Origin of the sequence: Bradyrhizobium sp. HKCCYLRH1034, from assembly GCF_051168375.1 — a bacterium.
Lineage (GTDB): Bacteria > Pseudomonadota > Alphaproteobacteria > Rhizobiales > Xanthobacteraceae > Bradyrhizobium.
This window is the reverse complement of sequence record NZ_JBNPUW010000001.1, coordinates 571,320-800,012: the sequence shown is the minus strand read 5'-3', so window position 1 is coordinate 800,012 and position 228,693 is coordinate 571,320. Positions and strand designations below refer to the sequence as shown.

Genomic DNA, 228,693 nt, shown 5'->3' with positions numbered 1-228,693 from the left:
GCTGCTCCTCCACCAGGGTCGCCAGCGCGTGCTCGATGTCCCGGCCCTCGGCCTCGGTGCCGCTGGCGTCGGCATTGTCGTCCTGGAGCGGCATGAAGTGCGGCCGCCGCGCCAAGGAGCGCCGGCGGTTCTTGTTCAGATTGGTCAGGATCGTGTACAGCCAGCTCCTGATGTCGCCGCCCAGGAACAGCCGCTCCGAGCGCAGCGCCCGCACCAGCGTGTCCTGGACCAGCTCGTCGGCCGCGTCCATGTCGCGCGCCAGCGCCCGGGCATAACGGCGCAGTGCCGGAATCATGGTCTCGACGCTCTGGCGGAACGCGTTCATGGAATGCCCTGCGGCTGTTCGCTGCGATGACAAGGGCGCAGGCCGCAGCCGGCGTCTTGCAAAGATCATAACCCCGCGATGATCAGCGTATTCCGGACCGCAAGCCCTGCGGGGGAGTTTGCCACAGAGCGGGCGGAATGGGGCTGTACCGGGCCAGACCGGTGGTGTACGTCCAGTCCTTAATAATCAGTTCGATGGGAAGCCGCATGGCGCAGATTTCAGGTTTGATGCAGGGCAAGCGCGGGGTCGTCCTCGGCGTGGCCAACAACCGCTCGATCGCCTGGGGCATCGCCAAGGCCGCGCGCGCGGCCGGCGCGGAGATCGCGTTGACCTACCAGGGCGACGCGCTGAAGAAGCGGGTCGAGCCGCTGGCGGCCGAGCTCGGCGGGCTCGTGCTCGGCCATTGCGATGTCACCGATCCCACGACCATCGACGCGGTGTTCGACGTGCTCAAGGAGAAGTGGGGCCAGATCGATTTCGTGGTCCACGCCATCGCCTTCTCCGACAAGGACCAGCTCGACGGCCGCTACATCGAAACCACGCAGGACAATTTCTCCAAGAGCATGCTGATCAGCTGCTACTCGCTGACGGCGATCGCGCAGCGCGCCGAGAAGCTGATGACCGACGGAGGCTCGATCATCACCTTGACCTATTACGGCGCCGAGAAGTGGATGCCGCACTACAACGTGATGGGCGTCGCCAAGGCCGCGCTGGAAGCCAGCGTGCGCTATCTCGCCGCCGATCTCGGCGAGAAGAACATCCGCGTCAACGCGATCTCGGCAGGACCGATCAAGACGCTGGCCGCCTCGGGCATCGGCGACTTCCGCTACATCCTGAAGTGGAACGAGTACAACGCGCCGCTGCGCCGGACCGTGACCATCGACGAGGTCGGCGACAGCGCGCTGTATCTCTTGTCCGACCTGTCGCGCGGCGTCACCGGCGAGGTGCATCACGTCGATTCCGGCTATCATGTCGTCGGCATGAAGCGGCCCGAGGCGCCCGACATCTCGCTCAGCAATTCCGTCGGCGCCAAAGAATAGCGTTCAAGGAATAACGTCAACGCGCAATGCCACGGCCCACGATCTACTACATCCGCCACGGCGAGACGGAATGGAATGCGCTCGGCCGGCTGCAAGGCACGCAGGACATCCCGCTGAACGCGCTCGGGCGGGTGCAGGCGGTGCAGGCCGGCAACATCCTGGCCGAGCTCGCTGCGCGCAACGGCCATGATGCGGCGCGCCTGCCCTACGTCGCTAGCCCCCTCAGCCGCGCCCGCGCGACCATGGAGCTGGTGCGTGAGACCCTGAGCCTGCCAGCCGAGGGCTATGCGCTCGATGCCCGGCTGCGCGAGATCGGCTACGGCAAATGGGAAGGGGCGACGCTGCCGGAAATGCAGGCGGCCGATCCCGCCTTCTATGCCAGGCGGCTGACCGACAAATGGTCGCTGGCGCCCGAGGGCGGCGAGACCTATGCCGACGTCGAGCGCCGCGTGCGCGACTGGTACGATGGGCTGTCTGGCGATATCGTGGCGGTCGCCCATGGCGGCACGGCGCGGGCGCTGATGGTCGCGCTGGGCTTCGAGACGCCGCACGGCGCCGTCGACCTGCCGATCCAGCAGGGCGCGGTCTATGTGTTCGGCGAGAACGGGTTCGAGAAGTACAGTTAGTTTGTCTCCGTCGTTCCGGTGCGCCTTGCAGAGGCGAACCCGGAATCTCGAGAGTCCGGTCTGGTCCTTCGGACCATCCCGGAATGATGGTTTTTCCGGTTGGGTGATCAGCTCATGTCCTTCAACACCTTCGGCCACATGTTCCGCGTCACCACCTTCGGTGAGAGCCATGGCGTGGCCATCGGCTGCGTGGTCGACGGCTGTCCGCCGCGGATCCCGCTCGCCGCCGACGAGATCCAGCGTGATCTCGACCGCCGCCGTCCCGGCCAGTCGCGCTTCACCACCCAGCGCCAGGAGCCGGACCAGGTGAAGATCCTGTCAGGCGTGATGGCTGATCCCGACACGGGCGTGCAGGTCACCACGGGCACGCCGATCGCGCTCCTGATCGAGAACACCGACCAGCGCTCCAAGGACTATTCCGAGATCAAGGACAAGTTTCGTCCCGGTCACGCCGACTTCACCTACGAGGCCAAATACGGCCTGCGCGACTATCGCGGCGGCGGTCGTTCCTCGGCGCGCGAGACCGCGACGCGCGTCGCCGCCGGCGCGATCGCGCGCAAGGTCCTGCCCGACGTGAAGGTGCGCGGTGCGCTGGTGCAGATGGGTCCGCACAAGATCGATCGCGGCAACTGGGACTGGGACGAGGTCGCGCGCAATCCCTTCTTCTGCCCCGACAAGGACAAGGCGGCGTTCTTCGAGGACTATCTCGACGGCATCAGGAAGTCCGGCTCGTCGATTGGCGCCGTGCTCGAGATCGTCGCCGAGGGCGTGCCGGCGGGACTTGGCGCGCCGCTCTACGGCAAGCTCGATGCCGATCTCGCCGCGGCGATGATGAGCATCAACGCCGTGAAGGGCGTCGAGATCGGCGCCGGCTTTGGTGCGGCCGAGCTGACCGGCGAGGAGAATGCCGATGAGATGCGCTCGGCCAATGACGGCACGCGCTTCCTCTCCAACAATGCCGGCGGCATTCTCGGCGGCATCGCCACGGGACAGCCGATCGTGCTGCGCTTCGCGGTCAAGCCGACCTCGTCGATCCTCACCCCGCGCCAGACCGTCGACCGCTCGGGCCAGGAGACCGAGATCCTGACCAAGGGCCGTCACGACCCCTGCGTCGGCATCCGCGCGGTTCCCGTCGGCGAGGCGATGATGGCCTGTGTGCTGGCAGATCATCTGCTGCGCCATCGCGGCCAGGTGGGGTAGCCGCACGCTGCCGCCGCGGCTGTTTGCTGTTGCCACGCTGCTCGCCTAGTGTCGTCCCATGGACGCTTCCAAGCTGCGGGACATCAAGGACTGGCTGGTCGACGGCGCGCGCTCCGCGGCGACGCCGAGCCAGATGATGTCCGAATGCTGCGATCGTCTGGTCGGGCTCGGCGTGCCGCTGTGGCGCGTGGGCGTGTTCGTCCGCACCCTTCATCCTGATATCGCCGGCCGCAGCTTCATCTGGCGCCAGGGGGCGGAGGTCGAGATGGGCTCGGTCGATTTCGGCTTCGAGAGCACGCCGGCCTACAGGGACAGCCCGCTTGCGCGCGTGTTCGAGCAGGGGACCGAGTTCAGGGCCGATCCTCGCGATCGGGAGGCCGAGCTCTTTCCGATCCTGATGGATCTGCGGGCCGAAGGCGTGACCGACTATTTCACTCTACCTTTGACCTTCATCGACCGTGCGGTCCACGCGTCGAGTTGGACCACCAAATCTCCAACAGGCTTCACCGACGCGCATCTGAATGCGATTCGCTCGCTGATGCCGGCTTTGGCGCGCTACACCGAGATCGTCACGCTTCGACGTACGGCCTCGATGCTGCTCGACACCTATGTCGGCAATAGCGCCGGCGAGCGTATTCTGGGCGGCCAGATCCGCCGCGGCCACACCGATACGCTGGATGCGGCGATCTGGCTGTCGGATCTGCGCGGCTTCACGCCCTTGTCCGATCGCCTGCCGGCTGAGGACGTGGTGGCGATCCTCAACCACTATTTCGACTGCCAGGTCGATCCGATCCGCGAGCAGGGCGGCGAGGTGCTGAAGTTCATGGGCGACGGCCTGCTCGCCGTGTTTCCGTTTCGCGAGCAGGGCGGCGATCCGACCGAGGTCTGCGCCCGCGTCCTTGCGGCGGCGCGCGCCTCGCGGGCTCGCGTCGATGCGCTCGAATACGCGGCCGGCGGCACCGGGGAACGCTTCCGCTTCGGCGTCGCGCTGCATGTCGGACGGCTGCTCTATGGCAATATCGGCGGCGGCAACCGGCTCGACTTCACCTGCATCGGCCCGGCCGTCAATCTCGCCGCTCGGCTCGAGAAGATCGCCGCGCGACTGAAGCGGACGGTGGTCGCGTCCGAGGCGTTTGCCGGCGCCTGTCCCGGGCCGCTGACCGATCTCTGGACCGACCTCGGCGAATTTCCGATCGCAGGCCTCGCGACCGCACAACGTGCGTACGGGCTGCGCGAGGAAGGGAATTAGTTCGCCGGCTCAGGTCTCCGGCTCGGTGGTGAACAGCAGCGGGTATCCCTTGGCGCGGCCGGCATCGGTCGCGCGCGTCGCCTTGGTCTCGGCGACGTCCTTGGTGAACACGGCCACCACGCAGACGCCGAGCTTATGCGCCGTGATCATGACCTTGTAGGCCTGGTCCTCGGTCATGCCGAATTCCGCCTTCAGGATCATCACCACGAAATCGCGCGGCGTGAAGTCGTCGTTGACGAGGATCACCTTGTAGAGCCGCGGACGCTCGGTCTTGGTGCGTACCTTCGTCTTGGGCTTGGTGACGGCATCGTTCATTCTAAGGGCGCGCCTGTGTTCCGGATGCGGCAGTCACGCCACGATACAGGCTTCGGCCGCTCCGGGAAACCACGGGCTGCATGCCTTGCGCGATGGGCGCATGCGGCTGCCTGACATCCGGGCAAACCCCAGGGGACTAACCGGAATGTGAATGGATGTGTGCGTTCCCGCTTTGCGCTCTGCGGATTGCATGTCACCATCATCAGACGCGATTGGAGGGCAGCTCATGCGCTGGTGGATCTCGATCGGGGTGGCGTGTCTGGCGGGCGCCTTGGCCGGCGGCGACGTCGCCAGCGTCGTGGCCGCGCCGAGGGCCCAGCCGGCGCAGCAGCTGAGCGAGAAGGAAGCGTCCGTCGACGTCGAACTGATCCTCGCCGTCGACGTGTCCTACTCGATGGACCTGGACGAGCTGGCGATCCAGCGCGAAGGCTACGCCCAGGCGCTCAGCTCGCGCGAGTTCCTGCAGGCGCTGAAGAGCGGCGTGCACGGCAGGATCGCCGTGACCTATTTCGAATGGGCGGCCTCGAGCGACCAGAAGATCATCATTCCATGGCGCCTGATCGACGGACCGGAAAGTGCCGACGCCGTCGCCGCCGAGATCATGAAGACGCCGATCCGCCGCGCGTCGCGCACCTCGATCTCCGGCGCGATCTACTTCGCCATGCCGCTGTTCGATGAGAATCCCTACCGCGGACTGCGCCGCGTCATCGACATCTCCGGCGACGGGCCCAACAACAATGGTCCCTCACCGGTGACGATCGCGCGCGACGAGGCCGTCGACAAGGGCATCACGATCAACGGCCTGCCGATCATGGTCAAGGAGCCGTCCTACTCGACCATGGATATCGAGAACCTCGATCTCTATTACAAGGATTGCGTCACCGGCGGTCACGGCTCGTTCGTCGTCACCATCAAGAGCCGCGACGAGTTCAAGGAAGCCATCCGCACCAAGCTGCTGATGGAGGTTGCCGGACGCTCACCTCCGCCGCGGATCGTGCCGGTCGCCGACGATGCCGACAAGGAGCCGCGCGTGTCCTGCACGATCGGCGAGAAGATCTGGCAGGACCGCTGGGGGCGGTGACCCGCAGGCCCGGGCTGCCGAGCAGACGCGCGCGCGGGGAGACTTGATTGGTAAGGCGCCGATCTCAGCCGGCCGTCGCAGCATGGACCAACGCCTGTTTCAATTCGGCCTCGACCTCCCGCAGGCTGCGGAGCGCCGCACCGAATTCGCCATTGCCGATCGATTGCCAGATGAGCTCCACGCGCGCCGTCAGATCGGCGAGTGCCAGTCCAAACGTCGCGGCCTCCTTGAGCGCACCCTTCTCGTTGATCAGGTAGCGCCCGTTGACCGCAAACAGCACCTGCGCAAGGCAGGCGAGGGCGCGATAGGCGCAGCCCGCGACGTGGGTATGGTCGCCACGCCCGACAGCCAACTCGGCATTGTCGATGCTGAATGCGATCTCCCACTGGAAGCGTGCAATAATCGCGTCGCGCAGGCGGCGCGGATAGGGCGTGCAGCGCGACTTCAGCCCCGCCAGCAGTTGCGCGGGATCGTGCAGCGGGCGGCAGAGCGCGACCTCGCCCATCCAGATCGCCGAGACGAAGCCATGCGGATGGCCTGGCTGGTAGTGCATCTCGATCCGCCCTTTCCGGCAGTCGTCGATCACGCCGCCGACCGCATCGATCTCGCGATAGAGCAGGTCGACCTTGTGCCCGTCGATTCTGAGCCAGCCGCCGCCGACGATCCACTGTCCCCAGCCGCCGACCGCCGTCAGTTCGAGCGTTTGCGGGTCGTCGACGAGCCGCCGCACTGCTTCGCGCAGCACGTCGGTGTCGAGGTCGTGCCTGGATGCGATGTAGAGCCCGACGTCGTAGTCTGAGCCCGCCTGCGCGGTGCCGCGCGCACGTGATCCACCGAGCGCGATGGCGCGCAGTCCCGGGACATCGGCAAGTTCGCCGACGATGCGGGTCAGCAGCGGGTCAGGCATTCACGTGTTCTCCAGGATGACAGTATGAAGTTCTTTCGTGGAAAAACTCCACAGGGCCGCTGTTCAGGCTGATCTGTTGCCATTAAGCCACAATCTCCCAAAAACCAGGGGTTGCATCTCCCGCAAGTTTCCCTTTGCCACCGTGCCGCCGCGATTGGGCCGCGACCATGAGCGGGTTGAGGCGGAGGCGCACAGAACATGCGTATCATCGACCGGACAGCACGTCCCGCGCAGCGCGTCAGGCGCTCGTCAGTCATCCAAGGTCCGCGTGCAGGGCTCGCTTGCCAACTTCTCAGGGCAGCGCTGGTGTGTGCGGCGGCGGCTTCGCTCGCAGCCTGCGCGCAATCATCGGCGGTCCGGCAGGCGCGCTGGGCGGCGCCGACGAAGCAAGCCGGAGCCGAATTTCGGCCGCAGGTGCAGCGTGCGGAGACGGCACCGGAGTCAGTGGTGCGCGTCCGGCGGGCCGAGCTCAGCCCGCCGCCGGCGCACTCCGGAGCGTCCGGTCTCGCCAGCTACTATTCGGAAGGCCAGAAGACCGCGAGCGGCGAGCGCTTCAATCCCTCCGAGCTGACGGCCGCGCATCGCAGCCTGCCGTTCGGCACCCGCCTGCAGGTCACCAACGTCAAGACCGGCCGCTCCGTGGTGGTGCGTGTCAACGATCGCGGACCGTTCGTGCAGGGCCGGGTGGTCGACGTGTCCTACTCAGCCGCGCAGGCGCTCGGCATGGTCAACTCCGGCGTCGCGCCGGTGAAGGTCAGCGTGGTGAGGTAGCGCATCGGATAGGCGACATCGCTGGTCGATCGCCTACGAGTTCGTGCTCATAGTCAGCGGCGTTCTCAGTCGACCTCTCCCCGCAAGCGGGGCGAGGGGACGCACCGAGCGTGATGCGCGAGCTCCGTGCGTCATTGCAGGGGCAACGCTTGGCGCTCCCCGAAAAAGCCGATCTCGCTCGTAAATCCGTTGACGGTGCTCACCGCACCAGCCTCGCCACCAGCTCGACATGCGGGGTGTGGCGGAACTGGTCGACCGGCACCACGGTCTCGAGCTTGTAGCCGCCGTCGATCAGCATGCGCATATCCCGCGCGAACGTCGTGACGTTGCAGGACACCGCGACGATCACCGGCACCTTGCCGGCCGCGAGTTGCCTGGCCTGCGCCTGAGCGCCCTGGCGCGGCGGATCGAACACGACGGCGTCGATGTCGCGCAATTCCGGCGACATCAGCGGGCGGCGGAACAGGTCGCGCGCCTCGGCCTTGATCGGCTTGAGGCCGGGCGTGCCAGACGCCTTTTGCAGCGCCGCGATCGCGCCGGCATCATTGTCCATGGCGGTGACGCGCGCCCGCGTGGCGAGCCGCAGCGCGAACGGGCCGACGCCGCAGAACAGGTCGGCGACGTGCTTGGCCTTGCCGATCCGCTCCATCACCAATTGCGCCAGCGTCTCCTCGCCTTGCACGGTGGCCTGCAGGAACGAGCCGGGCGGCAGCGTCACCTGTGCCGTCCCCATCGTAACCACGGGCGCATTGCGCATCAGCACCAGTTCGCCATGGCGGGTCAGCCGCGCCAGCCGGTGCTGTTCGGCGAGGCGGGACAGGGCCGCGATGCGCGGCGGCGGCAGCGGGCCGGAGCCGCGGATGTCGATGTCGAGGCCGTTGCTGGTCGCGGTCGCCTGGATGTCGAGCGGCTTGCCGGTCGGCTTCAGCGCCTCAGCCAGGGCCCATGCGGCTTCCAGCGCACCGTCCAGCGCAGGATCGAGGATCGGGCAGCGGTCGATCGGCACGATGTCGTGGCTGTTGGCGGCCGAGAATCCGACCCTGAGGACGTCGTGCGTGCCCATCCGTGCGTGGAAGGTGGCGCGGCGCCGGCCGGTGCCGTGGGCATCGATCAGATCGGCCACGTCGCAGTCGACCTTGGCGGCCCGTAGCGTCTCGACGACGATGTTGCGCTTCCACTGCTGATAGGGCCCGGGCATCCAGTGCTGGATGGCGCAGCCGCCGCACACGCCGAAATGCGCACAGAATGGCGCGATCCGCTCCGAGCTCGCCGCCTCCACCGCGAGCAGCTTGCGGCGATCGGGATGCCCGGGCACGACAGCCGCCTCGACGGTCTCGCCGGCCAGCGTATAGGGCACGTACAGCGCCTCGCCCGATGACAGCGACACGCCATCGCCGCGATGGCCGACATGGTCGATGACGAGACGCTCAACCATGGCGGCGCGCTCCCAGGAAGAACTCGGCGTTGCCGTCGCCGCCCTTGATCGATGACGGGAAGATCTCGATGTCGCTGCAGCCGAGCGAGGCGGCGAAGGCCGCAATGTCGTCGCAGACGGCGGCATGCACGCTTGCATCCTTGATGATGCCGCCCTTGCCGTGCTTTCCCTGCGCCTCGAATTGCGGCTTGATCAGCGCCAGCAGGCTCATCGGCGAGGCCGCGAGCGACAATGCGACCGGCAGCACCGCCTTGAGCGAGATGAAGCTGCAGTCGATCACGACGACGTCGGGGCGCTGCGGCAGGCGCTTGCCGTCGTAGCTGCGGATGTCGGTCTGCTCCATCGAGATGATCTTCGGGTGATTGCGCAATGATGGGTGCAATTGGTCGCGGCCGACATCGACTGCGAACACGAGCGCCGCGCCATTCGCCAGCAGGACCTCGGTGAAGCCGCCGGTGGAGGCACCGACATCGAGGCAGACATGGTCTTCGACCTCGATGCCATAATGCTCCAGCGCCGCCGCCAGCTTGACGCCGCCACGCGACACCCAGGGATGCGCCGGCTCGGCCTGCAGGACGGCGTCGGCGGGAATGTTCTCCGAGGCTTTGCCCACCTGCTTGTCGTTGGCGAACACGAGCCCCGCCTCGATTGCCGCCTGCGCCCGCGCGCGGCTCTCGAACAGGCCGCGTTCGACGAGGAGGATGTCAGCACGTTTGCGGGCAGGGGTCATGGGCCGGATCGCGAGATAGGTGAGATGAGGGCGACGCAATGAATTTTGAACTCCGTCATTGCGAGGAGCGACGCGACGAAGCAATCCAGACCTCCTTTGTAGCCCTGGATTGCTTCGCTTCGCTCGCAATGACGGGTGTTGCAAGCTGTTCGCGCGTATTCGCGGCTTCGGAGGGGCCCGGGATCAAACCGTCCTCGTCGCCAGCCGCTCCGCCGCCAATCTCACGCAGGTCTCGAACGCTGCCAGATGATGCCAGACGTCCGCAGGGCGTTCGCGTGGAGCGACGAGCGGGGCGCCGCGTAGCTCGAGCGCGTGGATCATCATGAGATTGTCGGGCAGGCCGAAATCCTCGACAGTCAGGCCTTCGCCATCGACCAGGCGGCCGTCCTGCTCCGTCACCGCCGTGAAGCGTCGGGCACGATCGGCGTAGACGGCCGGGTCGTTGCAGTAGCCGAGACACAGCTTGCCGGAGCCGGCCATGTAGCCGAACTCATAGACCGTGCCGGCATCGGCGCCGGGCCCGCGGAACGGTGTGAGATTGGCGATGATGGCATCGGCGTCGTCCATCATCGCCTCGTTGCCATGGAAGATCTGGCGCGAGGCGTCGGAGGAGGCGAGGTCGATGCTGTTGTCGAGGGGGTAGAGGCCGATCAGGCCGTGGCGGTCGCAGATCGCGACCTTCCGCCGGCCGATTTCAATGGCATCCGGCAGGAACACGTCGGGACCTGCCAGATAGATCTTCATGGCTCACCACTGCGGGACGCAAGCTCGCCTCAGGCGAGCTTGACCGACTCGGTCGTGTAATCCTTGCCGAGCGCCTCGAACACCTTGCGGACGATGCCTTTGGCGTCCAGCCCGGCTCGGGCGTACATCGCTGCCGGCGTGTCGTGGTCCTGGAACTCGTCGGGCAGCACCATCGAACGCATCTTCAGGCCGCCGTCCAGCATGCCCTGGTCGGACAGGTATTGCATGACGTGCGAGCCGAAGCCGCCGACCGAGCCTTCCTCGATCGTGATCAGGATGTCGTGCTCGCGGGCCAGCTTCAGCACCAGCTCCTCGTCGAGCGGCTTCATGAAGCGCGCATCGGCGATCGAGGCGGACAGGCCATGGGCGGCGAGCTCGTCGGCGGCCTTCTCGCACTCGGCGAGCCGGGTGCCGAACGAGAGCAGGGCGACCTGCTTGCCCTGGCGGATCATGCGGCCCTTGCCGATCGGCAGCGGCACGCCAACCTCGGGCATTTCCACGCCGCGGCCTTCGCCGCGCGGATAGCGCACCGAGCTCGGCCGGTCGTTGATCGCGACCTGGGTCGCCACCATGTGCACCAGCTCGGCCTCGTCGGAGGCCGCCATGATCACCATGTTCGGCAGGCAGCCGAGATAGGCGTTGTCGAAGGAGCCGGCATGGGTCGCGCCGTCGGCGCCGACCAGGCCGGCGCGGTCGATGGCGAAGCGTACCGGCAGGCTCTGGATGCAGACGTCGTGGACGATCTGGTCGTAGCCGCGCTGCAGGAAGGTCGAGTAGATCGCGCAGAACGGCTTGAAGCCTTCTGCTGCGAGGCCGGCGGCGAAGGTCACGGCGTGCTGCTCGGCGATGCCGACGTCGAAGGTGCGCTTCGGGAACGCCTTGGCGAAGATGTCGATGCCGGTGCCCGAGGGCATCGCGGCGGTGATGCCGACGATCTTGTCGTCCTTCTCGGCTTCCTTGACCAGGCTCTGGCCGAACACGTTCTGATAGGCCGGCGCGTTCGGCTTGGCCTTCGCCTGGGTGCCGGTGGCGATGTCGAACTTGGCCACCGCATGATATTTGTCGGCCGCCGCTTCCGCGGGCGAGTAGCCCTTGCCCTTCTGGGTCACGACGTGGACCAGGATCGGGCCGGTCTCCATGTCGCGGACGTTCTTCAGGACGGGGAGCAGATGGTCGAGGTTGTGGCCGTCGATCGGGCCGACGTAGTAGAAGCCGAGCTCCTCGAACAGCGTGCCGCCGTCCATCATGAAGCCGCGGGAATATTCCTCGACGCGGCTGGCGCGGTTGGCGATCACCTTGGGCAGATGCTGGCCGAGCTGCTTGGCGGCATCTCGCAGCGTCCGGTAGGTCTTGCCCGAGTACAGGCGCGACAGATAGGCCGACATGGCGCCGACCGGCGGCGCGATCGACATGTCGTTGTCGTTGAGGATCACGATCAGGCGGGAGTTCATCGCGCCGGCATTGTTCATGGCCTCATAGGCCATGCCGGCGGACATCGCACCGTCGCCGATCACGGCGATCACGTTGTTCTTGCCGCCCGACAGGTCGCGCGCAACGGCCATGCCGAGGCCGGCGGAAATCGAGGTCGACGAGTGCGCAGCGCCAAACGGATCGTAGTCGCTCTCGGCGCGCTTGGTGAACCCGGAGAGGCCGCCGCCGGTGCGCAAGGTGCGGATGCGGTCGCGGCGTCCGGTCAGGATCTTGTGCGGGTAGGCCTGGTGGCCGACGTCCCAGATCAGGCGGTCGCGCGGGGTGTCGAACACGTAATGGATGGCCGTGGTCAGCTCGACCACGCCGAGACCAGCGCCGAAATGGCCGCCGGTCACCGAGACCGCGTCGATGGTCTCCTGGCGCAATTCGTCGGCGACCTGCCGGACCTGCTCGACCTTCAGCCGGCGCAGATCTTCCGGGGTCTTGATGGTGTCGAGAAGCGGCGTCTTACTAAATGTGGTCACGGTGACATTCCAATTTTGCAGGTCGGGTTCAAGGGCCGACATCTGAGAGGTTCATCGTAACGGGCGGCGAAACCTGAGGTCTTGAAGGTCACATCCGCGCGGATCGAAGCCGCAGTCCGAAGACTAGCCGGGTTTGGGATCGATCTATGTGATGTAAGTCACTCTTGGTGGCCTTGCCGTCCTCGTTAGTCGCCCAAGATCGCCAAGTCGTTCAGCCAAGTCAGTTTTGCTAGCTCTTGCAAGCGCTTAGATTCCTCTCTCCGGAGAGGATGGACACTTCCAAAAACCCGCAGTTGCGAGAAGCTTTACACCAAAGTGCGTCTTAAAGCCAACCCGGCGGGAGTTGGCAAGCCCGCAAACGGTACCTTTGCGCCACGTCTCAACCGCGGCGGCGTGCCGGAGGTTCCATTGCTCTGCTCAAATCGACGGCAGCCGTCGCTCCGGAATAGACCGGGGACGCGAGCTCGGTCCAGGCTTTTTCCCGCGCCGCAGAATCCGCCGATGCGGCGATTGCGCGCGCCGCGGCACGGTGAGCCATGCGTTCGCGTCAGGGGATCGGTCCGCAGGCCATCATGAAGAAGTCGCAGGCGTGCGGCCTTTCGTGGATCGTCACGAAGCGGACGCGGAAGACCTGCGATCCAAGCACATTGTCATGATCGGGCCGGACGATCGCAGACGCGGAACGGAACGATCGTAGGATCGGGGGCGCCACGGCGAACTGCCCGGATCCAATCGTGTCGCATGGTAAACGAAGGACGTAGCGCTGGCTCTCGAGCGGTGAACGCGGTGGCAGAGACTTCGCCGGGGGACACTTGGCGGCCAAGCCCATTGACGATGCAGTTGCACCGATGTGCGGCTGAATTGCACGAATGGGAGGCGCTTTACCCGCGTGTCGCGTCGGGCCACACGCAGCGAAATAAATCCGGACTGTCGCTCGGAGACGGCCGGTCGGCCGCAAGCCGCTATTGCACGTCGAGCGGCACGGTTCCCACCGCATGGCCGCTGGCGTCGGTCGTGATCTTCTCGACCCGGGCCTCCGCCTGGCGCAGCAGCTCCTCGCAGCGCCGCTTCAGCGCCTCGCCGCGCTCATAGATCGCCACCGACTCCTCGAGCGGCACCTTGCCGTCCTCGAGCCGCTTCACGATCGATTCAAGCTCCTCGATCGCGCGCTCGAACGACAGCTTCTTGACGTCGGTTACGGTGTTGTCCGCCATGCGGGTTCCCTGCAGCTCACTCAACTCCGGGGCCGTGCTTTTACACCCCGCTCGCGGCCCTGTCAGGCCCTGCCGGGGTGGATCGGCTGGAACCTGGGGATTACGCCCCGGTCAGCGCCGCAACGTGGGCCGCGACGGATTCCTTCAGCCCCTGAAGGTCATAGCCGCCCTCCAGGACCGAGACGACGCGGCCGCCGGCGGTCTTGTCGGCGAGCTCCATCAGCTTGCGGGTGACCCAGCCGAAATCCTCCGCCCGCAGGTTGAGCGACGCCAGCGGGTCGCGATAGTGGGCGTCGAAGCCGGCCGAGATGATCACGAGCTCGGGGCTGAACTTGGTGAGCTGCGGCAGGATCAGATTCTCGAAGGCGGAGCGGAACTCGAGGCTGCCGTCCTCGGAGGCCAGCGGCGCGTTGACGATGGTGTCGTGCTCGCCGCGCTCGCCGCGGGCGCCGGTGCCCGGGAACAGCGGCATCTGATGGGTCGAGCAGTACATCACGCTCTTGTCGGCCCAGAAGATGTCTTGGGTACCGTTGCCATGGTGGACGTCGAAGTCGACGATGGCGGCACGCTCGATGCCGAAGGTGCGCTGGGCGTAGCGGGCGGCGATCGCGACATTGTCGAAGAAGCAGAAGCCCATCGGCTTGGCGATCTCGGCATGATGTCCGGGCGGGCGCACCGCCACGAAGGCGTTGCGGTGGCGGCCCGACATCACCGACTCCGTCGCCGCGACGGCGCCGCCGACGCCGCGCATCACGGCCTCCCAGGTGCCGGGCGACATCGAGGTATCGCCGTCGAGATAGATGATACCCGAGGTCGGGGCCATGTGGCGCAGCTCGGTGACGTAGTGCTCGTTGTGGCAGAGCAGGGCCAGCTCGATGTCGGCCTCCGGGGCCTCGTCGCGATCGAGCAGGGCGAAGCGCTCCTCGGTCAGGGCCTCCTCGACGGCGCGCAGGCGGTCGGCGCGCTCGGGGTGGCCGGACGGCGTGGCGTGATCGAGGCAGGCTTCGTGAGAGAGATACAGCGTCGACATCAGGGCTCTGCCACTCGCGCGTTGCGGGAGGGCCCAATCTATGCGCTGAACGCAGCCTCGGAAAGAGCCCCGCGGGCGATATGACCGGCTTTCCGCCCGGCGCGGCAGGCGTCACGAAGCCTTGTTGACGATACGGCCGCGCGGCGGCGGGGCCAGCGGGCTGTTGGCCTTGAGATAGGCGAACAGCGCCTCGTCGTCATAGGGTCCCGTGATCGGATCGCGGCCGCTCTTGAACGCGGTGAAGCCGTCGCCGCCGAGCGCGAGGTAGTTGTTGATGGTGACCCGGTAGGACGCGGCGGGATCGATGGCCTTGCCCTCGAGCATCATGCTGGCGGCATCGATCCGCGCGCCCGCGGACTGTTTCGCATCGAAGGCATAGGAAAAACCGCTGGAGACCTGCAGGATGCGCGGCCGCGCCGGGTCGAGCCATTGCTGCTCCAGCGCGGCCTTGATCTCGGCACCGGTCAGGGTGACCGTCATCAGCTGGTTGCGAAACGGCTGGCTCGCGAACACGTCGGCATAGGTCACCGCGCCGTCGTCGCGGCGAACGAGATCCGTCCGGATGCCGCCGGGATTGGTCATCGCGATGACCGCGCTCCCTTTGTCCGTCGCGGCTGTCGCTGCGAGCTGGGCATCGGCGATGACGTCGCCGAGCACGCTCTCGCCGGAGGCGTTCGGCAGCCGCGACAGCGTCGCGGTGAGCACGCCGGCGGGGCGATTGGCGTAGGGCGCCGCGAGCTTCTCATAGGCGTCGATCAGCGCGGTCTGCGCCGGATCCTTCGGCAGGCTGGTGTCGACGACGATGTTCGTCGCGGTGGCGCTGATCACGTCGCGCGTGGTGCGGTCGAGCTTGACGTCGATCGCCGTCACCAGCGTGCCGAACTTGTCGCCCGAGGTGACGAGCCGCTTGTCGATGGTGCAGACATAGGCCTGATGGGTGTGGCCGGAGATGACGATGTCGACCGCGCTGTCGAGGTCCTTGACGATGTCGACGATCGGCCCCGACAGCCCGGGACATTCGTTCATGCCACCGGACGGCCAGCCGCCCTCGTGGATCAGCACGACGATCGCCTGCACGCCCTTGGCCTTCAATTCCGGGATCAGCGCGTTGACGCTCTCGGCCTCGTTGCGGAAGTCGAGGCCGGCCGCGCTCGCCGGCGAGATGATGCCCGCGGTCCCTTTCAGCGTCAGCCCGATGAAGGCGACCGGAACGTCCTCGAAGGTGCGGATCTCATAGGGCGGAAACACCGTCTTGTCGGTGCCGGCGAGGAACGTCGACGCCGCGAGATAGTGGAATTTGGCACCGGTGAACGGCTGCGGCCCGCGGCAGCCGTCGGTCGGATGACAGCCGCCGTTCTGCATCCGCAGCAGCTCGGCCTTGCCCTCGTCGAACTCGTGATTGCCGACCGCCGACAGCGCGAGCCCCATCTGCGACATCGATTCGATGGTCGGCTCGTCGTGGAACATCGCCGACAGGAACGGGCTCGCACCGATCAGGTCGCCGGCTGCGACGAAGATCGTGTTGGGCTGGCCGTCGGCGAGCAGCTTGACGAGGCTCGCCATGTGCTCGGCGCCGCCGGCTGGAACAACGGTGGTCTTGGTTGGATCGGCGGGATCGGCGACGCGGATGCCGGAAGAGGGCGGCTCCAGATTGCCGTGGAAGTCGTTGATGGCGAGGATGCGCAACGCTATCGGCTCGTCCTCGGCCGATGCCGGCGGGCCGACGATGCTTGCAACGGCGGCGCCGGTCAGCAGGCAGGCAAGGGCGAAGCGGGAGAGACGGCTCATGGCAGGGTCACGTGTGATGCAGGGGCCGCGGGACGAAGCGCGATTGCCCCGCCGCGGTCGCAATGACATAAAACGATTTCATAACACCAATACATCGGGAGGCCGGAATGAAAAGAATGATGCTGCTCGCGGCGACATTGTCGCTGGCCGCCGGCTCCGCTGCAGCGCAATCGCTGCCGGACCTGATGAAGCAGATGGTCGCGGCGTGGAATAAGCCGACCGAGCCGTTCAAGGTGATCGACAACGTCTACTACGTCGGCACCAACGGGCTCGCTTCCTACCTGATCACCACGCCGCAGGGCCATATCCTGATCGATACCGTGATGCCGGAATCGACCGCGCAGATCGAGGCCAGCATCGGCAAGCTCGGCTTCAAGGTCGCCGACATCAAATACATCCTCAACACCCACGCCCATATCGACCACACCGGGGGGCTGGCGCAGATCAAGCAGGAAACCGGGGCGCAGATGGTGGCGGGCGCCAAGGACGTGCCGCTGCTGGAAGGCGGCTTCTATCCGGGCCGCGAGGAGGAGCGCTATCTCGGCTTCCCGCCGGTCAAGGTCGACCGCGCCGTGCGCGAGGGCGACACCGTCACGCTCGGCGGCGTCACGTTGACGGCGCATGAGACGCCGGGCCATTCGCCGGGCTGTACCAGCTGGACGACCGACGTGAAGGATGGCGACGCCACCCGCAGCCTGATCTTCTTCTGCAGCGCCACCGTGGCGCTGAACCGGCTGGTCGGCCGTCCCACCTATCCGGGCATCGTCGACGACTACAAGAAGACCTTCGCCTGGGCCAGGACGGCGCATCCCGACATCCTGCTGGCGCCGCATCCGGAGATGTACGACATGGCCGGCAAGCGGGCGAAGATCGCCGACGGCGCGCCCAACCCGTTCGTCAAGCCGGGTGAATTCAACGCCTATCTCGACAAGCTCGAGACGCAGTTCAACGACGGGCTGGCCAAGCAGACGGCGGCGCTGCAGTCCGGCAAGTAGTTGCGCCGTCCGCTATGCTGGATCGGCGACGGCCAGCCGGTCCAGTGTGAAGCCGGAGAGGTCGACGCGCGGCGTCTCGCCCCGGGCCATCGCCGCGAGCGCCTCGCCCACGGCCGGCGAATGCTTGAAGCCGTGGCCCGAGCAGGCCGAGGCGTAGATCACCTCGGCGTCACCTGGATCGTGGTCGATGACGAAGCGGCCGCCCGCCGCGTTGGTATAGAGGCAGACCTCGCTGCGCAGGCAGCGCGGGCCGAGATCCGGCACGAAGGGGCGGACATAGGTCTCGTAAACCTCGGCGATCTCGTCCGCCGTCACCGCGCGCGACACGTGGTCGGGATCGGTCTCGCCGGTCAGCACCTCGTTGGCGATCTTCACGCCGTTGTCCGGCGAGCCGAGCCAGGGGAAGCCGTAGATATCGGACGCCGCCCGCCCGCGTCCGCTGACGTCCCATATGAAGACCGGCGTGTCCGGCCCGAAGCGCTCGGGATGGGACAGGACCTCGAGCCAGTACAGCACCTGCCGCGTGACATTCACACGCCGGCGCAGCGGCGCGATCAACTCGGTGATCCAGGGCCCGGTGGTGACGATCAATCTGTTGGCCGACGCCGTCGTGCCGTCGTCCATGGTCACGATGTGGGCGCCCGCGGCGCGGCGAAACGCCGCCACGCGCCGGCCGGTCACAAGCTCCGCGCCATGCCGCGCGGCGACCGCGAGCTCGGCCCGGACGCAGTCCTCGACCAGGAGATAGCCGCCCTCGCGATCGAGGAAGGCGCGATCGCCCGGCGCGATGGCGAAGGCGGGATAGTCGGCGCGTAGCCGCTCCGATGAGATGATCTCGCCGTCGACGCCGTGCAGCCGCGCCGCGGTTTCGATGTTGCTGAAGAACTGCGCGCTAGAGACGCCGTGAACCTCGCCGCCATCCTGGCTCGGGATGAACAGGCAGCCGCATTGTTCGAACAGCCGCGCGCCGGTCTCGCGCTCCAGCTCCCGCCACAGCACGTGCGAGCGCTGCGCCAGCGGCGTGTAGTCGACGCCTTCGCCGATCGCCGCGCGGGTGATGCGGGTCTCGCCATGGGTCGAGCCGAAGCGGTGCGGCGGCTGGAAGCGGTCGATGCCCAGCACGCGCCGCCCGGCCTTGGCGAGATGCAGCAGCGTGGCGCTGCCGACCGCGCCACAGCCGATCACGATGACATCAAACTGCGCCATGCGCGCCCGCCGCGGCCCCGCTCATTTCTTCTTCTTGCGCGACAGGAACGCCTTGAAGGCGCCGACCGCCTCCTCGGAGGTCATGCGCTCGGCGAACAGATAGGCCTCCTGGTCGATCCGGCGGGTCAACTCGTCCGGCGCGGTGCGGATCAGCTTGCGGCCGATCGCCACCGCCTCGGCCGGCAGCCGGCAGATGTCGCGCGCCACCTTGTGCGCCTCGACCTCGGTATGGCCCGGCGCCACCACGGCGTTGACGAAGCCGGCGATCTGCGCGTCCGCCGCCGTCATGGTGCGGCCCATCACCAGCATCGCGAACGCCCGCTGATAGCCCATGGTCCGCGGCATCAGCAGGCTCGAGGCGCCCTCCGGCACCAGGCCGAGATGGATGAAGGGCGTCGAGAACGTCGCCGTGGTCGAGGCCAGCACGTAGTCGCAGTGGAACAGCATCGTCGTGCCGATGCCGATCGCGACGCCGTCGACCGCGGCGATGATCGGCTTGACGTTATGCGCCAGCGAATACAGGAACTTGGTCGCCGCCGAGGTGCGCGCGGCGTCGTTGCCGGCCGCCCCCGCATGCAGGAAGTCCTCGAGATCGTTGCCGGCCGTGAACACGCCGGAGCCGCCGGTGATGATGATGCATCGCACCAGCGGATTGTTCTGCGCGGTGTCGATGGCATCGCTCATGCCGAGATACATGGCCTGGGTGATCGCGTTCTTCTTCTCCGGGCGCCTGAGCTTGATCGTCCGCGTCTCGCCCTCGTCGGTCACGATCAGATGGTCGGTCATGGGCCCCTCATGCGTGTGCGCCGGCGGCTGCGTTGCCGCCGGTCATTTGTCCAGTCCTGCATCTCGCCGCAGCCTACATCATCCGCTGGTCGCGCCAAGGGCTGAAGCGGTCATTGGTCGCGGAGGGAAGGCGGGCGTGATCGCAGGCGAGCGCTCGCCATGGATTCTCGCCGTGGTTTACGACTGGTTTGCAACAGCATCGGCGTCCGCTATCGTCCCGCGCAGAGCTGCGATCTTTTGCAAGGCAATTCGATGACCAAGGTCTTTTCAATACTGCTGTCGCTGCTGCTACTCTGTCACGCCTTCCCGGGGATCGCTGAGGCTGCCGCCACCGACCGCGCGCTGCTGTCGCTGTTCTGCGCGCCCGGCGCGATCGCGGGCACCACCTGCAAGCGCGCCAGGTCCTATCCCGACTCCGAGGGGCGCCGCTGTGACGTCACCCTGAGGCCTGAGCGGCAGCAGGGACGTTTCCTGGCCTCCAGCAATCCGCTGCTGGTCGTGAGCTATGGCAGCGGCTGCGAGCCGCACGCGACCGATTTCGGCGGCGCGGTCGTGTTCGAGCAGGTCGGCGGCGCTTACAAATTTCGCGGCTTCCAGCCGGGCATGCAGGTGAATGAATGCGTCATCTCCACCACCAGGGACGAAGCGCAGGACGTGCTCGTCTGCCTGACCGGGCATATGGGGCAGGGGGTGGTCGAGACCGGCGTGGCGCGCGTCGGCTTCGCCAGTGCCAGCGGCGGGTCCATCGAGATGTCCTACGATTTTCTGCTGCAGGCCGAGGACACGACGGGAGCCTATCTGACCAACATCGTTACCTGTTCGGAGCAGCTCAAATATTTCGGCCTGTCGAAGCTCGCGGCCGGGCCAACCCCCGGCAGCGTGGTCGCCGCCGTCAGCTACGCCGATCACGAGACGATCAGCACGGCCTGCGCCAAAGGCTTTCCGAAGCCGAAGGACGCGGAGGACATGCGCGAACTCGCACCGGGCGAAGCCTTTGTGCCGGACGGTTACGCCAAGAGCGGCAGCGTCATCATCGAGATTGCAAGCCGCTCGGCAAAGTTGCGCTGAGTCTGCCGCGGTCCAGTTGTCGCGCCTCAGCGTGATCCGTCCGGGCGGGACGGGGCAGCCGGCGGGCGCGGGCCGGCGGCCGGCGATGCCTGCTGTCGGACAGCCTCGCGCCGCAGTGCCTGCTCCAGCACCACCAGCCGAGTCGCCATGCGCGTCAGTTCGTCATGCACCGAGCCCTGGACACCCTGCACGGCGTGCTGCACCTCGCGCAGCGCATCGCGCTGCGTCTCCGCCTTGAGCACCCTGAACTCGGCCTCGATCGAGGTCAGGCGGTTGTTGACCGCCCTGATCGCCTCGGCGATCTCCTTCTGGCCATCCTGCAGCGCGCGCACGTGATCGACCAGCCGCAGATGATCGGTCAGCTCCTCGACCGTCTTGCCGATATTGCTGCGGCCCCACATCCTACTTTACCGACCTCAGCAGGTTCCTGATCGTCGCCAGATGATCCTCCGGCGATCCGAGCCGCGCTGAGATCGCGCTCATCAGGTCCTTGCGCAGTTCCGACAGTTCGTCCTCGGGCACGATGCGCTCGGCGGCCTCATCATAGGCCATCCGCCGCGGCTCGACCTCGACGGGGCGCGGCGCGACGTCGAAATAGGGTGGCCGCTCGTACACCGGGATGTGCGGCGCCTGGCGCGACGATGTGACGCGCGCGAGACTCGGAAACCGTGGTGGCGGCGTGTGCGCCGGACGTTCGATCTGATCAATCAGCGCCGCCAGCGCGACGTCCATGTTGCTGTCGTCAGGCTCATCGTCGACAACGTAGGACGGCTTCCGCAGTGTCGCCCCATTCGCGGGCGATGATGAGGTGAATGACGATGCGTGGTCGCGGAGTCGCTCGATGACCCGACGGACTCGCGCGCCGAGACCTGGCTTCTCCCTGGCCGGTGTTCGCATCAACATGTCGCTCTCCAGCGGAACAGCTTAGGCGAGCAGGGAAAACCTTAGCAAGGGGCCATCGTTCAGCTGCCAACAGGATGTCGCGTGGCAGCCCGCGCCGGTGGCGCAGGCGCCGCCTCCCCCCGGCAGGTTCCCTCTTGCGCATTCCTGGCACCAACGCGCAAAGCCTCGATGATACCGGCAATCCGGGTGTGGAGTGCGTCTTGGCGTGCATAATGGAGCTCGCCGACAAGGGGAAGGCGCGTTTGACGCGGCATCGCCCTGACCCCTCGTGCCGTGGCCGGCCTGCCTCGATCGCGCAGCCGGCAGGAACGCGCATGGCGTCAGTCGGCGGTAAGGAACAACCGTGGTGGCCGGCCGTTCGGACCTTGCTTGCCGTCCCCCCGCAAACGTCCGAGGCCTTCCATGTATCACCACGTCAAGAAGCTGATGTTCACCGTCCGTGTCGACGAGCCGGATCCGCGCTTCGGCAACATGCTGCTCGAGCAGTTCGGCGGCGCCAACGGCGAACTCGCCGCGGCCATGCAGTACTCGATCCAGGGCCTGAATTGCGAGGATCCCGACCGCAAGGACCTGTTGATGGATATCGGCACCGAGGAGCTGAGCCATCTCGAGGTGGTCGGTACGCTCGCCCGCATGCACCTGAAGCCCGCCAAGTTCGACCGCGAGGCCGCCGAGGCCGATCCGCTCATTGCGATCGCCGGCGGCGGTGGCGTCAACCTGTTCAACTCGCAGGGAAATCCGTGGACTGCCGATTATCTCAAGATCACCGGCGAGCTCGACGTCGACCTGCGCAGCAACATCGCCGCCGAGGCGCGCGCCAAGATCGTCTATGAGCGGCTGATCAATTTCACCGACGATGCCGGCACCAAGGACGCGCTGCAGTTCCTGATGACGCGCGAGATCACCCACATGAAGGCGTTCGCGCTGGCGCTGGAGAGCATGGGCAAGCCGGCCTTCAGCATCGGCCGCCTCGCGCCGACGCCGGGCCTGGTCGATCAGTTCTTCAACGATTCCACCGGCGCCGGGGACCACGGCGAGATCGACACCCGCGGCCCCTGGAACGAGGGCGGCGACTGGGTGTTCACGGAATCGCCGGCGATCCAGGCCGGCGAACCCGGTACGGCCTCTGCGATCGTCACTGAAAGCTCGCCGCCGGCGGACGAATCCGGCTTGAGCGATCTGCTCATGGACGAGCTGCGCGACATCCTGCACGCCGAGAAGCAGCTCACCAAGGCGCTGCCGGCCATGGCGGAGGCCGCGCGCTTCGACCAGTTGAGCGAATTGTTCGAGCAGCATCTGGCCGAGACGGAAGCGCAGATCGAGCGCATCAACGAGTGCTTCGAGCTCCTTGGGAAGACGCCGCGCGCAAAACCCTGCAAGGGCATGATGGGCCTGGTCGAGGAGGGGCAGGAGATCATGACCCAGAGCGAGGACAAGGAGGATGCCGCCGCCGACCTCGCACTGATCGGCGCCGCGCAGCGGGTCGAGCATTACGAGATCTCCGGCTACACCACCGCGCGCAACCTCGCCCAGCAGCTCCGCCACAGCGCCGTCGTCGCGCTGCTGTCGAAGTCGCTGGCCGAGGAGGAGAACGCCGACCAGCTCCTCAACCAGGTCGCGCGCTCGCTGATGTCGGTCGCCAAGATGCCGGCCGCGATCGAGCAGGCGTGAGGAGGGCGTAGTCGTAGGCGGATGAGCGCAGCGTCATCCGCTGCCTTCCAAATCAAGACGGCGGGTTACGCCCGCGGCTAACCTGCCCTAAGAGTCTCAACTCTCTCCCAGTCGTCATTCCGGGGCATTCGCGCGCAAACGGCGCAGCCGTTTGAAGCAGCGTGAATGAGCCCGGAATCCATAACCACAGGCCTCAGTTTGAGGCGAGCACGCGCCACATGCCGCTCGCACCTCACCACCATCGTGAGTATGGATTCCGGGCTCGCCCTGCGGGCGCCCCGGAATGACGGTGGAGGGAGCGATGACAACAACGAGCAAGCCAATATGGGCTGCCGTCTCACTCCGTATAGCTGTGCGACCGCTCCGCCCGGCGGAAGTGAACCGGCGACAGGCAGCGCCGGGCCCGGCTGATCTGGGCGTCGGTGGCGCCCCGGCTGCGCGCATACATCTCGGCCACCTCGGCGGTATATTTCTCGACGTAGTAGCGAACCTCGGAGCACGACATCCGTGTCTCCGGACCTGCTTCGTTGGCCGCCTGCAACTCGGACCCCATCGCCAGCACCAGCACTCCCGCGCCGATCACGCTTCGCAACATCGTCGTCTCCCCATTGTCGTAGCCGCCTGCCAGCAGGCGTGACTCGGCGCGCCGGGGCAAATTAACAATGGGCCGCGCATGACATCGCGCGCGGACTGTTGCTTCACGGCGTCACCGCGACGCGTGCGTCGCAGCGCGTTTTGCTGTTGTAATGCTCGTCCAGTTCCTCATTCGGAACCGGCGCGTTCGGATGCGACGCTCGCGATCGGCGCCACGCCATCGCTCGGCGCGACCCACAGCTCGTAGGACGGCGCGGGGATTCCGAACGAGCCTCAGGCCGTCACGCCTTGGCTCGACGCAGCCGTGCTGCTGGCTGCGCCATTGGTCGCGCCCTGCGCATTGTAGGTCTGCGCGTTGTTGCCGCTTCCGTTCGAGGCAGCGGCAGTCTTGGTCACCTCGGTCGAGCCGTCGGAATAGGTGATCGTCGTCGTGGTGATCCCGTCGAGGGTGATCGAGACCTCGCTGACCACGGTCTTGCCCGACGATGAGCCGCCGCTGCCGGAAGAACTTTCAGACGTGGCGCTGGCGGAGCTGGTGGCCGAGGACGACGACGTCTGAGACGTGGACGAGGTGGATTGCGTGGCGGTGCTTGCCTGGGACGCGGTGGCCGCGACGGGCGTTGTGACAGAGCTGATCGACATGGGACTCTCGCGTGAAGAAGGAAGCCGGGCCGCGCGGTGGACGTTCGGCCCGCTTCTTCAACGCAACTGCCGCCCGAAACTGGCGGCGCCAGTTGCGTCTGATTATGTCCGGACGCCGCCGTCCTGATGCCGGACCAAGACCGAAGCTTGACGCCGGTGGCCCCATCGCGCTCGCATCTCATGTCCATCGTGGGCATGGATTGCGAACTCGGCGGCGGGAAAGAAGAGCGATTGCCAAGCTCCCGCGGCGCACTCTAGTCTCCTGCGCGCATGACCTTCGCGCTCTCTTCCCAGCAGAAATCGCAGTTCACCGACGCCGGCGCGCTGCACGTCACGACGGCACTCGATGCGTCCGCTTTGCACGCTCTCGCCGCCGCGCTGTCCCGCCACGCACCGGCGCAGGCCGGCACCCGGCTGCACGGTGTTGCCGCGCTGACGCCGTTGCTCGCCAATGACGGTCCGGTCGGCCGCGCCGCCGCCGCCGTTCTCGGCGATGCCGCGCGCCCGGTGCGCGCCGTCTATTTCGACAAGACGCCGCAGATGAATTGGGCGGTCCCGTGGCATCAGGACCGGACCATCGTAGTGCGCGAGCGCATCGAGCTCTCGGGTTTCGGTCCCTGGACCACCAAGGGCGGCCTGCAGCACGTCGCGCCGCCTTACGAGGTGCTGGCGCGGATGGTCACCTTGCGTGTCCACCTCGACGCCGTGCCCGACGGCAACGCCCCGCTCCTGATTGCGCCAGGCTCACACTGCCTCGGCCGCATCCCGGAAGCCGATGTGCCGATCGTCGTCGCGCGGTGCGGCACCGTCGCGTGCCACGCCGAGCCGGGCGACATCTGGCTGTATGCAACACCGATCCTGCACGCCTCGGAACTATCCGTGCAGCCCGGCCATCGCCGCGTGCTGCAAGTCGATTTTGCCGCGGATGAACTGCCGGGCAGACTGGAATGGCTCGGCATTTGAGACAACGGAGGAGGGCGGATGAGCGGAGCGTCATCCGCCCTTGGCGGCGCGGTGGAAAGGCGGGTCACACTAACACCAACCCGCCCTACGCGACACGGATGGTGCGCGTCGCCGGTTACTTGCCGAGGATCTTCTCGGCCGCCGTCACGATGCTGACCGTCGGATGCTCGGCGCAGTACGCGCCGAACTTCTTGGCGTTCGCGATGAACTCCTCGGTGTCGAACAGCGCTTCGTCCTGATCGCCCTTGTACCAGCCGTCCAGCCAGATCAGCACCATCTTGATGGTGTCGTCGCCGCTTTCGACGAACTGCTTGCAGCTCATGGTCGACAGATCGAGGACGACCGCCGACGCCGGCGCAGATGACAGCAGGAGGGCGACGGCAAATAGTGGGGCAACGAGCGATTTCATATGTCTTCTCCGAACGGGCATGATCAAAAACGATGAACTATGCAGAGGCTCACCAATCCCTTCGCGAAGCGGCGCGAATTCCGTGATCACGATCGCGACGGGAGCGGTGGCCGGAACTGTCCGTACCGCGCGGAGAAAGTCAAGCATGAGCGGGAGAGCCGCAGGGTGCATCGAGCCTTTCCAGCTCCGAGGTCTGAATTGGGAGCCTCGGCGGGCGCGCGTGCCCGTCGGGCAAATCACGTTAACCCGAAATGATCGTGTCAAGGTTTGCTGAAAAACATAAATCGCTTTGTCGTTTCCCCAAATCAGCATTATGGTCCGCCCATCCCGTTGCACGGTAGGGGACGGTTCGCGGTCGTCACGGACGTTGGCAGCGGGATGCGGTGGACGCGGGCGGGCGCAGTGCTGTTGGCACGGACGAACGGCTGCTCGCGGACGGTCAAGGCGTGTGGTTCTGATACTCCGACGCTAGTATCAAGCGTAATGCGCGAGAGCGCATTGCGCGACATGGTGGCCAGAAAGCCCGGTGCACCAGGAAGAGCGCGCTATAGACCGTTAAAACCATCGCGCGGGGAAGGCCGGGTCTGTCCGGCTGTACCTGTGGTGACTGCCGCCTGCTTTTTTCTGCAGGCGGGCCACGGGCCTCAGCCGAGGTCCGGCCTTCCTCGCGCCCTCCACTCGGTGAGGGCGGGAATTTAGCTCATAGCTCGGGCGCGGAGCGCGTCGCGAGAGCGCGGATGCTCATGCCGAGCTACGCTCCGAGCTGATCGTGACATGCTGTTTGAGATTGTGGATCACACGATGCTACATGGCCGGTGCTCACCCTCCCCTGGAGGGGGAGGGTCGATCGCGCGCGAAGCGGGCGAGCGGGGTGGGGTGATGTCTCCACCGGCACGGGTGCGTGTGGAGACATCACCCCACCCCGCCTCACGTTTCGCTGCGCTCCTCGTGAGGCGACCCTCTCCCTCCAGGGGAGGGTGGGAGCCCGGTGATCAGCCATGATGTAAGGACGTCAAAGCTGCGCTGTCACGACCGAGTCGAACTCACGCCACCAGCACGGCCTCGGCGCCGAGCACCGCATCGGCGCCGTCGGTGACGGTCTTTTCCAGGGACGGCGCCTGCACGGCAAACGTCTCGGCGAAGAACCGTGCCAGCGCCACGTGACGGGCGCCGACGGTCTCGCTCTCGCTGCGCGCGGCGAGCGCCTCGTTGGCCAGCATGCAGCCGCCGAGCGCCGAACCGAACAGGCGCAAGTACGGCGTGGCGCCGGCAAGCGCGTCGTTCGGGGCTGTCGCCAGCTTCTCCAACAGCCAGCGGCTGGAGCGGTCGAGCGCGCCGAGCGCGTCGCGCAGCTTGGCGCCTGTCGTGCCGAACGCCGGATCGTTGGAGGCCTCGACGCGGCGGACGATGTCGGTGAGCTCGTCGAGCAGCTTGAACACCGAGGCGCCGCCGTTCGCACCCAGTTTGCGGGTGACGAGGTCGATCGCCTGGATGCCGTTGGTGCCCTCGTAGATCGCGGTGATGCGCGCGTCGCGATAGTGCTGCGCGGCGCCGGTCTCCTCGATGAAGCCCATGCCGCCATGGATCTGCACGCCGAGATAGGCGACCTCGTTGCCGATGTCGGTGGAGAACGCCTTGGCGATCGGCGTCAGCAGCGCGCCGCGCGCGGCCGCCTCGGCGCGCACGGCGGGATCCTTGGCGCGCACGGCGACGTCGAGCGCCACGGCGGTCGCGTAGCAGATCGAGCGCGACGCGGCGGTCAGGACGCGCATCTGCATCAGCATGCGCTTGACGTCGGGATGGGCGATGATCGCGTCCGAGCCGGTGCCTTTGCTGCCGACGGCGCGGCCTTGGCGGCGGTCCTGCGCGTAGGCGAGCGCCTGCTGATAGGCGCGATCGGCGACGCCGACGCCTTCGAGGCCGACTCCGAGCCGCGCCTGGTTCATCATCGTGAACATGCAGCGCATGCCGGCGTTTTCTTCGCCGATGAGATAGCCGATGGCGCCGCCATTGTCGCCCATCGTCATGGTGCAGGTCGGCGAGGCGTGCATGCCGAGCTTGTGCTCGACGCCGGTGGCGTAGATGTCGTTGCGGGCGCCGAGCGAGCCGTCGGCATTGACGAGGAATTTCGGGATCAGGAACAGAGAGATGCCCTTGGTGCCGGCCGGCGCGTCCGGCAGCCGCGCGAGCACGAAATGCACGATGTTGTCGGTCATGTCGTGGTCGCCATAGGTGATGAAGATCTTGGCTCCGGTGATGCGGTAGCTGCCGTCCGCGGCCCGCTCGGCGCGGGTACGCAAGGCGCCGACGTCGGAGCCGGCCTGCGGCTCGGTCAGTTGCATCGTGCCGGTCCATTCGCCGGAGATCAGCTTGCCGAGATAGATGTCCTTCAGCTCCTTGCTGCCGTGGGCGTCGAGCGCCTCGATGGCCGACAAGGTCAGCAGCGGGCACAGGCCGAAGGCGACGTTGGCCGCGCTCCAGATCTCGGTGCAGGCGGCGTTGATGGCGAGCGGCAGGCCCTGGCCGCCATGCGCCTCGGGGCCGGACACCGCGTTCCAGCCGGCCTCGGTCCAGCGCTTGTAGGCATCCGGCCAGCCCGGCGCGGTGGTGACCTTCTTGTCGGCGAGCTTGACGCCGTTCCTGTCGCCGATCTGGTTGAGCGGGGCGAGCACGTCGGTGGCGAACTTGCCGGCTTCCTCGAGCACGGCGGCGGTGATGTCGGGGTCGAAATCGCCGTAATGGCCGGCCTCGACCGCCGCCTTCAGCCCGGCGCCATGGTTGAGGGCGAGCAGCATGTCGTTGAGCGGGGCGCGATAGGTCATGGCGTGTCCTCGGGGGTCGAAATTGGCCGGTTTGGCCGCCGTCATCCCATGAAACCGGCCGGGTCTCAACTTTTTCGCAAGCCGTTGCGGCGGGCGGCCGCGGCGGACCCGGCGGGACAGGGTAAAGGCTTGTTCAGATTGACGAATCGGCGAGCGCGGCGGATCACCCGGAGCCCGCGCAAATTTCCTGCGGCGCAGCGGTTGAAATGGGCCGGCGCGCTCTGTAGACCACGGGCGCCGATCCGGAATCGCATGGCGCCCGCGCGCCATGCCGATCCGCCGGGCCTGATGGGGCGTAGCCAAGCGGTAAGGCAGCGGATTTTGATTCCGCCATTCGGAGGTTCGATCCCTCCCGCCCCAGCCAGATTTCCGGAGCCCAGTCGGTATCTTATATCTTTACGATTTTGTTGTTCTGAACCTCGCCAGGCGCCGCATTCCGAAACTCTGTTTGCGTTGTGTTCGCCAAAACGTGCGCTCGTCGTTTGCGTGCTGCCGCAAGGATGCGCGGAGCCGTGCGCTTGGCGTAGCCGGCGTTACTCCGGGCCAAGGATTCGGGATATCCCTGGCGAATTCGGCCGGGTACAGCCGACGAACCACGCGCCATGCCTTGCGGCACAGGCCAACGAATTTCTCGCCGCGCCGAAAGAGTGTGCTCTCGCCCGCGTCATCCTGATGAACGTTTCGTAGAGCTTATCAGCGGCACGCGGGGTGATACTCTTGATCGGCAAGCACCCGATGCGCTCGCCTCCTTTGTTGCGCACGTCGCAGATGGCTTGCATGCTGTGCTCGTAGCCGGGTCGCGAGCGCTTCGAGACCTTTTCGAGACATGCCTTTGTCTGCGCATATTCGCGGAAAAGCCAATCAACCGAGCCGACGCGCGCTACAGAAGCCTTTGGATCGGGGATGCCCTTTCGATTTTGGCATCGGCATCACTCCACGTCTCGTCGTTGTCAGAATCACAGTCATCCGAAGGCAGCCGATCATTGGCACAATCATGCTCTCCGACGTTCCATGCTCTTCGGCGAGCGCCAATGAGTGCGGGCTTCGGCATACTTCCTGCCTGCACCATCTGATCGAAGACGTTGAGGGAAGCGCAGATGCAAGCGGCTATGGCCTCACGGGTGATGAGCCGGGGCTTGAGCGATGACGAGAGAGTCGTCTGCCTTGGCTCGGCGAGATCTTGGTAACAGAGCCTAGATTCTTCGTGCCCGTTCTATCTTTTTCGGCGTAGTTGGCTATCCTTGTTACGACATGAAAGATATCATCGTCATACGTCGATGTGGGTGCAATGGAGTTGCTGGAGATGAACAAGCAGGGCGGAGGCGTCGAGATCGCGAAGGGAAATCCCTTTCACGCAGATGTCGTCCGTATGCTCAGAGACGCAGACGAATATTATGCGTCGCTTTACCCGCAAGAAAGCAACCACTTGATCGATGTGAATGAGTTGTCGAAGGACGATACTCTATTCTTCGTCGCTCAGATCAACGACAGGGTGATTGGCTGCACGGCCCTCGTCTTGTCACCTGACTATGGTGAGTTGAAACGTATGTATGTAGATCCTGCCTATAGGGGGCTGGGGGTCGCGCAAGATCTGCTGGATACGATCGTGCAGGCCTCGCGAGGGGCAGGGCTATCTTGTATTCGTTTGGAAACCGGGTACTTGCAGCATTCCGCGATAGCATTGTATCGAAAGAACGGCTTCTTCGAAATTCCGCCGTTTGGCGGTTACGGCATCGACCCGCTGAGCATATTCATGCAGCGCGACCTTTAGCAACCTGCTGAATGTCCCACAGGCATCTGCCTGCACTTTGGTGTCGAGGTTGGACTCTGTCATTGTCTTGGTCGTTGCGCGGTATTCGCTCTTCTGCGCAGCGGCCGCAGGTGGCCTATGAGGTCAAGCTCGAACAGGAATTGAATCGGAGAGAAGGGCATTAGAACCCTGTCTTTCCATTTGAGGAGCATCAAGTGAACGCCAGCTCCCTAAGGGCTATGCGCTTCAACAGCAGCGCGGCACGCTCGATATTGCGATCGTCGAAATCATATGAGGGGCTGTGCAGGCTGGCAGCGCTGTCCGCCCCCTGACCAATCAAGCAATATGCTCCCGGGACCTTTTGTAGAAAGAACGAGAAGTCCTCTCCGGCCATGCTTGGACGAACGTTGCTCAGGATGTCGTCTTGATCAAGCAAGCTGTCTGCAACGCCGGTCACGAGAGCAGCGCGGTCCGCATGATTGATCGTGGCTGGATAAAGCTTCTTGTAGGTCACCAATCCCGTCAAATCATGGGCATCGCAGACGTGATCCACGATATCTCGGATCTTCTTCTCAATAGTCGATTGAACGTCCGTACAATATGTACGAACCGTGCCGACACAGTCGACCCGATCGGGAATCATGCTGCCCTTGAGAGGGCTTCCGCCGTGAATGCCTCCGATAGTTATGACGGCAGCCTCCGCGGGATCCACATAGCGCGATACGACGTTTTGCAGCATCGAAATGATGTTTGCGGTGGCAACGATCGGATCCCTCGTCTGGTGGGGAATTCCGCCATGGCCACCCGCTCCAAGGACGGAGATTTCGATTCGGTCCGCCGCGGCCATCACCGCCCCGCTATTGATGGCGATCTTTCCGATTGGAAGCCATGGCGCATTATGAATTGCATAGATCGAGCTGAGCGGGAATCTCTCAAGCAATCCATCTTCGATCATCGCTTTTGCACCCGCTCCCCCCTCCTCAGCGGGCTGGAAGATGCAACATACGGTTCCGGAAAACTCACGGTTCGCTGAAAGCTCTCGTGCGGTAGCGAGCAGAATGGCCATGTGGCCGTCGTGACCACACGCATGCATGCAGCCGCTGTTCTGCGACTGCCAAGCAAGACCCGTCTGCTCCGTCAATTCCAGGCCGTCCAGCTCTGCCCTCAACCCCACATACTTTCTGGTGCCGGTCCCTTTGATGCCGCGAATGATGCCGACCACACCGGTTCCGCCGATCCCGGTCTGTATCTCGTCGGCACCGAGCGCTTGCAGACACTCCACAACCATCGCCGACGTCTTGAGCTCCTTGTACCCTAACTCCGGAATCGAATGCAGCGCCCTGCGGATGCGTATCGCTTGATCGAGAGTGCCTGGCTGCAGTGCGTCACGCAATGACATATCATCTCCTTCGTCTCGAAGCGGGCGTCCTCGTCGCTGCGACCCGCTACGCCAGCTTCTGGATGTTCTCGGACAAGGCCATTGCCTCCGACCTTCCACGAACAGGAGCGAGTTGGTGAAACGACAGCATGTCCTCCAGGGCGGCCGCACAGGAAATGACGTCGTGGTCGCCATTTGTCGGCCCGATCACCTGCAGTCCTACTGGAAGACCCGACCGCGTCATACCGCAAGGCAGCGACAACGCAGGAAGACCGGCCACGGCCGCAACGTAGGTCAACGCTGTCCAGTCGAAATAGCCATCGAATACATGGCCTGCACATTCAACTACGGTCGGCTGATCGATCGGATGAGCCGGCACGATTGTCGACGGACATATCAAGAGATCATATGTTTCGAAGAAATCAGCCACATGCTGCACGATGCGAACCCGCGCCTGTTCGGCTTCAAGCATCTGGTCGATCGTCAGCTGCAGCCCCTCGGTCACGTTCTCCCTGATATCGGTTGATCTCACCAGCGTACCCTGCTTCCTCAGGACGCTACCAAGGCTGCACGCCAATACGTAAGCACGCATCACTCGAAAACATCGCTGGACACCATCTAGATTCGGAGACGCCTGATCCACGACGACGCCATTGGCCTGAAGTCGCGCCGCGGCATTTTGCACGATGCAAGCGACTTCGGGGTCCACAGGGCCGATGTTCAGATCAGCAGAGAAGGCGACTCGCTTCGGCAACTTCTGGACTTCAGCCGCGCTGGCAAACGACCGCAATGGACGTGGTTTGGAAAGCAGATCCCTGTGGGTCTCGCCCGACATGGCGTCAAGGAACATTGCAAGATCGACGACACTTCGTGCCATGGGGCCTTGGACGGCCAGCGTCTGATCAACGGATGCGCGGTTAGCCATCGCGACCCGCCCCGGCGACGGCCTCATCCCAACAACGCCACAAAAGCTCGCGGGAATGCGCAAGGATCCCCCCATGTCAGAGCCATGAGCAAGCCACGTCATATTCAACGCTAGAGCAGCAGCCGAACCGGAAGATGATCCCCCCGGCGAATATTTGACGTTCCACGGGTTCAAACACGGGTCAAAGACCGGATTCAGAGAATTGAATCCAACGCCGAGTTCAGGGACGTTGGATTTTCCAAATACAAGTCCCCCTTCATCTTCGATGTGCTGGACGACCGCATCAGTGAAGGCTGGAACATGATCGCTATATATGAGAGATCCGGCCGTCGATCGAACCCCGGACACTTTCTGAAGGTCCTTGATGACCAGCGGCAGGCCAGACAGTTGGCCGCGCTCGTCGCGAGGCTTCTGCATCAATTTTGATGCACGATCATGCGCCCTATCGAAGCAGAGCGTCGGCAGGGCGTTGACGGTCGAGTTGACCTCGCCGACGCGCTGTTCCACGGCATCAAGGCAATCATGCGGAGTCACGTCACCGCGTCTAAGCAGGGACACGATCTCAACAGCCGAATAGTCGAGCAAGGCGTTCATCGCTGGTGTGCCCCTTCGAAGATGAGTAAAGCGGTGCCCGCCACTGCCGTGATTGCGCCCAGGAGCGAACTTGCATTCGGTCTCTCACCCCGCGTAAGCCAGAGCAGAAGCAGGAGCACCAGCGGCGTCGAGGACGCGTATGTCATCGATATTGCGATTTTTCCGCTCGTGATCGCCAGCATAAGAAGCGTCAGGCCGCCGCACATTCCAACGAGCGCACTCACAACGATCTTGGCGTAAACGGTAGCTGAGCTGGCGTCTGTCCTGATGTCGTCGCTGCGGGTCCGGCCCATGATGACAAACAATAGGGACGCTGCGCAGAACCGTATTGTCGTCGCCATGATGGGCGACGTTCCCGCCGTTACGACGGGAGTCGAGATCAGCGTGCCGATCGCCTGGCATCCGGCTGCAAGAACCGCCAATGCGACGCCCGTGTTCTGACGTTCGGCGTTGAGATGTCCATTCAGGGGAGCGCCGGCGCCTCCTCTGAAGGCAATGACAATCAACGCCCCAGTCAGTACAAGAAGAATACCAACTCCCGCCTCTATCGTGGTCCTCTTGTGATAGATGGCAGCCTCCAGCACGGCGCCGATAACGACGTTGGACGAGAATATGATGCTGGTCTTCTTCGGCCCGATTTTGCTGATGGCGGCAATGAGAGACAGGTCGCCGACCACAATTCCAATGAGGCTCGATGCCGCGAGCGTCAGCGCGTCCGCGACACTCACGCGAAGCGGAACATCGGCGATGAACAGCACCGGTAGCATGAAAAAAGACGCGAAGATCATTCGCGTCTTCGTGAACTCGAAAACACCTGTGGTGCGACTGACGTCAGCGGCAATGAGGCTACTGATCGCCAGGCACGCAGCGGTTCCAAGCCCGGCAACTTCGACGCCGACCGTCATTCGACGTTAGCCGTCTCGACTGTTGCGTCATCAGACCTGGTATCGTCTGGATAGATGTCTTCCATCGAGTTGTGCGTTATGGAATCCGACACCATGTCTTCCGGCGACGCAAACGTCAGGACCACAACGGTTCTCTTGGTAGATCCCGTCAGGGGCGCCACACGATGCAGTGTCGTATTCGCCTTCATAAAATAGCAATGTCCGCTGTTGACGTAGAGAGACCGAACGACGTTGTCTTGCAGGACCCGCCGGAGGTATGGCTCAGTCGAGCCTTTCTGCCATTCGACGTTCGAGAGGTACTCGACGCGTCCCCCGAGGAGCGGATCTGGAGCCTCAATTACAAAAATGAGGGCATAGGCATAATCGTCCCAATGCCATCCATGGGTGTCGCCAGGCTCGCACTGGCTGTTGATGATATACTCCTCGGGTCGGTAAGGAACCCGTTCAATGTTCTCACCGGCGAGCTTCCGGAGGAAGGAGAGAACCGCGTCGCTATTGAAGATGGCCGGAATAATCCCGTCATGTTGACAAATAGCGTCACGCCCGACGCTGCTGTAGGCTCTTGGTGTGTTGCCGCTTTCCTTGATGGTCAGCTTTCGCCGCTTCGACTCCCGGTCGAGCAGGATATTGGCTTCGCTGGTGAGCGCTTCGACCATATCCTTCGGAAGAAGCTGATCGATGACAGCGACGTGATTGCTCCTGAACGTTTGTGACAGCTGATCGATGGCGGCTTGCGACAGGCCGCCAATGTGACTGGCTAGGCGCAGCTCGGTGTCTGTGGGCGTGCAGTTTGCTGACAGATTCATTGCAACCTCAAGTTCGCTGCTGAAAGAGCCAGGGCGGATCCCCCCGCCCGAGGACGTGCGGCTATGCATCGCGCGCGTCGCGACTGCCTCCGTCGTTCTGTACGGTGCCTGTGGGCCATGGAAGTATCGATACCGTATTTTTCGGATATGGCCGCCCGCGGTGGTCGTCGGTAGCTATGGACGACAGGGCATTGGGCTCGCTCTGCTTCGCGTTGAAGGCGACAAATCACAAAGGATGGCGTCGGTGAGCGAGAGCCAAGCAGGATGCGGCGCGATATTGCGAATGTTCGACGCGGCTCCCTGACGTTCAGTATCGTGTCACAAAGTTAAGGAGTGCGTCTTCGACGGACATCCTCCCTACGTCACGCCGCCTGTTCGGCGTTCATCGTCGGTGCCGTTCGCCGCGGCGCTGCTTGCCTGCTAATCGCCGTGTCATCCACCGCCGCTCGGAGCTCTATCTCAAGCCACCTCGACTTCACCGACGATGTGTTCGCTCAATAGAGTGGAATCAGCGATGATGAATTATGAAGGCATATTTGTCCGGGCGATCGACGCTCTTCGTGAGGAAAGGCGATATCGGACATTTGCCACTCTGGTGCGCAATCCCGAGACTGCGCCGACTGCGCTCTGGCGACCGCCGGGCGAGACACGAGCACCACAGCCCGTTACCGTCTGGTGCTCCAATGACTATCTCTGCATGGGCCTGCATCCGGATGTGATCGAAGCGTCCACGGAAGCGTCCCGGAGCTTTGGCACGGGCGCGGGAGGAACAAGGAACATCTCCGGCACGCACCAAAAAATCGTAGAGTTGGAGCAGGAGCTGGCCAGTCTGCATGGAAAGGAGGCGGCGCTCGTCTTCACGTCAGGCTGGGTATCGAACTTCGCAGCAATCTCCACCATCGGGACTCTGTTGCCGGACTGCGTGATATTTTCAGACGCGGACAACCATAACTCGATCATTGAGGGTATCAGCCGCTCGAGATGCGAGAAGAAGATCTGGTGTCATAACGATGTGAGGCATCTTGAGCAGCTGCTTGCCGCGGAGCCCCGCAATCGCGCAAAGCTCATCGTATTTGAAAGTCTCTATTCGATGAGCGGCAGTATTGCGCCCATCGGCGGGATCGCTGCTCTCGCTGAACGCTACGGTGCCATGACCTACATCGACGAAGTTCATGCGGTGGGGCTGTATGGACCTCAAGGTGGGGGCATTTGCGATCGAGACGGCCTCGCAGATCGGATCGACGTCATTCAAGGTACGCTCGCCAAAGGGTTCGGATCGCTTGGCGGCTATGTCGCCGCAAGTGCATCGATCGTCGATTCAATCCGAAGCTATGCGCCGTCGTTCATCTTCACGTCGACGATGCCGCCACACGTCGCCGCGAGCGCAACGGCGGCGGTACGGCATCTGCGCCGGTCCAAGGCCGAACGCGACCAACAGCAAGCGGTGACGCGCAGGGTCCGGCGTGCGCTTCAGGCCGCGCGCCTGCCGGTCATGGCCAATGAATCGCATATCATCCCGGTCGTGGTAGGCGACGCGCAGAAATGTACCGCCGCGAGCCAGATGCTGTTGGAACGACACAGGATATATGTTCAGCCTATAAATTATCCGACTGTGAGCAAGGGCACGGAGCGGCTTCGTCTGACTCCGACACCGGCCCATCGAGACGTGCACATCGACCTGCTGGTCGCCGCTCTCTCTGATGTCTGGGCGTCTCTCGAGCTTCCGTACGATGAACGGGCCGCGCGATCTCCGATCGTTGGCATGACGGACAACGCGGTCAATCCGAAAGACATGACGAATCAGCGGTCGGTTCCGGCGGAGTAAAGGCGGACGCACCGCGCGTCGTGACGATGCGGCATCAGGCATGGCGAGGGCGGATACATGACGCATTCCAAGTACAAGATCCTGTTCGTAACGCAGCACTATCATCCAATTCATCTGGCAGACGACCGGATCTATATTGTTGAACCCATCCAGTACGAAGTGCTGGCGTCCATGCTGGACAAGGATGAGGTGGACATTTCTCTGCTGGATCAGCGCCTTGATCGCCGCCCGTTGGCCCTGCTCGAGACGATAAGGCGCCTGCGTCCAAACTTCGTCGGATTCACGTCTTGGACGATGCATGTCGACCTCGTGCGGATGCAGGCGGCGCTGGTCAAGCAGATCGACCCTTCGATCATCGTTGCGGTAGGGGGGCATCATGCTAGCCTAAGTCCGTCCGACTTTGCGGACCCCAACATTGACTACGTCATGATGGGAGAGGCTTATCTCTCTTTCCGGGATCTGATCCTGCGCTGCCGGGAAAGCGAGCGTAACGTAGCTGATCTGGCAGGCGTTGCCTGGCAGGACAACGGCAAATTCTTCTCGAACGGCAAGGCGGTCGTTCCGAAGTCCTTCGATCTCGACAGCCTCCCCCTTCCGGACCGAAGCATCCTCGGTAAGTATAAGGGCAGATACTATCACCTCTGGTGGAAGCCGGTTGCTGCCCTGAGGACGTCCATGGGATGTCCCGCAAGATGCTCGTTCTGCAACTTGTGGCGGCCGAACCTCGGAAAGTATCTAACGTGGAGCCCGGAATACATCGTCGAGTACCTCAAGACGATCGAGGAGCCGTATGTCATATTTACAGACGACCACTTCTTCGGGGACGGGCGCCGGGCGCACGCCATTGGTGAAGCGATCCTTCGGGCGGGCATCAAGAAGGAGTACTTGTTCTACAGTCGGGCGGACGCGATTGTCAGAGACCCGAGCTTGGTCGCGCTGTGGTCGCGGGTTGGGCTCAAGCGCCTTCGGATGGGTCTGGAGAGCTATTCCGACTCCGAGCTCGGTGCCATGGAAAAGGGCAGCTCCGTGGCGCACAACGACAGGGCCATCGAGATTCTCAAGAAGCATGAAGTCTTGATCGAAGGCCTGTTTATCGTCGGTGTCGACTACAAAAGAGAACAGTTTGAAAACTTGACGAGCTACATCCGCAGCCGAAAAGTCGATATCCCGAACATCACTGTAGCGACGCCGATGCCGGGGACGACAGACTACGCCAAGAACGAAGACGCGCTCATTTACAAGAACCCGACGTACTACGATTTTCAGCACGCCGTGCTCCCCACAAGGCTCGATATCAAGGAGTTCTGCCATCTCTATGGGAAGATGCTGCTCAAGGTCCAGAGACCTCCACTCGAGCAGATCCGGCGCATAGGTCTGTTCAAATTCATTTGTAACGTTCCGTCATTCTGGATCTACTTTCTTCGCGTCTACACGTCTTACAAGCACTACGGCTACGTAGAGCGAAGCGGGGGCGAACTTCCAACACTTCCATGGGTTGATATGCGGCGCGGAAGCTGCGGCGGTGACGCGGTAGCGGACAAGAAATATGGCTCCGTCGACATCGACAAGGTGTTTCCGACAGGGGTTCCGTCATGACGGACGAGGCCGACGTCACGAATGATATCAAGCTGCGCTTCGGACGCCCCGACGATTTTGCCGCGCTTAGGTCTCTGCGGGGCGAGGTGTTCTGTGATGAGCTTGGGATTCAGGAGCGATCCTATCACGACGTCATTTTCGATTGGTATTCGAAGAATGTCGTTTTGCTTGCGGGCAACCGTTTGATAGGTGCTGTTCGTCTTGCCTACATCCGAGATTGGCAGGAGTACTATGTCAGCTACCTATGCCTCGCGGCGCAATACCGCCGGAAAGCGCATCTGCGGCTGTTGTTCGGAGCCATTATTCTGCTCATGAAGCGAAATGGGATCAGGTCAATCAGGGCGGATTCGTCCGACGCAAATCTGATGATGTATCAGGCGATGGGGTGCGTTCCCATCGGAGGAAAGTTCAAGAAGCCAGGATTTGTCTGCGACTGGACACCGATGCGCTACGACATTGGTGTCAATGCAGCGGCGGAGGAGAGTCTTTCAGAACGCGCGGCGGCTCATTTTGAACCGTGGACCGAGAGCGATCTGACATGGGTGTTCGACACCGTGTTTCATCGGTGTGACACCGCGTCGGCATTCGGGGCGACTTTCGAGACCCTTCTCGAAAAGGATCTGATCCCTGGGCATCTGCCGTATCTGGCTCGTCCCGACCGGGTGATCGACCTGCCGCACGATGAGGCGTTTACGCGTCATCTGAGGACAGTCGAGGTGCGGTCAGATGACGATGAATTCTTTTCGGCAACTTCAACAGCATCTCCCACTCGCCCTGCCTGCCCGGATCGCACGACCATCACCGCGGGCAGTCGGTTCGCGCATCTGAATGCTCGGTTTTCGTCCAAGACCCTGGTGGCGGTTCTTGTCGACTCGGAGGCGTTGGTCTTGGCGCGATTATACGCTGTCCTGACCTGCAAGCGTCTGGTCGAGTTGAACGATTGGGGGGAACTGCCCTCTCTCTGCCCACCGTCCGTATCGAGCGTGACTGCCATTATCGGACCGGCTGATCGGGCACTGTCGAAGGCGGTTTTATCGGCAGCGCAACGCCGATGCGCTATCGGGCTCCTGACCGCCGCGGACCTGCCGGCTCTCTCGTCGACGTTGCTCGGCTCGTATCTGAACTTCATTGGACCAACACAAGTGGCGATCGCGGTCCATCCGGTGGGTCTTGTGTCGTACGAGGCGCCGACAGGCGCGTGCGGTCGTGGGCTCGGCCCAGGTTTGTGGAGCCTCGCCGGTGGACCAGAAATGACCGTCGTCGCGATTGGCCCGTATCATTTGCTCATCGTGCCCGCCAGGATATGCCGAGCTGCCGTAGCGGCCATTTCAGAATTTCTCAAGGTTGGCTATGCGATCGGACAATCAGTCCGATTGGTCCGCGAGGAGTGCCTGGGCGATGAGCCGATCCTGCTGATGGGAGATCCGAGCCTTCGCCTCGATATCGCCCCGTCAGAGAAGAACGCGGAGGCGACGCGGCGCTTGGCGGCCGTCTCGGACTGATGTTCGTGCTGAACAACTCATTTTCGATGCCTGCTTTCACGGCCGCGGTGGTGACAGGGACGCTATGCGTTGTTGGGCCGTGTTTTCTTTTCGGGCTGGCGCTGGTTGCGACGATCTTCGTGCGCGCGATGCCAAGGCGATCGGGTGAACGCAGGCTTGCCGGGTTGAAGAACGAGGTCAGGATCTATCACGACAAGCATGGCGTTCCCCATATCTTCTCGGAGAATTTTCAGGATGCCGCGCGGTGCCTGGGTTACCTGCACGCAAGCGAGCGCCTGTTTCAGATGGAAATTCACCGACGTGCTGGACAGGGGCGACTTTCCGAAATCTTCGGGGCGGATTTCGTCGACACAGACAAAATCATTCGTGTTCTAGGTCTCTACCAGCTGGCCAAGACCAGCTTTGCCGCGCTTGCGCCGGAAACTCAATCCACGCTTTCGGCCTATGCGGACGGCGTCAATGCATTCTTGTCGACGCACCGAAGCAAACTGCCGTTTGAGATGGTCTGGTTGAGAATCCGGCCGGAGCCATGGTCTCCCATTGATTCAATCGTGTGGGGCAAGCTCATGGCTTGGCAAATGAGCCGGAACTATCTCGCCGAGCTGAATCGAGCCGAGTTGACCAGCAGAATCGGAACGGTCGATGCCGGCCCGTTCTATCCCGATCCCATGCGGGGCAAGACTGGACCATCGGCGTCGGGTGGGTCTGGTGGCTCGCGCGGACAATCCGACTTTTCAGACAAGATGGGAGCGCTGCTCGGATTGGCCAATGGCGCTTCAAATGCTTGGGTCGTCGCCGGCGAGCGAACCACCAGCGGCCACCCGCTCCTCGCGAACGATCCGCATCTTGACGTGTCGTCGCCAGTGCTCTGGTTTTTATGCCGGATCGTCACCCCCGAAGGATGGGTGAAGGGAGCCGGAGTACCAGGCGTACCGATGATCCTGCTTGGACAGAACGAGAGCTTCGCCTGGGGAACCACGGCGGCGATGTCCGACGTTCAGGATCTGTTCGTGGAAACTCTGGATCCGGCGGATCCGACCAAATATCTTGCGCAGGCTGGCTCTCACGCATTTGACAGGCATGAAGAGACGATCCGAGTCCGAGGTCGGCCCGACGTCAAATTCACCATCCGCAAGTCGCGGCATGGCCCGGTGCTATCCGATGCTGTCCCGCGTCTTGCCGCGCTGGCGGGCAGCGATGGCGTCATCGCGCTATCCTTCAGCGGGCTCGGAGATTGTGACCGCACTGCCGAGGCGTTTCTGAAGCTCAATCGGGCGCGGAATTGGGAGGAGTTCAAGGATAGTCTGCGGCTGTACGAAACGCCTGCGCAGAACATGTTCTACGCCGACGTCGCCGGCAACATCGGAGTGATGAGTCTAGGGCGGGTCCCAGTGCGCAAGTCGGAATATGGCCTGCATCCCGCGGCGGGATCAACGGGTGATGCAGACTGGTCAGGCTACGTTCCGTTCGAGCAGATGCCGCACTCGTTCAATCCGGCCTGTGGCTATATCCATAATGCGAATGGTCGACCGGCCTGGTGTGGGCACGATGTCTTTATGGGATGCGATTGGGAAGAGCCGTATCGGACACAAAGAGTCCAGCAGTTTTTCGACAACATCAGATTGCACTCGCTGGAAACATCTGCCCAAATGCAGGCCGACATTCTATCTCTCGCCGCTCAGGATCTTCTGCCGATTTTGCTTCGAGCAACCCCGTCCAGTCCACTGGGACGGCAAGCCCTCGCGCTGCTCTCGAAGTGGGACGGCACGATGCACAAGGACTGGGCAGAACCGCTCATTTTCAACGGGTGGATGCAGGCGCTCCGACGAATGCTGATCGATGACAAGGCGAAGGTGAAGCTTGAGTATGTCGGGCCATGTGCGGCTTCGCTCCTCAGGAAGCTTATCCTGGAGCATCCCAAATGGTGCGCTTCGGGCGAAGAGACGGATCTGGAATGTCGTGCATGTCTGACGCGGGCTCTCGAAGAAGCTATGGCGATGCTCTCGAGGCGCCGCGGGTCTGACCTGACGAAATGGCGGTGGGGTGACGAGCACATCTCGACGCTTTCGCACGTCTTCTACTCGCGGATACCGATCTTCAGGTCATTGAGCGAGCTTGGCGTCGGAAGTGGTGGGGACCTGTATACGCTCAACAGCGGAGGTGCTCTGCAGCCGCACCATGATCGCCCGTTCGAGCGGAAACACGTTCCGACATTTAGAGCCCTATATGATCTCGGCGATCCGGATCGGTCCCGCTTCATGACCGCGACCGGCCAATCTGGCCATATCTTCTCGCGCTTTTACGGAAACCTGACGCCGCTTTGGAACGAAGGCGAGTCGATCACGCTGGCTGGCGACGAGTTGGCCTTGCAGCGTGAAGGCGCGACTCTCATGAGATTTATTCCGTAGGGCTGACAGGGCAGTCACATGGCGGTCGAGGAAGCATCTTTGGTCAAATCGGGTGATACGGAAGCCGATTCCTCGGGCGCGCCGTTGCCGCCGGTTGACTCAGGGTCCAGTCGATCAAGTCCCTATGTTTCGGGGCTGATCGCAGTCATGTTTTGGGGAACGACTCCGGCCGCGACGGTACTGGTCGCCCATGACATGCCCTCATCGTTGATCGGGCCGTCCAGACTTCTCCTGGCCGCGGTCTTCCTCCTACCAATGGTTCTCCTGCTTCGGCCGCCGCTTCCGACCGATAGGGGAGGTTGGATTGCCGTCGCGATCAACGGTATGATCGGGTTCGGTGGTTCGTTCTTTCTGCAGGGTCTGGGCTTCTCGCGAACGTCGACTTCGCACGCGGCTCTCATCTTGGCTTGCGCTCCGGTGTTTACATCCATCATCCAGCATGTGCTGTCCCGGACATTTCCCCGCACTCTTTGGCTGATCGGAAGTGCGATGGCATTGTGTGGTGAGACGTTTCTGATCGGCGCTCGTTCGAACGGCGATGTCTTCGGCAGTGGAACAATGGTGGGCGACGTCATCGTTCTCATCGGCACCATTACGGTCAGCATTGGATATGTTGCAGGCGCTCGCGCATCTGCGCGAATTGGCCTGTTCGGAGCGACGGCATGGTCGATCATCTTCGGTGCTGCTCTTGTGACGCCGCTGTTGCCCTCTGTCCTGGAGGCGATCTCCGGGGTGACGGTCGTAGGAGGAGGGGCCCTGTTCTTTCTTGCGGTCTTTTGCACCTTGATCGGATTCGCCGCATGGTTCTGGGCTCTGGACAAGGGAGGCGTCTCGGCGATTGCGCCTCTGCAGTTCGGACAGCCGGTCGTATCACTCTTGATAGCCGTGATCTTTCTGGGAGAGCAGCTTTCGATGAGCATTTTTGCTGCAGTTGGATTGGTTCTCACGGGGGTATACTTCTGTCGAAAGTCGGCGTGAGAGGTCGTATCCCGCGAGGTGGGTCGCCGGTTAGCAATGCGGCTCTTGATGTGCGTTCCGCAATAGCGGCTGGGCGAATTGCTGTGCTGGATGAATGCGGTTGCAGGTTGTTGTTGTCAGCGAGCCGGACCGCAAGGTCGAAGAACAGCGTTTCGTTCAAGAACTCGTCGCGGATCTCTGCATCCGGTTCATCATGACGCTGCGGGTGAGCTCGGTACTTTGTCCGAGACGATCGCGCCCGGCTTGCCGTCCGGTGCGACAATCGCAGTCAGCCCGCGCTTCCTGTCGCCCGAGAGCGAAGTATCGGCAAATGCTCCCAGCCATTCCGCGGTGACGATCGTCGATCGCACAGCTGTCAGCGCGAACGCTGGCTCGGCACGCTCTTGGCGCGGCGGACCGCAAACTGCTGATCGGCACTCGAACTGCCGAGCTCTCGTCCTTGGACGGGGCTTACCGCCTGCAGGTGCTTGCGGGCGGCTCGCTGTAGCCAACAGCCAGAAGGCAACTTGGGCCCGGAATGAGAGGTCTGGTTAGGTCACCGGGGTCGCCGCGCTGTAGGTGCGGTTGGCGCCGTCCACCTGCAAGGAGCATAGATCCAACGGCTCGGGTACAATCTCTCGTTGCGCGTGAAGTACCCCGGTCCTGCGCAGCGCTCCTGCGCAGATGTGACGTTTTGCTTTGGAAGCGGCGAGGTCTCGGAGGGATGGTTGGTCTAAGATGTCAGTGTCGATTCCCAAGCATTTGCGCGATGTAGATACCGTACGGTCAGAGACTCTCGCCTCCAACGCAAGGGTCGGTCGCCCATCAAAGACCACGGGATCGGCGAGTGGTTGCGCATTCCATCCAAGCCGGTTCAGCCGCCGTACCCAACCCGGCTTGGATTGCGCGATAAGACCCGTGATGCCGAGGTACTGGCATATCTCTGCTATGGCGACCATCAGTCGACGCGAGGCTAGAACGTCACCGTTTCCGATCTCGGACCTGGCGCAAAGACGGGTCCATTCGAAGATGTCCGGCGCCTTCGGATATGATCGCCCCCGCACCAGCTCCGGATACACGTGCGACAGGAGATGCGGCCTGGTCGTCGGAAGAAGCCGCGAGTACGCCATCACCCGTCCGTCGTGGATATCAACTACATGCAGCGCATCATCACCATCAAACTGGTCCCGATCGCGCCGGTCCGGCTTGACAAGGCTTGACCACGCAAGCGCTTCCACGAAGATCCTATATCTAAGATCGTAGATTTCATCCATAAGGCTGGGGGTCGCCAGTTTTGAATCCTCGTAGAACGCAAATATCATCATGGTCTCCTCGGGTAGGGAGACCAACCGATCATTTTGCAGAAGTATTGGCGATGCCGTTCTAGTACAGTATTTACTTCATACTGGCTTTAGCGAACCGTTCAATATCGCGATGCGGACGGCCTCTGTTCGGCTGCCGGCGCGAAGCTTCGACATCGCGTTGCGAAGATATTGATCGACGGTTCGCTTGGAAAGACGAGCCTCAAAGGCGATTTCCTTGGATTTCAGGCCGTGCATCGCCCAATGTAGGCATTCCAGTTCGCGCGGCGCGAGCACGCACGCTCGCTCCTCTTTCGCCGTTGCAGGTCTTTTCGCGTGTATCATTTGGTCGACACGCTGATGACTGAGTAACGCCATGAAATGAAGATTGTGCCGATCGCTTCGCTGCAGCGGCTTGGCGCCCGTCGCAAACGATACGCAGGTTGTGCGCATTTGCGGACCGTGGATCGGGACCGTGAAGCCGTCAATCAGTCCTGCGTCCCTTGCTTCGTCCATGAGCTTTCGTTGTTTTGCGGTGAGCGGCTGAACCGCACACTCCTCGCTCCAGACGTACGGCGTCGCTCTTTCCCGAAGCAGTTGGGCAATCGGGTCTATATGGACATAATTTCTCTCATTATAATATCTGATCCAGGCATCATTCCAGCCACGTAGCTGGATATGAGGCTCGAGGATTTCCATTCGGCTCGGCAGGTCAGCGATAAAGACGCCGGTCACTCCGAAGCGCTCAGTGGAGGCTAGAAGCAGCTCGAGTAGGCTGTCGATGCTAGTAGCATCAGCGATAGCTTCGCCATAGGCCTGAGGGATCTCAAACATTGCCTTCTGTCTCGAACGCAAAGTAGTCAGGATACTGCCGATAGCTGACGGATATCTCTCGTCCGGACAGTCACCTTAGAAGTTCGCGAGTCGCCACACATTCAACCAGCGCACCTCCTCCCGACGTTCCGTTCAGAAATTCCTCGTCTCGCCCGCGCGGTCGTGCATAAAAAAATTGGAGAGTCGCTTCTTCGACATGCCCTACAACCTCTGCGGATGATTAGCAGTGACGGTATAGGAATGCAACCGTTCTGGTTTCCTTGGAATGGTTTTTTGCAGATTGAATGGCAATCTGGTCGGAGCGGTGCGTCGAATGTCTGCCGTACGACTCTGGTAATCGGCCGCAGACATCAAGAAAGCTGTGGCGAAACCCATTCACCGATTCCTCTGCTGGGCAGCTCTCGCTGCCATCAAACGCGACCGAACGATAATGAACGGCCAGAAGCCGGCGGCCCCGACGTCCTGGGTAGGAGACGAGAGTGTCAGCGAATACACGTATTGATTGACGATGAGAAGACTGACCCAGCCAGCACTTGAAAAGCGGTCTGCAAGCGCTGCGTTTTTTCGCCATCAACGCGAACAGCCGGCCTGCTGAACCGATCGCGCCGCGCGTCCGGATACGACGCGTTCATTGAGAAGGCAAACAACCGATTGATATTGCGGCAGTTCGTCTCGACGATTTGCCAAAATGGCTTTGATATCGTTGCATCATCAAACTGATTTTGAATCCGCCATGCGGCCTCTCATCCAGCAGCGTGGCCCGACGTCATGAAATCGTCATTGGTGGAATGACCATGGAAGTTACTGGCAAGTCATACGCCTCTTAATCAGCGGGTCCTAGGTTCGTGCCCTATGCGTCTGCCGCCAACAATCTATGGTTGTGTTTGATCCAAGGCCTGAACTGCAGGCCTCGTACGGGCAATCTTCAACACGGTGGGTGAGATCGATTATGTCGTCGGTGACGTGCCCGTGGTTGCTCACTCTGCTCGAACCAAGGAGCGCGACATCAATCGACGCCCGTGAGGCCGGCACATCGAGACTGTGAATAGCTCGGATCAAAACGATCAATTTTACGAATGATCTGGGATCGCTCATCAATGACGCGATCGGTCGGGCGCGGGCGCGTCGCCATGAGGTCGGTCGGGGGCAAGCTCGTTTCGTAGAAAACGCGCCACCAAGGGGGGATTCATGACAAGAGGACTGCAGCGGTCCGCTTCCGCAGCGTTGATGTTGGCCGGGATGATCCAGGGTGCGTGGGCCGCCGAGAACGCGGCCACCAACTATCCGGCGGGCTCGCCCGGCGTGTTCATTGCGTCGTTTCCGCCGATCCCGGGCCTGTTTGCGATCAGCCAGACCAGCTACACCAGCGCCAACGGCCTGTATGACGGGCAGGGCAAAAAGCTGCCGATCGACTTCAAGCTCTCCGCCGTGTCGGAGACGATGCGGTTTCTCGCCAGTTATCCCGGCGACTTTTTCGGCGCCCATGTCTATTCGCAGCTCGTGGTGCCCTTCGTCCATCTCGAAAGCACCAATCCCGGCGGATCGTTCCAGGCCAACGGCCTTGCCAATCTGACCTTCTCGCCGATCATTCTGAGCTGGGCGCTGTCGCCCGTGCAGACCTTCACGGTCGGCCTGGACATCATGCCCAACACCGGCACCTATTCGGCGCGGCAGCCCCTCAACGTCGGCACGAACTACACCACCATCTCGCCCGTCCTCGCCTATCGCTATGCCGATCCGAAGGGCTTCGAATTCGCCGTCTCGCCACGTCTGCTGCTCAACGGCACCAATACCGATTCGGTCAACGCCTTCACGCAGCTGACCCAGCAGTACCGCAGCGGTGATGCGCTGGTGGTCGACTTCAACGCGGGCTATAATATCGGCGCCTGGAAGCTCGGCGTCGTCGGTGGCTATACGCATCAGTATCAGGACGACAAGATCAACGGCGTCAAGGCATTCAATTTCGCCGGGGTGCAGGACGGCAACCGGTTGCGCTCGATCAATGCAGGCCCGTCGCTGACCTATAATGCGGGCCCCTTCCAGATCAACGTGAACTACCAGCATACATTCTACGTCGAGAACGGCAGCCGCGGCGATACGGTCTGGGCCAATCTGGCATTCCCGATCTGGGTGCCCGCGCCGCCGCCCGGAGCCGGACCGATCAAGCGCTGACTCGCGCAAGCTGGATTGATCGCTCATCAACGAAGGCGGCCGGCGTCTCGCGCCGGCCGTTCGCCATCGCCAGTGCCGGTCGACGGTGGTCAGGGCAGCTCGGCGACGACCTCGCGGATCAGAGTGCGCAGCCACAGCAGGCCGGCATCGTTGGAGCGGTAGCGATGCCATTGCACGCGCTGCCGCAGCGCCGGCAGCGCGATCGGCAGCTCGATGATGCGGATGGGAAGGCTGCGCTGGGCGGCGATGGCGAGCCGCCGGTGCACGGTGGCAAGGCGGTTCGTCCCGGCAACGAGATGCGGAATGGCGGTGAACGCGTAGACCGAAACGTCCTCGCTGCGGCTCGTGTTGCGCTGCTCCAGATAATAGGTTTCGAGCGATTGCGCCGCGATCGCCGGCCGCATCACGACGTGGGACGACTTGGCGAAATCCTGCCGTGACAGCTTGCCCTTGCCATACTTTCCCTTGCTCCACGCGATGACGCAGAAGTCGTCCTCGAAGATCACCTCGGACGGGTGCAGCTTGGAGCTGAATTCCTCCGGGATGATCAGCAGGTCGACGTCGCCGCGCTCGAGCGCGCGCTCCGGCCGCTGCACCTGCTGCAGGAAGTCGAAGCGGATACCGGGCGCAAGGGCCTCGCTGCGCGCCAGCAGCCGCGGGATCAGCGTCACCAGCGTGTAGTCCGACGCCAGGATCTTGAAGCAGCGGTCGGACTGCGCGGGATCGAACTCGGCAGACGAGGCGATGGCCCAGTCGACCCGCACCAGAAGGTCCCTGATCGAGTCCTTCAGCGTCTCCGCTCGCGGCGTCAGCTCCATTTTGCGGCCGATCTTCACCAGCAGTTCGTCATCGAAATAGGTTCGCAGACGCAGCAAGGCATTGCTCATCGCGGACTGCGTCATGTTCATGCGCGCGGCGGCGCCGCTGACGCTGCGCAGGTGCAGCAGATGGTCGAGCGCGACCAGGAGATTGAGGTCGAACTTGTTGTTGAAGCGCATGGGCGGCCTCGCTCGAGGTATTCAAGAGATCAATGCGATCAATCTTGTTAATCAATTTTTCGAAATGGTCAAACGGGGCTATGCCAGACCTCGGGAAGAACGTCGAGGAAGACGCGTGGCCGGGCCGCGCGTCGCGAGTGCATTCATGTTCAAGTATTTTCCGACCAACTATGTCTGGAATCTCTCGGTCGATCTCGCGATCGAGATGGGCGCGCGGATCGGCGAGATCGAAGAGATGTGCGCGCCGCTGCAGGAGGCGGCCCGGCAGCCAGATGCCAACGGTACCCAGGCCTTCCGCGAGACCTGGGCGCGGATGGCAGACAAGCTCTGTGCGCTCGCGTCCGAGGACGAGGCGAAAGGGCGGCTGCTGTCGGCCGGCGAGAAATATGGCCGCGCAGCGAGCTATCTGATCACCTGCGAGCGTCTGCAGGCGCACGAGGCGCCGGGGCGGCTGGCGCTGTACCGCAGATGTCTCGACGTGTTCGCCAAGGGCATTGCACTGGCGCGGGAGAACTGCGAGCGCGTCGAGATTCCCTATGAAGGCTCCCACATTGCCGGTCTCATGGTCCGCGCGGAAGGGCGCGACGGGCCGGCGCCGCTGCTGGTGCAGGTCAACGGCCTGGATTCGACCAAGGAGATGAAATACCGCGTCGGCTTGCCCGCCTGGCTCGCCCGACGGGGCGTGTCGTCGCTCGTGATCGACCAGCCCGGATCGGGCGAGGCGCTCCGGCTGCAGGGTCTCACCGCGCGCCATGACAGCGAGCATTGGGCGTCCCGGGTCGTCGACTGGCTGGAGACCCGCAGCGACGTCGACCCGAAGCGGATCGGTCTCGAGGGCGTCTCGCTCGGTGGCTACTACTGTCCGCGCGCGGTGGCTTTCGAGCCGCGCTTTGCCTGCGGCGTCGCCTGGGGTGCCAATCACGATTGGCGCGACGTGCAGAAGAGGCGCCTGCAGAAGGAAGGTGATTTCCCGGTCCCGCATTACTGGGCGCATGTGCGCTGGGTGTGGGGTGCGAGAGATCAGGACGACTTCATGCGGATTGCCGAGCAGGTTCACCTCGACGGCATTCTCGACCGCATCAAGGTGCCGTTCCTGGTGACGCATGGCGAAAAGGACTCGCAGATTCCGCTGCATTGGGCCGAGCGGACCTATGAGCAACTGGTGAATTCGCCCAAGCGCGAGCTGAAGGTCTTCACCGCGCGTGAAGGCGGCGCCCAGCATGCGAGCTTCGACAACAGCATCAATGCCGGCCACTACATCGCGGACTGGGTCGCAGAGACATTGAACGGACACATCGCCTGAAGCAGCAGGTGGAGAGGAAAGTTATGAAAATCGTCGGTCTGGAGAGCCTGATATTCGGTGTCGACGACGTGAGGGGCGCGGCGCGCTTCCTGGTCGATTACGGGCTGACGCCCGTCGACGTCTCCGATCGCGGCGGCCGCTTCGAGGCGATCGACGGCACCGCCGTGGTGATCGCACGGCAGGATGATCCGGCTCTGCCGCCGGCGCCCGTGCCGGGCTGCCGTCTGCGCAAGACGGTGATGGGCGTCGCCGACGAGGCGACGCTGGGGGCGATCACCGCCGAGCTGCGGCGCGACCGCGAGGTCCGGCGGCTGCCCGATGGCTCGATCGAGTCGACCGACGATTCCGACTTCGTGATCGGCTTTCAACTGACGGCACGGCGGCCGTTCATGCTGGCCAGCGAGATTTCGAATGCGCCGGGCGGCGTGGTGTTCCGGCCGATCAACAGCCTCGGCGTGCCGCCGCCGGGCAGCGTGATCCGTCCGCGCTCGCTGTCGCATGTGGTCTATTTCGTGCCCGACGTGGTGAAGGCCGAGGCGTTCTACGTCAACCGGCTCGGCTTCCGCTGCACCGATCGCTTCACCGGCACCGGGCCGTTCCTGCAGCCGGGCGGCTCGCTCGACCATCACACCCATTTCCTGATCGGCGCGCCGCCGCACATGCACGGCGTGGAGCACTTCACGTTCCATTTCGGTGGTCCTTCGGAAATGATCACCAACGGCTATCGCTTCGTCGAGAAGGGCTATCAGGCGTTCTGGGGCCCCGGCCGTCACATCCTGGGCTCGAACTGGTTCTGGTACTTCAATAGCCCGTTCGGCTGCCACATCGAGATGGATGCCGACATGGACCAGCACGATGCGAGCTGGCAGCCGCGCGAGGCGACGGCATCCGCCGACAATTCGCAGACCTTCCTGATGAAGATGCGCAAGAAATGGTACCCCGGCCCCGGAATCCCCGAGAATGGCGACTACGCGTGAGGCCGAGGCGCGATGGATCCGGCTGTGCCGCGCCGATGAGATCGGCGAGGCGCAGTCGCGCGGCTTCGATCCCGATGATGAGGGGCAGGACAGCCTGTTCGTCGTGCGCCGGCACGGACAGCTGCATGGCTGGCGCAACGCCTGTCCGCATATCGGCGGTGCGCCGATGGCCTGGCGCAGGGATGCGTATCTCAACGCCGACGGCACGCGTATCGTCTGTCACGCGCACGGCGCCGAGTTCATGCCCGACACCGGGCTGTGCGTGCAGGGGCCGTGCCGCGGCGAGCGGTTGAGCCGTCTCGAGCTCGTCGTCATCGACGGCGAGTTGTTCGTAAAGTCATAACATGCCCGCAAGGGCGGACTGCAGAGGGGGAAGCACCATGGCAGTGGTGAGCAGGGTGCTGACGATCGGAGGCGGCTTTTCCGGTATGGCCGCGTCGATCCAGATGCGCAAGGCGGGCATCAACATCGATCTCGTCGAGGTCGATCCGAACTGGCGGCCGGAGGGCGCCGGCATCACGGTCAGCGGACCGACCTTGCGCGCGCTCGAGACGATCGGCGTGTTCGCGGAATTCGCGCGGCGCGGCTACACGGCTGACGGTGTCGACCTGTTCGCGCCATCGGGGCATCGGATCGGCGAGATCCCGACACCGAAGGCCGTAGGATCGGATGTGCCCGGCGGCGGCGGAATCATGCGGCCCGAACTCGGGCGCATCCTCGCCGATGCGACGCGCGCCGCTGGCGTTCACGTGCGTGTCGGCTGCACCTACACGCGGATCACGCAGCACGACGGCGATGTCGAGGTCGCCTTCACCGATGGCACGACGGGCCGTTATGATCTCGTGGTGGCTGCCGATGGCGTGCATTCGAAGACGCGGGCGCTGCTGTTTCCCGAGGTCAAGTCGCCGCAATACATCGGCCAGGTGGTCTGGCGCGCCGTGCTGCCGCGGCCGGCCGACATCGTGCGTCCGCGGATGTGGCTGGGTGGTGCGGTCAAGGCGGGCGTCAACCCGGTGTCGCCGAGCCACATGTATATGTTCGTGACGGAGGCGCGGCCGGAAAAGCTCCAGGCCGAGCGCGCGTCCTGGCCGCAACTGGTCGCGGACCTGCTGGCGCCGTTCAGCGATCCCGTGCTGGTGGCACTGCGGGCGCATTTGTTCGCTCCCGACGCCGCCATCGACTATCGGCCGCTCGCCAACCTGCTGGTGCCGGCGCCGTGGAATCGCGGCCGCGTCATCCTGATCGGCGACACCGTGGCCGCGACCACGCCTCACCTCGCCTCCGGCGCGGGCATCGGCATCGAGAGCGGCATCGTGCTGGCCGAGGAGCTGGCTCGCGCGACGACCCTGCAGGAGGCATTCGACCGCTTCCATGCGCGCCGCTGGGAGCGCTGCCGCATGGTGATCGAGAACTCCGCGCAGCTCTGCCGCATCGAAATGGAGAACGGCGACAAGGCGGAGCACGCCAGGATCATGCGCGAGTCGATCGTCGGGCTGACGCAGCCGATCTGAGCCAACAACATCAACGAACAACATCATCAACGGGGAGGAAGCCATGACGGTGACGACGGAGACGTGGCGCGGACGCATCGCGCTGATGGTCGCGCATTGCGCCGGGATGGTCGATCTCGTCGCGCTGCCGGTCTGGGTGGGCGCGCTGATCGAGCGCTACAGGTTCAGCCCGCAGCAGGCGGGACTGCTGGCCACGCTGTTCCTGCTGGGCGCCGTGCTCAGCAGCCTGTTCTTCGCACCTCGCTTCAACCGGATGAACGCCCGCCCGGCGGCGGCTGCGGGATACGCCGTGGCCGCGCTGGTGTTCCTGGCCGCGAGCCGAACGTCGGAGTTTGCGCTGCTCGCGATGCTGCACGCGCTGGGCGGCGCAACAGCGGCCTGCGGGCTGAGCTTCACTCACGGCACCATCGCACGCAGCGCCAACCCGCACCGCCTGTTCGCCATCGTCGGAATGGCGCTCGGTGTGTTTGCCATTCTGTTTCTCGGCATGACGCCCAATCTCGTGGCGAGCTTCGGCGGCCAGGCCTTGTTCGTCGTGTTTGCCGGCGTGATGGCGGTCGCGGCGCTGGCGGCGGCGCTGTCATTTCCGAAGGGCGTGGTGCGCAGTGACGAGGATCTGATCGCGGAGGTCAGCCATCTGCCGCGCGCCGTCTGGTTCGGCATTGCCGGCATCAGCTGCATGGCGCTGACCCAGGCGATGCTGTTCAGCTTCATCGAGCGGATCGGCGCTGACCGCGGCTTCGAAGCTGACGCGGTGACGGGCGTGCTGATCGCGCTCGGCTTCGTCAACCTGCTGCCGGCGCCGCTCGCCGCCATAATGGAGCGGCGGCTACCGGCGCGACACGTGCTGCTGGCGGGCCCGGTCTGCCAGGCGCTGATCGCCGTGACGATCACCTTCGGCTCCGGCTTCGTCGCCTATGCGGTCCCGACCGCGATCTTTGCCGCGGTAATGATCTTCACCCACACCTTTGCGTTCGGGCTGCTGTCGCGTCTCGACCCGACCGCGCGGGCGTTGGCCGGCACGCCGGCGATGCTGATGATCGGCGCTGCGATCGGCCCCATTCTCGGCGGCACCTTGGTGCAGCTGTTCGGCTATCCTGCGCTCGGGCTCGGCGCCGTCATCATCTCATCCGTCGCCGTCGTGATGTTCTCGCGCGTGTTCGCTGCGCGCGGCGCAGCGTCCGCCGCCTCTCTCGAAATCGCCTGACCAGGAGGCCTCCAGCATGACCCTTCCGCAGATCCGCCGCGTCGTCACCGGCCATGACGCGCAGGGCGCCGCCGTGATCTCGTCCGACGGCGCCTTGCCAACCGTCACCGAGCTGGCGGCGATCCCCGGCACCTTCTTCCACGAGGTCTGGAGCACGCAGGCAACGCCGGCGCTGATCGACAACGGTCCCGATCCGACGATCGGGCCGCTGCGGCTGCCGCCGCCAACGCATGGCAGCCGCATCCGCTTCGTCGACATTCCGCCGGATACCGAGGACTTTCTCCGCAACGGCGCGGCGCGCATGAATGCCGCGTTCAGCCAGATCGGCGACCCCCACGCCTCGACCGTGACGACGGAATCGCCACATCCGCTGATGCACCGCACCGAGACGATCGACTATGGCATCGTCATCTCCGGTGAGATCACGCTGGTGCTCGACAAGGGCACCGCTGACCTCAAGGTCGGCGACGTGGTGATCCAGCGCGGCACCAACCACGCCTGGGCCAACCGCAGCGACAAGCCGTGCCGGATGCTGTTCATCCTGGTCGACGGCAAGTTCGGTCCCGAAGCCAACCCGACCAAGGCCAGCTGATGAGACTCGCGACCTATCGGAACGGCAGCCCCGACGGTGGCCTGGTCATCGTCTCCAGGGATCATGCGCGCGTGCTCGATGCGAGCGCCATCGCGCCGGATCTGCTGACGGCGCTGCGGAACTGGCAGCTGGTCGAGCCGGCGTTGCGCCGGCTCGCTGAAAGTCTCGAGGATGGATCGGCTGCCGATGTGATGGCGTTCGATCCCGCGCGATGCCTCGCACCGCTGCCGCGCGCGCCGCAATGGCTGGATGGCTCGGCCTTCCTCAATCACGGACGGCTGATGGACATCGCCTTCAGTAAGCCGCCGATCCCCGACTTCGACACCGTCCCGGTGATGTACCAGGGCGCCAGCGACGACTTCCTCGGGCCGCAGGACGATGTTCCCTTCGTGACAGAAGCTGATGGCATCGACTTCGAGGGCGAGTTCGGCGTCATCGTCGACGACGTGCCGATGGCTGCTTCTGCCGAAGAGGCTGCGCAACGAATCCGGCTGCTGGTGCAGATCAACGACTGGAGCCTGCGCGCGGTCGGCGCGCGCGAGGTTCGCACCGGCTTCGGCTTCCTGCAGGCGAAGCCCTCGACCAGCTTCGCGCCGTTTGCGGTGACGCCGGACGAGGTCGGCGATGCCTGGCGCGATGGCCGGCTCGACATGGCCCTGCATGTCCGGCGCAATGGCGAGCGGATCGGCGCAGCCTCGGGCCGCGAGATGGCGTTCTCGTTCCCGCAGCTGATCGCCCATGCGGCGCGGACGCGGCGGTTGACGGCCGGTACGATCATCGGCTCGGGCACGGTCTCGAACGCCGATCGCGCCGCCGGATCGAGCTGCCTTGCCGAGGTCAGGGCGATCGAGATGATCGAACACGGCGCGGCGCGGACCTCGTTCCTGCGCTTCGGTGAGGAGGTGACCATGCAGGCCTGCTTCGCCGATGGCCGGCCGGGTCCGTTCGGGCGTGTCGCGCAGCGCGTGGTTCGTGCGGCGGGCGCCGATCGGCCGGATTGAACCATGCGTATTCTGGTCACGGGGGCCGCGGGCTTCATCGGCCGTGCGCTGCTGCATCGGTTGCTGATCGACATGGACGGTGCTGAAATCACCGCACTCGATCTCGCCGAGGCGCCAGCGGGATTGTCCGGTGCGCGTCTGTACTGGATCCGAGGCGGCCTCGACGATCCCGCCGTGCTGGAGCAACTCGGCGCCGCGCCGTTCCACCTCGTGTTCCACCTCGCCAGCATTCCCGGCGGCCGCGCCGAGGCCGCGCCCGCGCTCGGCCGCCGCGTCAATCTCGATGCGTCGCTGGATCTCTTCCAGCTGCTGGCGGAGAGCCGACATCGGCCGCGCGTGGTCTATGCCAGCAGCATCGCCGTCTACGGCGCGCTTGCGGAGGCGCGGGTCGGCGCACGCACGGAGGCGCGGCCGGCGATCACCTATGGCGCGCACAAGCGGATGGTGGAGATCGCGCTCGCCGATCACACGCGACGCGGAGATCTGTCGGGTATCGCACTGCGGCTGCCCGGCATCGTGGCGCGGCCCAGGCCCGTGAGCGGCTTCGGATCGGCGTTCATGAGCGAGCTGCTGCATGCGCTGTCCGCGGGCGAGCGCTATGTCTGTCCGGTGTCGCCGGGCGCGACGGCCTGGTGGTTGTCCGCGAAGGCCGCCGTCGACAATCTCCTCCTCGCCGGGAAGCTCGATGTCTGCGGAACCCTGCAGCTTCCGGCGCTTCGTCTCTCGATCGCCGAGGTGGTGGACGGCCTGGCGCAGCTGCTCGGCGCGGAGCGCGCCGCGCGCGTGACGTTCGATCCCGATCAAGGCATAGAGGACGTCTTCGGCCGCTATCCCGAGTTGGATGCCACCGCCGAGCTGGCCCTCGGCTTCGCCCACGATGGATCGGTGGCGGAGATGATCGCGAATGCGGTGCGCGCGATCGCATGACGGGGAATGAGCCCAACTCGCCGGACCAGCATCTGTCGGGCGAGGCCATGGGCACCGCGGCCATGGCGTCCCAAAAGGAGTGCTGATTCTTTGATTTTGTTGGTTTTCCCTGCTTCCTTAGGGAGCGCCAGTTTCCAAGCTGAACTATTGATTTCTGGGAGTTTGAGCCGGACTACATGTTCGGCAGGATGGGCGTTGACGCCAAGGTCGGTGGTGCCGCAATCCCAGGCTGGACCGTTACGGCTCTGGTGTTCATTCCATTCGCGGCTGGTTATTTCCTGTCGTACCTGTTCCGGACGATCAATGGCGTGGTCTCCCCGCGCCTCGCCTCCGAGCTTGGACCGATGCTGATGATCGCTCTTGGCGCTCGCCGAGGCGAAGCAAGCCTCGCGTCTGGAGGTCGTATCAATAGAGCCGAGCCGGACAAATGCAGTGCTGCGGTTGGAGGCTCCGGCACGTCGCGATGAACTGATGTGCCGGCCGAACCGGCTCCATCGGGGAGCGGGCGGAGGCTCATTTCGCACCCGACAGGAAGCTCTTGATGAAATCGACGGCTCCCGCCGATTTTGCCGGATCGGACGGCGGCGCTTCGGTGGCCGACGGTTGCGCCGCCTGACGCGCGGTGTGCGCGTGAAGATGCCGCGTCCGCCGGTGGGCGTAAGTGGCGCTCTGCCCGTGCCTCTGCGAAGCACTGCTCACGGTGATCGTGATCTTCTTCGATACCAGCGGTGGATCGAAGTTGAAGTGCATGCCGTCGCCCAGGACGAGCTGCAGGTTATGCTTGCCGGGGGGCAGCTCGATCAGGGCCTCGGTCTCGCCCGCGCCGTAGTGCAGGTGCTTTCTGTCCTGCGGAATCGGCTCGCCCGGGCTGATCGGCTCATCGGCGTCGATCAGGAGGTGATGATGGCCGGTGTTGGCAAAGGCGTCACCGGCATGGGTCACGCCCATGTTGCGAAGTCCGAACCGGCACCAGAACGCGGTCTTCACGGTGTCGCCGTCGGTTGGCGTGATGAAATACAGGTAGGCGTCCTTCGGCGCCGTTTTCGCCTGCGCCCATGCGAGAGTCGGCAACAGCACCAGCGTGCAGGCCAACACGGTGGACCCGAGCGTCGCGACTGCGGCGAGACGACGTCGTCGCCAGGGCGTCAGATCCAGTAGCGGCGCGCGACGCGTAGATTTCTCACTCCACATATCCCCAACTCATAAACAACGACGATCATCGATCGCAAATATCGAACGGTGTAGCCGGTCCATGAATGGGGCGTAGCGCGGCAAATTTGAGGTTTCGATCGGTCTCGTCCTACGATTCCCGATAAGAATTTGAATAAAGAGGCTCGGCAGACCAGGCGTCCTGCGGATCTGCGACGCTGGTGTTCGCTGTGGCGCGAGACATTTGCGGGCGCAGGCCCCGCATCGGCGTCGACGGCACGCTGGCCTGGCTCAGCATACCGCGGCCGCATCAGAGCGAAAGAGCGAGGCGAAAGCCATGGGTCGGATACCTGACGCGCCCATCATAGCGGTCGCGGCTCCCGCTGCGGGCATAGCTCGCATCCTTCTTCCATGAACCCGAGCGAATGACATGGACGAAGCTCTGCTCGTCGATCCATGCCGAGCCATCGGACGGCGCGCCCTGATAGCTCTTGTGCCAGCTGTCGGCCACCCATTGGTCGACGCTCCCGCCCATGTCGAACAGGCCAAACGGATTGGCCGCAAAGCTTCCGACCTTCATGAGCTGCGCGGGCGCGCCGGGCTCGTTGCATCCGTTGCAATTGGCCATGCCGGAGCGCATCCGGTCGCCCCACCAGAACGCCGTCGTTGCGCCGCCGCGCGCTGCATATTCCCATTCGGCCTCGGTCGGGAGCCGGAACGGCTTGCCGACGGCCCGCGAGAGCCAAGCCAGATAGCCCCTGACGTCGTCGTAGCCGACATTCGTCACGGGGTTGTCGTCCGGGCCGCTCATCACGTCGGCGCATGCCCCGTCAGCCACGCACGCCTTCCACTCGCCAATCGTGACCGGGTACTTGCCGAGCGCGAACGGCTTGGTCGTGACGCGGTGGACCGGAAGCTCGGAGCTCTCGACGCCGCCCATCGCGAATGCCCCTCCTGGAATCATCACCATGTCAGGCAGGCGAATCGCCGCTGCCTCCGCCGGCCCTGGGGTCGCGGTCGACTCTGCTGCCGGCGCAGTCTCGGGAGCGGTCGCAGCGCTTGCCGACGCGAGCAGGGCGGGTGCCTCGAGCGGCGCGGTTTCCGTGGAACGCGAGAGCGTTGCAGGGTCCGAGGGCGCGTCCGGCATCGGCGCCGGGGCGGTCGCGGCCGACATGGCCTCTGCCGTGACGACGCGCCCCGAACTCTCGACGCTTGCGCGGCTCCACGCGGCCACGGAGGCCTCGGCGGCTTGCGGCTGTGTTGGCGGGGGAGCGGCCGGCTCCCGCGCCAGCATGAACCAGCTGGCGGCGGCAGCGAGCAACAATGCGCCGAGGCTGGCCGCCGCAGCGCGGGTCCAGACCAGCGGCCTGCGCTCCGCCCTTGCTGCGGCCGCGCGCAGCCTCGTGGCCAGCTTGTCGTAGCCGTGCGCCTGCCAGATCTCCGCGCGGCTGCGCGCCTCGTTCGGGGCGTATTGAGCGATCGAGACGCCGGGAATGCTGCAGACGACCCGTCCCGCCTGTCCGCCACCGGGAGCGGTGGCCTCGACCTCGGCCGCATCGCATCGTACGGCGAGCGATTGCTTCAAGGGGCCGCACATCATCAACAACAGTCCGCCGTCGCCCCTGCTGCGGCGCTCCTGGATCTCGGGGCAGGCGACCTGCTCGTCGAGGCGGTGGAAGCCGGGTGGGCGCAGCGTGTTCATCGCCACCCGCACGATCCGGCCGCACTGCTCGCAAGGCACCGGATAGGTCACGGCGGTCAGCGGTCGCTCGTCCCGATCGGTGACCGGAGCCTGCGATGGCGCGAGGATGTCGATGCCGATCATAGGACGGCGCCTTCCGTGCGTCGGCCTTGCCGCCGGATCATTGTCCCCAGGCGGCAAACGCATCCTTGAACGCGCGCTCACCGTCCGCTCCCTTCTCGATCGCCAGCACCGCCCGGCTGCCGCCATTGTAGACGATCGGGATGTCGATCCAGTCCTTGCCCTTGAGCAGCAACACGTTCCGCTTCATGTCGACATCCCCCGCCGACAGCGCGATCATGAAGAACTCCGGCGTCACCTTGGCGGTCATGGTGGTCAACGGGGTCCCGCGACCCGCTTCCTTGGGCTTCATGCTGACGCCCTTCAAGGTCTCCACCCCGGCGTGAGACGGGTCGTCCGGCCAGTTGAACTTGATCTCCATGATGTGGCTCGCCGGCATTTCGGCTTCCTTGTTTGGACGCAGCGACAACGTCGCCGTCATCCTCTTGTCGATCTCGACATCGCCTTTGATCGAGGCTGGCACCGCTCCTGCCGCAGGCTCGACATGCCAGGTGACTTTCCCGAGATAGCGCTTGCCGTGCGGATCCTGCGGATCCTCCTGGTACAGCACGGCATGTGACACCATCGTCTCGGTCGCGCTCCCCGTGGTGATCGCATCGCCGCCAGCACCGCCCCTGGCGTCAGGCGTTATCCGATCCGCGATGACCTTGCGCGGCTCGGCGGCGGCCGGCGAGGCGGCATTCCAGGACACCGGGAGTCGGTTCAAAACGGTTTGCAAGGACGTCGTGATCCGGCTCGCCGCCGGCTGCCAGTAGATCGATGCGCCAACCACCGCGACCGCCAAGCCGGCGGCAGCGGCCATCATGTGCCGGCGGAGCGAGCGGTGTGGACGCCTCGCTCCATGATCAGGCCGCGGACGCCGACCCGGCGACAGCGCGCGATGATCGATATGCACGGCGTCGCGCTCCGACTCGGCTTGGCCGCGCGTCGTCGTCTCGGACAGTTCCGCCGGGCGGGCGAGCACGGCCACTCGTGCGACGGCGGCATCGTCCGCCGGCGACTTTGCAGCCTGCGCAGAACGATCGGCTACGGGCGGCTCATTCTCCTCGATCTCGACCGGCGCTGCGGGCGCGACGGACGCGGGCGGCGCAGAGGCGGGCGTATCAGACGACGAGGCGGCACGCGTTTCATCGGTCGCGACCTCATGCTCGCGGCGCCGCGTTGGACGCGCCCCGATGCCGGCGCCGGCGCGGTTGCCCAGCCAATCCGGCACCGGACTCTCGATCGAGATGGCCGGCTCAGCGCGTTGCTCCGAGAGCCGCGCCAGCGACAGGCTTTCGGCCACCGTGGCGATCTCGTCTTCCAGCGAATAGGCGCGGCGCGTTACGGATCGCGCGGATGCCGGGTGATCCTCCGCAGCGCCAGCGAGCCGCGCGGGAGCCGGATGCGGGCTGGTCGCCGGCGGTGCCGATGGCTGCGGTGAGCCGACGGCTGCAAGCGCGACCGGATCGACCCGGCGAGCGTGCTCCCGAAGTCTGATCATCCGGTCGGGAAACAGCATCTTGACGAAATCGCAGAGCGCTGCGCCCGGCAGCAGGAACCGGCGCATGGCAGCCGGACCGCTGCGCAGGATGCTGCGTGCGATGGTTTCGATGTCGTGCTCACCTTGCGCGACGCGCTCGCCGGTCTGCCGATCGTCATCGATGACGACGACCTTGCGGGCCCGGAGCATCGCAGTGAGTTCGCGCAGATCGGATTGCGAGGCATCGTCGATGACGACGAGATCAAATGCGCCGAGCCGGGCCGGTAGCTGCTCGGCCACGCGCCATGCCGGCACGAGCTGGCATGGGATGCCTTCGTAGCAGCTCTCGAGTGCCTCGCGTGCAGCCTGACGCAACCGGCATGCGGTGGGGCCGGAACAGGTCGCTGCCATCTTTCTCAGCGTAGTCATGAACACGGTGAGCGCCTGCCTCATGGCGCTGCCGGTGTTCTGTGCCAGGCCGAGATGCATCCGTGCCACGACGACCTGACCGAACAGCTCGCGCAGTCGCGTCTCCAGCGCCGCGCGCTGGTCGGACAGGCCCTGCAAACGCTGATGCTGACCGATGCCTTCGGTCTGCCGCATCAGCACCGCCCAATTCCAGGCCATCATCCAATCTGCAACGAGCACCGGATCCCCGGTCTGCGGATGTGCCGGCTCGGTCCTGATCCGCCGGGCGAAGGCGTCCGCTCCGGCCTCGGTGATCGCTCGGCAGACCTCGTCGAGCAGTTCGAAATCTTGGCGCCGGTCGTGCAGCGACTGCAGCCGGGTGCGAAGGGTGCTCCAGCGTGTCTCGATGTCGCGCGGGTCGACACCGTCGCGGCCGATCTGCGAGAGCACGTCGGCATGAGCCTGCGTTGCGATCTTGCCGCTGCCGCCAAACAGCTCGTTCAGCCGGGTGAGCTCCAGCCGCTGCTTGCCGATGCGGAGAGTCATGCTCCTCACTGCGGCTGCGAGCGCGGACAGTCTTCGGCCGTCACCGAGCAGTCCGGCGATCGCGTCGTCCGGCATCGACAGCTTCGGTGCGGCGGTGAGAACATTGCGCTTCGCCAGCGCCGCCAGCACGATCGCGGCCTCGACGCTTTTGACGACGCGCTCGTGACCGTGGAACGTGTGAGAGGAGTCCGGCTCGGGCGCAGGCGCACCGATTTCGGCCGCTAGCGATCGCCATCTGGCGTCGAGCGAATGCAGGTGCCGACGCCAGGTCAGATAGTCGCGAACATGGCCCCAGTCGGCCGCGCCTTTCGGCGCGAAGCCAGCCACCCTGATCGCCTCCACGGTCTGCTTCAACGCACGGCCGGACAGGGAGAATGTCGCGAACGGCCTTGCTCCGGCCGACAGCCGTTCGACAATCGTGAGCAGTTCCTGGCTGGCGAAGGCGTCCGCCGGCGTTTCCACCGGCCGAACCAGGAAGCCGGCACGTTGCGACAGCAGGGACGACGCATCGCGGGCAAAATCGACGAGGATGCCACCGTCAACCGACATTGCATCGGCCTTGCGGCCGACCGGCGACAGCGCTGCGAGCCAGGGCTCGTCGGCAATGATCCGGTGGGCCGCCGCGAGCGCGTCGAGGTCGCCGGCGAGCAAGTCCGCTCCGTCCGGCCCGAGCTCCGCGATGATCTGGCAGGCAAGCCGGCTGTCATGGCTTTCGCCGTCGATCCGCGCCGGCTGCAGGTCCTCGTGCAAACGTCTCACGGTCACGGCGTCCGGCAGGGCCGCGATTTCCGGGAGCGCGTCGTCGACATATGCGAGATCGGTACCCAGCCGAACACGCGCCTCACGGGCCTGCTCGACTGCCGCAACCAGAAGGTCGCTCTCACTCACGAATCGTGACGGCTGATCGGTGAACCAGGCATAGGCGTCGCGGTCGGCGATCAGCGTGGTCAACGCGTCGAACGGCAGGTCGGGGACACCGGATGACCGCAGCATGCTGCGGCTGGCGATGTCTGCGAACGCGTCATCGAGACGCGATATCTCGACGCTGGTCGCGATGATGTCGCGCTCCAGCCGATTGACCTGTTCCGCCTGCGCGCGCGGGTTCGTGGTCTTGAGGATCGACAGCAGCCGGCTGACGACTGTCTCCGCATGCTTCAAGACGTCCTTGTCGGAGCCGGTTAGATCGACGGTCAGATCACGGACAGCGCGCGGCAGCTTCTCGGACAACAGTCCGAGTGCAGCCTCGTTGCGCGAGACGACGAGAACGCGCAGGCCCATTGCGAGGTGATGGCAAACCAGGTTGACGAGGGTGGACGTGCGCTCGGACCCGCGCGCGCCTTGCACGACAAGTCCGTCCGATCGCCGGAGCTGTCGTACGACCTCCATCTGGTCGGAGTTCGTCGGCAGCGGAAAGAACAGGTCGCCGTGATCCGCCGCGATCTGCGCATCCGGCCCGACGTCGATCGGGTCACCGATCACGCTGGATAGACGACGGCGCGCGCCGTCATGGGCTTCGTGGTCCGGCGCGCCAAGCAGAAGGCGAGACAGTGCGGCCAGGCAGCAAGCGTCGCCGGGCGCGTATTCGATCGCTCGCTTCAGCCGCTCGATGTCGCGCAACAGCAGTGCGTCCGAGCGCGGCCGCGCAAAGATCACCCAGCGATCGGAGACGACCAGTTGCTCGTCCTCCTCGGGAAGCAGCAACGCGGAGTCGGGCATGGTGGGGCAGTAGATCCCATGCGGGTCGAGCTGTGAGCCGATGGCGCTGAGAACCGGCTCGAAGCTGGCGGGCTGGAATGGCGAAAGCTCGTTGCCGCGCTCGATCGTCTCGAGCAACTGCTCGGCCGTTTGCCCCGCCAATCCGGCCGCTGATGTCAGCGGTTCGAACGCCTTGAGATTGACCGTCGCGCCGACCATGCGGGGCCGGATTCTGATTTCGGTGTCGGAGCCATCGAGGACCTCGATCTCGACCAAGCGTTCGAGCAGCGGAACATCCAACTCGCGGCCTTGTTGCCGCCAGCGTGACACGCCAATGCCCCACACGATTTCGCAGCTGCCATCGTTGCCTCCGGCTCCCGCCACGCGAGCCATCTCGCGCAATCGCTGGTGAACCGCGATGGTCTTGCGGCGTAGCCGCTCGGCCGCGGCCCAATTGGTCCACGAGCCGGCGAGATAGCGGTCCAGACGCTCGACGATGTCCGGGCGTTGCTCAAGATGCAATCGCACGTTCCAGAGCCCGGCGGCCTCCCCCGAGCCGTTCGCCGGCGAGCAGTGCTCGGCGCGTGCGTGACCGGCCGCGATCAGCCGGTCTTTTTCCGCCGCGTGCACCGTGCTCGTCACGCGTTGCCGAACCAGCGGGCGACGGTCCGGATCAGCGGACACGTCAATCCACATCGCCAGGTCGTACTCGACGGCGGGAGGATCGGTGGCGACCAGGCGTTCGATGGAGAGCCACACGGGGCCATCAGCGTCGAACGTGTTGTAGGTAATGCCGGGCAGCTTCTCCAGCTCGTGCTGATGAAATACGAAGCATTGTCCGCCCGCAAGCCGATGGTCAGACAGGCGCGCGACCGCACGTGCATCGCGCAGGATCATCTCGGTGAGATACCCAAGAACATTCTGCAACGGTCCGGCCGCCGGCTCCAACCGATGGACAGCGTTCATAGTGCCTCTCCGATGATAGCGGCGACCAAGCGAAGCAATCGGTTCACCCTCAACTCCCGTCCTGACGTCCGTCCCGCTTTGCAGAAAATTCCATCACGCGCGTGGAAGAAGATGGACGTATCTGACTATTCACGATCCTGATGTGGTCAGGCGACGTCTTCGTCGATGGCATTCGAGGGAATACTGAAGCCAACGTCAGATAGACCACACTAACTGGCGAATAATAGCGTCACGCAATGCGGCGTAATGATGGGAGCGAGTCCGGGCGTGTCGTCGACCCTGAAAACTGCGCCAACTGATTTGTTATCATTTCGAGAACCACCGTTGTCGGTTCGCGTAACCGGTTTAGAATCTCTTTAAAGAAGCCGAGCGCCTTTCCGGTTTGACTGCCTTGATCGGAAGGGGCTGGTATTCGCGTGCGTAGATGCGACATCTCCACGAGAGAAGCGTGCGGCGTCTTGCCGCAATCTCAGTCGCGTCCGCTTGCAGCTTTTCGTTGGATTCCATTGCTTCGTCCGAGCTGCGCCATCGCGCGAACGCAATTTCTTTCGGAGTAGGGCCGTCGTTGGCGAAGTGTGACGTCGCTTATTACTTCGCGATGTAAAGGCATGAATGCAGCTCTACGCTGCGCCGCCCGACGCTCCGCACGCCGGACATGAACCCAGCAGCAATTATCAATGACTGAAAACACTTAGCCAGATCTCGGCAGGCGTCCAAGCGATTGGTAGGCCAGCCGCGTCTCTGCCGCGCAACGAGCGCCGCCCAAGTGCTGACACGCGAGCATCTCCGACGAGCCCAAGTATCGACATCGCGGGCTTCTAGCGCGAATGGCTCGCAGTCGCGCACGAATTCTGTGCTCACGGCGGCGCGGGCGAAGGGGATGCACGTCCGCGCATCATCATGGGGAGGTTTGACTGATGGTCTTGATTAGCTGCAGCGGAAGGCGCGCAGATTGCTCCGCGTCTTCACACGACGGCGCTTTGAGTATTGGCAAAGGCGGCGGCCCGCTTCGCGGCCGCGACCGACTCCTGCCATCTCTGCTTGCCGCCGTATCGACATTGGCGTTGAGCGCCGCAGCAGCCCAGGCTGCCGACGCCGGCTCGGCGCGGTCCACGGACGGGGCAGCCGTCAAAGCGCTGATGGCGAAGCTCGAGTCCATGGAGCAGCGCATCAACAGTCTTCAAGTCGAGCTCAAGGACGCCAAGGCAAAGAAGACGACCAGCGTCGGACAGTCCGCATCACTTGCATCTCGCCGCCCGGCCGACCCGATGCCTCTGATCGGCGCCAAGGACGCGCGTGCCGGAGGTGCGAAAGCCTCCGACAACGCGCAGGCTGCGTCCAGCCAGCCGGTCGGCAACGCCATGGCGCTCGCCGACTCGAAGGACGTCAGGGACAGTGGGTCGAAGGGGGCTGATGCCGGACCATCGCCATCCCCGGCATCACGGCTGGCGGCAGCGTTCGCCGATTCGGATTCCAAGCCGCGATTCCTGCCGGCAGCAGATCTAAAAGCACCTGCGCCGCAGCCCAGCAGAGACCTGTTCGGCGCCGCGCCGTCGCCGGTCCCCGGCATGAAGATCGGCATGTACGGCGAGATCAAGCTCGGCTCGATGCAAAATCCCGCAGCGAACGGTCAGTGGCAGAACGGCTTCGACATGGCCCGCCTTGTCTTGCTGCCAACCTATCAGGTCAATGACTCCATCACCTTCAACGCGGAGCTGGAATGGGAGCATGGCGGCACCGCATTCGATAACGACGACAAGCTGCATGGTGCGGTCGAGGTCGAGCAGGCCTTCTTCGACGTCAAGTTCAACGACCACTTCACCCTGCGTTCGCCGGGTATCGATCTCATCCCGATCTCCTTCACCAACCTGTATCACGAGCCGACGCTGTTCTACAGCGTGCAGCGGCCGGAGCTTGCCAACGGCCTGATCCCGACGACGTGGTACGCGCCATCGGCAGGGTTTCACGGCAAAATCATCGACGGCTTGAACTATCAGTTCCAAGTCAGCCAGAGCGCGGAGGATTTCGGCGACGGATTCGATCATCGCGGCGACAATGGTCATATCAATCCGGGCGGCTATGAAGGCGGCATCAGCGGCTCGGAAGCGCTCGCGCTCTCGCGAGCGCCGATCGGCGATTTCCGGCAGCTGAGCAACCAGCTCGCCTATACGCTGCGGCTGAGCTACACGCCGTCGTTCCTTCCCGGCTTTGCCGGAAGCTCGGCGATCTATTATTCGCCGAACGTCACGCCGCGGGGCGCCTATGCGACGCTGCCGGACGGCAGCGAGGTGCCGCTCGGCAAGAACGCGATGACGATCTTCAATACCGAGGCCCGCTATCGCGTTCCGAACACCGGGCTGGAGCTGCGGGCTGAATATGCCCACGTAAACTTCTCCAATCCGGAGAACCTCCGCGCCAACAATGATCTCGTCGACGACAACAACGTCGGCAAGAACATGTGGGGCTACTCCGGCGAGATCGCCTACCACTTCAGGGCGCCCAACGACTACGACATCGTGCCGTTCTATCGCTATACCCGACAGAACTTCCAGACGTCGGGCATGCTCGGCTCCGATCTCACCAACGGCCTGAACAACATCACGGGCAGCGGTGACATGACGTTCCACGACGTCGGCCTTGCCGTGTTTCCGAATCCCAGCCTGGTTTACAAGCTGAACTACACCAAGGTGATCGATCACAGCGCGGCGGGGGCGATGTCCGACCGGGTTCTCGCGGGCGTCGGCTGGCTCTGGTAGCCGACCGACGCGAGCAGGGGCCGCGGCCTGCCGGCAGCGGCGTCTCCTCGCAAGACACAGGTTGGAGCACCCGGGCGGAGCGCGACCGCTCTCCGCCCGGGTGTGCCTCGAAACCTAGAATGGACTCGGCAGATCGGGTGGGCGGGCGAGTGGTTGAAATTGCTGATTTGAGCGCAGCTTGGCTGCGATGCCGCACGCTCGCAACGTTGCTCACGATGTCGGTCGCGTTGGCGGGCTGCAACCCGGCGACGCTCGGCAGCGATAGCCGCGGCGATGACGTGCTTGACAAGGTCGGCCGGATCGACCTTTCGCCGCGCTATCCCAGGCAGGCCATGCCGGAGCAGTCGCCGGCGGCGCGGCGCGCCCGTGCCGAGATCTATGGCGGCAACGACGATGCACGGGATGCCAGGGACGCGCGAGCGGAAGCGCCGGCCGCGGGCTCGCTTCCGATCCAGCAGGTGGCCGCGCATTCGCAGCCGGTTGGCAACGGGTTCGAGCTGAACTTCGAGAATACGCCGATCGCGACGGTGGCCAAGGTGGTGCTCGGCGACGTTCTCGGCGTCGGCTACACCATCGATCCAAGGATCCAGGGAACGGTCAGCCTGTCCTCGGTGCGCCCGGTCCCGAAATCGGACGTTGCCTACGTGCTCGAGAACGCGCTCCGGCTCTCGGGGACGGCGCTGGTTCGCGACAACTCCGGATACCGGCTGATTCCACTCGGCGACGCGGTGGGTGCCGGCAACGTCGATCCCGCCGGAGGCTCGGCAGAGCCCGGTTACGGCATCTCCGTGCTGCCGCTGCAATATGTCTCCGCCCCGACACTGCTGAAGCTGCTCGACAGCTTTGCACTCAAGCCCGGCACGGTGCGCGCCGATCCCGGCCGCAACCTGCTGCTGATCCAGGGGACGGGCGCCGAGCGCCGCACCGCGATCGATGCCGCGCTGAGCTTCGATGCGGACTGGATGCGCGGACAGTCGGTCGGAATCTTTCCCATCGTCAATGGCAATCCCGAGCCGATCGTCGCCGAGCTCGAGAAGATCATGGACACCGGCGACAGCGGGCTCGGCCAGAACATGGTCAAGTTCCAGACCGTCAGCCGGATGAACGCCGTCATGGTCATCAGCCGCAAGCCGGCGCTGCTGCATACGGCGGAGACCTGGATCAAGCGGCTCGATGCCGGCAACACGCTGCGCAACAGCGTCCATGTCTACCGTGTCAAGTATGGCGAGGCGCGCCAGATGGCGCGGGTGCTGAACGACATGTTCACCGGAAACGCGGGCAGCGCGGCCGAGGCATCGTCGACTGACCTCGCTCCCGGGTCCGGAGCATCGTCGAGCTCGAGCAGCGAACGGCTCTCGGCCGCCGGCACGACGGCCCAGTCGGGCGGCTTCGCGAGCCAGCAGCAGGGCAACGCCGGCCTGGTCGCCAACCGCGGCTTCGGCGGGGCGCCGCCGCCGACCCAGGCCGGCCTCGATGCGGGATCGGAATCGCGCGCATCGGGTTCGGGCGGCAAGCCGCTCATGGAGGGCGTGCGGATCACCCCCGACGTCGTCAACAACACGCTTCTCATCTATGCCGACAGGGAAAACTACCGGCTGATCGAAGCTACCCTGCGTCAGTGCGATCGTCCGCAGCTGCAGGTCGCGATCGACGCGACGATCGCCGAAGTCACGCTCAACGATTCGCTGAACTACGGCGTGCAGGCCTATCTCACCAGCAAGAACCTCGGCCTGAGGCCGGACCAGGGCTCAGTGCTCAACACCACCTCGACATCGGCGCCGGCAACGGTCGCCTCGGCCGCGGGAACGATCACCAACGCCTTTCTCAGCCGCGCTTTTCCCGGGTTCAATTTCCTGGTCGGGTCGGAATCCCAGCCGAGCGCGATCCTCAGCGCGCTGCATACGGTCACCGACGTCAAGGTGCTGTCCAACCCATCGCTGGTGGTGATCGACAACCAGGCGGCGACATTGCAGGTCGGCGACCAGGTGCCGGTCTCGACCGGCAGCGCCACGGTGCTGACGACCAACAACACGGTCGTCAACACGATCGACTACCGCAACACCGGAATCATCCTGCGCGTCGCACCGCGGGTCAACGAGAACGGCAACGTCCGGCTGGAGATCGAGCAGGAGATCAGCAACGTCTCGCCGCAGACCGTCAACAGCCTCACGCCGACGGTCGCCCAGCGCAAGGTGAAGAGCTCGGTGGCAGTTGCCAGCGGCCAGACCGTGCTGCTGGCCGGTCTCATCAGCGAAACCCATCAGGGCACCCGCAGCGGCGTGCCGGGGATCGACCAGATCCCGGGCCTCGGCGACCTCTTCAGCAACAACGACCGCAGCCGCGGGCGGACCGAGCTGATCATCTTCATTCGCCCCCAGATCATCCGCGACGGGACCGACGCCCATTACGTCGCCGAGGAGCTGCGCTCCAAGCTGCGCGGCACGATCAGGCCTGTCTCGACGAGTGCGCTTCAGACACCGCGGGTCAATCGATGATGCGGCATGCGACGACGGCCTTCGCTGTTCTGGCGCTCGCCTTCGGCATCGTCGCGGCCGACGCGCGGCCGCGCGGCGACGCATGGGCCGCGCTGGCGCGCGGCGAGTATGTCAGGGCGGCCGCAGCGTTGGCGCCGATGGCGCAGAGTGGACATCCGCCCGCCATGACCGCGCTCGGCTACATGTATGAAAACGGGTTCGGCGTCCCGCAGTCCTACGAGGCGGCGGTCGAGCTCTATATCGGAGCCGCCGAGCGCGGCGACCCGACGGCGCAGCACCTCTTGGGTCTGAGCTACGACAAGGGGCATGGCGTCTGCCAGGACCTCGTGCTGGCCTACAAATGGCTCAATCTTGCAGCGGCCGCAGCGCCCAATCGTCTGCGCGAACCTTATTTGCGAATCCGGGACGCCATCGCGTTCAAGATGTCGCCCGATCAGATCGCCGACGGCCAACGGCTCGCGCTCGAATGGCGGCCGATGCAGCCCGGCGGAGTTCGCGCGACCGCATCGATTTCGGGTTTGTAGTTGTTCTAATCAGCTGACCGCAGAAGGGTCATCTTTGGTATCGAGAACGAACTGTTCGACAGTCCGGACCTCGGCAATGAGGTGATCGACAACGATCCGTCACGGGACGCGCCATGAGCTCGACTCCTCCTCTACGATTGGCCGACGATCTGCGGGATGGCCGGGAGCCGGTTCGGCTCGCCGCTGGACGGGTCGACGCTGCGGCGCAGGACCGCGCGGGGATGGGATCATCGACGGCGACCAATCCCGCAGGTCCCGAGTCCGCCGACGAGATCGCGCGGCAGCTCGGATTGACTCGGATCGCGCTGTCCGATTTGCTGGCGTCCAAACCGCTCACAGAACATTTTTCACGGCGCTTTCTGCGGGAGACGATGGTCTTCCCGTTCCAATCCGCCGGGCACGGACCATGCCTTGCGGTGGCGGATCCCCGCGACACCGCAGCGGCACGCGCCGCGGAGCTGGTGTTCGGCACGGCGGTCGAACTGGTGGTCGCCTCCGCCGAGGATGTTGCCACCGCGCTGAACCGGCTCGCCGGCGAGGACGAGGTACCGGCGCGCAGCGAAACGGCTGAGCCGCAGCTGCGCGACGACGACATCGAGGGCTTGCGCGACCTCGCCACCGGAGCGCCGGTGGTACGCGCGGTCAACGATCTGTTCGAGCGGGCGGTGGAGCTGCGCGCCAGCGACATCCATGTCGAGGCGATGCGGAGCGGGCTATCGGTCCGGATGCGTGTCGACGGCCTGCTGAAGCCGCTCCCTGAGCCGTCCGGCGTGCTGCCCCAAGCCGTCATCTCGCGCATCAAGATCGTCGCCGGGCTGAACATCGCGGAACGACGCCTGCCTCAGGATGGCGCTGCGCGGCTTCGCATCGGTCGCATCGAGTTGGACGTGCGCGTCGCCGTGATGCCAACGCAATATGGCGAGTCGGCGGTGATCCGGCTGCTTCCCAAGGATCGGGGTCTGCTCGCGATCGAGAAGCTCGGCTTTTCTCCCCACGACGATCGATCGCTGCGCCGCCTGCTGGCGCTGCCGCACGGCATGATCGTGATCTGCGGGCCGACCGGCAGCGGCAAGACCACAACGCTCGCGACCGCTCTGTCGATCCTCAACGAGCCCACGCGCAAGATCCTCACCATCGAGGACCCGGTCGAGTATGAGATACCGGGGATCAACCAATCGCAGGTCAAGTCGTCGATCGGGCTGACCTTCGCCTCGGCCTTGCGCTCCTTCGTGCGGCAAGATCCCGATGTGATCATGGTCGGAGAGGTCCGTGACGGCGAGACCGCCCACGTCGCGGTCCATGCCGCGCTGACCGGCCATCTCGTGCTGACCACGCTGCATACCGAAAACGCTGCGGCGGCGGTACCGCGGTTGCTCGATCTCGGCGTGGGAGATTTTCTGTTGCGCTCGACGCTCCGCGCGGTGATCGCCCAGCGGCTGGTGCGCCGGCTGTGCGAGCGCTGCAGGTCGAAGCGGATGCTGAGCGCCGACGATCTCTGCGCGGACCCGCGCTACGCCGCGGTGGGCTTCGACGTCGGCGAGACGGTCTACGAGCCGGCGGGTTGCGAGCGCTGCGGCGGCACGGGCTATCGCGGCCGGCTCGGCATCTTCGAGGTTCTGGAGCTGAATCCGGAGATCCGGTCACTGATCCAGGGCACGACCGATGCGGCCGTGATCGACCGCGGCGCCATTCTGAACGGCATGACCACGATGCTCGACGATGGCATCGCGAAGTGCCGGGCCGGCGCCACGTCGGTCGCGGAAATCCTGCGCGTCACAACGTTACGGTGAGACGGTGAGCAAATTCCGCTATCGTGCACTGACCGAGAACGGCGACGTCGTGCACGGCACGATCTCGGCTGCCACCGTCAAGGAGGTGATCGACCGGATCGAGTATCTGCGGCTGCTGCCGATCGAGACGGTCGAGGAAAGGGCCGCGAGCGTCCTCGCCCGCGACGCGTTGGCGCTGTTCGGCGGTCCGACGCCTGGCGATGTCACGACCTTCACGCGCGATCTGGCGCTGTTGTTGAAGGCCGGAGCCCGCCTCGAGGACTCGCTCGAGCTTCTCGCTGGCGATGCCGATATCGGTCGGCTGCGTCCGATCGTCAGCCGGTTGCGATCCAGCGTCCTGGCTGGAGAAAGCTTCGCCGAAGCGCTGACGCATCATGCCTTGCAGTTTCCCGCGATGTACGTTGCGCTGGTGCGGGTCGGGGAGGTCTCGGGCACCCTCGATCATGTGCTCGATGTGCTCGGCGCCGAGCGGGCGCGCGCGGAGGCGATGCGTCGCAAGCTCAGCGACGCGATGCAGTACCCGCTGTTCGTCCTGATCGCCGCGCTTCTGGTGATGCTGTTCTTCTTCATCGTCGTGCTTCCGCAGTTCTCGGCGGTGCTGCGCGATTTCGGCGCCAGGTCCGACGCCGCCATCAACACGTTTCTCGACATCTCCGATTTCGTCCGTGGCAACGGCGCGGTGATCGCGCTGTCGGCGAGCGCGCTGATTGCCGCCGCTCTCCTCCTCCTTGGCCGCGCAAGCGTACGCGCTGCCGCGATCGCGCGGGTCTGCCGGCTTCCTGGCCTCGCAACCGTGTTCAGGTCGTATCGCACGAGCGTATTCTGCCGCAATCTCGCGATCCTGCTCGGCAGCGGGCTGACCTTGACGACGACGCTGCGCATCCTGGTCGACATCATGGCGGCCACCGGCAGCGCCGCGGCGTGGAACGCCGCGGCCGACCGCGTTCGTCACGGCGGCAAGCTGTCGGAAGCGCTGGCAGCGACGAACATTCTGCCGGCCATGGCCACGCGGATGATCCGGATCGGCGAGGAGACCGGACAGCTGCCGGTTCTCGCCGGCCGCATCGCCGAGTTCTACGAGGCGAAGCTGCAGCGCGGCCTCGATCGCATCGTGGGCATCGTCGGTCCGGCCGCGATCATTCTCATCAGCACCGTCGTGGGCGGTCTCATCGTCTCGGTGATGACCGCGCTGCTGTCGGTGACGCAACTCGTCGGGTAGAACAAGATGGATCATCGCATGAAACAGTCAGGGATCAGCTGTACCGCGCGGCGGACCAACATTGCGCGCGACGACCCTCAGAGCGGCTTCACGCTCGTCGAGATGCTGGTCGTCATCGCCATCATCGGAATGATCATGGGTCTGATCGGACCGCGTGTGCTGTCATCCCTGAACGAATCCCGGGTCAAGACGGCCCGGATTCAAATTCAGAGTTTTTCGAGCGCGCTCGATCTGTTCTATCTCGACACCGGGCGCTATCCGACCTCGTCGGAAGGCCTGACCGCGCTGGTCCGGCCTGCCTCGACCATCGCAGGCTGGGCGGGTCCGTATCTCAAGGGAGGAAATGTCCCGAGCGATCCCTGGAATCACGCCTACGTCTACCGGTCGCCCGGACAGCATGTGCCCTATGAAATCGTGTCGTACGGATCGGACGGGCAGGAGGGCGGCGTGGATCTCGCCGCCGACATCTCTTCGTCGATCACGATGGGTGCCAAATAACGATGGTTGGCCGTGACGGCTGCGAGGCCGGCTTCACTCTGATCGAGATGGTCTGTGTGCTCGCGATCGTCGCGCTGCTGGCGTCCGTCGCGGTCCCCGCCGTCTCGCGGCAGACCTCGCGGCCGCAACTCGAGGCCTATGCGATCGAGGCTGCTGCGCTGCTGAAGGCCGATCGCAACGCCGCGATCAGGCGAGGCTTGGAGGTCGTGACTCGCATCGACGCGCAGGCGCGCTCGCTCAGCTCGGGCGCGAACGGGCAGGTCGTTCGCTTGCCGACGGACGTGCGGGTCGAGACGGTGCTGCCGCGTCGTTGCGACGATCGGCCCGCAATCCAGACCATCAGCTTCTTCGGATCGGGCATGTCGTGCGGCGGCGTCATCACGCTCACCCATCTCGATGCGGGCTACCAAATTCGCGTCAACTGGCTGACAGGAGGGATCGAGATTGTCCCGAGCACTGGTCTGTCGAGCCGATAGGCCGACGGCAGGATTTACCCTGATCGAGACATTGGTCGCGCTCGCGATCATGGCGGTGTCGCTCGTCGCCATCGGCGCGCTCATGGGGTCCTCGGCGCGCGGCAGCAGGAAGCTGGAGCAGCACGTCGCTCTGGTACAGGCGGCCTATAACGCGCTGTGGCTGGCCTTTCCGTCCCGCCTGCGGCCGGCATCGGCGACCCAGTCAGGGGAGTCGACGGCACATCTCTGGCGCGCGCAGGCGGAGCCATTCGCCATCGATGGCGGCGCACCGGACAGCGCGTCGGCGTGGATCCCAATGAAGATCGTGCTCCAGGTGCGATCGCCATCGGGCGCGACCATGGAGCTGGAAACCGTCCGGCTGTTTCGAAGGCGGGCCGAGTGATGGCGACGCGGACCAACGATACTCAAGCCGGCTTCACCCTCGTGGAAGTCCTCGTCGCCATGGTCTTGATGGGGCTGCTGATCTCCGCGCTGCTCGCGATCACATCGCAATGGCTGCCGAACTGGGATCGCGGCCTGTATCGCATCCAACGCAGCGAATCCATCAGCATGGCGCTCGATCGCATCGGCGCCGATATCGCGGCCTCCGAATTCATCAAGCCGGATGGGCAGGCCAAGTCGGTTCTGTTCGACGGATCGGAGACGTCGATCACGCTCGTCCGAACGGCGCTCGGACCGCATCGGGGCCGGGGACTGGACGTGGTCCGCATCACCGAAGGCGGCGGCGATGGCGCGGCGTTGACCCGCACCCGCGCGGCATTCGCGCCCGGCAGTCCGTCCGCCCGGGATTTCGGTGATCCAGTGGTGCTGCTGAAGGCGCCGTACCGGGTGTCGTTTGCCTATGCGGGGACAGACCGGATCTGGAGTCCATCGTGGCAGAATGCAGAAAGGCTGCCTGCGGCCGTGCGGGTGACGGTGCACGACGGAAGCCGCGCAAGCGCACCGTCGCTGTCACGGATCGCCGTCATTCGTGTTTCGGCGCCGCCCGACAGCGTCTGCCGGCCTGCGGACCCCACCTGCGACAGACATGCGCTCTCGGCCGATGCAACGGTCGGGCGCGCCTCCACGGCATCGAAGCAATGATGATGTGGCGACAGAAGCACCCGCGAGATCCGGATCCCGATGATCGGGAAGGCGGCTTCGTGCTCATTGCGGTGCTGTGGCTCCTGGTCTCGCTGGCTGGACTGGCAGGAGCCTTGTCCGTCTATCTCGTCAGCACCTCTCAACGCCTGTCGCTCGATGATGCTCGCCTGCGATCGGCGGCGCTGGCCTCGGCAGGCCTGGAGCTTGCAGCCTACAGATTGTCCGCGTCGCCGAAGCCGCAGCGCCCCGCCGCCGGCGCCTTTTCATTCCGGCTCGATCATGCGCAGGTTTCGGTCACGTTCCGGTCGGAAGCCGCCCGAATCGATCTCAACCAGGCATCCAGGCAGATGCTGGCCAACCTGTTCGAGGTTCTCGGCGCGCGCGCGGACAAGGCCGGCGAGTATGCCGAGCGGATCGTCGGCTGGCGAACGCCGCCGGCCGACAACGTTGCGGATGCGGAGCGCGATCTCTATCGCACGGCCGGCGCGGACTACATGCCTCGTTCCGCGCCGTTCGCAAACGTCGAGGAGCTTCGACTGGTGCTCAACCTGCCGCCGCCGCTGGTCGACAGAGCCATGTCCTTCGTCACCGTTTTCAGCGGCCGGCGCGAGATCGACGCGCTGGAGGCCGCCCCCGAGGTGGTGGCCGCGCTTCCCGGGATGACCCAGGAGCAGTTGAAGAGCTTCCTCGATCAGCGGGCGGGCCTGCGCCGCGACGTCAGGTCGCTCAACGCGGCGCTGGGGCCGGCGCGCGCCGGAGCGACCTTGGAGGTCGCCGATGCCGTCCGCGTGTGGGTCACGATCGGCTTTGACGGCGGTCGCAGGGCCGCAACGGAAGCGGTCATCCTGCTGGGCGATGGTGAGGATCCTTACCGCGTCCTGGCGTGGCGCGAAGATGTCAACACTCCGGGGATGCTTCGGCAAACAGGAAAGGCGCCGAGATGACGATGTCGACGCGCGTGCGCCGCGAACTGGCGGCCTGGATCGGCTCCGTCGCCGAAGCCGTGGTGGCCGCGATAGGCCGGCTCACCATCAAGCCGTCTGTCCGGCTGATCGAGATTGAACGGAACGTCTTCATCATGCGGATGCTCGCGCGACCCGGGCGATCCGTCCCGCCCGATTGTCGCATTCTCCTGCCGGACGGCGACGCGAGCCTGCCCGCGCCTCCGGAGAGCTGGAAGGCGGCCGTTCACGGCAGCCGGATCGAAGTCGTGCTGAGGCCGGACCGTTTTCTCTGGCGGCCGCTGGATCTGCCCAAGCGCGCCGTCGAGTTTCTCGATGCCATGGTCCGCTCGCAGCTCGACCGGTTGACGCCGTGGTCGGCGCATGAGGCCGTGTTCGGCAGGACTGCGCCGGTCGAGATATCGAGTGAGCGCATCCAAACAACCGTGATCGCCGCGCCAAGGCCGAAGCTGGAATCTCTCATTCGCCTCGCCGAGTCCTGGCGGGCTGGATCGATCATCCTGTTTGCTGCGCCCGAGACGGCGCCGATGCCGGTCGACGACCAGCTCACCGCAACCAATGCAACGAGGTTGACCGAGCAGCGCCTGGGGGGATCGCTCGACGTCGGCCGTGTCAGTCGGGTCCTGGCCGCTCTGTTGATCGTCGCCGCAATCTCAGCGGCGCTGTCTTTCGCGGCGGCGAGCCTGCTGGGCGAGAAGCTGGACGAGCAGCAACGCCAGCTCACGCGGAGGATCTCCGAGCGGCGCGCAGCGCTGCGCCTCGATCTGCAAGGCACCGACACCGCCGCGCTGCGAGGCCTGATGCGACGCAAGCAGGAAAGCCCCGCGGCGGTCGTGCTGATGGAGGCGCTGTCCCGGATCCTGCCCGATAACACGTATGTGACCGAGCTGCGGATCGAGAAAGACAGACTGCAAATCGTCGGAATGACCCAGGATGCGCCGGCACTGGTCAAACTGATCGAGCAGTCGGCGCACTTCACGCGCGCGACCTTCTTCGCGCCGACCACGCGTTCGGCTGACGATCCCGGAGAACGGTTCCATATCGAAGCGGGCATCAAGCCCCATTTTGGACTCGGCACATGAGCGTCGCAAAGCTCGTCACGGACAATTCCGCATCGCCCTCGATCGCCGCCGCCGCCTATGCGGGACTGCTGATCGTGCTGATCTCGGTCACGGTGCTGTCGATCAAGAGCATGATCGATCAGCGCAGCGAAGTGATCTCGCTCGCCGATACACTCCACCTGTTCGACGCCCACAGCATGGCGGCCGCGCGTCAGGACGGCAACGGCGATGCCGGCATGACGGGATCGGCCTTTCTCGAAGGACCGACGGTGACCGTGGCAGGAGCAGCGCTGCTGCAGCGCCTCGGCGACGTGGTGACGCGTCACGGCGGCAGCGTGTCGTCGTCGCAGCTCGATGTGCAGGGCCCCCGCGCCAAGGACGGTCATATCAGCGGGAGCGCGAGCTTCGAGGCCGGTCAGTCCGATCTGCAGCCGATCCTCTACGATCTGGAGGCCGGCATGCCCTGTCTGTTCGTCGACGAACTGGTCGTCGAGGGGAACGCGCCCGCGGCGGCATCCGGCGGAAAATTACGCGTGCTGATGACGGTCTCCGGACAGTGGCAGGGCCCGCAATGAGTAGTCGCGCGAAGCTTTGCATGATCGGCTGTTGCAGCGTTCTGGCGGTGGCGTCGGCGTTCGGCATCGCCCATTCGGCCGGTCTGGACGTCTCGGGAGCGGTCTCCGCCGAACAGCCGAACGGAACGGCGCAAGCCTCGTCCATCGCGCAGCGAACGCCATCGCGAACCGGCAACCCATTATGGGGCATTCCGCTCGAGCAGCTGTCGGCGACGCGCGAGCGCCCGCTATTTTCGCCGTCGCGCCGCCCTCCGCCGACGGAGGCTCCGCTGCCGGCCGTCGTGGAGGCTCCGGTGGTGCAGGGGCCGCCCGCACCGGAAAGGCCGCAACTCGCGCTCGTCGGCACCGTCGTGAACGGAGACCGCGGCCTTGCGGTGTTCGTCGATACGAGCAGCAAGACGCCGTTGCGGATCAGAACCGGCGCGGACTATCAGGGTTGGACGCTGCGTCTCGTCGAGGCGAGATCGGTCACGCTGCAACGGGGTGAGGACGTCACCGTTCTCACGCTGCTGCCGGCGCAGGCGCCGGCCCAGCCGACAAATTCAGCTAACGAAAGCTTTGCGCAGATACCGTCAACCCCCACTGCGCCTCCGCTGGCTCAAGCAGGGCCGCCCTTTCTGTCGCCCGAGTCGAGGCTGCTCCGGATGCATCAACGCCAACGCTCGGGACGCCGTCAATTGTAAGGATGGATCCGATCTGGATCGAAGCGTGATGATAGGCGCCGGCAGGCCGCACCGACAAAAGCGATGCGGCTCTCGGTCGATGGCGCTCAGCGCTTGCACAATCCGCTCGTCAGCACCCATCCCTTGTCCGTGAGAGCCGCGGAGACGATGTCGAAATACAGGCGCTTGTCGGGGTCGTCCTCCGATACGAAAGAGACCTGGCACAGGAAACGCCCGCCCTGGTCGCCCTTGTCGCAGGTCGCCTCGACGATCTTGAGGCCCTTGTCGTGGCGGACGCCGGATGACGGCGCCTCCTGCTCGTAGGCTTTCTGGATGATCTCGGTGGTCGGTGCTCCACAGGCCATGCCGGTTACGTTGCAGGCCCATGCGAGAACAACAGCAAGCAGCATCGTTCGGTCTCCTCGGAGCGGGGCACTCACAAACATGTCCGGCAGCGTTCGCGTCCGACACGATCTCATGAGCTTCATGGCGAGCTACGAGAGCTGGTTGTCGTTTTTGTGTCGCTGCTGTCCGCCACGCGCACAACGCAGGCGTCTGGACGTGTAGTTAGATCGATTCTTAAACGCCGGTCGGCAATTCTCACAAAGCGAAAGAAAACGTCACAAAGGAGCCACCCGACATGGCGACGAAGGCCGAGGGGACGATGCGGCAGATCGGCTGATGAGTTCGGACTGCTCATTCGAATTCCGCATCCCGGGGACGGTGATCGTTCCTACCGGTGTATCTCGAGCCAGATGGGGATCAGGCATGTTAGTTGGGCGTGTGCGCAAGCCAACTCTGCGTTTACTGACATCGGCGGCCGCGATGTTGGCAGGTTTGACCGCTGCGGGTCCTGCGGCGCAGGCCCACGATCTGGCCGAGCCGACGGTGTTCAGGAGTTGGCATGGCGTGCTCGATCTGCTGATGATCGCGCGCCCCAAGCCGATCTCGACGATCACCTATGAGCCCCCTGGGGGCTCGCCGATGAACCCGACCGGCTGGGTCTACGAGATCTGTCGGCGGCCGGCCTCAGGCGACAAATGTCCTGCCGGCGCCGCGGTGGCGGATTATGGTGGCGTGCGACTGGCGCTGCAGAAGGGGGATACGCTGAAGATCAGGCTGGTGAACCAGCTGCCGCAGCTCGACCCTGCCAAGGTGAATCACAACACCGATCCCGGCCAGGCCAATTTGTTTCGCAATCCGACCAACCTGCATACCCATGGGCTGATCGTCGAGCCGCGCGCGCCGACGCTGACCGACCAGACGTTCGGGGACTACGTCTTCGTTCAGATCTTCAACTCGGCCAACGGCATGCCGGTGCCGCAGACCACCCATCAGCACGGCTCCAACAAGATGGACTCCGCGGATTACCGCATCGAGATTCCGCGCAACCACCCGTCGGGCCAGTTCTGGTTTCACCCGCACATCCACGGCATCTCGCTCAACCAGGTCTCGCAGGGCCTGGCGGGCATCATCTCGGTCGGCGAGGTCTCGGACTATGCGCATGGCGATGCCAGGCATTCGCCGTTTCCGGACGCGAGCGTGCGCCATCTGATCCTGAAGGATCTTCAGGTCGCGCCCGGCGGCCCGGTGCAGTTCGACAGCGGTCCGGTGGACGTCCAGCCCGGCGAGGTGATCAACCAGCAGGATCCGGGCTTCTGCGCCCAGTTTCCGGCAGACAGCTCCGAAGTGCGTGAGGGGGCGTGCCCGGGCGTCGATCTGTCGGCCGATGGCGGCTCCAACTTCTCCGGCGGCAAATGGTTCTTCACGGTCAACGGCCAGACGTTCCCGAAGATCAAGGTCACCGATCCCGATGGCGAGGTCTGGCGGCTCACCAATGCGTCCGGCAGCCTGTCCTACAATCTTCAGCTGACCGATGACGAGACGCAGAAGCCGATGGTCATGCAGCTGATCTCGGTCGACGGCGTGAGCGTGAACCTGCCGCAGGATACGACGATGGACACCATGGTTCGTCTCGGCGGCGCCCGCTTCAGGGTCGTTCCCTGTCCGCCGTCGCCAACGTCGGGCTTTCATTCGAAGCCGGTCTGCGTCACCCAGATGGTCATGATGCCGAGCTCGCGCACCGAGGTGTTCGTCACCTATCGCGATCCCGCGACAGGTGCGATCGCCAGCCTTGGGCGGTCCGCCTCCGCGACCTTCAAGATGGCCGGATTGACGATGGGTAGCGGCGATCAGTGGCCGGCGGTCGATCTCGCCAAGGTGCACTTCCACCAGCGCGGTTGGCGCAATCACATCGCCTACGCCATGGACATCAGGGGAGACGCCTTGGCGACCATGCAGCCGTCGGGCATCCTCGATGCCAAGGTGCCGTACGCGAACGCCGCGCCGCTGCGTGCCGGCTGCCGTCCGCTGCCGGCGGGGCATCGCCGCCGGATCTTCTTCGGCATCGCCGACCTGACCGACGACGGCACCTTCGGTCTCGGCTATGAGGAGGTCGATCAGAACGGCAACCCGGTGCCCGGCACCCAGCTCCCGGTGAGCCAGTTCGACCCGTCGCAGAACATCGTCTGTCTGCCGCTCGCGCCGGGACAGCGCCCCGTCCACGAGACCTGGGAGCTGGTGCAGCTGTCGACGGAAAATCACAACTTCCACATTCACCAGACGCGCTTCCGGACCGTCAACAGCAAGGCGGGAGAGAACACGCCGCTGTCGGTATCGCTGAACAGGAGCATCGGCGGGGGCATGCTGCAGGACAACGTCCCGCTCGGCGTCGCGACTCCGAACGTCCCGGAAGTAATGGAATCCCAGAGCGGGGTCTGCAGCATCGAGCAGTGGCGGAACGGGCAGTGCACGTCGAAGCCCGTGGTGGTTGATATCCCGTTCTCACAGGTCGGCGAGTTCGTCTATCACTGCCATATTCTCGAACATGAGGACGGGGGCATGATGGCGAAGATCAAGGTCGTGCCCTCGCCCTATGGCGGCAATCCATGGGAGGCAATGAACCAGATGCCGTGGTAGTTGCGGCAGCGGTCTTCTGCCATGCCGTTCACAGGGTCGGCGCCACATCTGCGGCGCCGACCTTCGTTTGTGCGCAGCGATGCTCTTGCGCGGCCGCCTTACCGCCGCGAAGGACGATCGCCTGCCAAACGCGACGCGCTTTCCAGCTCCTGTTCGAAGATGGGATTACGCATTTTGAATCGATCTAAACGGCTGCAAACGTCTTTGCATGACTTTGAAATGTCAGGCTCGCGTGCCGCAAGCTGCGCGAACGCGGTCCCCGCGATGTGGCGATCTGCAGCAACATTGTTATTCCCCAGCCGCTCCGGCAAATCGCCAACATCGACGCGGCAATTCGCCGCAATCGAAACACTACTCTCTCGACTGACATTCGGAGCCATTTGCAGCGCGCGTGGTTGCGAACGTCGCAAGGACGGAGGCAGACCCGCGAACGGGTAGGGCTGTTGCCGAGGCAAAGTGTGATCGATCGCTCGGGTTCATCGTCGCACTGAACTGGATGGTTCGGAGCGTCGCTGCTGCGGTTTAGACGGCTTCGCAGGAGAGGTTGACAGCGATCGATGCCCTGAGAAGACGAAAATGCGTTCGGCGAGGGAGGGCGTACCATGGAAACAAAGTTGAGGTGGACGAGATGAGCGATTGGTTGAAATGGACGGCGCCCGCCGTGGCCGTCATGTCGATCGCCGCACCGGCCCATGCCATTCAGTACATGAGCGTCGAAGAGGCGCAGAAGGCCGCTTTTCCGGGAGCCAGCTTTTCCGAAGTCCAGCCGGGCAGGGTATGGAAGTCGAGCAATGGCGGCTACTTCTATTACGATCACGTCGTTGGCAAGCACCTCCTGATCGACTACACGGTTGCCGTCGGACCCGACGGGCGGGTGCGTCGCGTCGACATTCTGAACTATCGCGAATCCTATGGCGGCGAGGTGCACGATGCCAGCTGGCTCGGTCAGTTCGTCGGCAAGAGCAGTCAGAACGAGCTTCGCATCAACTCCGACATTCGCAACATCTCGGGCGCTACGCTGTCCTCGACCCATTTGACCGAGGGCGTTAAGAAGGTGCTGTCGTATCATGCCAGCCACTTCCGCTAGCCTTCGACGAGCACGGGCTCTGCTCGGGACATTCGTCGAGATCGACGTCACGGATGCACGCCGCTGCGATGCGGAAAATGCCGTTGAAGCTGCGTTTTCCGCGGTGACCGACGTGCATCGGCTGATGAGTTTCCACGATCCCGACAGCGACGTGTCGCGGCTGAACCGCGCGGCATCGAGCGGCGTCGTGAAGGTGCATTCCTGGACCTACGCCGTGCTGAAGATGGCGCTCGATGTGACCCATCACTCCGACGGCGCCTTCGACGTTGCCGTCGCCGGCGCGGCAAGGCCGTCTGTGGGCTCGACGGCGCAAGCGGATGTCCCGCAGTCGACTGCGATCGAGTTGCTCGCCGACGACCGCGTCCGTTTCCGCGATTCCGCCGTCAAGATCGATCTCGGCGGCATCGCCAAGGGGTTCGCCGTGGACCGCGCGATCGCGGCGTTGCAGAGCCGCGGCGTGCGCTCCGCAATGGTCAATGCAGGTGGGGACCTCGCCGCCTTCGGGCCCGATGCCCGCATCGTCCACATTCGCGACCCACGTTTCCCGGACAGGCTTTTGTGCCAGGTCGAAGTAAGCAATGGGGCGCTCGCGTCGTCGGCGCGCCGCTTCGACCCGTTTCGATCGACGGAAACAATGGATACAGCGGTCGTCACGCCTTCGACCCGGCTGCCCACAAGGGCGGCCCACGGCGCCACCGTGAGCGCGCCAACTTGCATGGTTGCCGACGCGCTGACCAAGGTCGTCATGGTCGCCGGCGAGCAGTCCGCGGCGTCATTGGCGCGCTTCCAGGCGAGCGCCATGTTGATTGCGGCGAACGGCGACATTCATACGACACCGGACTGGCAAGGAGTTCACCAGCATGCGGCTTAAAGGCTTGTTTCGGTTCGCCCTCTACGGAATTCTCGGGCTCTTGTTCGCCAGCGGCGCGCTGTGGATCTATGCCGACCAGATGAAGACCCGCACGGAGCTGGACAGCGAGATGTGGCAGCAGGCCGCCGCATACCTGCTGAGCATACATGGCGGAACTGCAATGGTGACGCTGATGCTGCTTGGGGCGCTCGGTCCCATGCACGTCCAGCGCGCGTGGCGTGCCGGGAAGAATCGAGCGACCGGTATCGTCAGCCTCGCGATGTATGGTCTGCTCATCGCGACGGCGTTCGGGCTCTACTACGTCGGATCCGAAGCGCTTCGGCCCTGGATCAGCACGGTCCACATTGCGTTCGGGCTCGGCGTTCCGGCTGTCATCACCGCCCACATCATCGTCGGCCGCTCGAGCGTTGTCGCCACGGCTCAGTCCGTGCGGCCACAACGTGCGACCTCTCCGACCCTGGTTCCTGCCGATGCGCCTGCCGATGCCGATCTGGTCAACGTCATGAGCAAGGTAGGTTGACCGCATCCGGCGTTCGGCTGGCCGAGCAGGTCTCCATCCCGGCAACGATTTCCTTGCTCGCAGTTGGCCAACCGCCGCATGGAGGAATTTTCCGAGCCGGCGATCGTTGCCCATGAAATGGCTGTTTGATGACTCCCGATCAATCTCGGGCAGCTCGTGGTCTGCTCGACTGGTCTCAGGCTGAATTGGCTGCTCGATCCAATTTGAGTGAGAGTACCATTTGAGATTTCGAAAAAGGCCGCCGGATCCCGTCAATCAACAATTTGGCGGCCGTCAGGCGTGCCCTGGAGGCGGGAGGCGTGCAATTCATCGACGGCGACCAGCCCGGTGTCGCTGATAGTTAACTCCGATCGCTCAGATTCCAAAGCCGGCCTGGGCTCGCTAGCCGCCCATGGAATTGGCCATCATCTACTCTGCAGCCGCGGCAACTTCTGGCGAAGCCAATAGCCGAGTTCAACACTCGGATGCGACGGGCGCCGCGGGCGCCTCGCGTTTGCGATCAAGGCGCGAGAATAGCCAATGATGGCTCATTGGTCATTCGCCCTGTTCTTGACGCTTGCCCTGACGCGCCCGCAACCCGGGAAGTGGTTCGAGACCGATTTGGCAGTCCGTAGGCCGGCTCGCGTTCCGAATAGCGATGTAACCTATTGGAATTCCCAGGGTCGGTTTCTCTCTGTGTTTCAGAATGCGCGTTGATTTGTATAGCGGACCGCGCAACTTTTGATTCCGCCATTCGGAGGTTCGATCCCTCCGCTCCAGCCAGGTCGAGCGCGACCGGCAGGGCTGGATATTGCCGGTGGGAACCATGTCGCCGGCGCGTCCGATGTTTCGGACGCCTGCGACGGCAAATTTCCGGAAGTCCAGACAAGTCGCGGGCTGTGGCTTGGTCGCGCGCCGCGTGATGGTTCACAAATCGTAGCAAACTGAAGGACATGCAGGCGCCTCATGTGGCACCGCTCCGCTGGCACGATTGCTGCTTACTGAGCCGCCAAACGAGCGCCAGCTCCAGAACAACAGATGCGAGGGGACGTCCGGATGCCAGCCCACAGCTCATTCCTGACCTGAGACCCGGCGACAGGCGATCCCGCCTGTGCGAGCTTCTCGGGTCCGCCCCCGGCGCGGCCCGCGTCCAGACGCACGACGTTGCCCCGGCACGCAATGGAGCCGGCGCGGAAGCGGGTCATAGGCAGACCAGAGAGATAGACCGAGTGAGATCAGGGAGAGAAGATTCGATGTCTGCAACCACCACAGCGGCCGCGGCGCCGCAGAAACCGTTCTACCGGGTCCTCTATGTGCAGGTCCTGTTCGCGATCGTGCTCGGTGTCATCGTCGGCTGGCTCTGGCCCGAGCTCGGCAGGAACGAATGGATCAAGGCGCTGGGCGACGGCTTCGTCAAGCTGATCAAGATGGTGATCGCGCCGGTCATCTTCTGCACCGTCGTGTCGGGCATCGCGCATGTCTCCGAGGTGAAGAAGGTCGGCCGCGTCGCCGTCAAGGCGCTGATCTATTTCGAGATCGTCTCGACCTTCGCGCTCGCGCTCGGGCTCATCGTCGGCAATTTCATTCAGCCCGGGGCAGGCTTCCAGGGCCAGAGCAGCAACGCCGCCGCCGTCGCCAACTACGCCAAGCAGGCGAGCGAGATGAAGTCGGTCGACTTCGTGCTCCACATCATCCCGGACACGGTGGTGGGAGCGTTCGCGCAGGGCGAGATCCTGCAGGTGCTGCTGTTCTCGATTTTGTTCGGCATTTCGCTGATGACGCTCGGTGAGCGCGGCCATACGATGCGCGCGTTCATCGACGACGCCGCGCACGCGATCTTCGGCGTCATCGCCCTCGTGGTGAAGGCCGCTCCGATCGGCGCCTTCGGCGCCATGGCCTTCACCATCGGCCGCTACGGGCCGCAGGCGCTCGGCAACCTCGCCGGCCTGATCGCGACCTTCTATCTCACCGCGCTCACTTTCGTCGTGGTCGTGCTCGGCATCATCGCCCGCATTGCCGGGTTCTCGATCTTCAAGTTCCTCAAATACATCAAGGACGAGCTGCTGATCGTGCTCGGCACCTCGTCGTCCGAGAGCGCGCTGCCGCAGATGATGGAGAAGCTTGAACGCCTCGGCTGCTCCAAGCCGGTCGTCGGCCTGGTGGTTCCGACCGGCTACTCGTTCAATCTCGACGGCACCAACATCTACATGACGCTGGCGACGCTGTTCATTGCGCAGGCGATGAACGTTCACCTGTCCTTCGGTGAGCAGATCACGATCCTGCTGGTCGCGATGCTGACCTCGAAGGGCGCCTCGGGCATCACCGGCGCCGGCTTCATCACCCTGGCCGGAACGCTGGCGGCCGTGCGGCCGGAGCTCGTTCCCGGCATGGCGATCGTGCTCGGCATCGACAAGTTCATGAGCGAGTGCCGCGCACTGACCAATCTGTGCGGCAACGGCGTCGCCTGCGTGATCGTGGCGTGGTGGGAAGGCGAGCTCGATCGCGACAAGCTGCGCATCGCGCTCGATCGCGATATCGACCCGGCCGACGTCGAAGTCGCGGTCACGACGGGATAGGCCTGCGGTCGTGGGGGCGCTGCCGTCGCATTCCAGCGCCGGTGGCGCCGGCCGCGGCCATGCCCAATCGCGATGCCGCCAACATCTCGGATAATCTGCTAAGGTAGCGGCGGGCAGGGGCTCGCCGTGGAGGCATCCCGCCTGGTGCCGCAAGGTCGGCATGGTCTGACCATTGCGACGATACGGCGTATCGTGAACATGGTCGCGCTGGCTGGGGCGGCGGTGCCGGAGGGACGACGTCACCGGCGTGACATCGGAGTCATGCCGTCGCGCCGCGGTCACCCTTGGAGAGGTTCGATGATGGCCGTTGCGCAGCCTGGTGTCCCTCGCATCGTGATCGTCGGCGGCGGCGCCGGCGGCTTGGAGCTCGCGACCCGGCTCGGAGACAGATACGGCCGCAGGGGCAAGCTCGACGTCACCCTGGTCGAGCGCAACCGCACCCATGTCTGGAAGCCGAAGCTGCACGAGATCGCCGCGGGCAGCATGGACCTCTCGGCCCATGAGGTCGACTATCTCGCCCAGGCCTATTGGCACGGCTTCCACTACCGCATCGGCGACATGATCGGCCTCGACCGCGACAAGCGCGAGGTGCTGGTGGCGCCCTATCTCGATGCGGAGGGGCGCGAGGTCACGCCGCGGCGGACCATCCCCTATGACGTGCTCGTCATCGCCATCGGCAGCCAGAACAATGATTTCGGCACGCCCGGCGTGGTCGACCATGCGATCAAGCTGGAATCGCAGCACGACGCCCGGCGCTTCCACGAGCGCATGGTCAACGCCTGCATCCGCGTCCATTCGCAGTCCTCGCCGATCGCGCCGCACCAGCTCAAGGTCGCGATCATCGGCGCCGGCGCGACCGGCGTCGAATTGGCCGCCGAGCTGCATCGCACGACGCGCGAGGTGGTGGCCTATGGTCTCGACCAGGTCGACGCCGAGAAGGACATCAGGATCACGCTGATCGAAGCCGCGGGCCGGGTGCTGCCGGCTTTGCCTGAGCGGGTCTCGCGCGAGACCGAGAAGCTGCTCGCAAAGCTCGGCGTCGAGGTGCTCGTCGGCGCCAAGGTCGCCGAGGTCGGGCCCGACAAGGTGAGCCTCGCCGACGGCCGCGTCATCCCGGCCGAGCTGATCGTCTGGGCCGCGGGCGTCAAGGCGCCCGACTTCCTGAAGGACATCGCGGGGCTGGAAACCAACCGCATCAACCAGCTCGTGGTCAGGCAGACCCTGCAGACCACGCGCGACGAGCGCGTCTTCGCCATTGGCGACTGCTCGGCCTGCTCCTGGGGCGAGCGCGGCAACGTGCCGCCGCGGGCGCAGGCCGCGCATCAGCAGGCCTCGCACCTCTACAAGCAGATTCCGCGCTTCGTCAGGGGCGAGCCGCTGGCGGACTACCGCTATCACGATTTCGGCTCGCTGGTGTCGCTCGGCGAGTTCAGCACGGTCGGCTCGATGATGGGCGCGCTGGTCGGGGGCAATCTGGTGTTCGAAGGCCTGTTCGCGCGCATGATGTATCTGTCGCTCTACAAGATGCACGAATACGCGCTGCACGGGCTCGCCAAGGTCACGCTGGACACGCTGGCGCGCCTGATCACCCGCCGCACCGAGCCGCACGTCAAGCTGCACTGACGGGCGCGCCGAGGGCGTCGGCCCGGCCGATTTTGTTGTCGCCTATTGCCCGGCAAGACCTTAGACTTGCAGCACAATTACGGATACGGCAGGCCCGGCCCGGTACATGGGTCCGGGGCGTGATGGGCCTGGACATGATGGGCCTGGAAAAGGGAATGACGGACCTTCCATTCCGGATCGGCCTCGAGCGACATCCCGACGTCACCGCGGTGGTCCGCAGGCGCGCGGGCTTGGTCGTTCGCGGAGTGATGGCGGCTGCGCTGGTCGGCGTCGCGGCATGGCTCGGCTATGCCATTGCCTTTTCCCGCGGGCTCGATCAGCGGCACGCCGCGGCCCAGCAGCGGCTGGCGGTCGAGGCCGCGCAGCTCGACGGCTACCTCTCGCGCTTCGAATATCTGCCCTCGCTGCTGGAGACCTCGCCCGATGTCTTCCGGCTGCTCGGCACGCCGGACGATCGCGCGCTGCAGCAGAGCGTCAGCCTGCATCTGAAGTCGATCAATCTGCTGGCCGGCGCCGACAACCTCTATGTCCTCACCGTCGCCGGTGATGCGATCGCCGCCGCCGACTTCGATCAGCCGGGAACGCCGGTCGGCAGCAACCTGTCCTACCGGCCCTATATGCGCCAGGCGCTGGCGACCGGCCGCGGCGCGTTCTTCGGCATCGGCATCACCAGCGCGCGCGCCGGCTATTACCTGTCCTATGCGGTCAAGCAACAGGGACGGACGATCGGCGTCGCCGTCGTCAAGGTCAATCTCGATGCCTTCGAGCGCGAATGGCGCAACCGCGGTGCCGACATGCTTCTGGTCGACGCCCGCGGCGTCACCATTCTCGCCTCGCGCGAGGAATGGCGCTTCCGCCCGTTGACGCCGCTCTCGGTGGATGCGCTCGAGGAAATCGCGACGTCGAAGCCCTATGGCAGCTCCAGCCTCGCGCCGCTCGACTGGACCTTCATGGAGAGGACCGATCGCGGCGGCCAGGTCGCGACCGAGCGCGGCGCAGTCTACAGCGTCGACGAGCGTCCGCTCAACGGGCGGCAATGGCAGCTGCTGCTGCTCGACGACGAGACGCCGATCCGGCGGACGGCCTTGATCATCGGCACGCTCTCGGGTCTCGCCAGCATCGTGGCGCTGCTGGCGCTCGGCCTGCTGGCGCAGCGACGCCGCGAGATCCGGCAGCGGCTGGCGAGCCAGGCCGCGCTGCAGGCCGCCAATGATCGGCTGGAAATGCGGGTGCAGGAGCGCACCGCCGAACTGCGCGCCGCGCAGGACGAGCTCGTCCATGCCGGCAAGCTTGCCGTGCTCGGCCAGATGTCGGCCGGCATGGTGCACGAGATCAACCAGCCCTTGGCGGCGCTGCAGACCGCTTCCGACAATGCCGTGCAATTCGTCGATCGCGGCATGATCGGCGAGGCCCGCGGCAATCTCATCCGCATCGGCGAGATGGTCCGCCGTCTCGCGCGCCTGACCGGCCAGTTGCGCGTTTTCGCCTACAAATCGAACGCGCCGCTCGATGCCGTCGCGGTCGAGCAGGCCCTGTCCGAGACGTTCAAGATCCTCGGCGCGCGGGTGAAGGACGGCCATGTCGACGTGACCATCGATCTCGCGCCCGAGCTTCGTGTCAGGGCCGATCAGATCCGGCTCGAGCAACTGCTCTGCAACATCATCGCCAACGCGCTCGATGCCGTCGAGGGCGCCGCGCGGAAGTCCATCCACATCTGCGCCGTGCGTGAGGAGGGGCAGTGCCGCATCGCCATCGCCAACAGCGGCCCGGCGATCGCCGCCGATGTCCTGCCGCGCCTGTTCGAGCCCTTCGTCACGACCAAGCCGGCCGGCAAGGGTCTCGGACTTGGGCTCGTCATCGCCAATCACATCGCGCGGTCGTTCGGCGGCGAGCTGCGGGCGCGCAATCTTGAGCCGTCCGGCGCCGAGTTCATCGTGCTGCTGCCGCTTGCCGATTGAAGAGGTTCCCACATGACTCCTGAGCAACCGGTCGGCGTGATCTATGTCGAGGACGACGAGGATGTCCGCATCGGCGCCGTCCAGGCGCTGCAGCTCGCCGGCCTGTCGGTGACGCCGTTCGCCTCCGCCGAAGCCGCAGGCGGAATCGTTCGCGCCGACATGCCGTTCGTGGTGGTCTCCGACGTGCGGCTGCGCGGCAAGAGCGGCACCGAGTGGCTGTCCGAGCTGCACCGGCTCGATCCGGACCTGCCGGTCATCCTGGTCACCGGTCATGGCGACATCTCGATGGCCGTGGAAGCGATGCGCAACGGCGCCTATGACTTCATCGAGAAGCCGTGCTCGTCGGAGCAGCTCGTCTCCGTCGTGCGCCGCGCCCTCGACAAGCGTCGCCTGACGCTCGAAGTCCGCACCTTGCGCTCGGCGCTCGCCGACCGCCAGGGCATCGAGGCGAGCCTGCTCGGGCGCTCGCCGCAGATCCAGGAGGTGCGCCGCCTCGTCGCCAATCTGGCCTCGACCAATGTCGACGTGACGATCTATGGCGAGACCGGCACCGGCAAGGACGTCGTCGCCCGTTGCCTGCACGCTCACAGCGCCCGGCGCGGCGGCAACTATGTCGCGGTGAATTGCGGCGGCCTGCCGGAATCACTGGTTGAGAGCGAATTGTTCGGCCACGAGGCCGGCGCCTTCACCGGCGCGACCAAGCAGCGGATCGGCAAGATCGAATATGCCCATGGCGGCACGCTGTTCCTCGACGAAATCGAGAGCATGCCGCTCAGCGTGCAGGTGAAGCTGCTGCGGGCGTTGCAGGACCGCTCGGTCGAGCGCGTCGGCTCCAACAAGGCCGTGGCGGTGGACTGCCGCGTGGTGGCGGCCAGCAAGGCCAATCTGCTCGAGCTCAGCGAGCAGAAGCTGTTCCGCGCCGATCTGTATTATCGTCTCGGCGTCGCCTTCATCGAGCTGCCTCCGTTGCGCGAACGCCGCGAGGATATCCCGATCCTGTTCGAGCACTTCACCCTCGAGGCCGCCAAGCGGTTCGAGCGCGACGCGCCGATCGTGAACGAGCAGACCATGTCGCTGCTGCTCGGCTACTCATGGCCGGGCAACGTGCGCGAGTTGCGCAACGTCGCCGACCGCTTCGTGCTCGGTGTGCTCGACCGCAAGGTCCTCGACCGCTCGGGCGCCGCAGCCTCGGAGCTGTCGCTGCCACGGCAGTTGGAGAACATCGAGCGCTCGATCATCGAGGATGCGTTGCGCCGCAAGCTCGGCGACGTGCCGGCGACCGCGGCGCTGCTGAGCATTCCGAAGCAGACGCTTTACGACAAGATCAAGCGGCTCGCCGTAAAGGTCGATGGCATCCGCGAGGGCGCGCCGCTGCGGCCGCAGTCCTGACCGTGGCTGCATCGCCAGCGCTCGTCCGCATCATCATCGCGTCGACGCCGACCGCCACTGCGCTCATCTGATGTTGCGACGCGCGACTTATGCTCCTCGCGGACCCGGTCGTCCTGTGGCGGCAGGAAGGCATCTGTTCCATGCCGGCGATCAGGAAGCTGGAGAAGGCTTGTTGAAGGATCATGACAGGCCGAGACACCCGCGACCTGCGCTCCGGCGCCTACGACCCCGTCAGCAAGGACGGTCTGCCGCAGCCGCAACAGGTCAAGGACAAAACGACGCCCCACCAGCAGGAGCAGTGGGGCGCCGACGTGCGGGCCAAGCCGTTGCCCGGCACCGAGCCGGTGCTTCCGGAAGGGCTCAGGCGCGAGCGGCGTGATCCGCTCAATCGCAACACTGGTCGCCGCGACACCGACTAGTGCGCGGCGACCCAGCGCCTACTTCGCCGCGATCACCATGATCTCGACGGTGTATTGCGGCGCGGCAAGCCCGGCCTCTACGGTGGCGCGAGCCGGGGTGTTGCCGGCCGAGACCCAGCCGTCCCACACGGCGTTCATTTCGCCGAATGTCTTGATGTCGGTGAGGTAGATCGTCGCCGACAACAGCTTCGACTTGTCGGTGCCGGCCTTGGCGAGATGGCCGTCGATGATCGAGAGAATCTCCTCGGTCTGCTTGGTAACGCTTTCACCGGCCGTCTTCTGCGCGACGACGCCGGCGAGATAGACGGTATTGCCGTGAACGACGACCTGGCTCATGCGCGGGCCAATTTCGAAACGCTGGATCGACATCGAAGAACTCCTCAAAAGGTCAATTCGGGGCCTCTCCCTAGCGCGTGCGACGCGGCAACGCCAGTCGGCCGAATGGCCACTCTCGCCACCTTGGGGCGTGCGACCTTGCGTTGTCGACAGCGCCGCGGCACACGGAACGCGGCACTTCACGATGATCCGCCCTTGTCGCGCTGCAAGGCGGGCTTGCCCATGGGGCAGGCAAAGGCGGGCGTTTTCCGCGCTTGCACAGATATTTGAGACATGAAACATTCTCCGCGAGGTTGCTTTTTGAATGGCGGAGGGGCGTGATGCGGAAACGATCGATGCTGGCGGCACTCGCGGCGATGGCTTTGGTGACGAGCGCGGGGCCGACATTCGCACAGCAGACGATCCGCGTCGGCTGGACCATCCCGGCGGAAGAATCCAAGTACTGGATGATGAAGCGGCCCACCGAATTTCCGGATCTCGGCAAGACCTACAACATCGAGTGGACCCAGTTCCAGGGAACGGCACCGATGACGCAGGCGCTCGCCGCCGGCGCGCTCGACTGCGCCACGCAGGCGCCGCTGTCGCTGGCGAACGGCGTGGTCGGCGGCGGCCTCAAGGCCTACATCGTCGCCCAGCACGTCTATGAGAAGCCGGGCGGTTTCTCGGTCTACTGGGCGGTCAAGGACGATTCCCCGATCAAGACCATCGCCGACCTGAAGGGCAAGACGGTCGGCATTTCCGTGATCGGTGGCGGCACGCAAGGGCCGTTCAACATGCTGCTGAAGCAGGCCGGGCTCGATCCCGCCAAGGACATCAAGCTGGTCGAGGTCGGCTTCGCGGTGTCGGAGGATGCGCTGCGCCAGGGCCGCGTCGACGCCGTCAACATGAATCAACCCTTTGCAGCGCGCGCCGAGGCCAAGGGCGGCACCCGCAAGCTGTTCTCGCTGTCCGAGGCGATGCCGAACATCGTGCACATCCTCGAGGCCTGCCGCGCCGACTTCGTCGACAAGAACCCGGAGCTGGTGAAGGCCTATGTCCGCGACATCACGACGGGCATGAAGAAGGCGCTCGCCAATCGCGACGAGACCTTGAAGGTGGTGTCGGAGGTCATGAAGGCGCCGGTTGCCGTCATCGACACCTATCTGCTGAAGGACAATGATTTCGGCCGCGATCCGGTCGCCGCGCCGAACTTCCCGGCGATCCAGAAGATGCTCGACATCTACGCCGAGACCGGCATGCTGCCGAAGCTCGACGTCGCCCAGTTCAAGCATCCGACGATCGTCGCGCCGATCCAGTAGGCGGCCGGCGCGGAGCCTTGTCGATGAGGAAGCTGCGATCGCGCGTGACGGTGGAGGGGCTCGATCGCGCCCCGCACCGCGCCTTCATGCGCGCGATGGGGCTGGATGATGCCGACATCGCCAAGCCGATGATCGGCGTCGTCAGCCAGAAGGGCGAGCAGACGCCCTGCAACATGACGCACGACTTCCAGGTCGATGCGGCCAAGACGGGCATCTCGGAGGCCGGCGGCACGCCGCGCGAGTTCGCCACCGTCTCGGTCTCCGACGGCATCAGCATGAACCACGAGGGAATGAAGTTCTCTCTGTTCTCGCGCGAGCTGATTGCCGACTCCATCGAGGCCGTCGTCCATGGCCTCGCCTATGACGCGCTGATCGGCTTCGGCGGCTGCGACAAGACCTTGCCCGGCGTCATGATGGGCATGGTCCGCTGCAACGTGCCGTCGATCTTCATCTATGGCGGCAGCGCGCTGCCCGGCAACTACCAGGGCCGGACGCTCACGGTGCTCGATTCTTACGAGGCCGTCGGCAGCTACATGACCGGCGAGATCGATGCACGGACGCTCGAAGGCATCGAGCGGACCTGCCTCCCGACGATCGGCGCCTGCGCCGGGCAGTTCACCGCCAACACCATGGGCATGCTGTCGGAGGCGATGGGCCTGTCGATGCCCAACGTCTCGATGATTCCCGGCGTCTATGCCGAGCGAGCGCACGTCGCGCGTCAGGCCGGACGCCTGATCATGCAGATGCTCGCGCGCGGCGGGCCGCTGCCGCGCGACATCGTCACCCGCAAGGCGCTGGAGAACGGGGCGGCCATTGTCGCGGCCACCGGCGGCTCCACCAACGCCGCGCTGCATCTGCCGGCGATCGCCAATGAGGCCGGCATCCGTTTCACGCTCGACGATGTCGGCGAGGTCTTCGCGAGCACGCCGCTGATCGGCAATCTCAGGCCGGGCGGCAAGTACACGGCGAAGGACGTCTACGACATCGGCGGCGCCGCCGTTGTGATCCGCGCGCTGATCGAGAGCGGCCACATCGACGGCTCCTGCATCACGGTCACCGGCCGCACGCTGGCTGAGGAATATGGCGCGGCCAATGCGCCGGACGGCGAGATCGTGTTCAGCCCGGCCAGGCCGATCATGGCGGATGGCGGCGTCGCTGTCCTCAAGGGCAACCTCGCGCCCGACGGCGCCGTCATCAAGGTTGCCGGCCTCAAGAACCTGGTGTTCGAGGGCCGCGCGCGGGTGTTCGAGGACGAGGAGGCCTGCGTCGCCGCGGTGCGCGCACGCAACTATCAGGCCGGCGAGGTGCTGATCATCCGCAACGAGGGTCCGGTCGGCGGTCCTGGGATGCGCGAGATGCTCGGCGTCACGGCGCTGATCTATGGCCAGGGCATGGGCGAGAAGGTCGCGCTGATCACCGACGGCCGCTTCTCCGGCGCCACCCGCGGCATGTGCATCGGCTATGTCTCGCCGGAAGCCTTCGTCGGCGGTCCGCTGGCGCTGGTGCAAGACGGCGATCCGATCCGCATCGATGCGAAGGCGCGCACGCTCGACGTGCTGCTCGATGAGTCCGAGCTCGCGGTGCGTCGCAGCGCGTGGTCGCAGCGGCCGCCGCGGCACAGGGCAGGGGCACTGGCGAAATACGCGAAACTCGTTGGGCAGGCACCGCTCGGCGCCGTGACTCACGAAGGGCCGGCCGAATGGCCCTGGTTCGATCAGGACCGGGAATGATCCGCGCGTGGCGACGATTGGCAGGTTTCTTGCTAATCTGCGGCAGTCTGTCTTGCCTGATTTCACGGAGCGTTTGAGCGTGCTGCATCGGAAAGAGAAGCCGACATGGACGTGACCCCGATCCGCCCCGGCCAGCTCGCGGGCACTCCGCTCGGCCGTCGCGCGGCCACGCCGATCATCGAGATCGATCACGTGTCGCAGGTGTTCAAGACCTCGTCGCGCCGCGACCACACCGCGCTGTCGGACATTTCGCTGACGGTCGGCGAGGGCGCCTTCGTCTCGATCCTCGGTCCCTCCGGCTGCGGCAAGTCGACCTTGCTCTACATCGTCGGTGGCTTCGTCAGCCCGACCAGCGGCACCGCGAAAATGAAGGGCAAGCCGATCACCGGTCCCGGCACCGATCGCGGCCCGGTGTTCCAGGAGTTCGCGCTGTTTCCCTGGAAGAGCGTGCTCGGCAACGTCATGTATGGTCCGCTGCAGCAGGGCAAGAAGCCGGCGAAGGCCGAGGCGCTCGCGCGGACTTTGCTCGCCATGGTCGGACTTACCGGCTTCGAGAAATTCTATCCCAAGGAGCTCTCCGGCGGCATGAAGCAGCGCGTCGCGCTGGCCCGCACGCTGGCCTACGGGCCGGAGGTGCTGCTGATGGACGAGCCGTTCGGCGCGCTCGACGCGCATACGCGCACGCGGCTGCAGAACGACCTGCTCGACATCTGGGAGCGCGACCGTAAGACGGTCCTGTTCGTGACCCACTCGGTCGAGGAAGCCGTGTTCCTGTCCGACAAGGTCGTCATGATGTCGCGCTCGCCCGGCCGAATCCGCGAGGTGATCGACATCGATCTGCCCCGGCCGCGCCGCCGCGAGGAACTGCTGCTGGACCCGCGCTATCAGAAATACATCGTCGACATCGAGCGCATGTTCGACGATTCCGGTGACAACGAGCTGCCGTCATGAATGGTCTGTCGAAGCCGCTCGCGCCGATTCTGGCCTGCTGCGGCCTGCTGCTGGCTTGGCAGCTCGCCTCGCTCGGGCTCAAGAACGACAGCTTCCCGACCGCGCTGGAATCGCTGCGCGCGATCCCGCCGATCCTCACCGACAAGGAATCCCTGATCAACATCATGGCCTCGCTGCGGCGGATGGCGATCGGCTTCGCGCTCGCGCTTGCGTTCTCGATTCCGCTCGGGTTGCTGATGGGGCGCAGCCGGTCGACCGCCGCCTTCTTCAATCCGCTGCTGATGCTGATCTACCCGGTGCCGAAGGCGGCGCTGATGCCGATCATCATGCTGTGGCTCGGCGTCGGCGACATCTCCAAGACGCTGGTGATCTTCCTCGGCGTCAGCCTTCCGGTGATCTACCACAGCTTCGAGGGCGCCAAGGCGGTCGAGGAGAAGATGCTGTGGTCGGGCGCGGCGATGGGGCTCTCGGCCGGCGAGCGCCTGCTGCGCATCGTCCTGCCCGCAGCCTTGCCGGAGATCCTGACCGGCTGCCGTACCGGCCTGGTGCTGGCGCTGATCACGATGGTCACCAGCGAGATGATCGCGCGGCAGTCCGGCGCCGGCAACATCCTGTTCAACGCGCTCGACATGGGCCAGTACGACACGGTGTTCGCGATGATCATCATCATCGGCGCCATGGGCATCTGCCTCGATGCGGCGTTCGAGGTCGTCAGGCGCTGGCTGGTGCGCTGGTCCGAGCCGCAGTTCGACATGCCGCTGAGCTTCTCATGACGCGCACCTCCAACGACATCCTGCTGGGCGCCGCGCCGATCGTGCTGGTCCTGCTGCTGTGGCAGGGGCTGGTGTCGTTCGGCTACGCGCCGCCGACCCTGCTGCCGCCGCCGGGACAGGTGTTCCAGCGCATGGGCCAGCAACTCACCAGCGTCACCTTCCAGCAGGACATCGTGGCGACGCTATTCCGGCTGTTCGCGGGCTTTGCGATCGCCGTGGTGCTCGGTGTTTCCCTGGGAATTGCCGCCGCGGTGAGCCCGCCTGTCAACGCCGCCGTCAAGCCGATCGTGCGCGTGCTGGCGCCGCTGCCGAAGGTCGCGCTCTATCCGGCCTTCCTGCTGCTGCTCGGCTTCGGCCACGAATCCAAGATCATGCTGGTGGCGGCGGATGCGCTGTTTCCGATCCTGCTGTCGAGCTATTACGGCGCCGCCACGGTCGAGCAGAAGCTGATCTGGTCGGCGCTCGCCGCCGGGACGCCGCCGCGCGACGTCCTGTGGAAGGTGGTGCTGCCGGCCGCGATGCCCTCGATCCTGACCGGTTGCCGCATCGGCCTCGTGATCTCCTGCATCGTCGTGTTCCTGGCCGAGATGATCACCTCGACCGACGGGCTCGGTCACGTGCTGGTGACCGCCGCGCGCACCTTCCAGGCCGTCGACATGTTCGTGCCGCTGATCACGATCTCGCTGCTGGGCCTCATTCTCAACGCCCTGCTGCAAGGCCTGCGCGCTTATCTGCTGCGCGGCTTCCCCTCGGTCTGATAACAACACAACGACAATCGGGAGAACGACCATGCTGGCGGATCGCATCGAGGCGAAATGGATCGACGCATTCTGTGAGATCTTCGAGCGCTGCGCCGTGAAGGCGGGCGACACCGCTGCGATCCTGTCGGAGACGCAGTCCCGGGCGCTGAACGTCCACATCGCCGAGCTGGCGTTGCTGCGGATGGGCGCGCGGCCGTTCCATGTCGTGGTGCCGACCCCGCGCAACAAGCATCCCGTTCCCGTCCGTTCGACCGGCGCGTCGGAGGCGATCGGCAAGCTCGCGCCGGTGGTCTCAGCGCTTCAGCAGGCCGGCTTCGTCGTCGACTGTACCATCGAAGGCCTGATGCATGCGGTGGAGACGCCGGAGATCCTGAAGGCCGGCGCGCGCATCCTGGTGATCTCCAACGAACATCCCGAGGCGCTCGAGCGCATGGTGCCGGACTCGGCGCTCGAAAAGCGGGTGCGCGCCGCCGCCAAGATGCTGCGCGGAACCAAGCGGATGCGCGTGACGTCGAAGGCCGGCACCGACCTCGACGTGATCATGGAGGGCGCCTCCACCGTCGGCGTCTGGGGCTGGACCGATCGTCCGGGCACCCTGGCGCACTGGCCGGGTGGCATCGTCGTCAGCTTCCCCAAGAGCAAATCGGTCAACGGCACCATCGTGATGGCGCCCGGAGACATCAACCTCACCTTCAAGCGTTATCTGAGTTCGCCTGTCACGATGACCCTGCGCGACGACTACGTGACCGATCTGGCAGGCGAGGGCGCCGACGCAGCGATGATGCGATCTTATCTCGCGTCCTGGGGCGACCGCGAGGCCTACGCCGTGTCGCATGTCGGCTGGGGCATGAACCCCGGCGCGCGCTACGAGGCGCTGGCCATGTACGACCAGCGCGACACCAACGGCACCGAGCTGCGCGCCGTCCCCGGCAACTTCCTGTTCTCCACCGGCGCCAACGAGTTTGCCGGCCGCTACACGGCGGGTCATTTCGACCTGCCGATGATGGGCACCACGATCGAGCTGGATGGGGTCGCCGTGATCAAGCACGGCGTGCTGCAGGATGTGTTCGGGTAGAGTCCTGCGCATTCTACTGGCGAGCTGCCGCCGCGGCGGTAGTGCGCTCCCCTCCCCCTTGCGGGGAGGGGGCGGGGGTGGGGGTCCCCATACGCTGAACTTCGTTGTGGGCACAACTGCTCGTACCCAAACCTCCACTGTGAGACGCGTGGGGCCGCAACACGCCATCGGTTGATCGATGCAGGGCTCTTGTGCTCGTCACTCCAAGCACAACTCGTGGACCCCCATCCCCAACCCCTCCCCGCAAGGGGGAGGGGAGCGCACCGTCCTCACGGGGCGGGCCGGCCCAAATGACAAGCGCCGAGACAGAATCATCCCGCTATTCTGTTAAAAATAATCTTCTTGCGATTTTTCGGAAATCATGGTTCTCTCTCTGCATCCCGCCTCACTGCGGAGGGGCGTTGCGCGCGATCGTCACGACACGCGAGGTGGGGATGCGATGGCCGCGAGAGATCGCAGCGTCTTCTTACGAGGGCGCGGACGAACGATCGCTCGCGGACGTGAAGTCGCAGCGTCCTGATACCCCGATGCTGGTATCAAGTCGCGTCGGCCTGAGTGCCGCGCGGTGATGGTGGCCAACAAGCCCGGCGCACCAGGGAGACTGCGTATAAGCGTTAGACCCATCGCGCAGGGAATGCCGGCGTGTTCGGCTTTGCCTGTGGTACCTGCCGCCTGCATTTTTTTCGCAGGCGGGCCATGGGTGAGGCCTTCACCCGGCATTCCCTGCGCCCTCTGCATGATTCGCGAGGGACCCATTCGATGCATGACTCGGGCGAGATGCGCCGCGAGAACGACCAGTTATGTCGTAGCTGTTTATTTGGCCCGCTGTTTGAGCCGTGAACCCACCCCACCCACCGCCGTCGGCGTTCGCCGGGACGACGTCGGAGTTCGTTGATGTCGTTGCGGTCAACATTCGCGAGAGGCGAAGATCACCGCAGCCGTAGGGTGGGCAAAGCGGCCACCCGCAGGGCGGTTGCGTGCCCACCGTAGATCCACGCAATCGGTGCGACTGGTGGGCACGGCGCGCGAGAGATCGTCACGATCCGGCGACGGCGTGGCGCGCCTTTGCCCACCTCACGGCTCCGTTGCTGCCGCGTGCTCCGCCTCAATCCACCACCGGCGGCCGGGCGAGCTTGAAATGCCGCAGCATCTCGACCAGCGCGCCGAGCCGCTGCTCGCGATAGGCCGCAACGTCCATCCCGGAATAATCGAGGAAGCCGGCGCCGGTGCGCAGGCCGATGCGGCCCTCGGCCATGTTGCGCTCGATCACCTCGGGTGCGCGGTAGCGGTCGCTGCCCAGCGCGCCTTCGAGGTAGCGGCTGGCGTAGTAGAGAATGTCACCGCCACCCCAGTCGATGAATTCGAGCAGGCCGAGCACCGCGTAGCGGAAGCCGAAGCCGTAGCGGATCGCCTTGTCGATCTCCTCGGCGCTGGCGACGCCTTCGTCGACCATGCGCGCCGCCTCGTTCATGGCGAGCGCCTGGATGCGCGGCACGATGAAGCCCGGCGTCGCCGCGCAGACCACCGGCACCTTGCCGATGTCTTCCAGTAGCGCCTTCAGCCCCGCGGTGACATCGGGATCGGTCGCCTTGCCCGGCGAGATCTCGACCAGCGGAATCAGATAGGCTGGATTGAGCCAGTGCGCATTCAGGAAGCGCTCAGGACGCTCCACCGCACCAGAGAGATCGTCGACCAGGATCGTCGATGTCGTCGAGGCGATGATGACGTCGGGCGCGACCGCGCGCGACGCCGCAGCCAGCACTTCGCGCTTGAGGTCGACGATCTCCGGCACGCCTTCGAACACCAGCGTGGTCTGTGCGAGGACATCGCCGCTCGAGCCGGCCGGCGCGACGGCGATCTTGTCCATCAGCTTGTTGGCGTCAGCGGCCTGCAGCATCCCGAGCCGCGCCAAGGTCGCGAATGTCGCGCCGACCTCGCCGAGCGCATCGCGCTGCAGGCTGGCGAACTCTTCCGCCGTGCGCGGCTTGATGTCGATCATCGTCACGGGATGGCCGGCATAGGCGAAGGCAACGGCAATGCCGCGGCCCATGCGGCCGGCACCGAGGCAGGCAATATGACCGCGCGCGCTCATACCGCAAATCCCTCGCTTAACAGCGCCTGTAGCGCGGCTCGGTCGAGGCCGCCCAAGCCGAGGCTTTCGAGCGTACGTCCCGTCGCCATGAAGTCCTCGCCGCAGATCGCGCCGCCGATGGCCAGGAAGGCGCGGGCGAGCGGCGTCGGCGTGCCGGTCAGCTCGGCGGCCGAGATCAGGAACGACAGGCCGAGCCTGAGATCCTCGCGCATGTAGCGGTGCTCAGTCAGCACGAGCTGCTCGCGCCAATCGCCGGAATCGGTCAACCGGTCGTGCGAGCCGCGACCATACATCCAGATCTCGCCCTCCTTGGCGTAGTGATGCGCCAGCGGAAAATGCGGCGCGCCGTAGCCGAGCGCCTCGCGCACCGCGATCCGCTCCGCATCGAGCGCGTCGGTGACGCGGCGGATAGAGGGCTGCGTGCCTTCCTTGTGAATGTCCCAGCGCTCGAAATGCTCGATGGGGCCGGCATTCATCACGATCAGCGGCGGATGGATGATGCAGCCGGCATTCATCAGCGCACCCGACAGCGCATCGCCGCATGGCTCGGTCACGCCGGGGAAGGCGCGGCCGATCACCGCGAGCGCGTGCTCCGCCGTTTTGAGAGGAAACACGCCGACCGGGAGCCGCTTGGCCCGGATGGTGATGGCAACCTCGAACGGGCCGTGCTTGCGCGTCAGCCAGGGCAGGGTGCCGGTCTCGGCGTAGCTGACGCTGGCTTCATTGCCGGCCTCGCGCGCCGCCGCTGCGAAGATCATGGTGCCGAAGGTCGCCGGGGGCAGGAACACGACCTGCCCATCGGCGAGATGCGGCGCCAGCAGGCGGGCGATGTCGGCTTGCGCGAAGGCCGGCGCCGGGCAGAGGATCAGCTCGGCACCGCTGATAGCCTCGCCGATGTCGGTCGTGACCAGCGCGAGCCGCGCCTCATGCCGGCCATTGACGTCCTTGACGACGATCGTCGAGCCCGCCGCGCGATGCTGCGCGACAGCGTCCGCATCGCGGCGCCACAGCCGGACCTCGTGACCTCCCAGCGCGAAATCGCCTGCCGCCGCAAAGGAGCCGTTGCCGCCGCCGAGCACTGCAATTTTCAAGAGCGCGTCTCCGTCTCGCTTATTTGGGGCCGTCGATCTGGCGCAGCAGATGGTGCTGCACCTTGCCGAGCGCGGTGCGCGGCAGGTCGTCGACGAAAACGATGTCGCGCGGCACCTTGAAGCGCGCGAGCTGCGACTGCAGATGCGCGCGCAGGGTCTCGGCGTCCAGCGCGCAGCCCTGGCGCCTGACGACGAACGCCACCGGCACCTCGTCCCAGCGCGGATCGGGCCGGCCGATCACGCCGCAATCGACGACGTCGGAATGCTCGCGGAGCACGCGCTCGATCTCGGCTGGGTAGACGTTCTCTCCGCCCGAGATGATCATGTTGTTCTTGCGCTCGAGCACGAAGAAGTGCCCCTCGGCATCGCGCTGGGCGATGTCGCCGGTGCGGTACCAGCCGTCATGGATCGCCTGTTGCGTGGCTTTGGCGTTGCCCCAATATTCGAAGAACAAATTGGGCCCGCGCACGGCGATCTCGCCCGCTTTGCCCGCCGGAAGCTCGTCGCCGTCTTTGTCGATGATCTTGGCCTCGCAGCACAGCCCGGGCAGGCCGGTCGAGCCTGCGCGCGAGAGGTCGCCGCCGAGCCGTGTGTAGACCGCGATCGGACAGGTCTCGGTCGAGCCATAGACCTGCAGCACCGGCACGCCGCGCGCCGTGATACGCTCGATCAGCGCTGGCGGCACGATGCTCGATCCGGTCGCAACAGCTCTCAGCGAGGACAGGTCCGTCGCGTTCCAATCGGGATGCTCGGTGACGGCCTGGATGGTTGCCGGCACCAGCACGGTCAATGTCGGCCGGTCGTTGACGATCGCTGCCAGCGTCGAATCCGGCGTGAAGCGGGCGTGCAGCGTGACGGTGGCGCCGTGATGCAGGGCCGGCGTGGTCTGGATGTTGAGGCCGCCGACATGGAACAGCGGCAGCACCGTCAGTACGTGATCATCGGAGGTCAGGCCATGCATGTGCTGGCTCATCACCCCGTTCCACAGCAGCGCCTCCTGCCGCAGCACCGCGCCCTTCGGCCGGCCCGTGGTGCCCGAGGTGTATACGATCAGCAGCGGGCAGGAGAGATCGATGTGCGGGTTGCGGTCGTCGCCATGACCGCGCGCCAGCAGTTCATCGAGCGTCAGTCCGTCGGCCGGGGCAAAGTCGATGCCGACCGGCGCTGTCTCCGGGTGGCTCTCGGCCAGCGCCGGCAGCACCGGCGCGAACGCCTGCTCCAGCACCAGCACCTTGGCGGCAGCATCCGAGAGAATGAAGACCTGCTCGGCCACTGCAAGCCGCCAGTTCAACGGCACCAGGATCGCGCCGAGCCGCGCACAGGCATAGAGCAGGACCAGATAGTCCGGCCGGTTGAGGCTCAGAATCGCGACGCGGTCGCCACGTCCGACGCTGAACTCCGACTTGAGCGCGCGGGCCATCAGCGCGATGCGCTCGCTGAAATCGGCATAACTCTGCGTTACGCCTTCGAAATGGATCGCCGGCTTGTCCGGCGTGAACGCCGCATTGCGCTCGATCAGGCTGCAGAGGTCCACGCTCAGTCGTCCGTCTCGCCGGGCTCGTACAGTGCCTCGCGGCCGATGCGGTCGAGGCACAATTCCGCGGTCCAGGGCAACATCAGGGAGCCGCAACGGCTGTCGCGATAGATGCGCTCCAGCGGCAGCGTCTTCAGCATCGATTGTCCGCCGCAGGTGCGGATGGCGAGCGCCGCCAGATCATTGGCCCCCTCCATCACCGAGTACTGCGCCGCATAGGCGCGCAGCACCTGCTCCTTCGTCGGATTGGCGCGTGCCTCAGTGACGGCCTGGAACCAGATGCCTTTGATCTGTTCCAGCTTGATCTGCATCTGCGCGACCGCGATCTGCTTGGTCGGGTACATCCGCCGCTTGACCGGCGGCATGCCCGGCACCTCGCCGCGCAGATATTTGACGGTGAAGTCATACGCGGCCTGCGCCAGCCCCATATAGGTCGGCGACAGCGTCATGAACATGTGCGGCCAGCGCATCGCTGCCTGGAAGTAGACGCCGCGCGGCATCAAGGCGGCGTCCTCCGCAACGAAGACATCCTTGAACAGCAGTGTGCGTGACACCGTGCCGCGCATGCCCAGCGGATCCCAGTCACCGACGACAGAGACGCCCTCCGTTTTCGCCGGCACCGCGAGATAGAGCGTGTTGCGGCGGGACGCCTTCTCACCCTCGCTGACTTCGGTGCATAGCACTCCATAATAATCTGCGTGTCCGGCAAGCGAGGCGAAGATCTTCTTGCCGTTGATCAGCCAGCCGCCCTTGACCGGCTTGGCCTCGGTGCCGAACGCGACGCCGCCCGCTGCCGCCGCGCCGCCCTCCGAGAACGGCTGCGAATAGATCGCGCCGTCGTCGACGATGCGCTTGTAGTGGATCGCGCGCCGCCGCTCGTGCTCGGCGCGGACGTCCTCGTCCATGTCGAGATCGTCGGCGAGCGGTCCGGACCACAGGGTCGAGCAGACGTGCATGTTCCAGGTCAGCGCGGTGGCGCCGCAATAGCGGCCGATCTCGGCGGCGGTGAGTGCATAGGTCTGGTAGCCCGCGCCGAGGCCCCCGAGAGCCTTGGGAACGGAGATGCCGAGCAGGCCCGCGCGATGCAGGTCCTTGTAGTTCTCAGTCGGAAAGCTCGCCTCGCGATCCCAGCTCGCGGCGCGGCCCGCCAGTACGCTCTGCCCGAGTTCCCGGGCCCGTGCGATGATGTCGGCCTGCTCGGCCGTGAGCCGATATGCCGCCGGATCGAACATCGGAGCATCGAGGGCTTCGCCGGAGGCTGTCGCCGTCTTCTGGACCGGGATCGTCATCATCTCTCCGCTGTCGCTGGTGTTGCACGTGCCGTCAGGAACGTATCGAGTGCGGCGTTGAAATCGCCGGGCCGTTCGAGATTGACGAGATGACCGGCGCCCTGAAGTTCGACGTAGTCGGACGAAGGAATGAAGCTCGCCATCTTCTCCATCATCGGCGCCGGCGCGTTGCGATCCTTCGAGCCCGAGAGCACCAGCGTCGGCACCTTGATGTCCTTCAAGGCTTGTCGCCGGTCGAAACCGAGCAGGGCCAACATGCTGGCGCGATAGCTTGCCTCGGGTACACCGGCCATGCAGGAGGCTGCAATTTCAAGGCCATGCGGATCGGGATCGTCGCCGACCAACTCCTTGACCAGGTCCGGTGCCAGCGACGCCATCGTCGCGCCCCGATCGAGCGGTCCGAGACGCGCCTCGATGAACGATTTCTGCCAGTCGCCGTCGGCCTTGCCGAACGCCGGGCTGGTCTGAGCCAACACCACGGCTGCCGCGGCCTGCGGATGCGTCGTCAGCCATTCCTGTACGATCATTCCGCCGATGGAATGACCAACGAGGATCGGCTGCTTGGCGCCGATCTGGATCAGGAAATCTTGAAGCGCAGCGGCGAGCGTGGTGATGCTGACCATGTCGAGCCGTGCGGATCGGCCATAGCCCGGCATGTCCCAGGCCACCGCATGGCAGCGCTCGCCGAAATAATCGAGCTGACCACGCCATGCGCGCGCGGCACCACCGATGCCGTGCAGGAACACAACGCTCTGTTGCTCGGGCGTCCCCGATGCCTCGTAGCCGAAGCGGCCGTCCTTCGTGGTAACGATTTGCGACGCAGGCACGCAGACCTCCGAGATATGCCCGAGGCCGCTACGTTGCTCGCTCCGGGCCCTTGAACGCTAGTCGCGGTAACCGAGGTGTCAAGCCGCTTCCGGCGTGTTGTTGCAAAAATTTGAAGTTTAAAATAACTTCCCCGTCGAGACCTGCCAACGAAATCAGAGGAGGCGCACGCATGTCCGGACTTCCGCAAGCCGCGCATGCGATGGTGACGGGGGGCGGGCGCGGCATCGGCCGCGAAATTGCGCGCGCCTTGAAGCTTGCGGGCGCAACCGTGACGATCGTCGGTCGCAATGGCGCAACGCTCGACGAGGCGGTCGCGGCCGGATGCGCAGATCACGCCGCAATCGCCGATGTTGCCGATCCGGCGGCGCTCAATGCCGCAGTCGCAAGCGCCGCCGCGCGTCGGCCGATCGACATCCTGATTGCCAATGCGGGAAGCGCAGAATCGGCGCCGTTCCTGAAGTCCGACACCGCGCTGTTCCACCGCATGATGGACATCAACTTCATGGGCGTCGTACACGCCGTGCAGGCGGTGCTGCCGGCGATGAAGGGCAGGCCCTATGGCAGGATTGTCGCCGTGGCGTCGACCGCGGGTCTCAAGGGCTATCCCTATGTCAGCGCGTACACCGCGGCCAAGCATGCGGTCGTCGGCCTCACGCGATCGCTGGCGCTGGAGCTGGCCGCGACGCGCGTCACGGTCAATGCCGTGTGTCCCGGCTTTACCGATACCGATCTTGTCGCGGAAAGCGTCGACAACATCATGAAAAAGACCGGCCGCAGCCGGGAGCAAGCGATCGCCGAACTTGCCAAGCACAATCCGCAGGGGCGTCTCATCACGCCGCAGGAGGTTGCCGACACCGTGCTGTGGCTGTGCGGCAGCGGTGCCGGTGCGATCACAGGGCAGGCGATCGCGGTTGCCGGCGGCGAAGTGTGAGCCGCAGCGCCCTGGCCTAACGAAGACAGTTGAACAGAGGGAGCTTACATGTCGAGACCGGCCAATCCCGTCACCGTGCCGCTGGCGGACTACAAGCCCAGCCATTTCCTGCTTGCGGTCAAGGATCGCGTCGCGACCGTGACGTTGAACCGGCCCGAGCGCAAGAACCCGCTGACCTTCGAGAGTTATCGCGAGCTGACCGACTTCTTCCGGGCCTGCGCGATCGACGATGACGTCAAGGCGATCGTCGTGGCCGGTGCAGGCGGCAATTTCTCGTCCGGCGGCGACGTTTTCGAGATCATCGGTCCGCTGGTGAAGATGGACACTAAGGGCCTGACCGCGTTCACCCGCATGACCGGCGATCTGGTCAAGGCGATGCGCGCCTGTCCTCAGCCGGTCGTGGCTGCCGTGGAGGGCATCTGCGCCGGCGCGGGCGCGATCGTCGCGATGGCCTCGGATATCCGGCTCGCCACGACCGGTGCCAAGGTCGCCTTCCTGTTCAACAAGGTCGGCCTTGCCGGCTGCGACATGGGCGCCTGTGCGATCCTGCCGCGCATCATCGGCCAGTCGCGCGCCTCCGAGCTGCTCTACACCGGCCGCTTCATGAGCGCGGACGAAGGCGAGCGCTGGGGCTTCTTCAGCCGTATCGTTGCGCCGGCCGAAGTGCTGACCCAGGCGGTGACGCTGGCGACCGAGATCGCGAACGGTCCAACCTTCGCCAACACCATGACCAAGCGCATGCTGGCCATGGAATGGGCGATGTCGGTGGAGGAGGCGATCGAGGCGGAGGCAGTTGCCCAGGCCTTGTGCATGACAACAGAGGATTTCAATCGCGCTTTCGAAGCCTTCGCCGCCAAGTCCAAACCGGTCTTCCAGGGGAATTGAGCTGCTCCGGGAACCGAAGGGACTTGCCAGGAGATATTTTAGGTCTAAAATAATTTTCATTGGCTCGGCTCTCCAGTGGAGGCGCTCATGAAGATCGCGATCATCGGCGGCGGACCTGCCGGTCTCTATGCGGCGATATTGCTCAAGAAGCAGCGGCCCAGCGCCGACATCGCGGTCTACGAGCGCAACCGCGCCGACGATACGTTCGGCTTCGGCGTGGTGTTCTCCGACGCCACGCTCGACAATTTCGAGAAGCACGATCTGCCGAGCTACCAGCGGATCACCCAGGAGTTCGCCTACTGGGATGATATTGCCGTGCATTTCCGCGGCACGGTCCACCGGGTCGGCGGCAATGGTTTCTGCGGCTGCTCGCGCCGCACGCTGCTGCGAATCCTGCAGGAGCGAGCGCGCGAGCTGGGTGTGACCCTGCAGTTCGAGGTCGACCTCGAGGACGAGTCGCAATTCGCTGATGCGGATCTCCTGATCCTGTCTGACGGCATCAACAGTCGTTTCCGTCAGAAGTACGTCGATCACTTCCAGCCGGAGGTGGATCTGCGCGCCAACAAGTTCGCGTGGATGGGCTCGACCAAGCCGCTCGATGCCTTCACCTTCATCTTCCAGGAGACCGAGTGGGGTCCGTTCATCGCGCACGCCTACCAATACGAGGCGGGGCACTCGACCTGGATCTTCGAGACCGATCCAGAGACCTTCGAGCGGGCCGGCCTGACCGGGCTCGACGAGCGGCAATCCGCCGACCGCATGAAGGAGATCTTCGGCTGGTTCCTCGGCGACCATCCGCTGCTGATCAACCGCTCGATGTGGCGCAATTTCCCGATGATCCGCAACAAGCGCTGGGTCAAGGACAACATGGTGCTGCTCGGTGACGCCAAGTCGACTGCGCATTTCTCGATCGGCTCGGGCACCAAGCTTGCGATGGAGGACGCGATCGCGCTGGCTGACGCCATGCAGCGCGCGCCCAACATTCCGGCGGCGCTCGATCTTTACGAGCATGGCCGGCGCGAGGAGGTCGAGAAGACCCAGCACGCCGCCGACGTGTCGCTGGTCTGGTTCGAGCACGTCGACCGCTTCTGGGATTTCGATCCGGTTCAGTTCGCGTTCGGCGTGATGACGCGCTCGAAAGCGATCACCTACGACAATCTCACTTTGCGCGCGCCGGACTTCGTGGCCGAGGTTGACAAGGCCTTCGCGCAGCAGGTCCGCGCCAACGGATTCGACGTCGACGTCGAGAAGCCGGTCGCACCGATGTTTCAGCCGTTCAAGCTGCGGGAGATGACGGTCACGAACCGCGCGGTGCTGTCGCCGATGTGCATGTACTCCGCGGATGAAGGCGTACCTGGCGATTTTCATCTGGTGCATTACGGCTCGCGCGCGATCGGCGGCGCGGGCCTGCTGTTCACCGAGATGACCTGCGTGAGCCGCGATGCGCGTATCACGCCCGGCTGTGCCGGTTTGTGGAACGACGCCCAGGAGGCGGCCTGGACGCGCATCGTCGATTTCGTCCACGCCAACTCGAGAGCGAAGTTCGCGCTGCAGCTCGGCCACGCCGGCCGCAAAGGCGCGACCAAGCTGATGTGGGACGGCATCGACCAGCCGTTGGAGCAAGGGGGCTGGGACGTGGTGTCGGCGTCGCCATTGCCGTATTTCCCGGACAGCCGGGTGCCGCGCGAGCTCGACCGCGCGGCGATGGATGCAATCAAGGCCGACTTCGTCGCTGCGGCCGAGCGTGGCAACCGCTGCGGATTCGACATGCTCGAACTGCACTGCGCCCACGGCTATTTGCTCGCCAGCTTCATCTCGCCGCTGACCAACAAGCGGACGGACGAATACGGCGGGTCGCTGGAGAACCGGTTACGCTTTCCGTTGGAGGTCTTCGCCGCCATGCGCGCGGCGTGGCCGGCGCACAAGCCGATGTCGGTGCGCATCTCCGCCACCGACTGGGCCGACGGCGGCGTCACTGGTGACGACGCAGTGCTGATCGCCCGCGCGTTCGGCGAGGCCGGCGTCGATCTCGTCGATGTCTCGACCGGCCAGACCGTTTGCGAGGCCAAGCCGATCTACGGCCGCATGTTCCAGACGCCGTTCTCCGATCAGGTCCGCAATGAGGCTGATGTCGCGACCATGTGCGTCGGTAACATCACCTCGGCCGACCAGGTCAACACCATCCTGGCCGCCGGCCGCGCCGATCTCGTCGCGCTCGGCCGTCCGCATCTGGTCGACCCCGCCTTCACGATGAAGGCCGCGGCCTGGTACGGCGCCGACATGTTCTGTCCGCCGCAATATCTGCCGGGCAAGGAGCAAATCTTCCGCAACAGCGTCCGCGACCGGCAGGATTTCGAGGAGCTGAAGATTAAGGCTAAGCCGAAAACGCGGGCCGAGCTGACGGCAGAGGCTGCGAAGCCGCTTGCGGCGGAGTAAGGCTCCGTGCCACGCTGCTGCCCGGTACGAGAAGTACGAGTGGAGTAGAGGCGATGAAGGCGATCATCGTTGGCGGCGGTATCGGCGGATTGACCACGGCCCTGATGCTGCGGGCGCGCGGCATCGACTGTGAGCTGTTCGAGCAGGCGGATGCAATCCGCGAGCTCGGTGTCGGCATCAACACCCTGCCGCACGCGATCCGGGAGCTCGCCCAGCTCGGGCTGCTCGACCGGCTCGACGAAGTCGCCATCCGGACCTATGAGCTGTTCTACTTGACTCGGCGCGGCCAGGAGGTCTGGCACGAGACCCGCGGGCTCGACGCCGGCCACGACGTGCCGCAATTCTCGATTCACCGCGGCCGTCTGCAGAGCGTGATCCATCAGGCGGTGATGCAGCGGCTCGGGCCTGAGAAGGTCCACACCGGCTGCCGGCTCGGCTCGTTCACCCAGGACGAGGGCGGTGTGACCGCCTATTTCTTCGACCGCACCGGCGCTCATGTTCACACCGTCCGCGGGGACGTCCTGATCGGCGCCGACGGCATTCATTCCAAGGTCCGGCAGACGCTGTTCCCCAATGAGGGCGCGCCGTGCTGGAACGGCCTGATGCTGTGGCGCGGCGCCACCGACTGGCCGGCGTTCCTGACCGGGCGGTCGATGATCATCGCCGGCGGCCTGAACGCCAAGGCGGTGATCTATCCGATCGCCGAGGGCTCGAGCCCCGCGACCCGCCTCACCAACTGGGCCGTGCTGGTGCGCATCGGCGATGCCAACACCGCGCCGCCGCGGCGTGAGGACTGGTCGCGGCTCGGCAAGACGGACGAGCTGATGCCGCATGTCAACGGCTTCTCCATTCCCCAGGTCGACTTCGCCGCGATGGTGCGGGCGACGCCGGAGTTCTGGGAATATCCCTGCTGCGACCGCGATCCGCTGCCGTACTGGTCGAGCGGCCGCGTCACCTTGTTGGGCGATGCCGCGCATCCGATGTACCCGGTCGGCTCCAATGGCGCCTCGCAGGCCATTCTCGATGCCCGCGCGCTCGCCGATGCCTTGGCCCGCTCCGAGCATCCGCGCCAGGCGCTGATGGCCTATGAGCAGAAGCGGCTGCCGATGACCGCCGAGATCGTCGCGTCGAACCGCCGCGGCGGCCCCGAGGGCGTCATCGATGCCGTCGAGCAGCTCGCGCCGCAAGGCTTCACGGACATCAACACCATCCTCAACTACGAGGCCCGAGAGGGTATCGTGCGCGGTTATGCGAGCCGGGCCGGCTTTGCCGCGCGGATGGTGACGCGGCAGGCGTCGTAGCAACTATCTGAGACTGCCCGAACGGGCTGCCCCTCACCCCAGCTCTCTCCCCGTGAGGACGGGGAGAGGGAGCGCGCTGCGTTCTGCGCAACAGTTCGAAACAAGCGCCAGATCCGGCTCACGCCCCCGGAGGCGGGGGCAGGAAGTGGATGTTGTGCTCGGCGGCGAGCTTCACCACGTCGTCCGGGTTCTGCTCGCGCATGTTGTGGATCGCCCAGAACAGCTCGTAGAGCCGCCGCGTCGGCGACACCCAGAACAGCGTCTTTGCCGTCTGCTGCGACTTGTTGAAGATGCCGTGCGGCTTGCCCATCGGCAGCCGCACCGTGTCGCCGGCGGTGGCGTATTCCTCGGCGCCATCCAGGAAGAAGTCGAGCCGGCCTTCGAGGATGTAGAGATACTCGTCCTGGTCGGGATGGATGTGCGGCGGCACGAAGGTGCCGACCGGGAACGTCGCGTGCCAGGAGAAGCTGTGCTCGGTGCGGTTCTTCGGCACATAGACCTGGCCGAGAATGTTCCAGGAGATGCCCTGGATGCCCTCATTGGCCCGGGTGATGCCGGCGATTTCCGGATGGTTCATGTCGTTTTCGCTCCCTGCTGTTACTTGGCCGCGCAATCCTTGGCGTAGCGGTCGGCGTAGTTTTCAAACACCTTCTGCACGATCTCGGTCTGGAACTTGCCGTCCGGCCGCTTGGCGACCTTGGTCAGATAGAAGTCCTGGATCGGATAGCCGTTGGTGTTGAACTTGAAGTTACCGCGCAGCGAGGCAAAATCGGCCTTCTTCAGCGCCGCGGCCACTGCATCCTTGTTGCTGAGGTTGCCGCCGACCGCCTTCACGGCGCTGTCGATCAGCAGCGCAGCGTCATAGGCCTGCATCGCGTAGGTGCCGGGCACGCTGTTGTAGGCGGCCTCGTAGCCGGCGACGAACTTCTTGCTCTGCGGATTGTCGAAATTGGGCGCCCAGTTGGCGCCGCCGAACATTCCGACCGCGGCATCCTGCTGCGCAGGGAGCGTGGATTCGTCGACCGTGAAGGCCGAGAGCACCGGAATGGTGTCGGCAAGGCCGGCCTGCTTGAACTGCTTGACGAGGTTCACGCCCATGCCACCCGGCATGAAGGTGAACACGGCGTCCGGCTTCTGCGAGGAGATCTTGGACAGCTCGGGCTGGAAGTCGAGCGTGTTGAGCGGAACGTAGGACTCTTCGACGATCTCGCCCTTGTAGTCGAGCTTGAAGCCGGCGACGGAATCGCGCCCGGCCTGATAGTTCGGAACCAGCAGATACATCTTCTTGTAGCCGCGGTCCTGCGCGACCTTGCCGAGAACGGCATGCACCTGGTCGTTCTGGTACGAGGTCACGTAGAAGTAGGGGCTGCACTCCTTGCCGGCGTAGCTGGACGGACCGGCATTCGGGCTGATCAGGAACGTCTTGTTCTCGGTGACCGGCCGGTGGATCGCCTGCAGCATGTTGGAGAAGATCGGACCGACGACGAAGTCGACCTTGTCACGCTCGAGCAGGCCCTTGACCTTGGTGATCGCGGCGTCCGGCTTCAGCTCGTCGTCGGCGACGACCACCTCGACGTCCTTGCCGCCCATCTTGCCGCCGAGGTCCTTGATGGCAAGGTTGAAGCCGTCGCGGACCTGGCCGCCGAGCGCGGCGGCGGGGCCGGAGAGGGTGACGATGACGCCGATCTTGATCTTGTCGTCGGCCAGCGCCGGCTGGGCGAGCAGGCTCGCGGCAATGCCAAGACCGACGCCGAGACCGGCCAGCTTCGAACTCATTTTCATGACGACTCCCCCGGGATGCGGAAATTCAGGTTTATGTTTTTTGCACCTGACCAAACGATGGGCCAGACCGCAGCTTGGTCACAAGCCTAGTCTGATGACGCCCTCAGCTGCAAGCGAGCTGCTTGCGGAAGGGGCAGTTTCGGCACGCATGCAAGCGCCGCGCCAATTGCTTGAAGGTTAAAGGAATTGCCGCCTCATCGTCCTGCGCAAAATGACGGTACATTTTTCCTTGCTCCCAGGAGGTCCTGAAGGTCAAACTCACGAGCCTCGCCAGACGAGGCTGAACGTGCCCAAGTGATTCCGTCATGACGCTTGATTCCGAGACCAAGGCCGTCGAGCTGCCCGAGGACCATGCCGAGGAGCTGCGGCTGTGGCTGCGCCTGCTCACCTGTACGACCCTGATCGAAGGCGAGATCCGCAGCCGGCTGCGCGAGCGTTTCGACGTGACCCTGCCGCGTTTCGACCTGATGGCGCAGCTCGACAAGGCGCCTGATGGCATGACCCTGTCCGACGTCTCCAAGCGCATGATGGTCTCGAACGGCAACGTCACCGGACTGGTCGAGCGCCTCGTCGAATCCGGCCATCTGGATCGCCGCACCTCCGACACCGACCGCCGCGTCCAGGTGATCCGGCTGACCAAGCTCGGCCGCGCCGAATTCCGCAAGATGGCGGCCGAGCACGAGACCTGGATCGCGGACATCTTCGGCGATCTCACGGAGAAGGACGTGCGCGAGTTGATGCGGCTGCTCGCCAAGACCAAGGGATCGGCGCAGAAGGCCGTGCAGCGCCGGCAGGATTGAAGCGGGCCTGACAGGACGTCGCAGGCCACGCTGCCACGCGCGGCAGGCGCTCAAACAATTTGCGGGCAGTGCACAATCTTCGGCTCTTGCGCCTAGATGTTTTAAGTCTAAAATGTTTAGGACTGAAACGTGCCGGGCGTCCTTCCCTTCAGACAGGAGCGTGTGATGGCCACTGCCGCCAAGGTTCAGCAGCCGGAGAGCGCCAGCGCGCATGCGCATAGCGCCCACGTCGACACCTTCGCCCAGGACAATCTACCGCCGCGTGAGCTGTGGCCAGACTTCGTCTTCAGCCGGCCCGAATTCCAGTATCCGCCGCGGCTGAACTGCGTGACGCATTTCGTCGATCGCTGGGTCAAGGAGGGGCGGGGCGATGCGCCATGCATCATCAGCGCTGACATCAGCTACACCTATCGTGAGCTGCAGGCGCTGGTGAACAGAATCGCCAACGTTCTGGTCGGCAAGCTCGGTCTCGTGCCCGGCGGCCGCGTGCTGCTCCGCTCCGCGAACAATCCGATGATGGTTGCCGCCTATCTGGCCGTCATCAAGGCCGGCGGCATCGTGGTCGCCACCATGCCGCTGCTGCGCGCCAAAGAGCTGTCCTATCCGATCCAGAAGGCGCAGATCGCGCTGGCCTTGTGCGACGGCAAGCTGGCCGACGAGATGGAAAAGACCCGCCCGATCGCGCCGGCGCTGAAGCAGGTGGTCTATTGGGGCAACGGCCAGCCCAACGCGCTGGAGGCGCTGATCGCCGATGCCAGCCCGGAGTTCACCGCGGTCGATACCGCCTCCGACGATCTCTGCCTGATCGCCTTCACCTCCGGCACGACCGGCGATCCCAAGGGCACGATGCATTTCCACCGCGACATGCTCGCGGTGTGCGACGGCTACGCCCGCAACGTGCTGCGCGCCAGCCAGAGCGACCGCTTCATCGGCACCGCACCGCTCGCCTTCACCTTCGGCTTCGGCGGCGTGCTGTTTCCGATGCACATCGGGGCATCCTACGTCGTGCTGGAAAAGACCTCGCCGGACGATCTGCTCGCGGCCATCGAGCGCTACAAGGCCACCATCTGCTTCACGGCGCCGACCGCCTATCGGGCGATGCTGAGCAAGCTCGAGGGGCGCGACATCTCCTCGCTGCGCAAATGCGTCTCCGCCGGTGAGACCCTGCCGAAGCCGACCTTCGACGCCTGGCTGAAGGCGACCGGGCTGAAGCTGATGGACGGCATCGGCTCGACCGAGATGCTGCATATCTTCATCAGTGCCGTCGAGGACGAGATCCGTCCCGGCGCCACCGGCAAGCCGGTGCCGGGCTACGAGGCCAAGATCGTCGACGACGAGGGCCACGACGTGCCGCCGGGCACGATGGGGCGGCTCGCGGTGCGGGGTCCCACCGGCTGCCGCTATCTCGCCGACGAGCGTCAGCGCAAATACGTCCAGAACGGCTGGAATGTCACCGGCGACACCTATGTGATGGATGAGGACGGCTACTTCTGGTATCAGTCGCGCTCTGACGACATGATCGTCTCGTCCGGCTACAACATCGCCGGCACCGACGTCGAGGCGGCGCTTTTGACGCATGCGGCGGTCGCCGAATGCGGCGTCGTCGGTGCTCCCGACGACGCGCGCGGAATGGTCGTGAAGGCGTATGTCGTGCTGGCGCCGGGGGTGGAAGGCACGCCGGCGCTGGTGGCCGAGCTGCAGGAGCATGTCAAACGCGAGATCGCGCCGTACAAATATCCGCGCGCGATCGAGTTCGTGACGCAACTGCCCAAGACCGAGACCGGCAAGCTGAAGCGGTTCGCCCTGCGGCAGATCGCGCAGGCTGCCGCTACGCCGTCGCCCGGCGCGGCCTCGTAGGAGAGACAAGGAGAGACGTTCGTGAGCACGACCAAGGCGCCCACGCTGGCCGTGGTGAAGCAGGATGAGGCCGAGGGCATGCGCGTTCTGCAGCCGAGCGGCTGGCCGATGCCAAAGGGCTACGCCAACGGCATCAGTGCCGAGGGGCGCATCGTCGTCACCGGCGGCGTGATCGGTTGGGACGCGAGCGAGACGCTCGCCGATGGCTTTGTGACGCAGGTCCGGCAGGCGCTGGAAAACATCGCCGCGATCCTGGCTGAAGGCAATGCGCGTCCGGAGCACCTGGTGCGGCTGACCTGGTACGTCGTCGACATGGATGAGTATCTCGGCAATTTGAGGGAGCTTGGGAAGATCTATCGCGAGATCTTTGGCAGTCATTATCCCGCGATGGCCCTGGTGCAGGTCGTCAGGCTGGTCGAGAAGGCCGCGCGGGTGGAGATCGAGGCGACTGCGGTGGTGCCGCGCTGAGGGCGCGTGCTGCCGGCAGGGGCTGGTCTTTGATCGGTCGAACTTGGAACGTGACATCGCGTTCTCGCGGCTGGTCGGCCCGAGCTTTGCTGGTCGATCACCCCCGGCGAAAATCGAGGGCGCAGGGAAGGCCGGGTGTCCACCACACCCGCGGCCCCCGTGCGACAGAAAATGCACGGGGCAGGAACCACAGGTGGGCCGAACATGCCGGCCTTCCCTGCGCGATGTTTGACGGCTTATACGTGGTCTCCCTGGTGCGCCGGGCTTGTTGGCCACCATGATCCGCGCGATGCACTGAGCATCGTCGCGAACGTGATACCAGCGTCGGGGTATCAGGACATCACGACTTCACCGTACGCCACGACATCACTCGTCCGCGCAACAAGCGCATGATGCAACGGCGTCCACCGCGGCCTGCCCCACGTATCGTGACGACGCGTACGCCCCTCTTCGCCTGGGCAGGTTGGGCGCAAGCATCGTCGTGATTTGCCCGACGGCACAAGGCCAGCGCGCTGCGACATGGTAACGCGACGGGCAGTCACACAGGACATCACGGTTCGCAGGCATGTCGCTTCGTTAGTGGAACAATTGTGGTCGTCTGATGATCCTGCCGCCGAATGAACGACTTGGGATCGCCATGTCGCAGACATCAACCTGTTCGAGCGTGACGGCGCAGTGGCGGGTGAGAGCAGGGGGCGGACTTGGACTGGAAACTCTTCGTGACGACGGCGCTGGCCGCCGGCATCGGCGCCGCGGCCGGCGCGCTGGCATTGGCGACGGCCGGGGGCGGCGGCATCGAGCATCAGGCCGACGCCAAGATGCTGGAGATCGGCGTCGCCATCCTGCGCGAGCCGGCGCGGGTGGATGACGATCCGATGCGGTCATGGGCCGTGCGGGTGGTCGAGAAGAAGTCGGGTGTGACTTTTACAGATCAGCAGCGCGCGGCGTTGCTGAAGCGCGCCGCGGGGGGACGGTAGCTCCGCTCCCGGTGCGTAGGGTGGGCAAAGGCGCGCCGTGATCGCGATTGTTTTTTGGCACTGTCTGATCGCGCCGTGCCCGCCGTTGTTCGCGGACGGTCCGCCGGTGGGCACGCGATCGTGCGGCTTACTCCGCACGACGGCTTTGTCCACCCTACGAACTTACGGCGTCATTGCGAGGAGCGCAGCGACGAAGCAATCCAGAGTCGCGCACTCGGCCCTGGATTGCTTCCGCCTTCGCCCGAGAGGGCTTCGGCGGACACGTCGCTGCGCTCGCAATGACGCGTGGGGAGAGCGGAGTGCTACTGATACGCCGAGACGATGTCGCTCACAGCGCGTTCCAATTGCTGAGCTGTCGCGCAGGGGCGCACGACGTTGCAGAAGGTCTGGTAGCGCGGCATCTCTGAATCGCCCCAGCCCCAGGTCATACGGCCCTCGGGATTGAGCCAGACCACGCGCTTGGCGCGTTCGGAGATGGCTTTGAGGATGTCGGCGCGTGGGTCGAGCTTGTTGCTGCGGGCATCACCCAGAATGATCACGGTGGTCTGTGGCGTCACCGACGACATGAACTGCTTCTCGAAATCCACCAGCGAGGAGCCGTAGTCGGACGAGCCGAAGCCGACCTTGTGCATGATCTCGGCCATGGCCTCCTCGGCCGGCTTCTGCTCAAGGATCTCGCTGACCTCGATCAGGTGGCCGGAGAACGCGAACGAGCGAACATCGCTGACGACGTCGTGCAGGCTGTGGATCAGCAGCAGGAAGAAATCCGAGACGCGGGCGACGGAGCCCGAGACGTCGCACAGCGCGACGATCTTCGGGCGGTCGCGGTGCCGGCGCTTCCACGCGGTGAGGAAGGGCACGCTGCCCCAGGCCGCGTTGCGGCGGAGCGTGCGGCGGACGTCGAGATGGCCGCGGCGCTGGCGCTTGCGCGGCTTCGCATAGCGCTCGCGCAGGCGGCGCGCGATCTGCCGGATCAGCGCCCGCATCTCCGCGACCTGGCGCGGCTCGATCCGCGACAGCTGCGCGTTGCGCAGGATCTCGTGGCGCAGGTTCTCGGTCTCCTCGCGGCCGTACAGCGCGAGCGCCTGCGCGACCGCATCGCGCACGGTGTCGCGCAGGCCGTCGAGCCCGGCCTGCAGCCGCTCCGCCAACGCCGGATTGGTCTCGGTGAGCCTATCGAGATCGTCGCGCAGCCGCTGGATCCCCATCGTCTCCAGCATGCGGCTGGAGAACAGGCCGCGCTGGGTGAAGTAGCGGATCTCCGACAGCCCGACGGCGCTGGACGCGTTGGCGATCGCGGCCGAGATGTCAGCCGTGTTCTGCGCCAGCAGCATCTGGGCAAGAGCGCCGAGCTCCGCGTCCGCCTCACCGCCGATCGGCTCTCCGGATGGCGGGGCCGACTGGGCCTCATTCGACGCCGCGTCCTGCTGCGTCTCGTCATTCGCCTCGGCCTGCGTTGGATCGACATGGGCGAAGAACAGGTCGAAGCAGGCGCCGAGCGCCTTCTTCTCGTCCTCGCTCTTGGCGAGCGTCAGCAGCAGGCTGTCGCGCAGCACCGTGCGATCGGCGAGACCGACGCTCGCCACAGCGCGCATCGCGTCGATGCTCTCGGCCGGCGACACGTGCACGCCGGCGCCGCGCGCCGCCCGAAAGAACCGATGCAGGTTCTCCTGCATGAGAGCCTCACCCGAAGATGTTCTGGCGCTGCGCCTTGGCGACGAAGGTCGTCACCTGCGGCAGCGCCACCTCGATGTCGGACTCGTATTTCAAGAGCACGTTGAGCGTATCCTTCACCACGTCATGGCCGAGCTCGGCCGCCTGCAGCAGCACCAGCACGCGCGCCCAGTCGATGGTCTCGCTGACCGACGGCTGCTTCTTCAGGTCGAGCGTTCTGACGTCGTGGATGAAGGCCACGAGCTGCCGGCGCAGATTCTGCGAGATGCCGGGCACGCGGCTCTCGACGATGCGCTCTTCCAGCCGCTGCTCGGGGAAGCCGATGTGCAGATGCAGGCAGCGCCGCTTCAGGGCGTCGCCGAGGTTGCGCTCGGAGTTGGAGGTCAGGATCACGGTCGGCGGCTTGGCGGCGGCGATGCTGCCGAGCTCGGGGATCGTGACCTGGAAGTCCGACAGGATCTCCAGCAGCAGCGACTCGAACTCGGCGTCGGACTTGTCGATCTCGTCGATCAGCAGCACGCAGCCATTGGGCTCGAGCAGCGCCTGCAGCAGCGGCCGCGGCTCGACGAACTCCTTGGAGAAGAACACGTCGCCGAAATCGTGCAGCTGGCCGAGCGCCGCATGCAAGGTCTGAGCGCCGCCGAGCACCTCGCCGAGCTTGTCCTTCAGGATCTGGGTGTAGAGCAGCTGCTTGGCGTATTTCCACTCGTAGAGCGCCTTGGCCTCGTCGAGCCCCTCATAACATTGCAGCCGGATCATCTTGAGGCCGCGCCAGGCGGCGATCGCCTTGGCAAGCTCGGTCTTGCCGACGCCGGCTGGGCCCTCGACCAGGATCGGCTTGTCGATCGCCTGCGACAGGTAGACGGCGGTGGCGATCTGGCGGCTGGCGATATAGCCCTGGGCGGCGAGGCCGGCCTCGACGGCCGCGATCGAGGCGATGGCTGAAGAGGGGGCCGGGGAATCAGCCACTGACGAAACTCCGTTTCCTGGTATCAGGACCCGGCGCAGATGTGATCGGCGTTCCGGCCCCTGGACGTTGGTGGTCAGGCGAAAACCCTGACTTTTCCTCGCATTGTGTTATGTCCTGGCTACGCGTCCCGGGCAGCCCTGTCCAGTGCGCGCGTGGGTGCCTCGGCCGCATGGCTGCCGGTCGCCAGCGGACCGGACCGAGAACCTCCTCCTGCAAATCACGCCGAGCGGAATATGAACCGATCCATCCTGCATCTCCTCGTCCTGCTGGTTCTCGTGGTCGGAGGCGGCTGGATCATCGGCGCCTCCAACATGCCCGGCGCCTGGTACGGCTCGCTCAACAAGCCCTGGTTCACCCCGCCGGGCTGGCTGTTTCCGGTCGCCTGGACCGTGCTCTACATCATGATCGCGGTCGCCGGCTGGCGCACCTATGAGCGGGTCGAAAGCGGTGCGGTGATGCAGGTGTGGTGGGGACAGCTGGTGCTGAACTTCGCCTGGTCGCCGGTGTTCTTCACCGCGCATCTGATGTGGGTCGCGTTCGCGATCATCGCCAGCATGTTCGTGCTGATCGTGACCTTCATCGTGATGCAATGGCGCGAGGACCGGATCGCGGCGCTGCTGTTCGTGCCCTATGCCTGTTGGGTCGCGTTCGCGTCGGCGCTGAATTTCTCGGTGAACGTGCTGAATTGAGATGAGGCGGCTGATGGGGCGAAGCTGTCAACAATCGGGTGTGCTGCCGCCGCGTCCTCCGCTGTCGTCCCTGCGAACGCAGGGACCCATACCGCGGACGGCCGATTGTCGGAAAAGACTCCGAGTTGCCTTTCGTGCTCAACAATCAGGGCCGGTGGTTATGGGTCCCTGCGTTCGCAGGGACGACAGTCGGGGGTGGGGCGGGCAGCGCGGCAGACTGGCGCTTGATGGTCGAGGCGTTCACCCATGAACCTCAAGCAGCTCGAATATTTCGTGCAGGTCGCCGAGCTCGGCTCGTTCAGCAAGGCCGCGTCCGTGCTCGACGTGGCGCAGCCGGCGCTGTCGCGGCAGGTGCGGGCGCTGGAATCGGAGTTGAAGCAGCAGCTGTTCGCGCGCAACGGGCGGGGCGTGGCGCTGACCGAGGCCGGCAAGCGGCTGCTCGACCACAGCGTCGGCGTGCTGCAGCTGGTGGCGCATGCGCGCGAAGATCTCGGCGCCAGCCGCGATGCGCCGGTCGGCCGCGTCACCATCGGCCTGCCACCGAGCATCGCGCGGCAATTGACGCTGCCGCTGATCGATCGCTTCCGCAAGGAGTATCCGGCGGCGCGACTGGCCGTCGTCGAGGGGCTGTCGACGCATGTGGTGGAGTGGGTCACCACCGGACGCATCGACGTCGGCATGGTCTACAATCCGGAAGCCCAGCCCGGCATCGAGATCACGCCGGTGCTGCAGGAGCCGTTGGCGCTGGTGAGCCACGCGCCCAAGGGCAAGCGCCGCGTCACCGCGCCGCTGCCGATGGCCGAGCTGTCGCGCTACAGCCTGATCATGCCGGAGCGGGTGCACGCGATGCGGCGCCTGCTGGAGACGCAGGCGGCGCTCGCCGGGATCAAGCTCGACATCGCCTGGGAGGTGTCGAGCGTGCCCTCGATCATCGATCTCGTCTGCGCCGGCTACGGCCACGCCGTGCTGACCCCGAGTGGCGTCGCCGCCTCGGGCCGCGCCAGCGAGCTCGCCATCCGCCCACTGACCGAGCCCGCCCCGACCAGCGTGCTGTGCTTCGTCACCTCGGCGCACAAGCGCCCGACGCCGCTGGCGCAGCAGACCATCAAGCTGGCGACCGCGCTGATCCGGAAGCTGCCGCGGTGAATCGCGGGTGATCTCGGCTCGGGCAGTGCTACCCTCCCCTGGAGGGGGAGGGTCGCTCGCGCGCGAAGCGGGCGAGCGGGGTGGGGTGATCTCTCCCCGCGCGCCGGTGCCAGAGGAGAGATCACCCCACCCCGCCTCACGGCTCGCTTCGCTCCCCGTGAGCCGACCCTCCCCCTGCAGGGGAGGGTGGAGACCGCGGTGTCTGAGCCGTGCGAAAGCCAACAGCGGAGTTGTTCAGACCCATTCTAAAATCAGCATGGCTCCTCTGATATCTTATGCCGTTTCGGAATAGCTGATAGAAGCCCCCGGGCGCTGGCGCGGGCCGGCGCGCTCGGTCACATACCCGGTCAAGCCGCCGAAGCAGCAGGGCCGATCCCGTCAGGGATCGCGCGCCCTGCGGACCTCGGCCAACGCGCCAGAACAGCACCCAAGGAAGCAGAAGCGATGCCAACGACCGCCCGCGTCGACGTCCAGGCCTTTCTCGACGACCACAAGTTCTCCGGCTTCCAGTGGCTGATCTTCGCGCTCGGCTTCGTCATCGTGCTGCTCGACGGCTTCGACACCGCGGCGATCGGCTTCATCGCGCCGTCGCTCCTGAAGGAGTGGGGCATCGAGAAATCGGCGCTGGGACCGGTGCTGAGCGCGGCGCTGTTCGGTCTTGCCGGCGGGGCGCTGTTCGCGGGGCCGATCGCCGATCGTCTCGGCCGCAAGCTGGTGCTGGTCGGCTCCGTGCTGATCTTCGGCATCGCCTGTCTGGCCTCGGCGTTCGCGACCAACCTGACCGAGCTCACCGTGCTCCGCTGCGTCACCGGCATCGGCCTCGGTGCCGCCATGCCGAATGCCGTGACCCTGCTCGGCGAGTACTGTCCGGGCCGGCTGCGCGCGACCATGACCAACCTGATGTTCTGCGGCTTTCCGCTCGGCGCGGCCTGCGGCGGCTTCCTCGCGGCGTGGATGATCCCGCAATGGGGCTGGCGCAGCGTGCTGGTGCTCGGCGGCGTCACGCCGCTGGTGCTGACCGTGCTGCTGATCGCGATCCTGCCCGAGTCGGTGCACTACCTGCTGTCGCGCGGCGCGAGCGTCGAGCGCGTCCGCAAGGTGATGCGCCGGATATCGGCTGCAGCCTCCGATGTCGGCCAGTTCGTGATGCTGGAGCCGGAGCACGCCGAGACCACCCGGCGCGTCAACGCGACTGGCATCGGCATGGTGCTGTCGCCGGTGCTGCGCGTCGGCTCGGTGATGCTGTGGGTCACCTATTTCATGGGGCTCGTGATCTTCTACTCGCTGATCAACTGGATGCCGGTCCTGTTCAAGGATGTCGGGCTCAATCCGCAGACCGCGACCCTGATCTCGGCGCTGTTCCCGCTCGGCGGCGTCGGCGCGGTGTTCTTTGGCCTGCTGATGGACCGCTTCAACGCCAACCGCATCGTCGCGGTCGGCTACGCCCTGACCGCGGTGACGATCTTCCTGATCGGGCAGGCGGTCGGCAACATGGGCTTCCTGGTGGTGATCGTGTTCGTCGCCGGCGTCGTCATGAACACGGCGCAGTCGTCGCTGCCGGCGCTGGCCGCCTCCTTCTATCCGACCCAGGGCCGGGCCACCGGCGTGGCCTGGATGATGGGCATCGGCCGCTTCGGCGGTATCGCCGGCTCATTCCTGGTCGCCGAGCTGACCGCGCGCCACCTGACCTTCAGCGAGATTTTCACCGTGATCGCGGTTCCCGGCTTGATCGCGGCGCTCGCCCTTGTGGTAAAGCAGGTCGTGGGACCGGGAGGCCGCGGCAGCGGCGAGGATGTCGGCTCCGCCGTGGTGGCGCATTGAGCGGCGCGCGCCACCGCAAGACACAGAAGCTTTGAGGGAGAGACTGACGTGATCATCGACGTGCACGGCCATTACACGACGGCTCCGAAGGCGCTGGAAGAGTGGCGCAACCGGCAGATCGCGGGCATCAAGGATCCGTCCGTCATGCCGAAGGCCTCCGAGCTCAAGATCAGCGACGACGAGCTGCGCGAGAGCATCGAGAGCAACCAGCTCAAGAAGATGAAGGAGCGCGGCAGCGACCTCACCGTGTTCTCGCCGCGCGCGAGCTTCATGGCTCACCACATCGGTGACTTCCAGGTGTCCTCGACCTGGGCCGCGATCTGCAACGAGCTGTGCTACCGCGTCAGCAAGCTGTTCCCGGACAATTTCATCGGCGTCGCGATGCTGCCGCAGTCGCCGGGCGTCGACCCCAAGACCTGCATTCCCGAACTGGAGAAGTGCATCAAGGAATACGGCTTCGTCGGCATCAACCTCAACCCGGATCCCTCGGGCGGCCACTGGACCTCGCCGCCGCTGTCGGACCGGCACTGGTATCCGATCTACGAGAAGATGGTCGAGCTCGACATCCCCGCGATGATCCACGTCTCGACCAGCTGCAACGCCTGCTTCCACACCACGGGCGCACACTACCTCAACGCCGACACCACCGCGTTCATGCAGTGCCTCACGTCGGACCTGTTCAAGGACTTCCCGACGTTGAAGTTCCTGATCCCGCATGGCGGCGGCGCGGTGCCGTATCACTGGGGCCGGTTCCGCGGCCTCGCCCAGGAGCTGAAGAAGCCGCTGTTGAAGGATCACCTGCTCAACAACATCTTCTTCGATACCTGTGTCTATCACCAGCCGGGCATCGACCTGCTCACCGGCGTGATCCCGATCGACAACATCCTGTTCGCGTCGGAAATGATCGGCGCCGTCCGTGGCATCGACCCGGAGACCGGCTTCTACTACGACGACACCAAGCGCTATATCGAGGCCGCCAAGCTGACCCCCGAGCAGCGCCACCAGATCTATGAAGGCAATGCACGGCGCGTGTTCCCGCGGCTCGACGCCGCGTTGAAGGCCAAGGGCAAGTAATCTAAAGGGCAGGCGATATGAGCACCCCCATGAACAATCTCGGCATCGTCAAGACGAAGATCACCCGCGCCGACAAGGCGGCGGTGGAGAAGCTGTCCAAGTTCGGCGTCGCCACCATCCACGAGGCGATGGGCCGCGTCGGCCTGATGCAGTGCTACATGCGCCCGATCTATCCGACGGCGAAAATGTGCGGCACGGCCGTCACCGTGCTGCTGCAGCCCGGCGACAACTGGATGCTGCATGTTGCGGCCGAGCAGATCCAGCCCGGCGACGTCGTCGTCGCCGCCTGCACGGTGGAGAACACCGACGGCTTCTTCGGCGATTTGCTGGCGACCAGCTTCCGCGCCCGCGGCGCCCAGGGCCTCGTGATCGACGGCGGCGTGCGCGACGTTGCTGATCTGACTGAGATGCAGTTCCCGGTGTTCTCGCGCGCCATCTCGGCTCGCGGCACCGTCAAGGCCACGCTCGGCTCGGTCAACATCCCGATCGTCTGCGCCGGAGCTGCCGTCAATCCGGGTGACGTGATCGTCGCCGATGTCGACGGCATCGTCGTGGTGCCGGCCGCGGTCGCCCACCAGGCAGCCGACGCCGCTGCTGCGCGCGAGGCCAACGAGGCCGACAAGCGCGAGAAGCTCGCGTCCGGCGTGCTCGGCCTCGACATGTACAAGATGCGCGAGCCGCTGGCGAAGGCCGGGCTCAAATACATCGATTGAGCATGACCGCGGCGTCCAACCCAAATCCTTCGAACCGATGGCATGTCGGGCTGATCGGCTACGGCGAGGTCGGCAAGATCCTCGCCGAGGATCTGCGCAAGGACGGCGTGCGCGTCTCGGCCTATGACGTCAAGCTGGCCGACTCGCGCGGCGACGCGATGCGTGACCACGCCGACAGCATCGGCGTGACGCTGGCCGCATCGCATGCGGAGCTGGCGGCGGAGGCCGACTTCATCGTCTCCGCGGTGACCGCCAGCCAGGACGTGGCCGTCGCCGAGGCCTGCGCTGCAGCCATCAAGCCTGGCGCGTGGTTCCTCGACTTCAACTCGGCCTCGCCCGGCGCCAAGCAGCGCGCCGCCGCGCTGATCGACGGCGCCGGCGGCCGCTATGTCGAGGGCGCGGTCATGACCTCGGTGCCGCCGTATCGCATCAAGGTGCCGCTGCTGCTCGGCGGCGCCGGCGCGCGCGAGTTGGCGCCGCTGCTCAACGATCTTGGCTTCGCCGCCAAGCCCGCCAGCGACAAGCTCGGCGTCGCCTCGGCGACCAAGATGTGCCGCAGCATCATGATCAAGGGCCTCGAGGCGATGGTGATCGAGAGCTTCACCACCGCGCGCGCCTATGGCGTCGAGGACGCGGTGCTGGCTTCGCTGCAGGAGACGTTCCCCGGCATCGACTGGGAGAAGCAGGGCGCCTATTTCTTTCAGCGCGTGATCGAGCATGGCCGCCGCCGCGCCGAGGAGGTGAGGGAGGTTGCCGAGACCGTGCGCGACATCGGGCTGACGCCGTGGTCGGCGGAAGGCACCGCCGAGCGCCAGGCCTGGGTCGCCGATCTCGCCGATGGCGGCCTGTTCGGCACCCGCGGCACCAAGGAATTCGCGCGCAGCCCGGACTGGCGCACCGAGGCCGATCGCATTCTCAACAAGATCAAGTCCAAGGAGTAGGGAACCTCATGGAGTTCCAGAAGACCCCGGGATGGCTCGATTGGTATGACGGCCCGTCGAAGCCGCGCTTCAAGGTGCCGGCCGGCAGTGTCGATGCGCATTGCCACGTGTTCGGCCCCGGCGCCGAATTCCCCTATGCGCCCGAGCGCAAGTACACCCCGTGCGACGCCTCCAAGCAGCAGCTCTATGCGCTGCGCGACCATCTCGGCTTTGCCCGCAACGTCGTGGTGCAGGCGACCTGTCACGGCGCCGACAACCGCGCCATGGTCGATGCGCTGGTGCATTCGAACGGCAAGGCCCGCGGCGTTGCCACCGTCAGGCGCAGCGTCAGCGACGCCGAGCTGCAGGCGATGCACGACGCCGGCGTGCGCGGCGTCCGCTTCAATTTTGTCAAGCGCCTGGTCGACTTCACGCCCAAGGACGAGCTGATCGAGATCGCCAACCGCATCAGCAAGCTCGGCTGGCATGTCGTGATCTATTTCGAAGCCGTCGACCTGCCGGAGCTATGGGACTTCTTCACCTCGCTGCCGACCACCGTGGTCGTCGACCACATGGGTCGCCCCGACGTCACCAAGCCGGTCGATGGTCCCGAGTTCGAGCTGTTCGTGAAGTTCATGCGCGAGCACGGCAACGTCTGGTCGAAGGTGAGCTGCCCCGAGCGCCTGTCGGTCAAGGGGCCGCCGGCGCTGAACGGCGAGCAGAACGCCTATCGCGACGTGGTGCCGTTTGCGAAGCGCATCGTCGAGACCTTCCCGGATCGCGTGCTGTGGGGCACCGACTGGCCGCATCCGAACCTGAAGGACCACATGCCCGACGACGGCCTGCTGGTCGATTTCATTCCGCATATCGCCGTCACCGCGGAGCTGCAGCACAAGCTCCTGGTCGACAATCCGATGCGGCTGTACTGGCCCGACGAATCCTGAAGGAGGGAAGCGATGTCGCTCGACAAACCCTATACCGACGTTCCCGGCACGACCATCTTCGACGCGGACATGTCGCGGATGGGCTATCACCTCAACCAGTTCTGTATGTCGCTGATGAAGGCGGAGAACCGCGCCCGCTTCAAGGCCAATGAGCGCGCCTATCTCGACGAATGGCCGATGAGCGAGGAGCAGAAGCAGGCGGTGCTCGACCGCGACCTCAACCGCTGCATTGCGCTCGGCGGCAACATCTACTTTCTCGCCAAGATCGGCGCGACTGACGGCAAGAGCTTTCAGCAGATGGCCGGCAGCATGACCGGCATGACCGAAGACCAGTACCGCGAGATGATGATCAAGGGCGGCCGCTCGGTCGAGGGCAACCGCTACACCGGGGAGAAGAAGTAAATGGCCCATATCTCCGCAAGCGTCTTCACCTCGCACGTCCCGGCGATCGGCGCAGCCCTCGACCTCGGCAAGACCGGCGAGGATTATTGGAAGCCGGTCTTCGCCGGCTACGACTTCGCCAAGCAGTGGGAGAAGGAGCAGAAGCCGGACGTCGTATTCCTGGTCTTCAACGACCATGCGACCGCCTTCAGCCTGGACATGATTCCCACGTTCGCGATCGGCACCGCGGCTGAATATCAGCCGGCCGACGAGGGCTGGGGCCCGCGCCCGGTCCCCAAGGTGATCGGGCATCCGAAGCTCGCCGCGCACATTGCGCAGTCGGTGATCCAGGACGATTTCGACCTCACCATCGTCAACAAGATGGACGTCGATCACGGCCTCACCGTGCCGCTCAGCCTGATCTTCGGCCAGGTCGATGCCTGGCCGTGCCCGGTGATCCCGTTCGCCGTCAACGTCGTGCAATATCCGGTGCCGTCCGGCCGCCGCTGCTTCATGCTCGGCAAGGCGATCCGCAAGGCGATCGAGAGCTATGACGAGCCGCTCAACGTGCAGATCTGGGGCACCGGCGGCATGAGCCACCAGCTGCAGGGGCCGCGCGCCGGCCTGATCAATCGCGAATGGGACAACATGTTCCTGGACAAGCTGATCAACGATCCGGAAGGCCTGTCCGAGGTGCCGCATATCGAGTACGTCCGCGAGGCCGGCAGCGAGGGCATCGAGCTCGTGATGTGGCTGATCGCGCGCGGCGCCATGAGCGACGTCAACGAGACCAAGAAGGGCAACGCGCCGACCGTGCGTCACCGCTTCTATCATGTGCCGGCGAGCAACACGGCCGTCGGCCATCTGATCCTGGAGAACAACTGATATGGCCAAGACCATCAAGGTCGCGCTCGCCGGCGCCGGCGCCTTCGGCATCAAGCATCTCGACGGCATCAAGAACATCGACGGGGTCGAGGTGGTGTCGCTGGTCGGCCGCCGCTTCGACCAGACCAAGGAAGTCGCCGACAAATACGGTATCAAGCACGTCTCGACCGAGCTCGCCGACAGCCTCAAGCTGCCGGAGGTCGATGCCGTCATCCTCTGCACGCCGACCCAGATGCATGCGGCGCAGGCGATCGACTGCCTCAAGGCCGGCAAGCATGTCCAGGTCGAGATTCCGCTCGCCGACTCGCTGAAGGACGCGCAGCAGGTGGTGGAGCTGCAGAAGGAGACCAAGCTGGTCGCGATGTGCGGCCACACCCGCCGCTTCAATCCCAGCCACCAGTTCGTGCACAAGAAGATCAAGGCCGGCGAATTCCACATCCAGCAGATGGATGTGCAGACCTACTTCTTCCGCCGCACCAACATGAACGCGCTGGGCCAGCCACGCAGCTGGACCGACCATCTGCTGTGGCACCACGCCGCCCACACCGTCGACCTGTTCGCCTATCAGGCGGGCTCGCCGATCGTGAAGGCCAATGCGATCCAGGGTCCGATCCACCCGACCCTGGGCATCGCCATGGACATGTCGATCCAGCTCAAGGCCGCCAATGGCGCGATCTGCACGCTGTCGCTGTCGTTCAACAATGACGGCCCGCTCGGCACCTTCTTCCGCTACATCGGCGACACCGGCACCTACATTGCCCGCTACGACGATCTGGTGAACGGCAAGGAAGAGAAGATCGACGTCTCCAAGGTCGACGTCTCCATGAACGGGATCGAGCTGCAGGACCGCGAGTTCTTCGCCGCGATCCGCGAGGGCCGCGAGCCCAACGCCTCCGTGGCCCAGGTGCTGCCCTGCTACCAGGTGCTGCACGATCTCGACGTGCAGCTCGCCAAGGGCTGATACTTCTTCCCTCCTTGCGCGCGTTGCGCGTGAGGAGGGCTTCTACGATGGCGCAGATCTACGGCGCCTTGGACGGCTTCAGCTTCGGCAGCGTCGCGACGATCTTCTGCTTGCCGTCGACGATCTCGGCCAGGAAGCTCTCACGGTCGATGTCGCCGTTCTGGTCCCAGCTTGCCTCCATCAGCATGCCCGGCGCCTTGTCCGGCGTCAGCGTCAATCCCTTCATGGTGGCGCCGAAAGCGTGGCCGTCGAACTTGCCGATCATCTCGGTCACGTATTTGACGAGATAGACCGCGGTATAGCCCTTGATGCCGTTATGGTCGGGCCAGTAGCGGTAGCGCTCGTTGAACTTCTTCGCAAAGGCCTGGATGGCAGGAATGGGCGCATCCGCGCTCAGGCCGACATGGCCGCGCACGCCGTTGGCGGCGGGGCCTGCGAGCTCCACGACCTTCTGGCTGAGCAGCGTTGTCTCTCCAAACAGCGGCACCGACAATCCCTGACGTTTGGCCTCGATCAGGAAACGCGCGCTTTCTTCCTCGTTGGTGTAGACGAAGATCGCGTCGGCCTTGACGTTCTTCAGCTTGATGACGTCGGAGCCGAAATCGACCTGGCCCTGTTCGGTCGAGATGTCCGACACCACCTCGATGCCGCGGGCCTTCATCTCCTTGACGAAGCTGTCGCGGCCGCCTTTGCCGAAATCGTTGTTCACCCAGACCACCGCGACGGACTTCACGTTCAGCTGGTCATGCAGATAGTTGGCGATCTTCGGCATGCTGAACTGCTGGCCGAAGGCGGTGCGGAAGATCCAGGGATTGCCTTGCGTCGTGATATCGGCGGCCTCGGCGCCGACGATCTGCGGCACCTCGGCCTGCTGCGTCAGCGCCATGTTGACCTTGACCGAGCCCGAATAGATCGGCCCCAGCACCACATAGGGCTCGCGGTCGAGCACCTTCTGCACCTGGGCCCGGGAGACGCCGGGATTGCTCTGGGTGTCGAGGTGCTCGGTCGCAATCTTGCGGCCGAGAATGCCTCCGGCATTGTTGATCTCGTCGACCGCCAGGGCGACGCCATCGCGCCAGTTCGTGCCCGACACGGCTCCGGGGCCGGACAGCTCGACGACATCGGGAATGTAGACGGTGTTCTCTGCCCAGGCCAAACCCGTCCACAATGACATGGCGGCCGCCAAGCCGCTCAATCTTCCCAGATGCCTCATGACGTCCTCCCGATTGTTTTTTGCTTATGATGATGAACTTGCGGGTGCCTCTGCAAAACCCAGTAGTCGCGACGGCGTTCGCCATAGCAGCCGGTGCTGATCGTCCGGGTCCGGAAAGATCTCGGTAATGCCGGCCAGCAGCGGCCCGTAGTCGAGGCGTTCGGGCGCGCGCAGGAACGGCCAATCGGAGCCCCACACGCAGCGATCGAGCGTGAAGGCCTCGACCAGCGCGGCGATGAATGGCCACGTGTCGGCGTACGGATAGGGCTGGCGCGCGAATTTGTAGTAGCCGGACAGCTTCACATGCGCGTCGCGGTTGCGGCCGAGCGCGAGCAAGGCCTGGAAGGATGGGCGTTGCAGCCCATGCTCCACGGCAGGCCGGCCGCAGTGATCGAACACGAGGCGGACCGTCGACCGCTCGATGAGGGGCAGCAGGTCGAGCAACTGATCCTGCTCGACCTGGACCTGCAGAAACAGATCGAGGTCGGTCAGCCTGTCCAGCAGCGGCGCGGCGTCACGGTAATAGTTGGTGCCATGAAACGGCACGTTGAAGGCGACGCCGATGACGCCTGCGGCCTTCAACCGCTCCAGTTCCCCGATGTCGACGTCCTTCTCGACGACCGCGACGCCCTTGAACCTGCCATTTCCGAGCCTGAGTGTGTCGAGCAGGATGCGGCTGTCGGAGCCATAGCCGGAATTGGTCGCGACGATCAGCGCGTGCCGGACGTCGAAGACGTCGAGCACGCGAATGAGATGCGCGGCGGGCGCGATTTCCTGGCCGGTCGGACGATAGGGCGTATCCGGCGCGTAGGAGAAGCGCGCGGGATCGATGGTGTGGATGTGGCAATCGATCCTGGGGCCTACCGGAAGTGCCATGGTCGAGCCCTCTCTGACCGACGTTCAGAACGTCGCCTGAATCGCCTTGATCAGTTCGGGCGTGACGTCGGGCAGAACCCCGAACCAGGCCTCGAAGGCGAGGCGGGCCTGGTTGAGCAGCAGGCCGAGCCCGTTCACCGTCGTGCAGCCGCGCCCGCGCGCGTCCACCAGGAAGGGCGTTTCGAGCGGTGTGTAGATCAGGTCCGCGACGAGCGTCTTCGCGGACAGTCGTCCCAGATCGATCTCCAGTGCGGGCTTTCCGATCATGCCGCGATCGGTGCTGTTGATGAGCAGCGCGACATCGGCGACTGCCGCCGAACGATCATCCCACGCCACCGTGCTGATGATGGCCGTCCCGAATTCGGCTGCGATGGCCTGCGCCTTCTCGGTGGTGCGGTTGCAGATGCGGATGTCGCGGGCACCATTCTCCAGCAGCGCCACAACGACCGCGCGCGCTGCACCGCCGGCCCCAAGCAAGAGAACAGGGCCTTCGTCGGCGCGCCAGTTCGGCCTGGCATCGCGCAGGCTCTGGACAAAGCCGTTGCCGTCATTGTTGAAGCCGCTCAGCGTGCCATCCGCTTCGACCACGATCGTGTTCACGGCGCCGATGCGTCGTGCGGTGTCGTTGACCCGGTGCAGCAGCGGCATCGCCGTCTGCTTGTGCGGCATGGTCACGTTGCAGCCGCGGAATCCGAGCGCCACCAGCCCAGCCAGCGCATCCTTCAGCCGCTCCGGCTGAACCGCGAGCGGGACGTAGGCGCCGCGCAGGCCGTGCGCATTGAGCCAGAAATTGTGGATCGTGGGCGAGCGGGAGTGAGCGACGGGCATGCCGATGACGCCAGCCAATCCGAATCCATTCGCTTGCGACATGCTGCGCGATGACCTCCCTTTTCAGATATCGACCTGTTCCGGCCAATGTGAAACCGTCTTATGAGCAATGACGCGCACAGGCAATTGAAACATTCGGCCACAAATCCTTGTCGCAATGCAGCGCATCATGGCTCAACGTCCAGTTCATGGGCGTCGTCGCGTGACCCGCCCCCCTGGGCAAAGCCAGGGGTGATTTCTATGATTGCGCAAGTCTGCCTCGACGACCGTCCGCCGGATACAAAGGATCGCCATTGACTGTCCAATCTCCGCCACCCGTGGCAACAGAAACCTTCACCGACGCGGCCGCCGCGGTGGCCCGGCTCGAAGAGATCTACGAGCGCAATACCGCTTTCCTGCGCGGCCATTTCGAGGCCTATGCCAACGGCGTCGTGCCGGCGACACGGATCCGCGCGACCTATCCCTTCGTGCGGCTGACCACCGCAAGTCACGCCCGGCTCGACTCGCGTCTCGCCTATGGCTTCGTCGCGGGGCCCGGCGTGCACGAGACCAGCGTCACGCGGCCGGACCTGTTCCGCTCGTACCTGACCGAGCAGATCCGCCTGTTGATCGAGAATCATGGCGTGCCGGTCGAGATCGGCGAGTCGGCCGAGCCGATCCCGGTGCATTTCGCCTATCGCCGCGACATCAACATCGAGACGGCGCTTCCGCACCACGAGAGCCCGCTGGTGACGCGCTCGCTGCGCGACGTGTTCGACGCTCCGGATCTTGCGACCATGGACGATGCGATCGCCGACGGCACGCTCGGACTGAAGCCCGGCATGCCCGAGCCGCTGTCGCTGTTTCGCGCCGCGCGCGTCGACTACTCGCTGCGCCGGCTCTATCACTACACCGGGACCGATCCCGACCATTTCCAGAACTTCGTGATCTTCACGAACTACCAGTTCTATGTCGACGCCTTCGCGGATTGGGGCCGCCAGCAACTGGCGGCCGGGCAGGGCGCAGCCGAGGCCTTCGTCGAGCCGGGCAACGTCATCACCCGCAATGCCCGTCTCGGCGGCGGCACCACCGGCTCCGCGCCGGCGCGCACGCCGCAGATGCCGGCGCTTCATCTCGTCGAGCCGGGGCACCAGGGCATCACGCTGATCAACATCGGTACCGGTCCGTCGAACGCGCGTAACGTCACCGACCACATCGCGGTGCTGCGGCCGCATGCCTGGCTGATGGTGGGCCACTGCGCGGGCCTGCGCAACACGCAGCGGCTCGGCGATTACGTGCTGGCGCACGGCTATGTCCGCGAGGACCATGTGCTCGACCAGGAGCTGCCACCCTGGGTGCCGATCCCGGCGCTCGCCGAGGTGCAGGTCGCGCTCGAGGAGGCCGTGGAGACGGTCACCGGCTATTCCGGGTTCGAGCTGAAGCGGGTGATGCGCACGGGCACCGTGGCCAGCGTCGACAACCGCAATTGGGAGATCTCCGGCCCGGCCGTGATCCATCGCCTCTCGCAGTCGCGCGCCATCGCGCTCGACATGGAGTCGGCCACAATCGCCGCCAACGGCTATCGTTTCCGCGTGCCCTACGGCACCTTGCTCTGCGTCTCCGACAAGCCGCTGCATGGCGAGATCAAGCTCGCCGGCATGGCGAGCGACTTCTATCGCCAGCGTGTCGGCCAGCATCTCCAGATCGGGCTGAAGGCGCTGGAGCTCTTGAAGCATCAGGAGTCGGAGCGGCTGCATTCGCGCAAGCTGCGCAGCTTCGCGGAGGTGGCCTTCCAGTAGCGGCCTTTGGCCGCCTGGGATTAGCGACTCCGGCGCTCGTCGAAGGCCTGCCGCGCCTGCTCGACCTCCGGCATCTTGGCGATGGTCCAGGCATAGAGCGCGCGGAACGGGGGCTGCAGGGTACGGCCGAGCGGCGTGATCTCGTACTGAACCGCGACCGGCGAGTCCGCGATCACCTCGCGGGCGACGAGGCCGTTGCGCTCGAGCCGGCGCAGGCATTGCGTCAGCGCCTTCTGGGTGACGCCCTCGAGCTGCTTCTTGATCGCGTTGAAGCGCAGTGGACCGGAGTCCAGCACGGCCAGCACCATCATCGACCATTTGTCGGCGATCTGGTCGATCAGCACCCGGCTCGGACATTCCGACGAGAAGTGCTGCGGCTTGCAGCGGAGCGGGGCGGTCTGTGATGTCGATGCGGCGGTCACGACAGCAGTTTCCTCCGATATACCTGAGCGACTTCGGGTGCCTGATTGACTTCAGGTTTACGAAGTATACTGGAGCGGTTCCGAACGCAATGGAGCCCCCTGAATGTCCGACCTCGATACCAGCGTGCTGTTTCGTCCGTTTCGCCTGAAGTCGCTGGAGCTGAAGAACCGCATCGTCATGGCGCCGATGACCCGCAACGCCGCGCCGAACGGCGTTCCCGGCGAGGCCAACGCTGCCTATTACCGCCGCCGCGCCGAAGGTGGCGTGGGGCTGATCCTCACCGAGGGCACGGTCGTCAACCGCCCGGCCTCGCGCAACGAGCCCAATATTCCCTTCTTCCACGGCGATGCCGCGCTGGCGGGCTGGCAGAACGTGGCGAGCGCCGTGCACACCGCCGGCGGCCGCATCGCGCCACAGATCTGGCACACCGGCTCGACCAAGGGCATGAGCCGCTGGGAGCCCGATGCGCCGGTCGAGAGCCCATCCGGGCTGGTTGCGCCCGGCAAGCCGCGCGGCAACGCGATGACCGAGAACGACATCGCCGACACCGTTGCCGCATTCGCGCAAGCCGCGGCCGACGCCAAGCGCACGGGCTTCGACGCCGTCGAGATCCATGGTGCGCACGGCTATCTGGTCGACGAGTTCTTCTGGTCCGGCACCAACCAGCGCGAGGACCGCTATGGCGGCGCCACCATCAAGGAGCGCTCCCGCTTTGCCGGCGAGATCGTCGCCGCGATCCGCAAGGCGGTGGGTCCCGATTTCCCGATCATCCTGCGCGTCAGCCAGTGGAAGCAGCAGGACTATGCGGCGCGCCTCGCCGAGACGCCGGCGCTGATGGCCGACTGGCTGCAGCCGCTGGTCGCGGCCGGCGTCGACATCCTGCACTGCTCGCAGCGCCGCTTCTGGGAGCCGGAATTCCCGGACGTCGACGGCGAGAAGGGCCTGAACTTCGCCGGCTGGGCCAAGAAGATCACGGGCGCTGCGACCATCAGCGTCGGCTCGGTCGGCTTGTCCGATGAATTCTTCTCGGCCTTCGCCGGCAAGCCGTCGACGACGGCCGATCTCGATGCGCTGCTGGAGCGCATGGCCAGGGAGGAGTTCGACCTGATCGCGGTCGGCCGCGCGCTGATCAGCGATGCCGAATGGGTCGCCAAGATCAAGGCCGGCGACAAAGCGGGCCTGAAGGGCTTCAGCGCAGCGGATCTCGGCGCGCTGGTTTGAGCTGTTGTAGACCCGTTGGTGCCCCTCGTCCGGCGTAAGCGGGGCGAGGGGGGCGTACCGTCAGCGAGGCGCGAGCGCGAGCCTGCCATTAGTCCTTGCGATGACTAATGCACCGTCAGCTCGAGATACATCGGGCTGCGGAAGGTCGAAGACGGCATCCAGGGCAGTTGCTCCTGGGTGCGGCGATAGTCCGGCACGACCTTGTGCAGCTCGTCGAACGCGATCTTGATCGCCATGCGCGCGATCGCCGATCCCAGACAGGCGTGCACGCCGCCGCCGAAGCCGAGATGGCCGCGTGGCTTGCGCCTGATGTCATAGACATCCGGATTGGGAAACTGCCGCTCGTCGCGGTTGGCGGAGCCGTAGGCGAGGCAGACGAAATCGCCCTCGCGCATGGTCTGGCCGTGCAGGGTGACGTCCTTCTGCAGGCAGCGGCGGAAGCGCTGCGCCGAGGTGTTGTAGCGCAGAGACTCTTCCACGGCGTCCGCCATCAGGTCGGGATTGGCGACGACGGCCCGGCGCGCCTCCGCGTGATCGGCGAGATTATACGCCAGCATCGTCATGAAACCGCCGAGCGACTCGATGCCGGCCATGATCAGCGTGGTCGTCGTCAGCAGCACCTCGCGCTCGTCGAGCTTGTCGCCGTCGATCTCGGCCATGCTGAAGTGCGAGATCAGGTCGTTCTGCGGCCGCGCGCGGCGCTCCGCGATGATGCCGGCCGCATAGTCCTGCATCCAGTTGTAGGCTGCGATGTGCTGCGGTCCCTTGGCGCGGCTCACCGGATCGCTCTGCACCATCAGCACCGCCTTGTCGCGCACCGTCTGCTCGTCGCCGAGCGGCAGGCCGAGCGCGGCGAACAGCACGCGCACGGTGAATTTCGACGAGAATGCCTCGATGAAGTCGAACCGGTCCTGGCCGCGCAGCGCCTCGGCGCAGTCGCGCGCGATGTCGCGGATCGGGCCTGACAGGCTCTCCAGATTGCGCTTCATGAAGGCATGCTGGACGAGGCCGCGCAGCCGGTCGTGGCGCGGCGGGTCGGTGGTGCCGAGCGTCGCGCCGGCACGGTTCGGCAGCTCGGTCATCAGGTTGCCCTTGGCCGACGAATAGGTCTGCCAGTTCGTTCCGGCCGCCGCCACATCGGCATAGCGCGACAGGATCCACACCTGGGCCTGCGGACTCCAGAAGCAGGGGTGCTCGTCGCGCAGCGTCTTGTAGAACGGGAACGGGTCGGCATCGACCGCAGGCGAATACGGGTCGAACGCGAACATGTTGGGCCTCCTCTCCATTGAGTGTGGTCGTTGTTGTTCTTTTCACTGATCTAGCCGAGCCTTGGCCGCGGCGTGAGACACGAAAGCCGGCCAAGACTTGTACTTTTCCGACATTCAGGGTTAGCTCTCGCTCATGCCCCGCTTTCGCACCAAGCCGTCGATCCCCGCGTTCGCGCTGTACGGCGAAGCGTCGGCCGCGCAGCCGGACATGCTGCATGTCGAGCCGATCCAGGTGCGCAGCAAGCTGTATCGCTGGGAGATCGAGGCGCACACCCATCATGGCCTCCACCAGATCCTCTGGGTCGCTGCCGGTCCGGCCGAGATCGCCTTGGACGAAAGCCGCGAGCGCTGTACCGGCCCGGTCGCCGTGATCATTCCCCCCGGCGTCGTCCATGCCTTCCGCTTCTCGCGCGACACCGACGGCTATGTGCTGACGTTCAATCCGCGGGCGGTGGTGGAGGGCGACGTCCCGGCGACCGGCGAGGCGTTGCGCGACTTGTTTGCAGCGCCGCAAATCCTGCATCTCGACGCGCAGGCGGTCGCGACGCGGCGCATCGCCGCGCTGTTCGTCGACCTCGCCGACGAGTTCGCCGCGGCAGATTCCGCGGCCTCGCCGGTGCCGCATTGGCTCGGACGCTCGATCGTGTGGCGGCTGGCGCAGCAGAGCGCGCGGCAGTCGCAAGGCGCGCGGCGCGGCAGCGGGCATGCGGCGCTGTTCACCCGCTTCATCGTGCTGGTCGAGGCGCATCACCGCGATCACTGGTCGGTGGCGCGCTACGCCGACGAACTCGGCATGACGCCGGAGCGGCTCAATCGGTTGACGCGGGCCGAGACCGGCCAGTCGGCGCTCGACATCGTGCATGCGCGTCTCGCGCGCGAGGCGTGCCGGCGGCTCACCTATATTGCGGCGCCGGTGTCGAAGCTGGCGTTCGAGCTCGGTTTCAAGGACCCGGCCTATTTCTGCCGCTTCTTCAAGCGGCACACCGGGGCGAGCCCGCGCGACTATCGCCGTGCGATGGGCGTCGGAGACGACGCGGCGCCGCCGGCAGGCTGATCGGCGCCGCCCCATACCATTGCGGCGTTCGTTGTGCATCGCGGCATGGTGTCGGAAAAGTGCAAGAGAATGCCGCGTCCATCCAAGTGATCCCTGCGCATTCCTTGCTAAAATCCGCGACTGAAAAGCATACCCAAACAAGCCTGCGTCTGCGAATCCGGGAGAACACGCCCATGAAAGTCCAAGTCTGCATCATCGGCGGAGGCCCGTCGGGCCTGATGCTGTCGCAGCTCCTGCATCTGCAGGGCATCGATACGATCATCCTGGAGAAATCCAGCCGCGACTACGTGCTGTCGCGCATCCGTGCCGGCGTGCTCGAGCACGGCTTTGCCGAGCTGATGCGCGAGGCGCAGTGCGGCGAGCGCATGGACCGCGAGGGCGAGATCCATCACGGTTTCTACATCGCCCATGACGGCAAGCTCGATCGCGTCGACCTGCACAAATATTCCGGCGGCAACTCGGTGATGGTCTATGGCCAGACCGAGTTGACGCGCGATCTCTACGAGGCCCGCGACAAGCTCGGCGGCAAGGTCGTGCACAACGCGGCCGACGTGACGCCGCACGACATCGCTTCCGACAAGCCCTTCGTCACCTACCGTCAGGACGAGGAGGTCGTCCGCATCGACTGCGACTACATCATCGGCGCCGACGGCTTTCATGGCGTCAGCCGCAAGTCGATCCCGCACGACAAGCTGACCGAATACGAGCGGGTGTACCCGTTCGGCTGGCTCGGCGTGCTGTCGCGCACCAAGCCGGTGTCGCCGGAGCTGATCTATGCCAAGCACGAGCGCGGCTTCGCGCTGTGCTCGCTGCGCTCGCAGGTGCTGAGCCGGTACTATGTCCAGGTGCCGCTCACCGACAAGGTCGAGGACTGGAGCGACGACGCGTTCTGGGAGGAGCTGAAGCGCCGGCTGCCGGCGGAGATCGCTGGCCGTCTGATCACCGGGCCCTCGATCGAGAAGAGCATCGCGCCGCTGCGCAGCTTCGTCGCCGAGCCGATGCGCTACGGCAGGCTGTTCCTGGCCGGCGACGCCGCCCATATCGTGCCGCCGACCGGCGCGCGCGGGCTGAACTCGGCTGCGTCCGACATCTACTATCTCTATCATGCGCTGCTCGACCACTACAAGAAAGGCGACGATCGCGGCATCGACGGCTACTCGCAGCGGGCGCTGGCGCGGATCTGGAAGGCGCAGCGCTTCTCCTGGTGGATGACGACGCTCTTGCATCGTTTCCCCGACCGGCTGTCCTACGACGACAGACTGCAGGACACCGAGCTCGCCTATCTGTTCTCGTCCGAGGCCGCGCAGCGGTCGCTGGCAGAGAACTATGTCGGGCTGCCGTTCTGAGCGAGGTCAACGCGACGCAGTTCGCCTGCGCTGCTTGATGGCACCACGCATCGGTAGCCTCGCTGTGGTTCCGGCGAACGCCGGGACCCATACCCAGGGAGCGGTTTGAGGCAGGCTGGCGATTGGCTTTGTGCCCATCCGCCTGCGGCTGCTTCGGCTGGTGCAACTTCGCTCAGCTCGAGATGGAGGGGGCAGACGATCGGGGACGCGCTGTCGGGATTGGCGCCGGCTGCCTCAGTCTGTCGGCTTCTCAGCCCACCCTCAAAAATGAGTTGCGTACCTCAAAAACCGCGCTATGGTCCTCAACCCAAAGGGGAGGAGCATGAACGCGCCGCTGACATTGCGGGATATTGCGCGGCAGGCGGGCGTGAGCCTCGCCACTGTGGATCGCGTGCTGCACAACCGGCCCGGCGTGCGCCCGGATACGGTGCGACGCGTCAAGGACGCGATGGAGCGCAGCGCGTTCCAGCCGCATGCGGCGGCCTCCGAACTCGCCCGTGCCCGCGCGCGGCGCTTTGCCTTCGTGATGCCGTCCGGCGCCAATCCCTTCATGCAGCAGATTCAGGCGCATCTCGGCGATCTGACGAGCTGGATGGCCGCGCGCCGGCTCACGGTCGATGTGGTCACGACGGACGTGTTCGATGCGGCCGTGCTGGCCGCGAAGCTCGAGCAGCTCGTCGGTCAGGTCGACGGCGTCGCGGTGGTGGCGCTCGATCATCCGAGCGTGCGCGCGGCGATCAACGATCTCGTCGAGTCCGGCGCCAAGGTGGTGACGCTGGTGTCGGACGTGCCGTCGTCGCGACGGCATCATTATGTCGGCATCGACAACATCGCCGCCGGCCGCACCGCGGGCGCGCTGGTCGGACGCTTCGCCGGTGGCAGGGCGGGGCGGGTCGCGATCATGGCCGGCTCGCAAAGCCTGCGCGATCATGCCGAGCGCATCTTCGGCTTCGGCCAGGTCCTCGCGGCGGAGTTTCGGCAACTTGAGGTTTTGCCGGTCGCTGAGGGGCATGACGTGGACGATCGCTCAGAGCACCTCATGCGCAAGCTGCTGACCGAGCATCGTGACATCGTCGGGCTCTACAATGTCGGCGCTGGCACGGCCGGCGTCGCCAAGGCGCTGACCGAGTCGGGGCGCGCCGACGACATCGTGTTCGTCGGCCACGACGTGACGGCACTGACGCGCAAGCTGCTGTTGAACGGCGTGATGGACGCGGCGATTTCGCAGAACCCGGGACACGAGGCGCGCTCCGCGGTGCGCGTGCTCCTCGCGCTGGCGCGCGGCGAGCCGATCCTGAGCGAACAGGAGACGATCCGCATCGACATCGTGATGCGGGACAATCTGCCGTGAGCGGATGGCCGCGATAACGCGGTCGGCCCGAACACGGAATGAGAAACGACCGAGGCGCTGGTCTCGAGGCGACGGCAGATCGCCGAAGCGCCTTGCGGTCGGTGGGAGGAGTGGAGACGTGTTTCTCGGACTGGATGTGGGCACATCCGGCGTGAAGGCCGTGCTGGAGGACGAGACGGGCGCGCTGATCGCGAGCGCCGCGCGGCCGCTGGCGCTGTCGCATCCGCAGCCGCTGTGGTCCGAGCAGAATCCGGATCACTGGGTCGAGGCCGTCATCGGCGCGGTCGATGATCTCGCGCGGGAGCGTCCGCGCGAGACCGCTGCCGTCAGCGGCATCGGCCTGTCCGGCCAGATGCACGGCGCGACCTTGCTGAACCGCACCGGTCGGCCGCTGCGGCCGGCGATCCTTTGGAATGACGGCCGCTCGCAGGCCGAATGCGCCGAGCTCGAACGCCGCTGTCCCGAACTGCACGCCATCGCCGGCAACCTCGCGATGCCCGGCTTCACCGCGCCGAAGCTCGTCTGGGTGGCGAAGCACGAGCCGAAGATATTTGCCGAGGTCGCGAAGGTGCTGCTGCCGAAGGCCTATGTGCGCTATCGGCTGTCCGGCGAGATGGTCGAGGACATGTCGGATGCGGCGGGCACCCTGTGGCTCGACGTCGGCGCGCGGCGCTGGTCGGAGAAACTGCTGGCGGCGACCGGGCTCGGTCTCGATCACATGCCGCGCCTCGTCGAGGGCAATGAGCGCAGTGCCGTGTTGTCGCCCGAGCTGGCGCGGCGCTGGGGCATGGGCGCTGACGTCGTGATCGCGGGCGGCGCCGGCGACAACGCGGCGAGCGCAATCGGGCTCGGCGCCATCACGCCCGGCGATGCGTTCCTGTCGCTCGGCACATCAGGCGTGCTGTTCCGGGTGACCGACCGCTTCGCGCCGGCGCCGGAAGCGGCCGTGCATGCGTTCTGCCATGCGCTCGGCGGTCTCTGGCATCAGATGGGCGTGATGCTGTCGGCCGCGGCCTCGCTGGCGTGGCTGGCGCGCCTTCTCGAGACGCCGGAAGCCGCACTGCTGGCGCCGCTCGGTATCAGCGTCGAACGTCCGAGCCCGGTGCAGTTCCTGCCTTATCTCGACGGCGAGCGCACGCCGCACAACGATGCCCATGCCGCCGGCGCCTTGGTCGGCCTGCGCAGCGCAGCCGGCCGCGGTGATCTCGTGCAGGCGGTGCTGGAGGGCGTGGCGTTTGCCTCACGCGACATGTTCGCCGCGCTCGCGCGCAGCGCGCAGCCGATCACAGAGCTCGATCTCGTCGGCGGCGGCTCGCGCTCTTTGTTGTGGGCGCAGATCATGGCCGACGTGCTCGGCGTCACCGTGCACCGGGTCGAGGAGGGCGAGGTCGGCGCCGCCATCGGCGCCGCGCGGCTCGGCCGTCTTGCCGCGACCGGCGCAGCACCGGCCGATGTCTGCCGCAAGCCGCAGCGGCTGCAGAGTTTCGAACCCCGCGCGCCGCAGCGCGCGGCATATGACGCCGCCTACGCGCAATGGCGCAAGCTCTATCCTGCTCTCAAGGAGTAACGTCGTGAACGTCCAGGCCCACTTCTTCCAGACCGGCGCGACCGTCAGCTATGGCGGGCCCGAGTCACGCAGCCCGCTGTCGTTCCGTTGGTACGACAAGGATCGCGTCATCCGGGGCAAGCGGATGGAGGATCATCTGCGCTTCGCGGTCTGCTACTGGCATTCGTTCTGCTGGCCGGGCAGCGATCCGTTCGGCGGCGAGACCTTCCTGCGGCCGTGGCAGCATGGCGACGACGCGATGGCGATGGCGCGGGCCAAGGCCGACGTGGCGTTCGAATTGTTCCGGCTGCTCGACGTGCCGTTCTTCACCTTCCACGACGTCGATGCCGCGCCGGAGGGCGCGACGCTGAAGGAGTCGGTCGCCAATCTCAACGCCATCGCCGACCTGTTCGAGCAGAAGATGGCGTCTGCCAAGGTGCGGCTGCTGTGGGGCACCGCCAATCTGTTCTCACATCGCCGCTACATGGCGGGCGCCGCGACCAATCCGGATCCGGACGTGTTCACCTACGCGGCGGGACAGGTGCGTGCCGCACTCGAGGTGACGCATCGTCTCGGCGGCGCCAACTACGTGCTGTGGGGCGGCCGCGAGGGCTACGAGACGCTGCTCAACACCGACATGAAGCGCGAGCTCGATCAGCTCGGCCGCTTCGTCGCGCTGGTCGTCGAGCACAAGCACAAGATCGGCTTCAAGGGCCCGCTGCTGATCGAGCCGAAGCCGAAGGAGCCGACCAAGCACCAGTATGATTTCGACGTCGCCACCTGCTACGGCTTCCTGCGGCGCTATGACCTTTTGAACGACGTCAAGCTCAATATCGAGCAGAACCACGCCATCCTCGCCGGCCATTCGTTCCAGCACGAGATCGCGCTGGCGCAGGCGCTCGGCGTGTTCGGCTCCCTCGACATCAACCGCGGCGACGATCTGCTCGGCTGGGACACCGACCAGTTCGCGATGAACGTGCCGGAGCTGGCGCTGGTGTTCCACGACATGCTCAAGGGCGGCGGCTTCACCACGGGCGGGCTGAATTTCGACGCCAAGATCCGCCGGCAGTCGATCGATCCGGATGACCTGCTGCACGCCCATGTCGGCTCGATGGATGCCTGCGCGCGGGCGCTGATCGCCGCCGACGAGATGCTGACCGACAGTGCGCTGACCGCGCCGCTGGCGCGGCGCTACGCCGGCTGGGACGGCGACGAGGGGCAGGCGATCCTCGCCGGCCGCCGCTCGCTCGCCGAGCTCGCCGACCGCGCCGTCAACACCGGCCTCGATCCGCAGCCGCGGTCCGGCCGGCAGGAATATCTCGAAAGCGTGGTGAACCGCTATGTCTGACGACAGCAGCCTGCGCACGATGACGAATGACGCTGAGCGCGCCGTGATGAGCACCGCCGCGCAGCCGGTCCTTGAGCTGAAGGGCATCGGCAAGCAGTTCGGCGCGATCCGCGCGCTGCAGGGCGTGGATCTTTCGATCGGCTCCGGCGAGGTCGTCGGCCTGATGGGCGATAACGGCGCCGGCAAGTCCACGCTGGTGCGGATCATCGCCGGCAATTTTCCGCCGAGCCAGGGCACGATCCATTTCGGCGGCCGCGAGGTGCATTTCCATCGCCCGATGGATTCGCGCAGCGTCGGCATCGAGGTCGTGTACCAGGACCTGGCGCTCGCCAACAACCTCACGGCAGCGGCCAACGTGTTTCTCGGCCGCGAGCTGAAGCGCAATTTCGGCCCGCTGGCGCTGCTCGACCACAAGGGCATGGAGGCGCGCGCGCTGGAGCTGTTTCGCGAGCTGCGCTCCGAGACGCGGCCGCACGATCTCGTCAAGGACATGTCGGGCGGCCAGCGCCAGGCGGTGGCGATCGCGCGGACGCGGCTGTCCAACGCCAGACTGGTGATGATGGACGAGCCGACCGCGGCGATCTCGGTGCGCCAGGTCGAGCAGGTGCTGAGCCTGATCCATCGCCTGAAGGAACAGGGTATCGCCGTCATCCTGATCTCGCACCGCATGCCTGACATCTTCGCGGTGTGCGATCGCGTCGTGGTGATGCGCCGCGGCGAGAAGAAGGCCGACAAGCCGGTCGGCGAGACCAGCCCCGAGGAAGTGACCGCGCTGATCACTGGCGCCAAGGAGGCGGCGTGATGTCCGTTCCATCCGAGACCAGCTCCGCCGGCACCGACGTCACCTTCACCAATGTCGGCGTCATCAGATGGTGGCACCGCGGCGTGTTCGCCTCGCAGACGGCCTACGTTACGCTGGCGCTCATCGCCCTCATCATCGTGATGAGCTTCGCCAGTCCCTATTTTCTGACCGAAGGCAATCTGCAGAACGTCGCCAAGAACTTCTCCTTCATCGCCATCGCGACGCTCGGCATCACCTTCGTCATCATTACCGGCGGCATCGACCTGTCGGTCGGCTCGATGATGTGTTTCGCGGCGATGATCACCTCGATGGTGATGACGACGCTATCGACGCCGGGGATGCCGCTGTCGTCGCTGTTCGTGCATCTCGCCGCGGACGGCAAGACCGTGGTCGCGAACGTGCCCGGCCTGATCCTGATCGTCTCGGTGCTGGCAGGCCTGGCGGTTTCGCTGGTGGTCGGCCTGATCAACGGCGTCTGCATCGCCTTGCTCGGGCTGTCGCCGTTCGTGACCACGCTCGGCATGCTGTCGATCGTGCGCGGTCTCAGCTACGTGATCTCGAACGGCAAGGGCAGCTTCCCCGGCGGCCCCGACGCCGATTATTTCTATGCGCTGACGCAGGGCGATGTGTACGGCGTGCCGGCGCCCTTCATCTATCTCATCGTGCTGGCGCTGGTGATGGCGCTGGTGCTGCACCACACCGCGTTCGGCCGCCACGTGTTCGCGATCGGCGGCAACGAGAAGGCCGCGGAGCTCACCGGCGTCTCCGTGCCCCGGGTGAAGATCGAGGTCTATGTGATCGGCGCGCTTGCCGCCGGCCTGCAGGGCATCATCATCTCGGGCTGGCTCGGATCGGCGCCCGCGAACATGGCGACGTCCTACGAGCTCAACGTGATCGCCGCGGCCGTGATCGGCGGCGCCAACCTCGCCGGTGGTCTCGGCGGTCCGCTCGGCGCCATCGTCGGCTGCGTCCTGCTTGAGGTGATCCGTAACGGGCTGGTGCTGGCGCAGGTCAACTCCTACTGGCAGCAGACCCTGGTCGGCGTGATCATCATCGCCGCCGTGCTTGTGGATCGTATCCGCGCGCGCCTGCTGTGACGAATACTGGCCGGGGTGACAATCGCGTCTATCCTCACCCGGAACAGACAATGATCAGGGATAGACATGGAGGAGGGAAACCCATGAAGAAGCTGCTCTATGCGGTCGCATCGCTCGCGATTTTGATGGCCCCGGCGCAGGCCGAGACCAAATACCGCTTCGCCATCGTGCCGAAGGCGATGAACAATCCGTTCTTCGACGTCGCGCGCGACGGCTGTCTGAAGCGCGCCAAGGAGCTCGGCAATGTCGAGTGCATCTACAAGGGCCCGGTCGAGCACGAGCCGGCCACGCAGGCGCAGATCATCCAGGACTTCATCACCCAGAAGGTCGACGGCCTCGCCATCTCGGTCGCCGACGTTCCATCGATGACGAAATCGATCGAGGCGGCGACGGCGGCCGGCATTCCCGTCATCACCTTCGACGCCGATGCGCCGGGCTCGAAGCGCATTGCCTATATCGGTACCAACAACAAGGACTTCGGCCTCGCGCTCGGCAAGCAGCTCCGCGAGCTCCGGCCTGAGGGCGGCAAGTACGCCGTCGTCTCCGGCGGTCCCGGCGCCAAGAACCTTGCCGAGCGCGTCGACGGCGTGCGCGAGGCGCTGAAGGGCTCGAAGTGGACGGAAGTGGCGGGCTCGCCGACCTTCTGCAACGACGATCCCGCGCTCGCCGTGCAGCAGATGGCCGATCTGCGCACCGCGACGCCGGATCTCGGCGCCATCGTGCCGATCGGCGGCTGGCCGATGTTCGCGCCCGAGGGCTACAAGGCCTTCGTCAACAAGAACCGCAAGGACATCGACGCTGGCAAGCTGACGCTGGTCGTTGCCGATACGCTGAAGATGCAGCTCGAGCTGCTGCGCGACGGCTATTCCAACGCGCTGACCGGCCAGCGTCCGTTCGAGATGGGCGAGAAGGCGATGGACACGCTGCTCGCGATCAAGAAGGGCGAGAAGGTGCCGGAGGTGATCTACACCGGCCTCGACCTCGTCACCAAGGACAACGTCGCCAAGCTTTTGAACTGAGTTCCTCCCGGGGAAAACCTGGCGGTCCGGCAACCGGCTTCGGCCGGCGGCTGGGCCGCCCTTTTTTGCTTGGGGATGCTTTTGGTACCCGCGGACCGGACATGACGGTTGTGATCAATCGAAACGCTGCGGCGTACTGGATGCCCTGCTTGCGCAGGCAACGACGACAGAGGCTGGAGCGGCCGCCTGCACTCGACTACGGGCACAATTGACAGACAGAAATATCTGACTTAAGTCAGATATTATGCTCGACCCCATCTCCCGCGTCCGCCGCTTCAACCGCGCCGTCACCTCGGAGGTCGGCGCGCTCGACACCTCGTTTCTCGGGCGCGGTCGGCCGCTCGGGGCGGCCCGCGTGCTCAATGCAATCGGCCATGGCCGCAGCGACGTGGCCGAGCTGCGCGACTACCTCGCACTCGATTCCGGGCTGATGAGCCGGCTGCTGCGCAGCCTGGAGGAGGAGGGGCTGGTGATGACCAGGCCGCATCCCGACGACGCGCGCCGCCGTATCGCCAGGCTCACAGCCGCCGGGCGGCGCGAATTCGAGGCCTATGAGACGCTCTCCAACGCCCAGGCCGAATCGATGCTGGCGCGTCACGGGCAGCCCGAGGCGCTCTTGGCGGCGATGGACCTGGTCGCGGCCGCGCTGGGACGCAGCCGCATCGCCATCGATGAGGTTGATCCGCGCGGCGAGCAGTCGCGCTACTGCCTCGGCGAGTACTACGCCGAGCTGTCGCGCCGCTTCGAACGCGGCTTCGACGTGTCGCTGTCGCGCGATCCCGATGCCTTGGACATGATGGCGCCGCGCGGGGCTTTCTTCGTGGCATTGTCCGACGGCCTGCCGCTCGGCTGTGTCGGGCTGAAGGGCAGCGGCGGCGATGTCGCCGAGATCAAGCGGCTCTGGGTCGCGCCCGCCGCCCGCGGCCTCGGCCTTGGCCGCCGCCTGATGGATGCGGCCGAAGAGGCTGCCCGCACGCTCTCGATCAGCATTCTTCGCCTCGACACCAACAGCGCGCTCGCCGAGGCCGTCCAGCTCTATCGCCGCGCCGGCTGGACGGAGATCGATCGCTTCAACGACGATCCCTATCCGGACCTGTTCTTCGAGAAGCAGCTGTCGTCATAACGGCAGCAAAGCTCAAGATGTCGTCAACGCTACCTTCATGGAATTGGCCTCGTAAACACACGCGCCGTCCGCCAGCACGCGGCCATCGGCGATGCCGAGCACTAGGCGGCCGCGTTTGACTTGGCGCATGTCGACCTCGTAGCGCACGCAATTGACGTCCGGCGTGATCTGGCCTCTAAAGCTCACTTCTCCGACGCCGGCGGCGCGGCCCTTGCCGGGCGAGCCCGACCAGCCGAGCCAATAGCCCACCATCTGCCACATCGCGTCGAGGCCAAGACAGCCCGGCATCACCGGATCGTCGCGGAAGAGGGATTCGAAGAACCAGAGTTTGGGCGTGATGTCCAACTCGGCGACGATACGCCCCTTGCCATAGCGCCCGCCGTCGAGCCTCAGCTCGGTGATACGATCCATCATCAGCATCGGCGGCGCCGGCAGCTGCGCATTGCCCGGGCCGAAATAGCCGCCTTCGCTTGAGCGAAGGAGATCCTCCTTGGCGTAGGACGATTGAGGCACGTGAAAATCGCGCGGGTCGGGCAACGCGTCATCTCCGTCAGCGATCGGGCATCGGCAAGGGAAGGACCCAGCCGCGGGCCGTCCTCCTCCACAGAGGATGGGAATGCAGTGCCGGCCGTGCAAGCCGAGGCGGTCAAATAACGCAGCGAAAGGCGCTCTGCTGATGCAGGCGAGCCACGCCAGGGTGGGCGGGTCCTCAGACCGGAAACAACCGTTCGAACTGGCGCAGCCCCTGCGGGCTGAACAGCACGGCGCGGCTGTCCTTGTCGCGGTGGGCCCATTTGAGTTTGAAGATCCGCGCGAGATAGGCAGAGCCGAGACGACCGGCGAGATGGTCTCGCCGCTCGCTCCAGTCGAGGCAACTGACGCAGGTCATGCGGTCCTTCGACTGCAGCTCACCAAGATCGATCCCGAACTGCTCGGTGAAAAGTCGCCCGGCGTCGGTCAGCGTGACTTGATCTCCGCTGCGCTCCAGCAGCCTGCCACGCAGCAGGCTCTCGAACATCTGGACACCGCGGGCGCCGGCAAGATGATCGTAGCAGACGCGCGCCTCGCGCAGCGCGGGATCGCGCGGACCGGTGCGAACGCGCCGATGTCCCGTGCGCGCCGCCAGCAGCATCAGCGTCTCCAACGTGTGCACGACGTCCTCGCCGGACAGGCGCACATAGCGATTGCGTCCCTGCCGGACCGAGACGAGCAATTCTGCCCGCTCGAGCTTGCTGACGTGGGCGCTGGCGGTCGGAAGTCCGATGTCCGCCGACCTGGCAAGCTCGCTGACGGTCAGGGCGCGTCCATCCATCAGTGCGGAGAGAATGTTGGCGCGCGCCGGATCGCCGATCAGCGCGGCGATGGCAGCGAAGTTGGGACCGTCCCTCATGGTGTGATCGATAGCGAAGCATCGGGGCGGTTTCAACGCATATAACGCTGCAGACCTGACGCAAGAATGGACGGATATATGCCGGGACGCGATGAATGGATCGGGACCTTGGAATTGGCGCTGAAGCATGCCGTGCGGCATCTGGAGCGCCAGGACAGCACGCCGGTCCACGCGACGGCTTCACTTGAAGATCTACGACTTCGGCTAGGCCGTGCGCTGTCCAGTGACGGAGTTGCCGCTGCGCGCGTCATCGATGATCTCGTTCGCGACGTCGACGGTGGAATCCTCGGCAGCACATCCGGGCGGTTTTTCGGCTGGGTGATCGGCGGGACTATGCCGGCCGCGCTGGCCGCCGACTGGCTGGTCTCCGCCTGGGACCAGAACGCGGCGATCAATGCCTGTGGTCCTGCAGAGGCCGTCATCGAGGAGATTGCGGGCGCTTGGCTCAAGGAGTTGTTCGGGCTGCCCATGACGGCGAGTTTCGCATTCGTGACGGGCACGCAGATGGCGCATGTGACCTGTCTCGGCGCGGCGCGTCATCGCTTGCTCGCGCGGCTGGGATGGGATGTCGAGGAACGGGGATTGTTCGGCGCGCCTTCCATTCGCGTCATCACGAGTAGCGAGCGGCACGGCTCTGTCGAGCGCGCGCTGCGCCTGCTCGGCTTCGGCAAGAACGCGGTGCAGTCTCTGCCTTGCAACGATGCAGGGCAGCTCACGCCGTCGGCGCTCGAACGCGCGTTGGCAGACAGCCTGCAGCCGACGATCGTGGTCCTGCAGGCGGGCGACCTCAACATCGGCGCGTTCGACCCGTTTGTCGACCTGATCCCCATCGCTCGCGCGCACGACGCATGGGTGCATGTGGACGGGGCCTTCGGCCTGTGGGCGGCTGCGAGTTCGCGTTACCGGCATCTGCTGCGCGGCGTCGAACTCGCGGATTCCTGGACCAACGACGGCCACAAATGGCTCAACACGCCATTCGATTGCGGCTACGCGTTCGTGGCCGGTGCCGGGGCGCATCGGAGCGCCTTCTCGCATCGTACGAGCTATACGATGTTTGTCGACGGCGCCCGCGACCCGATCGACTGGACCCCCGAATGGTCGCGGCGTGGCCGCGCCGTTCCGACCTATGCTGCCATCCGACAGCTCGGCCGGCGGGGCATCGCTGACCTCGTCGACCGATGCTGTGCCTATGCTCACGCCCTGGTCATGCGGATCGGAACGCTGTCCGGTGCGGCCGTGATGTGGGAGCCGACCCTGAATCAGGGATTGTTGAGGTTCCTTGATCCGCGTCCAGCCGCGACCGAAATGGATCACGATCGCCGGACCGATGCCGTGATCGCGGCGATCTGCGCCACCGGAGAAGCTTTCTTCGGCGGCACGACGTGGCGCGGCAAGCGCTGCATGCGGGTCTCGGTCTGCAACTGGCAGACGAACGAGGCCGACATCGATCGCGCCGTTGCCGCAGCCCGGTGCGTCCTCGGCGGTCCGTCACAATGACGGATCGAAAAGCTCAGTCGTGCTCGAACGGTCCGACCTCGCGGACGACCTTGCAGATCTGCAGGAATCCGCTGGCGAAGAACTCGGCATGTCCTCGCTTCATGGTCTCGACATGCTCGGGATGGGTCCGCCAGGCTTCGAGCGCTTCCTCCGAGGCGAAGCGGAACACGGTCAGCTCCTCGCCATCGGGCGCCTTGTACGACTTGACCGACAGGAAGCCCGGAAGTCTGCTCACGATGCCGTACATGCGTTCGCCCAGCCGCTCATATGTGTCGAGCGAGGCGTCGCTGCGCAGCTTCAGATCGCCAACGACGATCACTTCGCCGATCATGGTTTCGTTCCTTTGCCGATCAATTCGCGCGCCGTCCAGAGGTCGGTGCGGGCCGCCCCCCGGGCGCTGAATGGCCATTCGATTGGCATTGGGATTTGTTACGCGCCTCGCGACAGCGGATGCGACGGGCGAGCCGGATCGACTGCTGAGTAGGTGACTTGTCTTTGCGCAATCGAATCGCCACTCTCCTGATAGCGCGCGGGATGGCAGGGAACCTGCCGGGTCTCTGGTCCGACGGGGCCGGGTGGTTCGCCTGTGCACACGGCACGTCTCGGCAGGATCACGTCGGCCACGTCTGGAGGTTTCTCGGCTCGGTATGGCAAGTCACGATTCTCGCGGCCTTCGCGCCCCGCACGAGCCTGGACACCAGGTTCTTCACCCAAAAAACATGATCGAGCGCAAAGACTGTGCTCGGCCGCCCGCGCTGAGCGGGCGGCAACGGGCATTGAAATCGAGGCAGGGCATGGCTGGTCAGGTTACGGCGTCGCAATTCGCTCCAGCCAGGCGGCGTTGGGGAAGTTCCGCCTTCGTGACCATTGCGGCGCTGGCTGTGCTGGCGCTGTCCGGCGGCGTCGAGGCCCGCGCCCGGCAGGGGCGTCCGGCGCCGGTGATCGAGGCGACGGCGCCGCGTGCGCATGGCGATCCGATCATGGCGATCGTGTCGATCAAGACCCAGAAGGTGACGTTCTACGACGCCGATGGCTGGATATGGCGCGCACCGGTGTCGACCGGCGTCTCCGGCCGCGAGACGCCGGCCGGCGTGTTCGCCATCATCGAGAAGGACAAGGACCACCACTCGACTCTTTACGACGATGCCTGGATGCCGAACATGCAGCGCATCACCTGGAACGGGGTGGCGCTGCATGGCGGGCCGCTGCCCGGCTATGCCGCCTCGCATGGCTGCGTCCGCATGCCCTACGGCTTTGCCGAGAAGCTGTTCGACCGGACCTGGATCGGCATGCGGGTGATCATCGCGCCGGGTGACCCGGCGCCCGTCGAGTTCTCCCATCCCGCCCTGTTCGCGCCGAATGCGCAGGCGCTCGCCGCGGTGCCCTCGCGGGCCGCGACGCTCGGCCGCGAGGCCGAGGACGCCGCCAGGAGCGCCGACGAGGCCAAGGCGGCGGCTGCCGCGGCCGATCGCGAGGCCAAGGCTCTGAAGGCGTCCTTGCGCAAGCTGGAGCAGGCCAAGGCGCGCGCCGAGGCCGAGCTCAAATTCACCGACAGGAAGCTGGCCGCCGCCAAGACCGATCAGGCCAGGACGCTGGCCGAGGATGCGAAGCAGAAGGCCGCCGCCAAGGCGACCGACGCGGCAGCGCAGCTCGAGGCCGCCAAGTCGGACGCGACCGCGAAGCTCGCTGCGGCGACCTCGACCAAGGATGCCGCCAAGGCGGCGGCGGCCAGGAAGGCCGATGCGAGCAAGGCTGCGACGGACGCCAGGCTCGCGACCGAGCCGGTCTCGGTCTATATCAGCCGTTCGACGCAGATGCTCTATGTCAGGCGCAACACGCACAAGCCGGCCCCCGATGGCGGCGGCGAGGTGTTCGACACCTCGATCGAGGCGCCGGTGACCATCCGCGATCCCGACCGGCCGATCGGAACGCATGTGTTCACCGCGGTGGCGCAGAACGGCGCGGAGCTGCGCTGGACGGCGGTGACCATCGACGACGGCGACACCGCCAAGGACGCGCTCGACCGCATCACCATTCCGAAGGACGTGCTCGACCGGATCGCGCCGACGGCCGTGCCGCGCTCCTCGATCATCGTCTCGGACGAGCCGCTGTCGAGCGAGACCAATTATCGGACTGAGTTCGTCGCGGTGCTGAGCAACCAGCCGCAGGGCGGCTTCATCACGCGCCGGCCGACGACCAATGTCGACGTCGTCGCCAGCGGGGACGAATATGACGACGGCTTCGGCAGCTTCTTCCAGCGCAGCTGGGATGGCCAGCCCGTCGCGGCGCCGCGCCGCCGCGGTCCGCCTCGGACCTACTACCGGCCGGTGCAGCCGGGCTGGTGGTGACCAGCCGGGCTGATGCCTGACCGCGATTCGCGGGTCAGGCCGGATGGCCCTTCAAATCAGTTGCGACCTGCGGGGATGACGCCGGGCCACTGCATCAAGAAAGGCTGCGGCTCGTGCTGCGCCTCGGTCGCGCGCGCCACGCGCCTGACACGGTGAGGCCTGCGGGAGATCGAGCTGGTCGCCTCGCGAGCGGTCTCGATGCGCGTCAACTGCTGACGCATCTCGCCGGTGGAGGTCCGGAGCTGCTCGATGGTCATGTCGCTGTTCGCGGCCGCGGTGCGCAGCCCGCTCAGCTCGGTTGCCGCATCTTCCTGGGCGCCGCGGAGGCGGATCGTCTGGCGCTTCAGCAGCGCGAGATCGGATTCGATCTTGTCGGCCGTATCGCGGCGGCGCGCCTCGGTCTCGTCGGCGGCGGTGCGCAAGACGGCCAGGCCCGTTTCGGCCGTGGTGAGGCTGGCGCGCAATTGCAGAAGCTCGCCGGAGGTGTCGCTTTGGCGGTCGCGCAGTTGGGCGGTCTCGGCCTTGAGCTGCGCCAGCTCCGAGGTCAGCGTGGCGACGCGGCTCTCGAGCGAAGGCGCTCCGGTGCCGAAGGAGAAGCTGTTGGCGCCGCCGCTGCTCCACCACATCGCACCGGCGCTGGCTACGAGCGCCAGGCTCAGGACAATTCGTAGAGAGGCCGTGCCGCTGCTCGGCGGGGCGTCCGGCGTCTTGGTGGATCTGCGCATCGACGGGTCTCCGGGATTTGATGGAGACAATTATGATCATATTAAGGTTGCCAATGTTCTAAGCGCGCGGCTCCGGCGGAACATTTCATCCACGTAGTTTTGCGGGAATGGGCTCTCGCAGCCTCGAGTTGTGAGCATGACCGGCGGCGCTCAGGAGTGCCGATGCAGGGACGGCGATGATCCGGCCCGGATCGCTGGCATGCAAATCGGATCCGTCGGAAAAGACTTCGTGCGTCCTCGGGATCGTGATCTAAATCGCGCATGTCCGACATTCCACCCACCGCCGCACCGCCGGCATTCGACGTGCTTGCCGAGGCCATCGGGCAGCGCCGCTCGGTCTATGGCCATATCAGCGGGCTCAGGATGGATCGCTTCGCGCCCGGCGAAGCCTGGTCGACCCTGCCTTATCGTCCCGTGTTCGTCGGCGACAGCGAGACCGGGGTGATCCATGGCGGCGTCGTCACCGCGATGCTCGACGAGAGCTGCGGCATGGCGGTGCAGCTTGCGCTCGACGGCAGCCGCGCGATCGCCACGCTCGATCTGCGCATCGACTATCAGAAGCCGGCGACCCCCGGTCTCGACATCAAGGCCCATGCGGTCTGCTTCCGCGTCACGCGCTCGATCGCCTTCGTGCGCGCCACCGCCTATCAGGAGGAGGAGACCGCACCGGTCGCCACCGCGACCGCCTGCTTCATGATTGGCGCCAACCGCACCAACATGCTGACCGACCGGGCGGCCTTCGACGGCGCGCCACCGCCGCTCGACGCCCCGGACGATCCGGCGGGGCCGTTTCCCACCAGTCCGTTCGCGCGCTGCCTCGGCATCCGCTTCGCCGAGAACGACACGCTGGTGATGCCGTTCTCGCGCCGGATCATCGGCAATCCCGTGCTGCCTGCGATCCATGGCGGCATGACCGGTGCGTTTCTCGAGACCGCAGCGATCGTCACCGTGATGCGCGAGCTCGGCGCCACGGCGCCGCCGAAGCCGGTCGGCCTCACCATCAACTATCTGAGGTCGGGGCGCGCGCTCGACACCGTCGCATCGGCGTCGATCGTCAAGCAGGGACGCCGCGTCGTCGCCTTCGAGGCCCGCGCCTGGCAGGACGATGCGACGAAGCCGATCGCCACGGCCTTCGGCCATTTCATGCTACGACCGGCGCCAGGGCAGGAGCAGGATTGAGGGAGACCGGGTCGCGAGACACGATCAGGCCTTGCGCAGGATCTTGTCCATTGCCTTTCCCCGCGCCAGCTCATCGACCAGCTTGTCCAGGTAGCGGATCTCCCGCATCGTCGGTTCCTCGACATCCTCCACGCGGACGCCGCAGATCATGCCCTTGATCAGGGTCCGCGCCGGATTCATCGCTGGCGCCTGTGCGAAGAAGGTCTCGAAGTCCGTCTGACGCTCCAACCGGATCTCAAGCTCGCTTTGGCCATAGCCCGTCAGCCAGCAGATCACCTGATCGACCTCTGCCTTGGTGCGTCCCTTCTTCTCGGCCTTCGCGACGTACAATCGGTACACGCTCGCGAAGCTCGTCGTGTAGATGCGGTGTTTTGCCATGCTGACTCCATCGGATCGGCGGCGAGGCATGTCGGGTCTGCGAGGGGCGACGGCGCGGTACGAGCGCGTGCTTCATGTCCGCGTTTCGGATCGTCGGACAGCACGTTCGTTCGCACATGTCGGAAACGGACGCTAGCCCGGCAGGAACATCGGAAACGACACCCCGAGCGACCACGCCAGGATCAGGCCGAGACCGAGGCCTTCGGCCATCGGCGAGCAGGTCCTGCGGCCGACACAGCCGCCGATCAGTCCGAACACGATGAAGAACAGCACGATCACGGGGATGATGATGAGCAGGAAGAACAGCCGCTTGAGGTCGAGCGCGACTGCCCCGCCCAACGAGGCCAGGAAGGCGGTGCGGATCCACACGGTGCGCCACAGCGCGGCGTGGCCGCCCCTGTTGGCGATGCAGTCCGCCAGCATGTAGGGCACCGCGCCCATTGCGATCGCTGCGATGATCGGCAGGCGCGCCGCGATCGGCATGAACGAGGCGACGTAACGGTCGAGCGCGCCACCGAAGCCGCAGATGCCGTAGGCGGCCAGCGCCAGCGCCGCGAGCCAGGCCACGCGGCCGAAGTGAACGCCCTGCGCGCGTAGCAGCGTGAGCGACAGCGTGCCGTACACGAAGAGATGTACGGCGAGGTAGTCGGCGATCAGAACGGGCAGGAAGCGGGTCTCGACGAACCTCAGGACGATCGGTGTCGTCACCGCCGGCACCAGCGTGGCGATCGCAAGACTGCGCAGCGGAATTGTCGGCGGCGGCGCATCACCCTTCGGCAGCAGCTCGGCCAAGGGCCACGCCAGCAGCACGATGCCGGCGAGCAGCAGCGCGATCGCACCGCCAGTCGAAGCGACCGGGCCGCTGCTGGCGCGGCCGAACGCCCGATCGAGCCAGTCGCGCGCCTCGCGCAGTGCGGTCGTCGAATACAGCACGCTGACGTGTTCAACTCCGGGCGCGACGACGGCGCGGCGTCCGCCATTTGCGGCGGGATCGCCCACGGTGTCGCCCTCGCGCGCGGCGGGATCGGCGAGCCGGAGGTTGCGCAGCGCATCCCGGCGCAGGGCCGCCTCCCATTCGCCTGTGATGATCAGCAGATTGCGCGGCGCGCTCGCCGTGACGGCCTCGGAAAACATCGAGATCGCCACCGTCGCCCTGATACGCGGATCGGCCAGCGCCTGGCGGACGATGATGTCGGAAGCCATCGAGTGTCCGAGCAGGGCCACCCGGCCGTCGTTCCGCGGCAGGGACAGCGCGGCGTCGGTGACGCGACCGATCTCGCTCATCAGCTTCTTCGTCGTGCCGTCGATGCGCGTGACGTTGCCCGACATCGGCGTCGGATTGCGGCCATGCCCCTCGAAGTCGAACGAGACCGCGACATAGCCCGCGCGCGCCAATGTCAGCGCATAGGCCTCCATGAACTGGCGTGAGCCCGCAAAGCCGTGGGCAATGACGACCACGGGCGCCGCAGCCGCGTCGTCGCGCCGATAGACGGTGATGGGGGTGGTGCCTGCCTGCAGCGGGGTGATCGTGATGCCCGCGCGCTCGGCTTCGAGGCGCCAGATCCCGGCGACGCAGAGCGCGAGGCCGGCAAGCGCTGCGGCCAGCAGGGCTGCCCCGCGCAAACCGATGGCGTCTCGTCTGCGCGGCGCAGCGTCCATGATCGGCTCCGTTTGCAGCCGAAACTAGCGCAGGAATTGGTGCGGTAACAGCGACGGCGCAGGCGAGCGGCACCGGCGCAATCGAACGAAACGCACGCCGCTTCGTTGACAACGCCGCCGGAGCGATATTCGGTGACCCCGTTCAGCGGCGACAAGGAGGATGCATGAAACCGGAAGTCATCTGCCTGATGGCGTCGAGCGTCGACGGCCGGACCCTGCCGAGCCGCTGGCGTCCGAAGGGATCGGGCGATCTGTTCGAGCAGGTGCATGACAAGCTCGGCGGCGACGCCTGGCTGATCGGCCGCGTCACCGGCCAGGAATTCGCCAAGGGCTCGGCCTATCCGGCCGAGACGACGGAGCGATTCCCGCGCACCCATTGGATCGCGCGACGCGATGCCGAGGCCTACGGCATCGTGCTCGATCCCCATGGCAAGATTTGCTGGGGTCGCTCCGACATCGGCGGCGATCCGATCGTCGTCGTGCTGACCGAGGCCGTGTCGGATGCGCATCTTTCGGGACTGCGCGGCGAGGGCGTGTCGTACATCTTCGCCGGCCAGGCGAAGCTCGATCTTTCGCGCGTGCTCGAGATCGTCGCGCAGGAGCTCGGCGTGAAACGCCTGCTGCTCGAAGGCGGTGGCGGCGCCAACGGCGCGTTCCTTCGCGCGGGCCTGGTCGACGAGTTCAACCTCGTTCTGTGTCCGGCGGTGGATGGCGCCAAGGGGGCGCCCAGCGTGTTCGATTCGACGGAAGCCGAGTCCGGCGAGCGTGCCCCGATCACGGCCATGACGCTCGAAAGCAGCACGGCGCTGGAGGGCGGCGCGCTGTGGCTGCGCTACAAGATCACCAACGGCTCGGCCTTGCCGGCCCAGGCAAGTCATGGCTGAGCGGCGAATGCACATCATCATCGTCGGGGCCGGTGCCGCGGGCCTGATGGCGGCGCGCGAACTGGCCCGCGCAGGCCAGCAGGTGACGCTGCTGGAGGCGCGCGATCGCTGCGGCGGGCGCATCCATCCGCTGCCCGCGAGCAGGTTCGGATATCGCGCGGATGCCGGTGCGGAATTCATCCATGGCGAGGCGCCCGTCACCCACGCGCTGATGGTCGAGGCGGGGCTCACCTCGACGCCGGTCGATGGCGCGCGCTGGCACGTGACGGATGGCGCGTTCTCGCGCGAGGATCCCGCTGATCGGCAGATGCGCCAGTTGCACCGCGTGGCGCGTCAGCTCGACGAGGATATGACCGTGACGGCGCTGCTCGATCGGCATTTCGCCGGCGCGGAGTTTGCCGCCCTGCGCAAGTCGGTCTTGGGGATGGTGCAGGGCTATGACGCGGCCGATCCCGGTCGTGCCAGCGTGTTCGCGCTGCGCGACGAATGGATGGGCGGCGACCGCGGCGCTCAGGCGCGCATCGTCGGCGGCTACGCGGCGCTGCTCGATCATCTCCTGGCGGAGTGCCGGGCGCATGGCGTGGCGATGCTGCTCGAGGCGGTGGTCCGCGCGGTGGAGAGCTCCGATGATGGTGTCGTCGTGCGCTTGGCTGACGGCCGTGCGCAGCGCGGCGATCTCGTCATCCTGACCGTGCCGCTGCCGCTGCTGCGAACCATCGCGCTGCCGCCGGCCATGCGCCCGCAATTGGCCGCAGCCGAAACCATCGGCTTCGGCAACGTCATCAAGCTGCTGCTGCGCTTCGAGCGTCGCTGGTGGCGAGAGGCCCGGACCGAGGACCTTTCCGACATGCTGTTCGTGCTGTCCGACGCCGACGTGCCGGTGTGGTGGACACAGCATCCGAACGATGACGCGGTGATGACCGGCTGGCTCGCCGGGCCGCCGGCCGCTGCCTTCGCCGCGTGCGACGAGGACGCGCTGATCGAAAAAGGGCTTTCGGCGCTCGCAAACATCTTCTCACAGCCCGTGTGCTCGCTGAAGCGGCAACTCGTCGCGTCGCACGTCACGGATTGGGCGAAGGATCCGTTCGCGCGCGGCGCCTATTCCTATGCGACGCTGACATCCCACGAGGCGCAGGATACGCTTTCGCGTCGGGATGGCGGACGGGTGCTGATCTCCGGCGAAGCGCTGTATCGCGGACGCGACATGGGAACGGTCGAGGCGGCGCTGGCGAGTGGGCAACAAACGGCGCGGCGCATCTTCTCGATGTGATCGAGCCGTGTTCGACACGTTGCGCCGGTGCGCCCACGGCGCTAGCATTCGCCGGTCACCATGGAGAGGATCACCATGCTCGACCACGTCGGCTTCCCTGTCTCCGACTTCGCCCGCGCCAAGGCGTTCTATGCGGCCGCCCTGGCGCCGCTCGGCTATGTCCTGATGATGGAGATCACCGACGCGCAGACCGGCGGCCATGGTGATCATGCCGGCTTCGGCGACGGCCGTCCGGATTTCTGGATCGGCACCGGCGGGACGGCCGCGACCTCGACGCATGTCGCGTTCCACGCCAAGGATCGCGCCACGGTCGATGCGTTCTATCAAGCGGCGATCGCCGCAGGCGGAATGGACAACGGCGCGCCTGGACTGCGGCCGCATTATCACGAGAACTATTACGGCGCGTTCGTGCGCGACGCCGACGGCAACAACATCGAGGCGGTGTGCCACGCGCCGGCGTGAGGGCCGCTCACCCCTCGGGATGAGTCAGGCCATCACCGGCATGTGCTCGGCGGCCGCGGCCAAGCTCGGCGCGACCACGATCTCGAGCTGCTGGCGCAGCCAGCGGTGCATCGGATCTTCGTGGTGTCGCAAGTGCCAGACCATGTACATCGGCATCGCCGGGCAGGGGACGGGCACCGGCGCCACCGCCAGGCCGCGCAGCATGTAGGCGCGCAGCAGGCTCGGCAGGGTCGCGATCATGCGGCTGCCGCGCAGGAACGGGCCGATGCCGCCGAAGCCCGGCACCTGCGCCGCGAACCGCCTGACTAGGCCGCGCTCGGCCAGGACCTCGTCGATGTCGAGCCGGCGCCGCGGCTCGTACAGTACCGTGACATGGTCGCTGGCGAGATAGTCCTCCAGGCTCTGCGGCGGCTCGCGCTGGCTCGCATCGTAGAACACGCGATAGCTGTCCTCGAACAGCCGCTTCTGCAGGATGTCGCTGCCCTCGGGCGGGCGCGGCGTGATGATGAGCTGACAGTGCTCTTCGCGCAGCATCTCCGGCGTCGGTGCGCCGGAAGGGATCACGCGCAGGCTGAGGCCCGGCGCCTGCGCGCGGGCGTAACGGAGCAGGGACGGCAGCAGCAGGTCGCGCTGCAGATCATTGGCCGCGATCGTCACCTGCGCGGAGATTTTCGCCGGCTCGAACGCAGCGGTGTGCGAGAAGCTCCGGAGATCGTCGAGCAGCGCGCGGGCGCGCAGCGCCAGGAGCTGCGCATGCGCAGTCGGCACGATGCCGCGGCCGGACTTCACGAACAGCGGATCTCCGGTGATCGCGCGCAGCTTGTCGAGCAGATGGCTGACGGCCGACTGCGTGACTCCGAGCCGCTGCGCCGCGCGGGTGACCGAGCCTTCCTCGATGACGGCGAGCAGGAGCTGCAGCAGGTGGCCGTCGAGGTCCAAATGATCGAATTGGCTCATGGATCGGATCGGTCGCGCGGCCTTTATTGACGGTGTCTGTCGGCGATACTGGCGGGCACGAACGGCGCCGCGTTTGATCCAGATCAAGCGCGGCCGTCCGAAACACGCCCAGGGGAGGCTCAGATGTCCACCACGTCAGCCCGGCAGCCCGTGCCCGGCACCACCATCTTCGACGGCGAGCAGGCCCGCAAAGGCTACGCCCTCAACAAGATGTGCTACTCGTTCAACGATGCCGCCAACCGCAAGGCGTTCGTCGCCGACGAGGACGGCTATTGCGCCAAATACGGCCTCAATGCACAGCAGCGCGCGGCGATCAGGAACCGCAACGTGCTGGAGCTGATCGAGGCCGGCGGCAACGCCTACTACCTCGCCAAGTTCGCCGGCATCTTCGGGCTCGACATGCAGGACATCGGCGCGCAGCAGACCGGGCTGACGAAAGAGCAGTTCAAGGCCAAGCTTCTGGCGGCGAGGGGGTAATCGTCATGGCAAAGATCGTCGGTTGCATCACCACCTCGCACGTTCCGGCCATTGGCGGCGCGATCGCCAAGGGCCTGCAGCAGGATCCGTATTGGAAACCGTTCTTCGACGGCTTCCCGCATGTCCGCGAGTGGCTCGCCAAGGTCAAACCGGATGTGGTCGTGCTCGTCTATAACGACCATGGCCTCAACTTCTTCCTCGACAAGATGCCGACCTTCGCGGTCGGCGCGGCCGACAGCTACAGCAATGCCGACGAGGGCTGGGGCATTCCGCAGACCGCGCCTTTCAAGGGTGACAGCGAATTGTCCTGGCACTTGATCGAGCATCTGGTGAAGGAGGATTTCGACCTCACCACCTGCCAGGAGATGGTGGTCGATCACGCCTTCACGCTGCCGATGGCGCTGTGCTGGCCCGATCAGAAATGGCCGGTGCGGGTGGTGCCCGTGGTCGTCAACACGGTGCAGGCGCCGCTGCCGTCGGCCGCGCGCTGCTACAAGCTCGGCCAGGCGCTGGCGCGGGCGATTCAATCCTGGCCGAAGGACGAGCGCGTCGTCGTGATGGGGACCGGCGGCCTGTCGCATCAGCTCGACGGCGAGCGTGCCGGCTTCATCAACAAGGATTTCGACGAGAAGTTCATGGCCAGCATGGTCGACGATCCCGCCTGGGCGACGAAGTATTCGACCACCGAGCTGGTCGAGCTGTCGGGCACCCAGGGCGTCGAATTGCTGAACTGGATGGTCGCGCGCGGCACCCTGCCGGAGAAGGTCCGCAAGGAGCACGCCAACTATCACATCCCGATCTCGAATACGGCGACCGGGCTGATGGTGCTGGAGCCGGTGTAGGGCCCCTGCGAGAGTCTTTATCGGAAGGCGACGACTGAGAGTCGTCTGCCAACGACGATCACGCGGTATGGGTCCCGGCGAACGCCGGACCCGTACCGCGGATGCTATCGAGGGATGCGGCTGTCAGTGGCCCGCTTCGGACCGACTTCCGTGCGGCTGCCCTTACCCGACCCTCTCGCCGTGAAGAACGGTTGAGAGGGAGCGCAGCGTCTGGGCGGCGCGAGCACGGATATCAATTCCGGTTGCCACGGCTCCGCTCCTGGCTGATGTTGATGTCAGCTCGCGGTGCCCTCGTCGCCCTGGATATCGGCGATGGCGCGGGTGAGGATGTCGCTGACACGCTTCGCTTCCGCGTCGCTCCAGCCCTGCCGGTGCATCTTGAGCGCCATCTTTAGCGTCTGCACGCTCTGCAGCACCGGCTCCGGCGGGCGCATGCCGCCCATGGTGCGGGCCATGATGCGCAGCCGGCTCAGCAGGCCATCGATGGCGGCTTCATCCTCTTTCAGCGCCTGACGGCCGGCGTCGGTGATCGCGAACAGCTTCTTGCCGCCCTCGGCCGATGCCGCTTCGATCTGGCCCATGTCCTCGAGCAGATTGAGGATCGGATAGACCGAGCCCGGGCTCGGCGAGTACGCCCCGCCGACCAACTGTTCGACCGCCTTGATCAGCTCATAGCCATGGCGCGGCTTCTCACCGATCAGCCACAGCAGCAGGCTGCGCAGATCGCCGGGACCGAAGAAGCGGCCGCCGCCGCCACGCCCGAACTCCTCGCGACCGCCGCGGCGGCCACGCTCGAACAGGCCGGCCGCCCGCGGGCCGACCCCGCCGCCGCGCCCGCCCATGCGCATCTCCTCGCAGGCTTCGTCGAAGCCACGCCGTCCATGACGTCCGCGATGTCCCCAGCCGCGCTCCTGGTTGTCGTCGTCTCTGCGGGAGGGGCCAAATGTCCAATGATGATGTCTCATACGATATGATCTCCGTTTCGTACGAACGATATATCGTTTATATGTTTCGTTTGTCAACCGTGACCGATGCACGTTTCCGAATCTGCAAATAACGCGTATATTTCACGCGATTTATGGGATTGCCTCGGTCACGCGACCCGCGACCTCGTGCGCCGTGCCGCGATGCGCAATCAGCGCATAGGCGACGGGGACCACGAACAGCGTGAACAGGGTGCCGATCGCGAGTCCGGTCGCGATCACGAGCCCCATGTTGAAGCGGGACACCGCGCCGGCGCCGCTCGCGGTGATCAGCGGGATCACGCCGAGCACCATCGCCGCCGTGGTCATCAGGATCGGCCGCAGCCGGACGGTCGCCGCTTCGATGATCGCCTCGGTGCGGTCCTTGCCCTGTTCGCGCAGCTCGTTCGCGACCTCGACCATCAGGATGCCGTGCTTGCTGACGAGGCCCATCAGGGTGACCAAGCCGACCTGGGTGTAGATGTTGATGCTGGCGCCGCCGATGCCGAGGCTGATGAAGATCAGCGCGCCCGCCAGCGACATCGGCACCGACACCAGGATGATGATCGGATCGACGAAGCTGTTGAACAAGGCGGCGAGCGCCAGGAAGATGATGATCAGCGCGAACACGAAGGTGGTGACGAAGCCGCCGGATTCCTGCTCGAGCTGTCGCGACGCGCCGCCATAGTCGATCGAGTAACCCGATGGCAGCGACTTCGCGATCTCCTTCAAGGTGGCGAGCGCGTCGCCCATCGCGATACCCGGCATCGCCACGCCGGAGATGGTCGCCGCGTTGATCTGCTGGAAGTGATTGAGCGACTCAGGGATTGTCTTGTGCTCGAGCCGGGCCACGGTCGACAGCGGCACCATGGCATTGCCGCTGGTGCGGATCGAATAGTCGAGCAACTGACTGTCGGTGAGGCGGTCGTTCTGCCGGACCTGGGGGATCACCTTGTAGGAGCGGCCCTCCAGGCTGAAATAGTCGAGATAATTGCCGCCCAGCATGGTCGCGAGCGCGCCGCCGAGATCGCTCATCTTGAGGCCGAGATCGGCGGCCTTGTCGCGATCGAACACCACTGTGGTCTGCGGCTTGTCGATCTTCAGATCGCTGTCGAGGAAGATGAATCGGCCGCTCGCCAGCGCCTTGGCCATGAAATCGCGCGACACGTCGTTGAGCTCGCCGAACGCGCCGGTGGTGCCGATCACGAACTGGACCGGCAGGCCGTTGCTGCCCGGCAGCGGCGAGGGCTGGAACGCCACCGAGCGGGCGCCGGCGATGCCGTTCAGGAGCTGCTGGAATTCCGGCTGCAGGGTCTTGGTCGTCGCCTTGCGCTGATCCCAGGGCTTGAGCACCCAGCCGCCGATCACCTGCGTCGAGGTGTCGATCTGGAACACGGTGCGCGTCTCCGGCCGCTGGGCAATCAGGCCGTACAGCTGCTGGCCGTAGAACTGGCGCTGCTCGAGCGTGGCCGAGGGCGCCGAATTCGTCAGCGACAGCACGATGCCCTGGTCCTCGTCCGGCGCGAGCTCGCTGGTGGAGCTGACATAGAGCCAGGGGATCATCGCCAGCAGCAGCAGCGCGAACACCACGACCACCGGCTTGGTCGCGAACACGCTTTCGAGCCCGCGGCGATAGCCCTGTGCGAGCCGTTCGAGCACGTGGTCGATCGCACGCACCAGCCGCGCCTCGACCGTGGTGGCGTCGCGCTCGGTCCGGCGCAGCAGCCAGGCGCAGTTCATCGGCGAAAGCGTCAGCGCGATCACCGCCGAGACGGTGACGGCGCCGGCGAGCGTGAAGGCGAATTCGGTGAACAGGGCGCCGGTGAGGCCGCCCTGGAAGCCGACGGGCACGTAGACCGCGATCAGCACCACGGTCATCGCGATGATCGGGCTCGCCAGCGCGCGCGCCGACTGGATGGCAGCCTCGACCGGCGGCACACCCTCGTCGATCAGGCGGTGCACGCTCTCGACGACGATGATGGCGTCGTCGACGACCAGGCCGATCGCGAGCACCAGCGCCAGCAAGGTCAGCAGGTTGATGGAGAAGCCCATCAGCAGCATCAGGCCGAAGGTGCCGATCAGCGACAGCGGAATGGCGATCACCGGGATCAGCACCGAGCGCCACGATCCCAGGAACATGAAGACGACGACAATTACGATCCCGATCGCCTCCACCAGCGTATGGATCACCTCGTCGATGGACGAGTTCACGAAATCGGTGGAGTCGTACAGGATCTCGCTGGTGATGCCGTTCGGCAGCTGTCGCTGCAGCTCCGGATAAACGACCTTCACGCCGTTGATGACGTCGAGCAGGTTCGCCGTTGGCGCCACCTGGATGCCGATGTAGACCGCGGTCTTGCCGTTGAAGCGCGTCGCGCTGTCGTAGTCGTCATTGCCGAGCGTGACATTGGCGACATCGCGCAGGCGGATGATGGCGCCATTGACCTGCTTGACGACGAGATTGCGGTATTGCTCCAGCGAATGCAGGTTGGTCGCGGCGGCGAGATCGACCTGCACGAGGCGGCCCTTGGTGGTACCGAGCCCGGAGATGTAGTCGTTGCCCGACAGTGCCGTCGACACGTCGGTTGCCGTCAGGCCATAGGCCGCAAGCTTGTCGGGGTCGAGCCAGGCGCGCAGCGCGAATTTCTTGGCGCCGAGCAGTTCGGCGGTCTGCACCCCGGAGACCGCCTGCAGCTTCGGCTGTACCACGCGGGTGAGGTAGTCGGTGATCTGGTTCGGCGCCAGCACGTCGCTGGCGAAGCCGATATACATCGAGTCGATGGTCTGCCCGACCTTCAAGGTCAGGGTCGGCTGCTGCGTGCCTGTCGGCAGCTGGTTCAGCACCGAGTTCACCTTGGCGTTGATCTCGGTCATCGCCTTGCCGGAATCGTAGTTGAGCCGCAGGTTCACGGTGATGGTGCTGCTGCCGGTGACGCTGGTCGACGTCATGTAGTCGATGCCGTTGGCCTGGGCGATCGCATTTTCCAGCGGCGTGGTGATGAAGCCGGCGATGATGTCGCTATCGGCGCCGGCATAGGCCGTGCTCACCGTGACGATCGCGTTCTGCGTGCGCGGATATTGCAGGATGGCGAGCGTCGTCATCGAACGCAGGCCGAGCACGAGAATAAGGGCGCTGACCACGAGCGCCAGCACCGGCCGGCGGATGAAGATGTCTGTGAAACGCATGGTGATGACTCTGATGGTGCGGGCTGGCCGGATTATTGGTCGACGACATCCGGCGCGGCTTCCGCGACCGGCACGTGCGAATTGTCGATTCTCACCGGGCTGCCGTTGCGCAGCTTGATCTGTCCCGCGATCACCACCGTCTCGCCCGGCTTGATGCCGTCGGTGATCGCGATCCGGTCGCCCTTGGCCGGCTTGCTCTTCACGAACGTCTGCCGCGCCTTGCCCTCGCCGTCCTTGAGATCGTCGACCACGTAGACGAGATCGCCATAGGGATTGCTGACGATCGCTGTCAGCGGCAGCGTGACGAGCTGTTCGGGCTTGCCGGTCGCGATCTCGACCTTGGCGAACATGCCCGGCAGCAACCGCGTCGCATCGTTGTGCAGGGTGGCGCGAATCTGGACGTTGCGGCTCGTCGAATCGACCTTGGCGTTGATCGCGGAGATCTGACCGGTGAAGCGTTCGCCGGGATAGGCGTCGACGGCGATTCCGACGTCCTGGCCGATCCGAATGTCGGCGAGCGACTGCTGCGGCAGGTAGAAATCGACGAAGATCGGATCGAGGCTCTGCAGGGTGACGATGGTGGTGCCGGCGCCGAGATACTGCCCGAGATCGACGGCGCGGATGCCGAGCCGGCCGGCGAAGGGCGCCTTCAGGGTCTTCTGCTCGACGATCGCCTTCTGCTGCGTCACGAGAGCCTGCGCGTTCTTCAGATTGGCGCGGTCGCTGTCGAGCGTGGCCTGGCTGACCGCGTTGAACTTGATCTGCTCCTCGTCACGCTTGACGACGATGGCATAGTTCTCTGCAGTCGCCTGCAGCGACTGCAGCTTGGCGACGTCATCGGTCGCGACCAGCTGCAGCAATTGCTGGCCGGCTTCGACGGTGTCGCCCGAATTGAACTGGATGCCCTGCACGATGCCTGCGGCCTGCAGCGCCAGATCGGCGCCGTTGACGGCGCGCAGCGAACCGACCGCGGTGAGGTTGGAGCGCCATGCTGCGGTCGCCGCAACGACCGTCGAGATCGTCTGCGGCGGGTTGGCCATGGCGCCGATCGCCTTGGCGATCATGATGCCCTTGAATGTCTGAAAGCCGTAGAGGCCGCCGAACAGCACCGCCATGGCGGCCAGCATGATCGTCATGCGTTTCTTCATTACATTGCTTCCTGGGTCGTACGATTGGGACCGGCGAAATAACCGGGATTGGCACGCGGCAGCGCCGCCGGGGTCTCGTCCTGGCGATTCCACCAGCCGCCGCCGAGCGCCTGGAACAGCGCCGCGGTGTCGGTGAAGCGCGTGGCCTGCGACTTGATGCGGGAGACGCGTGCGTTGAGATAGGATTGCTGCGCGTTGATGACGTTGGCGTAGGGCACCGCGCCGCTCCTGAACTGCTCGACCGCCATGGCGAGACTGTCGGCGGTGGCCTTCTCGGCGGCGGCCTGGGCCTTCAGCGCCTCGGCGTCGTACTGGATGGCGCGCAGCGAATCCGCGACATTCTGGAACGCCGTGATGACGGTGCTCTTGTAGAGCGACAGATCCTGCTCGAAGGTGGCGACGTCCGCCTCCTTGGTGTGATACAGCGTGCCGCCGTCGAGCAGCTTCTGGCTGACGCTCGAGGCCGCATCCCACACGATGGTCGTCGGCGAGAACAGCCGGCCCGGTCCGCTTGCGCCGTAGCTGCCCGACAGCGTCACCTGCGGCAGCAGATTGGCGACGCCGACGCCGACCGTCGCTGTGGCCTGGTGCAGCGTGGCCTCGGCCTGCCGGATGTCGGGACGCTGCCGGACGAGCGAGGAGGGCAGTGACATCGGCAGTTTGCGCGGCAGCCGCAGCTCCGCGAGGGTCACATGCTCGCCGCGATCCTGGCTCGGCAGCCGGCCGAGATAGGCCATCAGTTGATTGCGCTGCTGTGCGAGTTGCTTCTGCAGCGGCGCCAAGGTCGCCTTGGCCTGCGCCAGCGTTGCTTCCTGCGCCAGCACGTCGGATTTGGAGATGGCGCCGACGTCAAACTGGTGTTGGATCCGGCCAAGCTGGTCGGTCTCCGCCTTGATGATCTCCTCCGTCGCGGCAATCTGATCGCGCAACGAGGCGTCGCTGATCGCGGCGGTGACGACATTGGCGGTCAGCGACAGATACGTCGCTTCCATCTTGAAGGCCTGGTAGTCGGCCTGCGCCTGCAGCGCCTCCACCTGGCGACGCGTGCCGCCCCATAGGTCGAGCGCGTAGCTGACGCTCACCGACGTGCCATAGAGCGTGTACAGCGAGGTCTGACCAGGCCATTGTCCCTGCTGCGTGCTGGAGGCCTGCGTACGCTCGGCCGAGCCGCTCGCGCTCAGCTGCGGAAACAGCGCGCCCTGCTGCGATAGCGCGTTCTCGCGCGCAGCACGCAGCGCCAATTGTGCGGCTTCGATGTCCGGGTGGTTGCGAATCGCCTCCTCGACGAAGGCGTTGATCTGCCGGGAATGAAACAGCGCCCACCAAGTGCCGGGCAGATCGCCTCCGGGCGCGAAGCTCTGCACATTGCCGCCCGGTGTCGAGGCGCCGGCGGTCGCGGCGAGCCGACGTTCGGCCACATAACCGGTTGCGGCCGGCGCGTCGGGAGACATGAAGTCCGGACCGACGGCGCAGGACGCGAGCAGCATGCTGCAGCCGAGGAGGCCGAGCCGCAAGGGCAGCGCGCTGCATCTCGGGACCAGCCCCAAACAGGCATGAAACATTTTGACATCATCGGACATAAAACTAAACCGTTTCGTTTTCTGTCGCCGACGATGCGTGGCGGTTCCGGCCTAGTCAAGTCACGTTGATGACAAAGCGAGCTTGCTCACAGCTTCACGTCTCGCGCACCGCTGCGCGGCGCCGGCGCTCGTCTGCATCGGGACGCGGGCATGACAGCTCCGAGACGAACGCCGAGAACGCGCCGCTGCCCTTCCCGCGGTGGCGGGCAGCTACGTCGTTTCTCACAATGATCGAAGAAGCGCCGTCGCGCCCACATTGTCCAGGGCAGGCCCGAGCGAAGCAGCGCGTGCAGATCGCGCTGGAAGCCGGCCCGCGGTGCGAGCCGGCGTCTGCAACGTAGCGCTGGTCAGGATGGCATCGAGGATGCGACCACCGGCTTCGCCGGCACGTCGCGCACGCGGCTCGGGCGCCGCAGCCGGCGTTGCGTCCAGATCAGCAGGCCAGTGACCAGCAGCGCGAACAGCGCGACCGAGATCAGAACGTTGGCCGCGCTGCCGATCAGAGACCAGTTGCCTTCATGCAGCAGGCGCGGCCAGTTGCGCGGCAACGCGGAGAGCCCGTCGGACGTGACGGCATAGGCCCTGAGCTCATCGCCCTCGATGATGCGCGCCATCATCCGTCCGCCGCGATTGCCGATCGAGTTCACCGACGACAGGTCGTGGTCCTTGGCGACGATGCTGACGGCGTCAGGCAGCGAGACGCGCTTGGCTGCGGCAGGAGGAGTGCCGCCTGCGAAGGTCAGGCCGAGCTCGAGGCAGAGTCCGGTGAGCGGGCTGAGCAAAATCAGCGGCAGCGTGAACCAGGCCGTGCCCTTGTGCCAGCCGGACAGCGTGTTGCGCAGCCGCGGCAGTCCCATCAGAATGCCGATGATCATGATGCTGATCATGGCGATGGTCGAGATCAGGGTGAGGCCGGGGATTCCGATCAGATGCTCGTGGGTCCTGCGCGCCCACGAGAAGACGCTGGGCATCGCCGGCTTTTCGACGGCGGCACCGGTTGTCATGTCGACCTCGGCGCCCGGCGCCCCCTGCAAGGTCAGCTGCTGCGTGGAGGCGTCGATCGACAGACCGCGTGCCTTGCCGTCGGGATCGTATTGCTTGATCAGCGCGACCACGCGCGCCGGATCGACGCTTTGCGGCTTCACGGCGGCGACCTGCGCCATCGGCTCGAAGGAGAGGATCAGCCCGGTCACGATGATGACAAGCAATGGCAGCGCAAAGACGAGGCTGATCCAACGGTGAAGTTTGAGCAGAAGCTGCTTGTTCATGATCGTCTCCGATTGATCGTCTCGCACGCGGTATCATGCGGGACCGTTGTCCGCAGGCGTCTGCTCCGTGAACGTTTCTGATCGTTCTCGCTGGACGACGCCGGGATATCAACCTGTCGTCCGCCGCGCTTCATTAGCTGAGCGCAGCAGCGAGACGAAGGAGATAACTATTAATTTTAGGTCATGCGCCGTTTGATCGGCATCAATGCGGCAGAGGTCGTTTCAGGACTGCTGGGATGATGTCAATTTGTATCAGATGCCGTCTTGCGGCCATCGAGCACCTCGCGCAGGCATGTCGCGTCCAAGCCGTTCTCCCACTTCGCGATGACGATGGTGGCGACTGCATTGCCTATCAGGTTGGTCGGCGTCAGCCCCTGCGACATCAGGCGATGGATGCCGAGCACCAGCGCGACGCTGGCGACCGGAATCGTACCGGTCGCGGCGAGCGTGGCGGCCAGCACGACGAAGGCGGCGCCCGCGATGCCGGCCGCGCCCTTCGACGTCACCAGCAGGATCAGCAGCAGCCCGATCTGGTGGCTGATGTCGAGATGCGTGTTGGTCGCCTGCGCCAGAAACACCGCGGCGGTCGCGAGGTAGAGGCAGGTGCCGTCGAGATTGAACGAATAGCCGGTGGGGATGACGAGACCGACGATGCTGCGTTCGCAGCCAGCGGCTTCGAGTTTCGCCAGCATGCGCGGCAGCACGGTCTCCGATGACGTGGTGGCGATGCAGACCAGCACCTCGTCCCTGATGTAGCGGATCAGCTTCCACAGGCTGAAGCCGGTGAAGGCGGCAATCGGACCGAGCACGGCGGCGATGAAGATCAGGCACGTGAGATAGAAGCTGCCGAGCAGCAGGCCGAGCTTCGCCAGCGAGCCCAGGCCGAACTTGCCGACGGTGAAGGCGATGGCGCCGAAGGCGCCCAGCGGCGCTGCCCACATCACGATCCGAACGACACCGAAGATCATCCGGCCGGCGACATCGATCACGTCCGTCACCGGCTTGGCGCGGTCGCCGAGCCAGATCAGTGCAAAGCCGCACATGACCGAGATGAACAGCACCTGCAGGATATTGCCCTCGGCAAAGGCGCCAACGAAGGTCTGCGGGATGATGTTGAGCAGGAACGGCACGAAGCCGACCGCAGCGGTCTGCTTGACATAGGGCTCGATCGTCGCGGAGTTGATCGTCGCCGGGTCGACGTTCATGCCGACGCCGGGCTGAAACAGGTTCACCGCGGTCAAGCCGATGATCAGCGCCAGCGTCGTGACGGCCTCGAAATAGATCAGCGCCTTGATCGCGACGCGGCCGACCTTGGCCATGTCGGCCATGTGGGCAATGCCGTTGACCACCGTGCAGAAGATGATCGGCGCGATCAGCATCCGGATCGCCTTGATGAAGGCGTCGCCGAGCGGCTGCATCTGGGCGCCCAGATCCGGCTTGATGGCACCGAGCAGGATGCCCGCTGCCATCGCGATCATGACCTGGACCCAAAGCTCCTTCCACCAGCCGCGGCGGGCGCCTGCCTTGCTGTCGGCGGTGAGGGTCGTGGTGGTCATGATCGGTCCTGTCGCTGAAGGGGCGAATTCGCAGCTGGCGGTGACTCAGCTCTTGGGCTCGAACTTGAACAGCCGTTCGGGATTGCTGACAAGCAGCTTTCGCTGCATGGCCGGATCCGGGGCGTAGAGTGGGATCAGATCGACCAGATCGCCGTCATTGGGCATGATCTTGACGTTCGGATGCGGCCAGTCGGTGCCCCAGATGACGCGATCCGGCGCGTTGTCGATCAGCTTGCGGGCGAACGGGACCGCGTCGTGGAACGGGGGGCCGGAGGCCGAAGCGCGCTCGGGACCGGTGATCTTGATCCAGCACTTGTCGTCGCTCGCCTGCAGGTCGAGCAGCGCCTTGAACCCGGCATCGTCGATCCCCTTGGCGGCGCTGATCGTGCCCATGTGGTCGATCACATAGGTGACCGGCAGCGCCTTCAGGATCGGCACGAATTCCTGGATCGTCCCGGCCTCGAGATAAACGTCAACGTGCCAGCCGATCGCCGCGACGCGGTCCACCAGGGTGCGGAAGACGTTCATGTCGCCGACGCCGCCGAGGCGGCGGAGGAAGGCGAACCGGCAGGCGCAGATGCCGGCCTTGCCGAGCGCCGCGAGGTCGGCATCGGACATCGCCGCGTTGATGTTGGCGACGCCCTTGTAGTTGCCGTTGCTCTGCGCGATCGCATCGGTCACGACCCGATTGTCGGTGCCGTGGACGGTGGCGTTGACGATGACGGCGCGCTCGACGCCGATCTTGGCGTGCAGCGCCTGGAACATCTCCAGCGATGCGTCGGGCGGCGTGTAGGGGCGAGTGGGCGAGAATGGATAGGTCGCGGCCGGCCCGAAGATGTGGGTGTGGGTATCGACGCTGCCCGGTGGCGCCCTGAAGCTCGGGGTCTTCGGTGCCGGATCCGGGCCGGCGATGCTGGGGATCTTGGCCTCGTCGGCGGAGAGGGCAGGGCCTCCGAGCACGCTCGCCGCTCCCAGTCCGGCCATGGTGGCCAGCAGGTCTCGTCTCAACATCAGAGCGTCCTCCTCGGGATGGCCGCGGTCACAGGCAGGCGCTGCCCGCCAGGCTCCGGCATCGTTCGTGTTTGCTATCGTCACGCCACGAAGGAGAGGTCGGGCGACCTCTCAACGTGGCGTCGTGATCATGGGGGTTCCGGCTCCCGAGCCGGCGGATCGCTGTGATCCCAGTCGTTCCTGATCGAGGATCTTGCAGCCTCTGCAGCATGACAAGAAGCATTGGGTGAACGGTCAGTTCGCTTGGTTGGACAATGCTCTGCAGTCCAACTGCCAACGTTGCCGAGACCCTCCGTTCGAGCTGCGTTGCAGCGCGCCTGGGCGAGATGGGCTGCTCTTCAACCAGTCTGCGAGAAGGCAGCCCGAGCGCGCCGATCCGCGCAATTGTTCGTGCGACGGAAAGGTGAGTTGTGTCAAAGCCATGGCGTGCGTTCTGGTCATGCGCCGGCAGCTTCAAGCGCCGTTGTGAAGACCGCATGCGCAGTGCTATGCGACAGCAAAGAGAGGCGTGCGGCCGCCGAGACGCCGCGCGCGGTCAGCGCACAACAACATCGGGCAAAGGAAACACCATGGTCGACGCGCTCATCATCGATGCCTGCAGAACGCCGCGCGGTATTGGCAAGGCCGGCAAGGGCGCGCTCGCCGGGCTGCACCCGCAGCATCTCGGTGCCACCGTGCTGCGTGCGCTGGCCGACCGCACCGGCATCAATACCGGCGATGTCGATGACATCATCTGGGGCTGCTCGTCGCAGCGCGGGCCGCAGAGCGGAGACCTCGGCCGCATGTCGGCGCTCGATGCCGGCTACGACATCCGTGCCTCCGGCGTCACGCTCGATCGCTTCTGCGGCTCCGGCATCACCAGCGTCAACATCGCCGCGGCCTCGATCATGGCTGGGCAGGAGGACCTCGTCGTCGCCGGCGGCTGCGAGATGATGTCGATGGAAGGCCGGCGCGGCGAGGGGCCGCTGATGATGGATGCCGGCAATCTGCATCTGCGCGCGCTGCATCCGCAGTCGCATCAGGGCGTCTGCGCCGATGCCATCGCCACCATGGAAGGCATCACCCGCGCCGACGTCGACGCGCTCGGGCTGGAGAGCCAGAAGCGCGCGGCGGCTGCGATCGCTGCCGGCCATTTCAAGAAGAGTCTGGTGCCGGTGCATCGCGAGGACGGCAGCGTCGCGCTCGACCACGAGGAATACCCCCGGCCGCAGACCACGGCCGAGGCGCTGGCCGCGCTGACGCCGGCGTTTCCGGCGATCGCCGACTACGCGCTGGACGAGAAGGGCACGACGTATCGCAACCTGATCCTGCAGCGCTATCCCGGCCTCGAGATCGAATTCGTGCATCACGCCGGCAACTCCTCGGGCGTGGTCGACGGTGCGGCGGCGATCCTGCTGGCGTCGCCGTCCTATGCCAAGGCCCATGGCCTGAAGCCGCGGGCACGCGTCGTGGCGATGGCCAATATGGGCGACGACCCGACCCTGATGCTGAACGCCCCGGTGCCGGCGACGCGCAAGGTGCTGGCCAAGGCCGGGCTCAAGCTTGATGACATCGACCTGTTCGAGATCAACGAGGCGTTCGCCGTCGTCGCCGAGAAGTATATCCGCGACCTCGAGCTCGACCGCGCCAAGGTCAATGTGAACGGCGGCTCGATCGCGCTGGGACATCCGATCGGCGCCACCGGTTCCATCCTGATCGGGACGCTGCTCGACGAGCTCGAGCGGCGCGATCTCAAGCGCGGCCTGGTCACGATGTGCGCGGCCGGTGGCATGGCACCCGCGATCATCATCGAGCGGATCTGAACGGGACATCTCCTCGATTTGAGTTGCGCGCGCCCGTTGCGGAGTCTCCCGTGGCGGGCGCCGTTGTTTTGCACCTGGGCCGCTTGTGACCTCGGCGGTGCCGCGCAGTCGAGGCGCAGGATCGCGCGAGCCGCGGCGGTTCCACTTTCCGGACCAGTCAACCACGTTTCGATCGGACAGGAATTCGCGCTTGTTCCGCTAGTTGCGACAGGTTATTGCCACGGCGAGGCCTCATCGTAGAAGAAATGGCTCTCCGTGCTGTCGACGCTGTCGCATATCATCGATCGCAAGGCTTCGAACCGGGTGGTCACGCGGCTGCGGGCCCTGCTGCGCAGCAACGAGTTCTACCTGATACCGCTGGCGCTGGTGATCGGCGTTGCGACGGGTGCGATCGTGACGGTGATGAGCCTGATCGCGCAGGTCGCGCATGTGGTCATCTACGGCATTCCGATCGATGTCCGGCTCAGCGCTCATACCTCGGTCAACCCGGCCGTCGCCCTGATCGCGCCCGCCTGCGGCGGCCTTGCGCTCGGCATCATGGAATGGCTGCGGCGGCGCTGGAAGATTGCGGCCGCGGTCGACCCTGTCGAGGCCAATGCGCTGCGCGGCGGACGGCTGTCGATGCGCGACAGCATCGTGGTGAGCGGCCAGACCCTGGTCTCCAACGGCTCCGGCGCGTCGGTCGGGCTCGAGGCCGGCTACACCCAGATCGGTGCCGGCGTCGCCTCGCTGCTTGGGCAGTATCTCACGCTCCGCCGCAACGATATGCGCCTCATCCTCGGCTGCGGTGCGGCCGCCGCCATTGCGGCCGCTTTCGGCGCGCCGATCACGGGGGCGTTCTATGCCTATGAGCTGATCGTCGGCGTCTACTCCGTCGGCAGCGCGGCGCCGATCCTGGCGGCCTCGCTGGCGGGTGCGCTGACCTCGCAATATCTCGCCGGCGCGCCGTATTCGCTGGAGGTCGCCAAGGTCGGCGCGGTCGGCTTCGAGCAATACATCGCGCTGTTCGTGCTGGCGCTCCTCGTCGCCGGCATCGGCATCGTGGTGATGCGTGCCTCGCCGGCGGTCGAGCGGCTGTTCGTCCGCATTCCGGTGTGGCTGCGCCCGGTGATCGGCGGGGTCTGTGTCGGCGCCATGGCGATCGTGACGCCGCAGGTGCTGGCGGCAGGCCACGGCGCAATGCTGCTCGACCTGCATCGCGAGATGGCGGTCGGCATGATCGCCACCATCATCGTGCTCAAGCTCGCCGCCTGCCTGATCTCGCTGGCCTCGGGCTTCCGCGGCGGTCTGTTCTTCGCCTCGCTGTTCGTCGGCAGCCTGCTCGGCAAGCTGTTTGCGGGACTGCTCGCGCTGGCCGGCCTCGGGCTCGCGATCGACCCGCTGGTGGCGATGCTCACCGGCATGGCGACGCTCGGTGTCGCCATCGTCGGCGGGCCGCTGACGATGTCGTTCCTGGTGCTGGAGATGACCCGCAGCGTCGACGTCACGGCCGTCGTGCTGGGCGCTTGCATCGTGACGTCGGTGTGCGTCCGCGTCCTGTTCGGCCACTCGTTCTCGACCTGGCGCCTGCATCTGCGCGGCGAGACCATCCGCAGCGCCAATGACGTCGGCTGGCTGCGCAACCTCACGGTCGAGCGGCTGATGCGCTCCGACGTCGCCAAGGTGCCGACCACGACCAGCATCGCGGCCTGCCGGCGCGAGTTCGCGCTGGGCACGCGCCAGGCCGTGGTGGTGGTGAACAACAGCGACGATTATTGCGGGCTGGTCTCCTTGCCCGATCTGTTCTCGGGCGAATTGGACTCCATCGCCGACGAGATCCAGGTGGTCGAGCTCGCCAAATATTTCGACGTCGCGCTGTTGCCCGAAATGAACGTCAAGACGGCGATGAAGATCTTCGACGATTCCGGCGCCGAAGAGCTGGCGGTGCTGGAATCGGAGAACAGCCGCAAGGTGATCGGCTTCCTGACCGAGTCCTTCGCGCGCCGCCGCTATGTCGAGGAGATCGACCAGGCGACGCGCGGCGTGCTCGGGGCGCTGTCGTGATCGCGTCCCGCCGCCGCGACACGTGATCGCCGGTCCTCGACCGGGGTAGACTGCCGGCCGTTCGAGACGCGTGAGGACCGCATGACGAGACTGATCAGCACGGCTGTCGTGGCGACCTTGAGCGCGCTGGCGGCGACCACCGCCGCAGCCGAACCTGTTGTGCTGAAAGGCAAGGACGCGTTCGGCAGTTGGCAGGGTGATGCACCTGGCACAATCAGGCTGATCCGTCCCGAAGACCTGCCCAAACCGGGGGCGACGGCGTCCGCAGCCAACGTCTCCCGCGTGATGCAACGACCGGCCTCCGCCGTGCCGAGGGTCATCGACGGTTTCAAGATCGCGCTGTTCGCCGAGGGGCTGAGCGGGCCGCGCATCCTCCGCACCGCGCCGAATGGCGACATCTTCGTTGCCGAGACCCGGGCAGGGCGCGTCCGCGTGCTGCGTCCGAGCGAGGACGGCAGCAAGGTCGCGTCGAGCGAGATCTTCGCCGACCGTCTCGGCCATCCCTTCGGCATCGCCTTCTACCCGAGCAGCGATCCGCAATGGATCTATGTCGCGAGCACCGAGCGCGTCATGCGCTTTCCCTATCGGGCCGGCGACATGAAGGCGCAGGGGCCGCTGCAGGTCGTCGTGCCCGATCTGCCGGCCGGCTACGGCCATTCGACGCGCGATATCGTCTTCACCAGGGACGACAAGCGCATGCTGGTGTCGGTCGGCTCCACCGGCAATGTCGGCGAAGCGCTGGGAGAGCCAGCCGGCGGAGTCAGTGCCTGGATCAAGGCGCACCCGCTCGGCGCGGCCTGGGGCGGGGAGGCCGACCGTGCCGGCGTGCTGGCGTTCGATCCCGACGGCAAGAACCGCAGCCTGTTCGCCACCGGCATCCGCAACTGCGTCGGCCTCGCCATCCAGCCCGCGACCGGAACGCCGTGGTGCTCGACCAACGAACGCGACGGGCTCGGCGACGATCTGGTGCCGGATTATGTCACGCGGGTGAAGGAGGGCGGCTTCTATGGCTGGCCCTGGTACTACATCGGCGACAACCCCGACCCGCGCCATGCCGGCGAGCGCCCCGACCTGAAGGGCAGGATCACCGTGCCCGACGTGCTGCTGCAGCCGCATTCGGCCTCGCTCGGTCTGACATTCTACGACGGCAATCTGTTTCCGCCGGAGTATCGCGGCGATGCCTTCGCTGCCGAGCACGGCTCGTGGAACCGGTCCAAGCGCACCGGCTACAAGGTGATCCGGGTCAGGCTCAAGGACGGCGTGCCCACCGGCGAATACGAGGATTTCGTCACCGGATTCGTCGTCAACGATCGCGAAGTCTGGGGCCGGCCGGTCGGCGTCACCGTGGCGCGCGACGGCAGCCTGCTCATCTCCGAAGACGGCAACAGCACGATCTGGCGCGTGAGCCGCTGAGCGGATCTTTGCGGCGCAGGAACCTCTCGACCCGGTGTGGGTTGGGAGCGCGGATGAATGCCGGATGAGCGTATGAACATCTTCGATCCGCAAGGGCCGATCGCCGCCGCCGAGCAGACGATCCTGATCGATTCCGTCATCATCATGCTGGCGATCATCGTGCCGACATCGATCGCGGTGCTCGCTTTCGCGTTCTGGTTCCGCAGCTCCAACACCAGGGCGCGCTACCGGCCGGAGTTCGCCTATTCGGGCGCGGTCGAGCTCGTGGTGTGGTCGATCCCCGCGCTCACCGTCATCCTGCTCGGCGGCGTCGCCTGGATCGGCTCGCACCAGCTCGACCCGGGCAAGCCCGTCGACGGCACTGGGCTTCCGATCCGCATCCAGGCGGTGTCGCTCGACTGGAAGTGGCTGTTCATCTATCCCGACCAGCGCATCGCCACCGTCAACAGCCTGACCGTCCCGATCGGCGCGCCACTGCGCTTCGAGCTGACATCCGGCAGCGTCATGACGGCCTTCTTCATCCCGCAGCTCGGCGGCATGATCTACACCATGAACGGCATGGTCACGCGGCTGAACCTGCGCGGAGATCATGTCGGGACCTACAAGGGCTTGGCCTCGCATTTCAGCGGCGACGGTTTTCCCGACATGATGTTCGACACCAACGTCGTCTCGCAGCCCGACTTCGCCAACTGGGTGACGAATGCTGCCAGGAGCGGCCAGGTGCTCGACGAGGCGGGCTACAAGGAGCTCGCGGCGCAGTCCGTCGAGACCCGCCCGAAGACCTACCGGCTCGCGGATCCCGAGTTGTTCGGCAACATCGCCAGCCAGAAGATCCCTCCGGCGCCGGGACCGCAGCTCAGCGAGAACCAGTCGCGGCCGGAAGGCGGAACGGCGCATGCCCACTGAAGTCGTCGCAAAGGGAGTGGGCCGATGTCGGTGACCACCGTCGCTCAGGCGCCTGCCTATGCCGATCCGCATCAACTGCGTGCCGCCGAGCATCCTGGGCCGGCGCCGAAACGGATCGTGACCGGATTCGGCTTCTGGATATTCCTGCTCTCCGACATCGTGATGTTCTCGTGCTTCTTCGCGAGCTTCGCTGTGCTGTCGGGTGCGACCGCCGGCGGTCCGGGCGGCGCCGAACTGTTCGACGTCCGCAACGTCGCGGTCGAGACCGCTTTGCTGTTGCTGTCGAGCTTCACCTGCGGCATGGCGAGCATTGCCGCCGAGCGCCACAACCAGCTCTGGTTCCAGGTCGCGATGGCCGTCACCGGCCTGCTCGGCGCCGGCTTCCTGCTGCTCGAGGTCCGAGAGTTCGTCGACCTCGTCGGCCGCGGCGACGGGCCGAGCCGCAGCGCCTTCCTGTCGGCGTTCTTCACTCTTGTCGGCTGCCATGGCCTGCACGTCGCGGCTGGCATCCTGTGGCTGCTGACCATGATGGCGCAGGTGGTCGCCAAGGGCTTCCGCGCCGACATCGAGCGTCGCATCCTGTGCTTCGCGCTGTTCTGGCACGCGCTCGACATCATCTGGGTCGCGGTGTTCTCCGTGGTCTATCTGCTCGGGAGTGCGACATGACCGATCAAGCCCCCGCGGAATTCGATCTCGCGCCCGGCGAGCAGCAGCATGGCAGCCTGCGTTCCCGCGTCCTGTTCTATGTCGCGGGCCTCGGTCTCGCGATCCTGCTGACGGCGACATCGTTCTTCATCGCCGGCACCGACCTCGTCTGGCAGCCGTCGATCCCGGTCGCGATCATCGTCCTGGCGATCGCCCAGATGGGGGTGCACCTGGTGTTCTTCCTGCACATCACCACCGGGCCCGACAACACCAACAACGTGCTGGCGCTGGCCTTCGGGCTGCTGATCGTGTTTCTCGTCGTCGGCGGCTCGCTGTGGATCATGGCGAACCTCAACCACAACATGATGCCGATGGATCAGCTGCTGCAGATGCAGCACTGAGCATCGTTGCGGCAATCCAGGGGCCGCGCGACAGCTCTCGATTGCTTCGTCGTGCCGGCTCGTCGACCGTCCGATCTCACTTCTTCGGCGCGCGGCAGTTGAATGCACGGCGGAAGCCGGCGGCGCGTGCATCGTCCTCCGAGCAGAACCAGCGGTCGGGCTCGGTGGTCGCCGGATAGCTCGGGCAGCCCTGCAGATGGTAGATGCCGATGTTGCCGGTGACGCGGGCGCGCACCGCGAACTTCCCCTTGATGCTGCAGCCCGGCGGCGCGCTCGGCGCGTCCGGGAACAGCACCGCACGGATCTCGCGGTCGCGGTCGGCGCGGCAGGCCGCGCCGACCAGGGCGCCGTCCTTCTTGTCGGCGCGGAACTCGGCTGGGGCGACGAAACATCCCTTCCACAGCCCGCGCACCGCCTCCTTGGCCGCGGCGACATCGTCCTTGGCGCGATACTTGATCGCCGGATCCGCGCTCATGGCGTAGCCCGCGCGCGCGACCTGTTGGTTCAGGCTGACCTTGTCGCCGTCGATGGTGCAGAGGCCGATCCTGCGCGTCTTGAGCGGCTTGTCGGGGCCGAGATCGTCGCAGCGCACCGAGCGGCCGCCGATCAGCTTGCCAAGCTGCTCGCGTGCCTCGACGCCGCAGCTCCAGGAATCGGCGTGATCGTCGATGCAGAGCTGGTCGACCTCCGGCGCATCGATGCCGTCGAGCCGGAACACCGTGTCGCCGAGCTGGATCGTGTCGCCGCTGCGTACCGTGGCGCTCGCCGCCAACGATGCGCCGGTCATGTCGGCTCCCAGCACCATGGCCCCACACAACGACAACAGCCGGTCTCGCAGCCGCATGCTTCCTCCCGCAATCAGATTCATCAAATACCCAGCCGTAGTCCTATCACAGCGCGCGTGAGTCTCGCCAAGGACGGCGCGGAACGGCGCCGCCGGATCGCCACCTTGCGCGGGGGGCGGCTGCTACCCATCTGACCGGGCGAAGGAAATCTTGCCATGTTGGACTTTACCTCCGATCTCGCCGGCGATGCGCTGTCGCCGGCGCGCGCGTCTGATGCTGCGCCGGCCGACGACCGCGCGCTGCTGGACGCCTATTCCAATGCCGTCATCGACGTCACCGAGCGGGTCGGCCCTGCGGTCGTGCGCGTCGAAACCGGCCCCAGGGCTGGGTCGACCGCCGGCTCCCGCGCCGAGCGCGGCGGGCTCGGCTCGGGCATCGTGATCTCGCCCGACGGTCTCGTGCTGACCAACAGCCATGTCGTCGGCTCCTCCAAGAGCATCCGGCTGCGCGACGTCGAGGGCATCGTCACCGACGCTCAGGTGCTCGGCGTCGATCCCGACACCGATCTCGGCTTGCTGCGCGCCAATCACGCGCGCGACCTGCGCTACGCCGCGCTCGGCAACTCCAAGAGCCTGCGCCGCGGCCAGCTCGTGGTCGCGATCGGCAATCCGCTCGGCTTCGAATCCACGGTGACGGCTGGCGTGGTCTCGGCGCTCGGCCGCTCGATCCGCTCGGTCTCGGGTCGCATGATCGAGGACGTCATCCAGACCGATGCGGCGCTCAACCCAGGCAATTCCGGCGGGGCGCTGGTGTCGTCGGCCGCCGAGGTGATCGGCATCAACACCGCCATCATCCAGGGCGCGCAGGGCATCTGCTTTGCGGTCGCCAGCAACACCGCGCAGTTCGTGCTGTCGGAGATCATCCGCCACGGCTACGTCCGCCGCGCCTATATCGGCGTGTCCGGGCAGACCGCGCCGGTGCCGCGGCGACATGCGTTGCTCGCCGGCGTCGAGAACAAGATGGGCGCGCTGTTGATGCAGATCGAGCCGGACGGGCCCGCGGCCCGCGCCGGCCTGTTGCCGGGCGACGTCGTGATCAAGCTCGACGGCGTCGACATCAACGGCGTCGACGACCTGATCCGCGTGCTCGACCGCGACCGCATCGGCCGTACCGTGCCGATGGACGTGCTGCGGCTGGGCCGCCTGCGCGGCATCGACATCCACCCGGTCGAGCGCAGGCCGGCGGCACGGCAGGCGTCGTGAGATATCGAAAGCCATAAACACCGCGGTCGTCCCGGCGAACGCTGCCGGCTTGTCCGGGACGACAGCAGAAGGTCTGGCGGGATTTTACGTTTCAAACAGCCAACGGATGAGGGACATGTCATCGCATTCTCGCGGCGTAGCACGCCCGAGTCCTGCGATCAGTCCGTCCCTCGCAACTCATGCAGAGGGCGCAGGGAATGCCGGGTGAAGGCCTCACCCATGGCCCGCCTGCGAAAAGAATGCAGGCGGCAGGTACCACAGGCAAAGCCGAAACACGCCGGCATTCCCTGCGCGATGGTCTTCACGCTTATACGCAGTCTCCCTGGTGCACCGGGCTTGTTGGCCACCATTCGCGGCAACGCTTGCGCATTGCGCGGGACACCAGCATCGGGGTGTCAGGACGCTGCGACTTCACGTCCACGACAGATCGTTCGTCCGCGCCCTCGTTACCGAAGACGCTGCGATCTCTCGCGGCCATCGCTTCCCACCTCGCGTGTCGTGACGATCGCGCGCAACGCCCCTCTGCATGAGGCGGGACACGCATAGACAATCACGATTTCCGTAAAAGCGCAAGAAATTTATTTTTATCGGAAATGTCGCCCGATCAGCCGGTACCGGGGCGAAGCCGTTGCCGGTGGATGACACGCTTCGGCGACGGACGCTGAAGGTTCCTCGACAAGGAGTCCGGCGCTCCGGTCACCTCCGCCCGGTGGAGCCTGGAGAGCAGACCCTCTTCCAGCCCAGCAGCGGAAGGTCTGTGACGGGCCAACTGCTGACTTTCGAGGCCAAATGCCTTAGACGGAACATTCAATCCGATTTCAGGACATAAATTATGACCGCCGGTTTGGCTCAGAGGATCGCCGACGCTTACCGGTGGCAGCGTCGGCTCGGTAACGCACAGATCATGGGACCGGCTTGCCACCTCGTGGCCGATCCAGCACACCCGGATGTGTGGGATTCTAATCATGCCGACGAGGTCACCGCTCAGACTGACGCCGAGATCGACGCGGTTTTCGCGGCTATGGATCAACATCTAAATCACACTCCTTGGCGCGTGATCCACACTGATTGCTTCACACCCGATGCGTTTCTCGCCCGCCTCGCCCTCGATGATTTCGAAGAACGTCCCGTCACCATCCAGATGGCCTTACAAGGCGATGTCGCCAACCGGGATACATCAGTCGAGTTGCGGCCTGTCACTAACGATGCTGATTGGCAGATATTGCTACAACTCGTCCTCGCCGACCATGCCGAGGGGCGGCGCACTAGCAACACTCACGTGCTGCCGGAGGTCAGTGCCGGCATCGTGGCCGGCTACCGCGCCAAGAGCGGCGCCTACCATTTCCATATTGCGGAGCAGAACGGTGTTCCGGTCGCGTACGGTGCCCACGCTGCTGCGCCGAATGGCGTCGGCATGATCGAGGATCTGTTCACCCTGCAATCTGCACGGCGTCGGGGCATCGCGAGTGCCATCATAGCCGCATTCACCGAGCGCCTGCGCGCCGGTGGTTGCCACACCATTTTTCTTGGGGCGCTGGCCACCGAACAGCCGAAGCACCTGTACGCTCGTCTGGGCTTCAAGCCAGTCATGCTTGCCCGCACCTGGGTGCGGAGATTGCCTAACAACGGTTGAGATCGGAAGGTCCGCTTTGGGTCTTGGCTGTGTGAAAACGCCAGGACGCTACGCGGCGATAGAACAAGTTATTCGCTCAAGACCGTCTTCGCGGTCGAACGCGCAGGCGCATTGAACTTAGAGAACGAACTGAAGAATGTAATCCTAGCCGAGTTTCGATCTTTCGCGTTTTCACGCAGCCAGGGCCGAGAGCGGACATCCTTGGCGCGACCTGCAGGGTTCGGGACAGGCCCACAACCGACCTTGCGCTCAAATTTTGCTCTTCGCCATATGGGGCACGATCTGTCGGCGCAATAGGAATCGGTCCGGTCAGGTTGGCTGGCCGGCCACTTTCGCGAGGTATCCGTCCCTCTGCATTTGGGTGAGGCCGGGTGACTGGCCTGACGCCCAAAGGGCGGCCAGCGCCTCGGCAGAAGCGAGATGCTCCATCTCCGGCAGAGCGGCCGTCTCAAGCAACATCGCGATCCTCTTTCCCGCCTGAACAGCGTCCTCGCTATTTCGGCATGTCCACCAATAGTCGCTCGGCTTGTCCATAAACTCACCAATTCGCTTCCGCCAGTGCCCATCACCTGGGAAGATGCTCGGGTCGCGGTCCAATTTGCCAAGCCGTATGCTCAGGTTGATCGTGATCAATAGGCGGGGCTTGTCGCTCATTTGGCTGCTCTGGAACTCGACAAGGAGCTTCGCGTCGCCGCGATCGGCCGAGAAGCGCAGCCCGTTCTTTCGGAATCCGCGCTTCTTGAGAAGTTCGCTACGGACGCCGCGATGATCTTCTTCCAATCTTCGAGTGCCATCAGCCGACCTAAGCGCTGCAGGATGGCGCAGCTTCAGTGTTGTTGCGCGTGAGTTTCAGTCACGCCTTAGCAGCCACGACAGATGCCGCGAATTTTTGCGTCAATCTTCTTCTGCTCGTCGACCCACTCAGCAGGCCAATGTCCGCCTGCCCAAGGCAACTGCTTCCCGCCTGCAAAGTTGATGGGTAATGTAAAGGCGAAGCTATCGTCGCTCAACTCTGCGGGCGGCTCCGGAAATGGCTCCGCTCGCTCAATCATACTGAGGGCCGCCGTATCGAGTAACGCGGAGCCGGTGCTTTCCACCAGTTCTCTGGAAATCAGTTTTCCCTGCCGATCGATGACAAACTTGACCTTGGCCGTGCCACTTTGACCGGCCGCCCCGGGCGGAAATGTTCTCTTTCTAACTAACAGTATGACAATCTTCTTTTTCCACGCTTCGAGCGCACTTGCCTGAGCGCCGACACTTTCCGTTTGCGCATATGAGAAAGACGCCGAAGCCAATAGAAGTACGAACAGGCCGGCCAGCAAGGGGATTCTCGCGTTCATAAGCTGATGTCATCACACGCAAGATAATTCATCACCAAGAATGCGATACGGCGCAGTCGCGTAAAGCGCCCGTCCGCTATGGACGGGTGGGCGCTTCGGGTCAGAAGCACACCTACGTGGGGGTGACGGTATCGCGGTTCGTTCGTCAGCCCCCGGGACCGTCTTTCATGATGTAGCCCATCAGGCCGTCCACGTTGTGCTCCAGATCCCGGATGATGTTCTTGACGACGTCTCCGATCGAGATCACGCCCACGACCTTGCCCGCGTCCAATGCGGGCAGATGGCGAAAGCTGCGCTGAGCCATCATCGCCATGCAACCGTCCAGCGGATGGTCCGGCTTGACCGTCACCGGGTCGCGCGTCATTTACCTGGCTCACCGGCGTCTGCTTCGCATCGAACCCGGGCAGCAGCACCTTGATGGCGCAGTCACCTTGGGTGACGATGCCGACCAGCACGCCGTCGTCGATGACCAGCACCGACCGGCCCCGATTGTCGCGCATCTGGCGCAAGGCTTCGACGACCATGTCGCCGGAACGAACATGGATCAGGGCGCCGCTCTTCTGGGCCAGAGCGCTTCTGACTGTGCTCATCGATCTCCCTCTCGTGGGCTCTGCCCGACCCTGCCTTGATCAGGATAGTCGAAATATCTCACCTCGTCAGCACCGCGCCGATGCCGTCGGCCTGCCCACGAACCGAACTCGGTCAAGGGTCAAAAGCAGAGATCGGTGGACGTTTCTCGAAACGCCGGCCTCGGGCCGATCGCAGAAGTCCAGCGAGCCTGGAACGGCACCTTAGCCCGCCGGCGCGGGTTCTTCCCGAGTCGGGCACCCAATGGCGCATGGACGCGCCGCAGCGCGAGCGCTGCATGCATCGACTGCCCAGGAAATGAGCCGCTGCCTTCGCGAAGCCCGCGGCCCGGCGACCGCCCCGTTGTCAGCTGCCCTTTCAAGTCATTGAATGAGTTCGGACTTCGTCCGGCCTGCGGCGATGCCGGGGATTGTACACAATGGCATAGCGCTTGCTTCGTCTGTTGCGAGGCATTCTCGTGGAGAGGCAAGCGGCTGGTATGGCGAACTCATCTGCATCGGCAACCGCTACGATCACGGCCGAGCCGGAGCCGATCACGCTCGATCTCTCCAAGACCGCGCTGGTCATCATCGACATGCAGCGCGACTTCATGGAGCCGGGTGGATTCGGCGAGACGCTGGGCAACGACGTCTCGCAGCTCGCCCGTGCGGTTGTCCCGATTGCCAACGTGCTGGCGGCGGCACGCATGAGCGGCATGCTGGTGATCCATACGCGCGAGGGGCACGCGCCGGATCTCTCCGACGCGCCGCCGGCCAAGGTCGAGCGCGGCGCGCCGTCACTTCGCATCGGCGATCCCGGTCCGATGGGGCGCATCCTCATCCGCGGCGAGGCCGGCCACGACATCATTCCCGCGCTCTATCCTGTCGACGGCGAGGTCGTGATCGACAAGCCGGGGAAGGGCGCCTTCTACGCCACCGAACTCGGTGACGTGCTGAAGCATCACGGCGTCGAAAACCTGCTGGTGTGCGGCGTCACCACCGAGGTCTGCGTCAACACCACCGTGCGCGAGGCCAATGACCGCGGCTATCGCTGCGTCGTCATCTCCGACGGCTGCGCGTCCTACTTCCCGGAATTCCACGAGATGGGCCTGAAGATGATCAAGGCCCAGGGCGGCATCTTCGGCTGGGTCGCTGACTCCGCCGCGGTTCTGAAGGCCATGAGCTGAGAGAGAGCTGAGAGACGAGTCGAGACGAATGAGTTCGGTCATGTAGTCGCTGCAAGCAACAGGGGAGCAAGGCGATGAGCGGAAGCGGGACGGCAAGCTCGGTCAAGGCGGATTTCAAGCCGGTGCTGTGGACACCCGGCGACTGGAACGCGTTCTTCGGTTTCGGCACCAACATCCTCGTCAACATGCTCGTCCTCACCGGGCTGTTGCGCTTCGTGCTGAAGATGCCGGACAGCCTGGTATTCGGCCGCATCCTGCCGGCGCTCGGCCTCATGATGTGCCTGTCGACCTTGTACTACGCCTTCCTCGCCTATCGTCTGGCGCAGAAGACCGGACGCAGCGACGTCTGCGCGCTGCCCTCGGGCGTCAGTGTCCCGCACATGTTCATCGTGACCTTCGTGATCATGCTGCCGATCACGCTCAAGACCGGCGATCCGCTGAAGGGCTGGTCGGCCGGGCTGGTCTGGGTGTTCTTCCAGAGCTTCATCCTGATGATCGGCGGCTTCGTCGCGCCCTATATCCGCAAGATCACGCCGCGGGCGGCGCTGCTCGGCACGCTGGCCGGCGTCTCGGTCACCTTCATCTCGATGCGGCCGGCGCTCGAGATGTACATGACGCCGCAGATCGGGCTGGTCTGCTTCGCGATCATTCTGGTGAGCTGGTTCGGCGGGGTGAAATATCCGAAGGGGCTGCCGGCCGGCCTGGTGGCGATCGCGGTCGGCATGATCATCGCGTGGGGCTCGAACCTGTTCGGCCTCGGTCTCGGCGGGCTCAGCGTCAAGGGCGTCGGGGACGCCTTTGCGAGCTTCGGCTTCTCGGTGCCGCTGCCGGCCTTCGGCACGGTGTTCTCCGGCTTCGAATATCTCGGGATCATCCTGGTGACTGCGATCCCGTTCGGCATCTACGACCTCGTCGAGGCGATGGACAATGTCGAGAGCGCGGAAGCCGCGGGCGACGAATATCCGACCACGCGGGTGCTGACCGCCGACGGCGTCGTCAGCCTGATCGGCTGCATGATGGGCAACCCCTTCATCAACGCCGTCTATATCGGCCATCCCGGCTGGAAGGCGATGGGCGGCCGCATCGGCTATTCGGCAGCGACCGGGCTGATGGTGATCGTGCTGTCCTGGCTCGGCATCATCTCGGTGCTGCTGGCGCTGGTGCCGGTGGTCGCGATCTCGCCGATCCTGCTCTACATCGGCATGCTGATCGGCGCGCAGGCGTTCCAGACCACGCCGGTCAAGCACGCGCCGGCGATCGTGCTCGCCTTCACGCCGCATCTCGCCGCCTGGGCCAAGCTGCAGATCGATACCATGCTGGCCTCGACGGTGGCCGCGGCGCAGAGCGTCGGCGGCCTCGCGGCCGACAAGGTCGATGCGGTCAAGACCGCCGCAATCGCGGCGCTGCCGCAGCAGGGCGTGCTGTATCACGGGCTCGAAGTGATGGGCGGCGGCTCGATCCTCGCCGGCCTCGTGCTCGGCGCGATCGGCGTGTTCGTGATCGAGCGCGACTTCATCAAGGCGGCGGCCTTCGCGCTCGCCGGCGCCGTCATGACCTATTTCGGCTTCATGCATGGCGAGGCCGTCGGCATCGGCGGCGGCTTCGGCGTCACGCCGGCGGTGGCGCTGGCCTATGCGGCTGTCGCAGGCGGGCTGTTCGCACTGGGGCGGCTCGGCACGTCCGAGAGCTACCTGGCGCATGCCGACATGCATGTGGCGCCGGCAGAATAGGTATCTTTTCAACGAGAACGACAACCGGCGGCATGGCCGCCGGTTATGATTTTCACGCGCCCGGCTGATCGAGATAATAGCGGAGCAGCGCCTGGCCCGGCTCGGACAGCCATTCGGCCGCCCCGGTGACATAGCCTTCGATCAATCCCGTCGTGCCGATCAGATAGGTGATCGGCATCGCCGGCGTCGCGAAGATCGAGGCATCGGCATTGGCCGGATTGGTCGCTTGCGCATGCGGATCGGCGTAGGAGGCGCGGGGCATCGCGATCGTCTCGGCATAGCGGCGGATGCTCTTGATGTCGCGCCGGTCGGTGCAGATGGTCCAGACGTCGAGCACCGGACTCCGCATTCGGTCCAGCCCGGCCAGCGTCGGCAGGTCGATCTTGCATGCCGCGCACCAGCTCGCCCAGAGATTGACCAGCGTGACATGGCCGGGCTTGGGCGCGAGCGTCACGTCCTTCCCGCTCATATCCTGCAGCTTCAAAGGCGGCAGCGCCCGGCGCGGCCGCTCGACGATGAACTGGGTGCGGCCGCTGCGGAACACCGGCGGGCTCGGGTCCTGTGCGCCGGCGCAAGCAGGCCTGCTTGTCAGCAGCAGCAGGCTGGCCGCGGCCAGCAGCAGATCGCGCCGTGCGGGCGCGCTCAACGCCTCAGCCATGGACGTAGGCCCAGCCTTTGCGCTGTAGCTCGACGACGCGGCCGATGCCGAACGGCACTAGCCTGGCGCCGTCGATCAGTTGGATCGTGAGGTTCTCCTTGCTCTCCGCGATCGACTTCGACGAGGCGCACATGCTGAAGCCGATATGCGGATACATCTGCCGCAGCGCCGCGAGCGGCTCCTTGAGCGGTGATTTGTCGGCGCGAAATACGTCGATGCCGGTGCCGTTGGCGACGACCTCGATCGCGGGGGTCTGTCCGAGACTGGCGAAATGCCGCGTCAGATTGCCGGAATAGCTGATGGCGTGACCCATCACATGGGGGTCGTTGCGGTCGATCAGCACGACAATGCCGGCGCGATGCTGGGCGACGGCCGGGACGGCGGGGGCTGGGGCGCCGAGGGCTGTCGCGCCAGCGAGAAAGCCGCGGCGCGACACGTCAGGGATCGGTTCGCTCATCATGGCTTCCTTCAAAGCACGCGATGCGCCGGCGCTGGATGGCCAGCGCCGGCGATGCTCGGATCAGCCGCGCGGCGCGATCGGCGCTTTGCCGTTGCGGCCCCACAGTACGAACAGCGACAGCGCCAGCAGCAGGATGTTCAAGGGCGTGACTGCCGCTTCGCCGCGGGAGATGTGGAAGGCGAACGCGAACACCTGTAGCGTGGCACAGCCGATCGCGGCCAGCACGGTCACGCGCGGCATGATGCGGGTCAGCGACGGCAACAGGATGCCGAGCCCGCCAGCCAGATCGATCAGGCCGATGGTGCGGACGAAGGCCACCGAATATTCGCCGGTCCACGGCATCATCTGGGCGAGTTCCTTGATCGGGGTGAAGACCTTGGTGACGCCGGCGAAGCAGAACAGGGCGAAGAGCAGGGTCTGGGCGACCCACAGGCCGATGCGCAGCGCCAGCGGGGGCTGGAGTGGGCTGAGATCGGTGGTCGATGCGGTGCTGGACATGGTCGGAGCTCCAAATGAAAACGTGCCCGACATTGATAATTTCTTCTGGTTTGATCATTATGCTTTTCGTTAAGTCATCATTTTCTATTGGTTGATGATAAGTGGATACGTTGGTCAGTATTCGGGTGTTCTGCCAGGTCGCGGAGCTCAAGAGCTTCGCGGCCGCCGCCGATCGCCTGGGGCTTTCGCCGGCGATGGCCTCCAAGCATGTCATGCAGCTGGAGCAGCGGCTCTCGACCCGGCTGCTCAACCGCACCAGCCGGCGTGTCGGCCTGACCGAGGCCGGCCAAGTCTATTTCGACCAGGTGCGGCCGATGCTGGAGTCTCTCGACGAGGTCGAGGCCGTCGTCAGCAAGGCGACCGTGATCCCGCGCGGCACCCTAAAGGTCAGCGCGCCGGTATGGTTCGCCAATCCGCTGTTTGCCGGCACGCTCGCAGCGTACCGCGCGCGCTATCCGGACGTGGTGATCGATCTCGATCTCAGCGGACGCCTGGTCAATCTCGTCGACGAGGGGTTTGATCTGGCGCTGCGCGTCTCGGCCACGCCCGGCGATGGGCTGATCGCGCGGCCGCTGTCGCCGGTGCTGATGCAGCTCGTCGCCGCGCCGAGCTATCTCGCCGCCGCCGGGCGGCCGAAGGCGGTGGCCGATCTCAATGGCCATGCAATGCTGAAATACGCGTTGTACCCGCTGCGGGCCATGATCCTGCCGACCGGGGACGGCGAGGTGACGGTCAACTTCAACGAGGTGCTGATCAGCGGCAACGAGACGCTCCTGCATCACGCCGCTGTCGCCGGCATGGGCATGGCGGTGCTGCCGCGCTGGCTGATGGCCGACGACCTCGCCAGCGGCCGGCTCGAGACGGTGCTGCCGGAGATGCTGACGATCAAAGCGCCGCTGATGGCGGTCTATCCCAGCCGAAAATATCTCTCCGCCAAGGTCCGTACCTTCATCGACTTCATCGCCGCCGATCCCCTGATGAAGCAGGCCTCGGACGGACCTCTGGCCGCGATCGATCCGACGGCGGCGGGGGTGAGAAAGGGACGGAAGGCAGGATCTTGAGCATATTGGGGCGCCGGAGGTCTCCATGCCGTCATGGCCGGCCACGACGCGTAACCCATGGCACGGCTCGTTCGTAAGCGGCGTTCTGCAAGCTCGAACGACTGCCTGATAGCTCGCGAGACCTTGCCCGCTCACGGCCGCACCGCCGGCGCCTCCACCGGCATCCCTTGCGCCCGGGACATCAGATACAGCTCCAGCGCGATCATGTCGGGGGCGTCGAAATCGTAGGCCTGGGCGCGCACCCCGGTCATGCAGCCGCGCAGGCGGCGCTGCAGCGAGCCCATGCCTTGCCATTCCAGCCGGTAGATCGGATAGCCCGTCGGCTGTCCCTGCGTGATCGCGGAGCCGGCGAGATGCTTGCTCCAATTGTCATCGTGACAATTGGTGCAGGCGAGATTGAGCTGGCCCTGCCGCTGAAAAAACAGCTCGCGACCGCGCGCGATGAAGGGCTGGAGCCGCGGATCGTCGCCAGCGGTGATCGGCATCCCGCGCGATTGCTTCGCGATCAGCGCCGTCAGTGCCAGCAGCTCGCGGCTCTCTGCTGCGAACGGCGCCGCCTCCTGATGCTGTTTGCGGCAGAGATTGACGCGCTGGCCGAGATCGACCGGCGCACCGCTGGCGGCATTGAAGGCGGGATAGCGCGCGGCGACGCCCTTCATGCTGACATCGACCGGGCCATGACAATCGCCGCACGCCTTGTTGGCCGTGCCTGCCTTCGTCGTCCACAGCGCCTCACCGTCGAGCACCGACAGCATCGCCGGATTGGCGGTGTCGTCGTCCTGCATCGCCCTGGTGTCCGACGACATGAAGTCATAGCCGGAACGGCGCTCGGACTCTGCGATCTCGCCGGCAAGCACGGGCAAGGTCACGACGATTGCCGTGACGACAGTGAGAAACGCAGACCGCATCATTCGATCGTGATCGCGGCGGTGGTGGTGGCGACGAACCCGTTGTCGCCGATCCATTCGAACTCGAAGCGGCCGCTCTCGGTAGCCGTGGCGAAGAACGACAGGAACGGATTGGCGGCGATGGCCGGATAGAGGTCGGCGCGAAAGATCTCGGTGCCGTTGAAGCGGCAGGTGAAGCTGGTGATGATGTCGCGCGGGATGGCTTCGCCTGCGGCCGTACGGCGGTAGCCCGGCTCCATGACGTGGCTCATCAGCGTCTTGATCTCGATGACGGCGCCGCGCTTGGCCTTGGCGGGAACGTTGACGAGGGCGGCAGGCATCACGGCATCTCCTCGGTGCAGGCGGCCAAGGTCACGATGACGTCGACGCTCGCCGACCAGAACGAGCCGTCGGAGAGCCTTGCGATCGCCACGACCTTCTGGGTGTCGGCGAGCCGGATGCGCGTCGTGACCTGGGCGCGGCCGGCGCTGGCTGTCAGGTGAAAGCTGGCGACGTTGGGCTGCGGGTTCTTCTCGTTGAAGACGTGGATGCTCTTGACGAAATCGTCAGGCGTCATCGGGTGATCGACGCTGACGGTCATCGGCACGGTGTTGCCGTTCTCGACCAGCGGCGGGATGTCGAGTCGGATCTTGCCGGCGTTCACCTTTGCCTCGCCGACGAGGTTGCGGATCGCGGACGCCAGCATCGCCGGGGTCGCCTGCGCAGGCCGGACCGTGATCAGCGGCAGCGCGCCCGCGGCGGTCAGCGTTCCCGCCAGTTGCAGCAGGTGGCGGCGGGACATGTGGGACGGTTCGAACATGCCGGTCATATGGGCTCACTCGCGCAAGGTCGCGAGATAGGCGACGATGTCTTCGATCTGCTCTGCCGACAGGATCGGCTTGTCGCGCCAGGCGGAACCGACGCGCGTCAGCCCGTCGATGCGATAATAGGACGGCATGATCGTTTCCGGATTGAGCCTGGAGGCATCGACCAGCCGCAAGCGGAGCTGCGGGATCGTCGAACGGCTGCCGGCCCCGGCAAGGCTGGGTGCGAGATCGCCCTGGAAGCGCGCTTCCGGAAACGGGCCGGAGTGACAGAGGATGCAGGTCGAGCTGCGCGCGAGGACGAGTGCGCGGCCGCGGGTGGCGTCGCCGGGCCGTCCGGTGAGGGACGAGGCGATGCCGTCGCCGGTGATCGTAGCGGGCGCGAGCGTCTGCGCCGCGACAGCGGCGGGCAGGGCGGCCACGAGCGCGGCGATGACAAGGCTAGCCGAAGGCATCGTGGGTCAGCGCCTTGAACCAGGCCGTCGCCGCGGCGGCCTCACGCGCGCGCGTCTCGCGCGATGCGTCGACCGGGCTGGCCCGTCCGCCCTCGATCTCGGCGAAGATGTCTCCCTTGGGCTGGTAGATGCCGGCGAGCGAGAACGCGTCGTCCGGCGCGACGATGCTGTAACAGATGCCGGTCAGCGTCGGCGGCTCCGACCGCCGTCCCGTCAGATCGCGCACGATCACGGCCGCGCACGCCTTGCCCTGCGCCTGGGCGGCGCCGGCCGATTTCGGGATGCCGCCGCCGAGACAGGCGTCGCCGATGACATGGACGTCGGGGACGAGCTTCGAGGCGAAGGTCGCGGCATCGATCGGGCACCAGCCGGTGCGGTCGGCCGCGCCGGCGAGGGCGGCAATGCGGCCGGCCTTCTGCGGCGGGATGATGTTGGTCACATCGGGATTGTAATTGCCGAACTCGGTGACGACGGTACGCGTGGCGATCTCGACGCCGGTGACGCGGCCGCCCTGCGACAGCGGAATGCGCTCGATCATGCCGGGGTAGAGCTGCTGCCACGCCTGCTCGAACAGCTTCTGCTGCGAGAAGCTGTCCTTGGCATCGAGGATCAGCACCTTCGACTTCGGCTTGTGCGCCTTGAGATAATGCGCGATCAGGCTGGCGCGTTCGTAAGGCGCGGGCGGACAGCGCGACGGATTGGCCGGGACGGCGATCGCGACGGTGCCGCCATCCGGCATCGCCTCGATCTGCGTCCGCAGCAGCAGCGTCTGCTCGCCGGCCTTGTAAGCGTGCGGCATGACCGCGGAGGCGGCCTCGTCGTAGCCTTGCAGGGCCGTGAAATCGAGGTCGATGCCGGGCGCCAGCACGAGGCGGTCATAGGCCAGCGCGCTGCCGTCGGCGAACGTGACCTTGTGGGCGGGCGCATCGACCGCCGTGGCCGCCCGCAGCACAGTGCTCACGCCTTCGGCTGCGATCTTGTCATAGCCGAACTGCTGGGCACCGATATCGCGCAGGCTGGCGATGACCTCGTTGCTGAGCGGACACGCCGTGAAGGTCGTGTTGGCCTCGACCAGGGTGACGTCGAGCTTGCCATCGGCTTGGCGCAGCGCGCGGGCGCAACTGGCGCCGCCGAAGCCGCCGCCGATCACGACGACGCGCGCCATCGCTTGTGCGCGCAACACGGCAGGGGCGGCGACCATGGCAACTGACGCCGCGATCAGGCCGCCGACCTCTCTGCGCGTGCGCTGTCGGGACATCGTCATCATCATTGCAATAGCACGGCGGCGGCCATTGGTCCCAACGGCCGCCGCCACGCGGGTCATGCGAAGGTGATGTTCTGGTCGCGCAGTGGCAACGAGCGGATGCGCTTCCCGGTGGCGGCAAAATACGCATTCAGCACGGCGGGCGCGGCGACGCCGATGGTCGGCTCGCCGACGCCGCCCCAGAACCCGCCGCTCGGGATCATGATCGCTTCCACCTTCGGCATCTCGGCGATGCGCATCGAGTTGTAGCTGTCGAAGTTGGTCTCGACGATCCGTCCGTCCTTCACGGTGCAGCCGCCGTAGAACAGCGCCGAGAGGCCGTAGACGAACGAGCCGGCGATCTGCCGCTCCACCTGCGCCGGGTTGACGACGTAGCCGGGATCGGTCGAGGCGACGATGCGGTGGATCTTGATCTTGCTGCCGTCGATCACCGAGATCTCAGCGGCACCCGCGACGTAGCTGCCATAGCCGTGCAGTTGAGCGAGGCCACGGGACACGCCGTCCGGCGCCGGCGTGCCCCAGCCGATCTTCTCCGCGACAGCGTTGAGCACCGCGAGATGCTTGGGATGATCGGCCATCAGCTTGCGGCGGAAGTCCAGCGGGTCCTGCCCGGCCGCATCGGCGAGCTCGTCCATGAAGCATTCGAGATAGATCGCGTTCTGGTTCACGTTGACGCCGCGCCAGAAGCCCGGATTGATGTGCGGGTTGCGCATCGCGTGTTCGATCAGCAAATTCGGCACGGAATAGCCGATCGTGGCTTCGCCCGATGGCGCAAGCCCCTGGAAGGTCGCGGGGTCCTTGCCGTTGACCAGCGCGTCGGGCCGCAGGCTGAACAGGATCGACTGGCCGGAGATGCGCATGTGCAGCGCCGTCAGATTGTTGTCCGCGTCGAAGCCGCCGGTCAGCTTGCACTGCGTGATCGGATGATAGCGGCCGTGGGTCATGTCCTCCTCGCGCGACCACAACAGCTTGATCGGCGTGCCCGGCATCTCCTTGGCGATCTTCACCGCCTGGCGGACATAGTCGGTCTGGCCGCGCCGGCCGAAGCCGCCGCCGAGGATCAGCTTGTGCACCTCGCATTTGTCGGCGGGCAGCCCTGAGGCTTCCAGAACCGCGGCGAACGCCGCCTCGCCGTTCTGCGTGCCGCACCACACCTCGCATCGCTCGGGCGTGTAGAGCGCCGTGGCGTTCATCGGCTCCATCGTGGCGTGGTTCTGATAGGGATAGTTGTAGACGGCCTCGACCTTCCTGACGGCGCTCGCCAGCGCCGCCTTGGCGTCGCCGTTCTCGTTGCCGACAAAGGCGGGGCCGGACTCCAATCCTTCCGCGAGCCATTTGGCGATCGAGGCCGAGGAGACCTTGGCGTTCTCGCCTTCGTCCCACACGATCGGCAGCGCATCGAGCGCCGTCTTCGCGTGCCACCAGGTGTCGGCGACCACGGCCACGGCGGTGCCATCGATCGCGACCACCTTCTTGACGCCCTTCATGCCGGCGATCTTGGCCTCGTCATAGCTCTTCAGCTTGCCGCCGGTGACCGGACAGTCCTTGATCGCGGCGTTGAGCATGTTCGGCAGCTTCATGTCGGCGCCGTAGATCATCGCGCCGGTGACCTTGTCGGCGGTGTCGAGCCGTCTCACGCCCTTGCCGATCAGGGTCCAGTCCTTCGGATCCTTCAGCTTGACGTCGGCAGGCGGCGTCAGCTTCGCGGCGGCTTCCGCCACCTTGCCGTAGGTCGTCGTGCGGCCCGACGCCTTGTGGGTGATGACGCTGTTGGCGGCGGTGCATTCGGCCGCCGGAACCTTCCATTCGTCGGCGGCCGCCTGGATCAGCATCATGCGCGCGGCGGCACCGCCCTTGCGGACGTAGTCCTGCGACGAGCGGATGCCGCGGCTGCCGCCGGTGGAGAAATCGCCCCACACGCGCTTGCGGGCGACGTTCTGGCCGGGCGTCGGATATTCGGTCGTGACCTTGCTCCAGTCGCAGGCAAGCTCCTCCGCGACGAGCTGGGCGAGCCCGGTCAGCGAGCCCTGGCCCATTTCCGAGCGGGCGATGCGGATCACCACGGTGTCGTCGGGCCGGACTACGACCCATGCATTGACCTCGGGTGAGCCATCGGCTGCGCGCACCACCTGCGGGCCGCCGAAGGGGATATCGAGGCCGAGGGCGAGGCCGCCGCCGAGCGCGGCGGTGCCGATGACGAAGGACCGGCGGTCGAGGCGCGGCGTCACATGCTGGTTCATGCCGTCCTCCTCAGGCGTTGGCCGCGGCGTGGATCGCCTCGCGCACCTGCGCGAAGGTTCCGCAGCGGCAGATGTTGGTGATGGCGTCGTTGATGTCCTGATCGCTCGGCTTCGGATTGTCCTTGAGCAGTGCCGCGACGGCCATGATCATGCCGCTCTGGCAGTAGCCGCATTGCGGAACGTCGTTCTCCACCCAGGCCTGCTGCACCTTGTGCAGCCCGTTGTCGCTCGCGAGCCCCTCGATGGTGGTGATCTGCTTGCCCTGGGCCTCGGAGACGGTGACGCCACAGGAGCGCACGGCCGCGCCGTCGAGATGCACGGTGCAGGCGCCGCATTGTGCAATGCCGCAGCCATATTTGGTGCCGGTCAGTCCGGCGTTCTCGCGGATCGCCCACAGCAGCGGCGTGTCGGGCTCGACGTCCAGAGTATAGGATTGTCCGTTGATCGTGAGGTTTGCCATCGCAGATCCCTTTCGTTCAACTCGCCAGTTGAACAGAGGGCGGCAATGTGGCGCGAACGTTTGCATCCTTCAAATCAAGAATATGCGTTTGCCGCGCGGGAAGATTTGTGATGAGCCGGGGTTGTAGTTGCTCCGGCTCATGGGCCGCGCGGCGGAGCTACGGCCAGCCGCAGAAAGCTCATCACGCTGCCCAGCGCGGCGAAACCTGCGCCGAGGGCCAAGGCAAGGGTGGCTCCGTCGTGCCCCGCAAGGCTGAAGCACAAGGCGGCCAGCGCCGCGCCGGTGGTCTGACCGGTCAACCGGGCCGTGGCGACGATGCCGCTGGCGCCGCCGCTGCGATGGGGCGGGGCGCTTGACATGATAGCCTTCATGTTCGGCGCCTGGAAGAAGCCGAACCCGATGCCGCAGATCAGCATGCGCCAGACGATGTTGGCGATGCTCGGGTTCTCGGGCAGCATGGCGAGCAGCGCCATGCCGGATCCGAGCATCACCAGGCCGATGCCGCCAAGCAGGCCGGCGGGAAAACGGTCCGACAGCCGCCCGGCGATCGGGGCCATGATCGTGACCGCGAGCGGCCAGGGGGTCATGAAGAACCCGGTCTCGACCTGCGAACGCTGGAGAATGTCCTCGAAATAGAACGGCAGCGACACGAAGCCGAGGCCCTGCACCGAGAAGGAGCAAACCGCGGTCGCCGCCGACAGCGCGAAAACCCCGCGGCGGAACAGGTCGATCGGCAGCATCGGCGCCGGGTGGTCGGCCTGGCGGCGGGTCAGGATGACGCCGAGCACGAGCGCGCCGACAAGCTCTGCCACCACCATGGCCGGCGTCGCGCCATGCGCGGCGCTGCCGATGCCGGTGATGAACAGGCCGAGGCAGAGCGCAGCGAGCCCGGCGCCGAGAAAGTCGAAGCCATGCTCGGCGCGCGGCGTGCGCGGCAGCATCTTCATGCCGATCGCGATGGCGATCAGGCCGAAGGGGAGGTTGATCGCAAACAGCCAAGGCCAGGAGCCGAGCGAGAGAATGGCGGACGCAATGGTCGGGCCGAAGGTGAAGGAGATGCCGACCACGAGCGCGTTGTGGCCGAGGCCGCGGCCGAGCATTTTTCCAGGATAGACGTAGCGCACCAGCGCGGTGTTGACGCTCATGATGCCGCTGGCGCCGAGGCCCTGCAACGCGCGGGCAACGACCAGGGTCGGCAGCGACCACGCCAGCGCGCAGCCGACCGAGGCCAGCGTGAACAGCAGGAGGCCGCCGAGATAGATGCGCTGATGGCCGACGATCTCGCCGAGCGCGCCGAGCGGCAGCAAGGTCGCCACCAGCGCGATCTGGTAGATGTTGACCACCCAGACCACCTCGGCCGGGGAGACGTGGAGATCGGCCGAGATCGACGGCAGCGCGATGTTGGCGATGGCGACGTCGAGCGAGGCCATCGACAGCGCGGTGAAGATCGCCGCGATCGCCCAGGGACGCTGGCCCGGCGGCAGGCCGTCGGCGGTGCCGTCGCCGGCGAGCCTCGAAGCGTGGTGGCGGTTGGACATGGAGACCTTTGGAGACCTTCGGTTCGCGGGGCGCGTCCGGATCAGCATGTACACGGGAGCAGGCGAGCGCCCCAGCCGTCGCGGGCGCATGGCGGTATGCGCCCGGTCGCAAGGAACGGGTTGAAGCCGGCTACACGCCCGGCCTTGCCAGCCGCTCGATCGTCTGGTTGTGCCGCGTCAGGAGCTCGCAGGCGTGGCCGATCTGGCGGGCGCGCAGGGCCTGCAGGATCAGCCGGTGATCCTGGTTGGTGCGCGGACGCCAGCCGGCATTGCGGGCCATCGCCAGCACGAGGCGCGAATTCGCGAGGCGTAGTCCGTCGAGGCTCGCCAGCAGCCGCGGCATCGCGCAGGGCGCGACCAGCGCGCGGTGGAAGGCGCGGTTCGCGGTCTCGAACTCCTGGATGGTCTCGGCATTGTCGGCCTCGATCAGCGCCAGCTCGATCGCGGCGAGATGCGCCGGCGTATAGCGCGGCGCGGCATTGCGCAGCGCGATCACCTCGAGCGCTGTGCGCATCTCGACGATCTCCCTGGTCGACTTCGCATCGAGCGGTGCCACGCGTACGCCGCGTCGCGGCGCGGCGACCACGAGATAGAGCGCCTCGAGCTGCCGAAATGCCTCGCGCACCGGCACGTGGCTGGAGTTGAACTCGCGCGCGACGTGGTCCTGCCGCAACGGCGCGTCGGGCGGCAGCGCACCGCTGACGATGCGATCGGTGATCGCTTCGGCGATCCGCTGAGCGGTGGTGAGATTCTCGTCCGGCATAGTCATAGATTATCTATCGAAAAAACCGATGCAGCGGAAGCTCTCGTCCGATACGGTGCTCGAATACAGAGAAATCATAGATAATGTCTATGATAATCTATAATTTGGCGTGGAGCGAGCATGGCGGATCAAAGCGGCGCGGGCCCTGATCGAATGGCGGTTGGCAATGCCATCCGTCATGACTGGACCAGAGACGAGGCCGAGGCGCTCTATCGCCTGCCACTTCCGGACCTGATGTTCCTGGCGCAGTCGGCGCATCGCCGGCAGTTCGATCCCACCCGCGTCGAGACAGCGAGCCTGCTCAGCATCAAGACCGGCGGCTGCCCGGAGGATTGTGGCTACTGCTCGCAGAGCGCGCATTACGACACTGGGCTCAAGGCGACCAAGCTGATGGACCGCGACGAGGTGGTCGCCACCGCGCGGCGCGCGAAGGCCGCCGGGGCCGAGCGCTTCTGCATGGCCGCCGCCTGGCGCAGTCCGAAGGACCGCGACCTCGATCAGGTCTGCGACATGGTCAGCGCGGTGAAGGGTCTCGGCATGGAGACCTGCGTCACGCTGGGCATGCTGACCCCGCCGCAGGCGCAGCGGCTGAGAGAGGCCGGGCTCGACTTCTACAACCACAATGTCGACACCTCGCCCGAATTCTACGACCGCATCATCACCACGCGCACGCTGCAGGACCGCATCGACACGCTCGCGCATGTGCGGCAGGCCGGCATCAAGGTGTGCTGCGGCGGCATCATCGGCATGGGCGAGGAGGTCGATGATCGGCTCGGCATGCTGGTGCTGCTGGCCAATCTCGCTGAGCATCCCGACAGCGTGCCGATCAACATGTGGAACGAGGTCAAGGGCGTGCCGGTCAACGCTACGGCCGCGCGGCCCGATCCGATTGCGCTCGTGCGATTGATCGCGGTGTCCAGGATCATGATGCCGGCCAGCGTGGTGCGGCTGTCCGCGGGCCGGCAATATATGAGCGACGAGCTGCAGACCCTGTGCCTGCTCGCCGGCGCCAATTCCATCTTCATCGGCGACGTGCTGCTGACCACGGCCAATCCGCAACGCGACCGCGATGCCGATCTGCTCGCACGGCTCGGCATGACATCGTCGCTGTTGGCGCGCCCGGGCGCGCCGATCGCCGCCGGCGAGGGCGCGGAGGCTTCGTCCCCGGCCTGATTCAACCCTCAGCGCGATCTCGGCGCGACGGCGCCCACGGAACTGCCTTGTCGTGCCGGTCCACGTCCGCGGCTGACCGAAAGAGAGCGGAGCCATGCCCATGTCGTCCGACAGATTGGCGATCTATTCCGACGGTCTGCAGAGACTCGCGGCCGATGACCGGTTGCGGCGCCTCAGTCCACGGGCCGGTCTCGATTTCTCCTCCAACGACTATCTCGGTCTCGCACAGGCTCCGCGGATGAAGCGCGCGGTCGCCGCGGCCATGGAGGCCGGCACGCCGGTCGGCGCCGGCGGCTCGCGCCTGCTGCGTGGCAATTGCGAGGAGCACGAACGGCTCGAGGCGGACGCGGCGCGCTTCTTCGGTGCCGAGAGCGCGCTGTTCTTCGGCTCCGGCTACATGGCGAACTTCGCCGTGCTCACCACGCTGCCGCAGCGCGACGACCTGCTGGTGCTCGATGCGCTGGTTCATGCCAGCACCCATGAAGGCGCGCGCGCCGGCCGTGCCGAGACGTGCCAGTTCATCCACAACAACGCCCAGTCGGCCGAGGACGCGATCCTGATCTGGCGCAGGGGCGGCGGGGTGGGCCGGCCCTGGATCGTCGTCGAAAGCCTCTACAGCATGGATGGCGATCTCGCGCCGCTGGCGGATTTGATCGCGATCGCCGAACGCCACGATGCCTTTCTGCTGATCGACGAGGCCCATGCGACCGGGGTCCACGGCGCGCAGGGCCGCGGTCTGGCCGCAGCCTACGAGGGACGCGAGAGCGTCGTGACCGTTCACACCTGCGGCAAAGCGTTGGGCGCAGCCGGTGCGCTGGTCACCGCAAGCCGCGTGCTGCGCGACACGCTGATCAATCGCTGCCGGCCTTTCGTCTTCAGCACGGCGCCGTCGCCGCTGATGGCGGTGGCGGTGATGGAGGCGCTTGCGATCCTGCGGGAAGAGCCGGAGCGGCAGCGGAGGCTGGCGCAGCTCGTTGCCTTCGCCCATGGCGCGATCGCCGCGCGCTTCGGTGAAAGCTGGTCGCCGTCGCAGATCATTCCCTGCGTCGTCGGCGACAATGCGCGCGCGATGAGCCTGGCTGCCGCGCTGCAGGCGTGGGGCTTCGACGTCCGCGGCATCCGCCCGCCGACGGTGCCGCCGGGCACGGCGCGGCTCAGGCTGTCGCTGACCTTGAACATCGACGAGCCGGCCATCGCGGCGCTGCTCGACGCGCTCGCCGATGAGATCGGAAGGCCGCGGCCATGACGCTGCGCATCGTGGTCACCGGGACCGACACCGGGATCGGCAAGACGGTGTTCGCCGCCGGCCTCACGGCGCTGCTCGGGGCCTGCTATTGGAAGCCGGTCCAGGCCGGCCTTGCCGAGGAGACGGACTCCTGCTGCGTCCAGCGGCTCGCCGAGCTCGCCGACGATCGCGTGCTGCCCGAAGCCTATCGGCTGGCCGAGCCGGCCTCGCCGGATCGCGCGGCGCGCCTCGCAGGCATCAGCATCGATCCGCTCCGCCTCCGTCCTCCGCGGGCCGCCGGCCGGCCTGTCGTGATCGAGGGAGCCGGCGGCGTCATGGTGCCGCTCGATTCCGGAACGCTCTATCTCGATGTCTTCGCGCGATGGCAGCTGCCGGTCGTGCTCTGCGCGCGCACCAGTCTCGGCACGATCAATCACTCGCTGCTGTCGCTGGCGGCGCTGCGCAGTCGTGGCATCGACGTGCTCGGCATCGCCTTCATCGGCGACGGCCACGACGACAACGAAGATACGATCTGCCGGCTCGGCGAGGTGAGGCGCCTTGGCCGGTTGCCCTGGGTCACGCCGCTGACGGCGCGATCGCTGCAGCACGTGTTCGCCACCCAATTCCAGCGCACGGATTTCGAACCATGATGCGCAAGGCAACCTCGCCGATCTGGCATCCCTTCACGCAGCATGCGCTCCAGCCCGAGATGACGGCGGTCGCGCGCGGCGAGGGCGCCTATCTCTTCACCGCCGACGGCAGGCGGATCATCGACGCGATCGCGTCGTGGTGGGTGGTCACGCACGGCCATTGCCATCCGCATATCGTGCGCGCGATCCAGGACCAGGCCGAGCGGCTGGATCAGGTCATCTTCGCCGGACATAGCCACGAGCCGGCCGAGCAGGTGGCCGCCGGGCTGCTCGCGCTGGTGCCGCCGAGCCTCACGCACGTGTTCTTCTCTGACAGCGGCGCCACCAGCGTGGAGGTCGCGCTGAAGATGGCGCTCGGCTACTTCAAGAACATCGGCGAGCCGCGCTCGCGCATCGTGGTGATGCAGCATTCCTATCACGGCGACACCATCGGCGCGATGTCGGTCGGCGCGCGCGGCGTGTTCAATGCGGCCTATGAGCCGCTGCTGTTCGACGTCGCCGTCGTCCCGTTTCCAGTGCAGGGCCGGGAACAGGCGACTCTGGATGCGCTCGCTACAATTTGCGAGAAGGACCGGCCGGCCGCCTTCATCGTCGAGCCCCTGGTGCTCGGCGCCGGCGGCATGCTGATGTATCCGGCCGAGGTGCTGCGCGAGATGCACCGGATCTGCAAGGCGTTCGGCGTGCTGTTCATCGCCGACGAGGTGATGACCGGCTGGGGCCGCACCGGCACGTTGTTCGCCTGCGAGCAGGCGGACATCGCCCCCGATATCGCCTGCTACGCCAAAGGACTGACTGGAGGCGCGATGCCGCTTGCGGTCACGCTGTGCAGTCCCGCTATCTACGAGGCGCACTATTCGACCGACCGCGCCTGCACGTTCTTTCACTCCAGTTCCTACACCGCCAATCCCATCGCCTGCGCGGCAGCGAGCGCCAATCTCGAGCTGTGGCGGCAGCCGCAGACGCGGGCCCGGGTCGCCGCCGTCGCGGCCGCGCAGGAGCGCTGCCTCGACCGCCTGCGTTACGACGAGCGATTTTCCGACCTGCGGCGCTGCGGTACCATCACCGCGCTCGATCTCCATGCCGACGAGCCGGGCTACCTCGCCGAGGTCGGCCCGAAGCTGCAGGCCTTCTTCCGCGACAGCGACGTCCTGCTGCGTCCGCTTGGCCACACCATCTACGTCATGCCGCCTTACTGCGTCACCGCCGGGGATGTCGAGACGGTCTATGCCGCCATCGACGAGGCCGTCGATCACGTGCTCTGAGGGGCTGTTCTGCGGCCCGCGATTTGCGCTCCGCGATCCCGCGCACTAGCATCGTGCCAACGTCGTTGCGGAGGAAACAGTCATGAGCGCGCCGGTCAGCGGAGATGGCACCAAGGATCCGAAGGAGGCCAGCGCGGCCGTGAGCGCAGCGCAGCAGGCCGTGCTGGAGGCGCTGCCGTTCGGCGACACCGCCGATTTCGATGATGCCGCCCGCGGCTTTCTCGGCACGATCGATCAGGCCAAGGTGACGACGGCGCAGGGGCGCACCGTCTGGAGCCTCGCGCCTTACTACTTCCTTGACGCGGAGCAGGCGCCGCCGACCGTCAATCCCAGCCTGTGGCGGCAGGCGAAGCTCAACATGCATCACGGCCTGTTCGAGGTCGTGCCCGGCGTCTACCAGGTGCGTGGGCTCGACATCGCCAACATGACGCTGATCGAGGGGGACACCGGCGTGATCGTGGTCGACACGCTGACCTCGATCGAGGGCGCGCAGGCCGCATTGGAGCTGTACTACCAGCACCGCGGCGTCAGGCCGGTCACGGCGGTGATGTTCACGCATACCCACACCGATCATTGGGGCGGCGCGCGCGGCGTGGTCGACGACGACGCGATGGCCAGCGGCCGCGTGCCGCTGATCGCGCCGAACCTGTTCATCGAGCATGCGGTCTCCGAGAACATCATCGCCGGCCCTGCGATGCTGCGCCGGGCGCAATATCAGTTCGGGCCGCTGCTCGCGAAGGGGCCGAAGGGCCATGTCGATTGTGGGCTCGGCAAGACCATGGCGGCGGGAGCCGTTGCGCTGCTGCGGCCGACCGACCTGATCATGGCGACCGGGGACACCCGGGTCATCGACGGTCTCACCTTCGAATTCCAGATGGCGCCGAACAGCGAGGCGCCGGCGGAAATGCATTTCTTCGTGCCGCGCTATCGCCTGCTGAACCTCGCCGAGAACTGCACGCACAACTTCCACAACCTGCTGCCGTTTCGCGGCGCCGACGTGCGCGACGCGCTGGCGTGGTCGAAATATCTCGGCGAGGCGCTGCAACTGTGGGGCGGCAAGGCGGAGGTGATGTGCGGCCAGCATCATTGGCCGATATGGGGCGCGAGCCGTGTCGACGGCATGATCCGCGAACAGCGCGATCTCTACAAATTTGCCCACGACCAGACCGTGCGGCTGATGAATCATGGCCTGACCGCAAGTGAGATCGCCGAGCAGATCAGGCTGCCCCGGAGCCTCGAAGGGGCATGGCATGCGCGCGGCTATTACGGCCACATCCGCCACAACGTAAAGGCGATCTACCAGAAATATCTCGGCTGGTATGATGCCAATCCGGTCAATCTCGATCCGCTGCCGCCGGTCGAGGCCGGCCGGAAATACGTCTCCTATATGGGCGGGGCAGAGGCGCTGCTGGCGCGGGCGCGCGCGGACTTTGCCAACGGCGAATACCGCTTCGTCGCGCAGGTCGTGGGTCATCTCGTCTTCGCCGAGCCGGACAATGCCGAGGCGCGCGCTGCTGGCCGACACGCTGGAGCAGCTCGGCTATGCCGCCGAGAGTGCGACCTGGCGCAATGCCTATCTGTTCGGCGCGCAGGAGCTGCGCCAGGGTATGCCGGAGGTTCCGGCTCGGCCCGGCCTGCCGCGCGAGACGCTGGCGGCGCTGCGCACCGAGCAGCTATGGGACGTGCTCGGGGTCAGGCTGAACGGGCCCAAGGCGGAGGGCAAGCATATCGTGCTGAACTGGACGTTCACCGACACCGGCGAGCGCTTCGTGCTCACCTTGCAGAATTGTGCGCTGACCTATGCGGTCGGCGTGCAGGCGTCGACCGCCGATGCGGGGTTCACGCTGGCGCGTTCGACGCTCGATGCGGTCATTGCCAAGGCCACGAGCTTTCCGGAAGCGGTCGCCGCCGGGAAGATCAGCTTCGCGGGCAATCCGATGCGGCTGGCCGAGCTGATGTCGCTGATGGACGAGTTCCCGCGCATGTTCGAGATCGTCGAGCCGAAGCGGGCTGCCGTCACCTGAGATGAGGCGGAGGCCGGGCTCGCCGAACTTGCCCGGCCTCCTCATGCTATTCGGCGCTGCTGACCAGCCGGATGCGCGGCGCAGCGATGTCGATCAGGCTGCGATAGGCCGCGAGATAGTCGAGCGCCATCCGGCGCGCGGTGAAGCGTCGCTCGAACTGCGCGCGCACGCGGGCGCGGCTCAGCTCGGGCAGGCGACTGACGGCCGCTACCGCGCTGAGCTCGTCCTCGACGATGAAGCCGGTCACACCGTCGTCGATCACTTCGGGAACCGAGCCGCGGTTGTAGGCGATCACGGGCGTGCCGCAGGCCATCGATTCGATCATCACCAGGCCGAACGGCTCCGGCCAATCGATCGGCAACAGCAGGCCGAGCGCGCCGGACAGGAACTCCGGCTTCTCGTGATCGCTGATCTCGCCGATGAACTCGACGAGCGGATTGCCGTGGATCAAGGGACGGATCGTCTGCTCATAATAGTCTTGGTCAGCGCGATCGATCTTGGCCGCGATCTTCAGCGGAATCCCGCAGCGCATGGCGATCTTGATGGCACGGTCGACACCCTTTTCCGGGGCGATGCGTCCGAGCACGGCGAGATAGCTCGGCGTCACCGGCTTGGGAATCAGGAGCGTTGCGGGCAGTCCATGCAGCACGGTGCGCACCCAGTTCGCATTCGGCACCGGCCGGCGCTGCGAGTCCGAGATCGAGACGACGGGAACATCCTTGAAGACCGAGAACACCGGCTGGTGCTCCGGAAGATCGAGCCTGCCGTGCAAGGTGGTCAGGAACGGTGTGGGTTGCCGGTGGAACAGGGAGAACGGGTAGTAGTCGAGGTGGAAGTGCAGAATGTCGAACTGTTCGTCGTCGCATTGCTGCCGCACGTTTTCGAGCATCACCATGTGCAGCGCGTTCGGATCCCTCACCGAGCCGTCGAGGCGCAGTGCTTTCGGCCATGTCGGAGAGAGCTTCGCCGAGGTCTGCGAATCGCCGCTGGCGAACAGGGTGACGTCGTGTCCGAGGGCAACGAGCTCTTCGGTCAACCAATGGACGACCCGCTCAGTGCCGCCGTAGAGCTTCGGAGGCACGGCCTCCGTCAATGGAGCTATTTGCGCAATGCGCATCTCATCGTCTCCTGTTCGTGACCGATCATGGATGAATCCCCAATGGCACCGGCACTGCCACAGCGGGAACGTTGTCGCATGTGCGAAGTTCCATTCACGCGATCACTCTTTCTTCGACACAACGTGTTCCGTGCCGTCTCATTGATGCCATCCCCGCTCTCCAACGCTGCTGCCGCGGCATCGTCGGAGGGCAGGTTGCGCCGCGAAGGCGCACGGAACCCGAGAAACCGTTCGTCGTTCATCTGGCCGCATCAGGTGTCGCCACGACCTCGCTCATCAACGGGAAGACCATGGATCAGCTTTCTGGCTACGCGCACCGACCCTTTCCCTTCGTGATGCGCTATCTGCGCAAGCGCCCCACCGCCCACCTCGTGATTCTGATGGCCGTCATCGGTGCGGTTGCCTGTTCGGTAGGCACGCAATATGGCGTGAAATCGCTCGTCGACAGCCTCTCGGCAGGGCCTGCGGGCGGCGGCAACGTCTGGGCCGCGTTCGTGCTGCTGATGGCGCTGATCGCGACCGACAACATTCTTTGGCGTGTCGCCAGCTGGATCGCGAGCTTCACCTTCGTCCGTGTCACCGGAGATCTCCGGCGCGACATCTTCCGTCATCTCACCGGGCATTCGCCGAGCTATTTCGGCGACCGTCTGCCCGGCATGCTGTCGAGCCGCATCACGGCGACGTCGAACGCCGTGTTCACCGTGGAGAACATGTTCGTCTGGAACGTCTTGCCGCCATGCCTCGCCACGGTCGCGGCGATCTGCCTGATCGGAACCGTGAGCGGCCCGATGGCCATCGGCCTGCTGCTGATCGCGGCGATGATGGTGGCGGCGATGTTCCGTCTGGCGGCCGCCGGCAAGCCGCTGCATGACGATTTCGCCGACAAGGCGGCCATGGTCGACGGCGAGATGGTCGACGTGATCTCGAACATGCCGCTGGTGCGCGCGTTCTGCGGCCTGCGCCACGAGCACGACCGGTTCGACGCGACGGTCGACAGGGAGTTGGAGGCACGCGGGCGCAGTCTCCGCTACCTCGAGAAGCTGCGCATTCTGCACGCGACGGTGACGATCGTGCTGACGATCGCGCTCATGGCGTGGGCGATCTCGCTGTGGCAGCGGGGCGGGGCGACGACCGGCGACGTCGTGCTGGTCTGCACGCTCGGCCTCTGCATTCTCAACGCGACGCGGGATCTGGCGGTGGCGCTGGTCGATGTCACCCAGCACGTGGCGCGCATGAGCGAGGCGATCGCGACCCTGCTGCAGCCGCACGAGCTGCGCGATGACCCGCAGGCCGAGCCGCTGGTCAAGAGCGGTGCGGCCATCGCCTTCGACAACATCACCTTCCACTATCCTGGCGGTCACAAGCTGTTCGAGAATTTCACGCTGCGCCTGCAGCCGGGCCAGCGCGTGGGCCTGGTTGGACAGTCCGGCGGCGGCAAGTCGAGCCTGTTCACGCTGCTGCAACGGTTCTATGATCCGCAAGCCGGGCACATCAGGATCGACGGCCAGGACATCGCCAAGGTCACCCAGCAGAGCCTGCGCGAGGCGATCTCGGTGGTTCCGCAGGACATCTCGCTGTTTCATCGCTCCATTCTGGAGAACATTCGCTACGGACGTCCGAGTGCGACCGACGACGAGGTGTTGCGGGCGGCGATCGCGGCGCGCTGCGACTTCGTCGAGACGCTGCCGGAGGGATTGCAGACAATGGTCGGAGATCGCGGCGTCAAGCTGTCGGGCGGGCAGCGCCAGCGCATCGCGATCGCGCGCGCCTTCCTCAAGGATGCGCCGATCCTTCTGCTCGACGAGGCCACCGCCGCGCTCGACAGCGAGTCCGAGGAGGCCATACGTGAGGCGTTGAGTCGTCTGATGCGCGGCCGCACCGTCATTGCGATCGCGCATCGCCTTGCGACCTTGCGGAATTTTGACCGCGTGGTGGTGCTGAAATCGGGCAGGATCATCGAGGACGGCGCGCCTGACCGGCTGATGCAGGACGAGGGCCCGTATCGTGAGCTCGTCACCCAGGAGATGAACCGGCTCGCCAAGTTCGCCGCCTGATCGTAGCGTCGGGTCGCGTCGAGAACGTGCACTCTCGGTTGTCTGGGCACTTCAACATCGCATGAGGCCAACATGTCCGCCGAAGTCGCAAGCACACTGTCGTTGATCACCCAGACGGACGAGCCTGTCGAGCAGCCGTTCTATATTCCCATGACGGGGCCGGCGTCCCGGCCGCGGCGCTCGCTCAAGCACGACGATACGTTCATCGTCCTCGACGGCCATGGCGACATCGGCGCCTCGGCCGGCGGACCGGACGGTCTCTTCAACGCCGATACGCGCTATCTCGCGCGGCTCGAATTGACGCTGGACGACGTTCAGCCCCTGCTGCTCGGCTCGAGCCTGCGCGACGACAACTCCGCGCTGACCGTCGATCTCACCAATCCCGACATCTACAGCCAGGGCCGCCTGGTGCTGCCGAAGGATATGCTGCACATCGTGCGCACGATCTTTCTCTGGCATGGCACGGCCTATCAGCGCATCGGGCTGCAGAACCATGGCGATCGCCATGCCAGCTTCGATCTCAAGCTGACATTCGACAATGATTTTGCCGACCTTTTCGAGGTGCGAGGCACCGTGCGGCCGCGGCGCGGCATCGGCTCGAGCCGGCTGGTGGACCCGTCCGAGGTGGTCCTGCACTATCGCGGCCTGGACAATGTCCTGCGCACCACCGACGTGAGCTTCGATCCGCGTCCGACGCATCTCACCGTCAATGTCGCAACCTATCATTTCGACCTTGCCCCGCAGGAATCGGCCTCGCTGTTCGTGGCCGTGATGTGCAACGCCAAGGCCGGCGAGCGGCCCCGGCCCTTTTTCCGCAGCCTGCTCGCCCATCGCCGAGAGATGCGCCGATGCACCGTTGGCGCCGCCAGCATCGAGACCTCCAACGACATCCTCAACGAGGTGCTGTGCCAGGCAGCGGCCGATCTGAACATCCTGATGACGGATACGCCGGAGGGGCGTTATCCCTATGCCGGCATTCCCTGGTATTCGACCACATTCGGTCGCGACGGGCTGATCACCGCGATGCAGATGCTGTGGGTCGATCCGCGCATTGCCCGCGGCGTCCTGCGCCGGCTCGCCGTGCATCAGGCGCGCACGACCGATCCGCTGTCCGATGCCGAGCCCGGCAAGATCCTGCACGAGATGCGCGGCGGCGAGATGGCGGCGCTGCGTGAGGTGCCGTTCGGCTGCTATTATGGCAGCGTCGATTCCACGCCGCTGTTCGTGCTGCTCGCCGGGCTTTATATCGAGCGCACCGGCGACATCGACACCCTGAGGGAGTTATGGCCGGCGATCGAGCTGGCGTTGCGCTGGATCGACGGCCCCGGCGATCCCGATCGCGATGGCTTCGTGGAATATCAGCGCGCCTCCGAGCAGGGTCTCGCCAACCAGGGCTGGAAGGACTCCTACGACGCGGTGTTCCATGCCGATGGACGTCTCGCGGAAGGTTTCATCGCGCTTGCGGAGGTGCAGGGCTATGTGTTTGCCGGCAAGCAGCTGGCGGCGCGTTGCGCCCGTCGGCTCGGAAAGGCCGAGATGGCGGACCGGCTCCAGGCCGAGGCCGCTGATCTCGCGGAACGGTTCGAGGACGCCTTCTGGTGCGAGGATCTGAACACCTATGCGCTCGCGCTCGACGGCCACAAGCAGCCCTGCCGCGTCCGGACGTCCAACGCCGGGCAGCTGCTGTTCAGCGGCATGGTGCGCGAGGATCGCGCCCGCAAGCTTGCCGCCGAACTGCTGCGGCCGCATTTCTTCTCGGGCTGGGGCATCCGCACCGTCGCCTGCGGCGAAGCGCGCTACAATCCGATGTCCTATCACGACGGATCGATCTGGCCGCACGACAATGCGCTGATTGCGCTCGGCCTGTCGCGCTATGGCCTCAAGCATGCGGTCGAGCAGGTGTTCGGCGGCCTGTTCGAAGCGGCGTCCTACATGGATCTGCGCCGGCTGCCGGAGCTGTTCTGCGGCTTCCGGCGCGAGAAGCATCGCGGCCCGACGCTCTATCCGGTGGCCTGCGCGCCGCAGGCCTGGGCCAGCGCGACGCCGTTCACCTTGCTCGAGGCGGCGCTCGGGCTCGAGTTCGACGCCGCGCGCGGCGAGATCCGTCTGCGCAATCCGCGGCTGCCCGCGTTCCTGGACTGGGTGGTGCTGCGTGATCTCAGGCTCGGCAGCTCCACGATCGACCTGCGCATTCGCCGCCATGGCGAAGACATCTCCATGGAGGTGCTGCGGCGGCGCGGTCAGATCCAGGTCTCGCTGGTGCTGGCGCAATGATGGCGTTGAAACCCGCTCTCCACCGAGCTGCTTGCGGCTGTCTCGTCACGCTGCCGTTGCTCATCGGTCCGTATGTCGGCGACGGGCATGCGCAGCAGCCGTCGCCGGCACCGCCTGCCAAGGATGCCGCGGCGCCCGCGAAGGAGCCGGCACCGCCGCCCTCGGTCACCATCCTCGGCGCGCGCGATGCGCATGGCGTGCTCGGTCGCGACGTGCGCAGCTCGACCGGCGAGGACATGGGCCACATCGTCGACGTCATCGTCGATTCCACCGGCACGGTGCGAGCCGCGGTGATCGATTTCGGCGGCTTTCTCGGCGTCGGCAGCCGCAAGATCGTGGTCGACTGGACCGCGCTCGATTTCAAGCACATCGCCGAGAAGAGCGACCAGGTCACGCTCGACCTCACCAAGGAGCAGGTGAAGGCCGCGCCCGAATACAAGGAGGACAAGCCCGTCGTCGTGCTCGGCGCGTCCGGCAAGCTGTCTCCCTGGGATTTCGATCATTGAGTTGATGCGTGAGATTGCCGGTCCGGCCTGCGCGTGCAGCGGAACATGGTGGGGATGTTCTGTCCCGTCAGCCTCATGAGTTGAGATGAGTTGAGATGTGAGAGCCATGCCGATTGCACGGCCGTCGAGATCGCCTGACCGGGAGCCCGAGCCTGACGGCGCGGCAGAGGCGGGCGCGCGTCCGGATGCCGGGGAGGATCATGGCCAGACTTCAAGACCGGCGCCGTCGCGGCAGAGCCTGCGCGGGCTGGATTGGTTCATCTTCTTCCTGGCCGACGTGCAGACCGGCTTCGGTCCCTTCATCGCGGTCTATCTGACGACGCAGAAATGGACGCAGGCGCAGATCGGCCTGGTGCTGTCGATCGGCGGCGTCGTCGGGCTGATCGGGCAGATGCCGGGCGGCGCGATCATCGATGCGGCCAGATCCGAGCGCCGCGTCGCCGGCCTTGCCATCGCGGCCATCGGCGGCTGCGCGCTGGCCTATGCGGCTTGGCCGATCTTTCCCGTGGTCGCGGCTGCCGCGACGTTGCATGCGGCGGCGAGCTGCGTGTTGGGACCTGCGATCGCGGCGATCAGCCTCGGCCTGGTCGGGCCGCGCGGCATGGCGGAGCGGCTCGGCCGCAATGCGCGGTTCGCGTCGCTCGGCAATGGTGTGGCCGCGGCCGTGATGGGCACCTGCGGCTATCTGCTGTCCAGCCGCGCCGTGTTCCTGGTCACCTTCATTCTCGCCTTTCCGACGCTGATCGCGTTGTCGCGAATCCGCGAGCGCGAGATCGACGTCGCGCGGGCGCACGGCCGGGCCGATCACGAGGACAAGGAGGTCGCGCGGCTGTCGAATCTGCTCGGCCTGCTGCGCCAGCGCGCGCTGCTCGTGTTCGCGCTCGGCGTGTTCCTGCTGCAACTCGCCAATGCGGCGATGCTGCCGCTGATGGCCGGCGTGGTGACGACGAAATCGAGCGAATGGGCGCCGATGCTGATCGCGTTCTGCATCGTGGTGCCGCAGGCGATCGTGGCGCTGACCTCGCCCTCGGTCGGCGCGGTCGCGCAGCAATGGGGCCGCAGGCCGCTGCTGATGCTCGGGTTTGCCGCGCTCGCGATGCGCGGCGCGCTGTTCGCGGTCGTGCACGATCCCTACGTGCTGGTGGCGGTGCAGATCTTCGACGGCGTCACGGCGGCCGTGTTCGCCGTCATGATTCCGCTGACGGTGGCCGACGTCGCCTTCGGCAGCGGGCATTTCAATCTGGCGCAGGGAATCGTCGGGACGGCGTCCGGAATCGGCGGATCGCTGTCCACCGTCGTCGCCGGCTTCGCCAGCGACCGCTACGGCAGCGCCACCGCCTTCATCGGTCTGTCGGGCGTGGCGCTGACAGGTCTTCTTCTGATCGCGCTGCTGATGCCCGAGACCGGGCACCGCCGGCGCAGGGCGTGAACGGGCAGGGCGCCTCAGGCGTCCATGCTGCGCAGACGCTGGCGGTTGCGCAGCACGATCTGGCGGGCACCGGAGAAGCCGAGAACGCCCTGGCTGTGCAACTGCGACAGCGCGCGCGACACGGTCTCCAGGGTCAGGCCGAGATAGTCGCCGATATCGCGGCGGCACATCGGCAGCGCCATCATGCCGGCGACGGCGAGGCGGCGGTCCATCTCGAGCAGGAAGGTCGCGACGCGCTCCATCGCGGTCTTGCGGCCCAGCAGCAGCATGTGGTCCTCGGCATGGCGGAGATCGCCGGCCGTCATGGTCCAGAGCTTGCGGGCGACCGCGACGTCGACGCCTGCGGCCTGTTCGAGGCTGCGGCGTTTCACCAGGCGCACGGTGGTATCGATGATGGCCTCGGCGGCGAGGCGATGCATGGAGCCGAATTCGAGGCCGAAAACGTCACCGGGAAGATGGAAGGCGCCGATCTGGCGGCGGCCGTCGGAGAGCAGCTTGTAGCTGCGAACCGCGCCGGAGATCACCTGGTAGACGTACTCGGCCGGCTCGTCCTCGCCATAGATCTCCTCGTCCTTCTTGTAGGAGAACTCGCTGGCGATGAGCCCGGCATGGCCGGTGATCTCGGCAAAGGGATTGGCGGCAGGAGAGACGACAGCAGAGGGGACGGCGTGGGGGGCGTTGGTGCTGACGACCGAATTGGTAATCGACTGATTGAGCATGACCATCTCCTTGCGGCGGATGGCGATGTGGTACACGGCGGCTCCCGTTAAGGACATTTCGGCCGTTATCTTAAGGGGGGTTCCTTACGTAGATATACGTAGCCGGCCCGCTCAGGAGACGCGCTGGGCGGTACCCGAATGGTCGTTGGCGATCGCCTTGCGGATCCGCTTCACCAGATTGTCGTCGAGCAGCGGCTTGAGCAGGAAATCCTGGATCCCGACGGCCGCCGCGCGCGCCGCAAGCCGGTCATCGTAGTGCCCCGTGATCAGCACCACCGGCGCGGTCGCCCCCTGCTTGCGCAACCGTTCGGCGAGCTCGACGCCGTTGATCTCCGGCATCTTGTAGTCGACCACGAAGCAGTCGACGGGCGCGTGGTCCGAGGCCTTGAGCAGCGCGGTGCCGCTGCGAAACGTGCGCACGTCGAAGCCATCGGCCTCCAGCAGGAAGCGCAGCGAGCCGAGGACGTCAGCATCGTCGTCGGCTACGTAGACCGTAGGTTTTGTGTGAGCCGACATCGCACGTGCCGCGAGAATGTGATGTTGAACCGAGGCGCAAGATAACACTCGATTCTGTCAAGGTAGCTTGATCTAGCTCAATCCTTCAGCGCGCCTGCGCGCATCGCCAGACGCACCAGCTCGGAGAGGCTGTTCGCTCCCATCTTGGTCATCACGTTGGCCCTGTAGACCTCGATGGTGCGCGGACTGATGTCGTATTCGCGCGCGATCAGCTTGTTGGAGAGACCGGCCATCAGTCCATCCATCACCTGGCGCTCACGGGGGCTCAGGCTGGCGACGCGCGCCAGGATGTCCTGCGTGACCGATTCGTTCTTCGCGGCCGGCTCGGCCTGCTGGATGGCCGTTTCGATCATGGCGACCAGTCGCTCGTCCTCGAACGGCTTCTCCAGAAAATCGACCGCGCCGAGCTTCATCGCCTCGACCGCGAGCGGCACGTCGCCATGGCCGGTCATCACCAGGATCGGAAAGCTGCTGCCGGCGGCCTTCATGCGCTTGAGCAGCTCGATGCCGTCGATGCCGGGCATCCGCACGTCCGAGACGACGCAGCCGAAAGGGAGCATCGGCAGTCGGCCGAGAAAGACCTCCGCGTTCTCGAACAGCGTGACGTCAAAGCCTGATGAATCGAGCAGGAAGTTGAGCGAATCCCGCATCGCCTCGTCGTCGTCGATCACATAGACCTTGGCCCGTTCAGCCATCGTGCTCAACCTTGGTGGAGGCCGCGGGCAGGGTGAAGCGGAACGTCGCGCCTCCCGCTTCGTTGTTCTCGGCCCACATGCGCCCGCCATGGGCCTCGATGATGGACCGGCTGATCGAGAGGCCGACTCCCATTCCGGTGTCCTTGGTGGTGAAGAAGGTCTTGAAGAGATTGGGCATGACGTCGTCGTGGAATCCCGTTCCGGTGTCGGATACCGAGACCTCGATCAAGTCGTCGCTGAGTCTGCAATTTGTCGCACTGAGCTCGCGGCGTTCGGAATGAGACATCGCCTCGAGTCCATTGCGGAACAGATTGACCAGGACCTGCTGGATCTGGACCCGGTCGGCGAGCACGAGATCGGCCTCCGGATTGAGTTGGAAGCGCAACTGGACGTTCTGCTCGCGGGCGCCGGAAAGGCCGAGGGCGCCGGCTTCCTCGATCAGCTTCGACAGGCTCTCGACCCGCTTCTCCGATTCGCCGCGCGAGACGAAATCGCGCAGACGGCGGATGATCTGGCCGGCGCGAATCGCCTGCTCGGCGGCGCGGTCCATCGCGCTCTCGATCTTGGGCGTGTTCGGATCACTGCTGCCGGCCAGCAGCCGGCGCGAGCCTTTCATGTAATTGCTGATCGCGGCGAGCGGCTGGTTGAGCTCATGCGCCAGCGCCGAGGCCATCTCGCCCATGGCGCTGAGGCGCGACACGTGGACCAGTTCCGACTGCAGTTCCCGCAGCCGTGCCTGGGTCTGCTGGTGCTCGGTGAGATCATGGGCGAAGCCGGTGAAATAGGGCTTGCCGCCGGACTGCATCTCGCCGATCGACAGATGCATCGGGAATGTCGTGCCGTCGCGGCGGCGGCCGGTCACGATGCGGCCGATGCCGATGATGCGGCGCTCGCGGCTGGCATGGTAGCGGGTGAGGTAGCCGGCATGGCGCGAGCGGTCCGGCTCGGGCATCAATTCGCTGACGTCAAGGCCGACCGCTTCTGCCTCGGTGAGGCCGAACATCCGCTCCGCCGCGGAGCTGAAGAACTGGATGGTTCCGCTGCCGTCGATCACGATCATCGCGTCCGGCACGGTGTCCAGGATCGAGCGGAAATGCTGCTCGCGCAGCCGCAGCGTCTCCTCCAGCCGCTTCTCCTGGTCGATGTCGAGGGCGATGCCGCGCAGATGGTGCGGCGCGCCGGCCTCGTCGGGGACCACGCCGGCAAGCACGCGAATCCAGTGGCCGCCGCCGGACACCCTGAACGACATGTCGAACCCGGTGCTCCGATGGCGCGAATCCTCGATCGCCGCCTCGACCGGCGCGCGATCCTCGGGCGCGAGCAGCGCCAGGAAGGACCCGTAGGTCACCGGCTGATCGGCCGCCACGCCGAACAGCTTCCGCGTCGTCACCGACCAGTAGAACTCGCCCGAGGCCAGATCGAGATCCCACGCGCCGAAGCCCAGCCTCCGAGCGTCCTCGGGAGCGTCGTCGAGCCTGGCGGATGCATCCGGGAAGGGGTGGGTGAAGTCGCGCAATTCGAGGCCTTTGATCGATTCGCCGTTGTCCGATTCGCCGTTGCCGCCGCGGCCGGGAGGCCGACCACCGCGGTATCCTATACCAGATTGCGCCCCTGCAACCCGGCCCGACTTAAACTTTGGTTCGACAATTCAAGGCCTTCTCCGATCCTGGGCCGGGTTCCAACGGTGTCCTGCCGCCCGTGCTTCACCGCCGCACCTTGATCTATCTCATCACGGCAGGTGATTTCACCTCTAAGAGCTGCATGGAAGCAATGTTTGGAGAGGCGGGATGACGTTCGCGACTGTCATGGTGAGCCTTGCGCTCAGTCAGCCGAATGAGGCCCGCCTTCAGGTCGCGGCCGACTTGGCGGCGCGCTTTGACGCAGGTGTCATCGGCGTGGCGGCCGCGGAATTCGCGCCGCCGCTGTATTTCACGACCGGCGAGCAGGCGCAGGATCTGATCGAGCAGGGTGAGGCCGCGCTGCGGAATCGACTGGCCGAGCTCGAGCAGCAGTTCCGCACCGCAGTGGGTGACCGGGCTGCGTCGTTGAGCTGGCGCAGCGCCGTGGATTTCCCCGCGCGCTACGTGCTGGCGCAGGCCCGTGCCGCCGACATTCTCGTCACCGGCGGCGTGCCGCCCGGGGTGTCCGATGCGTTCGCGGTCGCCAATCCCAAGGATCTCGTCATGCAGGCCGGGCGCCCGCTGCTCGTGGTGCCGGACAACGCCAGTTCGCTCGATCTCGGGACCGTGCTGGTGGCCTGGAAGGAGACACCAGAGGCGCGCCGCGCTTTGACCGATGCCCTGCCGCTGCTCGCCAAGGCGAGCGGCGTCGTGGTCGCCGAGATCCCGGAGACCGCCTCGGAATATGACGCCTGCGCGGCGCGTCTTGCGGACGTCGTCGCATGGCTCGGCCGTCACAAGATCGTCGCATCGGCGCGCGTCGCGGAACCGGGGCAGGGGCGCAACGTTGCGGCTACGCTCGACGCCGTCGCCGCCGATGTTTCGGCCGGTCTCGTCGTGGCGGGCGCCTATGGCCATTCCCGATTCCGCGAGCTCGTGCTCGGCGGGGTCACCGAGCATCTGATGACGCGCAGCGAGCGTTGCGTTCTGCTGTCGCACTGAAATTCGACCCGCTCCATTCGAGAACAGGATTGCCGCCTTGTACAGATTTCTCGAGGAAACCGCCGGCAACTACATGACGCGGAACGTCACGACCGTGACCCGGGAGACGACGATCCGCGAGCTCGGCGAGATGTTCGACCGCGACGATTTCAACACCTACCCCGTCGTCGAGAACGACGAGGTGATCGGCATCGTCACCAAGTTCGACGTGCTGAAATGCTTTGCCTTCACGCCGAATCAGATGCTGCCGCGCTACAGCGACCTGATGAACCGGACGGTCGCCGACGTGATGACGTCCGAGTTCATCTACGTCAGGCCGGATACGAAGCTGACGCGCGTGCTGCAGCTGATGGTCGAGCATCGCATCCGCAGCCTTCCCGTGACCGATGCCGACAACCGCGTGGTCGGGATCGTCGCCCGCGAGGACATCGTGCGAGCGCTGGCGGCTGCCGCCAAGGATTGAGCGCGGCGCGCTGAGTCCGAAGCCTGCTACGAACGTCTAATGACGGCCGGCATGCATCGCTGCATGCCGGCCGTCGCCGTGTCTGCGAGCGAAGCCGCGTCGGGCCGCGTCGTCGTGCAACACTCCGCCTGTTTACCGGCGAACTGGTCGCAAAGTTGATTTCGATCAATTCCACGTGTGAACGATTGTGGTTGCTGGGCTCGTGTTCTTTCAGCGAGATTCCGCATGAGCGCGTCCTCATCCACAAAATCCATGACCATCGGCGAAAGTGGCTTGTCGCTCACTTTTGCCGTCACCGCCTTCCTGTGCGTCTTCGCTGCGGCGAAGGCACTGGATACGGCCTTCGCGTTCCACGCCTCGCTCGCGGCTGCCGCCAGCGCGGCGTCCGTCTTCTTCATCCTCAACCGCTACTTCGAGCGCCGCGAGCTGCCGCCGCAGGAGATCAATGGTCGGCCGAACTACAATCTCGGTCCGATCAAGTTCGCCTCGTTCATGTCGATGTTCTGGGGCATCGCCGGCTTCACGGTCGGCCTCATCATCGCCTCGCAACTGGCCTGGCCCGCGCTGAACTTCGACCTGCCATGGACCAGCTTCGGCCGCCTGCGGCCGCTGCATACCTCGGCGGTGATCTTCGCCTTCGGCGGCAACGTGCTGCTGGCGACGTCGTTCTACGTCGTGCAGCGGACCTGCCGCGTGCGTCTCGCCGGTGATCTCGCGCCCTGGTTCGTGGTGATCGGCTACAACTTCTTCATCCTGATCGCGGGCACGGGCTATCTGCTCGGTGTCACCGAGGGCAAGGAGTACGCCGAGCCCGAATGGTACTCGGATCTTTGGCTGACGATCGTCTGGGTGGTCTACCTGCTGGTCTTCCTGACGACGATCATCAAGCGCAAGGAGCCGCACATCTTCGTGGCGAACTGGTTCTATCTTGCCTTCATCGTCACGATCGCGGTTCTGCACCTCGGCAACAATCCGGCGCTTCCGGTGTCGCTGTTCGGCTCCAAGTCCTACATCGCCTGGGGTGGCGTGCAGGATGCGATGTTCCAGTGGTGGTACGGCCACAACGCGGTCGGCTTCTTCCTGACCGCCGGCTTCCTGGCCATCATGTACTACTTCATCCCGAAGCGGGCTGAGCGTCCGATCTACTCGTATCGGCTGTCGATCATCCACTTCTGGGCGCTGATCTTCCTCTACATCTGGGCCGGCCCGCACCATCTGCACTATACGGCGCTGCCGGACTGGACGCAGACCCTGGGCATGACCTTCTCGATCATGCTGTGGATGCCCTCCTGGGGCGGCATGATCAACGGCCTGATGACCCTGTCGGGAGCGTGGGACAAGCTGCGGACGGACCCCGTGCTGCGCATGCTGGTCGTCTCGGTCGCCTTCTACGGCATGTCGACCTTCGAAGGTCCGATGATGTCGATCAAGGTGGTCAACTCGCTCAGCCACTACACCGACTGGACCATCGGTCACGTGCACTCCGGTGCGCTCGGCTGGGTCGGCTTCGTCTCCTTCGGCGCGCTGTACTGCCTAGTGCCGTGGATCTGGAACCGCAAGGGTCTCTATAGCCTCAAGCTCGTGAACTGGCACTTCTGGACGGCCACGCTGGGCATCGTGCTCTACATCTCCGCGATGTGGGTCTCGGGCATCCTGCAGGGTCTGATGTGGCGGTCCTACACGGCGCTCGGCTTCCTCGAATACTCGTTCATCGAGACCGTCGAGGCGATGCACCCCTTCTACATCATCCGTGCCGCCGGTGGCGCGCTGTTCCTGATCGGCTCACTCATCATGGCCTACAATCTCTGGATGACGGTCCGTGTCGGTGAGGAAGAAGTTCAGTCGCCCGTCGCCCTTCAGCCGGCGGAGTGAGGTATCAACCATGTCTTTCTGGCAACGACACCAAGTCTTCGAGAAGAACTCGATCATCCTGGTCATCGGCATCCTGCTGGTGATCGCGATCGGCGGCCTCGTCGAGATCACTCCGCTCTTCTACCTGAAGAGCACGATCGAGGCGGTCGACGGCGTGCGTCCCTATACGCCGCTCGAGCTGGCCGGCCGCAACATCTACGTCCGCGAGGGCTGCTATCTCTGCCATTCGCAGATGGTTCGTCCGCTGCGCGACGAAGTGGAACGCTACGGCCACTTCTCGCTCGCCGCGGAGAGCATGTACGACCATCCGTTCCAGTGGGGCTCCAAGCGTACGGGTCCTGACCTCGCCCGCGTCGGCAACAAGTACTCCGACGACTGGCATGTCACCCACCTGACCAACCCGCGCGCCATCGTCCCGCAATCGATCATGCCCGGCTATCCCTTCCTGAAGGAGGCCGAGCTGAACGCCGACAACGTCGCCGATCACCTGAAGACGCTGCGGGCGGTGGGTGTGCCCTACACCGACGACCAGATCGCCAACGCCGCCGCCGACCTCAAGGCGCAGGTCGATCCGGATGGTGCCGGTGCCGAGGCGCTCACCAAACGCTATCCGAAGGCGGTGGTGCGCAACTTCGACGGCAAGGCGGGTGCGCCGACCGAGATGGATGCGCTGGTAGCGTACCTGCAAATGCTCGGCACCTTGGTCGACTTCAAGATCTACAACGAAAAAGCCAATCTGCGCTGAGATCAGAGGCGAACATCATGAAGCCCATCATTGCAGTCGAAAACATCGCGTCGTCACTCGTGACGACGCTGTGGACCCCGATCTTCGTCGCGATCTTCATCGCGATCGTGACCTATGCCCTCTGGCCTCGCAACAAGGCCGCTTTCGACGAGGCGGCGAGCATGCCGTTGCGGGAGGATTAATTCATCATGGCTGACCATACCGAAGTCGACAGTGTCTCCGGCACCCCCACCACCGGCCACGCCTGGGACGGCATCAAGGAGCTCAACACCCCGCTGCCGCGGTGGTGGGTGATCACCTTCTACATCACCATCGTCTGGGCGATCGGCTACTGGATCGTGTATCCGGCCTGGCCGACCATCTCCAGCAACACTCAGGGCCTGTTCGGCTACTCGTCCCGTGCGGACGTGGGGGTCGAGCTTGCCAATCTCGAGAAGATCCGCGGCGCCAAGATGGCCGCGCTCGCGACCGCCTCGCTCGCCGACATCGAGAAGGATCCGGCGATGCTGGCCCTGGCGCGTGCCAAGGGCAAGACCGTGTTCGGCGACAACTGCGCCGCCTGCCACGGGACCGGCGCGGCCGGCGCCAAGGGCTTCCCGAACCTGAACGACGACGACTGGCTGTGGGGCGGCTCGCTGGAGCAGATCCAGCAGACCCTGCTGTACGGCGTGCGCTCGGGTCACCCGAAGACGCGTGAGGGCCAGATGCTCGCCTTCGGCAAGGACGGTGTCCTGAAGCCGGCGGAAATCATCACGGTCGCCAACTACGTTCGGGAGCTGGCGGGCCTGCCGACCCGGCCGGGTTATGACGCCAAGGCCGGCGCCAAGGTCTTCGCCGAGAACTGCGTGGCCTGCCATGGCGACAACGCCAAGGGCAATCCGGAGCTCGGCGCGCCGAACCTCACGGACAAGATCTGGCTGTACGGCTCCGACGAGGCGACCTTGATCGAGACCATCACCAATGGTCGCGCCGGTGTCATGCCGGCCTGGGAGGGCCGTCTCGACCCGACCACGATCAAGGCGATGGCGGTCTATGTCCACTCGCTCGGTGGCGGAAAGTAGCGGAAATCCAACGGAACTTTCCCTTCGATTGAGCTGGATCAACTGAGCGGCCGGAGGTGGACATACCTTCGGCCGCAACTGCGAGAAGACCCCCAGCCATGATCCGCCAGCCATGAACCAGACGGTAAGACCGGACGACCTGAAGCCTCAGGACCTGCAGCCCGTGGACGATTACGGTCCGCTCTATGCTGCGCACAAGAAGGTCTATCCGCAAAGCGTCTCGGGCACTTTCCGCCGGATCAAATGGGGCCTGATGGGCTTCTGCCTCGGCGTCTATTATTTCCTGCCGTTCGTGCGCTGGAATCGCGGCCTCGGCGCGCCCGACCAGGCGGTGCTGATCGACTTCTCGAACCACCGCTTCTATTTCTTCTTCATCGAGCTGTGGCCGCAGGAGGTGTACTACTTCACCGGCCTCCTGATCATCGCCGCCATCGGCCTGTTCCTGATGAACGCGATCGGCGGCCGTATCTGGTGCGGCTATCTGTGCCCTCAGACGGTGTGGACCGACCTGTTCTATGCCGTCGAGCGCCTGATCGAGGGTGACCGGCGGGAGCGCATGAAGAAGGATGCCTCCGGCGACCCGATGAAGCTGGAGCGGATTTCGGAGCTCGTGCTCAAGCATTCGATCTGGCTGATGATCGCGTGGTGGACCGGCGGCGCCTGGGTGCTGTATTTCAGCGATGCGCCGACGCTCGTGAAGGATCTCATCACCTTCCAGGGGCCGATGCTCGCCTATGTCTGGATCGCGATCCTGACCGCGACGACCTACACGCTCGCCGGCTTCATGCGCGAGCAGGTCTGCGTTTATATGTGCCCGTGGCCGCGCATCCAGGCGGCGCTGACCGACGAATGGGCGCTCAACGTCACCTACCGCTATGACCGCGGCGAGAGCCGCATGTCGGTCAAGAAGGCCGCCGAATTGCGCGCGCTCGGCCAACCGGCCGGCGACTGCATCGATTGCAAGCAATGCGTGGCGGTGTGCCCGACCGGCATCGACATCCGCGACGGCGCCCAGATGGATTGCATCCAGTGCGGCCTCTGCATCGACGCCTGCGATACCGTCATGACCAAGATCGGCCGCCCGACGCGGCTGATCGGCTATGACAACGACATCAACATCCATCGTCGACAGGAAGGCAAGCCGCCGATCTACAAGCTCGTGCGCCCGCGGACCATCGTCTATGCCGCGATCATCGCCGTGGTCGGCGGCGCCATGGTCTACAAGCTCGCGACCCGGTCGCTGCTCGAGGTTAACGTGCTGCACGATCGCAATCCGATCGCGATCAAGCTGTCCGACGGCTCGATCCGCAATGCCTATACGGTGCGCGTCCTCAACAAGCACGGCTTCGATCGCGTCATCGCCATCGACATCGAGGGGCCTGCCAATTCGACCGTCCACGTCGTCGGTGCGGATTCGGTGACGCCGGACCGGCCGATGATCGTGATCGGGCGCGACCAGACCGAGGAGCTGCGCCTCCTGGTGACTGCTCCCGAGGAGAACAATCCCGCGAAGTCCATCCCAGTGAAGTTCCATGTGACGGATATCGGTCTCGGCGTCGTCGCCTCCGCCACCGACAATTTCGTCAGCCCGTAGAGCTAAGGAGCCTGTCAATGGCCAGCCGTTCCAATCCTTCTTTCCAGCTGACCGGAGGCATGGTGCTCGCGATGCTCCTCGCCTTCTTCGGGACCGTGATCGGCGTCAACGTCTACATGATGAAGATGGCGATCTCGACCCTGCCGGGCACCGAGGTCGACAGCGCCTACAGCGCCAGCCTCGGCTACGAGAAGGAGATCGCGGCGGCGCGCGCCCAGGAGGCGCGGCGCTGGCAGGTCGAGGCGCATATCGAGCGTGGCGCCGGCGGCGCCGCCATCCTGCAGGTCAACGCGCGCGACGCGAGCGGCAATCCCGTCTCGGGCCTGACCTTCCAGGGCCGGCTCGAGCGTCCCGCCGACAAGCGCGCCGATCAGGACGTCGCCCTCGCCGAGGTCGGCATCGGCATCTATCGCGGCACGGCGGAGGCGATCGCGCCGGGCCAGTGGGACCTCGTGCTCGAAGGTGATTCCAGCGGCCGCCGCCTGTTCATGTCGAAGAACCGCGTGCTGCTGAACTGAAGGGACTTCCGATCATGCATGTGACGCGTGACTTCTCCCATTACGTCAAGGATCTCGGCGCCGGCCTGAAGCACATCGATCTCGCGGTCGAGGGTGTCAGCTGCGCCGGCTGCATGGCCAAGATCGAGCGCGGCCTCTCGGCACTGCCCGACGTGACGCTCGCGCGGGTCAACCTGACCGACCGCCGCGTCGCGCTGGAATGGAAGCAGGGCACGCTCGATCCGGCCAAGTTCATCGACCGCCTCGCCGAGCTCGGCTACAAGGCCTATCCGTTCGAGAAGGCAAGCGCCGAGGCCACCGAGGCCGAGGAATCGCGCTTCCTGCTGCGCTGTCTCGGCGTCGCCGCGTTCGCGACCATGAACGTGATGATGCTGTCGATCCCGGTGTGGTCCGGCAATGTCAGCGACATGCTGCCGGAGCAGCGCGACTTCTTCCACTGGCTGTCGGCCGTCATCGCATTGCCGGCCGCGGCCTATGCCGGCCAGCCGTTCTTCCGTTCGGCATGGCGCGCGCTCAAGAGCGGCAACGTCAACATGGACGTGCCGATCTGCATCGGCGTGATCCTGGCGCTGGGCATGTCGGTCGTCGAGACCTTCCACCACGCCGAGCACGCCTATTTCGACGCCGCGATCATGCTGCTGACCTTCCTGCTGGTCGGCCGCTATCTCGACCAGAACATGCGGCGGCGGACTCGCGCCGTCGCCGGCAATCTGGCCGCGCTGAAGGCGGAGACCGCGACCAAGTTCATCGGCCCCGACGAGATTTCGGAGGTACCGGTCGCCGTCGTTCGCGCCGGCGATCTCGTGCTGCTGCGGCCCGGCGAGCGCTGCGCCGTCGACGGCGTCGTGGTCGAGGGCCGCTCCGAGATTGACCAGAGCCTGATCACTGGCGAGACGCTGTACGTGCCGGCCGAGCAGGGCACCGCGGTCTATGCCGGTTCGCTCAACATTTCCGGCACGCTGCGCGTCCGGGTGTCGGCCGCGGCCGAGGGCACCTTGCTCGCCGAGATCACGCGCCTGCTCGACAACGCGCTGCAGGCCCGCTCGCGCTACATGCGCCTCGCCGACCGCGCCTCGCGGCTCTATGCGCCGGTGGTGCATGCGACCGCTGCGCTCACCGTGCTCGGCTGGGTGCTGATGGGCGCGAGCTGGCACGACGCCATCGTCACCGGCATTGCCGTGCTGATCATCACCTGCCCCTGCGCCCTCGGGCTCGCGATTCCCACCGTGCAGACCGTGGCGTCGGGCGCGATGTTCAAGTCCGGCGTGCTGCTCAATGCGGGCGATGCGATCGAGCGCCTCGCCGAGGCCGATCACGTCATCTTCGACAAGACCGGCACCTTGACGCTGCCGGAGCTCGAGGTCGTCAACGCCGCCGACATTCCTGCAGACGTGTTCGCACTGGCCGGCCAGCTCGCGCTATCGAGCCATCATCCGGTGGCCGCGGCTGTGGCCCAGGCCGCCAATGCGCGGTCGCCGCTGATGGGCGCGGTCGAGGAGCCGGGCCAGGGTGTCCGCGCCGTCGTCGACGGCGTCGAGATCAGGCTGGGACGTCCAACCTTCTGCGGCGCCGAGGCGCTGGTTGCGCAGACCGGCAGCGTCGATCCCGAGGCCTCGGTGGTGGCCTTCAGCCGCGGCGACAGCAAGTACCTGTTCTCGGTGCGCCAGGGCTTGCGCCCCGACGCCGCCAAGATCGTCGCCGGCCTGCAGCGGCGCGGCATCAAGGTCGAGATCCTCTCGGGCGATCGCGAGGCGGCGGTGGCTGCGGCCGCCAAGGCGCTCGGCATCGTCGAGTGGCGCGCCGGCGTCACGCCGGCCGACAAGATCGCGCGCATCGAGGAGCTGAAGCGCGCGGGCGTCAAGGTCATGATGGTCGGCGACGGCATGAACGACGCGCCGTCGCTCGCGGCCGCGCACGTCTCGATGTCGCCGATCTCGGCCGCGCATCTGAGCCAGGCCACCGCCGATCTCGTCTTCCTCGGTCGTCCCCTGGCGCCGGTGCTGGCCGCGATCGACTACGCGCGCAAGGCGCTGCATCTGATGCGGCAGAATCTGTGGCTCGCAGTCGGCTATAACGCTTTGGCGGTGCCGCTTGCGATCAGCGGCGTCGTCACCCCGCTGATCGCGGCAGCCGCGATGTCCGGCTCGTCGATCATCGTCATGCTGAATGCGCTGCGTGCCCGCAAGGTGGCCGGGGAGGCCGCGTCATGGAAGTGATGATCATTCTCGTCCCGCTCGCTCTGGCGCTCGGCCTTGCCGGCCTGGTCGGCTTTCTCTGGTCGCTGAAGAGCGGCCAGTATGAGGATCTCGAAGGGGCGGCGTGGCGCGCCATCGCCGACGACGATGAGCAGGCCCCGCCGGCTCAGCCCGAGGCCGCGCCGAGCCGGTCCTGAACGCCTGGCAGCGTCAACCGACGCGCCAGGTATCCCGCGACCGCGAGCGCGGCGGCGATGCCTGCCACGCAAGCCGTCCAGCCGAACCGGTCGAACCACTGGCCGAGCACGGCCGTTCCGATGATGCCGCCGGCGAAATAGCTGGCGAGGTAAAGACCGCTTGCAACGCCCTGATCGTGGGCCGCGGTCTTTCCGACGAAACCTGTGGTCACGGCCTGGGCGAAGAACGTGCCCGCGCCGACCAGCACCATGCCTGCGAGCACCGCCCCGAGCCGTGACGACAGCATCAGGACGAGGCCGAGGCCTGCGGTCGCGAGTGCGCCCCAGATCGCGCCCTGTGTGCCGATCCTTGCGACCGTCCGGCCGGCGAGCAGCGTGGTGACGATCGAGGGCAGGAAGACGAAATACACCAGTCCGACCTCCATCATGCCGAGCGACAGCGGCGGCCGCACCAGCACGAAGTTCACGAAGGTGAAGGCGCCGATGAAGGCGAACAGGACGCAGAAGCCGACGCCGAAGGCCGCGCGCAGGCGGCGGTCGCGCAGGTGATCGGCGATGGCCCCGCCGCGCAGCCGCATCGTTCCCTGCACACGCATGGCCGCGCCTCCGACCGCGAATGCGGCGAGAAGGGCACCGCAGACATTGAGCGCGGCGAAGACGTAGAAGGTCGGCTTGAGGCCCAGGGCACCGGTGAGACCGGCCGAGAGCAGGCGCCCGACCAGATTGCTGGCGACGTTGCCGGTGATATAGGCCGCGAAGGCGCCGCCGGCCTCGCTGGCGGTGCACTGCTCGCCGAGATAGGCAAGGGTGAGGGCGAACGCCGAGGCCATGCACAGGCCCTGCAGGATGCGCAAGCCTGCGAACACCGTCAGGTCGGGCGCGCTGCCGAGCAAGGCGGTGAAGCCGGCGAGCAGGGCAAGGCTGGCGACGATGCCGATCCGGCGATCGATCAGCGGGCTGAGCAGGCCGATGACCAGGCTCGCGATCGCCATTCCCAGCGTGCAGGCGTTGACGGCAAGCCCCATCTCGGCCGCGCTGACCTGATAGTAGCGCGCGAGGACCGGCAGCATCGCCTGCGCCGCGAACAGATCGACGAGGCTGAAAAAGGCGAGCAGGCCGACCAGGACCGCGCGCCGCGCCGCCCTTCGTGCATTCACATCGGCGGCTCCAATCGGCAACCGTGCGGACAGATCCGTCATGGCAATCTCCTCGGCTCCACAGGCAACGCGGCCGTATCCGGATCGCCTGCCTGAAGGGGGCGATCCGAAGGCGGCTGGCGGAGGCGCGCGATCTACATGTTGTGATCGTGCGGATCCTTGCGAACGTCGCCGACATAGAGGATGACCGTCTCCTTGCCGTCGTTCTTCCACCAATGCGACGTGCCGAACACCTCGGCTCTCAGATCGCCGGCCTTGTGCAGGATCGGCTCGGCGCAGTTGCTGGCATATTCGATGATCTCGCCCTGCTGAACGAAGATCAGCGCCGGGCGATCGTCATGGCTGTGCCACGGCACGATGCCGCCGGGCGCGATGGTCAGCTTGCGGAAGCGCAACTCGCGGTCCTTGATATTGGCGGGCTGCTTGGCGAGATCGATCGCGCCAAGCGTGACGTCGGTAACGCCGACCGCCTTGACGTCGGCTTTCTCACGTACGCCGGCCTTGATCTTGTCGGCCGGACACTCGCCGGCGCGGGCGCCGGACGCCGCGATCACCGTCGTAGCAACGGCCAGGACGAAAGCAGCGCTCAGGCGGCGCGCGCGTGTAGGTGCGATCTGCATCAACATGTCATTGTCTCCTCTGATGGAACAGCGGCCCGCGCCGAGCGGGCATCGCGAGGCGCACCATCGGGGAGCAGGGGACATGATGGAAATGCATCCTTTCTCTGGAGCCGATAGACCGCCGCTATCGATAGGCGGACGCTATCCTCGCGATTGGACAACGGCATTTCTCAAGCAGAGCAGGTCGCGCTTGTAATGCGAACGCCCGATGACGGGCGACAGCATTCATGAGGAGGAGATATCCATGACCCGCCTGTCCAAGACCTTGATCGCCGCGGCCGTGGTCGCGGTCTCTGCCACCGCAGCCATCGCGCAAGGCGGCCTCGATCTCGCGCCCGGCATGGCCTATGTCTACAGCGCCGGCAAGACCAGCATGATGACGATGGCCGCCGGCGACGCCAATCATCGGGCGATGATGCGCCACGCCAGGAAGGTGCCGAACAACACCGTCTTCTTCATGAGCGACGGGCAGCTCTATTCGACGTCCGGTATGCTCGATCCCACCGGCAATTTCTATCGGCCCTGAGCGCGACAGCCGGGCAGGCCGCCCTTGTGGTCGGCTTGCCCGGGAAACTATCATGGTTGGGGTCCTGAACTTGCCGGAGCTGCTCATGACAGTGCTTTCACCCGCGGATGCCGAGCGGCTCAGACAGGCCTTCCTGCAATGCAGGGAGATGCAGGGCACCCTGCGGCAGCAGCTCGAGGCCTATGCCGCTGCGGGTCGTGAGATCTTTCCGGCCTACGCGTCCGCCGTCGACCGCCTGGTGGCGCGGCTCGGAGACAACGGCGGCGGCGAGACTGCGCCGCGGCCCGGTGAGACGATGCCGCCATTCGTCCTGCCCGATGAGGCTGGCCGGCTGGTGAGCCTGCAATCCTGCCTCGTCCGGGGGCCGGTCGCCGTGATGTTCTTTCGCGGCCATTGGTGCCCCTATTGCCGGCTCAACGTTCGCGCGGTGATCAAGGCGCAGGAGCGCATCGACGCCGCGGGCGGCGCGATCGTCGCGATCATGCCGGAGCTGCAGGCGTTCACGCAGCAGTTCAAATCGGACGCCGGCGCCACCTTCCCTGTGTTGACGGATCTCGACAACGGCTATGCCTTGTCGCTCAACCTCGCGATCTGGCTCGGTCGTGAGATCCAGCAACTACTGGCGCACCAGGACCTGGCGAGCTTCCACGGCAATGACGGCTGGGTGTTGCCCATCCCGGCTGCCTTCGTGGTTGGGCGTGACGGTCTCGTGAAAGCGCGCTTCGT

At 65.5% G+C, this 228,693-nt stretch carries 203 protein-coding genes, 1 tRNA gene and 1 pseudogene (2 of these 205 running past the window's edge); 124 read left to right on the top strand and 81 right to left on the bottom strand.

What is annotated here, in order from left to right:
• Nucleotides 1-325, bottom strand: partial view of a sigma-70 family RNA polymerase sigma factor gene (locus ACQR0W_RS03560; protein WP_315752062.1) — the 5' portion only. The gene continues 164 nt to the left of window position 1, outside the view; the window shows 325 of its 489 coding nt (coding positions 1-325); the start codon lies at nt 323-325; the stop codon falls past the left edge of the window.
• A gap of 206 nt (nt 326-531) precedes the next feature.
• On the opposite strand from ACQR0W_RS03560, the gene fabI reads away from it, so the two are divergent.
• The 4 genes from fabI (at nt 532) to ACQR0W_RS03540 (ending at nt 4,440) form a co-directional block, all read left to right on the top strand.
• Nucleotides 532-1,365, top strand: a complete 834-nt coding sequence (fabI, locus tag ACQR0W_RS03555) for an enoyl-ACP reductase FabI (protein WP_315715532.1) — start codon at nt 532-534, stop codon at nt 1,363-1,365.
• Nucleotides 1,366-1,391: 26 nt separating this feature from the next.
• Nucleotides 1,392-1,991, top strand: coding sequence for a histidine phosphatase family protein (locus ACQR0W_RS03550; RefSeq protein ID WP_315715533.1), 600 nt, complete (start codon nt 1,392-1,394; stop codon nt 1,989-1,991).
• Nucleotides 1,992-2,105: 114 nt separating this feature from the next.
• A complete protein-coding gene (gene aroC, locus ACQR0W_RS03545; protein WP_315715534.1) occupies nt 2,106-3,191 on the top strand; it encodes a chorismate synthase in 1,086 nt (361 codons plus the stop codon).
• A gap of 58 nt (nt 3,192-3,249) precedes the next feature.
• Nucleotides 3,250-4,440: an adenylate/guanylate cyclase domain-containing protein gene (locus ACQR0W_RS03540; protein ID WP_315828083.1), complete on the top strand. Its 1,191-nt coding sequence runs from the start codon at nt 3,250-3,252 to the stop codon at nt 4,438-4,440.
• Nucleotides 4,441-4,449: 9 nt separating this feature from the next.
• Here ACQR0W_RS03540 and clpS read toward each other — a convergent pair whose 3' ends face one another.
• Entirely contained in the window at nt 4,450-4,755 is a 306-nt protein-coding gene (gene clpS / locus ACQR0W_RS03535; RefSeq protein ID WP_315740885.1) for an ATP-dependent Clp protease adapter ClpS, read from the bottom strand.
• Nucleotides 4,756-4,981: 226 nt separating this feature from the next.
• On the opposite strand from clpS, the gene ACQR0W_RS03530 reads away from it, so the two are divergent.
• Nucleotides 4,982-5,836: a DUF1194 domain-containing protein gene (locus ACQR0W_RS03530; RefSeq protein ID WP_316187448.1), complete on the top strand. Its 855-nt coding sequence runs from the start codon at nt 4,982-4,984 to the stop codon at nt 5,834-5,836.
• Nucleotides 5,837-5,900: 64 nt separating this feature from the next.
• Here the strand turns inward: ACQR0W_RS03530 and ACQR0W_RS03525 are convergent, their stop codons facing one another.
• On the bottom strand, nt 5,901-6,743 hold the full coding sequence (locus tag ACQR0W_RS03525; RefSeq protein ID WP_316187446.1) for a nucleotidyltransferase domain-containing protein: 843 nt from the start codon (nt 6,741-6,743) through the stop codon (nt 5,901-5,903).
• 198 nt (nt 6,744-6,941) lie between these two features.
• Between ACQR0W_RS03525 and ACQR0W_RS03520 the strand changes: the two genes are divergently transcribed.
• Nucleotides 6,942-7,514, top strand: a complete 573-nt coding sequence (locus ACQR0W_RS03520) for a septal ring lytic transglycosylase RlpA family protein (RefSeq protein WP_316187444.1) — start codon at nt 6,942-6,944, stop codon at nt 7,512-7,514.
• A gap of 199 nt (nt 7,515-7,713) precedes the next feature.
• On the opposite strand, the gene ACQR0W_RS03515 is transcribed toward ACQR0W_RS03520, so the two are convergent.
• The 7 genes from ACQR0W_RS03515 to ACQR0W_RS03485 form a co-directional block, all read right to left on the bottom strand.
• Nucleotides 7,714-8,949, bottom strand: a complete 1,236-nt coding sequence (locus tag ACQR0W_RS03515; RefSeq protein ID WP_316187442.1) for a class I SAM-dependent RNA methyltransferase — start codon at nt 8,947-8,949, stop codon at nt 7,714-7,716.
• Nucleotides 8,942-9,679 (bottom strand): TlyA family RNA methyltransferase, encoded by a 738-nt coding sequence (locus ACQR0W_RS03510; protein WP_315715541.1) that lies wholly within the window; start codon nt 9,677-9,679, stop codon nt 8,942-8,944. Before ACQR0W_RS03510 ends, ACQR0W_RS03515 begins: the two co-directional genes overlap by 8 nt.
• Before the next feature lie 183 nt (nt 9,680-9,862).
• Nucleotides 9,863-10,423 (bottom strand): nucleoside 2-deoxyribosyltransferase, encoded by a 561-nt coding sequence (locus tag ACQR0W_RS03505; RefSeq protein WP_315715542.1) that lies wholly within the window; start codon nt 10,421-10,423, stop codon nt 9,863-9,865.
• Nucleotides 10,424-10,452: 29 nt separating this feature from the next.
• The gene (gene dxs, locus ACQR0W_RS03500) at nt 10,453-12,378 is read right to left on the bottom strand and encodes a 1-deoxy-D-xylulose-5-phosphate synthase (RefSeq protein ID WP_316164258.1); all 1,926 of its coding nucleotides are present in this window, start codon (nt 12,376-12,378) and stop codon (nt 10,453-10,455) included.
• A 962-nt stretch (nt 12,379-13,340) separates the two neighbouring features.
• A complete protein-coding gene (locus ACQR0W_RS03495; protein ID WP_315715544.1) occupies nt 13,341-13,592 on the bottom strand; it encodes an exodeoxyribonuclease VII small subunit in 252 nt (83 codons plus the stop codon).
• 100 nt (nt 13,593-13,692) lie between these two features.
• Entirely contained in the window at nt 13,693-14,622 is a 930-nt protein-coding gene (locus ACQR0W_RS03490) for a histone deacetylase family protein (RefSeq protein ID WP_315715545.1), read from the bottom strand.
• 111 nt (nt 14,623-14,733) lie between these two features.
• Entirely contained in the window at nt 14,734-16,410 is a 1,677-nt protein-coding gene (locus ACQR0W_RS03485; protein WP_316171906.1) for a bifunctional metallophosphatase/5'-nucleotidase, read from the bottom strand.
• Between the two features lie 107 nt (nt 16,411-16,517).
• Between ACQR0W_RS03485 and bla the strand changes: the two genes are divergently transcribed.
• The gene (gene bla / locus ACQR0W_RS03480; protein WP_315828088.1) at nt 16,518-17,405 is read left to right on the top strand and encodes a subclass B3 metallo-beta-lactamase; all 888 of its coding nucleotides are present in this window, start codon (nt 16,518-16,520) and stop codon (nt 17,403-17,405) included.
• Nucleotides 17,406-17,417: 12 nt separating this feature from the next.
• On the opposite strand, the gene solA is transcribed toward bla, so the two are convergent.
• Both solA and ACQR0W_RS03470 read right to left on the bottom strand, forming a co-directional pair.
• A complete protein-coding gene (gene solA, locus ACQR0W_RS03475) occupies nt 17,418-18,611 on the bottom strand; it encodes an N-methyl-L-tryptophan oxidase (protein WP_315828089.1) in 1,194 nt (397 codons plus the stop codon).
• Nucleotides 18,612-18,632: 21 nt separating this feature from the next.
• Nucleotides 18,633-19,397, bottom strand: a complete 765-nt coding sequence (locus tag ACQR0W_RS03470) for a crotonase/enoyl-CoA hydratase family protein (protein ID WP_315828090.1) — start codon at nt 19,395-19,397, stop codon at nt 18,633-18,635.
• 252 nt (nt 19,398-19,649) lie between these two features.
• Here ACQR0W_RS03470 and ACQR0W_RS03465 point away from each other — a divergent pair, with 252 nt between their 5' ends.
• Nucleotides 19,650-20,465: a hypothetical protein gene (locus ACQR0W_RS03465; protein ID WP_315828091.1), complete on the top strand. Its 816-nt coding sequence runs from the start codon at nt 19,650-19,652 to the stop codon at nt 20,463-20,465.
• Nucleotides 20,466-20,491: 26 nt separating this feature from the next.
• On the opposite strand, the gene ACQR0W_RS03460 is transcribed toward ACQR0W_RS03465, so the two are convergent.
• Together ACQR0W_RS03460 and ACQR0W_RS03455 are read right to left on the bottom strand one after the other, a co-directional pair.
• A complete protein-coding gene (locus tag ACQR0W_RS03460) occupies nt 20,492-20,866 on the bottom strand; it encodes a hypothetical protein (RefSeq protein ID WP_315828092.1) in 375 nt (124 codons plus the stop codon).
• A gap of 1 nt (nt 20,867) precedes the next feature.
• Nucleotides 20,868-21,197 carry a hypothetical protein gene (locus ACQR0W_RS03455; protein WP_315828093.1) on the bottom strand — a complete coding sequence of 110 codons (330 nt, stop codon included), beginning with the start codon at nt 21,195-21,197 and terminating at the stop codon, nt 20,868-20,870.
• Between the two features lie 573 nt (nt 21,198-21,770).
• Here ACQR0W_RS03455 and ACQR0W_RS03450 point away from each other — a divergent pair.
• Nucleotides 21,771-23,039 (top strand): DUF892 family protein, encoded by a 1,269-nt coding sequence (locus ACQR0W_RS03450; RefSeq protein ID WP_316171907.1) that lies wholly within the window; start codon nt 21,771-21,773, stop codon nt 23,037-23,039.
• Between the two features lie 337 nt (nt 23,040-23,376).
• Here ACQR0W_RS03450 and ACQR0W_RS03445 read toward each other — a convergent pair whose 3' ends face one another.
• Complete coding sequence (locus ACQR0W_RS03445; protein ID WP_315715554.1) at nt 23,377-23,634, bottom strand: hypothetical protein; 258 nt, start codon at nt 23,632-23,634, stop codon at nt 23,377-23,379.
• Nucleotides 23,635-23,906: 272 nt separating this feature from the next.
• Nucleotides 23,907-24,275 carry a hypothetical protein gene (locus ACQR0W_RS03440; RefSeq protein WP_315715555.1) on the bottom strand — a complete coding sequence of 123 codons (369 nt, stop codon included), beginning with the start codon at nt 24,273-24,275 and terminating at the stop codon, nt 23,907-23,909.
• Between the two features lie 270 nt (nt 24,276-24,545).
• On the opposite strand from ACQR0W_RS03440, the gene ACQR0W_RS03435 reads away from it, so the two are divergent.
• Nucleotides 24,546-25,238 carry a phytanoyl-CoA dioxygenase family protein gene (locus ACQR0W_RS03435; protein WP_315828095.1) on the top strand — a complete coding sequence of 231 codons (693 nt, stop codon included), beginning with the start codon at nt 24,546-24,548 and terminating at the stop codon, nt 25,236-25,238.
• 115 nt (nt 25,239-25,353) lie between these two features.
• On the opposite strand, the gene ACQR0W_RS03430 is transcribed toward ACQR0W_RS03435, so the two are convergent.
• Together ACQR0W_RS03430 and ACQR0W_RS03425 are read right to left on the bottom strand one after the other, a co-directional pair.
• Nucleotides 25,354-25,647 carry an HdeA/HdeB family chaperone gene (locus ACQR0W_RS03430; RefSeq protein ID WP_315715557.1) on the bottom strand — a complete coding sequence of 98 codons (294 nt, stop codon included), beginning with the start codon at nt 25,645-25,647 and terminating at the stop codon, nt 25,354-25,356.
• Between the two features lie 1,043 nt (nt 25,648-26,690).
• Nucleotides 26,691-28,469, bottom strand: a complete 1,779-nt coding sequence (locus ACQR0W_RS03425) for an acyl-CoA dehydrogenase (protein ID WP_315828096.1) — start codon at nt 28,467-28,469, stop codon at nt 26,691-26,693.
• A 289-nt stretch (nt 28,470-28,758) separates the two neighbouring features.
• Between ACQR0W_RS03425 and ACQR0W_RS03420 the strand changes: the two genes are divergently transcribed.
• Nucleotides 28,759-28,833, top strand: a tRNA-Gln gene (locus ACQR0W_RS03420).
• 939 nt (nt 28,834-29,772) lie between these two features.
• Nucleotides 29,773-30,240, top strand: coding sequence for a GNAT family N-acetyltransferase (locus tag ACQR0W_RS03415; protein ID WP_316172072.1), 468 nt, complete (start codon nt 29,773-29,775; stop codon nt 30,238-30,240).
• A 190-nt stretch (nt 30,241-30,430) separates the two neighbouring features.
• Here the strand turns inward: ACQR0W_RS03415 and ACQR0W_RS03410 are convergent, their stop codons facing one another.
• From ACQR0W_RS03410 to ACQR0W_RS03395, 4 genes are read right to left on the bottom strand one after another with little or no spacing between them, the layout of a single operon-like run.
• Nucleotides 30,431-31,618 (bottom strand): amidohydrolase, encoded by a 1,188-nt coding sequence (locus ACQR0W_RS03410; RefSeq protein ID WP_316172073.1) that lies wholly within the window; start codon nt 31,616-31,618, stop codon nt 30,431-30,433.
• Between the two features lie 46 nt (nt 31,619-31,664).
• Nucleotides 31,665-33,116 (bottom strand): amidase, encoded by a 1,452-nt coding sequence (locus tag ACQR0W_RS03405; RefSeq protein ID WP_316172074.1) that lies wholly within the window; start codon nt 33,114-33,116, stop codon nt 31,665-31,667.
• Nucleotides 33,113-34,021, bottom strand: coding sequence for a DMT family transporter (locus ACQR0W_RS03400; protein WP_315752041.1), 909 nt, complete (start codon nt 34,019-34,021; stop codon nt 33,113-33,115). Before ACQR0W_RS03400 ends, ACQR0W_RS03405 begins: the two co-directional genes overlap by 4 nt.
• Nucleotides 34,018-34,827, bottom strand: a complete 810-nt coding sequence (locus tag ACQR0W_RS03395; RefSeq protein WP_316164269.1) for a HalD/BesD family halogenase — start codon at nt 34,825-34,827, stop codon at nt 34,018-34,020. Before ACQR0W_RS03395 ends, ACQR0W_RS03400 begins: the two co-directional genes overlap by 4 nt.
• Nucleotides 34,828-35,344: 517 nt before the next feature.
• Between ACQR0W_RS03395 and hemA the strand changes: the two genes are divergently transcribed.
• Genes hemA through ACQR0W_RS03370 form a run of 5 tightly spaced genes read left to right on the top strand, consistent with a single transcriptional unit; the run spans nt 35,345 to nt 43,136 of the window.
• Entirely contained in the window at nt 35,345-36,652 is a 1,308-nt protein-coding gene (gene hemA, locus ACQR0W_RS03390; RefSeq protein ID WP_316172076.1) for a 5-aminolevulinate synthase, read from the top strand.
• Nucleotides 36,653-36,709: 57 nt separating this feature from the next.
• Nucleotides 36,710-38,248, top strand: coding sequence for a B12-binding domain-containing radical SAM protein (locus ACQR0W_RS03385; protein ID WP_315752039.1), 1,539 nt, complete (start codon nt 36,710-36,712; stop codon nt 38,246-38,248).
• Nucleotides 38,245-39,750 carry a hypothetical protein gene (locus tag ACQR0W_RS03380; protein ID WP_316186879.1) on the top strand — a complete coding sequence of 502 codons (1,506 nt, stop codon included), beginning with the start codon at nt 38,245-38,247 and terminating at the stop codon, nt 39,748-39,750. Before ACQR0W_RS03385 ends, ACQR0W_RS03380 begins: the two co-directional genes overlap by 4 nt.
• A complete protein-coding gene (locus ACQR0W_RS03375) occupies nt 39,750-42,158 on the top strand; it encodes a penicillin acylase family protein (RefSeq protein WP_316170681.1) in 2,409 nt (802 codons plus the stop codon). Before ACQR0W_RS03380 ends, ACQR0W_RS03375 begins: the two co-directional genes overlap by 1 nt.
• Nucleotides 42,159-42,176: 18 nt before the next feature.
• Nucleotides 42,177-43,136, top strand: coding sequence for a DMT family transporter (locus ACQR0W_RS03370; protein WP_316170680.1), 960 nt, complete (start codon nt 42,177-42,179; stop codon nt 43,134-43,136).
• A gap of 530 nt (nt 43,137-43,666) precedes the next feature.
• Here the strand turns inward: ACQR0W_RS03370 and ACQR0W_RS03365 are convergent.
• Both ACQR0W_RS03365 and ACQR0W_RS03360 read right to left on the bottom strand, forming a co-directional pair.
• Nucleotides 43,667-44,437: an acyl-homoserine-lactone synthase gene (locus tag ACQR0W_RS03365; protein WP_316170679.1), complete on the bottom strand. Its 771-nt coding sequence runs from the start codon at nt 44,435-44,437 to the stop codon at nt 43,667-43,669.
• A 78-nt stretch (nt 44,438-44,515) separates the two neighbouring features.
• Entirely contained in the window at nt 44,516-45,250 is a 735-nt protein-coding gene (locus tag ACQR0W_RS03360) for a LuxR family transcriptional regulator (RefSeq protein WP_315715569.1), read from the bottom strand.
• A 1,188-nt stretch (nt 45,251-46,438) separates the two neighbouring features.
• On the opposite strand from ACQR0W_RS03360, the gene ACQR0W_RS03355 reads away from it, so the two are divergent.
• Complete coding sequence (locus ACQR0W_RS03355; protein WP_315715570.1) at nt 46,439-47,422, top strand: SphA family protein; 984 nt, start codon at nt 46,439-46,441, stop codon at nt 47,420-47,422.
• Nucleotides 47,423-47,511: 89 nt separating this feature from the next.
• Here the strand turns inward: ACQR0W_RS03355 and ACQR0W_RS03350 are convergent, their stop codons facing one another.
• Nucleotides 47,512-48,420, bottom strand: a complete 909-nt coding sequence (locus ACQR0W_RS03350; RefSeq protein WP_315715571.1) for a LysR family transcriptional regulator — start codon at nt 48,418-48,420, stop codon at nt 47,512-47,514.
• 145 nt (nt 48,421-48,565) lie between these two features.
• On the opposite strand from ACQR0W_RS03350, the gene ACQR0W_RS03345 reads away from it, so the two are divergent.
• The 9 genes from ACQR0W_RS03345 (at nt 48,566) to ACQR0W_RS03305 (ending at nt 56,405) form a co-directional block, all read left to right on the top strand.
• Nucleotides 48,566-49,723, top strand: a complete 1,158-nt coding sequence (locus ACQR0W_RS03345) for an alpha/beta hydrolase family protein (RefSeq protein WP_315715572.1) — start codon at nt 48,566-48,568, stop codon at nt 49,721-49,723.
• A gap of 23 nt (nt 49,724-49,746) precedes the next feature.
• The gene (locus tag ACQR0W_RS03340; protein WP_315828106.1) at nt 49,747-50,700 is read left to right on the top strand and encodes a VOC family protein; all 954 of its coding nucleotides are present in this window, start codon (nt 49,747-49,749) and stop codon (nt 50,698-50,700) included.
• Complete coding sequence (locus ACQR0W_RS03335) at nt 50,684-51,043, top strand: Rieske (2Fe-2S) protein (RefSeq protein ID WP_315715574.1); 360 nt, start codon at nt 50,684-50,686, stop codon at nt 51,041-51,043. The genes ACQR0W_RS03340 and ACQR0W_RS03335 overlap by 17 nt, the downstream gene beginning before the upstream one ends.
• A gap of 37 nt (nt 51,044-51,080) precedes the next feature.
• A complete protein-coding gene (locus ACQR0W_RS03330; RefSeq protein WP_315828108.1) occupies nt 51,081-52,211 on the top strand; it encodes an FAD-dependent oxidoreductase in 1,131 nt (376 codons plus the stop codon).
• A 49-nt stretch (nt 52,212-52,260) separates the two neighbouring features.
• On the top strand, nt 52,261-53,418 hold the full coding sequence (locus tag ACQR0W_RS03325) for an MFS transporter (protein WP_316170698.1): 1,158 nt from the start codon (nt 52,261-52,263) through the stop codon (nt 53,416-53,418).
• Nucleotides 53,419-53,434: 16 nt separating this feature from the next.
• Nucleotides 53,435-54,010 carry a cupin domain-containing protein gene (locus tag ACQR0W_RS03320; protein ID WP_315715576.1) on the top strand — a complete coding sequence of 192 codons (576 nt, stop codon included), beginning with the start codon at nt 53,435-53,437 and terminating at the stop codon, nt 54,008-54,010.
• Entirely contained in the window at nt 54,010-55,011 is a 1,002-nt protein-coding gene (locus ACQR0W_RS03315) for a fumarylacetoacetate hydrolase family protein (protein ID WP_316186878.1), read from the top strand. Before ACQR0W_RS03320 ends, ACQR0W_RS03315 begins: the two co-directional genes overlap by 1 nt.
• A gap of 3 nt (nt 55,012-55,014) precedes the next feature.
• Entirely contained in the window at nt 55,015-55,938 is a 924-nt protein-coding gene (locus ACQR0W_RS03310) for an NAD-dependent epimerase/dehydratase family protein (protein ID WP_316170677.1), read from the top strand.
• A gap of 176 nt (nt 55,939-56,114) precedes the next feature.
• Nucleotides 56,115-56,405: a hypothetical protein gene (locus ACQR0W_RS03305; protein ID WP_409998656.1), complete on the top strand. Its 291-nt coding sequence runs from the start codon at nt 56,115-56,117 to the stop codon at nt 56,403-56,405.
• A 46-nt stretch (nt 56,406-56,451) separates the two neighbouring features.
• Here the strand turns inward: ACQR0W_RS03305 and ACQR0W_RS03300 are convergent, their stop codons facing one another.
• The 3 genes from ACQR0W_RS03300 to ACQR0W_RS03290 all read right to left on the bottom strand — a co-directional run bounded on the left by ACQR0W_RS03300 (nt 56,452) and on the right by ACQR0W_RS03290 (nt 63,986).
• A complete protein-coding gene (locus tag ACQR0W_RS03300) occupies nt 56,452-57,015 on the bottom strand; it encodes a DUF4399 domain-containing protein (protein WP_316186890.1) in 564 nt (187 codons plus the stop codon).
• A 382-nt stretch (nt 57,016-57,397) separates the two neighbouring features.
• Nucleotides 57,398-58,912 (bottom strand): formylglycine-generating enzyme family protein, encoded by a 1,515-nt coding sequence (locus ACQR0W_RS03295; protein ID WP_316186877.1) that lies wholly within the window; start codon nt 58,910-58,912, stop codon nt 57,398-57,400.
• A gap of 37 nt (nt 58,913-58,949) precedes the next feature.
• Entirely contained in the window at nt 58,950-63,986 is a 5,037-nt protein-coding gene (locus ACQR0W_RS03290) for a helicase (RefSeq protein ID WP_316170675.1), read from the bottom strand.
• A 917-nt stretch (nt 63,987-64,903) separates the two neighbouring features.
• Here ACQR0W_RS03290 and ACQR0W_RS03285 point away from each other — a divergent pair.
• The 13 genes from ACQR0W_RS03285 to ACQR0W_RS03225 all read left to right on the top strand — a co-directional run bounded on the left by ACQR0W_RS03285 (nt 64,904) and on the right by ACQR0W_RS03225 (nt 78,108).
• Nucleotides 64,904-66,742, top strand: coding sequence for a porin (locus ACQR0W_RS03285; RefSeq protein WP_315752025.1), 1,839 nt, complete (start codon nt 64,904-64,906; stop codon nt 66,740-66,742).
• Nucleotides 66,743-66,879: 137 nt separating this feature from the next.
• Complete coding sequence (gene gspD, locus ACQR0W_RS03280; protein ID WP_316170697.1) at nt 66,880-69,237, top strand: type II secretion system secretin GspD; 2,358 nt, start codon at nt 66,880-66,882, stop codon at nt 69,235-69,237.
• Nucleotides 69,234-69,761, top strand: coding sequence for a tetratricopeptide repeat protein (locus ACQR0W_RS03275; protein WP_315715583.1), 528 nt, complete (start codon nt 69,234-69,236; stop codon nt 69,759-69,761). Before gspD ends, ACQR0W_RS03275 begins: the two co-directional genes overlap by 4 nt.
• Nucleotides 69,762-69,874: 113 nt before the next feature.
• Nucleotides 69,875-71,551, top strand: a complete 1,677-nt coding sequence (locus tag ACQR0W_RS03270) for a GspE/PulE family protein (protein WP_316170674.1) — start codon at nt 69,875-69,877, stop codon at nt 71,549-71,551.
• Between the two features lie 4 nt (nt 71,552-71,555).
• On the top strand, nt 71,556-72,770 hold the full coding sequence (locus tag ACQR0W_RS03265) for a type II secretion system F family protein (protein ID WP_316170673.1): 1,215 nt from the start codon (nt 71,556-71,558) through the stop codon (nt 72,768-72,770).
• A gap of 18 nt (nt 72,771-72,788) precedes the next feature.
• Nucleotides 72,789-73,268, top strand: a complete 480-nt coding sequence (gene gspG / locus ACQR0W_RS03260; RefSeq protein WP_315715586.1) for a type II secretion system major pseudopilin GspG — start codon at nt 72,789-72,791, stop codon at nt 73,266-73,268.
• Between the two features lie 2 nt (nt 73,269-73,270).
• Nucleotides 73,271-73,744: a prepilin-type N-terminal cleavage/methylation domain-containing protein gene (locus tag ACQR0W_RS03255; protein WP_315715587.1), complete on the top strand. Its 474-nt coding sequence runs from the start codon at nt 73,271-73,273 to the stop codon at nt 73,742-73,744.
• Complete coding sequence (locus ACQR0W_RS03250) at nt 73,725-74,126, top strand: PulJ/GspJ family protein (RefSeq protein ID WP_316170696.1); 402 nt, start codon at nt 73,725-73,727, stop codon at nt 74,124-74,126. Before ACQR0W_RS03255 ends, ACQR0W_RS03250 begins: the two co-directional genes overlap by 20 nt.
• Complete coding sequence (locus ACQR0W_RS03245) at nt 74,126-74,827, top strand: PulJ/GspJ family protein (protein WP_315715588.1); 702 nt, start codon at nt 74,126-74,128, stop codon at nt 74,825-74,827. Before ACQR0W_RS03250 ends, ACQR0W_RS03245 begins: the two co-directional genes overlap by 1 nt.
• A gap of 2 nt (nt 74,828-74,829) precedes the next feature.
• The gene (locus tag ACQR0W_RS03240) at nt 74,830-75,771 is read left to right on the top strand and encodes a general secretion pathway protein GspK (protein WP_316186888.1); all 942 of its coding nucleotides are present in this window, start codon (nt 74,830-74,832) and stop codon (nt 75,769-75,771) included.
• Entirely contained in the window at nt 75,768-76,871 is a 1,104-nt protein-coding gene (locus tag ACQR0W_RS03235; RefSeq protein ID WP_316186876.1) for a PilN domain-containing protein, read from the top strand. The genes ACQR0W_RS03240 and ACQR0W_RS03235 overlap by 4 nt, the downstream gene beginning before the upstream one ends.
• The gene (gene gspM, locus ACQR0W_RS03230; protein WP_315715591.1) at nt 76,868-77,425 is read left to right on the top strand and encodes a type II secretion system protein GspM; all 558 of its coding nucleotides are present in this window, start codon (nt 76,868-76,870) and stop codon (nt 77,423-77,425) included. The genes ACQR0W_RS03235 and gspM overlap by 4 nt, the downstream gene beginning before the upstream one ends.
• Nucleotides 77,422-78,108 (top strand): hypothetical protein, encoded by a 687-nt coding sequence (locus ACQR0W_RS03225; protein WP_316186875.1) that lies wholly within the window; start codon nt 77,422-77,424, stop codon nt 78,106-78,108. The genes gspM and ACQR0W_RS03225 overlap by 4 nt, the downstream gene beginning before the upstream one ends.
• Before the next feature lie 86 nt (nt 78,109-78,194).
• On the opposite strand, the gene ACQR0W_RS03220 is transcribed toward ACQR0W_RS03225, so the two are convergent.
• Nucleotides 78,195-78,497, bottom strand: a complete 303-nt coding sequence (locus ACQR0W_RS03220) for a hypothetical protein (RefSeq protein ID WP_316170669.1) — start codon at nt 78,495-78,497, stop codon at nt 78,195-78,197.
• Nucleotides 78,498-79,071: 574 nt separating this feature from the next.
• Here ACQR0W_RS03220 and ACQR0W_RS03215 point away from each other — a divergent pair.
• From ACQR0W_RS03215 to ACQR0W_RS03175, 9 genes are all read left to right on the top strand, one after another.
• Nucleotides 79,072-81,066, top strand: a complete 1,995-nt coding sequence (locus ACQR0W_RS03215) for a multicopper oxidase domain-containing protein (RefSeq protein ID WP_316164823.1) — start codon at nt 79,072-79,074, stop codon at nt 81,064-81,066.
• A 628-nt stretch (nt 81,067-81,694) separates the two neighbouring features.
• Nucleotides 81,695-82,153 carry an FMN-binding protein gene (locus ACQR0W_RS03210; RefSeq protein WP_315752014.1) on the top strand — a complete coding sequence of 153 codons (459 nt, stop codon included), beginning with the start codon at nt 81,695-81,697 and terminating at the stop codon, nt 82,151-82,153.
• Entirely contained in the window at nt 82,134-83,024 is an 891-nt protein-coding gene (locus ACQR0W_RS03205) for an FAD:protein FMN transferase (protein ID WP_316170668.1), read from the top strand. Before ACQR0W_RS03210 ends, ACQR0W_RS03205 begins: the two co-directional genes overlap by 20 nt.
• Complete coding sequence (locus ACQR0W_RS03200; protein ID WP_316170667.1) at nt 83,014-83,544, top strand: hypothetical protein; 531 nt, start codon at nt 83,014-83,016, stop codon at nt 83,542-83,544. The genes ACQR0W_RS03205 and ACQR0W_RS03200 overlap by 11 nt, the downstream gene beginning before the upstream one ends.
• A gap of 1,232 nt (nt 83,545-84,776) precedes the next feature.
• Nucleotides 84,777-86,099: a dicarboxylate/amino acid:cation symporter gene (locus ACQR0W_RS03195; protein ID WP_315715597.1), complete on the top strand. Its 1,323-nt coding sequence runs from the start codon at nt 84,777-84,779 to the stop codon at nt 86,097-86,099.
• 300 nt (nt 86,100-86,399) lie between these two features.
• Entirely contained in the window at nt 86,400-87,722 is a 1,323-nt protein-coding gene (locus tag ACQR0W_RS03190) for an NAD(P)/FAD-dependent oxidoreductase (RefSeq protein ID WP_315715806.1), read from the top strand.
• Between the two features lie 155 nt (nt 87,723-87,877).
• On the top strand, nt 87,878-89,680 hold the full coding sequence (locus ACQR0W_RS03185) for a sensor histidine kinase (RefSeq protein ID WP_315752012.1): 1,803 nt from the start codon (nt 87,878-87,880) through the stop codon (nt 89,678-89,680).
• A gap of 12 nt (nt 89,681-89,692) precedes the next feature.
• Nucleotides 89,693-91,069, top strand: a complete 1,377-nt coding sequence (locus ACQR0W_RS03180; RefSeq protein WP_316235131.1) for a sigma-54-dependent transcriptional regulator — start codon at nt 89,693-89,695, stop codon at nt 91,067-91,069.
• Between the two features lie 182 nt (nt 91,070-91,251).
• Complete coding sequence (locus ACQR0W_RS03175; RefSeq protein ID WP_316188138.1) at nt 91,252-91,488, top strand: hypothetical protein; 237 nt, start codon at nt 91,252-91,254, stop codon at nt 91,486-91,488.
• Between the two features lie 18 nt (nt 91,489-91,506).
• On the opposite strand, the gene ACQR0W_RS03170 is transcribed toward ACQR0W_RS03175, so the two are convergent.
• Nucleotides 91,507-91,857, bottom strand: coding sequence for a RidA family protein (locus tag ACQR0W_RS03170; protein WP_315715601.1), 351 nt, complete (start codon nt 91,855-91,857; stop codon nt 91,507-91,509).
• 287 nt (nt 91,858-92,144) lie between these two features.
• On the opposite strand from ACQR0W_RS03170, the gene ACQR0W_RS03165 reads away from it, so the two are divergent.
• From ACQR0W_RS03165 to ACQR0W_RS03140, 6 genes are all read left to right on the top strand, one after another.
• A complete protein-coding gene (locus ACQR0W_RS03165) occupies nt 92,145-93,122 on the top strand; it encodes an ABC transporter substrate-binding protein (protein WP_316170664.1) in 978 nt (325 codons plus the stop codon).
• Between the two features lie 23 nt (nt 93,123-93,145).
• Entirely contained in the window at nt 93,146-94,852 is a 1,707-nt protein-coding gene (gene ilvD, locus ACQR0W_RS03160; RefSeq protein WP_316164296.1) for a dihydroxy-acid dehydratase, read from the top strand.
• A 105-nt stretch (nt 94,853-94,957) separates the two neighbouring features.
• Nucleotides 94,958-95,803, top strand: a complete 846-nt coding sequence (locus ACQR0W_RS03155; protein ID WP_315715604.1) for an ABC transporter ATP-binding protein — start codon at nt 94,958-94,960, stop codon at nt 95,801-95,803.
• Nucleotides 95,800-96,576 (top strand): ABC transporter permease, encoded by a 777-nt coding sequence (locus tag ACQR0W_RS03150; RefSeq protein WP_315715605.1) that lies wholly within the window; start codon nt 95,800-95,802, stop codon nt 96,574-96,576. Before ACQR0W_RS03155 ends, ACQR0W_RS03150 begins: the two co-directional genes overlap by 4 nt.
• Complete coding sequence (locus ACQR0W_RS03145) at nt 96,573-97,334, top strand: ABC transporter permease (RefSeq protein ID WP_315752008.1); 762 nt, start codon at nt 96,573-96,575, stop codon at nt 97,332-97,334. The genes ACQR0W_RS03150 and ACQR0W_RS03145 overlap by 4 nt, the downstream gene beginning before the upstream one ends.
• A 31-nt stretch (nt 97,335-97,365) precedes the next feature.
• Nucleotides 97,366-98,412, top strand: coding sequence for a peptidase M29 (locus tag ACQR0W_RS03140; protein WP_316170663.1), 1,047 nt, complete (start codon nt 97,366-97,368; stop codon nt 98,410-98,412).
• Nucleotides 98,413-99,517: 1,105 nt separating this feature from the next.
• Here the strand turns inward: ACQR0W_RS03140 and ACQR0W_RS03135 are convergent.
• From ACQR0W_RS03135 to ACQR0W_RS03115, 5 genes are read right to left on the bottom strand one after another with little or no spacing between them, the layout of a single operon-like run.
• Nucleotides 99,518-100,504 (bottom strand): 3-hydroxybutyryl-CoA dehydrogenase, encoded by a 987-nt coding sequence (locus ACQR0W_RS03135; protein ID WP_316186873.1) that lies wholly within the window; start codon nt 100,502-100,504, stop codon nt 99,518-99,520.
• Nucleotides 100,501-101,595, bottom strand: a complete 1,095-nt coding sequence (locus tag ACQR0W_RS03130; RefSeq protein ID WP_316164298.1) for an NAD/NADP-dependent octopine/nopaline dehydrogenase family protein — start codon at nt 101,593-101,595, stop codon at nt 100,501-100,503. Before ACQR0W_RS03130 ends, ACQR0W_RS03135 begins: the two co-directional genes overlap by 4 nt.
• Before the next feature lie 19 nt (nt 101,596-101,614).
• Entirely contained in the window at nt 101,615-103,129 is a 1,515-nt protein-coding gene (locus ACQR0W_RS03125) for a class I adenylate-forming enzyme family protein (RefSeq protein ID WP_316186871.1), read from the bottom strand.
• Between the two features lie 2 nt (nt 103,130-103,131).
• Nucleotides 103,132-104,418, bottom strand: coding sequence for an acyl-CoA dehydrogenase family protein (locus ACQR0W_RS03120; RefSeq protein WP_316170662.1), 1,287 nt, complete (start codon nt 104,416-104,418; stop codon nt 103,132-103,134).
• Nucleotides 104,418-105,245, bottom strand: a complete 828-nt coding sequence (locus tag ACQR0W_RS03115; protein ID WP_316170661.1) for an alpha/beta fold hydrolase — start codon at nt 105,243-105,245, stop codon at nt 104,418-104,420. Before ACQR0W_RS03115 ends, ACQR0W_RS03120 begins: the two co-directional genes overlap by 1 nt.
• Before the next feature lie 170 nt (nt 105,246-105,415).
• On the opposite strand from ACQR0W_RS03115, the gene ACQR0W_RS03110 reads away from it, so the two are divergent.
• From ACQR0W_RS03110 to ACQR0W_RS03095, 4 genes are all read left to right on the top strand, one after another.
• Nucleotides 105,416-106,177, top strand: a complete 762-nt coding sequence (locus ACQR0W_RS03110) for an SDR family NAD(P)-dependent oxidoreductase (RefSeq protein ID WP_316170660.1) — start codon at nt 105,416-105,418, stop codon at nt 106,175-106,177.
• 48 nt (nt 106,178-106,225) lie between these two features.
• A complete protein-coding gene (locus ACQR0W_RS03105) occupies nt 106,226-107,062 on the top strand; it encodes an enoyl-CoA hydratase family protein (protein ID WP_316170659.1) in 837 nt (278 codons plus the stop codon).
• 87 nt (nt 107,063-107,149) lie between these two features.
• Nucleotides 107,150-109,498, top strand: coding sequence for a bifunctional salicylyl-CoA 5-hydroxylase/oxidoreductase (locus tag ACQR0W_RS03100; protein WP_316170658.1), 2,349 nt, complete (start codon nt 107,150-107,152; stop codon nt 109,496-109,498).
• 53 nt (nt 109,499-109,551) lie between these two features.
• Nucleotides 109,552-110,799, top strand: a complete 1,248-nt coding sequence (locus tag ACQR0W_RS03095; RefSeq protein ID WP_315715616.1) for a flavin-dependent oxidoreductase — start codon at nt 109,552-109,554, stop codon at nt 110,797-110,799.
• Between the two features lie 118 nt (nt 110,800-110,917).
• Here ACQR0W_RS03095 and ACQR0W_RS03090 read toward each other — a convergent pair whose 3' ends face one another.
• Together ACQR0W_RS03090 and ACQR0W_RS03085 are read right to left on the bottom strand one after the other, a co-directional pair.
• On the bottom strand, nt 110,918-111,376 hold the full coding sequence (locus ACQR0W_RS03090; RefSeq protein ID WP_315751999.1) for a cupin domain-containing protein: 459 nt from the start codon (nt 111,374-111,376) through the stop codon (nt 110,918-110,920).
• A gap of 20 nt (nt 111,377-111,396) precedes the next feature.
• Nucleotides 111,397-112,581, bottom strand: coding sequence for an ABC transporter substrate-binding protein (locus tag ACQR0W_RS03085; RefSeq protein WP_315715618.1), 1,185 nt, complete (start codon nt 112,579-112,581; stop codon nt 111,397-111,399).
• 305 nt (nt 112,582-112,886) lie between these two features.
• Between ACQR0W_RS03085 and ACQR0W_RS03080 the strand changes: the two genes are divergently transcribed.
• From ACQR0W_RS03080 to ACQR0W_RS03065, 4 genes are all read left to right on the top strand, one after another.
• A complete protein-coding gene (locus ACQR0W_RS03080) occupies nt 112,887-113,381 on the top strand; it encodes a MarR family winged helix-turn-helix transcriptional regulator (protein WP_315751998.1) in 495 nt (164 codons plus the stop codon).
• A gap of 165 nt (nt 113,382-113,546) precedes the next feature.
• Complete coding sequence (locus ACQR0W_RS03075) at nt 113,547-115,238, top strand: benzoate-CoA ligase family protein (RefSeq protein WP_315826466.1); 1,692 nt, start codon at nt 113,547-113,549, stop codon at nt 115,236-115,238.
• A 21-nt stretch (nt 115,239-115,259) separates the two neighbouring features.
• Nucleotides 115,260-115,706, top strand: coding sequence for a RidA family protein (locus ACQR0W_RS03070; protein ID WP_315715621.1), 447 nt, complete (start codon nt 115,260-115,262; stop codon nt 115,704-115,706).
• A gap of 701 nt (nt 115,707-116,407) precedes the next feature.
• Complete coding sequence (locus tag ACQR0W_RS03065; protein WP_315715622.1) at nt 116,408-116,683, top strand: hypothetical protein; 276 nt, start codon at nt 116,408-116,410, stop codon at nt 116,681-116,683.
• Between the two features lie 302 nt (nt 116,684-116,985).
• Here the strand turns inward: ACQR0W_RS03065 and ACQR0W_RS03060 are convergent, their stop codons facing one another.
• Entirely contained in the window at nt 116,986-118,359 is a 1,374-nt protein-coding gene (locus ACQR0W_RS03060) for a vWA domain-containing protein (RefSeq protein ID WP_316226633.1), read from the bottom strand.
• A gap of 7 nt (nt 118,360-118,366) precedes the next feature.
• Nucleotides 118,367-119,326, bottom strand: a complete 960-nt coding sequence (locus ACQR0W_RS03055) for an AAA family ATPase (protein ID WP_315715624.1) — start codon at nt 119,324-119,326, stop codon at nt 118,367-118,369.
• 276 nt (nt 119,327-119,602) lie between these two features.
• On the opposite strand from ACQR0W_RS03055, the gene ACQR0W_RS03050 reads away from it, so the two are divergent.
• From ACQR0W_RS03050 to ACQR0W_RS03005, 10 genes are all read left to right on the top strand, one after another.
• Entirely contained in the window at nt 119,603-120,016 is a 414-nt protein-coding gene (locus tag ACQR0W_RS03050) for a TspO/MBR family protein (protein ID WP_316194615.1), read from the top strand.
• 246 nt (nt 120,017-120,262) lie between these two features.
• The gene (locus tag ACQR0W_RS03045; RefSeq protein WP_316193344.1) at nt 120,263-121,162 is read left to right on the top strand and encodes a LysR family transcriptional regulator; all 900 of its coding nucleotides are present in this window, start codon (nt 120,263-120,265) and stop codon (nt 121,160-121,162) included.
• Nucleotides 121,163-121,606: 444 nt separating this feature from the next.
• Entirely contained in the window at nt 121,607-122,983 is a 1,377-nt protein-coding gene (locus ACQR0W_RS03040; protein WP_434840552.1) for an MFS transporter, read from the top strand.
• Nucleotides 122,984-123,031: 48 nt separating this feature from the next.
• Nucleotides 123,032-124,057, top strand: coding sequence for an amidohydrolase family protein (locus ACQR0W_RS03035; protein ID WP_008971778.1), 1,026 nt, complete (start codon nt 123,032-123,034; stop codon nt 124,055-124,057).
• Nucleotides 124,058-124,086: 29 nt separating this feature from the next.
• Nucleotides 124,087-124,770: a 4-carboxy-4-hydroxy-2-oxoadipate aldolase/oxaloacetate decarboxylase gene (gene ligK, locus ACQR0W_RS03030; protein WP_012042861.1), complete on the top strand. Its 684-nt coding sequence runs from the start codon at nt 124,087-124,089 to the stop codon at nt 124,768-124,770.
• A 2-nt stretch (nt 124,771-124,772) separates the two neighbouring features.
• On the top strand, nt 124,773-125,711 hold the full coding sequence (locus ACQR0W_RS03025) for an NAD(P)-dependent oxidoreductase (protein WP_315715630.1): 939 nt from the start codon (nt 124,773-124,775) through the stop codon (nt 125,709-125,711).
• Between the two features lie 8 nt (nt 125,712-125,719).
• On the top strand, nt 125,720-126,634 hold the full coding sequence (locus ACQR0W_RS03020) for an amidohydrolase family protein (RefSeq protein ID WP_434840553.1): 915 nt from the start codon (nt 125,720-125,722) through the stop codon (nt 126,632-126,634).
• Between the two features lie 12 nt (nt 126,635-126,646).
• On the top strand, nt 126,647-127,036 hold the full coding sequence (ligA, locus tag ACQR0W_RS03015; RefSeq protein WP_257168873.1) for a protocatechuate 4,5-dioxygenase subunit alpha: 390 nt from the start codon (nt 126,647-126,649) through the stop codon (nt 127,034-127,036).
• Entirely contained in the window at nt 127,037-127,900 is an 864-nt protein-coding gene (locus ACQR0W_RS03010; protein ID WP_434840554.1) for a class III extradiol dioxygenase subunit beta, read from the top strand.
• A gap of 1 nt (nt 127,901) precedes the next feature.
• On the top strand, nt 127,902-128,861 hold the full coding sequence (locus tag ACQR0W_RS03005) for a Gfo/Idh/MocA family oxidoreductase (protein WP_315751989.1): 960 nt from the start codon (nt 127,902-127,904) through the stop codon (nt 128,859-128,861).
• Nucleotides 128,862-128,919: 58 nt separating this feature from the next.
• On the opposite strand, the gene ACQR0W_RS03000 is transcribed toward ACQR0W_RS03005, so the two are convergent.
• The 3 genes from ACQR0W_RS03000 to ACQR0W_RS02990 are packed head-to-tail and all read right to left on the bottom strand — an operon-like array spanning nt 128,920 to nt 131,820.
• Nucleotides 128,920-130,074 carry an ABC transporter substrate-binding protein gene (locus tag ACQR0W_RS03000; RefSeq protein ID WP_315751988.1) on the bottom strand — a complete coding sequence of 385 codons (1,155 nt, stop codon included), beginning with the start codon at nt 130,072-130,074 and terminating at the stop codon, nt 128,920-128,922.
• A 24-nt stretch (nt 130,075-130,098) separates the two neighbouring features.
• On the bottom strand, nt 130,099-130,950 hold the full coding sequence (locus ACQR0W_RS02995; protein ID WP_316170654.1) for an amidohydrolase family protein: 852 nt from the start codon (nt 130,948-130,950) through the stop codon (nt 130,099-130,101).
• 24 nt (nt 130,951-130,974) lie between these two features.
• Nucleotides 130,975-131,820: a shikimate dehydrogenase gene (locus ACQR0W_RS02990; RefSeq protein WP_315767954.1), complete on the bottom strand. Its 846-nt coding sequence runs from the start codon at nt 131,818-131,820 to the stop codon at nt 130,975-130,977.
• Between the two features lie 251 nt (nt 131,821-132,071).
• On the opposite strand from ACQR0W_RS02990, the gene ACQR0W_RS02985 reads away from it, so the two are divergent.
• Nucleotides 132,072-133,556, top strand: coding sequence for an AMP nucleosidase (locus ACQR0W_RS02985; protein WP_315715638.1), 1,485 nt, complete (start codon nt 132,072-132,074; stop codon nt 133,554-133,556).
• A gap of 20 nt (nt 133,557-133,576) precedes the next feature.
• Here the strand turns inward: ACQR0W_RS02985 and ACQR0W_RS02980 are convergent, their stop codons facing one another.
• The gene (locus ACQR0W_RS02980) at nt 133,577-133,900 is read right to left on the bottom strand and encodes a winged helix-turn-helix transcriptional regulator (protein WP_409977936.1); all 324 of its coding nucleotides are present in this window, start codon (nt 133,898-133,900) and stop codon (nt 133,577-133,579) included.
• A 181-nt stretch (nt 133,901-134,081) separates the two neighbouring features.
• Between ACQR0W_RS02980 and ACQR0W_RS02975 the strand changes: the two genes are divergently transcribed.
• Nucleotides 134,082-135,200: an NADH:flavin oxidoreductase gene (locus tag ACQR0W_RS02975; protein WP_315715640.1), complete on the top strand. Its 1,119-nt coding sequence runs from the start codon at nt 134,082-134,084 to the stop codon at nt 135,198-135,200.
• A gap of 104 nt (nt 135,201-135,304) precedes the next feature.
• Here ACQR0W_RS02975 and ACQR0W_RS02970 read toward each other — a convergent pair whose 3' ends face one another.
• Nucleotides 135,305-136,468, bottom strand: a complete 1,164-nt coding sequence (locus ACQR0W_RS02970) for a cytochrome P450 (protein WP_315767959.1) — start codon at nt 136,466-136,468, stop codon at nt 135,305-135,307.
• Between the two features lie 133 nt (nt 136,469-136,601).
• Between ACQR0W_RS02970 and ACQR0W_RS02965 the strand changes: the two genes are divergently transcribed.
• The 9 genes from ACQR0W_RS02965 (at nt 136,602) to ACQR0W_RS02925 (ending at nt 147,154) form a co-directional block, all read left to right on the top strand.
• The gene (locus tag ACQR0W_RS02965) at nt 136,602-137,522 is read left to right on the top strand and encodes a helix-turn-helix domain-containing protein (protein ID WP_316170653.1); all 921 of its coding nucleotides are present in this window, start codon (nt 136,602-136,604) and stop codon (nt 137,520-137,522) included.
• 173 nt (nt 137,523-137,695) lie between these two features.
• Entirely contained in the window at nt 137,696-138,868 is a 1,173-nt protein-coding gene (pobA, locus tag ACQR0W_RS02960; RefSeq protein ID WP_315715643.1) for a 4-hydroxybenzoate 3-monooxygenase, read from the top strand.
• A 322-nt stretch (nt 138,869-139,190) separates the two neighbouring features.
• On the top strand, nt 139,191-140,219 hold the full coding sequence (locus ACQR0W_RS02955; RefSeq protein WP_315767965.1) for a LacI family DNA-binding transcriptional regulator: 1,029 nt from the start codon (nt 139,191-139,193) through the stop codon (nt 140,217-140,219).
• A 118-nt stretch (nt 140,220-140,337) separates the two neighbouring features.
• A complete protein-coding gene (xylB, locus tag ACQR0W_RS02950) occupies nt 140,338-141,786 on the top strand; it encodes a xylulokinase (protein WP_315826456.1) in 1,449 nt (482 codons plus the stop codon).
• Nucleotides 141,787-141,790: 4 nt separating this feature from the next.
• On the top strand, nt 141,791-143,113 hold the full coding sequence (gene xylA, locus ACQR0W_RS02945; protein ID WP_316170652.1) for a xylose isomerase: 1,323 nt from the start codon (nt 141,791-141,793) through the stop codon (nt 143,111-143,113).
• Between the two features lie 46 nt (nt 143,114-143,159).
• Nucleotides 143,160-143,915: an ATP-binding cassette domain-containing protein gene (locus ACQR0W_RS02940; protein WP_315715808.1), complete on the top strand. Its 756-nt coding sequence runs from the start codon at nt 143,160-143,162 to the stop codon at nt 143,913-143,915.
• Complete coding sequence (locus ACQR0W_RS02935; protein ID WP_315751980.1) at nt 143,915-145,012, top strand: ABC transporter permease; 1,098 nt, start codon at nt 143,915-143,917, stop codon at nt 145,010-145,012. Before ACQR0W_RS02940 ends, ACQR0W_RS02935 begins: the two co-directional genes overlap by 1 nt.
• A gap of 83 nt (nt 145,013-145,095) precedes the next feature.
• Nucleotides 145,096-146,031 (top strand): sugar-binding protein, encoded by a 936-nt coding sequence (locus ACQR0W_RS02930; RefSeq protein ID WP_315715648.1) that lies wholly within the window; start codon nt 145,096-145,098, stop codon nt 146,029-146,031.
• Nucleotides 146,032-146,275: 244 nt separating this feature from the next.
• On the top strand, nt 146,276-147,154 hold the full coding sequence (locus ACQR0W_RS02925) for a bifunctional helix-turn-helix transcriptional regulator/GNAT family N-acetyltransferase (RefSeq protein WP_315826455.1): 879 nt from the start codon (nt 146,276-146,278) through the stop codon (nt 147,152-147,154).
• A 12-nt stretch (nt 147,155-147,166) separates the two neighbouring features.
• Here the strand turns inward: ACQR0W_RS02925 and fabA are convergent, their stop codons facing one another.
• Complete coding sequence (gene fabA / locus ACQR0W_RS02920; RefSeq protein ID WP_315826454.1) at nt 147,167-147,691, bottom strand: bifunctional 3-hydroxydecanoyl-ACP dehydratase/trans-2-decenoyl-ACP isomerase; 525 nt, start codon at nt 147,689-147,691, stop codon at nt 147,167-147,169.
• A gap of 172 nt (nt 147,692-147,863) precedes the next feature.
• Complete coding sequence (locus ACQR0W_RS02915; RefSeq protein ID WP_316170651.1) at nt 147,864-148,544, bottom strand: ArsR/SmtB family transcription factor; 681 nt, start codon at nt 148,542-148,544, stop codon at nt 147,864-147,866.
• Nucleotides 148,545-148,652: 108 nt separating this feature from the next.
• Between ACQR0W_RS02915 and ACQR0W_RS02910 the strand changes: the two genes are divergently transcribed.
• Nucleotides 148,653-150,041 carry a pyridoxal phosphate-dependent decarboxylase family protein gene (locus ACQR0W_RS02910; protein ID WP_316170650.1) on the top strand — a complete coding sequence of 463 codons (1,389 nt, stop codon included), beginning with the start codon at nt 148,653-148,655 and terminating at the stop codon, nt 150,039-150,041.
• Nucleotides 150,042-150,054: 13 nt separating this feature from the next.
• On the opposite strand, the gene ACQR0W_RS02905 is transcribed toward ACQR0W_RS02910, so the two are convergent.
• Nucleotides 150,055-150,372, bottom strand: coding sequence for an antibiotic biosynthesis monooxygenase family protein (locus ACQR0W_RS02905; RefSeq protein WP_315826451.1), 318 nt, complete (start codon nt 150,370-150,372; stop codon nt 150,055-150,057).
• A 463-nt stretch (nt 150,373-150,835) separates the two neighbouring features.
• Here ACQR0W_RS02905 and ACQR0W_RS02900 point away from each other — a divergent pair, with 463 nt between their 5' ends.
• A complete protein-coding gene (locus ACQR0W_RS02900) occupies nt 150,836-152,389 on the top strand; it encodes a L,D-transpeptidase (protein ID WP_316170649.1) in 1,554 nt (517 codons plus the stop codon).
• Nucleotides 152,390-152,445: 56 nt separating this feature from the next.
• On the opposite strand, the gene ACQR0W_RS02895 is transcribed toward ACQR0W_RS02900, so the two are convergent.
• Nucleotides 152,446-153,114 carry a hypothetical protein gene (locus tag ACQR0W_RS02895; RefSeq protein ID WP_315715652.1) on the bottom strand — a complete coding sequence of 223 codons (669 nt, stop codon included), beginning with the start codon at nt 153,112-153,114 and terminating at the stop codon, nt 152,446-152,448.
• A 261-nt stretch (nt 153,115-153,375) separates the two neighbouring features.
• Here ACQR0W_RS02895 and ACQR0W_RS02890 point away from each other — a divergent pair, with 261 nt between their 5' ends.
• The gene (locus tag ACQR0W_RS02890; RefSeq protein ID WP_315715653.1) at nt 153,376-154,293 is read left to right on the top strand and encodes a PaaI family thioesterase; all 918 of its coding nucleotides are present in this window, start codon (nt 153,376-153,378) and stop codon (nt 154,291-154,293) included.
• Between the two features lie 24 nt (nt 154,294-154,317).
• On the opposite strand, the gene ACQR0W_RS02885 is transcribed toward ACQR0W_RS02890, so the two are convergent.
• Nucleotides 154,318-154,671, bottom strand: coding sequence for a DUF2200 domain-containing protein (locus ACQR0W_RS02885; RefSeq protein WP_315715654.1), 354 nt, complete (start codon nt 154,669-154,671; stop codon nt 154,318-154,320).
• A 132-nt stretch (nt 154,672-154,803) separates the two neighbouring features.
• The gene (locus ACQR0W_RS02880) at nt 154,804-156,330 is read right to left on the bottom strand and encodes an alpha/beta fold hydrolase (RefSeq protein WP_316170648.1); all 1,527 of its coding nucleotides are present in this window, start codon (nt 156,328-156,330) and stop codon (nt 154,804-154,806) included.
• A 164-nt stretch (nt 156,331-156,494) separates the two neighbouring features.
• On the opposite strand from ACQR0W_RS02880, the gene ACQR0W_RS02875 reads away from it, so the two are divergent.
• The 3 genes from ACQR0W_RS02875 (at nt 156,495) to ACQR0W_RS02865 (ending at nt 158,946) form a co-directional block, all read left to right on the top strand.
• Entirely contained in the window at nt 156,495-157,214 is a 720-nt protein-coding gene (locus ACQR0W_RS02875; RefSeq protein WP_316170647.1) for a RibD family protein, read from the top strand.
• Nucleotides 157,207-158,484 (top strand): flavin monoamine oxidase family protein, encoded by a 1,278-nt coding sequence (locus ACQR0W_RS02870; protein WP_316170646.1) that lies wholly within the window; start codon nt 157,207-157,209, stop codon nt 158,482-158,484. Before ACQR0W_RS02875 ends, ACQR0W_RS02870 begins: the two co-directional genes overlap by 8 nt.
• Nucleotides 158,485-158,559: 75 nt before the next feature.
• Nucleotides 158,560-158,946: a VOC family protein gene (locus ACQR0W_RS02865; RefSeq protein ID WP_315715658.1), complete on the top strand. Its 387-nt coding sequence runs from the start codon at nt 158,560-158,562 to the stop codon at nt 158,944-158,946.
• Nucleotides 158,947-158,970: 24 nt separating this feature from the next.
• On the opposite strand, the gene ACQR0W_RS02860 is transcribed toward ACQR0W_RS02865, so the two are convergent.
• Nucleotides 158,971-159,903: a LysR family transcriptional regulator gene (locus ACQR0W_RS02860; RefSeq protein WP_315826444.1), complete on the bottom strand. Its 933-nt coding sequence runs from the start codon at nt 159,901-159,903 to the stop codon at nt 158,971-158,973.
• A gap of 123 nt (nt 159,904-160,026) precedes the next feature.
• On the opposite strand from ACQR0W_RS02860, the gene ACQR0W_RS02855 reads away from it, so the two are divergent.
• Both ACQR0W_RS02855 and ACQR0W_RS02850 read left to right on the top strand, forming a co-directional pair.
• Nucleotides 160,027-160,380: a protocatechuate 4,5-dioxygenase subunit alpha gene (locus tag ACQR0W_RS02855; protein WP_315751972.1), complete on the top strand. Its 354-nt coding sequence runs from the start codon at nt 160,027-160,029 to the stop codon at nt 160,378-160,380.
• Between the two features lie 5 nt (nt 160,381-160,385).
• Nucleotides 160,386-161,222: a class III extradiol dioxygenase family protein gene (locus ACQR0W_RS02850; RefSeq protein ID WP_315751971.1), complete on the top strand. Its 837-nt coding sequence runs from the start codon at nt 160,386-160,388 to the stop codon at nt 161,220-161,222.
• Nucleotides 161,223-161,497: 275 nt separating this feature from the next.
• On the opposite strand, the gene ACQR0W_RS02845 is transcribed toward ACQR0W_RS02850, so the two are convergent.
• The 7 genes from ACQR0W_RS02845 to ACQR0W_RS02815 form a co-directional block, all read right to left on the bottom strand.
• Nucleotides 161,498-162,187, bottom strand: coding sequence for a PadR family transcriptional regulator (locus ACQR0W_RS02845; protein ID WP_316170645.1), 690 nt, complete (start codon nt 162,185-162,187; stop codon nt 161,498-161,500).
• A gap of 111 nt (nt 162,188-162,298) precedes the next feature.
• The gene (locus ACQR0W_RS02840) at nt 162,299-165,370 is read right to left on the bottom strand and encodes an efflux RND transporter permease subunit (protein WP_316170644.1); all 3,072 of its coding nucleotides are present in this window, start codon (nt 165,368-165,370) and stop codon (nt 162,299-162,301) included.
• Nucleotides 165,371-165,402: 32 nt separating this feature from the next.
• Entirely contained in the window at nt 165,403-166,518 is a 1,116-nt protein-coding gene (locus ACQR0W_RS02835) for an efflux RND transporter periplasmic adaptor subunit (protein WP_316170643.1), read from the bottom strand.
• Complete coding sequence (locus tag ACQR0W_RS02830) at nt 166,518-168,080, bottom strand: efflux transporter outer membrane subunit (RefSeq protein ID WP_316170642.1); 1,563 nt, start codon at nt 168,078-168,080, stop codon at nt 166,518-166,520. The genes ACQR0W_RS02835 and ACQR0W_RS02830 overlap by 1 nt, the downstream gene beginning before the upstream one ends.
• Nucleotides 168,081-168,445: 365 nt before the next feature.
• The gene (locus ACQR0W_RS02825) at nt 168,446-169,366 is read right to left on the bottom strand and encodes a PepSY-associated TM helix domain-containing protein (RefSeq protein ID WP_316170641.1); all 921 of its coding nucleotides are present in this window, start codon (nt 169,364-169,366) and stop codon (nt 168,446-168,448) included.
• A 242-nt stretch (nt 169,367-169,608) separates the two neighbouring features.
• On the bottom strand, nt 169,609-170,922 hold the full coding sequence (dctA, locus tag ACQR0W_RS02820) for a C4-dicarboxylate transporter DctA (protein ID WP_315715667.1): 1,314 nt from the start codon (nt 170,920-170,922) through the stop codon (nt 169,609-169,611).
• Nucleotides 170,923-170,967: 45 nt separating this feature from the next.
• Nucleotides 170,968-171,933 (bottom strand): amidohydrolase family protein, encoded by a 966-nt coding sequence (locus ACQR0W_RS02815; RefSeq protein ID WP_315715668.1) that lies wholly within the window; start codon nt 171,931-171,933, stop codon nt 170,968-170,970.
• Between the two features lie 569 nt (nt 171,934-172,502).
• Here ACQR0W_RS02815 and ACQR0W_RS02810 point away from each other — a divergent pair.
• The 6 genes from ACQR0W_RS02810 (at nt 172,503) to cyoD (ending at nt 179,143) form a co-directional block, all read left to right on the top strand.
• On the top strand, nt 172,503-173,735 hold the full coding sequence (locus tag ACQR0W_RS02810; protein ID WP_316170640.1) for an acetyl-CoA C-acetyltransferase: 1,233 nt from the start codon (nt 172,503-172,505) through the stop codon (nt 173,733-173,735).
• A gap of 255 nt (nt 173,736-173,990) precedes the next feature.
• Nucleotides 173,991-175,778 (top strand): chloride channel protein, encoded by a 1,788-nt coding sequence (locus ACQR0W_RS02805; protein WP_315826439.1) that lies wholly within the window; start codon nt 173,991-173,993, stop codon nt 175,776-175,778.
• An 81-nt stretch (nt 175,779-175,859) separates the two neighbouring features.
• Nucleotides 175,860-177,191 (top strand): PQQ-dependent sugar dehydrogenase, encoded by a 1,332-nt coding sequence (locus tag ACQR0W_RS02800; RefSeq protein WP_316170639.1) that lies wholly within the window; start codon nt 175,860-175,862, stop codon nt 177,189-177,191.
• A 72-nt stretch (nt 177,192-177,263) separates the two neighbouring features.
• Nucleotides 177,264-178,097, top strand: coding sequence for a COX aromatic rich motif-containing protein (locus ACQR0W_RS02795; RefSeq protein WP_315715809.1), 834 nt, complete (start codon nt 177,264-177,266; stop codon nt 178,095-178,097).
• A 24-nt stretch (nt 178,098-178,121) separates the two neighbouring features.
• Nucleotides 178,122-178,763 carry a cytochrome o ubiquinol oxidase subunit III gene (cyoC, locus tag ACQR0W_RS02790; protein WP_315715672.1) on the top strand — a complete coding sequence of 214 codons (642 nt, stop codon included), beginning with the start codon at nt 178,122-178,124 and terminating at the stop codon, nt 178,761-178,763.
• Nucleotides 178,760-179,143, top strand: a complete 384-nt coding sequence (cyoD, locus tag ACQR0W_RS02785) for a cytochrome o ubiquinol oxidase subunit IV (RefSeq protein WP_315715673.1) — start codon at nt 178,760-178,762, stop codon at nt 179,141-179,143. Before cyoC ends, cyoD begins: the two co-directional genes overlap by 4 nt.
• A gap of 76 nt (nt 179,144-179,219) precedes the next feature.
• Here the strand turns inward: cyoD and ACQR0W_RS02780 are convergent, their stop codons facing one another.
• Nucleotides 179,220-179,987: a thermonuclease family protein gene (locus tag ACQR0W_RS02780; protein ID WP_409998655.1), complete on the bottom strand. Its 768-nt coding sequence runs from the start codon at nt 179,985-179,987 to the stop codon at nt 179,220-179,222.
• 156 nt (nt 179,988-180,143) lie between these two features.
• On the opposite strand from ACQR0W_RS02780, the gene ACQR0W_RS02775 reads away from it, so the two are divergent.
• The gene (locus ACQR0W_RS02775; protein ID WP_316170638.1) at nt 180,144-181,190 is read left to right on the top strand and encodes a S1C family serine protease; all 1,047 of its coding nucleotides are present in this window, start codon (nt 180,144-180,146) and stop codon (nt 181,188-181,190) included.
• 832 nt (nt 181,191-182,022) lie between these two features.
• Entirely contained in the window at nt 182,023-182,823 is an 801-nt protein-coding gene (locus ACQR0W_RS02770; protein WP_316170637.1) for a GNAT family N-acetyltransferase, read from the top strand.
• A 309-nt stretch (nt 182,824-183,132) separates the two neighbouring features.
• Here the strand turns inward: ACQR0W_RS02770 and ACQR0W_RS02765 are convergent, their stop codons facing one another.
• The 3 genes from ACQR0W_RS02765 to ACQR0W_RS02755 form a co-directional block, all read right to left on the bottom strand.
• Nucleotides 183,133-183,603, bottom strand: coding sequence for a DUF4304 domain-containing protein (locus ACQR0W_RS02765; RefSeq protein WP_316170636.1), 471 nt, complete (start codon nt 183,601-183,603; stop codon nt 183,133-183,135).
• A gap of 80 nt (nt 183,604-183,683) precedes the next feature.
• Nucleotides 183,684-184,145, bottom strand: coding sequence for an energy transducer TonB family protein (locus tag ACQR0W_RS02760; RefSeq protein WP_316170635.1), 462 nt, complete (start codon nt 184,143-184,145; stop codon nt 183,684-183,686).
• 163 nt (nt 184,146-184,308) lie between these two features.
• A complete protein-coding gene (locus tag ACQR0W_RS02755; RefSeq protein WP_315754236.1) occupies nt 184,309-184,527 on the bottom strand; it encodes a CBS domain-containing protein in 219 nt (72 codons plus the stop codon).
• 702 nt (nt 184,528-185,229) lie between these two features.
• Here ACQR0W_RS02755 and ACQR0W_RS02750 point away from each other — a divergent pair.
• Together ACQR0W_RS02750 and ACQR0W_RS02745 are read left to right on the top strand one after the other, a co-directional pair.
• The gene (locus ACQR0W_RS02750; RefSeq protein WP_316170634.1) at nt 185,230-185,916 is read left to right on the top strand and encodes a cysteine hydrolase family protein; all 687 of its coding nucleotides are present in this window, start codon (nt 185,230-185,232) and stop codon (nt 185,914-185,916) included.
• Between the two features lie 74 nt (nt 185,917-185,990).
• Nucleotides 185,991-187,646: a regulator gene (locus ACQR0W_RS02745; RefSeq protein ID WP_316170633.1), complete on the top strand. Its 1,656-nt coding sequence runs from the start codon at nt 185,991-185,993 to the stop codon at nt 187,644-187,646.
• Nucleotides 187,647-187,698: 52 nt separating this feature from the next.
• Here ACQR0W_RS02745 and ACQR0W_RS02740 read toward each other — a convergent pair whose 3' ends face one another.
• The 3 genes from ACQR0W_RS02740 to ACQR0W_RS02730 form a co-directional block, all read right to left on the bottom strand.
• Nucleotides 187,699-188,190 carry a TlpA family protein disulfide reductase gene (locus tag ACQR0W_RS02740; protein WP_316170694.1) on the bottom strand — a complete coding sequence of 164 codons (492 nt, stop codon included), beginning with the start codon at nt 188,188-188,190 and terminating at the stop codon, nt 187,699-187,701.
• A gap of 106 nt (nt 188,191-188,296) precedes the next feature.
• Nucleotides 188,297-188,761, bottom strand: coding sequence for a DsrE family protein (locus ACQR0W_RS02735; protein ID WP_012042917.1), 465 nt, complete (start codon nt 188,759-188,761; stop codon nt 188,297-188,299).
• 63 nt (nt 188,762-188,824) lie between these two features.
• Nucleotides 188,825-189,262, bottom strand: a complete 438-nt coding sequence (locus ACQR0W_RS02730) for a DoxX family protein (RefSeq protein ID WP_316170632.1) — start codon at nt 189,260-189,262, stop codon at nt 188,825-188,827.
• Nucleotides 189,263-189,363: 101 nt separating this feature from the next.
• Here ACQR0W_RS02730 and ACQR0W_RS02725 point away from each other — a divergent pair, with 101 nt between their 5' ends.
• Nucleotides 189,364-190,323 (top strand): LysR family transcriptional regulator, encoded by a 960-nt coding sequence (locus ACQR0W_RS02725; protein ID WP_316170631.1) that lies wholly within the window; start codon nt 189,364-189,366, stop codon nt 190,321-190,323.
• A gap of 131 nt (nt 190,324-190,454) precedes the next feature.
• On the opposite strand, the gene soxA is transcribed toward ACQR0W_RS02725, so the two are convergent.
• The 9 genes from soxA to ACQR0W_RS02680 form a co-directional block, all read right to left on the bottom strand.
• Nucleotides 190,455-191,231, bottom strand: coding sequence for a sulfur oxidation c-type cytochrome SoxA (gene soxA / locus ACQR0W_RS02720; RefSeq protein ID WP_410051822.1), 777 nt, complete (start codon nt 191,229-191,231; stop codon nt 190,455-190,457).
• The gene (gene soxZ / locus ACQR0W_RS02715; RefSeq protein WP_316170629.1) at nt 191,231-191,551 is read right to left on the bottom strand and encodes a thiosulfate oxidation carrier complex protein SoxZ; all 321 of its coding nucleotides are present in this window, start codon (nt 191,549-191,551) and stop codon (nt 191,231-191,233) included. Before soxZ ends, soxA begins: the two co-directional genes overlap by 1 nt.
• Nucleotides 191,551-192,039 carry a SoxY-related AACIE arm protein gene (locus ACQR0W_RS02710; RefSeq protein ID WP_316170628.1) on the bottom strand — a complete coding sequence of 163 codons (489 nt, stop codon included), beginning with the start codon at nt 192,037-192,039 and terminating at the stop codon, nt 191,551-191,553. The genes soxZ and ACQR0W_RS02710 overlap by 1 nt, the downstream gene beginning before the upstream one ends.
• 6 nt (nt 192,040-192,045) lie before the next feature.
• Nucleotides 192,046-192,489, bottom strand: a complete 444-nt coding sequence (gene soxX, locus ACQR0W_RS02705) for a sulfur oxidation c-type cytochrome SoxX (RefSeq protein ID WP_315826431.1) — start codon at nt 192,487-192,489, stop codon at nt 192,046-192,048.
• Nucleotides 192,476-193,753, bottom strand: a complete 1,278-nt coding sequence (locus ACQR0W_RS02700) for an NAD(P)/FAD-dependent oxidoreductase (protein WP_316170627.1) — start codon at nt 193,751-193,753, stop codon at nt 192,476-192,478. Before ACQR0W_RS02700 ends, soxX begins: the two co-directional genes overlap by 14 nt.
• A gap of 56 nt (nt 193,754-193,809) precedes the next feature.
• Nucleotides 193,810-195,993: a xanthine dehydrogenase family protein molybdopterin-binding subunit gene (locus ACQR0W_RS02695; protein ID WP_316186868.1), complete on the bottom strand. Its 2,184-nt coding sequence runs from the start codon at nt 195,991-195,993 to the stop codon at nt 193,810-193,812.
• Between the two features lie 10 nt (nt 195,994-196,003).
• A complete protein-coding gene (locus tag ACQR0W_RS02690) occupies nt 196,004-196,453 on the bottom strand; it encodes a (2Fe-2S)-binding protein (protein WP_315715685.1) in 450 nt (149 codons plus the stop codon).
• A 137-nt stretch (nt 196,454-196,590) separates the two neighbouring features.
• Complete coding sequence (locus ACQR0W_RS02685) at nt 196,591-197,991, bottom strand: MFS transporter (RefSeq protein ID WP_315715686.1); 1,401 nt, start codon at nt 197,989-197,991, stop codon at nt 196,591-196,593.
• Between the two features lie 130 nt (nt 197,992-198,121).
• Nucleotides 198,122-198,754: a GntR family transcriptional regulator gene (locus tag ACQR0W_RS02680; RefSeq protein ID WP_315715813.1), complete on the bottom strand. Its 633-nt coding sequence runs from the start codon at nt 198,752-198,754 to the stop codon at nt 198,122-198,124.
• A 120-nt stretch (nt 198,755-198,874) separates the two neighbouring features.
• Here ACQR0W_RS02680 and bioB point away from each other — a divergent pair, with 120 nt between their 5' ends.
• From bioB to ACQR0W_RS02655, 5 genes and pseudogenes are all read left to right on the top strand, one after another.
• Nucleotides 198,875-199,927 carry a biotin synthase BioB gene (gene bioB / locus ACQR0W_RS02675; protein WP_410051821.1) on the top strand — a complete coding sequence of 351 codons (1,053 nt, stop codon included), beginning with the start codon at nt 198,875-198,877 and terminating at the stop codon, nt 199,925-199,927.
• Nucleotides 199,928-200,027: 100 nt separating this feature from the next.
• Nucleotides 200,028-201,173, top strand: a complete 1,146-nt coding sequence (locus ACQR0W_RS02670) for an 8-amino-7-oxononanoate synthase (protein ID WP_316170626.1) — start codon at nt 200,028-200,030, stop codon at nt 201,171-201,173.
• Nucleotides 201,170-201,802, top strand: coding sequence for a dethiobiotin synthase (gene bioD / locus ACQR0W_RS02665; RefSeq protein ID WP_316170625.1), 633 nt, complete (start codon nt 201,170-201,172; stop codon nt 201,800-201,802). Before ACQR0W_RS02670 ends, bioD begins: the two co-directional genes overlap by 4 nt.
• The gene (locus tag ACQR0W_RS02660) at nt 201,799-203,064 is read left to right on the top strand and encodes an adenosylmethionine--8-amino-7-oxononanoate transaminase (RefSeq protein WP_315754212.1); all 1,266 of its coding nucleotides are present in this window, start codon (nt 201,799-201,801) and stop codon (nt 203,062-203,064) included. Before bioD ends, ACQR0W_RS02660 begins: the two co-directional genes overlap by 4 nt.
• A gap of 82 nt (nt 203,065-203,146) precedes the next feature.
• Nucleotides 203,147-205,088 (top strand): annotated as a pseudogene (locus ACQR0W_RS02655) (alkyl/aryl-sulfatase).
• 46 nt (nt 205,089-205,134) lie between these two features.
• Here the strand turns inward: ACQR0W_RS02655 and ACQR0W_RS02650 are convergent.
• Nucleotides 205,135-206,205: a glycosyltransferase family 4 protein gene (locus ACQR0W_RS02650; protein ID WP_315754208.1), complete on the bottom strand. Its 1,071-nt coding sequence runs from the start codon at nt 206,203-206,205 to the stop codon at nt 205,135-205,137.
• A 290-nt stretch (nt 206,206-206,495) separates the two neighbouring features.
• Here ACQR0W_RS02650 and ACQR0W_RS02645 point away from each other — a divergent pair, with 290 nt between their 5' ends.
• From ACQR0W_RS02645 to ACQR0W_RS02630, 4 genes are all read left to right on the top strand, one after another.
• Nucleotides 206,496-208,259 carry an ABC transporter ATP-binding protein gene (locus tag ACQR0W_RS02645; RefSeq protein WP_316170624.1) on the top strand — a complete coding sequence of 588 codons (1,764 nt, stop codon included), beginning with the start codon at nt 206,496-206,498 and terminating at the stop codon, nt 208,257-208,259.
• Between the two features lie 72 nt (nt 208,260-208,331).
• The gene (locus ACQR0W_RS02640; protein WP_316170623.1) at nt 208,332-210,533 is read left to right on the top strand and encodes an amylo-alpha-1,6-glucosidase; all 2,202 of its coding nucleotides are present in this window, start codon (nt 208,332-208,334) and stop codon (nt 210,531-210,533) included.
• Nucleotides 210,530-211,039 (top strand): PRC-barrel domain-containing protein, encoded by a 510-nt coding sequence (locus ACQR0W_RS02635; protein WP_315754201.1) that lies wholly within the window; start codon nt 210,530-210,532, stop codon nt 211,037-211,039. The genes ACQR0W_RS02640 and ACQR0W_RS02635 overlap by 4 nt, the downstream gene beginning before the upstream one ends.
• Nucleotides 211,040-211,145: 106 nt before the next feature.
• The gene (locus tag ACQR0W_RS02630; protein ID WP_315754199.1) at nt 211,146-212,468 is read left to right on the top strand and encodes an MFS transporter; all 1,323 of its coding nucleotides are present in this window, start codon (nt 211,146-211,148) and stop codon (nt 212,466-212,468) included.
• A gap of 14 nt (nt 212,469-212,482) precedes the next feature.
• Here the strand turns inward: ACQR0W_RS02630 and ACQR0W_RS02625 are convergent, their stop codons facing one another.
• From ACQR0W_RS02625 to fixL, 4 genes are all read right to left on the bottom strand, one after another.
• The gene (locus tag ACQR0W_RS02625) at nt 212,483-213,187 is read right to left on the bottom strand and encodes a helix-turn-helix domain-containing protein (protein WP_315754250.1); all 705 of its coding nucleotides are present in this window, start codon (nt 213,185-213,187) and stop codon (nt 212,483-212,485) included.
• 111 nt (nt 213,188-213,298) lie between these two features.
• The gene (locus ACQR0W_RS02620) at nt 213,299-213,703 is read right to left on the bottom strand and encodes a response regulator (protein WP_315715697.1); all 405 of its coding nucleotides are present in this window, start codon (nt 213,701-213,703) and stop codon (nt 213,299-213,301) included.
• 77 nt (nt 213,704-213,780) lie between these two features.
• Complete coding sequence (gene fixJ / locus ACQR0W_RS02615) at nt 213,781-214,398, bottom strand: response regulator FixJ (protein ID WP_315715698.1); 618 nt, start codon at nt 214,396-214,398, stop codon at nt 213,781-213,783.
• The gene (gene fixL / locus ACQR0W_RS02610; RefSeq protein ID WP_410052266.1) at nt 214,391-215,914 is read right to left on the bottom strand and encodes a sensor protein FixL; all 1,524 of its coding nucleotides are present in this window, start codon (nt 215,912-215,914) and stop codon (nt 214,391-214,393) included. The genes fixJ and fixL overlap by 8 nt, the downstream gene beginning before the upstream one ends.
• 271 nt (nt 215,915-216,185) lie before the next feature.
• Between fixL and ACQR0W_RS02605 the strand changes: the two genes are divergently transcribed.
• From ACQR0W_RS02605 to ccoS, 10 genes are all read left to right on the top strand, one after another.
• A complete protein-coding gene (locus tag ACQR0W_RS02605; protein ID WP_316170622.1) occupies nt 216,186-217,019 on the top strand; it encodes a universal stress protein in 834 nt (277 codons plus the stop codon).
• 37 nt (nt 217,020-217,056) lie between these two features.
• The gene (locus ACQR0W_RS02600) at nt 217,057-217,482 is read left to right on the top strand and encodes a CBS domain-containing protein (protein ID WP_315715700.1); all 426 of its coding nucleotides are present in this window, start codon (nt 217,057-217,059) and stop codon (nt 217,480-217,482) included.
• A 225-nt stretch (nt 217,483-217,707) separates the two neighbouring features.
• Nucleotides 217,708-219,354, top strand: coding sequence for a cytochrome-c oxidase, cbb3-type subunit I (gene ccoN, locus ACQR0W_RS02595; protein WP_315715701.1), 1,647 nt, complete (start codon nt 217,708-217,710; stop codon nt 219,352-219,354).
• 10 nt (nt 219,355-219,364) lie between these two features.
• A complete protein-coding gene (ccoO, locus tag ACQR0W_RS02590) occupies nt 219,365-220,099 on the top strand; it encodes a cytochrome-c oxidase, cbb3-type subunit II (RefSeq protein WP_316170621.1) in 735 nt (244 codons plus the stop codon).
• A gap of 17 nt (nt 220,100-220,116) precedes the next feature.
• Nucleotides 220,117-220,281 (top strand): cbb3-type cytochrome oxidase subunit 3, encoded by a 165-nt coding sequence (locus ACQR0W_RS02585; RefSeq protein WP_315715702.1) that lies wholly within the window; start codon nt 220,117-220,119, stop codon nt 220,279-220,281.
• 6 nt (nt 220,282-220,287) lie between these two features.
• Nucleotides 220,288-221,160: a cytochrome-c oxidase, cbb3-type subunit III gene (ccoP, locus tag ACQR0W_RS02580; protein ID WP_316170620.1), complete on the top strand. Its 873-nt coding sequence runs from the start codon at nt 220,288-220,290 to the stop codon at nt 221,158-221,160.
• Between the two features lie 112 nt (nt 221,161-221,272).
• Complete coding sequence (ccoG, locus tag ACQR0W_RS02575) at nt 221,273-222,754, top strand: cytochrome c oxidase accessory protein CcoG (protein ID WP_316164331.1); 1,482 nt, start codon at nt 221,273-221,275, stop codon at nt 222,752-222,754.
• 17 nt (nt 222,755-222,771) lie between these two features.
• Nucleotides 222,772-223,272, top strand: coding sequence for a FixH family protein (locus ACQR0W_RS02570; RefSeq protein ID WP_315826421.1), 501 nt, complete (start codon nt 222,772-222,774; stop codon nt 223,270-223,272).
• 14 nt (nt 223,273-223,286) lie between these two features.
• On the top strand, nt 223,287-225,488 hold the full coding sequence (locus ACQR0W_RS02565; RefSeq protein ID WP_316170619.1) for a cation-translocating P-type ATPase: 2,202 nt from the start codon (nt 223,287-223,289) through the stop codon (nt 225,486-225,488).
• Nucleotides 225,479-225,664: a cbb3-type cytochrome oxidase assembly protein CcoS gene (ccoS, locus tag ACQR0W_RS02560; protein ID WP_315715707.1), complete on the top strand. Its 186-nt coding sequence runs from the start codon at nt 225,479-225,481 to the stop codon at nt 225,662-225,664. The genes ACQR0W_RS02565 and ccoS overlap by 10 nt, the downstream gene beginning before the upstream one ends.
• Here the strand turns inward: ccoS and ACQR0W_RS02555 are convergent.
• Both ACQR0W_RS02555 and ACQR0W_RS02550 read right to left on the bottom strand, forming a co-directional pair.
• The gene (locus ACQR0W_RS02555; RefSeq protein ID WP_316170618.1) at nt 225,634-226,863 is read right to left on the bottom strand and encodes an MFS transporter; all 1,230 of its coding nucleotides are present in this window, start codon (nt 226,861-226,863) and stop codon (nt 225,634-225,636) included. The genes ccoS and ACQR0W_RS02555 overlap by 31 nt on opposite strands.
• A 92-nt stretch (nt 226,864-226,955) precedes the next feature.
• A complete protein-coding gene (locus tag ACQR0W_RS02550) occupies nt 226,956-227,441 on the bottom strand; it encodes a cupin domain-containing protein (protein ID WP_409977935.1) in 486 nt (161 codons plus the stop codon).
• A 244-nt stretch (nt 227,442-227,685) separates the two neighbouring features.
• On the opposite strand from ACQR0W_RS02550, the gene ACQR0W_RS02545 reads away from it, so the two are divergent.
• Both ACQR0W_RS02545 and ACQR0W_RS02540 read left to right on the top strand, forming a co-directional pair.
• On the top strand, nt 227,686-227,967 hold the full coding sequence (locus ACQR0W_RS02545) for a hypothetical protein (protein ID WP_315758492.1): 282 nt from the start codon (nt 227,686-227,688) through the stop codon (nt 227,965-227,967).
• A gap of 85 nt (nt 227,968-228,052) precedes the next feature.
• Nucleotides 228,053-228,693, top strand: partial view of a peroxiredoxin-like family protein gene (locus tag ACQR0W_RS02540; RefSeq protein WP_315715712.1) — the 5' portion only. The gene runs 79 nt beyond the window's last position; only the first 641 of its 720 coding nucleotides appear in the window; the start codon lies at nt 228,053-228,055; its stop codon lies off the right edge, out of view.

Bases quoted from the DNA above. Each gene is read 5' to 3' on its own strand.
- fabI (WP_315715532.1), top strand. From the start codon at position 532: ATGGCGCAGATTTCAGGTTTGATGCAGGGCAAGCGCGGGGTCGTCCTC.
- ACQR0W_RS03550 (WP_315715533.1), top strand. From the start codon at position 1,392: ATGCCACGGCCCACGATCTACTACATCCGCCACGGCGAGACGGAATGG.
- aroC (WP_315715534.1), top strand. From the start codon at position 2,106: ATGTCCTTCAACACCTTCGGCCACATGTTCCGCGTCACCACCTTCGGT.
- ACQR0W_RS03540 (WP_315828083.1), top strand. From the start codon at position 3,250: ATGGACGCTTCCAAGCTGCGGGACATCAAGGACTGGCTGGTCGACGGC.
- clpS (WP_315740885.1), bottom strand. From the start codon at position 4,755: ATGAACGATGCCGTCACCAAGCCCAAGACGAAGGTACGCACCAAGACC.
- ACQR0W_RS03530 (WP_316187448.1), top strand. From the start codon at position 4,982: ATGCGCTGGTGGATCTCGATCGGGGTGGCGTGTCTGGCGGGCGCCTTG.
- ACQR0W_RS03525 (WP_316187446.1), bottom strand. From the start codon at position 6,743: ATGCCTGACCCGCTGCTGACCCGCATCGTCGGCGAACTTGCCGATGTC.
- ACQR0W_RS03520 (WP_316187444.1), top strand. From the start codon at position 6,942: ATGCGTATCATCGACCGGACAGCACGTCCCGCGCAGCGCGTCAGGCGC.
- ACQR0W_RS03515 (WP_316187442.1), bottom strand. From the start codon at position 8,949: ATGGTTGAGCGTCTCGTCATCGACCATGTCGGCCATCGCGGCGATGGC.
- ACQR0W_RS03510 (WP_315715541.1), bottom strand. From the start codon at position 9,679: ATGACCCCTGCCCGCAAACGTGCTGACATCCTCCTCGTCGAACGCGGC.
- ACQR0W_RS03505 (WP_315715542.1), bottom strand. From the start codon at position 10,423: ATGAAGATCTATCTGGCAGGTCCCGACGTGTTCCTGCCGGATGCCATT.
- ACQR0W_RS03495 (WP_315715544.1), bottom strand. From the start codon at position 13,592: ATGGCGGACAACACCGTAACCGACGTCAAGAAGCTGTCGTTCGAGCGC.
- ACQR0W_RS03490 (WP_315715545.1), bottom strand. From the start codon at position 14,622: ATGTCGACGCTGTATCTCTCTCACGAAGCCTGCCTCGATCACGCCACG.
- ACQR0W_RS03485 (WP_316171906.1), bottom strand. From the start codon at position 16,410: ATGAGCCGTCTCTCCCGCTTCGCCCTTGCCTGCCTGCTGACCGGCGCC.
- bla (WP_315828088.1), top strand. From the start codon at position 16,518: ATGAAAAGAATGATGCTGCTCGCGGCGACATTGTCGCTGGCCGCCGGC.
- solA (WP_315828089.1), bottom strand. From the start codon at position 18,611: ATGGCGCAGTTTGATGTCATCGTGATCGGCTGTGGCGCGGTCGGCAGC.
- ACQR0W_RS03470 (WP_315828090.1), bottom strand. From the start codon at position 19,397: ATGACCGACCATCTGATCGTGACCGACGAGGGCGAGACGCGGACGATC.
- ACQR0W_RS03465 (WP_315828091.1), top strand. From the start codon at position 19,650: ATGACCAAGGTCTTTTCAATACTGCTGTCGCTGCTGCTACTCTGTCAC.
- ACQR0W_RS03460 (WP_315828092.1), bottom strand. From the start codon at position 20,866: ATGTGGGGCCGCAGCAATATCGGCAAGACGGTCGAGGAGCTGACCGAT.
- ACQR0W_RS03455 (WP_315828093.1), bottom strand. From the start codon at position 21,197: ATGGACGTCGCGCTGGCGGCGCTGATTGATCAGATCGAACGTCCGGCG.
- ACQR0W_RS03450 (WP_316171907.1), top strand. From the start codon at position 21,771: ATGTATCACCACGTCAAGAAGCTGATGTTCACCGTCCGTGTCGACGAG.
- ACQR0W_RS03445 (WP_315715554.1), bottom strand. From the start codon at position 23,634: ATGTTGCGAAGCGTGATCGGCGCGGGAGTGCTGGTGCTGGCGATGGGG.
- ACQR0W_RS03440 (WP_315715555.1), bottom strand. From the start codon at position 24,275: ATGTCGATCAGCTCTGTCACAACGCCCGTCGCGGCCACCGCGTCCCAG.
- ACQR0W_RS03435 (WP_315828095.1), top strand. From the start codon at position 24,546: ATGACCTTCGCGCTCTCTTCCCAGCAGAAATCGCAGTTCACCGACGCC.
- ACQR0W_RS03430 (WP_315715557.1), bottom strand. From the start codon at position 25,647: ATGAAATCGCTCGTTGCCCCACTATTTGCCGTCGCCCTCCTGCTGTCA.
- ACQR0W_RS03425 (WP_315828096.1), bottom strand. From the start codon at position 28,469: ATGACCTATCGCGCCCCGCTCAACGACATGCTGCTCGCCCTCAACCAT.
- ACQR0W_RS03415 (WP_316172072.1), top strand. From the start codon at position 29,773: ATGAACAAGCAGGGCGGAGGCGTCGAGATCGCGAAGGGAAATCCCTTT.
- ACQR0W_RS03410 (WP_316172073.1), bottom strand. From the start codon at position 31,618: ATGTCATTGCGTGACGCACTGCAGCCAGGCACTCTCGATCAAGCGATA.
- ACQR0W_RS03405 (WP_316172074.1), bottom strand. From the start codon at position 33,116: ATGAACGCCTTGCTCGACTATTCGGCTGTTGAGATCGTGTCCCTGCTT.
- ACQR0W_RS03400 (WP_315752041.1), bottom strand. From the start codon at position 34,021: ATGACGGTCGGCGTCGAAGTTGCCGGGCTTGGAACCGCTGCGTGCCTG.
- ACQR0W_RS03395 (WP_316164269.1), bottom strand. From the start codon at position 34,827: ATGAATCTGTCAGCAAACTGCACGCCCACAGACACCGAGCTGCGCCTA.
- hemA (WP_316172076.1), top strand. From the start codon at position 35,345: ATGAATTATGAAGGCATATTTGTCCGGGCGATCGACGCTCTTCGTGAG.
- ACQR0W_RS03385 (WP_315752039.1), top strand. From the start codon at position 36,710: ATGACGCATTCCAAGTACAAGATCCTGTTCGTAACGCAGCACTATCAT.
- ACQR0W_RS03380 (WP_316186879.1), top strand. From the start codon at position 38,245: ATGACGGACGAGGCCGACGTCACGAATGATATCAAGCTGCGCTTCGGA.
- ACQR0W_RS03375 (WP_316170681.1), top strand. From the start codon at position 39,750: ATGTTCGTGCTGAACAACTCATTTTCGATGCCTGCTTTCACGGCCGCG.
- ACQR0W_RS03370 (WP_316170680.1), top strand. From the start codon at position 42,177: ATGGCGGTCGAGGAAGCATCTTTGGTCAAATCGGGTGATACGGAAGCC.
- ACQR0W_RS03365 (WP_316170679.1), bottom strand. From the start codon at position 44,437: ATGATATTTGCGTTCTACGAGGATTCAAAACTGGCGACCCCCAGCCTT.
- ACQR0W_RS03360 (WP_315715569.1), bottom strand. From the start codon at position 45,250: ATGTTTGAGATCCCTCAGGCCTATGGCGAAGCTATCGCTGATGCTACT.
- ACQR0W_RS03355 (WP_315715570.1), top strand. From the start codon at position 46,439: ATGACAAGAGGACTGCAGCGGTCCGCTTCCGCAGCGTTGATGTTGGCC.
- ACQR0W_RS03350 (WP_315715571.1), bottom strand. From the start codon at position 48,420: ATGCGCTTCAACAACAAGTTCGACCTCAATCTCCTGGTCGCGCTCGAC.
- ACQR0W_RS03345 (WP_315715572.1), top strand. From the start codon at position 48,566: ATGTTCAAGTATTTTCCGACCAACTATGTCTGGAATCTCTCGGTCGAT.
- ACQR0W_RS03340 (WP_315828106.1), top strand. From the start codon at position 49,747: ATGAAAATCGTCGGTCTGGAGAGCCTGATATTCGGTGTCGACGACGTG.
- ACQR0W_RS03335 (WP_315715574.1), top strand. From the start codon at position 50,684: ATGGCGACTACGCGTGAGGCCGAGGCGCGATGGATCCGGCTGTGCCGC.
- ACQR0W_RS03330 (WP_315828108.1), top strand. From the start codon at position 51,081: ATGGCAGTGGTGAGCAGGGTGCTGACGATCGGAGGCGGCTTTTCCGGT.
- ACQR0W_RS03320 (WP_315715576.1), top strand. From the start codon at position 53,435: ATGACCCTTCCGCAGATCCGCCGCGTCGTCACCGGCCATGACGCGCAG.
- ACQR0W_RS03315 (WP_316186878.1), top strand. From the start codon at position 54,010: ATGAGACTCGCGACCTATCGGAACGGCAGCCCCGACGGTGGCCTGGTC.
- ACQR0W_RS03310 (WP_316170677.1), top strand. From the start codon at position 55,015: ATGCGTATTCTGGTCACGGGGGCCGCGGGCTTCATCGGCCGTGCGCTG.
- ACQR0W_RS03305 (WP_409998656.1), top strand. From the start codon at position 56,115: ATGTTCGGCAGGATGGGCGTTGACGCCAAGGTCGGTGGTGCCGCAATC.
- ACQR0W_RS03295 (WP_316186877.1), bottom strand. From the start codon at position 58,912: ATGATCGGCATCGACATCCTCGCGCCATCGCAGGCTCCGGTCACCGAT.
- ACQR0W_RS03290 (WP_316170675.1), bottom strand. From the start codon at position 63,986: ATGAACGCTGTCCATCGGTTGGAGCCGGCGGCCGGACCGTTGCAGAAT.
- ACQR0W_RS03285 (WP_315752025.1), top strand. From the start codon at position 64,904: ATGGTCTTGATTAGCTGCAGCGGAAGGCGCGCAGATTGCTCCGCGTCT.
- ACQR0W_RS03275 (WP_315715583.1), top strand. From the start codon at position 69,234: ATGATGCGGCATGCGACGACGGCCTTCGCTGTTCTGGCGCTCGCCTTC.
- ACQR0W_RS03270 (WP_316170674.1), top strand. From the start codon at position 69,875: ATGAGCTCGACTCCTCCTCTACGATTGGCCGACGATCTGCGGGATGGC.
- gspG (WP_315715586.1), top strand. From the start codon at position 72,789: ATGAAACAGTCAGGGATCAGCTGTACCGCGCGGCGGACCAACATTGCG.
- ACQR0W_RS03255 (WP_315715587.1), top strand. From the start codon at position 73,271: ATGGTTGGCCGTGACGGCTGCGAGGCCGGCTTCACTCTGATCGAGATG.
- ACQR0W_RS03245 (WP_315715588.1), top strand. From the start codon at position 74,126: ATGGCGACGCGGACCAACGATACTCAAGCCGGCTTCACCCTCGTGGAA.
- ACQR0W_RS03240 (WP_316186888.1), top strand. From the start codon at position 74,830: ATGTGGCGACAGAAGCACCCGCGAGATCCGGATCCCGATGATCGGGAA.
- ACQR0W_RS03235 (WP_316186876.1), top strand. From the start codon at position 75,768: ATGACGATGTCGACGCGCGTGCGCCGCGAACTGGCGGCCTGGATCGGC.
- gspM (WP_315715591.1), top strand. From the start codon at position 76,868: ATGAGCGTCGCAAAGCTCGTCACGGACAATTCCGCATCGCCCTCGATC.
- ACQR0W_RS03225 (WP_316186875.1), top strand. From the start codon at position 77,422: ATGAGTAGTCGCGCGAAGCTTTGCATGATCGGCTGTTGCAGCGTTCTG.
- ACQR0W_RS03220 (WP_316170669.1), bottom strand. From the start codon at position 78,497: ATGCTGCTTGCTGTTGTTCTCGCATGGGCCTGCAACGTAACCGGCATG.
- ACQR0W_RS03215 (WP_316164823.1), top strand. From the start codon at position 79,072: ATGAACCCGACCGGCTGGGTCTACGAGATCTGTCGGCGGCCGGCCTCA.
- ACQR0W_RS03210 (WP_315752014.1), top strand. From the start codon at position 81,695: ATGAGCGATTGGTTGAAATGGACGGCGCCCGCCGTGGCCGTCATGTCG.
- ACQR0W_RS03205 (WP_316170668.1), top strand. From the start codon at position 82,134: ATGCCAGCCACTTCCGCTAGCCTTCGACGAGCACGGGCTCTGCTCGGG.
- ACQR0W_RS03200 (WP_316170667.1), top strand. From the start codon at position 83,014: ATGCGGCTTAAAGGCTTGTTTCGGTTCGCCCTCTACGGAATTCTCGGG.
- ACQR0W_RS03195 (WP_315715597.1), top strand. From the start codon at position 84,777: ATGTCTGCAACCACCACAGCGGCCGCGGCGCCGCAGAAACCGTTCTAC.
- ACQR0W_RS03190 (WP_315715806.1), top strand. From the start codon at position 86,400: ATGGCCGTTGCGCAGCCTGGTGTCCCTCGCATCGTGATCGTCGGCGGC.
- ACQR0W_RS03185 (WP_315752012.1), top strand. From the start codon at position 87,878: ATGACGGACCTTCCATTCCGGATCGGCCTCGAGCGACATCCCGACGTC.
- ACQR0W_RS03180 (WP_316235131.1), top strand. From the start codon at position 89,693: ATGACTCCTGAGCAACCGGTCGGCGTGATCTATGTCGAGGACGACGAG.
- ACQR0W_RS03175 (WP_316188138.1), top strand. From the start codon at position 91,252: ATGACAGGCCGAGACACCCGCGACCTGCGCTCCGGCGCCTACGACCCC.
- ACQR0W_RS03170 (WP_315715601.1), bottom strand. From the start codon at position 91,857: ATGTCGATCCAGCGTTTCGAAATTGGCCCGCGCATGAGCCAGGTCGTC.
- ACQR0W_RS03165 (WP_316170664.1), top strand. From the start codon at position 92,145: ATGCGGAAACGATCGATGCTGGCGGCACTCGCGGCGATGGCTTTGGTG.
- ilvD (WP_316164296.1), top strand. From the start codon at position 93,146: ATGAGGAAGCTGCGATCGCGCGTGACGGTGGAGGGGCTCGATCGCGCC.
- ACQR0W_RS03155 (WP_315715604.1), top strand. From the start codon at position 94,958: ATGGACGTGACCCCGATCCGCCCCGGCCAGCTCGCGGGCACTCCGCTC.
- ACQR0W_RS03150 (WP_315715605.1), top strand. From the start codon at position 95,800: ATGAATGGTCTGTCGAAGCCGCTCGCGCCGATTCTGGCCTGCTGCGGC.
- ACQR0W_RS03145 (WP_315752008.1), top strand. From the start codon at position 96,573: ATGACGCGCACCTCCAACGACATCCTGCTGGGCGCCGCGCCGATCGTG.
- ACQR0W_RS03140 (WP_316170663.1), top strand. From the start codon at position 97,366: ATGCTGGCGGATCGCATCGAGGCGAAATGGATCGACGCATTCTGTGAG.
- ACQR0W_RS03135 (WP_316186873.1), bottom strand. From the start codon at position 100,504: ATGAGCGCGCGCGGTCATATTGCCTGCCTCGGTGCCGGCCGCATGGGC.
- ACQR0W_RS03120 (WP_316170662.1), bottom strand. From the start codon at position 104,418: ATGACGATCCCGGTCCAGAAGACGGCGACAGCCTCCGGCGAAGCCCTC.
- ACQR0W_RS03110 (WP_316170660.1), top strand. From the start codon at position 105,416: ATGTCCGGACTTCCGCAAGCCGCGCATGCGATGGTGACGGGGGGCGGG.
- ACQR0W_RS03105 (WP_316170659.1), top strand. From the start codon at position 106,226: ATGTCGAGACCGGCCAATCCCGTCACCGTGCCGCTGGCGGACTACAAG.
- ACQR0W_RS03100 (WP_316170658.1), top strand. From the start codon at position 107,150: ATGAAGATCGCGATCATCGGCGGCGGACCTGCCGGTCTCTATGCGGCG.
- ACQR0W_RS03095 (WP_315715616.1), top strand. From the start codon at position 109,552: ATGAAGGCGATCATCGTTGGCGGCGGTATCGGCGGATTGACCACGGCC.
- ACQR0W_RS03090 (WP_315751999.1), bottom strand. From the start codon at position 111,376: ATGAACCATCCGGAAATCGCCGGCATCACCCGGGCCAATGAGGGCATC.
- ACQR0W_RS03085 (WP_315715618.1), bottom strand. From the start codon at position 112,581: ATGAAAATGAGTTCGAAGCTGGCCGGTCTCGGCGTCGGTCTTGGCATT.
- ACQR0W_RS03080 (WP_315751998.1), top strand. From the start codon at position 112,887: ATGACGCTTGATTCCGAGACCAAGGCCGTCGAGCTGCCCGAGGACCAT.
- ACQR0W_RS03075 (WP_315826466.1), top strand. From the start codon at position 113,547: ATGGCCACTGCCGCCAAGGTTCAGCAGCCGGAGAGCGCCAGCGCGCAT.
- ACQR0W_RS03060 (WP_316226633.1), bottom strand. From the start codon at position 118,359: ATGCAGGAGAACCTGCATCGGTTCTTTCGGGCGGCGCGCGGCGCCGGC.
- ACQR0W_RS03045 (WP_316193344.1), top strand. From the start codon at position 120,263: ATGAACCTCAAGCAGCTCGAATATTTCGTGCAGGTCGCCGAGCTCGGC.
- ACQR0W_RS03040 (WP_434840552.1), top strand. From the start codon at position 121,607: ATGCCAACGACCGCCCGCGTCGACGTCCAGGCCTTTCTCGACGACCAC.
- ligK (WP_012042861.1), top strand. From the start codon at position 124,087: ATGAACAATCTCGGCATCGTCAAGACGAAGATCACCCGCGCCGACAAG.
- ACQR0W_RS03025 (WP_315715630.1), top strand. From the start codon at position 124,773: ATGACCGCGGCGTCCAACCCAAATCCTTCGAACCGATGGCATGTCGGG.
- ACQR0W_RS03020 (WP_434840553.1), top strand. From the start codon at position 125,720: ATGGAGTTCCAGAAGACCCCGGGATGGCTCGATTGGTATGACGGCCCG.
- ligA (WP_257168873.1), top strand. From the start codon at position 126,647: ATGTCGCTCGACAAACCCTATACCGACGTTCCCGGCACGACCATCTTC.
- ACQR0W_RS03010 (WP_434840554.1), top strand. From the start codon at position 127,037: ATGGCCCATATCTCCGCAAGCGTCTTCACCTCGCACGTCCCGGCGATC.
- ACQR0W_RS03005 (WP_315751989.1), top strand. From the start codon at position 127,902: ATGGCCAAGACCATCAAGGTCGCGCTCGCCGGCGCCGGCGCCTTCGGC.
- ACQR0W_RS03000 (WP_315751988.1), bottom strand. From the start codon at position 130,074: ATGAGGCATCTGGGAAGATTGAGCGGCTTGGCGGCCGCCATGTCATTG.
- ACQR0W_RS02995 (WP_316170654.1), bottom strand. From the start codon at position 130,950: ATGGCACTTCCGGTAGGCCCCAGGATCGATTGCCACATCCACACCATC.
- ACQR0W_RS02990 (WP_315767954.1), bottom strand. From the start codon at position 131,820: ATGTCGCAAGCGAATGGATTCGGATTGGCTGGCGTCATCGGCATGCCC.
- ACQR0W_RS02975 (WP_315715640.1), top strand. From the start codon at position 134,082: ATGTCCGACCTCGATACCAGCGTGCTGTTTCGTCCGTTTCGCCTGAAG.
- ACQR0W_RS02970 (WP_315767959.1), bottom strand. From the start codon at position 136,468: ATGTTCGCGTTCGACCCGTATTCGCCTGCGGTCGATGCCGACCCGTTC.
- ACQR0W_RS02965 (WP_316170653.1), top strand. From the start codon at position 136,602: ATGCCCCGCTTTCGCACCAAGCCGTCGATCCCCGCGTTCGCGCTGTAC.
- pobA (WP_315715643.1), top strand. From the start codon at position 137,696: ATGAAAGTCCAAGTCTGCATCATCGGCGGAGGCCCGTCGGGCCTGATG.
- ACQR0W_RS02955 (WP_315767965.1), top strand. From the start codon at position 139,191: ATGAACGCGCCGCTGACATTGCGGGATATTGCGCGGCAGGCGGGCGTG.
- ACQR0W_RS02940 (WP_315715808.1), top strand. From the start codon at position 143,160: ATGAGCACCGCCGCGCAGCCGGTCCTTGAGCTGAAGGGCATCGGCAAG.
- ACQR0W_RS02935 (WP_315751980.1), top strand. From the start codon at position 143,915: ATGTCCGTTCCATCCGAGACCAGCTCCGCCGGCACCGACGTCACCTTC.
- ACQR0W_RS02930 (WP_315715648.1), top strand. From the start codon at position 145,096: ATGAAGAAGCTGCTCTATGCGGTCGCATCGCTCGCGATTTTGATGGCC.
- ACQR0W_RS02925 (WP_315826455.1), top strand. From the start codon at position 146,276: ATGCTCGACCCCATCTCCCGCGTCCGCCGCTTCAACCGCGCCGTCACC.
- ACQR0W_RS02915 (WP_316170651.1), bottom strand. From the start codon at position 148,544: ATGAGGGACGGTCCCAACTTCGCTGCCATCGCCGCGCTGATCGGCGAT.
- ACQR0W_RS02905 (WP_315826451.1), bottom strand. From the start codon at position 150,372: ATGATCGGCGAAGTGATCGTCGTTGGCGATCTGAAGCTGCGCAGCGAC.
- ACQR0W_RS02900 (WP_316170649.1), top strand. From the start codon at position 150,836: ATGGCTGGTCAGGTTACGGCGTCGCAATTCGCTCCAGCCAGGCGGCGT.
- ACQR0W_RS02895 (WP_315715652.1), bottom strand. From the start codon at position 153,114: ATGCGCAGATCCACCAAGACGCCGGACGCCCCGCCGAGCAGCGGCACG.
- ACQR0W_RS02890 (WP_315715653.1), top strand. From the start codon at position 153,376: ATGTCCGACATTCCACCCACCGCCGCACCGCCGGCATTCGACGTGCTT.
- ACQR0W_RS02885 (WP_315715654.1), bottom strand. From the start codon at position 154,671: ATGGCAAAACACCGCATCTACACGACGAGCTTCGCGAGCGTGTACCGA.
- ACQR0W_RS02880 (WP_316170648.1), bottom strand. From the start codon at position 156,330: ATGGACGCTGCGCCGCGCAGACGAGACGCCATCGGTTTGCGCGGGGCA.
- ACQR0W_RS02875 (WP_316170647.1), top strand. From the start codon at position 156,495: ATGAAACCGGAAGTCATCTGCCTGATGGCGTCGAGCGTCGACGGCCGG.
- ACQR0W_RS02870 (WP_316170646.1), top strand. From the start codon at position 157,207: ATGGCTGAGCGGCGAATGCACATCATCATCGTCGGGGCCGGTGCCGCG.
- ACQR0W_RS02865 (WP_315715658.1), top strand. From the start codon at position 158,560: ATGCTCGACCACGTCGGCTTCCCTGTCTCCGACTTCGCCCGCGCCAAG.
- ACQR0W_RS02860 (WP_315826444.1), bottom strand. From the start codon at position 159,903: ATGAGCCAATTCGATCATTTGGACCTCGACGGCCACCTGCTGCAGCTC.
- ACQR0W_RS02855 (WP_315751972.1), top strand. From the start codon at position 160,027: ATGTCCACCACGTCAGCCCGGCAGCCCGTGCCCGGCACCACCATCTTC.
- ACQR0W_RS02850 (WP_315751971.1), top strand. From the start codon at position 160,386: ATGGCAAAGATCGTCGGTTGCATCACCACCTCGCACGTTCCGGCCATT.
- ACQR0W_RS02845 (WP_316170645.1), bottom strand. From the start codon at position 162,187: ATGAGACATCATCATTGGACATTTGGCCCCTCCCGCAGAGACGACGAC.
- ACQR0W_RS02840 (WP_316170644.1), bottom strand. From the start codon at position 165,370: ATGCGTTTCACAGACATCTTCATCCGCCGGCCGGTGCTGGCGCTCGTG.
- ACQR0W_RS02835 (WP_316170643.1), bottom strand. From the start codon at position 166,518: ATGAAGAAACGCATGACGATCATGCTGGCCGCCATGGCGGTGCTGTTC.
- ACQR0W_RS02830 (WP_316170642.1), bottom strand. From the start codon at position 168,080: ATGTTTCATGCCTGTTTGGGGCTGGTCCCGAGATGCAGCGCGCTGCCC.
- ACQR0W_RS02825 (WP_316170641.1), bottom strand. From the start codon at position 169,366: ATGAACAAGCAGCTTCTGCTCAAACTTCACCGTTGGATCAGCCTCGTC.
- dctA (WP_315715667.1), bottom strand. From the start codon at position 170,922: ATGACCACCACGACCCTCACCGCCGACAGCAAGGCAGGCGCCCGCCGC.
- ACQR0W_RS02815 (WP_315715668.1), bottom strand. From the start codon at position 171,933: ATGTTGAGACGAGACCTGCTGGCCACCATGGCCGGACTGGGAGCGGCG.
- ACQR0W_RS02810 (WP_316170640.1), top strand. From the start codon at position 172,503: ATGGTCGACGCGCTCATCATCGATGCCTGCAGAACGCCGCGCGGTATT.
- ACQR0W_RS02800 (WP_316170639.1), top strand. From the start codon at position 175,860: ATGACGAGACTGATCAGCACGGCTGTCGTGGCGACCTTGAGCGCGCTG.
- ACQR0W_RS02795 (WP_315715809.1), top strand. From the start codon at position 177,264: ATGAACATCTTCGATCCGCAAGGGCCGATCGCCGCCGCCGAGCAGACG.
- cyoC (WP_315715672.1), top strand. From the start codon at position 178,122: ATGTCGGTGACCACCGTCGCTCAGGCGCCTGCCTATGCCGATCCGCAT.
- cyoD (WP_315715673.1), top strand. From the start codon at position 178,760: ATGACCGATCAAGCCCCCGCGGAATTCGATCTCGCGCCCGGCGAGCAG.
- ACQR0W_RS02780 (WP_409998655.1), bottom strand. From the start codon at position 179,987: ATGCGGCTGCGAGACCGGCTGTTGTCGTTGTGTGGGGCCATGGTGCTG.
- ACQR0W_RS02775 (WP_316170638.1), top strand. From the start codon at position 180,144: ATGTTGGACTTTACCTCCGATCTCGCCGGCGATGCGCTGTCGCCGGCG.
- ACQR0W_RS02770 (WP_316170637.1), top strand. From the start codon at position 182,023: ATGACCGCCGGTTTGGCTCAGAGGATCGCCGACGCTTACCGGTGGCAG.
- ACQR0W_RS02755 (WP_315754236.1), bottom strand. From the start codon at position 184,527: ATGACGCGCGACCCGGTGACGGTCAAGCCGGACCATCCGCTGGACGGT.
- ACQR0W_RS02750 (WP_316170634.1), top strand. From the start codon at position 185,230: ATGGCGAACTCATCTGCATCGGCAACCGCTACGATCACGGCCGAGCCG.
- ACQR0W_RS02745 (WP_316170633.1), top strand. From the start codon at position 185,991: ATGAGCGGAAGCGGGACGGCAAGCTCGGTCAAGGCGGATTTCAAGCCG.
- ACQR0W_RS02735 (WP_012042917.1), bottom strand. From the start codon at position 188,761: ATGAGCGAACCGATCCCTGACGTGTCGCGCCGCGGCTTTCTCGCTGGC.
- ACQR0W_RS02730 (WP_316170632.1), bottom strand. From the start codon at position 189,262: ATGTCCAGCACCGCATCGACCACCGATCTCAGCCCACTCCAGCCCCCG.
- soxA (WP_410051822.1), bottom strand. From the start codon at position 191,231: ATGCGGTCTGCGTTTCTCACTGTCGTCACGGCAATCGTCGTGACCTTG.
- soxZ (WP_316170629.1), bottom strand. From the start codon at position 191,551: ATGCCTGCCGCCCTCGTCAACGTTCCCGCCAAGGCCAAGCGCGGCGCC.
- ACQR0W_RS02710 (WP_316170628.1), bottom strand. From the start codon at position 192,039: ATGACCGGCATGTTCGAACCGTCCCACATGTCCCGCCGCCACCTGCTG.
- soxX (WP_315826431.1), bottom strand. From the start codon at position 192,489: ATGCCTTCGGCTAGCCTTGTCATCGCCGCGCTCGTGGCCGCCCTGCCC.
- ACQR0W_RS02700 (WP_316170627.1), bottom strand. From the start codon at position 193,753: ATGACGATGTCCCGACAGCGCACGCGCAGAGAGGTCGGCGGCCTGATC.
- ACQR0W_RS02695 (WP_316186868.1), bottom strand. From the start codon at position 195,993: ATGAACCAGCATGTGACGCCGCGCCTCGACCGCCGGTCCTTCGTCATC.
- ACQR0W_RS02690 (WP_315715685.1), bottom strand. From the start codon at position 196,453: ATGGCAAACCTCACGATCAACGGACAATCCTATACTCTGGACGTCGAG.
- ACQR0W_RS02685 (WP_315715686.1), bottom strand. From the start codon at position 197,991: ATGTCCAACCGCCACCACGCTTCGAGGCTCGCCGGCGACGGCACCGCC.
- ACQR0W_RS02680 (WP_315715813.1), bottom strand. From the start codon at position 198,754: ATGCCGGACGAGAATCTCACCACCGCTCAGCGGATCGCCGAAGCGATC.
- bioB (WP_410051821.1), top strand. From the start codon at position 198,875: ATGGCGGATCAAAGCGGCGCGGGCCCTGATCGAATGGCGGTTGGCAAT.
- ACQR0W_RS02670 (WP_316170626.1), top strand. From the start codon at position 200,028: ATGTCGTCCGACAGATTGGCGATCTATTCCGACGGTCTGCAGAGACTC.
- bioD (WP_316170625.1), top strand. From the start codon at position 201,170: ATGACGCTGCGCATCGTGGTCACCGGGACCGACACCGGGATCGGCAAG.
- ACQR0W_RS02660 (WP_315754212.1), top strand. From the start codon at position 201,799: ATGATGCGCAAGGCAACCTCGCCGATCTGGCATCCCTTCACGCAGCAT.
- ACQR0W_RS02650 (WP_315754208.1), bottom strand. From the start codon at position 206,205: ATGCGCATTGCGCAAATAGCTCCATTGACGGAGGCCGTGCCTCCGAAG.
- ACQR0W_RS02645 (WP_316170624.1), top strand. From the start codon at position 206,496: ATGGATCAGCTTTCTGGCTACGCGCACCGACCCTTTCCCTTCGTGATG.
- ACQR0W_RS02640 (WP_316170623.1), top strand. From the start codon at position 208,332: ATGTCCGCCGAAGTCGCAAGCACACTGTCGTTGATCACCCAGACGGAC.
- ACQR0W_RS02635 (WP_315754201.1), top strand. From the start codon at position 210,530: ATGATGGCGTTGAAACCCGCTCTCCACCGAGCTGCTTGCGGCTGTCTC.
- ACQR0W_RS02630 (WP_315754199.1), top strand. From the start codon at position 211,146: ATGCCGATTGCACGGCCGTCGAGATCGCCTGACCGGGAGCCCGAGCCT.
- ACQR0W_RS02625 (WP_315754250.1), bottom strand. From the start codon at position 213,187: ATGCTCAATCAGTCGATTACCAATTCGGTCGTCAGCACCAACGCCCCC.
- ACQR0W_RS02620 (WP_315715697.1), bottom strand. From the start codon at position 213,703: ATGTCGGCTCACACAAAACCTACGGTCTACGTAGCCGACGACGATGCT.
- fixJ (WP_315715698.1), bottom strand. From the start codon at position 214,398: ATGGCTGAACGGGCCAAGGTCTATGTGATCGACGACGACGAGGCGATG.
- ACQR0W_RS02605 (WP_316170622.1), top strand. From the start codon at position 216,186: ATGACGTTCGCGACTGTCATGGTGAGCCTTGCGCTCAGTCAGCCGAAT.
- ccoN (WP_315715701.1), top strand. From the start codon at position 217,708: ATGAGCGCGTCCTCATCCACAAAATCCATGACCATCGGCGAAAGTGGC.
- ccoO (WP_316170621.1), top strand. From the start codon at position 219,365: ATGTCTTTCTGGCAACGACACCAAGTCTTCGAGAAGAACTCGATCATC.
- ACQR0W_RS02585 (WP_315715702.1), top strand. From the start codon at position 220,117: ATGAAGCCCATCATTGCAGTCGAAAACATCGCGTCGTCACTCGTGACG.
- ccoP (WP_316170620.1), top strand. From the start codon at position 220,288: ATGGCTGACCATACCGAAGTCGACAGTGTCTCCGGCACCCCCACCACC.
- ccoG (WP_316164331.1), top strand. From the start codon at position 221,273: ATGAACCAGACGGTAAGACCGGACGACCTGAAGCCTCAGGACCTGCAG.
- ACQR0W_RS02570 (WP_315826421.1), top strand. From the start codon at position 222,772: ATGGCCAGCCGTTCCAATCCTTCTTTCCAGCTGACCGGAGGCATGGTG.
- ACQR0W_RS02565 (WP_316170619.1), top strand. From the start codon at position 223,287: ATGCATGTGACGCGTGACTTCTCCCATTACGTCAAGGATCTCGGCGCC.
- ccoS (WP_315715707.1), top strand. From the start codon at position 225,479: ATGGAAGTGATGATCATTCTCGTCCCGCTCGCTCTGGCGCTCGGCCTT.
- ACQR0W_RS02555 (WP_316170618.1), bottom strand. From the start codon at position 226,863: ATGACGGATCTGTCCGCACGGTTGCCGATTGGAGCCGCCGATGTGAAT.
- ACQR0W_RS02550 (WP_409977935.1), bottom strand. From the start codon at position 227,441: ATGCAGATCGCACCTACACGCGCGCGCCGCCTGAGCGCTGCTTTCGTC.
- ACQR0W_RS02545 (WP_315758492.1), top strand. From the start codon at position 227,686: ATGACCCGCCTGTCCAAGACCTTGATCGCCGCGGCCGTGGTCGCGGTC.